The sequence below is a fragment of the Mucilaginibacter terrae genome (assembly GCF_042679325.1).
Taxonomy (GTDB): Bacteria; Bacteroidota; Bacteroidia; order Sphingobacteriales; family Sphingobacteriaceae; genus Mucilaginibacter; species Mucilaginibacter terrae.
In genome coordinates, this window is sequence record NZ_JBHTMJ010000012.1 from 230,685 (window position 1) to 435,695 (window position 205,011).

Consider the following 205,011-nt stretch of genomic DNA (forward strand, 5'->3'; position numbering starts at 1 on the left):
AACGGCTTGGTTTATAAAAAAGTAAAGGTCGCCTCTAAATAGTTGTGACTGCTAATGGCCTGATGTTATGAAAAAGTTATACCTCATTTTATCGCTTTCCGGAATTGTACTGGTATTATCGCAAAGCGCCTTTACCGGCAGCGAACCGAAAACACCGGCTGAATTAGGCCGTAAACTTTTCTTCGACCCCATCTTATCCAAAACAAAAAAGATCAGCTGTGCCTCCTGTCATAAAGAGGAATTTGCTTTTGCTGATACATCGGCGATGAGTTTGGGTGTACGGAATCAAAAAGGTGTTCGCAACACACCTTCGGCTATGAATATGAAATTGCAGGTGGCTTTCTTTTGGGACGGTCGTGCGAATACGCTAGAACAACAGGCACTCATCCCGGTCTCTAACCCGGTTGAAATGGACCTGCCGATTAAAAACGCGGTTTGGCGTTTGAACAACAGTTCGGTTTACACCGCATTATTCCAAAAAATATTTCATGAGGCTCCCAATCAACATAACCTGGCCAAAGCTTTAGCAGAATTTGAACGCACGTTGGAAACCAGCGATTCACCTTTGGATGATTGGCTTATAAATGAAAATGAAAAAGCCGTAAGTGAATCGGCCAAACGGGGTTATGTTCTGTTCAACGGTGAAAAAGCGAAATGTGTACAATGCCACTTCGGTGCCGACTTCAACAATACCGAATTTCGTTCCATTGGTTTGTATGACGGAAAAAAGCTCAAAGACAGCGGTCGGGCAGCTATTACCAAAAATATGGGCGAGATCGGCAGGTTCAAGATCGGTGCTTTACGCAATGTAGCCATTACGCCGCCTTATATGCATAACGGCATGTTCAAAACCCTGCGCCAGGTGATTGATTATTATAACGACCCCGATAAAGTGGTACCGCATTCCATCAACCGGGATAGTTTATTAGCTAAACCTTTAAACTTGACAGAGCAGGAAAAAACTGACCTGGAAAGTTTTTTGGTGGCCTTAACCGATAAACGGTTTGCCGGAAAATTGAAGTAGATGAACTTAACAAGTAATATCAAGCGCCGAAAATGAAAACAAGATTGATCTTAACCGCATTACTGGTGATCACTGCTTTGCAGTTGATGGCTCAAAACGGCCCGCTTACACCGGCGGCTTTCCGCGTGATGATTGCCGATGGCGTGAAGGCGCTGCATATTAGCCCGCAACCTGTTGCTAAAGTAACCGATACTATCGTTACCGCTAATGATATTCAAACAGGCATCAGGATCTATCGCCCGAAATTATCAGGAAAGTTCCCGGTGATCTATTTCATTCATGGTGCAGCCTGGATAGCAGGCGACTTGGATACCCACGATAACATTTGCCGTTACCTGACTAACGCCTTGCAGACTGTGGTGGTAGCGGTGGATTACCGCCGCCCGCCCGAGCATAAATTTCCGGCAGCATTTAACGACAGCTATGCTATTTTTAAATGGGTGGGCAGCCATAATAAATTATTGAACGGTAACGGGAAACTTGCCGTTATTGGCGATAGTGCAGGCGGCGGCTTGGCAGCAGCCGTCTGCCTGCTTAATGCCTCAGAAAAAGCACCGGTGCCGGTGTTGGCTCAAGTGCTGATCAACCCGGCGCTTGACTTGTCGGAAAATTCTCCAACTTACCGTACCTACGGTATGTTTGTGGATTGGTACCTGAACGCGACCGATCGGAAAGATGATGTTCGGATATCGCCACTTTTAGCCAAAGACATGACCAAAACGCCACTCGCTATTATTGTCGTGGGCGAAACTGACCAGATCCGGGCAGATGGAGAAACTTATGCGCAGCGTATGACAGTAGCCGGAATAAAAACCAAGCTTTTCATCCAACCCCAAACAGGTCACCTGGCCACCCATTGGTGCGCCGCAGATCAGGTAGCTAAACCGGCCATAGATTTTGTGGTGAGCGAATTAAAAAAGACACTTTATTAAGATCAATATAATGAAAAGACTAAATTTTGTACTTTAGGGATTACTCTTTGTTCCCGCAATTTCTTTGGCTGATGTCAGGGCCTAATCAAAATAGAAAGGCCTAAAAAGGCGATCATCGTCAGAGCTAATGAAAGCCGTTTTGACGGTGAACAAAAAACGGTAAAAGATGCTATCGGGCGTTGCGTCGTGTCGGGGGCATATGCCGAAGGTGGGCTATTGATCGTTGCACCAGGGGACCAGACTTTTGCCTTCAAAGGTGGTCCACCCTCGCATACACAAATACCAGGACGAGGTGTTTTTTGTGGCCCAGGGTGAGTTCCTGTGCAGGTGGGCGAAGAAGTATATACGGTAAAGACAGGAAGATACCGTTATTATTCCGCGAGGGACGCCACATACCTACGCCAACCCAATGGAGAACAATCCTGGCAGCATTATCTCCATCCATCAACCCGCGGGTAAAAATGAAGCGTTTTTTAAGTTTTTATGTACTTACAAAAAATGCCCGACAAAGAAATGGACCCAACTTCGCCAATAGTGGGTCCGCCGGTAACGCTTAAATGAATTTTAATAAACAGGAAGTTTAAGGGCTTGAAATAGCTTATGATGTATTGAATTGTAATCTATATCAATTGAAGGATATTAAAGCGATTTACGTAAGCGCAAATAAAATTCAAAAGCGAGAATTTGTGAAGCAGGTGTTCGACAGCAATTTATACTACGAAAACGGTATCTATCGAACACCTGCAATGATACCGATAATGGAACGTAACTCATTGAAAATTAAGAAGAAATTCCTCCTTAAATTTCACAAAAAAAGGGATAACTTTTCAGTTATCCCTCACAGCGGAGAGTTAGGTTTGTGAACCTCCACTCTTATATGCTGGTAATCAGTAATTTACATTTTCAAAATTCCTTTACGCTACGAATAACGCAATAGCAAATAGACTCTAATTGTTAAGTCAAATATATAAATAATATTAAAAAAAATAAAGTCTATTTTCTTATCAGCGGGTCGGTTCGAGCCTAGTCTGGGACATATTTGGCGTGTGAAATCTTTATGTGGACAGCTTTTACTTGATGTATTTTTAATGGTACCTGCACGCACACTCGTGGTGTTCATTAAGGTAGGCGACGGTCGATGTGGCCATCGTTTCCAAGACGTTGATATTGATATCTGAAAGCTTCTTTACGTAAATGCATGCTTTGCCAATTTTGAATTTGCCCAGACTGTTCAAGATCTTTTCCTGCTCCGGTATTGGCGAATAGACATATAGCGAAAACTCTGCCTTTCGCGGCGAAAATCCCATTAATGGCATATCGCCTTCATGCCCGCTGGCATACTTATAGTGGTAACTTCCAAACCCGATAATACTTGTGCCCCACAATTTGGGGTCGAATCCCGACCATGCACTCATCAATTCTATCAGTCGGTAACTATCGGCTTTCTTTTGGTCGTTTTCGACATATGATTCAATAAAATCGGGTACGCTTACATTTGTTTCGGTTGTTTTTGTCTTTGCCATACTTTGCCTATTAATCTTTTGGCTCCCACAGTTGAATTTTGTTTCCTTCAGGGCTTAAAATATGAACAAATTTACCATATTCAAATGTTTCTATCTTATCAACGATGGTCACATTTTCCTTCCTAAGCTCTGCAACCAGTTGCTCCAGATCATCAACCCGGTAATTGATCATAAAATCCTTAGTCGAGGGCGCGAAATATTTTGTGTCGTTTGGAAAAGGGTTCCATTGGGTAAGCCCCTTTTTGTTACCGTCGCCTGCCTCACGCCACTCAAAACTGGTTCCATACGGTGTGGTGTCAAAACCGAGATGTAATTTATACCATTCGTTGATCGCTTTAGGGTCCTTGCACTTAAAAAATACACCCCCTATACCTGTTACTTTTTTCAATTTTTGTTTATTGTTGCTAATGATTGTGTTTACTGTAAAACCTGACAAAAAAGAAGCGGCTACAACTATGGTGAGCAATACTATTTTTTTCATTTTACTTATTTTTTTTATTTGAAATTATTTACCGCGTTAACAGGAATCCCGATGTCCAGATCGAAATGGCTCTAGTTGCATACATTTTCTTTGTCCAAAAACATCTCCAGTCCGGGTTGCGCTTCGCATTCATAATCTCTATTGATCAGCCAGTTATCAAACAAATAATTGATACCCGTTGCAACCAAATTAATGTCGCCTGATACTCTGGTAAAGGCATATTTGCATGCAGGCAGTGTAGTTATTTGTACCGGGCTGTCCGCACTCACCTTAAAATCTTTTGGCAACGTTATGCATGATTCATATCTGTACTTCTCTTTTGGAGTTACTTCCGGGTCGTCCTTGGACATGCCAAAAATAGTTTCCGACGGATACAGGCCTTCATCCTTTGACCAATGAATCAGTTTTGCAAATGCAGCGATCACTACGCGCTCCTTAAAAGCATCAGTCACCCTGATATATGCGATCCTCCTTTCCGGCAGTTGCTTAATCTGAACAGGAAAACGTTTTTCCAATTCATCCTGCGTCAAGTCACAATGATATTCAATTATTGGTTGTAAATCTTTGCGAATCTTGCTGTTTTTTATTTTTTCGCCTTTTCGATACTGACCCGGTGAAACGCCGAAATAGTGTTTAAATAAACGCGATAATGTTGCCGTAGAGGAAAAGCCGCATTCAGTTGCAATTTCAGCAATAGTTTTTTTGGAAAATCTAAGAAGACGGGCAGCTTTTTCATTGCGCATCCTATTGGTAAAATTATGAACGGTTTCACCCATCATAGCAACAAAGATCCGGTGAAAGTGAAAAGGCGAAAAAAATGCAACAGAAGCTAATTCCTCGAGGGAAACAGACCTGTCCAGATTATCGTTAAGGTGATCGATCACCTGATTTATTCTTCTTTTATAAATGTCAGTTGATCTGTTCATAGGTTATCATTCCGCAATATACTTATCAGTAAGGTAGAGCAAGCCCAAATTATAAGTTTAAAAGCAATTAATGGTTGCTTCTATTTTACACCAATAGAAAATTATATAGAATGTCCCCAGATTGGGCTCGAACCAATTAGAAGACGCCGGCGATTTGTTTTAAATCCTCAAGAAAGTGGTTCGAGGCCAATCTGGAATGATCTGTGAGTAATTACATATAGTATGCACAATCTGCACGTATATCGAAGCTTTTAAATTTAATGACCGAGACAGCGCGAATAGTTTCATATACAATTCTTAGCTATTTAAGCTTTTCCGTTTCAAAAGCTAACAATACATTCCCCGGCGTTTCCCCAAACATCCCATAGCCAGAATTAACAAATAACATCCCGCCTGCTACTACCGGGGCTGGGCCATCAATTGCGCCGCCTTTTCCTTTAAGTCCACTCGTTGTTTCGTATTCTTGTATGATATCGAAATCCCATAAGATCTTGCCGGAAGATGACGCATATGCCCTTATATGCCCATTTAGAGAACCGGCAAAAACGATCCCTGGAATAACCAAAGGTGCCGCTGAATTGAATGGTAAACAGAACTTACCGTCAGCGCATGCAGGTGATGCGGTATTCCAGATAATTTTACCAGTCTTAAGCGAAAGCGCGTAAATTCCCGGCGCAGGTTTTTGAACGGTGTCCGTGATGTCAAGCGCATAATAGTTATCTGCATTGGCAGCATATACATACTTACCATCGGTTGCCATCCCCCAATGGATCCCACCCAGTTTACCTCCCTTTCCTATGCGGGATTTCCAGATTAATTTACCACCGGGAGTTAGGGCAAACACAACCCCCGATTTTTGGCCTGCAAGCAATATATCCTGGTTGTTTGGTCCTTTGACCAAAATAGGGGCCATACCAAAGTCAAGGTCCTGGCCCTGTGTCTCCGGGCAGTTCACGTTCAGTGGGCAAGCTGAACTGTAGGTGTCGTTTCCTGTAGCCTGGAAATTCCAGACCAGTTTTCCTGTTTGCATATTAATAGCCTGTAAGGCATCGCTCGTTTTTGTAAATGGTTCCGAATAATTCTGCCCCGTTCCGATATAAAGCAATCCGCGTTTGGTATCTATAGTAGGGCTGCACCATACCGGTGCGCCCGACGGACCGAAAAACGGCTTCCCGTTCTTCTTTTTACCTGTTGGTATTGCCTTTGCTATGATCCTGTAAGTCCAGATGATGTTTCCCGTAGCCGCATTCAGCGCAACTACGCCGCCGGAAGAAGAGCAGCAGTCATAAGCATTGGCACCTGCGGCAGATACCTCTGCCGATGTAATAGGAACAAATATTTTTCCGTTATACGAAACTACCGATCCGGTATTAGCAGACTGCGGTTCGTAACCAGTCCTCTTGTTCCAGAGGAGTTTGCCGGTGGCAATATCTAAAGCATATACATTCGTGCTGTAATCAGAAAAGACTGCCATCATACCAGTGCCTTTTTTTATAATGCTGATCGCGCCCCGAACGGGTGCGCTTGCTGCGAATTCCCAGCCTATTTTCCCGCTATTTTTATTGATGGCATAAACATTCCCAAACTGACTGCCTACTATAAGCCATTCACCCGCAACTGCCGGTTTGCTGTGAATTATTGTGCCATCTGGAAATGCAAATGCCCATTTTAACTTTAAGGTAGCCACATTTTTTAAGGAGATCCCTGCTTGTGCAGTGCTTCTGAACCCGGTTCCTTCCAGGTTATTCCCCCATCCGGAGTGGTCGGTCAGAGGCTTGTTTTTTACCATCGAAAACGGAGTATAGGCTTCTTTTGGCAATACTGTGTTTTTTAGCACTGTTTTAGTGATATATTTAGCTACTTTCCTGCGTTCATCTTCAGATAGGGCAGCGCCCTGCTGGCGCATTTTACCTGTATTAAGAGATGCAAATATGGCCCTTGGTGACATATTGGACATGACTGATAATCCGGGAGCCAATGATTGAATTGATCCTGTATGGCAAGATGCACAGATGTTTGTAAATATTCTTTTGCCCGTGGTGTCCGCTGGGTTGCGGGATGCCATATCCGCTTTATTGCTCCCTCCAAAAACCTTGCAATAACTTGTTGTAACAAAAAAGGTGACAAGCGAGGCTATAAGGAGCAGTTTGTGAATCAATTTATTAATTTTCATAATTAGCTTTTTAAATGTCTTAACTATTTTTTATTCAAGATCTTTTGTAACGCAATCTCTTTTTGTTCGCGGCTTAATGGGATCAGCTTACCATCAATTTCTACTGAACTTCCTTTGATGCTGGTTACCTTGTTTAGGGCTATAGTAAATGATCTGTGTATCCTTAAAAACCGCTCAGCAGGCAATTCATCAGTAATTGCGGCTAACGACTGGTAAGAGACCCATTCCGATGTCGCAGTTTTCAGCCTGATATGATCTTTTAAACTTTCTATATATAATATTTCGTCTATAAAGACTTTCACATGGTTCTTTTCAGTTTTCAAAAAGATATATTCATCCTGTTTCTTTCCTTCTGAGGGTATTGCAGGTTTTAGGATCTTTACCGCCCTTTCAAATGCCTTCAAAAAACGTGGAAACGGGATCGGTTTCAAGAGGTAATCAATCGCTTCAAAATCAAAACCTTCTACCGCGTACTCACGGTACGCCGTTGTAATAATTATAGCCGGTGGTTTACTAATCGTTTTAAGAAAATCGAGACCATTAAGAACCGGCATCTCTATATCCAAAAAAATGATGTCAAAGTCCGATTCGCCCATTAATTTAAAGGCCTCTAAAGCGTTCCCGCAACTTGTAATACAAACGTTTTGTATCCGCTTCAGGTAATGATCAATCACATCTATAGCCAGGGGCTCATCATCTACAATAAGGCACTTTATATTATTCATACTGGGAATTTTAAGTTAACAGCATAACGCCCGTTTTGCTGGCTTGTCTCCAATTCGTACCGGTCAGCAAACAAAAGACTTAGTCTTCTTTTAGCGTTTTTTATCCCGATGCCTCCAATGGATTTGTTCTCATCATTGGGCATGACCGAGTTGTCGACTTCGAACCATAAATAATTATCGCTTATTTTTATGCAGATTGATATTTTAATTTTATCAATAAAATTTTTAACCCCGTGTTTGAAGCTGTTCTCTACAAAAAGGATCAATATGAGCGGCGGAATTTTTATGTCACCTATCTCGCCCTCAATGAGGAATTCTACCGATAACCGTTTGCCAAATCGAAGCTTTTCAAGTTCAACGTAGTTTTGCAGATAATTAATCTCGTCCTCCAGTAAGACTGTTGGTGTATTGGACTGATACAACATATAGCTCATCAACTCCGAAAGTTTCAATACAATATCGGGCGCTTTATCAGACTTTTGAAGTGTTAAAGAATATAGATTATTAAGTGTATTGAAAAAAAATGTGGCTGGATTTGTGATTTTAAAAAATTAAGTTCAGTCTCCAAATACTGTTTTTCTTTGTCCTTGATCCATTGTTTACTGACAAGCCAATCCTTTGCTAACTTTCCAGAAGCGGTAATGACAACCAAGTAAAAGCGCTCATAGATAGCCCCAAATAAACCGGCAAAACTAAATCCTGGCATAGTGGCGAACAAATTCGAACCATTATTTGCGTAAACCTGTTTTAACCCGATATTAAAGCATGAAAAAATTAATATTGAAAGTATTAGTAACAGAACATAATAAAAATATTGATGAGCCGCCAGAAAGCGCGGTATTAAAAAGTATAAGTTAAGGTATACAAGTGCAATGTCTATCGGAAAAAATAGCAGCAGCTTTAGGTAAAAGTTATAATCTGTTATACGGTATATCCCAAATACTACTATCAAACAATAAAGATTAAAGTAAGTCAGCCAAAAAAATATATGGTAGGACAACCTGGTTTTCAGTTGATTCTTCGATGGATTACTGAACATTTTCGTTTAGCATCTTAATTGGTTTAATAATTTTAACCAAATTAATCATTAATTTTCAAGCAGTTAACTTTATGCGTCAACAGCATCTTTTCAGCCACGAACTACAATAATCCTCCCCCCACATCAAATAGGGTAAGGCATCAAGAATTTCAAAAGATATTATCTTGTGGTAGGAATCGTCATTACCCTACTCAAAAACTATTTTTACAAATCAGATAAACATTTCTACCTTTTATTTTTTTATATGTAATTAGTCAATTATATTGAAATGCCACGAACATAACTCTTGATGAGCATCTGTATGTAACCTTTTATACGGACAGAATACTAAATATACAGAGCGGTTCTTTTTTATTATGAATATTTTACTTGTGTCAGGTCCCGGCATATCACTAAAAGAGCCTTATGACAGCGGTATAGAAGCGTTTATAGTTTCATTTGCCAACGAACTTGTTGATGAAGGGCATGATGTATATGTTGTTGCGGAAGACGCGGAAACTAACGCTAACTTCACCATCGTAAACCCGTTTACTGCATTTACTAATGGAATACCTGGATTTTTTAAACGTTCTATAGAAAAGCGTCAGTTCAAAAATTTAGATGTCAATTCATATGATGTCATTCACTACAATATGTTCTACCCGCATCTGTTAAAGGCAGGATCGCATTTCAATAAAACTTCGTTTCTTACGCTACACTCACCGGCTGACAAAAAACGAATAGTTGCGTATAGAAAACTTTCCCGGCGAAGCAATATGATGTTCGTAGCGATTTCAGAACGGGTCAAACGTCAATGGGATCGAGCGCTTGGAATAGATATGCCGCTCATTTGCAATGGTATAAATATGGATCTATGGTCCAAAAAGGTCAAAGGACCGTGAGTATCTGCTGTGGTCGGCACGAATAAATGAAGAAAAAAATGTCGCAGCGGCCATTTGCGTGGCAAAGCATCTGCAACTGCCGTTGAAGATCGCTGGCAGAATTGCTGACCAATATTATTTTGATAAGAATGTTAAACCGCATCTCAACAGTCAAATTCAATATGTTGGGCACGTAACGCAGCGCGAACTGAGCAGCTTAGCGAAAAAAGCATCAGCTTATCTCGCAACGGCTACATGGCAAGAGCCGTTTGGTTTGGCAGCCTTGGAGATGTTGGCGAGCGGCGTACCTGTTGTTGGCTTTAGTACCGCCGTTCCACCCGATTGGGAGCATGAAGGCGTATTGACAACCGCATCTCTCCGTTGGCAAGACTTGGTAGAGTTAGTTAGAAAAAGTAATGTGATTGGTCCGGATACTTGTGCAGCATTTGCATCGAACATGAATATACAAAATATGACTTCGAACTACATAAAGCTATATAGAGAAGCATTGCTGCCCCAAGTTATTGGTGAAGAAGCTATGCTTGCAGACGACCGCGTGTTTCAAGTAGTCTCTCAACACCCGCAAACATTAAAATAAGCTGGCATATGAAGATTGCTGTTATAGCCAAAACCAGACTACCAATAGTTGAGCCATTTCGGGGGGGCTTAGAAGCGTTCACCCACGCTTTATGTGCAGCGTACATACGTCTTGGCCACCAAGTCACTTTGTATGCACATGCAGATAGTGACCCGGAACTGAATGTAATAGGTTTTTATGAGGATGAGCATCGGGAAGACAAGCATTTCGAAATATATGAGAACGATGAATATCTCTCGATACTGGAAGACATTGAACAAAATAATTTCGATGTCGTTCACAATAATTCGACGCATGAGCTGCCGATACTATGGGGTGTTAAGGTTTCAATTCCAGTGGTCACAACCGTACATACGCCACCAACCAGCAAGTTAAAAGCAGCAATCAAGATCTGCTCGGGTTCCGAAAATCTCCATTTCGTTTTGCCCTCAAAGTCATTCCAAGCTACGTGGCAGCCGTATATAGATAACGGGTCAATAGTTATTCATAATGGAGTTGACCTGGTTGAGTGGCCGGTTGTACGCACAAATCGCCACTATCTTTTTTGGTTTGGAAGGATAGTGCATGCTAAAGGTCTGGACATTGTAATAGACGCCGCCCACGAAATAAATATGCCGTTGAAGTTTGCCGGTCCACTCGACGATGAGAAATATTTTGATGAACAGATCAAGCCTCGTATGACGGAAAACGATACATACCTTGGTCATTTAAAACAATCTGAGGTACACTTGCATATGAAAGGTGCAGCCGCTATGGTAAATGCCGTGCGCTGGGAAGAACCGTTTGGTCTCACCAACCTTGAAGCCATGTCATCGGGGTGCCGGTAGCCGGGTTTGACTGCGGTGCTTTTCTCGAATTGGTAGATGTTGAGAGCGGAGTTGTTGCGGAGCAAAAAAACGTGAAATTTCTTGCAAAAGCGATTGCAGCTGCAATACCACTGGATAGCGACAAAGTAAGGCGCCATGCAGAAGCATTTTCTTTGAGAACGATGGCAATGCGCTATGTAAATTATTTTGAAAAGGTGATATGAAGATACTCATAGTTGCCGGACCATTCATCTCGCTCCGTGAGCCATATAATGGAGGTACGGAAGTATTTATCGTGGAGCACGCAAACGAATTAGTGCGCCTGGGGCATACAGTCGATGTGATAGCAAAAGACGCGGATGAAAAAAATCTGTTTCAGTTATTGAATTTCACGAGAGTCCGTTCAGTATGAAAGATGATTCGTACCGGCCATGTCCGGAATGGCTTGGACAGCAGCACTATCAAACGCTACAGTATGGAATGTTCGACGTAAGTCGATACGACGTCATCCACTACAATTCATTCATACCAGAGATCTATGCAGTCGGCGCTCTCTTTAAAACACCAAGCTTACTGACCTTACATCTGCCGCCAATGGAAAAATTTGTACTGATTTATAAATTTTTTATGAAACATGCGCCTGTATTACCTATCAGTGTTTCGGGCCGAATGAGCGAACAATGGAAGCCATTTATAGGCAAAGAGGTGGCCGCGATTTTAATTGGAACGTCACTCCAAAAGTGGAAGTTACACGCACGAAATGCTGACGGGTATTTATTATGGAGCGGGCGTATTACAAAAGAGAAGAATGTTGAAGCCGCTATAAATCTGGCCAATCATTTAAAAAAACCGCTTAAGATCGTGGGTGCTATCTTCGACGATATATATTTCCGCGACCATGTTCAGCCATAGCTAAATGAACATATCGAATACATCTCCCATGTTACTCAGCAGCAATTGAGTGAAATTGTGGCAGGCGCTTCGGTATTTTTGGCTACCGCTACCTAGGAAGAGCCTTTTGGTAAGAGCACGGTGGAGATGCTTGCAAGCGGTTTACCCGTCATTGGGTTTAATACGGCCATACCGCCGGAGTTGCGCAACGAAAATTATCTATAGCAGTTGATTCACATGACTGGCAGGATCTAATAAAGCCATTAGAAATCGCTAAGAAATCGGAGCCAGAAGCATGTAGAAACTTTGCAGCCTCCTTCGATATGGCTAAAACATCAGCGGCTTATGTAAAGGTCTATGAACGCATAGCGAAAACGGTTGAGCAATGACGAAGTCGACGATATTCTATTTTGTACATGCGCACGGCAACGGACATAGGGCAACATTCAATTTGTTGTATCCTGCCTTATCGGTCTTTTTTAAGGTTATAGCGATAACAACTAACACGGAGATAACCGGGTATTTGCATCAAAAGCACGACGTTCAAGTGCTGGAGCTTCCGCCAAAGTATCCGGTTGGCTATGAGATACCACCTCATACCTTTTCAAAGGCTTTTGAAGTTACGCCTTATGCAATAGAGCCTGCGGAGCGGGCAAAAGCGCTGGTTGATGCGATAGTGCGCTATAAACCAAAAGCTTTATACTGCGACGGTGTTCCTGAGTTGGCGATCATGGTTCGAAGCATGGGCGTACCGGTAGTTTTAGTTCACCTGCCAGGAAATATTATGAACGATTCGACACAGGTCTTTGCTCATGAACTGGCAGATTATATTGTAGCTCATTTTCCTTCTTATCTGGAACAAGCGAACTATCAGTTTGCACCCAAAACATACTGTAGCGGATATATCTCACAGTATGCAGGCCATGGTTTGAAGCGAAGCAACCGTTCAGATATTAATAACGTAACGATCTTGTTGGGCTATGATAATTACAATGTATCAGTGCTTAAAAATATAACGAAAAATCAGAAAACACAGTTTACCATTGTCGGTAATAGGCAAGATTATGATTTAGGTAAAAATTGTACACTACTGGGTCCAGTTAAAGACGTCAGTAGAGCTGTTGTTGGAGAAGTAGTGATTTCTGCAGCCGACCAAAGCACAATCGCAGAACTTTTGTCGCTTGGTAAACGATTGATCCTGCTTCCGGAGCGCAGACCGTATGACGAGCAAATGGTACATGCAAAGGTATTAGCTGATCAAAATATTGCGCTGTTAGCGCAAGAATCGCTCAGCGCTGAGCAGTGGCAAAACTTGCTGAAAAAAGCAAAGTGTTTACACCATTTCACAAAGATTTGGTGAATGCGTCAGCACCTGAAGATATAGCCCAAAAAATGAGAAACTGGTATGCCTGAATTCAGTATTGTAACGATTGTTAAGGGAAGGCGAAAACAATTAGCTAATCTTCTTGACTCTATAAAAGCATCTACGATTCTTCCCTATGATATACATGTCGTTTGTATGGACGACCTGGACGAAATAGCAACTCCGGATGGTTTGAATGTGAATGTCCATTTGGTTAACGACATTCATGAATTGCCATTGGCTACAGCGCGAAATTGGGGAATAGCCGCTACACAAACCGATAACGTCATTTTTATAGATGTAGACTGCATCGTATCGCCAACACTGTTTGAAAATTTGCTGATGAGTTTGCAAGCGGATAATATAATCGCAGCTTATCCTTTGTATCTGCCGGTAGTGCCAAACACAGGCAATTATGGTGAGCTAAAGCATAAAGCAATAACGCACCCTGCCCGGGAGCGTATACCGGCCGGGCAGCCGGTTCAACATTTGCAATTCTGGTCTTTGATGTTTGCTATTCAAAAGCAAACGTTTGAAAAAATTGGCGGTTCTGATGAATCCTTTAAAGGGTATGGCGCCGAAGATACGGATTTTGCCATGTCGTTTCAAAAAATGGGAGTTAGGCTGATCTTTGTACTCGATTACATATTACACCAATATCATGATAAGCACGATCCACCGTTAAACCATTTTGATTCGATTATTGAGAACGCTACGCGTTACCGGCAAAAATGGGATGTTTTGCCTATGCAACGCTGGTTGAAAGCATTTGAAGAAATGGGCTTAATAAAAATCGATCAGGCAGGTAACATCACTGTCACTCAAAAACCTACTGAAATTCAGCTAAAAAACAGTGTTTCGCCCTATCCGTATTGACCCGTTATATAATTACCTAAATAGAATTCATTCGTTCCGAATCTTATTACAATCTTCTAATCCCTCTATCTGCTGTTCTAATTTTTCGATGTTTAATGCGCGGAGGTTAATGGCGCATATTACCATCATGATAGCGAAGAAAATAAAGGATATTTCCCAACTGAAGTTATTTTTCACAGGGCTGATCAACGCTGCACCCACCATAGAACCTACCGCACCAATAGTCATGTAAAACGTAAACTGACTAGCGGAGACCCGCTTTGAGCAGCACTGCATGGCAATGGCAAACACCCCGATCTTGGCAAAAGCATTTACCCAGCGATAAACTACAATATAGCTGTATAGATAGGTAGTATTTGTCCAGTAAAGCTTTAGGAAACTTAATAGCAATGCCTGAGCGCAGATGAAGGAAAAATAAATATAGATCATGCGTTTCATGCCAAAGCGCTCGAGGAGCCAGCCGCCCAGCAGGATACCTGCAATGCCGCCGGTCAGGTCGGCTACAGCAAAAGCATTGGAGTAATAGATGTGCGTCCAGCCGGTAACTTTTACCGCAAAGATGGGCAACAGCTTTTCAAAGTAATTATATGATCCCTGCGACAGAAACAGTAGTAAGGCCAGTAGAAAAGCATTCTTTAGGCTAAAGGCGGCATATAAGGAACGATACATCTCAATCCAGCTATTGACCTGAATTTCATTATTGCTTTTTGTAGCCTGACCCTCCGACCAGGGAAATAACCGCTCTTCCTGATGCTCCCTGATGAGTATCGGTACCAACGTAATTAACCCTACCATAATACCAATGGCAGCTGTGGAAACGAAGAAATTGTACCGTTCCAGTAGCCAGGTGCTCAGCGCCAGTGCGAAGGAACTGCCGATCATTCGCGCACCGCCCATAAAAGCGTTCGCACGGGCTTGTTCCTCTGGAGGTATATTATCTACTGCTAAACCATCGGTGGCGGCATCCTGGGCAGCCCCGAAGATAGATACGAAAAACCCACCGGCGATTAATAAGGACAGATGATTTAAGGGATCTTTTATAGAAGCCATGACCAGCAAACTTAAAAACAGACCCGTTTGGCATATAATTACCCAAGGTCGCTTTCGCCCCATGGGCAGAAAGGTATACCGGTCCATCATCGGAGCAATGAAAAATTTGAACGTCCAGGGCATGGCACAGGCCACGTCGAAGGCGCCGATCTCCGTAACCGTTTTGTTGTTCATCGCCATCCAGGCTGGGATACCGATAAATAAAATACCCATTGGTAACCCTTCGGCAAAATAAAGAGCAATAAAGGTAAAATATCTTATCCCACTACGTTCCGACAAAGAAGATACCCGACTATTTAATTTCATAAGCAGTAGCTAAATATTTTCATATTAAGGAAACACAGGAAGTTTGGTAAACTGATTGGCAAGCGGTTTGGGTACATTCGGATTGGTATTAATTTCAACCTGCGGGTAAATGAACCGTTGCGGCTTTTGCGAACCTGCATATAATGGGATAGGCAATTGCACCACAGGAATAGCGACGGCCAGGCGGCGGTAATCGTTGAATGCCTCGTACTGCATCAGGAAACAGATATACCGCTGCGAAATAATTTCATACAGCATAGCAACCTGAACGTTAATAGTACTGGTACTGTTGGCTAATCCGGCAGGGCCAAAATCAGCCAGTGTGTAGGCATCATACTTGCGGCCAGCGCTGCCAAACGTACGGCCGTTGAATATGCCGCTATTTAGTCTTGCTCTTACAGTATTGAGTGCGCTCAAAGCTTCATTGTATTTCCCCAACCTTGCTTGGGCTTCTGCCAAAATCAGCTGGTTTTCATAATAGGTGAGAATCGGCTGCGATGCACTGGCTATAAAGGCACCATCAACTGTATTGCCATCAAGGCTGTTAGTGGCTGTAATGCCTGATTTAAAGAAGTAATTGTACAGCGCAGTTTCGTCCGTCTTGGTATTAATAGACCGGATGCGGGATTGCATCAGTTTAGGCAAGTAAGCCCCATCGAATCCTGCATCTCCAATACGCGATACGGCAAAGAAATCATAGTTCTGGTTAATATCCACACCTATACCTGTACCATGAGGTATCAATGCATCAGCATCCGTACCGGCAATACCCTGCTGTGCATATCTCACAGCTTGCACATAATTGCCGGTATGCAGGTATAATCGTGCTTTCAAGGTGTTCGCCGCAGCTTTCCACTTTTTTACATCACCTTTGTAAATAAAATCCTTGGTTGGATAAGCAGAGCCTGTGGATGCAGAAAGATTGGCAACAGCATTATCCAGCGTAGTTTGCAGCGCAGCATACACGTCCAACTGTTTATCAAAAACAGGGGTAGGGTATCGGGTTGCATCAAAAGCCTGACTATAGGGTACATCACCGTATAAGGCAGTGGCTTTGGCTATAACTAATGCCTCCAGCACTTGGCCAATGCCTTTGCCCCAGGCATTACCTATTGAGTCTGCTTTTAATTGCATTAGCCGTGCCTGTCCGGCTACCGGATACAACGGGCTCCAGGTAAAGTTCTGGGCCGACACAATGTATTGAGCGTAACCCAGATGTGCACGGGCTAATCCGTTCAGCTCTCCGGCCCAAATAGAGGCAATGCGTACATCAGTATCCTCGTGCAGCAGCCCTACGCCTAATAAAGTGCCACCCATCAGCGTGGGCAGGTCAACATTGGTAACTGCATTGGGATTGTTGTTGATGTCCGGATTATCAAATAGTTTTTTGCAGCTGCTTAGTACGCCAACGGTGAAAGCGGCACAAAGCATCATGACTGTAGTTAAATTCTTCATATATAATGGTGAGAATGCAGATCGAAATGTGATTAATATCTGATTTGTATAGAAAATAATAGAGACCGGGTATTAGGGTTGTTGAACCAATCCTGCCCGCGTGACAGGCCCGCGCCGGTTACATTGGTTTCCGGGTCAACGCCGGTGTATTTCGTCCACAGCATCAGGTTCCTTCCCGTAATGCTGAAATCTACAGCAGAAAGATGTGTCAACTGCTGAAAAGCAGGTGAGTTCAACGTATAGGTGAGGGTAACCTCGCGCAGGCGGGTGGCGCTGGCGTCTTCTACAAACTGCTTGTAGGACGCGGTATTGCTGGCTGAGCCGCGGCCCAGCCACCAAGCTTGGTTAATAGCTACCGGACCGGCCCCAAAATCGGTAATATAGCCCTGGAAGGAGGTGCCTGATGGAATAAGTGTACCGTTCACATCTCGTACGCCTCCGGCAGGTGAAATAGCTGTTTGGCCTTGATCACCATGGGTACCAATGCTGTACAATGAACCGCGCGTTCCGTTAAATACAGCGTTACCGGCTACCCGGCTGAACAGTACATATAGCGACAGTTTTTTATAAGATAATGTAGTACCCAAGCCGCCCTGCCATTTTGGATTGGGGTTACCCACAATTTCGTTGCTGATACCCGGCTGAGGAAAGCCATTTTTATCCAAAATATACTTGCCCGATCCATCTTTCAGAAAATCGGTAGAATAAAACACACCAAAAGCCTGACCGGGTATGAGAGAGGCCAGTTGCAAAAATGCATCAGGTAAGGTGTACACCGTGGCACCGGCCAAAGAGTTCACCTTATTGCGATTGGCTGAAAAGTTAGCCGATATATTCCACCTAAAGGCGTTATGATTTATGATATCGGCTCCGGCATCCAGTTCGATACCTTTGTTGGATAACTCAGCAGCGTTAGTATTCCTAACGGTGAAGCCGGTCTCGTTAGGTACATTAAGGGACAGAATAGCATCTTTTGTTTTATTGGCGTACACGGTAGCTGAAAAAGTTACCCGGCTTTTGAACATCCGCAGATCAAGGCCCAGTTCGGTTTCAGTTTTACGCTCAGGCTTCAGATAATCATTACCTTGAACAAGGCTGCGGCTATAGCCGCCGCCATAAAGCGCACTGGTAGATGCCAAGCCGCGGGTAAAAGTATCGCCGTACACCGCAGGGCTGAATACAGTGAAATTTTGATAGGGTTGCGGCTGAATACCCACCTGCCCCCAGGTGACGCGAAGCTTTGCAAAATCAAGAAAAGTAAGCCGATCAAATGCTTTCAGTTTAGTTAACTGCCATGCCAGCGCTGCCGACGGGAAGAAAAAGCTGCTGCTGGTTCTGTTCCCGAAGGTAGAAGCGCTTTCATCACGACCAGTAAGCGTAAGATAGAACATATCGAGCGCCTCCAGGTCTGTTTGCAAATAGTAAGCGTAAGTTCTGATGAGTGAAGTGCTGTTTCCGGCAACCAAATTCGAGTTCAGGGCATTGGTTAATATATCCGGTGCCGTAGGTACAATTAAATTTGAGATAGCATCCGAGCGTGTGCTGCGGCGCCTGTTGTTATAATTAAAACCTACCAGCAATGTACCCTTAAACCGGTCGCTCCAGGCTTTATTAGCGCTTGCAAAAACATCGGTATTAAACTGCTTTTCCGTTAGCAGGTTTTTAGACAAATAACCATTCAGAAAGGTAGCCGAGTTACGTGCAAAGCGCTCTGTACGGTCATCACTAAAATTATCAATACCCGTCCGTCCGGTTATATTTAGCCAGTTGGCCGGCGTAATATTTAATTCCAGTGTTCCGGTAATTCGGTCTACATCACTGCTGTTGCGGTTGTTGTATAAGTTCCAGATCGGGTTGGCGTATATCGTTCCTAAATCCTTTCCCAAGGGATTGCGATATGATACATGCGCATTTTGGAATGTTTCGCCTGTGGTGTTGGTATAAGTTCCGGTGTAATAACGGTTATCAAAATCGGCCGGGGTACGGGTAGCACCTAGCATCAGTCCGTCTACGTTATCGCCTTCCTGATTACGCTGAGAATTGATTTTGGCATAACCGATATTTGCAGACCCGCGCAGCCATTTGTTGAATTGTGTGGCAGCATTGATGCGGGCATTGTTGCGCACATACCGGCTAAGTGCTTTAGCGATGCCATTTTGGGTGAGGTTTCCATAGCTCATGAGAAAGGTAGACTTACTATCGCCTCCGCTCAAGGTCAAATTGTTCTCCCAAAAGTGGCCGGTTTGAAATATATCCTTGTAATGATCATACGTATCTGTTGAGTTTTTACCACCGTGCGGATTAGCCGCAGTACCCGAAGCTATCGCGTACCGCTGCGAACCATCAGGAAACGTAACATATCCCTGATAGCCTGCAGCGCCAGGCGCAGTGATGTAAGTATCGCCTCCATCACCACGTGAAGCGATCAGATCCCCGAAACTTACTTTATTGCCCTGGTTATACAAGCCACCTGAACCTTGTCCATAGGTGGACTGCAATGGCGGCAATTTATTCACCCGGTCAAATGAAACGGTAGATTTATAGGTGATGTTCAATTTCCCATTGGTGTTTCTGCCGCGTTTGGTCTTGATAATGATGACGCCGTTAGCAGCCCGTGTGCCCCACAGGGCTGCGGCCGAAGCACCCTTCAGCACCTCCATACTCTCAATATCTTCGGGATTGATATCATTAATGCGTGATTGCTGTACAATACCATTTGCTGCTGCCGCACCCAGGTTGTCATTAGAATTGCTTACCGGCATACCATCTATAATAAACAGCGGCTGCGCGTTGCCATTAATAGTATTTTGCCCGCGTACTTGTATGTAACCGCCCGAACCGGGATCGCCACCATTGCGTGTTATCAAAACGCCGGAGAGTTTGTTGCTCATTCCTAATAACAAATTGGCCTCCCCACTTTGCGCTACGCTTTTACCTTTCACTGTGGAAACAGAAGAAGCGAACTTATCACGCTGCGTTTCAATACCCAAGGCGTTAACAATCACCTCATTCAACTGACGGGAATCAGGCTTTAGCTGAACATTAATTATGTTTTGAGCACCAATAATTGACTCGGCGGCTTGCATACCTACTTGTGAGAATACCAGCACGCTTGTGCTGGAGGGAACATTTAATGAATACCGTCCCTCAGTATCGGTTATGGTACCAATAGTGGTTCCTTTTACCTTGACGGAAACACCAGTCAGTATAGCACTGGTTTCACTTTCTGTAACTTTTCCGGTTACCATTTTGCTTTGTGCGGAGAGCTTTGAGAATGAAAAGAGGGCTACAATACCTATTAGTAAAGCTTTAGTCATAAATTGTGATTAGATGTATATAAATATAGATAAATGTTTTTTCAGTGCATATTATTAATAAAGCTTTGGATGCATTTGGCTATAATAGAAAATGAAAAATCATTGAACATAGATAATTTAATTTGAAATTGACTTATTGACTCCACTATCAACAAAAAATAAACTTATACTTTAAATTAGTTTGCAACGTAAAATCCTTTACCGGAAACTCGTCTACGAAGAGGACGATAAAATTCTTTCTTAAAGCATTAAATCTGCTAATACGATCTGAACTTTAATATTGTAAGATAAATAAGCATACGCGCATTGCGAAAATTTGTGTTGGGACAAATATAGTAATCATATATTACAATAAAGTAATAAATGATTAATTGTTTTTGTTTTATTATGCGGAGGGAAGTGCGTGGCTATCTTATTATTTAAGTAAGTAATAAGATAATAAACTTGGAAGTCAAATTTACCTTATAAAAATCGGCTTAGCAAACTTTATATAAGTAAAGGACAGGAGACTTTTAATATTATATAATTACAGTTACACTAAGTGATCAAATTTCATCGTCTGTATCGTCATTCGTCTCATTTAAGCTTTCATGGTAAGCAATTATCTTCAAAACTACCTCTTTAGCGATCTCCAGATCGCGCTCACCCACCAGTTTTTTATAAGTATCCTGTAACTCTTCCACTTTTAAATGAGCTTCCAGAATAAATTCTTTGGCCTCAGGTGTTAGGTCCAGGCGATCACTCCTTTTATCCTTTTTATTTACTCTCGTAGTGACCATGCCAATACTTTCCAGTTCTTTGATGGTCCTGCTGATATTCTGTTTGATAACCACGGATCGTTTCGCAATTTGAGTAGCAGTACTACCGTTTACACGAATGCCGAATAGTACCGGCAGATAAGAGTGCTTTATTTTCCCGGATGGATTATTGACATTTTTAGTTGTCCAAAAATCCATGTGCTTTCTCAGGTTATAAATAATGTGCTGCCAGTTATTCTCATGTTTCTTTTCGAATTCGAAAAGCCGCTCATCTATAGTCTTCTTCATTATTTACAAACCTATGGAAATTATAGTAATAAATGATTAATTAAAATAAAATCATTTATTACAAATAATGTAATAAATGATTACTACTTTTGTGGCGTCATATTTCATCAGTCAACCAAAATCAAAAATATGTTATTTAATTTATTTAACGCAAGGCGAACATTATTAGTCTTATCTATGCTTTCACCAGCGGTTTGTTTAGCTCAGCAAACTCAAAATCTGACATTAGACAATGCTCTGTTAATGGCACACGATCACAGCTACAAATTACATGCTGACAGCACACAAATTGAGATTGTTGGAAGCCGGGCATCACAAGCCGTTATCGGCGCATTACCGGAACTGATGGTTAACAGTACATTTCAACGTCTGAGTAATAACATATCTCCATTTATTATTCAGCTTCCGGCCGGGTCATTCGCCATTAATCCGCAAATTCTAAATCAATCTTATAATGCCTTACAATTGCGCCAGCTATTGTTTGCAGGTGGCAAGATCAACAACACGGTAAAAGCACTTAAAAAAGAAACGGAAGCAAGCCGGGCGGACTATCATGCCGGTAGTTTAGCGCTGGATAAACAGATTATTGATCTTTGGTTCAATCTTTACAATGTAAAGGCGTCTGAAAAAATTGTGACGGCGAATATTGAGGCATTGAAAAGCAGCCGTAATGACCTGGAGAAACTTCGGCTTCAGGGTATCGTTTTGGAAAATGATGTTCGCAAGGTGGACCTATCAATAATAACCTTGCTGGCCAACTTAGCAGACTTTACTGCGCTTTCAGGAACATTGAATTATAATTTGTGCCTGGCAATGGGTATCGATCCGTTAACAATCATCCTCATTCCCGACACGTATATTCAAGCTGTTAATGAAGTTAAAGCGCTATCTGAATATTCAAATGCAGCAATTGACCTAAGACCTGAGCTACGAAGTTTAAAATTAAGAGCTGAGGCTGCAAGCTTTATGACCAGGGCAACTAAAGCGAATTATTTACCTGCCATTAGTATTATTGGGAGTTACAATTACGACCGGCCTAATCAAAGGATTATACCCAATGTAAATGCGTTTAATTACTCGGCCTTGGCAGGGCTTAACCTGAGCTGGAAGATCTCTGCTTTATATACCAATCAACATCAGGTAAATGAGCGCAAATCAATAGCCCGCCAGCTTGATTATACAGCACTGCAAGAAAAAGAAGAGATTCTGAAAGAAGTAAACAGCCTTTACCTGGAGTACAAAAAATCAAAGGAAAAATTAATACTTAATGAAAGTGAAGTGCTTCAGGCAGCAGAAAACTATCGGGTTGAGGGGAACAAATTAAACGCTCAAACCACCACACCAACCGATTTTCTGATCGCAAACACTTCCTTGTTACAAGCACAGTTGAACCTTGCAACTGCCAAGGCCAATGCAACTTTGGCTTACAAAAAACTAATGCTATCAACCGGAACAATTCAAAACTCTAAAAACTAACCCCTATGAAAACCTTTTGCTACCATTTAATCATCATATCGCTTTTCTCCGTTGCCTTAGCCGGATGTTCTGGTGAAGGGACTGACAATGCCCAGTTAGAAGCGGATATCAGCCCGGTAATTCCTAAAGTGAACAGTACGGTAACCGCTGTCCGCGTTGGGGATAATCAACCGGTGAAAAAAGGAGACGTGCTGATCGTTTTAGATACCGCTACTTTCAAAATAGCAGTGTCGCAGGCGGAAATCGCTTTAGCACAGGCTGAGAAAAATGTGGCATTAGCCGATAATAATAAGACATCCGCAAGTGTCAACGTATCCAATGTTACTGCTAACTCCGATGCGGTTGCTACTACCCTAACTGCTGCGGAAGCAGATATTGCTTCGGCCAAAGAACAGCTACAAGTTGCAGAAAGAAATTTTGACCGTTATGCAAAACTCTTAGAACAAAAATCAGCAACGCAGCAGCAATTTGAACAGTTTAAAGCTAATAAGGCTGAAGCTGAAGCAAAATTACAGTCGGTTGTAAGCAAACGAAATTCATTATTAAAACAGATCAAAGCCGGTAGGCTGGAAATAGCCAACACCCGCACCCAAGTTTCTAACACCAGCGAAGGTATAAGTATAGCCCGCTTAGCAGTAAAACAAGCGCAGGTAAACCTTGATGCAGCGAAGCTGCAATTATCTTACTGCACTATTAAAGCACCTGCAAATGGCATCGTATCGAAAAAGAATGTGCAGGTAGGCCAGGTGGTTGCCATTGGCGAACCGCTTATGGCCATTGCCAACGACAACCAGGTTTGGGTAATTGCCAATTTTAAAGAAACGCAAATAGAAAAAATGCGGGTTGGTCAGGAGGTGGATATTGACGTAGACGCCTATTCCGATACCACATTTCACGGTAAGGTCGAGTCGTTTTCACAGGCTACCGGTGCGCGCTTTTCATTTCTCCCGGCCGATAATGCAACCGGAAACTTTGTTAAGGTAACCCAGCGTATCCCCGTTAAAATCTCTATGGTAGCGGATAAAAATATGAAGTATCCACTACGTGCAGGCATGAGTGTTAATGCGAAAGTAAAAACTAATTAATATGGAAGCTGCAATAGAAGAAAGTGCAAGACCAACGCATGAAACCGGTGCGAGGAAATGGCTGATCACCATTACCGTGATCACATGCGCCATTATGGAACTGATCGATACCTCTATTGTGAACGTGGCAACGCGAGATATTGCAGGTAATTTGGGTGCAACGGTAGAAGAAACGGCATGGGTAATTACGGCTTACGCCATTTCTAACATCATTATTATTCCGCTAACGGGTTTTCTTGGCGATCTATTTGGGCGCAAGCTTTACTTTACGGCCTCAGTCGTTTTGTTCACCTTTGCCTCCTTCATGTGCGGGTTTTCAGGTTCGATATGGGTACTTGTAGCCTGGCGGTTTGTTCAGGGAATTGGTGGCGGGGCTTTGCTGGCTACGGCGCAAACGGTGCTGGTGGAAACATTCCCGCCCGAAGAACTGGATAAAGCCAATGGCATTTTTGGTGCAGGCATTGTAATGGGTCCAACATTAGGCCCGGTATTGGGCGGTTATCTAACCGATAATTATTCATGGAGCTGGATCTTTTACGTGAATGTGCCCATCGGAATTGCTGCTGCCATACTTTCCTGGAAATTTATCAAAGGCGAAAAAAAGAAGCTCGAGGGTAAAGTAGATTACTGGGGTATACTTGCGCTGATCGTTGGGATTGGTAGCCTGCAGCTTTTATTGGAAGAAGGAGAACGCAAAGACTGGTTCGCCAGTAATTTTATTATCCTGGTACTAATCCTGGGTATTGCAGGTATCTTTCTATTTATTGTCAGAGAACTCAAAGCTAAAAACCCGGTGGTTGATATCCGGGTTTTAAAAAACAGGAACGTATGGGTTGGTTCTGCACTCCGCTTTGCTTTTGGCATTGCCATTTACTGTTCGGTATTTCTTTACCCCATTTTTGTTCAAAGCTTTTTGGGCTGGAACGCTACCAGGACCGGATTACTAATCTTACCCGGAGCGTTCCTCACCGGTATGCTTATGGGTGTTAACGGGGCTTTATTAAAGAAGGGCATCAGTCCTAAAATATTGTTGATCATCGGGTTTACCGCAGTGATTGCCTATGAATATATTACCTATCGCTTAGCTACTCCGGCGGCCGGTGAATGGGATTTCTTGTGGCCACAACTGATTAGAGGACTTGGCTTCGGATTCATTTTTGTACCGGCAGCAAGTTTAACACTGGCAGGGCTTAAAGGAAAAGATATAGGTCAGGCGTCGGGCCTTTCCAATATGTTGCAATTATTAGGCGGATCTGTAGGTATAGCGGTGGTGAACACTTATGTAACCCGCAGGATTGCTAGCCACCGAATTGACCTGATGAGCAATCTTTCATTGTATAATACGGCTGCAAAAGAGCGGATGTACCAGTTGACCCACCAGCTGATCGCCAATGGTAAATCGCCCGGGCAAGCCAAAGTGATGGCTATGGGAATAATGGACGGAACATTAAGCAGGCAATCGGCCCTCATTTCTTATAGTGAAGGTTTTATGGTCATCGGGCTTATCTGCGCCGTTATTCTTCCGTTGGTGTTTTTAGCAAAAATAAAAAAGGGCGAAGCTGCCGTGGTTCAGGGAGCTCATTAAATCCACACATTATGAATCATTCAAATCTCATAAACTTAAATTATACAGGGAGCTATTCGTTAGCCCTAAGTGTTGCTGCTGCGTCGGCATCAGCTTTTGTAACGGATTCTCCAAGTTCCAATCAAAACAGTCCGACGCTTGACCTTACATTTGCTTTAGAAAATTCATGGAAAACAATATCGGTCCGTATCAGCCAGGTAGACGGTGAATTATCTGCTCTTTTAATCGCTAATTCCTTTCAGGCAGGCCTTAAGGAGATCCGCACTAATTTGGAAAGAATTTTGTTCTTGAATACCGATGGCAATGCTTTTGAAAGTATGGTTTGCAGTGACGAAGTTTTGAATCAGTCATGGAAACGCCAGTACGGTCTTCGCCCGATACTTTTCCCGACGCCCTTTGAAGCAGCTGCAAGAGCCATCATCGGTCACCAGCTCCCAGTAAGTTATGCAGCAACGGTCAGTGATCAGATAGCCAGGGAATACGGGGTAATGGCAGATTTAGGAGACCGGATGATACACGCTTTCCCGATGCCCGAAATTTTAGCTGAACTTGCGTTTGTAAAAGGTTTAGCTGCCCGAAAAGTTGAACAATTACGGGCGCTTGGAAAAGCCGCCGCACAAAGTGATTGGCTAAACAGTGAGCAACTTAAAGCTATGCCAATCAATGAAGCCTTATTAAAACTGCAACAATTACCGGGTATTGGACCTTTTTCTGCAGAATTGATCCTGATACGGGGTGCAGGACATACGGATGTTTTTCCAAAGAACGAGCTGCGACTACAACGGGCAATGACAGCTTTATATCACCTACAGGTGCATTCGGATTTTAAGGAACTGGAAAGCATTGCCAAAAAATGGCAGCCTTTTAGAAGTTGGGCAGGATTAGTGATTCGAAACTCTGTTGGCAAACAATGAGTGCTTTGTACAATGTGATAAGAAATAGTTTATAAATTAAGATGAAAATTATAATAACAGGCTCACTAGGAAATGTAAGCAAGCCACTTGTAAATGACTTGCTGGAAAAAGGTCACCGGGTAACGCTAATTACCAGTGACCCGGAAAAGCGGAATGAAATTGAAGCGTCAGGGGCTACAGCGGCCATAGGTTCGGTGGAGGATGCTGATTTCCTTTCTTCTGCTTTTGTGGGTAACGATGCATTATATGCCATGTTGCCGCCAAATTTTAAAACGGCCGATTCCAGAGCATTTTACCAAAAGGTAGGTAAAAATTATGCACGAGCTATTAAAAGTTCCGGAATAAAACGGGTGGTTCACCTCAGCAGTTGGGGTGCGGATCTGGATAGCGGCACCGGATTCATCCTTGGTTCGCATGATGTGGAACAGCTTTTAAACGCCTTACCGGACATTTAATTGACACATTTGCGGGCCGGCTACATTTATTATAACCTGTACAACTATGTTCAAATGATTAAGACGACGGGATTTTTAGGTGCAAATTTTGGTGGCAATGATAAGATCGTCTTGGTGGCCCTGCAGATATTGCTGTAGCTGCCTCAGAAGAACTGGAAAAAGAGAAGAGCAGCCGCGTTTGTTATGTAGCAAGTGATGACCGCACCGCGAATGAGATAGCAAGGGTATTGGGTGCTGCTATTGGAAAGCCGGATTACATGCAAAACGGTGGGGCACCAAACATTGATAATCCCAAACACGCCGCCAGGTATTTTTTGGATGCTATCAATAGGGTTGTCGGTATGGCGGAACGTTATGAAAAGGAACTGGACGGTATAAACCGGCAGATACCGGAAGTTCGGGAGCTATCCCAAAGGCCATTTGACCAGGAGTATGAACTGGCTTCCTTAAAAAAGGATATGGAGAAACTGGAAATGGAGATCAGCCAAAAGATCGCTGAAAGGGAAAAACAGGCGTAGGCAGCTCAGTTGTTCATTGAAGATGTCGACGAGCCCTTGGAGGAAGTTTCGGTTGGAATTAAACGTTAACAAACACTTATTTCTTAATTATGAAACAGATTACTGCTTACAAAAGGCCACGCCCGGTGATCCAATTGGGTGATACGTTATTTTATGTTGATGCCCAATCGCTTTATTTTATCGAAGTAGCAGATCCGGAAAATAAGATCGATATGGGGGAGGCCCGTTCTTTTAAAGATCACATCGAACTTTGGTACGACCCCGCCATTAGAAACAACTATAAAGGGCCTTTTGCTGAAACACTACCCGAAAATATCCTCGTTTACTGGTTTCATTCCTTTAGCGCTTTAGACCCAGATGGGGAGAATGCGAAGCTTGATGAACTCAATCCGGAATGGCGGATAGCATCAGACATCAGGCTGCCTTTGGCTGAAATAGCAGGCAGGTATTTTTTGTAGATAAAAAGTACAACAGCTTTTATGAAGTTAATAATTGCTGGAATTCGATCAGTTTCAAGGAGATCACTTGCCGTAAAAAAGCCAACGGCTTCTTCATCAACCTGACTTACCATAATACCGTTTTTCCACATGAGATCGCTGCTGCATCAAAATCGCCGGTCTGGCCGGAGCATATCATTTTTGCACCGATAAACGGGGAACCTAAAGTGCATAAAATAATCAAGCGGTATGTGCGGCGCAAGAATAAGGAGCGCTAACCACCAATTTCTATAGCCAAGCTATACAAGCCATCCGCAAAAGCCGGTGACTTACTTCATTTGATATCATTCCTTATTTGGAAGAAACGAGAGAGCAGCAAAAGCTCCATGTGTTTCTGCAATGCGCCATTTATATTTCTATAGGCATAGAAGCTGCTATTTTTATCTATCATGATGCTCCTTTCTGGGGCATTTTTTTTACGCCACTGGATAAGCTCAGCCACCTGGTCATTTACTCCGGCCTGGTCTATAGTAAGCTGACCACGTTTGGCCTCATCTGCCTGGTCAGCATCGGTACGCTGGCAAAAAAGAAAACAGACCTCGACCCTGAAAAGCATATCATCTACCCGCTTGCGATCGGTCTGTTCTTGTTCTTTGGCAGCCTTGTTTTTGCGGGTCGTGCCTCCCAGGTAGCATTTGCCTATACCAGCTGGTATAACCTGCTTTACCTGATCTGCTCTTTTGCCGGGGCGCTCATGGTGAGCATGTCTATGGACAACATTTCCAAGTTCATCAAATCGGGACTTGGCAAAGATATCTGGAACACCGAAGCCGAAAGTTTTATGCAACCGGTCAAGCTAGTGAATACGCCGTATTCGGTCAACATTCCCATGCTTTTCTATTACAAAGGAAAGGTGAGAAAAGGTTGGATCAATATCTGCAACGTTTTTCGCGGCACCATGGTCATCGGCACCCCCGGTTCAGGTAAGAGCTTTTTCATTGTAAATCCTTTCATCAGGCAATTGATAAGCAAAGAGTTTGCCGTTTGCCTGTACGATTTCAAATTTCCTGATCTCGGCCACATTGCGTATTACCACTACCTGCTGGCCAAGCAAAACGGAAAATTGAAAGGCTTTGCCTTTCATGTCATCAATTTAAATGATATCGAAAGAAGCCGCAGGATCAACCCCTGGCGGGCCGATTATATCAAGTCACTGGCTGACGCGGCAGAAACTGCCGAGGCTTTGGTGGAGGCTTTAAAAAAAGGGGACCGCTCCGGTGGCAGTGACCAGTTTTTCACGCAGTCCGCTATCAACTTCTTAGCCTCCTGCGTGTATTTTATGAGCAAATACAAAGGTGGCATCTATTCCAGCTTCCCGCATGTACTTGCCTTGCTGAACCGCTCTTACGAGGAAATATTTAATGCGCTGACCTCCGAGCCGGAACTGCGTTCCCTGTTATCGCCATTTATGACAGCTTATAATGCTAAGGCCTTCGACCAGTTGGAGGGACAGATCGGAACACTGAAGATCTTTATCAGCCGATTGGCGACAAAAGAAACGTACTGGGTATTCTCCGGCAATGACTTTGACTTGAAAATTCCGATAAGGAAAATCCCGGCATGCTGGTACTGGCCAACGACCCGAATACCCAAAATATCAATTCGGCCTGCTATTCGATCATCATTAACCGCCTCACCAAGCTGATCAATACCAAAGGCAACTTGCCATCTGCACTGATCGTCGATGAGGTGCCTACCTTGTTCGTTCACCGCGTGGAAAACCTCATTGCCACGGCCAGGTCTAACAAGGTAGCCGTCTTAATGGGTTTACAGGAATTGCCGCAATTCAACCAGCAATATGGAAAAGATACCACGGCGACCATCACCGCTGTAGTGGGTACCGTGCTTTCCGGCTCTGTCAGGAACAAAGACACCTTAGAATGGCTGGAGCGCCTCTTTGGTAAATCCAAACAGATCGGTGAGGGCTTATCCATTGACCGCAATAAAACCTCTACCTCTCTGAATGAAAAGTTGGAAGCGCTTATACCCGCAGGAAAGATAGCCTCACTCAATTCCGGCGAAATGGTTGGCGTGATCGCCGCCGATGCACAGGATAAGTTTACCGGGCAATTTGAAACCTCCCCTATAAACTGCCGCATCAACCTCGATATGGAAGCCATTAAACGGGAGGAAAAAGGATATAAACCTCTGCCTTCATTTTATGATTTCGGCGGGAAACTGGATGAAAAACTCCGGCAGAACTTTAACCATATCAGCCAGGAAATACAGGAAATGGTTTTGGCTTTCAAGCCACCAACGCCCGCTACACCCATTAAAGCCACGATGAAGAAATGAAAGAGCCTGATGAAGTACAGTTACCCTATTTGCTAATGGTACACCCCGATTTGAAAGATGACCCGGTACAGAAACAGGGTGAGATCGGCTTTATAACCGCAGCGATCCTGAACACGGATGAATTTTATGTAGGTTTTGATGACCACCAGGTAGGCTTTTATGGTGCCGACGCCCTGCTCACCTTCAAAGAGCCAGGTGACATCTATGATTTTATGCACCAACATGCGCTGAGCTTATCCGTGGATGATTTTAAGGACCTGAAGAACATTGCCCTTTTACTGGATCATGGAACACAAAAACATATCCGCACCGCGATGGAACTGGTTAAAAAGAACGGCAGCATTTACGATGCTGTAACCATCGGATTAGACCAATTTCTTGGAATAGATCAAGCCAGGGGCCTGAAAAGGTAAATCCTTTCAGGTAACCAGCCACTAAAAAACCTAATAAACATTTAAAGCAATCAACATGAAACAGGAAGAAACTATGGGCATAATGGTTATGATCAGCCCGGTACTTTGGACATCTGACCACGCCGGTAAGATCGGCATCATAAAACTAACAGACTTTGAAGTAGATAAAATAGGAGTAGGGTTTGAGGACGAGGAAGTAGATGCCTTCAGCGCTAAGACACTGTTTGTCCTGAAAGCTGCCGAAGAATTGAAGGAACTGGCTGAAAAATACAAATCGGTGCAGTGGCCGCCCGTGGCTCAAAATCTGCAAACCCTGGCTTTGCTGCGGGCATCGGGATCTCCCGACCACCTGAAAAAAGCCTATATACTCCTGCAGGACGACCCGGAACTTCACCGCGAGGCGACGATACGCCTGAATGAGGCTCTCGACCTCACCCAAAGCCGAAAACCAGGCCGGTAAAATCTCAAACATTTAAAAATTATGGAAAATCAAAATTTAGAAGGAACACTCGTTTTGGTGAAGCCGGGTCCGGAAATTGACCGGGATGCCAAACGGGGCCAGATAGGCGTGTTAACTTACGTCCGGTCTGAAACGGAGAATTATGTACGGTTCCCCGAGGGCGGGGAAGCTTTTTACCCTTCCGCACAGGTCATGATGCTGAAAGATAAACAGGAGATCTTTAATGACTTGACCAGCAATGGCTCGTCTATGCCGCTTGATGATTTTAAGGCGATGTATAAGATCATGCTATTGCAGGACAGGGGAACCTCCCAGGCTTTATTTTCCGCATTAGCTATTGCCAACGATCATCCCGATATACAGGACAAAGTGTTGGATTCAATTAGCCCTGCGCAAAAGCAGGAAATGGCCAAATCCTATAGCCGATGAAACTACTGATCAGCTTTTGCCTGGTCTTCCTGCCCCTCAAACACCTTAAAATAAATTCTGAATACGGTTACCGTATCCACCCGCTGACCGGCAAATATGCCATGCACGCGGGTGTTGACCTCAATGCCCGTCATGACACCGTTTATGCGATCCTGAATGGTTTTGTCAGATCAACCGGCTATGATCATGGCCTCAGCATGAACATCCGGCTGGCCCATGGAGCGGTTGAATCCATCTACGGCCACCTCAGCCAAATATTTGTAATACCCGCCGATAGCGTAACCGCTGGTGAGCCTATCGGCATCACCGGTGCTACCGGTTTTGTGACCGGCGAGCATTTACATTTCAGCATTTGCTACAAGCATCAATACATCAATCCAATTAAATTTTTATACGAACTGCTAAAAAAACAAGAAAATGAGCAAAACTTTCAAAGCACTGCCGATCCAGCTTTCAGACAAGCTGATCGCTGAGATCAAAGAGGGTAATTCCCTGTTTCAAAAAACCGGTTAAAGAAAACGGCATGCCTGCCTTTGTTAAACCGATCAACCCAATTACAGGAAAAGGATACAGCGCCATGAATGCGCTGATCCTGGGTATGCAGCGCCATGATGATCCACGCTGGATGTAAGCCGATGCTGCACGTTATGCAGGAACCTGGGTAAAAGAAGGAGAAAAAGGAACGCTGATCGAGTTTCCTAAGACCAGCGACATACAGGCAATCCGCACCGCAGATGGGAAAACTATCAAAGACGATAAAGGAGTTACGCAAACCAAAACAGTTGAGTTTGACAAGCCACAACTCGGAAGGGCTTTTCTATTCAACGGCAGCCAGTTGAAAGATGTTCAACCCTTAGCCGAGTTTTTGGAAAAGCAAAATGAAGGTCAAACCTTGTCGCCTGTAGAAAAGGCCGAAAAATTAATTGCCGACAGCAAAGCGCTAATTGTTCACGGTGGGCTCGAAGTATATTATGATAAAGAAAAAGATCAGATTCATCTGCCGGAAAAAGAAAACTTTGAGGAGGAGATGATGTACTACCAAGCCGCAATTCATCAGTTGGTACACTGGACAGGACACGAAAGCCGGCTTAACCGTCCCATGGAAGGCAAATTCGGTTCGATGGACTACGCAGGGGAAGAACTTCGCGCGGCAATAGCTTCTGTTCTGATTGGAGGAGAACTGAAGACAGGACATTACTTTGGGGTGCAGGCATCCTATATGAACAATTTTGTCAAGATCTTAAAGGATGAGCCTTTCGAGATTGTCAAAGCATCAAGAGATGCCCAAAAGGCTGTTAGTCTATTATTAGGAGTCGACCAAAAAGGGAGCAAAAACAAGGTGTAGATGTTGCACAAGGCTTCAAAAAAGGTGATGACATCGCCTATATGGATACTACCTACAAGGTACTCGAAACCTACAAAAATAAAAGCATCAAAGTAGAAGATGCTGAAGGAACCCGAAAAGTATTGAAGCCAGAATACGGCCTTTATAAATCCCTGTTGGAAGCCAAAACTAACCCTCGTGAACCAGAGATGGTTTTGGAGGAAGAACAGGGCCAGGCCGAAGAACAAGGACAGCAACAAAAAATCGGACGATAAATGAACCTCGTTAATTTTCATGAAAATGAGCTCCCGATCAAGGATCTGGAGACCATTGGGCTGGCCGCAGGAGGTCAACTCCTGTTAAATGTCGATGACCTGAGAGCTTTGCTTTCAGGTCGCCGTACGGCCATGCTGGAACTGCATGACCTGGAAACTGATAACATCAAGATCAAATCCATCAACGCGAAGATTTCCATTAAACCGAATGAAGCTGGCAAACTGGACTTATTGATCCATCCCATTTACCGCAAGCCGGAAATACCTGATTTCTTGAACGAAACCGAGGCCAGGCAATTGCAAAAAGGGGAGGTTGCCAGTTTACTGAAGATCACCCTATATAACCACGGTAGCAAAAAAGAAATGCTGGTCGAATACGATGCGGAAACTAAAGAATACATTGTATCGGATACAGAAAAGATTTTGGCACCCGACATGGTTAATAATGAATTTCTTACACCTGCCCAAAAAGAAGCTTATCGAAAAGGTAAAGAGGTGCAGATCGCTGATGGTACTAAATTTAACTACTCAGGTACCGATCATCACGGTATCCGCTCCAATAAATTGAGGCTGGTTGCATCTATTTTAATCGATGGCGGGCTTTCTTATATGGTGTATAAAGGGTTAAATGCCCTATTCAATCAGAAGCGTGAACAAAAATCTGCTGAGAAATTAAGCCCCGGTTATCACCAGGCAATCAAAGATATCGAGGATCAGCATGGATTTAAGCCTCATCAATTTGAACAATCGCAGTCCCGCAAAGGAAGGTAAGCTATGAACACGTTGCTAACAAGGCTGGGCATTCCTTTGGAAATCCAGGCCTTTTTTAATGTAGCAGCCGATTTGAGCTTTAACTATGGAGATCAGGTTGAACGTTATGATGCCGGTTTCCACATTGTTCCCTCCACCCAAAACCTATGGGTTGCAGGCACTCCAAGCGCCACACATCTGATCATTACTTATTCGGTCATGGAAGAGATGGCCTTTATTACTTTTAACCGCCATCGTTTTCCCCGGCTGGAGCAACTCGCATTTATAGCCACCGGTAACAAGCTGCATGCGGAACAGGCCAATTGGATCAGGGAAAGTTTTACGGGCCGCAAAGTGATATTAGTATTTGGAAAAGACCTGGTAGGGCATCTCACGGATATCAAATTAACAGCCGTTATCAAAAATATCCCTATCCGCATACTTTATAAGGATACAGAAATTCATATTTATCGCCATAACTGCCTAAAGGTTTTCGACCAGGAGCAGGTGTCCTTGCATGCTTTCCAGGAGGCCTTTTCTATTCGCCCCCGTTTCCGAACCGGCAAACCAGTTCATTCATTAACTTTTTTAGATCAATTAAAACATGACGCAGAACGATGATATTCTATTAAGGCCGGCCATGCTGTTCGCATTCCTGAAAGCCTTGCCACTCATTACGCTGGCCATTACTTTTCTTTTACTGGCTTGGTGGCTGTCCCCTTATTTTATTGTATTCAGCTTGGTGGTATGCGGTTTCGCCTGGTATGGGTTATTGTACATCCGCAGTTTTCAATACCTGATTACCCATGAATACATACTTTTAACCCAAGGTATATTCTTTAAGCGTATCGATCAGGTGGAATTGTTCAGGGTTAAGGATTATATCATTACCCAGTCTTTTATCCTGCAAATTTGCAAGTTAATGTATCTGACCTTGAAAAGTACTGATGCTGAAAATGCTACGATCCGGTTTCAGGGAATATCTGAATCCAATATCGTAGAAACCATACGGACACGGGTTTTAGAAGCACGAAAAAACAATAATATTTACGAATTAAATTAAGGAAGCACTTGTAAATTACTAACTTAATTAGTAATTTTAATTAATATTTTCATCATGAAAGCGATAGTACGAAACATTTTATTGGCCTGTTTAATTTCCATGTTCGCCTTTTTTGGAGCGGTTGGAAGGAAACATACGAAGGATAAAATGACTGAAGCTCAACGGGCGGAGGCAAGGAAGGAGACATTGACCTGCTTAGCAGTTGCCTTCCTGGCCTGCGGTGCCTGCGCATGGAGGTGTAACGTGCTTTATAAAAGACTAAACGAAGAGCGTGAGTATCGGCGCAGGTTCAATGATTATAGTCGTAAACTGCGTACAACAGGCACTATTGAGAATGATTAATTTAAACGCCTGCATTTCTGTCGTGCAATTGATGTTGTAAAGGCAATGGAGAGGTAGGGTCAAAGGCAAAAATAAGATATGTGATTTGAACCGTTTGAATTCATATCATTAGATAGAAGCACGATTCAGATCCCTTATCAATTATCCCAATTAATGATATTTACATCCGCTTAAATTTTTTGCTGACCAGTCATCTAATTGGCGATAGATCAGGCCAATAAATCAAGCACCATGATTTTGGTAAGACTAATCAATTAAAGCAGGTTCATGGGTAACTGTCAGAGTTCTATGTATCATTCCCCATTCAATCATCGAATCGATAACTTTCGTAATACCTTTGCCGGATTCCGTTAACTTATATTCGATGAGAACTGGAGTATAGTTATATACCTTGCGTTCAACAATGCCATTAATTTCCAGTTCTTTTAATTCCTTCGATAACATTCGCGGAGTTATTTTCTCTACTCTTTCTAATAAATCCTTAAATCGGTTAACGTCCCGCATGAGGGATGCTATTATCGGGAGTTTCCATTTTCCGTTAATCACATTCAAGGTATCTGTCAAAGCCAAAGTATAGGTACGGGGACATTGCTGTGTTTTCTCCCAATCAATCAATGTATTTAAATCTTTCATAGCAAAAGTTGTTACTATACAAAGGTATAGTACTATTTCTTAATAACAAACTATATAATGTATATCTCTGTATCTATCTTTGTTAAAAATTAATTTGTAACATGATATTAGTAACAGGTGCAAGTGGTCAATTTGGCAAGAATGCCATTGATCATTTATTAAAAAAAGGTAACAGTCCTGCTGAGATAGCTGTTTTGGTTAGGGATAAGAGTAAAGCTAAATCTTTTGAGCATACAGGTGTAGATGTAAGAGTTGGCGACTATACCGATTACGATTCTTTACTGCGTGCTTTAAAAGGCATAAGCAAATTATTGTTAGTTTCCAGTAATGACAGGCAGGCGGTTGAAAATAGGACTGCCCAACATATTAATGTGATCAAGGCGGCGAAAGATGCCGGGGTTGGACATATCTTTTATACATCATTTGTCAGGAAACCAGGGTTTGAAAATTCCGCGATCGCTGCATTTCAGAATTCACATGTTGAATCAGAAGAATTTCTTAAAAATAGCGGTGTAAAATATACTATCCTTCAAAACGGTATATATCTGGAAATGGTTCCCGTATTTGCCGGAGAAAAGGTTGTTGATTCAGGGGTAATTCTTTTTCCTGCTAGCGAAGGTAAAGCCAGCTTCGTACTTCGTGAAGAGCTGGCAGAAGTGGCAGCCGGTATAATAGCATCAGAAGGTCACGAAAACAAAACTTATAATTTGACCAATACATCCTCTGTTTCATTTGCTGAGGTAGCCGAAGCAATTTCAGCAACAATCGATAAAAAGGTCATTTTTCAATCTCCTGAAGTTACCGAATTTCAATCTACCCTGAAGCAATTTGGTGTTCCTGAAATGTACATTGGAATGTTTACGATGTGGGCAACTGCTGTAGCACAAAATACCATGGATGTCGAAGATGATACTTTAAAAAGTTTTTTAGGAAGAAATCCAACTACATTACAGCAATTTATTAACAGCGTTTACGCGGTAAAATAACAAGAGTATATTGGCAGATATAAGCTAATAAATTCTGAAATGATGGCCCCTCATAATAATTATGAGAGGCCATCTTTGTTTTAAAAGGGAAGTGTAATATAAGTTTGAAGTGATCCATCCAAAGCTTTAGCCAACTGTTGTTTCGGTTTGATTAATTTACCCCTGGCGCAACTATCTAGTATTCCTTGTTGGTGATTCCTTCACCAATAATCGTATCATATCCATAGCAGATACGCCGATAGCATAATCAGTTATATCTTTTTGTCGGGCTTGAACTGATATCCCCAATGGAGCTTTTATTATCCCTGACAATTAATTTCTCTTGCACTAACCGCAAGCGTTTGTACCTCCACCATAATTAATTTATACAATTTCATGGCTATAGAAATCCTAACCAAGGATGATCTTGAAGCGTTCAGGAAAACCTTATTGCATGATATCACGCTATTGTTATCCGAAAAACAACAGGATAAAAAAGAGTGGCTGAGATGTGCAGACGTTCGTAAAATGCTTGAAATCTCAACAGGCACTGTACAAAACTTAAGGATCAGCGGCAAGCTTAAATCCCAAAAAGTAGGAGGGATCCACTTTTACAAACTCACTGACGTAGAGAATATGATCAGTGGCAAAACCAAATAAATCATGTCGGAACTTTTTACTTTGTCAAAACTGCATTCAAAGATTGCAGATGACCCTAGCGTTAGCGTTTGGCATATGAGTATATATACCTGTTTACTGAATCTATGGGTGGACTCAGGCTTTCAAAAAAAAATAAAAGTCACCAGAAAGCTATTAATGGCCAAAGCCCATATCAAAAGTACCAGCACCTATCATAAATGCCTCAACCAGCTAACTGATTTAGGATATATAATGTATAGCCCCACTTATGATTGTTACATCGGAAGTAAAATAGAGATTGTTTTAGAAAATAGCAGCGTCGTCAAGTAGATTGAAAACCTTGCATGTGATAATCCTTTCGCTGGATGCGGTTAAATTTTAGTTTAACAACCTGTCCAATTAGTGAGTGAGTTCATATTCCTTTGTCAAGGCAGAAATAGGTAATCGCAAAAGTTCGCTGAATTTCCTGATCATGGTAAGTGATAAAGGTTGTTTGTAGTTCAATACCTTGCTTACGGTACCTTTGTCCCCATACACCGCTGCGAGGTCAGCCGCGCGGTACCCAAAATCTTCCATGCGTATCTTGATCATCTCAACGGGATCAACGTCCGGCAAATCCCAGTGTTTATTTTCATACATTTCAATCAAGTGTGCCAGCAGGAGTTTTTCCTGGTGATCTTCTCCTGCCGTCGCATACTTGACAGTCTCATACCTTGAAACAGCGTCTTCATACTGTTCTTCAGTTTCTAGTAAGAACCAATGCTTTTTGGTCATATCTCAATAATAATTTAACCCCTAAACGGTACTCGCATCAATCGTATCATAATCTGAATGTGTGCCGACAAACCGTATTTCAACGATCTTATCTGCATAATCCACCTCGATTATTAAACGGTACTTATTACCTCTAATTTTGAAACGGACCCGTTTTGCGGGTATAAGTTTAGCGTTAGGGAAATCAGCTAAAATGTCAGTGCCCTGTCCCCAATTCGCTTCTTGAACTACCTTTCTCCAGGTAGTAATACTGTTAGCGGCATCTGCGTGTTTTTTCGCAAAATCCCTTAATTTGTTCTGTTTGATGATGATCATCGTTTCTCAGTGTTTTGTTTCCCATCGGCGATCTCCTTATTTTTACATTTACAATTTTGCATTACTACATTCAGTCGCAACCGGGACTTCCCGGAATGATATAATCAAAGATAAATAAAAAGTTGGTTATTTTCCAACTTTTTATTTAATTCACCTATGGATAGGGAAGAGAGTGTTAATTTAATTACCGTCCCTTCATCGCCAGAATTTGATTTTCTTTATCCACTATTTCTTTACACGATTTTTCTTAATAATAGTCTTTTCCAGCTGGAGCATATCCTTGCTCACCTTGTAGTTCTGTGTTTTTGCATAGTGCTGGGTTTGCTTAATGGAGGCGTGGCCGAGCATTTTAGATACGGATTCTATCGGCACACCATTATTGAGCGTTACCGTTGTGGCAAAGGTATGCCTCGCGATATGAAAGGTGAGTTCCGTCTTTACCTCGCACAAATCAGCTATCTCTTTCAGGTAAGCGTTCATCTTTTGATTTGTTAGCACCGGCAAGACCATTCCCGAAGCGGCACATTTAGGATGTTCCCGGTAACTTGAAATAATCTGTCTGGCCTGAGCCAGTAATGGCAGACTCGACGGCGAATTGGTTTTTTGCCGCTTTATAAATATCCATTCCTTATTGTCAACGCCTTTTTTAATGTCTGATCTCCTCAGATTTGTTACGTCTGCGTAAGCAAGGTCCGTGTAGCAACTGAACACGAACACATCCCGGACAATATCCAGCCTTTCCGAAATAAACTTCCTTTCTATTATTCTTAAAAGTTCCGCCTCTGTTAGCGCCACTCTTTCGACCGTTTTTTTGGTCAGTTTGAAGTTGGCAAACGGATCTCCGGGCAACCACCTGTTTTTTACACAGATCAAAACCACCTTTTTAAAGTTGGCCAGATACTTCATAGTTGTATTGTGGTTGCATTTCCGCTCGGTTTTTAACCAGAATGCATACTTCGAGATAAATTCATGGTCCAGCTCTTTGATCGGTTTATCATCTAATTTATACATCCATTTGATGAAAGCGCGGGTATGTTCCAGGGACACATGATAACGGTCAATAGTGCCGGAAGCGAAATCTATGCCTTCCAACGCTTTCATTTGGTCGTTATGTTGCTGGAATACTTCCATGATCATTTTTGGTTTTTCAATATTCCCGGTTAGGATATCCTTAATAGCCAGTGCTGAAATGACGCTGTCAGAATAGTTAAGCATCCGTTTCACATGGAATACGTGCTGCTCAAAGGAATCAAGAAACTGGTTTAGTTCCTTGGCCGACTCTCTTGTGCCTATGGCACGGCCAGCGTGGCCATTCCACCTTGATTGTTCACACCTGCGCTTGGTAGAAACCTCGACGGCTTTACCATCGACGGTGATTTTCAGATAGATAAATCTGTTGTTTTCGTGTTTGTTTTTGGGCTGCTTTAAAAGAACAATAACCCAAACGTTTTTTCTAACATAAAACATTAATAAAAGTTAAACAAAATTACGTTTCAGCCACTCTTTTCACAAGATGCGCGTGTCGCGAACATGCTGTAATACAAATGGTTACAAGCCCTTCGTAACGTCTTTTTGATTTTTAGCTCGATTTTGAAAAGACGCTACGAATGACGCAATAGAGTTTTGCGATTATTTGCGAGTTTTGGTAGGTATTGGAAAAGAAAAAGCCCTTTAATTTCTTAATTAAAGGGCTTAAATCACTTTTTAAATGCTTCTGGCGGAGAGTTAGGGATTCGAACCCCAGGACCCTTTAACAAGTCAACAGTTTTCAAGACTGCCGCAATCGACCACTCTGCCAACTCTCCGGGGACAAAAGTACAAATCTGGGACGGATTGACAAATTGAAAATGTAATTTTTTCAAGTTATTTTAAACGTTGAAGTAATACGTTTATTATCAGTTAATTAATTTATTATTTCCGTTTTACTTTTATTGCTTTTAAAAGTATTTACGCGTGGTTTAACGATTTTTATGCTCCTTTTAGAAAGGTCGACGCTCGCGTTTAGCTCAAACCCGATCAAAATAATGAGTGAATTCAGGTATAGCCAGATCATCATTACCAATAACGTACCGATAGATCCATACACTTTATTATATGATGAAAAATTATTAATATAATACGAGAAACCCAGTGATGTTAAAACCGCCAGTGCAGTAGCTAATATAGAACCGGGGCTGGAAAATTTCCAGCGGTTTTTATGAGCAGGACCGTAACGGTATAACAGGGATACAACCACAAAAAATATAAGTATTACCACTATCCACTTTGTTGCTGCAATAAGCCATAACCAGAAAGCCCATTTTTCAAAAACATGCGATTTTAAAAAATTCAGCAATGCCTGCCCTGCAATCAAAATTGTAATGGCCAAAAACAGTGAAAAACTTATAACTATAGTTAGCCCTATAGAAATGAGCCTACGCTTAAGCCAGGTACGGTTTTCCACAATTAACGACGACTTGTTAAAGGCTTGCATGAGGTTATAAACCCCGTTGGCTGCAAAATATAAGGCCGATATAAAACCAAAGGTTAGCAACTTGCCGTTTTGGTTTTTGATAATGTCTTCCATCGTACTTTTAAACGCTAAGTAAGCGTTGCTGGGTAATATAGCAGCGATGACATTAAGCAGCGTATCCTGAAAGTTTGCGATAGGCACAAACGCTATAATGGTGAACAAAAAAATGGTAGCCGGAAAAAAAGCCAGCATAAAATTGAACGCCAATGACGAGGCCCGGTTAATTAACGAGCTCTTATTTAATTCGCCGAAAAAGAATACACCGATGGTATATAACGGCAAGGGACGAAAGCCGGGTAAAATAACGGATTTGGTCCACTCCAAAAATGCACGGTAAATAGCCGTTTTTAACAATAATCGGTTCAACCAGTCCATCGTATCAAAATTACGCAAAAAATGGTTTAACGAGGTCTAAAAATTCTTGAGGTGGCAAACTTGGCCTGCTGGTTTTCATATTGATGAATGCCAGTAAGGTTTCGCCTATGTGTATCAATTCTTGCTTTTCATTATATAGTTCGTATTTAAAATGAATCTTTACACCGGGCATTTTCTCCATAGTTACCTTAATGCTGATTTCCTCATCATACAAAGCTGGTTTCAGATAGCGGCATTTCATTTCCAGTACAGGCATCATAATGCCCGTTTCTTCCATCCACTTATAAGTGAGGCCTAAACTACGCAGCATTTCCACACGGCCCACCTCAAAAAACCCGGCATAGTTGCCATAGTACATATAACCCATCTGGTCGGTTTCGCCGTAACGTACGCGTACTTTAGTGGTGTGTACAAACATTAGCGCTTAATTCCTTTCTCGTTTAAAGCTTGTTGAAAGCGGTGTGCGTTAGCCAAGTGTTGCGATACTGTAGTAGCAAAATTATGATAGCCCGAAAAATCTTCTTTAGCACACATATAAATGTAATTATGCTGTTTATAATTCAGCACAGCTTTTACGGCATTAACCGATGGCATCATAATTGGCCCCGGTGGTAAACCGGTAACACGGTAAGTATTGTAGGGTGATGGGGTGCTTAAATAACGGTTCAGCACTCGCTTTATGGTAAAATCGCCTGTGGCAAATATTACGGTAGGGTCGGCCTCCATTTTAATCCCTCTTTTCAGCCTGTTTAAATACAAACCGGCTATGGTTGGCATCTCGTCATCGTGCAAAGCTTCGGCATCAACCACCGAGGCTAAAATAGAAACCTGGATAGGAGTGAGGTTTAAAGCGGCAGCCTGTTGCTTGCGGCTATCGGTCCAAAATTTTCCATATTCTTTATGCATGCGCTCAAAAAACTGCTCAGCCGTGGTATTCCAGTACAGTTGGTAAGTATTGGGCATAAACATGGTGTACACGTTTTCGGTAGTGAAGCCATACTTTTCTACAAATATGGCCGAATCCAGCAAGCTGATGATCGCCATAGAATCGGGCTCAATTTGCTTGGAAATGTAACCCGCGAACTGCGATTTTAATCGCAAGCCACGAAATTTTAAATCCACTGGCTCCTGGTTACCTATGGCCAGCATATTAATGAGCTTACGGTTGCTCATGCCTTCTTTTAAACGGTACTTACCCGGCTTTACACGGTCTATATAGTGCATGTTGTGGGCTGCCCAGTTAAAATAAGTCGTGTCATTAACAATGCCTTGTTCTCGTATAGTTTGGTAAACATCGTTGTAAGTAGCTTCCGAATGTATGTATAAGTATTCTTGCTTATCGGTAACGTTAGGGCCGAAATAACGCAGGTAATACACCCAGCCGGTAACACCCAATGATATAATGATGATAGCGGCCAGTGCGATAATAAATTTTTTAAACGTGCCGCCCGATGACGGTTTTTGATTATCCATAACAGATGTTTTCTTTTACAGGTATTAATTTTTTACTCGTCTCAATGCCAGTAGCCCGCCGGTTAGGTTGCGTACATTTTGATAACCATTTTGCTGCAAAATTAATTGAGCCGTTTGGCTGCGTAACCCAGCCTGACATATAACGATAATTTCGTCGGTTTTATTCCAGCTTAATTGCCTAAAATTCACTTCCAACTTACTTAAAGCAATATTTATCCCACCAATATTATGCGTATGATATTCTATTGGTTCTCTTACATCCAGCACTTGCACTTCCTCTCCGTTATTTATACGGTTTTGCAGTTCGGCAGCACTAATTTCAGGGTTGTTGCTCAGGGGTTTCAGTTTTGGGTTCCTCCAGATTTTTTCCTTGTGTAACCGTTAAATTAACACGCGTACCAATGCTTGTTTTTGAGGTAGAGTCGGTTTTCATAGGGTATTGTGAAACTACAATGAGGTTGGTAGAATCGGTTATACTGCCCTGGTAGGTAATATTACCCATGGTTAAACCGGCACCCCGTATGGCAAAGCGCGCTGCATCCAGGTCTTGGTTCATCAAATCGGGAATATCTACTTCATTAGCGCCGGCACCATCGCCTAATACCAAGTCCACCATTGAGCCTTTAGGTAATTTGTCACCTGTTTTGATGACCTGCCCTTTAAAACGGACCTCCAATATACGGTCGCGGGCAATATCAGACCGGTAAGTGGTATCGCCCACTTTTATACCGCTGTTGGATAGTACGGCCAGGGCTTCGCGATAAGTGCTTTGTTCAATATCGGGCAGGCCAACATTGGGGGCCTGCGTGGTAACCATGGTTAAGTATATGGTACGATTTTCTTTTACATTAGTACCGGCATCAGGGTCTTGCTCTAAAATGGTACCCGGCGGCTGGTCCTGCACATAAACTGAATCTATTTTATAGTTAAAGCCCTGTTCTTCTAACACAGCCCGGGCGCGTTCAATGGTTAAACCTTTAAGCGCAGGTACCGGTATGCCCGACCCATGACGCGTGTAATAACCCAAACTTAAATAAGCAATTAAAATAACAGCTAATACCGAACCAATGGCACCTAAAAAATGGTTTCTAAAATCTTTAGTTTTTAAATAAGTCCAAAGTTTACTCATGCGGGCTGTAATAGTAATTGCTAAAATAACTCTCAAACATAAGAAATTTGTATGATATGGAATTTATAGAATTTAGAAAAGCCCCTCCCAAACCCTCCCCGGGAGGGAGGGCTTTAATCAAGGCGTTTATAATGCTCTTTATTTATACGGAGCTGCTTCGTCATCTCCCAGCTTCGGGCGAAAGCCGGTCAGCAGTTGGTGGCCTTGTGCGCAAAGGCAGGGGCCTTTTATATTTTGCCTGATGAAGTGCTAATTTGTAACTAAGTAAGGGCAAAATATAAACAGCCCGTGGTGCTGCCCGGCTTTGCAGGGTAAAGGCCTCGTGCGGCAAAGAAGCATAGAGAGATGACTTGATTTTTGGTTCTTTTTATCAAGAAAAAGAACAAAGGCCTCTGCGGCCAAGAGCAGATGAAGTAAGTTTAGGAGCACAAACCCAAATTAACTGCACAACCCGATGGGAAATCTTAATGCTCAAATTTTCCCAAAAAATTCACATTTTTGCACACTTTATATAACGCAAGTTCTCATGACCGCTCAACAGATACGCCAGGCTTTCCTGGATTTTTTTGCTTCTAAAGGCCATACCATTGTGCCATCGGCACCTATTGTGGTAAAAAACGATCCTACACTGATGTTCACCAACGCGGGTATGAACCAGTTTAAAGATATTTTTTTAGGAGAAGCGGCCGCAAAAGCACCTCGCGTGGCCGATACACAGCGTTGCTTACGGGTATCGGGAAAGCACAACGATTTGGAAGAAGTTGGAGTAGATACTTACCACCATACCATGTTTGAGATGCTGGGCAACTGGAGCTTTGGCGATTACTTTAAAAAGGAAGCTATTGATTGGAGTTGGGAACTGCTGACCAGTGTTTACGGATTGGAAAAGGACCGCCTGTATGTCACTTACTTTGAAGGTGACGAAAAAGAGGGTTTGGCCAAAGACCAGGAAGCCTACGACTTTTGGAAACAATACGTAGCCGAAGACCATATTTTACCCGGCAATAAAAAAGACAACTTTTGGGAAATGGGTGAAACCGGTCCCTGCGGGCCATGTTCGGAAATTCACTTTGACGGCAGAACTAACGAAGAAAGAAGCCGGGTGTCGGGAGCGGAATTGGTAAACAACGACGACCCAAATGTGATCGAAATTTGGAATAATGTATTCATGCAGTTTAACCGTTTAAAAGATGGTTCGTTGCAACCTTTACCGGCCCGCCATGTGGATACCGGTATGGGTTTTGAACGTTTGGTACGTGTGCTGCAAGGCAAAACATCCAACTATGATACGGATGTTTTTATGCCGCTAATAGAGTTCATTAGTGAAAAAAGCGGAATTCAATATCCTAATTTAAAATCTCCTTTTGGACAACAATCTGATATTGCAATGCGGGTTATTGCTGATCATATACGTGCTGTATGTTTTGCCATAGCAGACGGTCAGTTACCATCGAACAACAAAGCTGGTTACGTGATTCGTAGAATTTTACGAAGGGCAGTAAGGTATGCCTATCAATATATCGGTTTTAGAGAACCGATACTGTTTGAATTGGTTCCGTTGTTGGCTCAACAATTTAAAGGTGTTTTTAACGAATTGTTTGACCAACAGAGTTTTGTTAAAAAAGTAGTTTTTGAAGAAGAAGTTGCTTTTCTTAAGACTTTAGATAAAGGTATAATAAGATACAACGCCTATCTTCATGAAACTGTTAATAAAGAAAAAATAAAAGTTGTGACTGATGCTGCAAAGACTGGTCAAGATATTAATAATTTAACCGTAAAGCATTCCAAAATTTCTGGAGCTTTTGCATTTGAACTATACGACACATTTGGATTTCCAATAGATCTGACAGTTCTAATGGCTCGTGAAATAGGGCTTTTGGTTGACGTGGAAGGTTTTGAAAAAGCTCTCGAACAACAAAAGAACCGTTCCCGCGCTGCAACCGCTATTGATACTGGCGACTGGATTTTATTGAAAGAAGATGATGGTGTAGTATTTACCGGTTACGACGAAACTGAAACCATTGCGCATATTGTGAAATACCGTAAGGTAACTGCTAAAGGCAAAGAACAATTTCAATTGGTACTGGATAAAACACCTTTTTATGCCGAAAGCGGCGGCCAGGTAGGAGATACCGGCGATCTGATCTTCCCTAACGGAGAGATTGTTAAAATTACTGATACTAAGAAAGAGAACGGCCTCATTGTACATTTTACGGATGAGTTGCCCGAAACTTTAGACGATGCACTGACCGCTTATGTTGACCCAGAGCGCCGCTTCAACATCAACAATAACCACTCGGCCACACACTTGTTGCATGCCGCCATGAAACAGGTACTGGGCAGCCATGTGAACCAAAAAGGTTCATTGGTTAATGCCGAATATTTGCGTTTTGATTTTTCGCATTTCAGCAAGGTTACCGAGCAGGAAATTGCACAGATAGAAACTATCGTGAACCAAAAAATACGGGAGAACATCCTGCTGAAAGAGGAACGCGATGTGCCTTACCAGCAGGCTTTAAATAGCGGCGTAACGGCCCTGTTCGGCGAAAAATATGGAGATTATGTACGGGTAATTACTTTTGATGATAGTTTCTCCAAAGAACTTTGCGGAGGTACGCATGTAAAGGCTACCGGCAGTATCGGCTTTTTTAAAATCACCAGCGAAAGTGCGGTGGCAGCCGGGGTACGCCGTATTGAAGCTATTACAGGTGAGGGCGTTGAAAAGTATATCAACGAGCAGAGTCAACTGGTGCATCAGTTGAAAGAACTGCTTAAAAACCCGAAAGATATTGCCAAAAGTATTGAGACCCTTTTAGAAGAAAACAATCGCCTGAAAAAGGAGATTGAAAAATCGGTTAACGAAAAAGCATCCGGCTTAAAAACCGAACTGGCCCAAAAAGCCGAGCAGGTTAACGGCATCAACTTCATTGCCCAAAAAGTAGCCCTGCCTAATGCCGAGGCCATCAAAACACTGGCTTACCAGTTAAAAGATATTGTAAACGACCTGTTCCTGGTACTGGCTGCCGATATTGACGGCAAACCCAACCTCACAGTAATGATTGCCGAAAACCTGGTAAAAGAACGCGGCCTGAACGCCGGTAACATCATTCGCGAACTGGCTAAGGAAGTACAGGGCGGGGGAGGTGGTCAGCCTTTTTTTGCTACTGCAGGTGGTAAAGATGTAACCGGTTTAGACCGTGCTTTAGAAAAAGCCCGTGGATTTTTGAGTTAATAAAAGAGAGTTTCGTTAGTCGGGGAAGACGGTTAGTCCGTAAGTAAAATTAGCATAGCGCAATTAATGCGCTATGTTAATTTTTAAAATATTGTTGAAAGATCAAAACGCTGTCGTCATCACAAACTACAGTAAGGTATCTTTTTAAACTCCCCCTTTAGGGGGCTGGGGGGCTAAACCGCCAGCACCTTAACCTCCATGTTACCACGCACCGCTTTAGAATAAGGGCATGCACGGTGGGCTTTATCGGCCAGTTGCTGGGTTTCATCTAAACTTAAGCCTGGTATATGCACATGCAATTCGGCCGATAGCGCAAAAGCATTGCCGTCTTTATTAAAGGTCACATGTACTTCGGCAGTGGCTTCGCTTACCTCTATTTCATCCTTTTTGGCCACGCTGCCTAAAGCGCCTAAATAGCAGGCACCATACGCACCGGCAAACAATTGCTCCGGGTTGGTAAAGTCTCCGCCTTCGCCGCCCATTTCTTTAGGCTTTTTTAAATCCAGGTCTATTACACCATCCGATGAACGAATATGACCATCGCGGCCGCCTTTAGCTGTAACCACAGCTGTATATACTTTTTCCATTTTGTCTATGTTTTCAACACTAACCATCCGCAAGTTGTAAAGTTTTAATGGCATTAAATTTGAATTACTAAATTTATTAGTAAATTTGATTGTTATGAACGAAGAAAGGATAACGGAAAAACTAAACATTTTGGCGGATGCTGCCAAGTATGATGTGTCGTGCGCGTCGAGCGGCAGTAAGCGTAAAAACGATAATGGCGGATTAGGAAATGCCAGTAACGGTATTTGCCACACTTATACCGAGGATGGTCGTTGCGTATCGTTACTGAAAATTTTGCTGACCAATCATTGTATTTTCGATTGTGCATATTGTGTATCGCGCAAAACCAATGACATTAAGCGTGCAGCTTTCACCGTACAAGAGGTGGTAGATCTTACCATTAATTTTTACCGCCGCAACTATATAGAGGGATTATTTTTAAGCTCGGGCATTTTTAAAGATGCCGATTTTACCATGGAACGTTTGGTTCGCGTGGCTAAAAAACTACGTACCGAGCATAAATTTAACGGCTATATCCACCTCAAAACCATCCCCGGTGCCAGCGATGATTTAATGCGGGAAGCCGGAATGTATGCCGACCGCCTGAGCGTTAACCTGGAAATGCCTACCGAAGAAGGCTTAAAGCTGCTGGCCCCCGAAAAGAACCGTCAGGATATGATAGCGCCTATGAATTTTCTTAAAAATGAAATTATTCAGCGGAGCGAAGAAAAAGCCTTGTTTAAAAAAGCGCCCATGTTTGCACCCGCCGGGCAAAGCACGCAGGTAATTATAGGCGCCACACCCGAAACCGATTTGCAGGTATTGCACACCGCCAATCATTTTTACAAGAATTTTAATCTAAAGCGGGTTTATTATTCGGGCTATGTACCGGTATTAAGTGATGTACGCTTGCCTGCATTAAATACCAGCGTACCTATGGTGCGCGAAAACCGCTTGTACCAGGCCGATTGGCTAATGCGCTTTTACGGTTTTAAAGTAAATGAAATTGTAGACGGACAAAATCCTTTACTGGATTTAGACATTGATCCAAAACTAAGTTGGGGACTGCGTAACCTGCAGGTTTTTCCTATCGATATTAACAAGGCCGATCTGCAACTGATCCTGCGCGTACCGGGAATTGGTTTGCAATCGGCACAAAAAATTGTGAGTGCAAGGCAGTTTGGTAAGTTAAACTGGGACCAGCTGAAAAAGATAGGTGTAGCGCTTAACCGGGCTAAGTATTTTATTACCTGTAACAGTCCTAAGTTTGAGCGGCGCGATCTCACCGGAACGGCCATTAAGCAATATATACTGTCGCAATCGCAAAGCAAATATTTAAAAAGTTCGGTAACCCAGCTTAACCTGTTTTAATATAAACCCGTAGAGACACAATACTTTGTGTCTTATATAAAAAGAACACAATACTTTGCATTCCCTAAATGCTATAAAAATTATATACACAAAGTACTATGTCTCTACGGCGATAAATAAAATTGATATGACCACATTAATTTACGACGGTAGTTTTGAAGGTTTGCTTACAGCCGTTTTTGAAATTTACGAGCATAAGCTGCAAAATATAAAAATTCAAAAAGGGGAGTGGCTGAGCATGGCTTTATTTGAAGATGTGATCAAAGTAGTTACCGACGAGTCGCGCGCGGGCCGTGTATTGCAGGGACTACAGCAAAAACTATCGCCAGCCGGTTTACAGCGTTTATATGCCGCGCACATGGCTGGCATGGAAGATGAAGACGGTATGCTGATAGGTTATATCCGTTATGTATTTGATTCGAACCAAAACGTGGAAGAAGATTACGGTAACAAATATGTGCTGCGCCTGGCCGAAGTAATCCGCATGATCCGCCGCGAAAAGCACCGGATGGAGGCATTTGTCCGTTTTCAGAAATTACAGGACGAAACCTTTTACTCGGCCATTGAACCCGATTTTAACATATTACCCTTAGTGGCCAAACACTTTAAAAACCGTTATACCGATCAAAAATGGATAATTTATGATATGCGGCGTAATTATGGTTTGTTTTATAATTTATTTGAGGTAGAATTTATCACGCTCGACTTTGCTACCGCACGTCCCGATAATGTGATCTCATCTTATACCGAAGATGAAGGATTATATCAAAATTTATGGAAAAATTATTTTAAAAGCGTAAATATTCCGGCGCGTAAAAATACGAAGCTCCACATGCGGCATATCCCTAAAAGATACTGGCGCTTCTTAACAGAAAAAATATAGTTTAACCATTTATAAGCTGTTTTTTACCGGTCAAAAAAACAGGTTTGCTAATATATTGTGAATAAGCAAGTTGTTAATAAGCGGAAGATAGTGTGAGCTTATTGGCCTTACGAGACGAGATTTAGGTAAGTTGATTGTTAACAACACTAAAATATTGGTTAACAACTTGTTAATAATAATTTTATTTTTTGTTTGACATGTATTATCTGCAACGATATCTTAGTATTATTAAGAACGACGTACTTTGACAGCCTTGAGAAACAGAAAATGAATTCGGGCAATTCTTCGGAGGAGCTAAAGATCATGGGAAGTCTCTAACATAACTTCAAAAGCAATAAAATACGTAAGTATTTATAAGAGGCGTGAGGTGAAGGTTAAAAGGGGTATTACCGGGATAGACACCGTACTTTACGGAGAACAGTGAAAATTAAAAGGTAATGAGCTTTGCAGGAGTAAGCGTAGATACATAATGCGAGTTATGTTAAGCGGTAACAGAGAGAGCAGCTCGGTTAAAATACAACAATCGTACTTGATGCTTTTGAAACTGGCTATGGCCGGGTTTAAGAGTTAAAAAAACGGAAGAAGAAACTTAAATGTGGACGCTTCCGTTTTTGTTTTTTGTGGGTTTTTTGTATTTTGGCAATCAATAAACATTCGGGATTTTTTTGTCATTAACCCAAGCTATTCCGTTTTATTTCTGTGCTTTAGGTAAAATAACTATTTTTACCCTGCATGAGTAAAGAAGGAAAAAACAGGGCTGCTACGATCCAAAAAAAAATCTTCGTTTTAGATACATCTGTTATCCTGTACGATCATAACGCATTTGAAAATTTTCAGGAGCATGATGTTGCTATTCCTATACAGGTACTGGAAGAGTTGGATAACATGAAAACCGGGAACGATACCCGTAACTTTGAAGCCCGCGGCTTTATCCGCCTTATGGATAATTACTCACAAAACCATTTACTTAACGAGTGGCTTCCTTTAAACGGCAAGCAAAAAGGCAGTTTTAAGGTAATTATGGATAGAGCCATAACCGACACTAACGCCGAAACCATATTTGGAAACGGAAAGATAGATCATCGAATTCTCAACGCAGCGTTAAATTTGCAAGCCGAAAACGCGACCAGGAAAGTGGTGCTCGTATCTAAAGACATTTGCTTGCGCTTAAAAGCTAAAGCTCTTAATTTACATGCCGAGGATTATGAAACAGGTAAAGTTAAAAATCTGGAAGAGCTGTACACCGGCCGCACAATGTTAAATAAGGTGACCGATAAAACTATTAACCAGTTTAATAAACAGCAGGTTATAAGTTTGGAATTATTAAACATTACCCCCCCCGAAGGTAACCTGTTTTATATATTGGAAGGGAAAAAAAATAATGTGCTTGCTTTTTACAATAAGCAAACCGGTATGCTGGAACGTGTTAATGAGCCCACAGCATTCCATATAAAACCCAAAAGTACCGAGCAGGCTTTTGCGTTGCATGCCTTGTTAAACCCTGATATTAAATTAGTTACTATACAGGGCAATGCAGGCACCGGCAAAACATTGCTGGCTTTAGCCAGCGCTTTGGAACAGCGTAAAAATTACCGGCAAATTTATGTTACCCGGCCAACAATCCCGTTAGGTAATAAAGATATTGGCTTTTTGCCCGGAGATGCTAAATCGAAGGTTGACCCTTATATGGCACCTATTTGGGACAATCTTAAATTCTTAAAAGATCAGTTTGTGGATGATGAAAAGATGCAACACAAAATTGATGAGATGGTATCTACCGATAAGATCTCCATTACGCCGCTGGCCTTTATTCGCGGACGAACGCTAACCAAGATTTTTTTCATGGTTGATGAGGCACAAAACTTAACTCCCCACGAAATCAAAACTATTATATCGAGAGCGGGAGAAAATAGTAAAGTTGTTTTTACAGGAGATATTTATCAAATTGATACACCATACCTGGATGCCGAAAGTAACGGACTATCTTACCTGATTGATAAAGCCAAAAACCATCCACTATACGCTCATATCACCCTTCAAAAAGGCGAACGCAGCGAATTGGCAAACCTGGCTAACGAATTACTCTAAAAAGCTGTCGGCAGTTTTGGCTATATCCAAGCTTATTTTATGAATAAAACCTAATTGCTCTTTCAACAGGTTTTCATCGGCGGTGGGTTTGTTTGCGTTTGCCGGTTCGGCTGCAACCAATTTATCACCGGTAAATTCAATAGCTGTTCCACCTAATTTTTTAGTGCTATCGTTCAGTACCGCTATACTGCGTTTAATTACTTTTAAAGTTTCCGGGTGGGATCTGTGCATATCTTTACCTGATACAGCCGATGCCATAGTGGCTATATAAGAGGATAAAATATGGTTAAGCACTACAAACTTATGCACATCGTTGCTTTTACGTTGCTTGTTTTTGGGTTCCGAGGTCATACGCTCGAATGTGGCCGATAAGTTGGCCGATTTTATATATACATCTTTACGCGCCAGTTTGTATTCAGTTGTATTTACCGGCACGCCAGTAATAGTTTCGGCTACTTTAATAAGGTAGCCGGTATTGGCCAATAATACGTCGTGCAGGCTTTGTTTCAGCTGTTCCGATTCCCAGGTTGGAAACAAAAGATAATTTGCCCCAAATGCAATTGCTGAACCTATTACCGTATCAATTATCCGTTCCTCGGCAACATTTAAATGCCCAACTCCCAAAAACCGGAATAGGATAAGCACGTAAGGCGTCATCATCATGATGCCTATCAGGTAATTAACCCTTATAAAACTATAAGCGCCTATCATCAGTACCGCCAATATAATGAACTGCGCCGTATCATTATTTACAAAACTAAGTATAGCAATACCAATAGCTCCGCCAACTATAGTTCCTATTAAACGCTGGTAATTACGCTCTTTAGATAAGCTGAACGCCGGTTTTATAATTACAATAATGGTTAATATAACCCAGTAACTGTGCTGGCCAAATACAATTTCACGCCCTGTAATCTCATTAATAAAATGCAACAGGGCGCTGCTTTTTGTAATTACAAAGCCCAGCAAACAAACCAGTGCAACACGCAGCGCAAATTTAAAAATAGACGATTTAAAAGTCAGGTTATCCAGTAAAACCCTTGGAGAAAAATCCTGATGTGCCACAAACTTCTCATAATCTACCTGGTGAGGGTTTTTAATTAATTTTTTGGATGCCCTAATTTTATGATAACGGTAAATGCTGAGTATTTTCAGGTCAAGATTGCGCAGGTTGATCAATACTTTCTTCAATACCAGTACACTGCCGGTATGGTCGCTCGCGCCAATTGCATCAACCCTGGTTTTCAAATCTTCCAGGTCACTTAAAAAACGTACGTTAGAATGGTAAGAAGTATTTGATAAAATAGCATAGCCAATGTTATCCAGCTCGTTACCCATGCGGTGCAGCAGTTTGCTAATATCCTCCAATATACCGGTGTGGCCAAATTGCTCACGCATGTGGTTATAATCATAATGCGTAGCCATAATTTGCTCAAATAAATCAACCAGGTCAACAAATGTTAATACCAGCATACGGCTATAATTGGTAGATTCCTTAACCACCAACCGGCTCTTGAATAACATTTCGCGTACATTGTCCTGATGCTGGCTTACCAATATTTGTTTTGATACCAGTTTACGGTAGTTATCGTCGATATTTATTTCGGGTAAATAAAAATCAGCCTTAATTCTTAAGAAATCTACAATATCGCCAATGTTTTCACCCAAAGCCTGCTGTGCCGCCCGGTACGGCCTTATCCCAAAAAACAAAAGGCTCATGATCATGTACCAGGTTCCCCCGGCAAGCACAGTAAAGGCGTACGGTAAAATTTCATGCGGCTCAAGTGCTTTATCCATAATAAATACCATGGAAAGTAAACCGGCGGTACCTACGGCAGCAGCACGGTTACCGTAAACAACCAGTATAGAAAACAGGAAGGAAAGTATTGTAATATCGGCACCTAAAAGCCAAATATTATAACGTGCATAACCCGTTAACACAGTAACTAAAAACACTAACGCATTACCAATTAACATGGCATTGCGTTTATGAGTAACCGGCCCAGGATTGTCTATAACGCTCATGCAGGCGGCACCTAAAGAAATAATAAGTCCTGTTTGCAACATATTTAGTTGGGCAAATATGGCGGCAGGTAAAAGCAAACCTATGCTAATGCGTAAGCCATCACTAAAGTACTGGCTAAAAAAGAAACTTTTTATTTCGCGGGTTTGAACAAACATCAGGTGCAAAATGTATTGTAATGCTGCAAAAGTATGTAAACTAAGCAGCATGTTGTATAAATAATAAAAGTCTACTAATTAACTATAATTTATTACTTAGTTTACTTATTTAAGTATAAGATGTGTATTTTATGCCCAGCTAAGCAAACCTATTTTGCTCGCCCAAAACATCAGCGTAACAACCATGTCTTTAAAACAAAATTCCACCCATCGCGAAACCATATTTAGCCAGGAAGTAGTAACCCGTTTCGAACTTTACAATAGTTTGTTTTTAACACTTCCTTTTTACCAGGTAAAAGATACCGGTATATTATTGCCGTTTTTCAGCTCACATTGCGAAAAAGGTGTTGCTCAATTAAAATCGCCTACCGAAATCATTGAATCGTTTTTTGAGGAGCATGTACCCGGTGTAGACGAAAGGGAGCAAATTAACCGACTGTTTAGGTTTATACAATATATTGAAAGACAGGTGGTATTATTTGATGCTATTGAAGATTCATCGTTTAGCAAATTGAGTCGTACTGATGATAGCGGTACGCTACAAGGTTTGCTGCAACAAATATCGGCCGATGATGAAATGCGCGAAAAGATCAGCGAAAAGCTAAAGAACTTTTCTATCCGTTTGGTACTTACGGCGCATCCCACTCAATTTTATCCCAGCACGGTGCTCACTATCATGACTGATTTAATTGAGGCACTAAAAACTAATGATATTAATACGGTTAATTTGCTGTTGCATCAATTGGGTAAAACGCCATTTTTCAATAAAACATCGCCCACGCCGGTTGATGAAGCTATAAGTTTGATATGGTTTTTGGAACATGTATTTTATTATGCTCTTGCCGGAATACAAACCCGGTTGAATGAGGAGTTTGATCTTAGGGACGTGGCAAGCCAAATTTTTGAATTAGGCTTTTGGCCCGGCGGCGACCGTGATGGCAACCCCAATGTGAGAACAAATTCGACCCGTACTGTGGCGGCCACGTTGAGGCAAATCATCTTTAGGTGTTATTACCGAGATTACCGCATCCTTAAACGTCGTATAACCTTTAGAGGAATTGAAGAGCCTATGAACAAATTAGGCGACATGTTATATATAAATGCCTTTAACCCGCAGCCCGAAGCCGGTGATCTGCAGGTGGAAATGATAGAACTTTTACAAGGTATAAAAGATATTTTAGCCAAAGATCACGATCATATTTTTGTTGATCTGATTGATGATCTGATCTTGAAAATTAAATTATACGGTTGTTATTTTGCCGCACTGGACATAAGGCAAGATAGCCGTGTGCTGCGCAGCGTATTCCGGTATGGCCTGCAACAGCCCGAGTTAAACCATGGCTTATCTGCCGATATGTTTGAGAGCTTAAGTGAAGATGACAAACTTAAAGCAATTAGCTTTAACGAGGTTGACTATCCATGTACCGAAGAAAACATAGAAAACATTGATCCGATGATTAATGATACGCTGTGTACCATAAGATTAATGCATCAAATACAGCAGCAAAACGGTGAAAAGGCCAGTCACCGTTTTATCATAAGTAATTGCCAGGAGGCTTCGGATATACTGCTGTTAATGAACCTGTTTTTATGGTGCGGTTGGAAAAAAAATAACCTTACCATTGATTTTATGCCACTGTTTGAAACAGTTCATGATTTGAAAAATGCAGCCGGAGTAATGGAAAAATTATACTCGCACCCGGTGTACAAAGCACATTTGCAAAAGCGTGGCAACAGGCAAATGATTATGCTTGGATTTTCGGACAGTACCAAAGATGGGGGATACCTCATGGCCAACTGGTCTATTTACCAAGCCAAGGTAGAATTAACTGCCATTACTAAAAAATATAATATAGAATTAGCATTTTTTGATGGGAGAGGGGGCCCCCCGGCAAGAGGAGGTGGTAAAACGCACCGTTTTTATGCCGCTATGGGTAAAGAAATTGCCAACGATCATATTCAGCTAACCATACAAGGCCAAACTGTAAGTTCGCAATACGGTTCAATTGAAACGGCTAAATATAATATTGAGCAGTTGGTGAATGCAGGTGTTACTTCGGCGTTACATCCACATCATCGCGATTTGTTGGATGTTAATCACAAAGCATTGATCACAACTATGGCTGATGAAAGTTTTGAAAAATTTATAGCATTGAGAAAACACCCGTTGTTTACCGAATATCTTGAAAACTTGAGCCCGTTAAAACTACTATCAAATATCAACATCAGCAGCCGGCCAACAAAGCGTAATGCAGGTGCACCACTTAAATTAGAAGATTTGAGAGCCATAAGCTTTGTAACTTCGTGGAGCCAGTTAAAACAAAATGTACCGGGTTATTATGGTGTGGGTTCGGCCGTTAAAAAAGCGAAAGATGCTGGTAAATGGCAAAATGTGGTTGAATTATACAGATCATCCGGTTTTTTTAAAACCATGATCGATAATTGTATGATGTCGATGTCTAAAACAGATTTTCGCATTACCGCCCATTTGCAACACGATGAGCAGTATGGTGAATTTTGGAAACTTTTGCATGATGAATATATATTAACCAAAAGTCTTTTGTTAGAATTAACCGCCAACCAGGAACTCATGCAGGAATATCCGGTAGAAAAAAGATCGATAGCTATGCGCGAACGCATAATTTTACCTTTGGTTGTAGTACAACATTATGCTTTAAAACAACTAAAAACAACTCAAGATAAAGAGCTTAAAAGTGCTTATAGTAAGTTGGTTATACGTACAGTTTATGGTATTGTAAATGCCGGCCGTAACCTGGCATAGTATATAATTGCAGGCAGGTAAATCTAAAGTGGTTAAATATTGTTATCGTTTGTAAACCAGTTATGTATTTAATTGTTAATAAAATAATTATCTGCAAAAATAATCTGTTTAAAAATGAAAAACATTCTTTATTTAAGTGCTTTTGCCTTAATGGCTATATCGGTACCGGCCTGTAACGAAAACAAAAGAGCTAAAAATTACAACGAAAAATCATTGGTCGATGACCAGGGTTCTGCATTTATAAAGGAAGCCAACGAAGCGGGTATGACCGAAATTAAATCGGCTATGGTTGCACAATCAAAATCTGCCAATTCACGGGTACTAGGTTTTGCTAAAATGATGGTGACCGATCATACTGTAGCAGGTAATGAATTAAAAAAAATTGCAGAAAGTAAATTTGTAAACATAAAAGATGCTAAGGATACTTTAAGTGTAGAGCATCAGCAAATGATAACCGATATGAGCAAACTATCGGGGCCGGCGTTTGATAAGGCTTACATGCAAATGATGGTTACCGATCATGGTAAAGTCATCGAACTTTTTCAATCGGTTACTCGCAATACCAACAAAGCGTTAAATAATTTTGCCGAAAAAACTTTACCAAAGTTACAGATGCATCTGGATTCGGCCAAAGCAATTTACGCCTCATTAAAATAAATATTTACCGGCTAAATATGAAAAACCTGCATACATAATGCAGGTTTTTTTGTTAATATAATGCGGAATACAATGGATATGTATAGATGAATTAAATATATTGTAGAATTACAAATGGATACTTTTGTTAAAATACATGAAGACCTAAATTAAAACAAGCAATTATATTTTTCTTATAATTAACATTATGTTAAGTAGTATAGCATAAAAAAAGGGACTCAGTTCGAGCCCCTTCTTTTATGCTATTGTAAAGCATCCATCTTCTTCTTGGTTTCTGCGGTTTTAACCGTATCTTTCTTAATGATATAATAGTTACGCAAATTACCTAATGCACTTAAAGATTTAGGATCAAGCTCAACAGCTTTTTCCAAATAAGGCTTTGCCCTATCAGCCGCTGCGGTAACTTTTAGCATCATAGCGGTGTATTCTTTTTGCTTACTCATAGGTAACTTATTGGCCGTGTTATAATCATCAACTGCTGGGGTCATTAACACATAACCCATATTTAAATTAGCTTCAAAAAAATTAGGATCAAGTTCTACAGCTTTTTTGTAAGCATCAGCAGCTTTGTCGTTATTATCGTTACGGTTTTTTAAGGCAGCAGCTTTAGCGGCTACGTCTTTAGTGGTTTTTGCTGTTTTATCAGCAGCATCAGCAATTTTACCGTACGCTATACCCGAGTAAAAATAGAGGTTCTTATTTTTGGGGTCGTTAGCTATTGCTGCCTGTATTTTATCAATTATTTCGGCTTGTTTACCTTGTTGCAAAGCCATTTCAACTTCGCGGCTACGTAAGGTAGCACTGGCCGGAAACTTGGTAACTCCCTCGCTAACTGTGGCTAATGCAGCAGCCGTATCTTTGGTCATTAAGTAAAGGTTGGATAAATCCGAGTAAATATCGGCCCTTCTGCTGTAATTGGTAGTTACCAATTTTTTATAGTTAGAAATAGCAACCGGATAATTTTTTGAGTTTGCCGCAGCTAAACCTGTATAATATACAGCGGTTGTATCATCGGGGTAAATATTACGGTAAAAATCAAACGATTTATAGGCATCTTCGTACTGCTTAGCCTGAAACTCCTTCACGCCTTTGTTTAATTGGCTATAACCCAGGTATTGGTTACCGGCATCAATTAACTTTTTGTATTCTCCTTTTGTATCAGCCTCTTTAGCTTTTTTAAGGGCTTCATTGGCAGTGGTAAATAAAGGTTGCGAAGTTGTTGCTACGGTATCGTTATAAGCTAAAGCACTATAAATAGCACCTTTTAAAGCATAGGTTTGAGGAAGTGTAGCAGTTTTTTCGTTGGCTGCTGCTTTATCTATTGATGTTTTAGCCGTATTGATACTGGTGCGGGCCATAGCAGACATCGCTTTGTTCTGACGGAAGGTGTCATACTTATCGTACTCAGATTGAGCGGTAGTTAATTCGCCTTTTTGTGCGAATACCGTTGCCGAAAACAGGCTCAATGTACCTGCTATCAAAAATTTAATTTTCATAGGTCTATTAGTTAGTTAACTGTTGTAATGTACTATTTATCTTATTTAATTGAAGTTCGTTGCCGTTTTTTGCATAAATGAGCTGTAACAACTTTAAAGTATTAACGTTTTTTGGAGACATTTCATATGCTTTTTGCAACCATTGTGCCGAACGTGATAAGCTTTTTTCCATCTCCTGCACATTTTTATTTCCGGCACTTTGTTTTAAATACAATAATCCCAGGTTATATACAGCTTCATACCCCGAATTGTTTATCTCTAAAGATCGCAAGTACATCGACTCTGCCCTATCATACTGCTTTAAATGATCGTAGCAGTTACCTGCAATAAAAAAAACATCGGCATCATTACCGTAAGCATCCAGCAAATCTTTCAGCATAGGTTCTAAAGCCTTATAGTTTTTTTGGTTATTGTAAATATTGGCTTCTTCCAGCAATAAACTCTTATCTCCCGGTAACAGTTTGCGTCCTTTTTGCAGCACTTCTAAAGCTTTGGAAGTATCACCCATGGTTTTATAAATGTTGGAAGCGGCGATCACATATTCGGTTTTGGCACTGTCGGCAGTTAACAGGGTGTTGTAAAATTTTACAGCCTCGGTTAAGCGACCTGCACGCGTATTAGCGTACGCTATGTAGGCGTTTATTTGCCCAAACCGGGGTGCATAGGTTTGTGCATTTTGAAATGATTGTACCGCGCCGTTAAAATCCAGATTCCTGATCTGACTGAAACCGTTGCGTATAAATACATTGGCCAGGCATCGTTTGGCAAAACTGAGTTCAGTTTGGTACTTGTATATCTTCTTATTTTCCGACAGCTTGTTAACCAGTAAAACGGTTTGAGTAAAAAAATCGGCCGGTTGGTTAAGCTTATTGGTCGAATCGATGTAAGCTATGCTAGAATAAACAATGGCTTTGTATAGGTTTTTATCGAGATTAGAAGAATCCTTGCGGGTTTTAATTAAACTATCGACAGATTTTTTGGCGTTAGTTAAATATCTGATTTCGCCACGTTGTTTATAATAAGCCAGGTTGTTTACCACTACTTTCAAAGCTTCGGTTTGACCAAAGGCTATGGGTGCGGTAAACAACCCTAATAAAACCAGTATAATGATTTTATGGCTTACTGTCATAATTTATTCTTCGTTTTCTGTGTCTTCCGATGCATCTGCCGACGGGCCTTCAGTATCTTCAATACCTACGTCTGTACCGGTTGTATTCAAACTGCTTTCTAATGCTTCTTCCAGTTCTTCTTCCTCACTGTGTTCAATTTTAGCTACCGAGGCTATTTCATCATTACCCTTCAAAGTAATTAAACGAACACCTTGTGTAGCACGACCCATGGTACGTAACTCGTTCATGGCAATACGTATAATAACACCCGAACGGTTAATAATCATTAGGTCATCACCATCAGTAACATCTTTTATGGCAACAAGTTTGCCGGTTTTTTCAGTTACGTTAATGGTTTTAACACCTTTACCTCCCCGGTTAGTTACCCGGTAATCCTCCACATCGGTACGTTTACCATAACCTTTTTCAGATACTACCAAAACCGTAGTCCCCATATCGTTTATAGCTATCATACCTACTACGGCATCCTGCTCATTCTCCAGGGTTACACCTCTCACACCAGTTGCGGTACGGCCCATTGGCCTAACGGTAGACTCGTTAAAGCGGATAGCACGGCCCGATTTTAAGGCCATTAAAATCTCGCTGCTACCGTTGGTCAGCGTTGCTTCCAGTAACGAATCGCCATCATTAATATTAATGGCGTTGATACCATTGGCACGCGGACGAGAGTATGCTTCCAAAGAAGTTTTTTTGATGGTGCCTTTGCTGGTACACATAATAATGAAGTTGTTTTCCAGGTAATCCTGATCCTTCAAGTTTTTCACCTTAATGTAGGCCTTTATTCTTTCCTCTTTAGGAATGTTGATGATATTCTGGATAGCACGGCCTTTCGAGGTACGCGTTCCTTCTGGAATTTCAAATACCCGCAGCCAGAAACAACGACCGGCTTCGGTAAAGAACAACATGTAGTTATGGTTAGATGCAACAAGCAGGTGCTCGATAAAATCCTGATCGCGGCTATTGCTGCCTATGGCACCTTTACCGCCCCTGCCCTGCCGGCGGTACTCGGTTAATGCGGTACGTTTAATATAACCCTCGTGCGATATGGTGATCACCACTTCTTCATCTTCGATAAAGTCTTCGGTCATCATTTCGGCACTCGAGTGTACCATTTCAGTACGGCGTTCATCACCGTATTTTTCCTTTATTTCGAGTAACTCGTCTTTAATGATCTGCATTTGCAAAACAGGATCGGCCAGGATAGATTTATAATATTCTATCTGCTTCATCAATTCAGCGTATTCGTCTTTGATCTTGTCGCGCTCCAACCCGGTTAAACGGCGCAGTGTCATATCCAGGATAGCACGGGCCTGAATATCGCTCAAACTAAACTGGGCTATCAAGCCTTCGCGGGCTTCATCAGGTGTTAATGAAGCACGGATCAGTTTAATAACTTCATCCAGGTGGTCTAAAGCAATGAGTAAACCTTCTAAAATATGTGCACGTTTTTCGGCTTCGGCTAATTCGTAACGGGTGCGTCGTACAACTACTTCCTGGCGGTGTTCCACAAAATGGTGGATCATATCTCTCAGGTTAAGCAGCATTGGGCGGCCTTTAACCAGCGCAATGTTATTTACACTGAAAGAAGTTTGCAGGGAAGTGTATTTGTAGAGATTATTTAAGACGATAGCTGCATTAGAATCGCGTTTAATCTCGTAAACCACGCGGATACCTTCGCGGCTCGATTCGTCACGGATGGTAGAAATACCTTCTATCTTTTTGTCGTTAACCAAATCGGCCGTACGCTCAATCATTACAGCTTTGTTTACCTGGTAAGGTATCTCGGTCACAATAATCCGTTCACGGTCGTTATTGAAGGTTTCAATTTCGGCACGGGCACGTAATACAATGCGTCCACGACCGGTTTCAAACGCGTCCTTCGCTCCTTCGTAACCGTATATGATACCCGACGTTGGAAAATCGGGGCCTTTAATATGTTCCATTAAACCGGCAACATCAATGTCGCGGTTTTCTATCAGGGCAATGGTAGCGTTAATAACCTCGGTTAGGTTATGCGGTGCCATATTAGTAGCCATACCTACCGCAATACCCGATGCGCCGTTAACCAGCAGGTTAGGGATTTTGGCAGGCAACACGCTCGGCTCTTCCAGCGAGTCGTCGAAGTTTAACTGATAATCAATGGTATCTTTATTAATATCGGCCATCATCTCCTCGGCTATCTTTTGCAGGCGTGCCTCGGTATAACGCATGGCCGCGGGGCTGTCGCCGTCAATAGATCCGTAGTTGCCCTGCCCGTCAACCAAAGGGTACCGTAAGCTCCAATCCTGGGCCATACGTACCATGGTGTCGTAAACGGATGAATCGCCGTGCGGGTGATATTTACCTAAAACCTCACCCACAATACGGGCCGATTTTTTGAAGGGTTTGTTGCTGGCCAGGCCCAGGTCGAGCATGCCGAATAATACACGCCTGTGTACAGGCTTTAAACCATCGCGCACATCGGGCAGCGCGCGGGATACGATAACCGACATTGAATAATCAATGTAGGCCGACCGCATTTCTTCATCAATGTTTATAGGAATGATTCTGTCTTCGTTCTGTGAATTATCTTCAGCCATTTCAATTTTTATGTGAGAAAATCTTGCTCAAATATTTAGGTTAATGTGTAAATTTTGACTTGCGAAGATAAGAATTTTAAGCAAGAATACACCCTTTTTTACTAACATTCGGGGTGGTGTAAAACAGCGTTACTGGATTAGATCTAACTAATGATTGTACTTGGATAAACCCATTATTTCGATTCATTTCTTAGCTTACGAATATGGTCCAATGCTAAAACATCTATTTGGTCTTTGGGACGATTGACGACCTGTTTATTGGTAATTAATTGATTAATATGAAGGAAAGGAACATCAATCCCGTCAATATCTGCAACGGAAGCCATTTGTAAGCATTCTTCAAAAGTGTAATCTTCCAGCCCTTTCATGTTCGTCAAAATATCAAGTCTAAGGCCATTATTGAGATGAAACTCTGTCCAGCCAGGTACAAACTGCATGTATTCCAGCATGGGATAATCACCCAAATCACAACTGATAAACACCTGTCGCAACAGTTTCCTGTTATTTAAGGTATCATGAAGCCACAAATCTAAATCCCCGGTAAAACGATTGTATCCATGTAAATTGGTGGCATACCCCCCTATCATAATGTACTGTACATCATTAATTTGAAGCGCTTTCCAAAATTTTAATATTTCCTCGTCAAAAATGTCCACAAATTATTTGCTTATATATGGCTTATGTTGGATAGAAGCCTTTTGCATGGTTTGATGTACTTTATATAAACGGGTAGTCATTAAAAAGCGTTCTTTATAGCTCATCTTTAAGGCTGCTTTAAGAAGTTCAATTTCTCCTTCATCAAGTTTGGGCTTGTTTTCGGCGCTCATAAGCTATTTGTTTTATTATCTCAAATTTACTAAAACAAACGTAAAAATCGCTGCCAAAGGAGTTTTATTTCAAACGTGTCCAATGCTCTTCCACTTGTACTTTATTGGTGGGCAACGTACCTTTTAATATAAGGGTATCTCCTTTTACTTGGTACTGATAATGCACGGCAACCCCTGTTAATAATGATGGCTGCATATTGAAAGTTTCCGTTTCAATGCAGCTGTCGCCTTTAAGGGTGTAATCACCGGCCTGGTATCTTTCGGGCTCCACTCCTTCTTCCAGCATGTAGGCTTCAAAGTTTTTATCGGTATAGGTTCTTTGCAACTGGTAACCCTGCGTAGCCCCTTCGGCTTTGCCATTTGTAATACCACCGGCGTACTGCCATTTACCTTCTAAACTGCTTTGCGAACCATTACAGGCCATTAATAATATAGTTGCGGCCGCGGTAGCTGTTGTGAAAAACTTTTTCATGAGGGTGAATATATTGATCATGTAAACGGAAAATATGGTAAAGAAGGTATTGACCTATTAAATTGTTTGCCTATCGCTCATAATTATGGATTATAAGTTTGATCTTGTTGAAGACTTAGCAAAGCGGCGAATGCTTCGACAGGTTCCGCATTACTGTTCAAGCGATCTGTCATTATATCTTCGTGGTTTTTATAACTCAGCCTGAAGCTTTACACAGATAACCCATGTACTTTTCCTTTATAAATTTAATCTACGCCCAGTTGATGCCCTTTTTTAACAGGCTCAAAGTTTTTTCTTCTTCGCTGCCCGGCTGTGCCTGGTAATTGTAAGCCCATTTGGCCAACGGCGGTAGGCTCATTAATATAGATTCGATACGGCCATTAGTTTCCAGTCCGAACTTGGTACCGGCATCATAAACGAGATTAAATTCGGCATAACGGCTGCGGCGCAGGTATTGCCATTCCTGTTGTTCGGGCGTAAATTGCTGATGGCGGTTGCGGTTAACCAGTTCGATATAAATGGGTGCGAAAGAACGGCCTAATGCTTTTGAAAATTCAAAGATATTTTCCCAGCTCAGCTCATCGGTAGCGGTTAAGCGGTCGTAAAATATGCCGCCTATACCACGGGTTTCGTCGCGGTGTTTAATAAAAAAATAATCATCGGCCCAGGTTTTAAAACGGTGATAAAAATCGGCATGGAACTGATCGCAAACAATTTTCAGGCCGTTGTGAAAAAAACGGGCATCGTCCTCTATTACGTAGTGCGGGGTGAGATCGATGCCACCGCCAAACCAGCGCAGCGGCTGACCGCTTTCAAACGATGATGGCATTTCAAAATACCGGATGTTCATGTGAATAATAGGCACCAGCGGATGGTTGGGATGAATAACGATGGAGATACCAGTAGCAAAAAAATCATCTTGTTCTACCTTCAGGGCTTTCTTAACGGCATCAGGCAGCTTGCCGTGTACGGCCGAAAAGTTAACACCGCCTTTTTCTAAAATGCTGCCATTTTGAATAATACGTGTACGACCGCCGCCGCCGCCATCACGTTCCCAAACTTCCTGTTCAAACCTGGCGGTGCCGTCCAGTATTTCAAGGACCTTGCATATTTCATCTTGTATCTGCTGATAATCGCCGGCAATTTGTTCTTTTGTTATCATCGGCACAAAAATGCAAAAAAATACACGCTAATGCTATGCATTCATTTCAGATGCTATATTGATGTTGCCGGCCCGCAAATCATCATGCTCTACATAATTCAAATCTTTACCAAAGCTTTCCTTTAACTGGCTTAACGCTGTTAACGATATAACGGTTACTATTCCCATCATTACGTAAGCACTATAAATAATACTGTGCTGATAACCTTGCTTAGTGAAATATTTTACAAAAAACTCAAACCCAAAAGTAATAGGAATTAGCGAACCACGTACAAAATTGGGCACGGTGGTAGTTACGGTTGCCCTTATGTTAGTGCCAAATTGCTCGGAAGCAATGGTTACAAACGTAGCCCAGTAGCCAATAAAGAAACCAATAAAAAGGCAAATACCAATGAACTGACCTTCGGTTAAGCCATGCGCGTTTAAATACACCAATACGCTTACAACCGACATGAGCTGAAATACCAGCATGGTTAATTTGCGCGATTTGGTAAGTTGCGCGAACAGGCCGGCAAACAAATCGCCAACTGAAAGACCTATGTAAGTGTACATAATACCGGTACCAGCACTTAACACTTGTGGTGCACCCAGGTCCTTGCCAATTTCGGGGGCGAGCGTAATTAAAATACCTACTACAAACCACAAAGGCATCCCAATTAAAATACAGCATAAGTACTTTACAAAGCGTTTGCGGTTGGTGAACAGCATCATGAAGTTTCCTTTGCTCACCTCGCTCTGCTCGGCTTGCTTAAACATACCCGATTCGAACGTACCTACACGTAATAATAGCAGTAACATACCTAAACCACCGCCAATAAAGTAAGCATTTTGCCAACCAAATTTGGCTACTGTAGCCGCTGCCGCCGCCCCAAGCAAGCCTACTACCGCAACAATCATGGTACCGTAACCCCGGTTTTCCTTGCTCATGGTTTCGCTCACCAGCGTAATACCCGCTCCTAACTCCCCTGCCAGGCCTATACCTGCTATAAGGCGCACCATGGCATAAGTATTATAATCTGTAACAAAGCCGTTGACAAAATTAGCCAGCGAGTAAAGCAAAATAGAACCGAACAATACTTTAATACGGCCAAACTTATCACCAATAATGCCCCACATAATGCCGCCCAGCAACAGGCCAAACATTTGCATGTTCATAATAAACTCACCTTTGGTGCGCATATCAGCATCGCTAACACCAATATCATGCAGGCTTCGCACCCGCACTATCGAAAATATCAGCAAATCATAAATATCTACAAAGTAACCTAATGCGGCTACTATAACCAGGAATAAGACATTTTTACTGTTTTTTACTATGGTATGATCGGACATTTTTGCTTTGTAGGTTTTATTTAATGGTTTAAGTTAGCCGCTACCCATACAGGCTACACGTTACAGGGAGCCAAAATATAAATTTTACGCATAAAAAAACCCCTGCAAAACAGGGGTTTTTGTAGGTTATATTAGTGTTATATTTTTTTTACTTTAACTGCCTGCAAGCCTTTGCGGCCTTCTTCAACTTCATATTCTACGTCGTCGTTATCTTTAATAGCGTTAACACCGCCCTGCACGTCTTTAAAATGCACAAAAAGATCTTTACCATCTTCGGTTATAATAAAGCCGAAGCCTTTTTGAGTATTAAACCATTTTACTTTCCCAGTTTTCATAATTAATAATTGTATAAGTTTATAAGAGATTAAATACCAAAGCCAAACTGAAAACTAAATATGGATATTCAGAAAGGTGACAGCGAACAAACTATCTTGTTCAAATATATAAATTTTACTATAATACAATAATATTAAAAAAAAATTATAATACAATTAAGATGGTGAATTAGTGCAACTTAGCTTATCAAATAATAGCATTTTTCATACTTTTAACAGGTGTTGAAACGCAGATTATTTATATTTACTGTTACCACCCAAGTATATACTACATTTTATTACAACATTAATTTTAAATTGTTGTTGGTTGTGTTGGGTGTACCTTAATAACAACCCTTCCTAAATATATATTAAATGAAGCATACCTATAGCACAGGCATTATCGGAAATTGTGGTTTTTTGGCCCACATTAATAAAAACACTAACGTAGACTGGTTATGCTGGCCCCGTTTCGACAGTACGTTTATCTTTGGCGGACTGCTAGATAAAGTTAAAGGGGGGGAGTTTTCTATTTTACCTGAAGGCGAATACTCCTCTCATCAGTATTACCTCGAAAATACCAATGTACTCATTACCGAAATTACACCCCACTCAGGCGGGAGATACCGTATAACCGATTTTGCACCCCGTTACCAGGAATACCAGCGCTATTACAAGCCTTTAATGCTCATCAGGAAAATAGAAGTGCTGGATGGTTCGCCGCGTATTAAGGTAAAGTGCGAACCCGTGTCGGAATACGGTGCTATTAAGCTGGACGTTAACCGTGGCAGCAATCATATCCAATATTTAGGAGGCGAAGAAAAGATACGCTTAACCACTAATATACCTATAAGCTATGTTTTTGACGAACAGGCTTTTGTGTTGAACGAACCTAAATACCTTGTACTAACTTACGGCGAACCATTAGAGGCTCCTTTGATAAACACTGCTGAGCGTTTCCTGCGCGAAACAGTGCAGTATTGGCGCACATGGATCAAGCATTCATCTATAGCAGGCTTTTATCAGAATTATGTCATCCGTTCGGCTCTGGCATTAAAGATCCATCAATATGAGGATACAGGTGCCATTATAGCCGCCAGTACCACCAGTTTGCCCGAATCGCCGGGAAGCGGCCGCAACTGGGATTACCGTTACTGCTGGTTACGCGATACTTACTATGTAATTAGCTCGCTTAACCACATCGGCCATTTTGAGGAAATGGAAAAGTACTTTAACTATGTTACCGATATTTCATTTTCTGAAGATTTCCGCTATCAGCCTCTGTACGGCATTACCGGTAAAAAGGACCTGGTAGAGTTCACGGTTGACCTGGAAGGTTATGAGGGCAACCAGCCGGTGCGCATTGGCAACCAGGCGTCCGAACATATTCAGAATGATATTTACGGCCAGGTATTGGTTTCGGTACTCCCCCTATACACCGATCACCGCTTTATTTTCGACGAGCGCAAGGATTCGGCCCGGTGGATAGATTACCTGCTGAGCAAAATTGAGCGTACCATCGATGAAAAAGATGCCGGAATTTGGGAGTTTCGTAATATGGCCAACATACACTGCTATAGTAATCTTTTTCAGTGGGCCGGTGCCAGCGCAGCTGAAAAAATGGCCCGTACAATTGACAATGAAGGTTTACTCAACCGCGCCTTAGCCATGAAAGCACGCGCGGCCGAACATATTGAAAGTTGCTACGATGCCGAACGTAAGGTATATACCAACGCAGCTGGCAGCAGTCACTTGGATGCCAGCACGTTGCAACTTATCCTGATGAATTACCTCGACCCTGCATCTGACCGGGCAAAAGATCATTTGATTGCCTTAGAAAAAGAATTAAAAACTGAGAAAGGTTTATTTTACCGCTACCTGCATGCCGATGATTTTGGCAAGCCTAAAACCACGTTTCTGATCTGTGCTTTTTGGTATGTGGAGGCTTTGGCCTGTGTTGGTCGTGTGGATGATGCCGTACGCGAATTTGAGAACATCATCCAGTACTCTAATCACCTGCTATTGTTTAGCGAGGATGTGGCCGAGGAAGATGGAAGCCAGTGGGGTAACTTTCCGCAGGCTTACAGCCATGTAGGTTTAATGAATGCCGCCTACCGCATTGCTATGAAACTGGACAGGCCGGTGTTTTTATAACCGCGTTTACAAATAAAAAAAGCGAGAGCCTGAGTTAAGGTTCTCGCTTTTTTTTGTTTGTAAATTTAAGGTAAATTAATATGCGCTTTAATGAAATTTAAAGTAACTTTATAGGGTTATATCAATTTTGGTGAAAGCCTTTTAGGCCTTAAAGTACTGGTACGTTGGCACACAGGGCTTTTAACAAGCTACGTACTTCATTAGGATTACGCACATAAAATTTAGCCGCCGATGCCCCTGTACCTACTTTAATTGATACACAACTTTCGGGTAGTGATTTAAAGAGATCTTCATCGGTCAAATCATCACCCAGAGCCATAATAAAATCATAGTCGCTTTGCTCTACTAAACTAAGAGCCGCTTTACCTTTATTAATCTCCATATTCTTTACTTCCACCACTTTATCGCCCGGCAGTAGTTGTAAGCCTTTATCAGTAGCCAGAAATTTCAGTGTATTCATTAATTCATTAGCCCTTAATTCGCCTAAACCACGCTGGGCCTTACGGTAATGCCAAACTAATGAGTAGGTCTTCTCTTCAATAAACGAACCGGGTGTACGGTCTACATACTTTTCTAATTCGGCATAAATATCTTTTTTCCAAGCAGTTGATAATCCGTTTATTTTGTGCCAATCCATCCCTTGTTGCTTAAACCAGGCACCGTGCTCAGCAATAAGATAAATATTTTTATCGCCAAACCAGTCGCTCAAATTTTCATGTTTACGGCCGCTAATTATAACTACATGATTATTAGGGTCTGAAGATAATTGCGTAAGTATATCGTATATTTCCTGGTCGGGTGAGGCCTGATCTACATTCGGTTTAAAACCTACCAGCGTTCCATCATAGTCTAAAAATATAATTCGTTTACCGGTATGGTTATACCTGTTCACAATTGATTGAGCCGTAGCCGAATGTACGTGCCTGGTATTCATGGAGCGTTGCATTAATTTTACTTCGTTCAATCGTTCCATAAAAAGATGTACCCAATGTTTCACGTTAAACTTGGCTACCAGCTGTCGCATCTGTATCATACGGCGTTGCTGTTCTTCTGCAGGCATGCTAAACGCTTCAATAATAGCGTCTTTAACTTGTACAACGTTGTTAGGGTTAACTATCAAAGCATCAATAAGTTCTCTTGACGCACCTGCCATTTCACTTAATATTAAAACACCATCGTTATTGGTTCGGCTGGCTACATATTCTTTACTAACCAAATTCATCCCGTCACGCATAGGGTTCACCAAACAAACATCGGCGGCACTATACAAGGCAGATAATGTTTCCATAGATACAGAACGATAATAGTAGCTAACCGGGGTCCAATCTATGGTACGGTAACGGGCATTAATATTACCTACTTTTTTATCGATCTGATCACGCAGATAGGCATATTGGGGTACCGTATCACGCGATGGTACAACCACCATGTAAAGGGTAAGTTTACCAATGTATTCAGGATGCTCCGCCAAAAGTAACTCCAGCGCTTGCAGGCGTTGTAAAATCCCTTTGCTGTAGTCCAACCTGTCAATTGATAATATAAGCTTGTTGTTTTTAAATATTTTCCTGATTTGCTCTGCCTGTACCATTACCTCAGGTTTTAGAGATAGTTTAGCGTACTTCTGCTCGTCAATTCCCATTGGAAACGACTCGACTACGATAGAACGATCTCCGCAAGTTATTATGTTTGAGGATACAGGTGTAGGTAATATGCGCGATACTGAGCTTAAAAAGTGACGTACATCGTCGAAAGTATGAAAGCCAATCAAATCGGCCCCTAACATACCTTTTAACAGTTCCATACGCCAGGGTATCAACCTAAACATTTCGTGCGACGGAAAGGGAATATGCAGGAAGAAACCGATAGACAGATCGGGCCTTTCTTTACGGATGAGAGATGGCAACAAAAGCAACTGATAATCATGTATCCAAATGGTATCACCTGGTTCGGCATTAGCCAAAATCACTTTCTTGAATTTTTGGTTAACACTTTGGTAATAATCCCAGTTCGATGGTTTATAAGTAGTATAAGTTGAGGCGTAATAATGAAATACAGGCCATAGTACGTCGTTAGAAAAGCCCTCGTAAAACTCGCTTACATCATGCTGGGTTAAATAAACAGGTATCAGGCTCAATTCAATAAGTTGTGCTGCTACTTCATCTTGTTTAGCTTCGGCAATTACCTGTCCGGGCCACCCTATCCAAACATTGTTGCCTTGTTTATACACCGATCCTAATCCGGTTGCCAATCCCCCCTCGCTCGGTATTAAATTATACTCATTATTAATTTCCTGAATTTTTACTGGAAGTCGGTTGGCTACAATAATAGTTTTCGGCATAAGGTACAATATAAGCTTCTAACTATTAAAGGTTATTAAGGCCATTTTGTTCTAAAAAAAGGCATACTCAGTTACAAATTAAAACTATTTAACACAAAAAAAGCCACACTTTGAGGTGTGGCGGAGTATAAGGTTAAAGCTGATATTAGTTCTTGCTCAACAGTTCAACTGCAGATGAAGGACTAATTCTTAAAGTAGCTTGTTTATCGGCTTTGTATAAGCTCAACAGGTAAACCTCGTCATCAAATACATTAGTTGCCGCTATGCGGGTTAATGCTGTTGTAGGAGCATCGGCATATTGAAAACGGATGAGTTCTTTAACGTGATAACCTTCGTATTCGCGGGCTATTTGTTTTTTAGCTGTTGAAGGCAATACGTTGTAAGCAACTGCTTCAGTATGGCCTATATATTTGCCGTTTGAATCGTAAAAGGCAGCCATCTTTACCTGATCAACAGTAAACTCTGCTTTTTCAAAAGTTTCAGTAACTGTCCAAACAATTTCTTTAGCGTTGCTGAATTCAGACTCAAACTGACGGATTACATGATAAGGAACTTTTTTGGTGTCATCTTCTTTTTTACCACCCTCGGTAGCAAAAGCAGTGCTAAAGCTTAATAAGGCAACTAAAGCGAACAAGGTTAACTTTTTCATAATGTTGTATTTTTGTATGTCTTAATTTTAAATCCGCAACAAATATACACTTCATGTATGAATTTGATAAATAAATTTTAATTTTTATGAATATTTAATAATTAATATTGATTTATTTTAACATATTTAAATTTACACTTTATTAATGAGGTATAAATTTAATTTTCGTAAAGTTTGCTAAATAAAAAAATGAGTATGTTAACATACTCATTAATTACTTACGAATATTATAACAATTAAAGTATTTTGATATAATCTAAAAATAAGTACAAGGCTTTCTTTTTGTCATCAGTTAAAGGATAATCTATTTTATGCATGAGGTAGTCCTTCAAATCAAAATCGGGGCGCATATCCATTTCTTTAAATAGTTCTTCACGATGGTCGAGGCCGTATTGCAAAGATTTGTTAAACTCATTAATAAATTCATGCGAGATAGGTTTATTAGCTATCCAGGCGGCAAAGGTGAATGGCAAGCCAGTGAATACCGTCCATTCGGCAGCCAAATCATATACATAAGGATAACTATGCGCTTTACCAAAAGTACGATCGCCTATTTGCACAAATGCGGTGTGCTCATCTGCACACTGCCCATAATTAATTGCACCGGTAACTAATTCGGGTTTTAACTGCCAGTAATTTTTTAGCAACACTTTAGCCAGGTTATTTGATGAACGCGATTGGGGGTCTAACTGTAAAGTTTTAACTTGCTCAATAGGGCAGTTACTAAAAATAAAAACAGAGTTAACTGCTCCCACTGCTCCTATGCAATAGTTTGATACCAAATGCCACTCGGGCAAATTTAATGTAGCAGCTACAGGAATAAGGCCAATATCTACCTGGTTATCAATTAGTTTTTGGGCACAATCTGATGGTATATCCAAACTCAGATCTATTTGGTTAATAATATCGGTATGATATATACCATATAAAAAGGGTTTAGTGTTAGTGTAGCTAACAGCCGATATTCTTATTTTTTTCAAAAGTAGCTTAGTGAATTTGCAAATGGATGGCGTTATTAAAATCGGCTATCTCAAACCGGGTACCATCATAAGTAATTTTATATAACACCAGGTTTTGATGAGGAAAAGTTTCCATTTCTGTTAAAGGCCTATTGGTAAGCAGGCAAAGTAATAAACGCATGGCCCGGCCGTGCATACAAATCAGCACGTTCTTTTCTTCAAAGCGGCTCATAATAATACTCATAGCCTCCTTTTGGCGTACCTGAACCTCATTAGGACTCTCTCCTTTTTCAAACTTTTCATCAAGACGACCCGCGGTCCAATCCTGCATCAATTTCCTAAACGCCGATTTTGTTTCAGGCGTACTGGGCTGCCCTTCATGAATACCCCATGCTAATTCGTCTAACCCCGATAGCTTTTCGTAAGGCAAACCGGCATCAATAAATTGCTGTACGCTTTGCTGGGTGCGCTTTAATTCAGATATATAGATCTTATCGAAAGGAACATCCTTGTAAGCGCTGTAAAACATATTGGCTTGCAGTCGTCCATCATCGTTCAGGTTGGTATCCATACCCCGGCCTTGCACAATGCCTTGCTTATTTAAATCGGTTTGTCCATGGCGGACAATGTATAGCGTTTTTAGGATCATTATTTAATTGATAACCGGCAATTTATAAAACTGGGGTTTTACCTCATTGGCAAACTCGTGGTTCATATAGTCGGTAACCATATTATATAACGTATCGCGCTCAATGGGATGACGGCCAACTTGTTTAATTAATTCCACCAGTTGCTTGGTACTCATTCCCGGGTTTTGCTCCTCGGCACCAGCCATCGAATAAATTTTGGTGGTATCGTCCAGCGTGCCATCAATATCATCCACACCAAAGTTTAAGGATAGTTGTGCTGTTGTGCGGCTAATCATAGCCCAGTAAGCTTTAATGTGATCAAAGTTGTCCAGATATATACGGGCTATAGCATAATTACGCAAATCTTCTATTACCGATGACTCGGGCACGTTGTGCATTTGATTGTCCTTGTTACGGAACTTCAGCGGGATGAACGTTTGAAACCCTCCTGTACGGTCTTGCAACTGGCGTAATTGTTCCATGTGGTCAATCCGGTGCCAGTATTTTTCAATATGGCCATAAAGCATGGTGGCATTAGAGCGCATACCTAATTTATGCCATTCCTCATGAATTTGCAGCCACTGGTCGCCGGTACACTTGTCTTTAGCTATTTGTTCGCGTACGTCGGGGTGAAAAATCTCGGCACCACCGCCAGGCATCGATTCTAAACCGGCTTCCTTCATGAGGCGCATACCGGTAGCATAATCGATCTTAGCTTTTTTAAAGATATAATGATACTCAACAGGAGTTAATGCCTTTACGTGTAAGTTAGGGCGATGTTCTTTAATGGCTGTAAAAAGTTGCTGATAGAAAGGCATATCATACTGCGGTAATACACCACCTACAATATGCACTTCGGTAACCGGCTCGTCATCATACTTTTTTACAATGTCCAGCATCTCATCCATAGTAAACTCCCACCCTTCCGAACGTTCTTTGATGAGACGTGAATACGAGCAAAATTTACAATCGTAAACGCAAAGATTAGTTGGCTCTATATGGAAATTGCGGTTGAAGTAGGTATGATCACCATGACGTTCTTCGCGTATAAAGTTTGCTAAAATCCCCAGATAGCTGAGTTCACCTTTTTGATATAGTGTTACGCCTTCTTCAAAAGTAATGCGCTCATGGCTAAGTACTTTTTGAGCTATATGTTTCAGATCTTCAGCTAAACGGGCATCATTGAGTAATACCCTTAGTTGTTGTTCAGCATCCATTTATTAGAATATTTGATGTACAAAGGTAGCAAATAAGGTACTTTGCTGTATCACTTGTTTGTAATTAAGTAGGTACCTAACTTTTAGGGAAATGATAAAATACGGGTCAAACACCGGGATAACTATTGATAGGTGTTGTAAACCATAAAAAAAAGCTGTTAACCGGTTTTAGGCAACAGCTTTAAATAATTGTTAAAAATTATCTGCTTTTAATAAGCAGTTGTTTCTTCTACCTCTTTCACCTGGTTAGGTCTGCCATTTTTAAAGGCTTTACGCGGTGTTAAACCCAATAATTCAAACATCGCCATATCTTCATCAAATGATGGGTTAGGTGTAGTTAATAGCTTTTCACCGGCAAATATAGAACTGGCTCCTGCCATAAAACACAGGGCTTGTTCAACCGTGCTCATTTCGGTACGACCGGCAGATAACCTTACCTGTGTGCGTGGCATAATAATACGTGCGGTGGCTATCATGCGTACCATATCCCACACCGAAACGCGGGGCTGATCGGCCAGTGGTGTTCCCTGCACGGGTACTAACGCGTTAACCGGTACCGACTCGGGGTGCTTAGCCATGTTCGATAAGGTTTTCAACATCGAAATGCGGTCTTCCACCGTTTCGCCTAAACCAATAATGCCACCGCTGCAAACCGTAATTTTAGCTTTGCGCACATTTTCTATCGTGTTTAAACGATCATCATAAGTACGGGTAGTAATAATGCGTTTATAATCTTCTTCCGATGTGTCCAGGTTATGGTTATAGGCATATAAACCGGCATCGGCCAGGCGCTGTGCCTGCTGCTCGTTCAGCATACCTAAGGTGCAGCATACTTCCATATCCAGCTCGTTAACCGCTTTCACCATTTCAATTACCTTGTCAAAGTCGCGGTTATCGCGTACTTCGCGCCAGGCTGCGCCCATACATAAGCGCGATGCACCGCCTGCCTTAGCTTTTTGAGCCGCGGCTACTACCTCGTTTTTAGGTAATATGGCATGTACGTTAACACCGGTTTGAAAGCGTGCTGCCTGCGGGCAATAAGCGCAATCTTCGGGGCAACCTCCGGTTTTTACGGAAATCAGCGAGCTAATTTGTACTTCGGAGTAATCCTTATTTTCGCGGTGAATAGTTGCAGCCTTGTAGATCAGATCCAGCAGCGGTGTATGGTAAATTTCTGATATTTCCTCTTTAGTCCAGTCGTGTCTTACTTCAGTCATAATCATGCAAAAATAGAAGGATTTAGTATTTTTAAATTATAGAGTGTGTCAATATTTTCTTTAAAGAATTTTGTAATTGAGGGAAGTTGTTCTTCTTCTATTGCAATTACCTCATTAAGCTTTCTGTAAATTCCAAACGCCATGCTTTTTTCCCATATTTCTTTTTCCCAAGGCGTTGACTTAAGATTTTCATTGAAGAAATCCTTTAAATAATCTTTTTCACTATTTTTAAAGGGAATCCATACTCTTAATCCTAAATATATTGTTTCTTCGGCCCAATACCAATAGTAACCCAAATCAATATTAAATTTATGTGGATTGCCAACATTCTTATAAATATAATATCCGCCATCTCCCAATCTGGTACTTCGAGAAGAATCCTTAGAAAAGCTTCCTAATCTCGGGGTAAAATATTCCCTTATAGAATCAATTCCCTCATCCATTTTAGAAATAACGTTTGTTATATTTTCAAGTGTTACTAAATCTATATGTGTAAAATTGTTATCCATTGAAACACGGTTTTCTATTAAAAATTCTTTGAATAAAATTGTTGTAGTATCGTTATTTTCATTTATTAAACTTGAAACATCCCACCACTTAATATTAGAATAGATTACGTTATCTTCTATATCTTTATGTTCATAAAATTTTGTCAAAAAAATTAAATGTTTAATTTTTTTGCTTGTCTGTAAAATGCTTGTATAGCGATTTAGCTGATTCTCTCCCTCTGGAGAGTCGACCTTATTTTCAATTAGTATGATACATCTTTCTGTTTCTATTTGAATATCTGGACGACCAAACACAGGATAAGATTGCTGTGTTGAAATGTAAATAATGTCGTCATCTATACAATTTATTAATTTAAGGAAATCTTTCTTAAATTTCTTATCTGTTTTTACGCAATAAGATAACAATTCAGTTGAAAAATTTTCTAAATCACTTTTGTTTTCACGTTGTCGGTATGTGTATAATTTACTAAAAAGCGATTCCATATTATAATAAAAGCTTCGTTGCCAACCATAACGGCAATAAAAAACCTATACAATCGGTAAATGTGGTAATAATAATTGAAGATGCTACGGCCGGATCTATCCCTACCCGCTTCAATATGAGCGGAATAGTAGCACCCGTTAGTCCGGCTATGATAAGGTTCCCCGTCATGGCTAAAAACATAACCAGACCAAGCATAGGGTTCGAATCATACCAATTAGCTACCGCGGCTACAATTACACCGTTAGTAGCTCCATTGGTCATGCCAACCAAAAACTCTTTAACCACGGTAATATAGGCCTGCCTATCTGTTAAATCGCTTAACGAGATGCGCCTAACCGTAACGGCCAATGCCTGGGTGGCCGCGTTTCCGCCCATCCCTGCTATAATAATCATATAGGCCGATATAATAGGCAGTTTAGCAGCTGTATCTTCGTAACTACGGATCACCGATGCGGCTAAAAAGGCAGTTCCTAAATTAATAACCAGCCAGGGTAAGCGGCTTTTTACCGCATTACGCCAGCCACCGCTTAACTCTTCATCTTCCGAGACCCCTGATATTTTCAGGATGTCTTCCGTATTCTCCTCCTCCATTACATCAATGATATCATCTACCGTAATGCGGCCAAGCAGCTTCATATCGTCATTTACTACCGGGATGCTGGTTAAATTGTATTGCGATATAAGCTTGGCTACTTCCTCCTGGTCCAGGTCAACCTTTACATAAACAAATTCCTTGTTAACCAGTTCGAGTACGGTTACCTCTTTTTTTGCTTTAATTATATCTTTGATAGAAAGAATGCCCAGTAAAATATCATCGTCGTTTACGGCGTACAAGGTGTAGAACTCCTCCATTTCTTCCGATTGGCGGATGATCTCTTCCAGCGCTTCATTCTTATTTAATTTACCGTTCACCTTAATGAGGTCGGTATTCATTAAACCACCGGCCGTATCCTCGTCATAGTTGAGCAGGGCTCGTATGTTGGAGGCATCTTCCTGGTCTATATCGCGCAGTATCTGCTGCTGGTCGCTTTCATCCAGCTGTGATAGAAGGTCGGTAGCATCATCATAATCCAGTTCTTCTACAATTTCGGACCGTTTTTCGGGCGTGAGATTTACCAGTAATTCGGCCGGATGATGTTCCTCATCCATTTCCGCGATTACTTCTGATGCTTCTCCGGTAGGTAAAACGTTAATAATGCGCTCACGCTCATCAGGTTGAAGTTTTTCAAAAAGTATGGCAATTTCAGAAGTATGATATTGTAGCAGAACACGTTGCAGTTCGGCATCATTGTCCTCAAGCGCATTTTTAATGCGCAACAGGTCCGATTTATCAATTTCAAAGGATTGCATACTGCACAAGTTACAAAATAACGAGCCAACGCGCTAATAAAAAAAGGCAATATTACTATTACCCGCTTGATAAAATCACCATCAATAAAGCTTTTTTGTGCTTAAGCTACCTTTTTAAGTTTATAAAAAGTGTTATATTAAATTAAGTAGCAATTGGTTTATTTTGTAACGCTATTGTCTTAAATACTTAATTTTTAGTTACTAAATTGGTAGGCTACTTTAATTTTATTAAGACTATTGAACCGGTTAATTGTTTGGTTTACCTTGGATCTTGGTATGCTCATTTGAAAGGTACAGGTATTATCGGCCTCGTGTTGTAGTATAGTTATATTTTCCTCTTTAATAATTTTCATTACCTCGTTCATTTGCAGGTAATCAAATCCGACACTGTAAATATCGCTGCTTACTTTTTCTTCACTACCGGCCGCTTTTAAACCTTCTTCTGCGACGGTTTTATAAGCATTGATAAGTCCGGGTACGCCCAACAGCTTTCCACCGAAGTAGCGTACAACAACAATAAGTGTATTGGTGATGTTTTTGGATAAGAGCACATTTAAAATAGGTCTGCCGGCGGTTCCCGAAGGCTCACCATCATCGTTTACTTTAAATACAGAGCGGTCGGTACTTAGCCGCATGGCCCAGCAGTGATGATTAGCCTTGTGATGAGCTGTTTTAAGCTGGATGACTAATGGCTTAACATCAGCTGCTGAAAGTATGGGATAAACAAAAGCTGTAAATTTGCTCCCACGATCAGAAAACGTGGCTTCGGCAGGCTGTTTAACCGTTAAGTAAGTATCTTCGAAAAGCATAAGAAATTATAAACTAAAGGCGATTACCGTAATGGCCGCTATTGCAAGCGCCACGCCTACTTTATGCAATACACCCAGCTTTTCCTTAAACACAAATAATCCCACCAGGGTGCCCAGAGTAATTACCCCAATATTCATGGCTGTGAATACGGTAGAAGGGTCGTTAGCTAATACCTTGTGTGCTTTGATATAAAAAAGGATATTACCGAAATTAAAGATGCCTAAAATCCACCCGAATAAAATGTGCCGGAACAGGAAACGTTTCTTTTTAAAGAAGATCTGGTACAAAGACCCTAATACAGCCACCCCGAAAGCCAGCACATACACCACAAATAACGATGCGTTGTAAGGGGCTGTTTTATTCAAAGCCATTTGTTTAAACAAAATATCGATAGCGCCGAATCCTGCAAAAACGCCTAAAAGGTACATCCAGGTGTTACGGTTGCCCTGTGTAACCACATGCTTTTTTTGCCAAGGTATTAAACAGAAAATAGCAACAAAGCCTAATATAATACCAATAACTTTAAGCAAGCTAAAATGGTCTTCAAAAACTAAAAAAGCCGCGCTGAGAGATATTAACAATGATAAACGCTGCGCTACATCAGTTCGTACTATACCCGCTCCACGCACCGCTAACGACATAACATAGAATATTCCTGGCAGTAATACACCCAGCAATAAGTAAATATTAATGGGCGCGTGAGTGATACTGCTGGGCTGTGGTTTTAAAAATACCCAGGTGAGCAATGCCGCCATGGAATAATTCCAGGTGATGGCCTGCACCACATTAATTTGGTAGCGCTTGGCCATTTTTAAAAGAATGGATACCAACACGCTACAGCAAACACTTAAAAAAATATAAAGCATTAAGGGTTTATTGGTTGTAAATAATTTGCAAACTATCTGCACCTACCATAGCCTGTTCGGTTTTATTGCCAAAACAAACAGGGGCTTTTATACCATTGAGCAACAGTGTTTGGCCGGTAAATATACGTGCTTCGTCCCATAAACCGGCCTCTATAAAGCTATTTAAAGTTTGTGCCCCACCTTCCACAATAAGCGATTGAATATCCTGCAAATAAAGCTGAAACAAGATGTATTGCGGCACAAAGCGGTCAAAGTCTTCTAAGGCTATGTATTTGGTTTTATCGTCAAAATGAGTTTTAATGGCATTAAACACAAAGGTTTCCACCGAATTATCGAACAAATGCAATTGCTTATCCAGTTCCAGGTTGCGGTCTATTACCACCCGTTTGGGCGGTTTACCGGTACCATAACGCACATTAAGTTGAGGGTTATCTATACGGGCAGTGTTTTTGCCCACCAATATGGCGTCTTCTTCAGCACGCCATTGGTGTACTAATTTACGGGCTTCTAACCCGGTGATCCAGTGTTGCGACCCATCATTTGGGGCAAAGTAACCGTTTGCCGTTTGCGCCCATTTTAAAATGATGTACGGACGCTGTTTTTGTACGCGTGTAAAAAAGCGCTTATTCAACTTGCGGCATTCCTCCTCTAACACACCCGTAATAACGGCTAAACCTGCCTGTTGCAATTTTTCTATACCCTTTCCATCCACTTGGGCAAACGGGTCGCGACAGCCTACTATTACTTTGGGGATATGGTGTTTGATAATGAGATCGGCACAGGGTGGAGTTTTGCCATAATGCGCGCAAGGCTCTAAAGAAACGTATATGGTTGACTGCCTGAGCAATTCGTGGGCATTTTCATGATTTGCCAATACCTGGTTTACCGCGTTGACTTCGGCATGAGGGCCGCCATATTTTTGGTGATAGCCCTCCCCTATAACCCTGTCCTGGTGCACAATAACCGCCCCCACCATTGGGTTTGGGCTTACCTGGCCTATACCCAGAGCGGCCAGCTGTAAACAGCGCTGCATATGTTTTTCGTGGAATGCCATCGCACAAAAGTAGCTTTTTATGTTTCTTTGTTACATGAAAACGGTTAAAGATGCTTACAACGAGTTTAAAGGCAACCTGGCACACATTTATAGCATTCCAGAAACCGATGCCATAACCAGCCTGGTACTGAACGATTTAACAGGTTTAAGTAAAGCCCGTATTAAAGCGTTTACCGATACCGAACTTACCATTGAGCAAAGCCAGAGGCTCTCCATCATACTAAAAGAACTCAAAACCGGCAAGCCGGTACAGTACATTTTAGGTCATACCGAATTTTACGGCTTAAACTTTTTGGTGAACTCCACAGTGCTCATTCCCCGGCCCGAAACCGAAGAACTGGTAGAATGGATCCTGAGAACCATACCTCCATCCAGCAACCTGAATATACTGGATATTGGTACCGGAAGCGGTTGTATTCCCATTATATTAAAATCGCATCTTATTAATAATAAGTTATTTGCAATTGATATATCACTTGATGCTTTACAAACAGCTAAGCGTAATGCTGAACTCAATAATGTGGAAATTACCTTTGTAGAAGCTAACGCCCTGAACCTGAATCACCCTGTAATTGCCGGGCAGCAGTATGGTGTAATTGTGAGTAATCCGCCGTATGTAACCCTGGTGGATAAAAAGCAAATGCACTACAACGTTACCGGCTTTGAACCGCATACTGCTCTCTTTGTACCTGATGAAAGTCCGCTATTATTCTACATCGCCATAGCCGATTTTGCCGCCGGTCATCTCATAAACAATGGCTACCTGTTTTTCGAGATCAACGAAAGCTATGGTCCTGAAACGGTTGATATGTTGACATCAAAAGGCTTTACCCAAATCGAACTTCGGCAAGACATGGCCGGTAAAGACCGCATGATCAAAGCCGTTTTAGCTCGGTAAAAGTTCATAAAAGTTCAAATAATTACAAAAAGTTACATTTTATTACATTTTTTCGCAAGGCTAACGAGGTTTCGGGGAGTGGGATTTGAAGTTGAAAAAAATTTTGTTGCCGGATGCCAAAGGTCTAAGTTGCGAGAATTTTAGTGACGGGTTGTCACGATATGGTTGCGTAATTGTCGAAGGGGAAAAATGGCCTCAACAACGTACGTTTTTTTAGAAGTTTCGCAACACTGCTCCTGTTTTCTTATCAGCCGCTCCTCATCCTTCCCGCCTCAGTCCTCCCCGCTCCCCGCAACCTCCTTCTCAGTCCCCCAATAAACTTATCAACAATTCCCAAAAGCCCTTGGTAATACTAATATTATTAGCAAACTTTGAATCATGAACCAAAACTCCCTGGAAGCCAGAACAGAGGCGCGCGTGCTTTTTGTGGACATGAACAGCTTTTTTGCCAGCTGCGAACAGCAGGTGAACTTTTGGCTACGCGGCAGGCCCGTGGGCGTTTGCGTGTACACGGGTAAATTCGGTTGTGTTATTTCGCTCTCGAAAGAGGCTAAGGCACTGGGCATTAAGGCCGGGATGCGCCTGAACGAGGCGATTAAGGTTTGCCCCGACCTGGTGCCGGTGGAGAGCAACCCTGCCCGTTACCGCGAGTTCCATAAAAAAATTATAGGCGTACTTAAACAGTACTGCCAAGATGTGGTACCCAAGAGTATAGACGAGGCCATTATTAACCTCACCAATTATGCACACCTATACCCTGATCCCTCTGTACTGGCCGAACAAATCAGGAAGGATATTTACAGTAAGGTGGGCGACTGGCTGGCCTGTTCTATAGGTATTGCACCCAATGCCTTTTTGGCCAAGTTAGGTTCGGGCATTGGTAAAAAACCGCCGTATAACGGTTTGTGTGTAATTACGCCGCAAAATATAGATGAGTTGCTGGGTAACCTTAAACTCAAAGACCTGCCCGGCATTGGCGCCAATATGGCTTACCGGCTGGAGCGTGGCGGTATAACCACGCCGCTGCAAATGCGTTATGCCGGGCCGCAGCGGTTAAAAGCGCTGTTTAAAAGCATTGAGGGTATTTACTGGCATTACCGGCTCAACTTTATAGAGACCAATATTTCTTCTAACGATTATAAGGGCATGCAAGCGCAACGGCAAATTTCGGGCGATAAGCGGCAGAGCATGGCCTATATTGAGCAGCTATTTATGACCCTGTGCCTCACGCTCGAAAAACGGATGGTGCGCCACAAGTTTTACAGCAAGGCCATTAGTTTTACCGCCCGGTACGAAGATGATACCCGCTGGGACGATGCCTTTACCATTACCACACCCGTGCAGGATGCCGTGAGCCTTATGCGCATGATCAAAATACGTATTGAAAAGTTTGAACTGGTAAACCAGGTTGGCCCCATTATGAACACCCAAATTACCAGCATGCGCGTGGGCGTAACCAATTTTGTTGATAATGGCGATATGCTGTTTAGCCTGTTTGAAGATGTGGACCAAAAGCAAACGGCCTTAAAAACCATGCACGAAATTAAAGACAAGTTTGGCGCCGATAAATTGGTACGTGCCATGGAACTCACCGAAACCCAAGTAGTGAAAGACGTGATCGGCTTTGGGTCGGTTAAGGATTTGAGTGAGTTGGATTATATGTAGTATGGAGTAAAGGTGAACAGAAAATAAAATTCATTTTTTTTATAATGATTAAAGGTCAACTATTAGAAGAAATCTGCTTTTTAACAAGTTTGATGAAAAAACTAAAAGTCTATTTAGATAAACTTATTTGTGTTTTTTACCATATTATTGCAATTTTTCTTATCAATATTACTAACTTTGGATTAAAAATTTAGCAATGTTAATTGAATTCAAATTCAAGAATTTGTACTCCTTCAAAGACGAAGTGAGTTTTTTAATGACAAGAGTAAAGTCTTTCAAAGAACATCTTAATAGTAACATAATACATACAGGCCGGGAATTCGACTTGCTTAAAACCGCAGCTATTTATGGCTCTAATGGTGCAGGTAAAAGTAATTTTTTTAGTGCCATGGGTGCTATGATAAACATAATTACAAATTCATTTAGCGATTCCCTGAAAAAAGAAAATGAAAAGTCAGATCGAAATTTTCAGTTCAAATTAAATTCGGTTACAGAAAAAAGTAACTCAATGTTTGAAATTTCTTTTATTAAAAATGAAATTATATATCGTTATGGGTTTGAGATCTTTGGTCATAAAATAAATCGTGAATGGCTTTATCGAAAACAAGAAAGAGAAATTTTATTATTTTCACGAGAAGGACAAGAATTTGAAATAAATAATGAATCTTTTCCTGAAGGAGAAAAGTACAAAGATGAAGTAAATGATAATGTTCTATTTCTTAGTCATTTAGCACAATATAACCAAAAAAACTCAAAAAAGGTTTTAGAGTGGTTCGATAATTTAAATGTAATAAGCGGCCTTCATGAAGAATTCCATAAAGGTTTTACTGCTGATCTTTTAAGAACAGATTCGAATTTTAAAAAATGGGCTGCTTCTGTTTTAAAATATTTAGAAATTTCTAATATAGAAGCTGGTGAAAAAGATGGTGAGATTATTACTTATCATAACAAATACGACGGTAATAATTTGTTAATTGAAGCTATTCCATTTCAGTCGAAAATGGAGTCGGATGGTACTGTAAAGTTAATTCATATTTTGGGCCCAATTTATGATACACTTAGATCGGGTAGTATATTATTTATTGATGAATTCGATAGCAAATTACACCCTAACCTTACAAAAAAATTAGTTAGCTTTTTTCAAGAGTTTAATTTACGTAATGCCCAATTTATTATTTCAGGACAGAACACTAATATTCTTGATAAAAAGTTATTGCGGAGAGATCAAATATGGTTTATAGAAAAAGATCAGTTCGGATCTTCTTCATTATACTCTTTATCAGACTTCAACTCTGATGCTGTTCGTAATTCATCAGCATACGATAAAAAATATTTAGATAATAATTTTGGTGCGGCTGATGCATTAAATATAACTTCAAAAGTTACTGATTTACTTTATGCCTCCTAAACACGAACGGAAAGACCCTGCTTATTTAAGAGAACAAGGTAATAGAGAAGCGCAATCCAAAAAAGTCAGAAAAATTACTTTTAGTTTTATAAACCTCATCATAAATACAGAAGGTCAAACCTTGGAAGAATGGCAAGAATTAGGGCTCTTAGCTGAAATGAATAAACGTCTTCAATTTGTTGGACAATTCTCGAGTCAGGAAGCTATTCAAAAACAATTTTTAAAGCCATATACAAAAGTTTCGTTTCCTCCAGACTCTGAGTTTACTCAACCTAAACATATTACTGGTGTTAATTGGACTGTTATGCATATAACTGGAAAAAGCAAGCAAGTCGTTGTGGGGTATTTGGATGATGACGTATTTCATATTGTCTTTTTGGATAAAGATCATAAGTTTTGGCCTACAAGTAAATAATTGTGATTAAATCAAAGCTTAAAAAACTTGTAATATAACTTTATAGAAATTACTGTTTCATAGTACAAAGCTAATCTCACTTTTATTCTGATATTCTTAGTATTCTACTTGTATTCAAACCACTAACCATCATCACAACACCCCAATGCCCGACACCTTCCTCACCCCCGCTCCCGACGCTATCAACTGCCCATCGTGTATGGCGCACATCTTTCAAAGCGAACCTGCTTGCCAAAACTGCAACTACCCCTTACAAGGCACGCCAGATGAGCAACAGCAGTTTTTGAATGAGCGCGAAATTTCGCAGATAGATTTTGACACACACGAAAAGCAAATAAGCCAGGCAGGCAAAACCTTATACTGGATAGCCGGACTGATGTTTTTAGGTGACCTTTTAATGCTGGGCGTCAGTAGACATTATGATAAAGTGAGCCTTACATTAGGTTTTAGTGCTATTGTATCAGGTATATTTGTTGGGTTAGGTTATTGGAGCCGTACCAAACCTACTGCTGCTCTAATTACCGGCTTATGTATTTTTATATTAATACAGTTATTGGCCGCCATTGGCGATCCTGTTTCCATTGTTAAAGGTATTTTCTTAAAAATAATAATAATCGGTTATTTAATTAAAGGCATCAAATCGTCTGTTGAAGCCGATAAAATGATTAAAGAACATAACTTTACCAGTTACCGGTAACGCACAGTTTGTTTAAAGTTTAGTTAACGCGGCGGTTTAAAGATGCGTGATAATGGGTGAAAATTGTGGTCTCCGGTATTTACGCCTACTCCTCTTTAATCCCTGATAAAATTAAAAAAATCTTGTTTGAACCCAGTGTGTAATGGATACTACCAACTCATTCAAACAAGATTTTTCTTTATCCTCTAATTGAAAGATATTTCTATCCAATCAAATCATTTACTTTACAGCGTACGATAACTGGCTGGCAGCTACCTCGTCGGTTAAAAAAAGCAATTGACCGTCTATCGGTTTCAGTAACTGCGACGGGTATAATGCAGGGTTGTACGTTCCCTCCAACACTTCATGCAAGGCATGTATTTTCTTTTCACCAAAGGTTATCACCACCAGTTGTTTAGCACAGTTAATTAGCGGGGCAGTTAGGGTTATGCGGTACATATCCTGTGCCTCCAGGTAATACGCAGCTACCCATTTTTCCTGTTCGTTCAACACTTCGGTACCGGGGAATAGTGAGGCGGTATGCCCGTCATCGCCCATGCCCAATAAAATAAGGTCAAACGCGCCGTCAGCACCTACTATGTTTTTGATCTCTTGCTGATATTGGGCGGCAAATTCTTCGGGCTTTTGCACGGCATCGTACATGGGGTAAATTTGCCTGGCCGGTATATCAACAAAGTTCAGCAAGGTTTCAAATGCCATTTTAGCGTTGCTGCGGTCATCCTCCATGGCCACCCAGCGTTCGTCGCACCAAAATACATAAACGTTAGCCCAATCAATTTGCTCGCTGTACACCGGGGTAGCCAGCAGCTGGTATAATTTTATGGGCGATGAACCACCCGTTAAGGCAACCGTAAAACTGCCTTTAGCCGCTATAGCATCTCTGGCCGCCTGTACAAATATCTCTGCGGCGGCAGCGCTTAATTCGTTAGCATTTTTGAATATACGGATCATCATTTAATTATTTTGCCGGTGATTTTTTATGTGAATTAATAGCCCATACATGGCCGCGGCGTGCAATCAAAGCTTCGGCGGTTTCGGGGCCCCAGGTGCCTGCCGCATAATTTGCAAAGTCAAGCGATTCGCGGTTCTCCCAAACTTCCTGTATAGGTGTAATTACATCCCAGGCCTCCTCAACCTGGTCCGAACGCATGAAAAGCGTAGCATCGCCTTGCAGGGCATCCAGTAGTAAGGTTTCGTAAGCCTCCGGCGATTGTGTAGAACAATTATCATAATCAAACACCATTTCGCTCGGGTTCAGGCTCATCTCCAAACCGGTTTTTTTGGTCATAAAGCGCAGCCTGATGTCCATTTGAGGTTGAATATTGATAGTTAGCCTGTTAGGTGTTAAGCTATCGCCCTGGCTTTCAGGGAAAGTAGAGTGCGGTACAGGCCGAAACTGTATGGTAATAGAAGATGTTTTTTCCTGCATGCGTTTGCCTGTGCGCAGGTAAAACGGCACACCCTGCCAGCGCCAGTTATCTAAAAAGAATTTTATGGCGGCATAAGTTTCGGTATTAGAGCGCTTGTCTACACCCTCTTCCTCGCGGTAACCCGGTACCTTTTTACCTTCTACCCATCCTTCGCCATACTGGCCGCGTACGGCATAATGATGCACCTCATCGGTTTTAAAACGGCGTACGGCACGCAAAACATCTACCTTACGGTTACGTATTTCTTCGGCCGCAAAAGATGCGGGAGCTTCCATAGCTACCATACATAATATTTGCAGCAGGTGGTTCTGTATCATGTCCTTTAACGCGCCGGCACTTTCGTAATAGCCGCCACGGTCTTCAACCCCAACCTGCTCTGCCACCGTAATTTGCACATAATCAATAAAATTACGGTTCCATAGCGGTTCAAACAGCGCATTGGCAAAACGGAATGCTAAGATATTCTGCACGGTTTCTTTACCGAGGTAATGATCTATGCGATAAATCTGTTCTTCCTGGAAAGTACGGGTAAGTAACTTATTAAGTTCTATGGCGGTTTCCTTGTTATGACCGAAAGGTTTTTCAATAACGATACGGTCTTGCTCAGGAATTGAGGCCAGCCCCGATTCGCTAATATTAACCGTAACCGCTTCAATAAAGCGTGGCGCTACCGAAAGGTAAAACAGCCGATTGGCGCGTACCCCCCATTCCTTATCAAAAACATCCAGCTTTTCGGCTAATTCTTTGTATGATTGAGCGTCATCTATATCTGATCGGCAATAAGTGATATTGGGATTGAACTCAACCCATTTTTCTTCGCTTGGTGCACCCTTGCGCGAAAACTCGGCCAGGCCTTCGTTTAAACGTTTGCGGTAATCTTCATCAACCAGTTCGGTACGGCCCAAGCCAATGATGGCAAATTTTTCGGGCATGTAACCATCCAGAAACAAATTATAAAAGGCGGGAATTAATTTTCGCTTAGCCAGATCGCCGGTACCGCCGAATATGACGATAATAGCCGGTGCGGCTTTTTTACTTGTTTTCATGATTTAATTTTTTGTAAAAAACAAATACCCTGTTAACTCCACTGTGTATGAAATGTACCCTCACGATCTGTACGCTCATAAGTATGGGCGCCAAAGTAATCGCGCTGGGCCTGTATTAAGTTAGTAGGCAATCTGTCACTACGGTAAGCATCAAAATAGGCCAGCGAATTCATAAACGCGGCAACGGGGATGCCAGCATCAACCGCCAGTTTAATAGTACTGCGGATATGTGCTTGCTTGCTCACCAGTTTGTTGCCAATTTGTGCATCTAACAAAATATTAGGCAACTCGGGATTACGCCCGTAAGCCTGACGGAAATCTTCTAACACCGCTGCGCGAATAATACAACCACCTCTCCAGATCTTGGCTACCTGCTCTAAGTTCAAGCCATAGTTGTACGCTTTAGAGGCGATGGTTAACTGGGCCAATCCCTGCGCATAAATATTGATCATGGCAAAGTAAAAGGCTTCCTGTAACTGATAAATTATTTCTTCTTCTTTAAAATCCGAAATTTCGTTAGACCATAACAATTGTTTGGCGGCCTGTACGCGTTCGGGTTTCAGTTTCGACATATCGCGCATGGTAACGGCGGCATCAATAACCGGGATAGGCGCCTGTAGATCCATAGCATTTTGCGAGGTCCATTTACCGGTACCTTTGGCCTTGGCCCAGTCTGAAATGAGGTTAACCAAACGTTCGCCGCTTTCGTCATCAAACTTAGCCAGCACTTCCCCGGTAATTTCTATCAGGAATGATTGCAGTTCGGTTTTGTTCCAGGCGGTAAAGGTTTCCTGTATTTTTTCGTCGCTTAAACCCAGTCCCCTTTTCAGGAGGTCGTAAGCTTCGGAAATCAGTTGCATAATACCGTACTCAATACCGTTATGCACCATTTTTACATAGTTACCCGCCGAACCGCTACCGAGATAGGTAACACATGGTTCACCGTTCACTTTGGCCGCAATGGCTTCAAATATAGGTCGTAGGCGTTCGTAAGCATTTTTATCACCACCGGGCATCATACTCGGGCCAAAACGGGCACCTTTTTCGCCACCCGATATGCCCATGCCAAAAAAGTGGATCTTCTTTTCGGCCAGTTCGGTAAAACGGCGGTCGGTATCGGGGAAGTAAGAATTACCACCGTCGATCACAATATCGCCTTCCTCCAAAAATGGCAACAAGCTGCCAATGGCACCATCAACCGGCTTACCAGCGGGCACCAACAGCATTATGGCACGAGGTTTTTTAATGAGGCCAACAAATTCTTCGGCAACGGTGGTAGCTTTCACTTCCTGGCCTTCTTTGGCTTCTTTTTCGAGAGATTGGGCCTTTGCTTCATCCAAATCTAAACCGGCTACAGCAAAGTGGTGATCGGCCATGTTTAACAACAGGTTACGGCCCATTACACCTAAACCTACAATGCCAAAATCGTATGATTCCATAAATAATTAAATTGTGTTTTTAGTTGAATTCTTCCTGATTTGTTTCTGCTTCGGGTTGCAGTCCGTATGTTTTAAAAACATTGCGGGTAGTATCCGTATTAATGTGATGGATGGTATTAATGCCTAATTGCTCCGCAGCCTGAATAAACACCAGCCTATCATCCACATATATAGTTTCTTGGGGCTCAACCTGCAGCAGGCCTAAAGCTGTTAAATAAATGTTTCTATCGGGCTTGCGGGCCTGTATAATACACGAGGAAGCGAACACATCAATAAAGGATTTTAAGTGATATTCCTTTATACGGTACTCGTTTATTTCCTTTCCCTCATTATTTACCGCTATGGTTTGCAAACCATATTTCTCTTTCAGCCCTTTAACCAGGTCTATCATATCATGATAGGGTTGCGATTGCCCGATCATAAATTGTTTAAATTCCTGTGGGGTAAAAGGCCGGGGCTCATAAAAAACCAGCAGGTTCAAATACTCATCTAAAGTGGATTTGCCTGATTCATAAGCGTCAAATATAATGCGGTGGCGCTCGTTCATTTCATCAAAATTGATGTGAAAATGTTCTGCTGCTGCCCTGCGCGAACCGCGGTCCCAGCCATTGGTGAGGAAAACCCCACCAATGTCCAGTAACAGTGCTTTTATGGGTGTTTGCCGGTGTATCATGACACGGCACCTTCCTCGCGTTTTTCTTCCAAAACACTCATTAAGCTTTGGAAAGGTTTAATAAATTTCTGAATACCCTCTTCTTCAAGCTTTTGGGTAACCTCATTTAAATTGATGCCTACCACGTTCTCTAACTGGTAAAGTACCCATTGTGCTTCTTCAATACCGGCTTCTAAACGGTCGGCAGCTTTACCATGATCACGGAAAGCATCTAACGTATCTTTAGGTACGGTGTTAACGGTGTTAGGGCCAATTAAAGCTTCAATGTACATAACATCGGGCAGGGCTTTGTTTTTTACACTGGTACTTGCCCACAACAAACGTTGCGGTTTAGCGCCTTTGGTAGCTAATGTTTTAAACTTATCCGAACCAAATACTTCTTTATAAATGTGGTAGGCCACACGTGCGCTTGCAATAGCCACCTTGCCAATTAACTGGCGGGCTATAACGGCGCGGTCACTATCTTCTTCACAAACTTTTTCCAGCAGCGGGTCAACCATGGTATCAATACGGCTTAAAAAGAAACTGGCTACCGACGAAATGGTATCAATAGGCAGGCCTTTTTCGGCACGTTCTTCCAAACCTGCAATATAAGCTTCGGCAACCTGGCGGTAACGGTTTAATCCAAACAGCAGGGTGACATTAATATTAATACCCTCGCTAATGGCATTTTTAATAGAAGGTAAACCTTCTTTAGTACCAGGTATCTTAATCATCACATTCTTACGGTCGAGCAGTTTCCATGATGACTCTGCTTCTTTGGTAGTACCCGCGGTATCCAGTGCTAAACTTGGCGATACTTCCAGACTTACATAACCATCCAAGCCGTTTGTTTTTTCATAAACACCTTTAAATAAGTCGGCTGCGTTTTGTACATCTTCAACAGCTATAGCTAAAAAGATCTCCTCTGATGATTTTCCTTCTTTAGCCAGTTTAGCTATGGCTTCGGTATAATCATCGCTATGGGCTATGGCTTCTTCAAAAATAGCCGGGTTGGAGGTTACACCTCGCAGGTCATCATTATCAATCAATGCTTTTAATTCGCCCGAGGCAATAAAGTTCCTGCGGATGTAATCGAGCCAGATGCTTTGGCCGTAATCGGGTATTTGTGCTAATGGATTTTTCATGGTTTAATTATTTTTAAAGAATAAGAGTGCCTCCTAAATTCTCCACGGTATGAGATCTTTTACGTTGCTCTTGATAAATGACAGTTTGTATTTTTTATGATTTAAATTGGTTCTCTAATGCAATTACTTTATTTAAACGGCGCTGAAAACGCTCACCCCCGTCGTATTTTGCGTTAAGATAGGCCTGAACAATTTCCCAGATCAGCATGGGGCCAATCACGCGGCCGCCTACGCAAAGCAGGTTCATGTCATCGTGCTCTACACCCTGGTGGGCCGAATAGCTTTCGGTTATTAATGCTGCCCGCACACCGGGTATTTTGTTGGCCGCTACCGATACGCCTACCCCACTGCCGCAAACGGCAATACCACGGTCTACTTCCTTATGAAACAGAGCCATACCTAACGGTACTATGATGTCGGGGTAGTCATCGGCAGCATCAAACTTGGCGGCACCATAGTCGGTAACAGCATAACCCTGCTCGGTAAGTTGCTGTACCAGTTTTTGCTTTTGTTCAAAGCCGGCATGGTCGGCTGCTATACCTATTTTCATAGCTGTAAAATTACTTAGTTAACAAGGCTTTGGCACGTTGGTAAACATGCTCTACTGTAAAGCCAAAGTGTTTCAACACAGCTGTTCCCTCGCCCGATTCGCCGAAACTATCGATACCTATGGCTTCACCATCCAGGCCAACATATTTGTACCAGCCTAAAGTTACACCGGCTTCTACCGAAATACGTTTGATAATATGGGGTGGCAAAATAGAATCGCGGTAAGCTTTATCCTGGTAATCGAACAACTCAAACGATGGCATGCTCACCACACGGGCTTTAATACCTTCTTTGCTTAAAAGTTCCTGCGCGCCTAAAGCTAAATGAACTTCGGCACCGGCACCTATTAAAATAATATCAGGCGTACCTTCTGCATCCTTCAAAATATAGCCGCCTTTTTCCAGGTTTTGGGCTGGTGCATAAGTGTTTTGATCTAATGTTGGTAGTTTTTGACGCGACAAGATCAACGCTACCGGGCCCTTATCGCGGGTTATGGCTATGCGCCACGCTTGTACGGTTTCGTTGGCATCAGCCGGGCGAATAACGGTTAAATTAGGTACGGTACGCAAGCCTGTTATTTGCTCTACCGGCTGGTGAGTTGGGCCGTCTTCGCCCAAAGCAACACTATCATGCGTAAAAATATAGGTTACCGGCGCCTCGGTTAAAGCCGCCAGGCGGATAGCACCGCGCATATAATCGGAGAAAGTAAGGAAGGTACCACCGTAAACGCGGGTACCGCCGTGCGCATCAATACCATTCATAATGGCACCCATGGCATGCTCACGTACGCCGAACCAAATGTTTGTTTTTTCGTAATGTCCGGGTTGGAAACTATCTTCGGGTTTGCCGGGCGTTTCGTTAGAACTGGCAAGATCTGCCGAACCGCCAATAACAAAAGGAATAGCTTTGCGTATAGCCTGTAGCATTTTACCAGACGATTGGCGTGTTGCTAATTCTTCACCCGCCTCAAATACCGGCAGGTCTTTATCCCAACCTTCGGGCAGTTCGCCTTTGAAACTAATGTCGAAGGTTTTGGCTTCGGTTGGGTAAGCTTCACTGTAAGCTTCTTTTAACTCGTTCCAGGTGTTTTGCAGTTCTGCCCCTTTTTGGCCGGGTTGCAACAAGTAATCTTTTACTTCGGCAGGTATGTAGAACATTTTTTCGGGATCCCAACCAAAGTATTCTTTTGTTTTTTTCAGGTTATCAACGCCTAAAGCCGCACCATGTACTTTATTAGTGCCTTGCAGCGGGCTACCGAAACCTATAATGGTTTTTACCGAAATAAGCGATGGTCTTTCGGTATCGGCCTGGGCTTCTTCAATAGCTTTGGCAATGGCTTCCAAATCGTTACCATCTTCAACGGTTATGGTTTGCCAGCCGTATGCATCAAAACGGGCCTGTACATCCTCGGTAAAGGCCAGGTCGGTAGGGCCATCTAACGAGATCTTGTTATCATCGTATAAAAATATAAGCTTGCCTAATTTCAGGTGACCGGCTAAAGATGCCGCTTCCGAAGCTACACCTTCCATTAAATCGCCGTCGCTTACTATACCGTATGTGTAGTGGTCTATCAGGTGGTGGTCTTCGCGGTTGTACTGGGCGGCTAAATGTACTTCGGCCAGGGCCACACCCACTCCGTTACCAAAACCCTGACCTAAGGGGCCGGTGGTAACTTCGATACCAGGCGTTAAAGTACTCTCGGGATGACCTGGAGTTTTTGAACCCAGCTGACGGAATTTTTTTAATTCTTCGTATGGCAGATCATAGCCATATAAGTGCAACAAGCTGTATAACAGGGCTGAACCATGGCCTGCTGATAAAATAAACCGATCGCGGTTAGGCCATTTTGGTTCGGCCGGGTTAAAGCGTAAAAAACGGCTCCAAAGCACGTGTGCCATTGGCGCCGCGCCAAGCGGTAAACCGGGGTGACCCGAATTAGCCTGTTGAACCATATCGGTTGATAAGAAGCGGATGGTGTTGACACTTAATTCGTCGACCGGGGTGAAGTTTTGCGTACTCATGATAGAAGATTGATATATGATATCTGTTTTAAAATAGATGCTAAATATTTCAATTGGACTGCCTGCGCTAACAAACAATAAAGTCCGTTGGTTACAAAATTAAAGAACGGGCTACCTTTTTAATTTTGATAAAAGGCAGAAATTTTTATTGACTAAAATGTCAATAGTTTATATATAAGGCCAAAAACACCATTTGGTTTCATATAAATTCAACTCTAAAAACCTAACACATATTGCACATAGGGGTTTCTGATGTTAAAACCCTTTTCTTAATTTGACTTTTAAAGTATAAACTAAGTAGTTGTTATTGGTTCTTATGCGGTAAAATTTACCAGCACAAACTCATCAACCATCTCTGTTTTTACAGTATTATATACAAGTTTACAAAGGCTAAATTAGTATAAAAAGCTAATTTACAATACATTATTATTACACCTTATATGTGGAGCAACTTACAATGGTGCGTAAGGTAATATTTACCCTTTAAACATTAAACGAGTAAGAACCTATCGCACCTTATTTATAAATAAACCATTCATTTTATAGTAATAGGTAGTTTTAGCACTCCTTTAAAAATATAATGATTATAGGTGACGGCATGGTATTTACCGCCCAGGTAACCGAATTACTCCTCAAGATCAAGATCATCGTATTATCCATGCTCTCGAGCATGAGCGGTATGTTGTGCAGGCATTTAAAGCCGAAGCTTAGGTTATATATTTAAAAGCAAAGCACCTGTTAGCTTATTTTTTTTAATCATACTCAATTAGGTATTTATCGAAAAAATTGAGTAAATATTATGGCTTAAAATTACATGAAACTGCTATTGACCTCTTACAGCATTTGCAGGTACTATTTACTTTTACTTATTTTTACCATTATGTTTAATAATGCAGGCATTAACAAAGTTTTTTTAGTAGGGCATGTGTGTGAAAAACCTCAACTTCATCAACAGGCCGATGGCCATAATTATTACAGTTTTCTGTTAGCTACCAGCGAATTTATCAAGAAAAACAACCAGTTGGTAGAGCATACGGAGCGGCACCAGGTTATAATACCAACCCAGCAATTAACCGAAATAGAAGCAGGTTTAGATAAAGGCCACCTGGTATATGTTGAAGGTAAAATTAAAACCTATGCTTATACCGGTGAGCAAGGCATCAAGCATTACAGATCTGAAATTTTATCCAGCATTTTCAGGGTTTTGAGTAACCAGGTAACTACTGTACCCGATGAGCTTGTTTAGTGTATCCCTTTACGTTTTAATAATCCGCCAGTAGTATCGTCAATACTTTGTTGTATAATAAATGCTGCCGGATCCAGTGTTAAGATCTTTTCTTTTAAAGCAGGTACTTCCAAACGGGTTAAAACGGTAAAAATAATATCGCGCGGGTCGTTAATGTGTCCGTCTTTACCATAGCCGCTTTTTCCCTGGTAAATGGTAACCCCCCGGCCCAGTTGCATGGTAATTACCTTACGTATCACATCGCTTTTAGCCGAAATTACCGTTATACCTATATATTGCTCAATACCGTTCAATATAAAATCTATCATTTTTGAGGCCGATACATAAGTTAGTATAGAATACAATGCCGATTCCATACCTAATAAAAAGGCCGCAGCACCAAATATCACGACGTTCAAAATCAGTACAACATCACTTACTTTTAACAATTGGGTTTTTTTGCTCAGCAGCAGTGCCGCTATTTCGGTACCATCCAGTACGGCTCCTCCCCTAATAGCAAAACCAATACCTACTCCTATAAAAAACCCTCCGAATACAGCGGTAAGCAATTTATCGGAGGTTACATCAGGAAAACTAACGAACGCGAGCGTTAACGATAACCCTGCAATAGCTACAGTACTTTTAATGGCAAACAAATAACCCAGCCTGCGGTAACCTAAAATGAGGAACGGTATGTTGATCACGAACAGTAAAATGGCGATGGGTATGTTTGTAATATCGGCCAGTAACATCGATATACCGGTGACACCGCCATCGATAAAATGACTGGAAAGCAGAAAGCCCTTTAAGCCGAAGCTGGCCGAAAAAATCCCTAAAACAATTAATAACCAGTCGATAAACACTTTTTCCTTAATAGCTTTCATAATTTATTTCGATAGTATTGAATTCAATTATTTTAACACATGTTTAACAACTATGACCACATTGGCGGTAAGATACAAAAACAGGCTTAATTTTTGATGAGATGTTAGGTATGGAACCCAAGCAAAAAACGATCTTGATTGCAGATGATGATAAAGCCATTGTGGATTCCATTACCGCTATACTGGACCATTCGGGTTATGAGGTGTTAAATGTTATGGATGGCACCTCGGTAATGCAAGCTGTAAAAGCCCTCCCCGATCTTATTTTATTGGATATACAAATGCCCGGACACGACGGGCCAACAGTTTGCCGCCAACTCAAGCGACAGGCCTCCACTAAGGATATTCCCATCATGATCGTATCGGCCAGTATTGATATACAGCAAAAAGCCAAGCTGGCCGGTGCCGACGATTATTTGGAAAAGCCCTTTGATATGGAGATCTTACAGAAGAAGGTGTTTGATTTATTGAACAGGAAATAATGCCATATCAAGCTATTGTTTTAACCAGGAGTTCACAAGCGCATGAGCTTTATTGCCATTAATTAATTTCTCTGCAATTAATTAATTTGAAATATATTAACTGGCAGTTTGAGGTAAGTAATATTATTGTATCTTTAAACTATTAACAATCATATTAACTAACCTTATCTTTTTTTGTATGAAAAAAGCTTTACTGCTTGCATTTGCTTTATTAACCGTTTTTGCCGCCTGTAAAAAACAAAATATCAAAGCCAACTTTACCGTGCCGAAATCAAGCTATTATTTAACCGAAGTGGTTAGTTTCAGCAATCAATCAGAAAATGGAAAATCATACACCTGGGATTTTGGAGACGGGCAAACCTCATCGGATGAAAACCCTACGCATGCCTACAGCAAACCCGGTACTTTTATAGTGACATTAACTGCCGGTAAATCAACATTTACAAAAAATGTAAAAATAAACATAGGTACTGCCAGCTATGAGATCAACAATCAATTCACTGCCGGATTAGAATTCGTTTCTTTTTGGGCTAATGCTAACAATGAGATACAGAATTTCACAGAGCATAACGTCATCGCAGCAAACGGCAAGTCCGATACGGTGTACACTTCTTCCCCCATCATTTATGTAGGTGTGGCAAACAGTACAGCTGCTTACCTGGTTACACCTGTTTTCACTATAAATAAGTTTACACACAATAAGTTGATTTTCAACGGAAGTTCGCGGGTTATACCATTAAGCTTAACCTACCAGGCCGAGGTATTAAAACTACGTAACCCGGCTACCCAAACAACTACCTTTAACAACCTGCCGGGTATTGCGCAATAAAACAGATGTTTAGCTTTGCCGTACATCAACTAATTAATAGTAACTTTGGCTGTGGAGCCGCGCTAACTTCCCATTAACTAAGAGCGCAATTTTTATAAGTTGACTTTCAAAGATTTTAATTTTAATGAGCAATTGGCCGAGGGCCTGCTCAGCATGGGTTACAAAACACCTACTGCTATACAACAAATGGCCATACCCGTAGTAATGGAGGGTAACGATGTTATTGCCTGCGCACAAACGGGTACAGGTAAAACAGCATCGTACCTGTTACCAGTACTGCACTTAATTGGCAAACACCCCAAACACCAAATTAGTACGCTTATTTTAGCTCCTACACGTGAGTTGGCTCAACAAATAGATCAGCAGGTAGAAGGCCTGGCTTATTTTACCGAAATAAGTTCCCTGGCCGTTTTTGGCGGTGGAGATGGTATGGCTTACGAGCAGCAAAAACGTGGAATTACTAACAAGGTTGATATTCTGATAGCCACCCCGGGCCGGTTAATTTCCTTTTTAACTTCAGGTTCGTTAAAGCTCAATCAGCTGGAATACCTGATACTGGATGAAGCCGACCGTATGCTCGACATGGGTTTTCAGGATGATATTATGCGTATTATAAGCTATTTGCCGGCTAAACGTCAAACACTGCTGTTTTCGGCTACTATGCCAGGCCGTATCCGTACGCTGGCTAAGTCAATTTTGCACGATCCGCAGCAAATTAACATTGCTATTTCGCAACCGGCGGCAGGTATAAACCAGCAAATTTACCAGGTACACGATGAGCAAAAGACCAAACTACTCACCATTTTACTAAAGAGCGGTACTTACAACAGTATTATTATTTTTGCATCAACCAAAGAAAAAGTAAAAGCCCTATACAAAGAATTGAAAGCGGTAGGCATCAACGTTAACGCTTTCCACTCCGATATTCAGCAAAACGAGCGTGAGGAGATCCTGCTACAATTTAAGAACAAGCAGCTTCCGGTTATTATTGGTACCGATGCCCTATCGCGCGGTATTGATGTAGAAGGTATTGACCTGGTAGTGAACTACGATGTGCCCGGCGACCCGGAAGATTACATTCATCGTATTGGCCGTACCGCACGTGCTGCTACCACTGGTACCGCCATTACATTTGTGAACGAACGCGACCAGCGCAAGTTTAAAAACATACAGCAATTAATTGACCGCGAAATAGACATTATTACTTTACCCGCCGAACTGGGCGAAGCACCTAAATTTAGGCCCGAAGCCAACAATCGTCCGCACCGGGGTAGTAGCAATGGGGGTGGCAATAAAAGAAATTTCAGGCCTAAGCAGACTAAGAGATAAAGCGTTTCACATTATCATAACTTTGTGAAAATATTGGGGATAAAAACAAGATTGCAATTTGCTTGCTCGCTATGTTTAAGTAATACCTTACCCTGCTTATTAGTATCGTCTCCAAACAGATCTTATCACCTTTCAAGCTAAATATCAATTTTTCATTATTTACAACCATGTTACAGTATTATTGTTAGTTTGCTATGGATACTCAATTTTTAGAATTTACCGATAAAAACGATCGCCCTGCGTTAATTAATGTTCGCAACATAACTTCAGTTGTGGTGTACACCACTCCTAACGAAGAAGTCCACATTTATGTAATTGGCGACAAAGAGTCTTTTGTAACGGTTAAAGAAACCTACGAAGAAGTAAGAAGCAAAATAGCCATGGTTACCGGCGGAAGTATATTTTAGTTGATTAATGAGTAGTTGAGTGGTCAGGATTAACTTCCGGTTTTATTGTAAAATTTCCTCAACGAATCAACTACTCACTATTTAACAACTCAACTATTAACCAATGAACAACGCATTTCTTAATCTACATTAAGTGCGGGTTATTATGACGTAAGTACATTTGTAATATAAATCGAAAACATCATGTCAAACACTATATTACATAAAGCCGGTGAACGCGGCCATGCCGATCATGGTTGGTTAAACAGTTACCATACCTTCAGTTTTGGCGGATACTATAATCCACAAAACATGAACTTTGGTGCTTTGCGTGTTTTAAACGATGATACCGTAAGCGGCGGCCGTGGTTTTGGCGATCACCCGCACGATAATATGGAGATTATTTCTATCCCGTTAAATGGCGACCTGGAACATGAAGACAGCATGGGCAACAAAGCCGTGATACGCAAAGGAGATATACAAGCCATGAGTGCCGGTACAGGCATCTATCACAGTGAAAAAAACGCTCATGAAAACGAACTGGTTAAGTTTCTGCAGATCTGGATATATCCTAATCAAAAAAACGTACAGCCCCGGTATGATCAGCTTACGTTGAACCTTAACGACAGGCATAACCGTTTGCAACAAATCCTCTCTCCTAACCCAAATGATGAAGGCGTATGGATCTATCAGAACGCCTGGTTCCATATTGCAAAATTTGACAAAGGTGTAACCGCAGACTACACCCTTAAAGGTGACGCAAATAATGGTGTGTATGCATTTGTATTAAGCGGTGATATGAGCGTTAACGGCCAGCAGTTAAACGCCCGAGACGGTTTTGGCATCTGGAATGTAGAAAGCATTAGTATAACTGCCGATACCGATGCTGAAGTATTGCTAATGGAAGTACCGATGACTTTTTAAAAAGATGAGTACCGTAAAAATTTTGGTCATTGGCCGGCACCAGCAGATCTTGCAAACCGTAGTTCGTTTAATAAATAACAACCCCGAGTGGGAAGGTGTAGGTGCCGTTACCGATAAAGAAGCCATACAACAGTTCGATCACCAGGTGATAGACCTGATTATGCTATGCGCCGGCATTGAGCCTGAATCGGAAGAAAACCTTCGTGCTTATTTTACCGCCCACCGCCCGCAGGTAACCATTGTGCAGCACTATGGCGGCGGCAGCGGCCTGCTAACAGCCGAGATATATGAAGCACTGAAAACACAGAAGTAAGAGCCAGGAGTTAAGAAACAAGATGTGGAATAGGTCCCAAAAAATCGCAGATAATTCTTGTTTCTTAGCTCTTGTTTCTTGTCTCTCCTCTTTAAACCGTTTTCTCCATAACCATTAACGTAATGGGCACTATGGCCATGCTGGTATGCGTAACCAGGGGCATTGTGACGCCTGTAGCTATATAGCCGCGGCGCTCGTACCAGTTAATAAGTTCCAGCCGGGTGGTAATTACAGTAATTTTAACTGCTTCACAACCCAGTTCACGAGCCAGATCATCCCCTGCAGCCAATAGCTGCCTACCGATGCCAGCGGCTTGCAAAGTTGGCTTTACAGTAAGCATACCTAAGTACAAGCGGTTATTCCTGATCTGTTCCAGGTAAACAAAGCCGATGATTTGCCCGTGATGGTTTGTGTATTTCAACAATGTAATTTCAGGGCGATGAAAGTAACCCGTTAGTTCTTCTTCATCAATACGTATGCCTTCCAGCAAATGGCCCTCACTTGTCCACCCCTGTTTAGAGCTTTCGCCACGGTAAGCACTATTTACCAGTGCAACAACTTCGGGAACATCAGTTAACAAGATTTTTGAAATATTCGACATTAAAAAATTATTGGTTGCAAACGTACTATTTCTTTAAATATTTGCAAATTCTTCCTGCATCCACCAAAAAGCCCGAACAGAATAATACAGTTCAGGCTTCATAAGGTATTTTATAAAATACTAATCCTTTTTTCTGACCAAGGCTAATTTCTTATAACTGTCTCAAATCTTCCCGTATCGGGTTAAATACGTCGAGCAGTTTGCAATCGGTTATGGCACGGCCGCCATGCGGTATATGCGGAGGAATAACGGCAAAGGTATTGGTATCCAAAATTTGAGGTACACCATTAACAATGAGCTCGAACTGGCCTTGTAACACAAAGGCGCACTGGTGATGCGGATGGGTATGTATGGCCGATACCGCGCCGGCCTTAACTTCTAAAAAGTTAAGTGTATTAACCTCGGTGTGTACCAGTTGCGCAAAATAACCCGGCGCCATTTCTTTAACCGGTATATCGCTGAACTGCTTAAATATTGAAGAATCCATAAATTAAATTAGTCGTTATGATATACAAATGTATCATAATTTGCCCGATCTGGATACAACATCCGGCCCTTCATAATTTATTGATTTCACCTGATCACCTATTTGAATTTTAAACTCTCCCGGCTCGGTTACCAGTTTGTTTTGATCGTTTACAAAGGCCAGGTCTTTAGCGCTGATCTTAAAATTTACCATACGTTTTTCACCCGGTTTAAGGCTGATTTTGGTATAAGCTTTTAAGCGCTTGGCATCGGGGGTAATACTGGCATACAGATCACTGATGTATAACAGCACCGCTTCTTTACCTTCTAACTTCCCGGTATTTTTAATATCAACCGATATGGTTAAAGTTTGGGCATCGGTCAGTTTTGCAGTGCTCAGCTTCAGGTTTTGGTAGCTGAAAGTAGTATAGCTTAACCCGTGTCCAAATTCATACAACGGGCTATATCCATGCTTATCATCACTATTGCCGTTTTCGGTACCCTTACGATAGTAGTTAACCAGCGCATTAGCGTAACGGGGGTAAGTAACCGGTAACCTGCCCGATGGATTATCATCACCAAACAAAATATTGGCTAACGCATTGCCTCCTTCGTTACCCGGCAAATAAGTCATTACCGTGGCTGCCGATAAACTATCCGCTTCGGTTATAATCCGCGGACGGCCTTCGGCTAATACTAAAATTACCGGTTTGCCTGTTTTAGCCATTGCCCGTGCAAGTTGCAATTGCGCTTCGGGCAGGTTTAAATCATCCACATTACCCGGGTTTTCGGTATAAGATAGCTCACCCAGGCATAATATAACCGCATCGCATTTTTGGGCTGCACTTACGGCATTGTCCAAATTTTGCAAAGCATCGTAACCGGCACCCTGTTCAAAAACAACCTTATCCTTACCTGTTTTTTGCTGTATGGCTTCTAAAATAGTGTTTTTATCTGCTGCATATTCATCGCTTTTTTCTCCCTGCCAGGTATAACTCCAGCCGCCGTTTAAAGAACGCATGGTATTGGCTGTAGGGCCGGTTACCAGTACATTCATATTCTTATTAAGCGGCAAAACCCGGCCTTTATTTTTTAGTAAGGTAATAGCTTCTGTAGCGGCATCTAAACTGGCTTTGCTAAACTCTGCCGATCCAAATTTGGAGTAATCGGCCGGATTACCTACCGGGTTTTCAAACAGTCCTAATTCATATTTAACCATCAAAATTCTTTTTACCGATTGATTGATGCGTGCCAAAGGTACTTTGCCCTCCTTAACCAGTTCAATCAAATAATTGTAGAAAGTGTAATCGTAAGGTACCATGCTCATATCAACCCCAGCATTCACAGCAATCATAACGGCTTCCTTTTGAGTAGCGGCTACATGGTGGCGGTCATGCAGGTATTTTATATCCTGCCAATCGGTTACGGCAATACCGGTAAAGCCTAATTCGTTGCGTAAAACATCTGTTAACAAGTATTTGCTGGCATGTACCGGTACACCGTTAATTTCGGCAGAGTTGATCATGAGTGTGCGTGCCCCAGCCTTTACCGCTTCAGCAAATGAAGGTAAAAAGTACTCCCGCATATAACGGTCGGGTATCCAGGCGGGGGTACGGTCTTTACCACTAAGCGGGTAGCTATAACCCAGGTAATGTTTCATACATGCCGCTACCTTATATTTATCGCCCAGGTTGCCCTGATACCCCTTAATAATGGCAGCACCCATGGTTTTCACCAGCAAAGGGTCTTCGCCAAAGGTTTCATAAATACGCGGCCAAAGCGGGTTCTTACCTAAGTCGAGCACGGGAGAAAAGTTCCAGGGAATGTAACTGGCGCGGGTTTCATAGGCTGTTATTTCACCGGTTTTGTAGGCCAGGCTGGTATTAAATGTCGCGGCCAGGGCAATTTCCTGCGGAAACAGGGTACTGCCGGTAGTATAATTCATGCCATGTATGGCATCAATACCGTATATCACCGGAATCTTCAACCGGCCTTGTGCTGCAATTTGCTGAATCTTGGATATAAACGTAAACCATTGTTCACGGCTATAAGGCTTACCGCTGGTGTTTAATAACGACCCAACGTGATACTTTAAAATAGCTTCACGCAGTTTGCTTTCATTTATGGTATGAGGTTCGGTGGTGACCTTTTTATCATCGGTGCTTATAACGGCGTCCAAAGTCAGTTGGGTCATCTGTCCTACTTTTTCTTCCAGCGTCATGGTGGCCAGTAGTTTATTTACACGTACATCGTTAAGCTGATTTGAAACTAAAGTTTGCTGGGCTATAGCACAAACGGAAGCCATTAAGGCAATACTTAATAATCCTAAATACTTCATATTAGGGTTTACAATAAATGAGATATAATTGGTTAAACGCCTTAGTTAGGCAAGGCTAATATAAATGCTTAATAGTTAGTTATCACTGAGTGGTAAAATAATGCTATGAAAAGCAATAAAAATACAACTATTTGGCAACAGATTTGTGATAATATTACCTCTGAATAAACCTGTTTATTTAAAACAGGTTAAGTTCCTTATAATCTTTTATTTATGAGAAATATTTTCTGTTATTTTGCTTTTATATTGGTTTATCAGTTGGGTTTTAATACCACTTTATATGCACAAACCAGTTCTGTTAAACAGGTTCAGCTTACCAGGTTCCAACTGCAGTCATCGTTTATTGTTAAGGAAGGTGGACAAGAACTTTCGGGTAATAATTACAAGGCCAATACTGCATGGTATCCGGTAAAGGTACCCTCAACGGTGCTAACCGGTTTAGTGGCCAATAAGGTTTATCCAAGTCCTTACCAGGCACTAAACAATATGCGCATACCAGACGCGTCGGACGAGTTTAACAAGCAATATGACCTGGAAAAGTTTAGCCATATACCCGGTACGCCTAATCCATGGAAAAAGCCTTATTGGTACCGTACTACCTTTAAAGTACCTGCCGGTGATAAAGGAAAAATATTCCAGCTCATATTTAAGGGGATAAATTACCGGGCCGAGGTTTGGCTGAACGGTAAACGCATAGCCGACTCAACTCAAATGGCGGGCATGTTTGCCGCATATAACCTCCCTGTAAGCAACCACATTTTGGCAGGCGCTGTAAACACTCTGGCTGTGAAGATCTATCCGTTAGATTACCCCGGCCTGCCCGATAAAGAACAACTGGAGGCATTAGGTCCGTTTTATGCCAACGGTGGCCCTACAGGCGATATTGGCAAGAACGTAACTATGCTGTGCTCGGCCGGTTGGGACTGGATGCCACCTGTACGCGACCGCAACATGGGAATTTGGCAGCCAGTGTACTTACGCACTACCGGCGCCGTTACTATCGGAAAGCCAAAGCTGGTTACCGAATTGGCTTCCCTTCCTGATACCAGTACGGCAAATTTGTCATTAAACCTCACATTATCCAACTACAGCACGGTTAAAACCACCGGTAAATTGCTGGTTAACATTAAGCCTGAAAACTTTACCGGTACAGCCGTGCAATTTAGCCGCGCTATAAATGTAAAAGCCGGCGAAGCAAAAAGCGTTAGCCTCACTCCTGCCCAGGTAAGTGAGCTTTACATTGGTAACCCTAAGCTATGGTGGCCCAATGGTTATGGCAAGGCCAATTTATACCGCATCCGGTTGCAATACATCAATAACAAACAAATTACCGACGATACCACTTTTGTGTTTGGCATACGTACGGTTAGCTCTAAGGCTACCGATGTAAAGGGCTTTACCCGCCGTGAGTTTTTTGTGAACGGTAAACGTGTACACCTCAACGGCGGTGCCTGGGTGCCCGATATGATGGTGAACCGCGATTCGGCACGGTATGATCATGAGCTGCATTTGTGCCGTACGGCCAATGTAAACCTGGTGCGTATATGGGGTGGAGGCATTACCCCTCCCGATCATTTTTGGAATGCCTGTGATAAATACGGGCTCATGGTATGGTCGGACTTTTGGATCACTGGCGATACACAGGGTGAGTTTAAGGGTTCACCAAATTATCCGCTGGAAGGCAATGTGTTTACCAGGAATGTGATCAGTACCATATACCGCATCCGCAATCATCCCAGCCTGCTGGTATGGACGGGCGGTAACGAAGGACATGCCCGTAAAGAACTTTACGATGTAATGCGTAACAGTATTATTACGCTCGATGGCACACGACCTTATATTCCTAGTTCATCGGGTTTTGCCAAACTGCCTGAAGGATGGGATGGTGCATGGCCAGATAATAAGCCAACCGGTGTTTACAGTGGCGGTCCTTATGCCTGGAAAGACCCGAAGGAATACTATCGTTTAGCTGATGCCGGCAAAGACTGGGTGTTTAAAGATGAAACGGGTTTACCCTCGCAACCGCCATATAATACCTTGGCGAAGAACATCCCCGATACTACCTGGGACCAAAAACTGCCTTACCCGCTCAACCATATGTGGGGATATCATGATGCGGCAACGGGTGCAGGTAAGTATGACGAGTATTATAAAGATATGGTGAGCCGTTACGGCAAACCTACAAGCCGGTTAGATTTTTCGAACAAGATGCAGCTCATGAACGCAACCGGATACCAGGGTATATTTGAAGCAGCAGGGCATAAATTAATTGAAACCGGCGGTGTAATGCTGTGGAAACTAAATGCCGCGTTTCCGAGTGTTATATGGCAAATTTATGATTGGTACCTGCAACCCAATGCCGGTTATTATGCCATGCAAAACGCGGTAGAACCCATCCACATTCAATTTAACCAAAACGATTCTACCGTGGCCGTACTCAACCGTACACATCGTTCCACCGGTAATTTAATGCTGCAGGCCGATGTTTATGATACCGGCACCAAACAACTGTTCCATCAACTGGCAACAGCCAGCTTAACTCACGAAGGCGTTAAAGAAGTTATACCAATGGCTTATGTTTTAAAGCCACTAAAAGGTTTAAGCTTTGTGGTGTTGAGCTTAAAGAACGCCAAAGGGCAGATCGTTTCGCGCAATGCTTACTGGATGGCTCCGAATAATGATTATGCGCCGTTAAACACCCTGCCTAAAACGCAAATACAAACCAAATTACTTAAAAAAGAAAAAGGTAAAACAGAAAACAAGTGGACGGTGCAGTTGAGTAATAATAGCAACAAAATAGCGTTTTTCGTTCGCCCTCAGCTCATGTTAAATAATGAAGAGATGAGGCCGAGTTATTGGTCGGCCAGTTACATTACTTTAGCTCCGCACGAAAGCACCACCTTGTCTGTAAGTGTTCCGGCGATTATTTTAGGCGGTAAAACCCCTTTCATAACGGTGGAAGGTTGGAATGTAAGCAAACAATTGCTTCTGCTTAATGGTATTCACTAAGGCATGACAAAATCACAGAGCAAACTAACCTTACATACATTATTTACCGGCATTGGTTTACTGATGCTTACCTCAACAGCAAACGCACAAACAACAAAAAGTAAGGGATCAGATAGTATCAGGATCAACCAGATCGGCTTTTATCCTAAAGCACCTAAAACTGCCATTGTATTAACCGATAAGGTTGAAAAATTTACCGTACAGGATTTAAGCAAACGTATTGTGTTTTCGGGTACGCTAAAAGCGGCTCCCCTGGCAGATATGGCGGGTAACCCAACTTTTATAGCCGACTTTACAGCTTTAACCAAGCCTGGCAGTTATATTGTGCAGGTTTCATCGGTTGGATTTTCATATCCGTTTAAAATAGAATTCAACACGCATAAACAACTTGTTGCAGGGGTTATGAAGGGCTTTTATTACCAGCGTGCATCAATTAGTTTAACCACAGCGTTTGCCGGAAAATGGACAAGACCTGCCGGCCACCCAGACGATTCGGTACTTATTCACCCATCAGCGGCTACAGTAAAGCGCCCGGCAGGCATGGTTATACGATTGCCCCGGGGATGGTATGATGCCGGTGATTATAATAAGTATATCGTTAACAGCGGTATTAGCATGGGTACGCTTCTTTCTATTTGCGAAGATTTCCCTGAATATACTAAAGCCGTTAAATTAAATATACCGGAAAATAACAATAAGGTACCCGATATTTTAGATGAACTGTTGTGGAACCTGCGCTGGATGCTGACCATGCAAGACCCGGACGATGGCGGTGTTTATCATAAATTAACCAATGCATCTTTTGACGGTATGGTTATGCCCGATAAAGCTTTAACTCCCCGGTATGTAGTACAAAAAGGAACGGCTGCCACACTTGATTTTGCCGCGGTAATGGCACAAGCCAGCCGGGTATTAAAGCGTTACAACCAAGCCTTACCGGGTCTTTCCGACTCGTGTATTAAAGCATCTATTAAAGCCTGGCAATGGAGCCTTAAAAATCCGAATTTAGCGTATGAACAAAAAGCTATAAACGCGCAATATAGCCCGGTAATTTTAACAGGCGAATATGGCGATCATTACTTTAAAGATGAATTTAACTGGGCCGCATGCGAATTATATATTACAACCGGCGATGACAGGTATTTGATAAACAGCACTTTAAAAACCAGTAGGTTCACCATACCTTCATGGGCACAGGTGAGCACTTTAGGTTACTACAGCCTGCTCCGTAACCGTAACAAGCTTTCTGTAGCGGGTAAACAGTATTTGCCGGCCTTAACCAGGCAACTTGTTGTTTTTGCGGATAGCCTGATGATGGGTGCCGATCAAACCGCTTACCAAACGGTTATGGGTAAACGGGCTAAAGATTTTGGCTGGGGCAGCAATTCGGGTGCAGCTAACCAGGGCATCGCCTTAATACAAGCCTACCTGTTAACTAACGATATTAAGTATGCTAACGCCGCATTAACAAATCTCGATTATTTGTTGGGCCGAAATGCTACCGGTTACTCTTATGTTACAGGGTTTGGAAGTAAACAAATCATGCATCCGCACCACAGGCCTTCAGTGGCCGACGGCGTTGCTGAGCCAGTTCCGGGCTTGTTAACAGGCGGGCCAAATCCAGGCAAACAAGACGATGTGGATTTGCCTTCGTTAATACCCGACCGCGCTTTTATTGATGATGACCGGGCTTATGCGGTGAATGAAATAGCCATTAACTGGAACGCGCCTTTTGCCTACCTGGTAAACGCTTTTGAAGCTTTACAGATGAAGTGCGGGTATAGCGTGAAGTAATAAACGGATATTGGTTAACAGCCTTTTAATTTTTTAAGATACCCGGAAAGTTCATTAGCAATAAGTTGATGCTCCTCTAAACTTGGGTGACCATCGCAACCTGCATGATACTGTTTGCTGAAAAAATAGTGGCTTACTTTACGGTCTCCGCTTTCAAGAAGTTTGGCCTCAACTCCTGAAATATAATTCTTTAATGCTGTCGTCAGTTTAGTATCGCCCATAGGGCTGGTTAACATTACCAGGTTTGCCTTGGGATAGCGCCCGCGTACATCTTTTATAAACTTCACATAAGCCGTACAAAAAGTTGTTGAATCTTGTATCCCATCATTTTGTCCCAGGCACATGGTTACCACATCGGGTACATATTTTTTAAAATCCCATTGAAGTGAATCCTGCTGTAAATTAACACGATCAAAGATATCAGGCATTGTAAATTTGATATTGCAGCAACTATGGATTAGGCCAATGCCTGAATAGGCCGTTAGCTGCCATTGCGCATTAAGCGTACGGGCAACACGTGGACCGTAACTCATATAAGCATTATGCTGATCCTGCCACACGCCTTTACCACATGGCACTACCGACTGGTCGCTTCCTGTACCGCAGGTTATAGAGTTACCGATAATTCTATTTTGTACTTAGTTTTATTGATCCAGGGCAGCAACTTAGTACAGGTGATACCCACAAATTCCAGGTAGCCTATACCTGTTTCGGTATCCTTGCAAATAGTAACGGTATGAATACCTGCGGATAAATTTTTTGCCAGTTGTATATGATTGGTTTTCCCGGTAGTTTGTAGCCGTACCGGCAAACGGTTATCAATAACTACTTCAATGTAGTTGTGATTTTTACCCCAAAGCACCTCATCATTTAAATCAATAGCTAAAGCAGTGCCGCTAAACCTTGCCTGTAAGTACACACCCGGACTCCAGAAACGCGGCCTGGCTGGATCTTTAAAATCTATCCGTCCTACATAACTCAGGTAAGGATGGTTGGCTTTGTAAGTATTTAGCTTTACCGGCTTAGCCTGTGAAACACAAGTAAGGCAAAAAAGCATCAGGCATACTATATATTTCATAATATTTTATTTATAAGTACCTGGAACAATGTATTTTCCGTACACAGCTAAAGGCGTTAAACGGTTTTGAAATATATTGCTTTTACTGTTGAAAAACCTGATAAAATCCTGTTCACTAATTTGCCCCGGGTAAGGGGTGTAATAATGATCGGTACGGCCATTACGCCAGGCCAGTACGTAAGATGTTTTATTATTCTTTTGCAGTTCGGGCTGTAAAACTTGAGTCCACCAGTCGGCCATAGGTATTTGTTCGTAACCTGTTTCGGCCAGGCAGGTTAATTTATGGTGCTCATCGGCAATTCGCTGCTGAAGAGCCAGCCTCATTCCTAACTTTTGTTGATACTGTGGTACGCTTTTATAACAGTAATTATCAAAGCCAACAAAGTCTGCATATTCGTCTCCGGGATAGCGCAGCAAAAAATCTTCTTTGGTATCAAAATCGGCTACGGAATAAACGATAAGCAAATTATGCAGGTTTTTTTGATTACGCAAATAATCGATGGTAAATCGCCATAATGTTTTAAATTCTTCGGGAGTGCAGGTATTGCGGCACCACCAGAACCAGTTACCCGTAAGCTCGTGAAACGGACGAAACAAAAGCGGAATGGCTTCGCCCTCACCACCTTTTAAAGTACGGATATATTTGGCCATCCGGTTAAGGTATTGCACATACGTGGCATGGGCACTACCACCCGGCAAAATTTCTTTAACCGAATTATGCGTGGTATCCCAGGCAGTTTTACCATTAAAAGGATTGTCTACATGCCAGCAAAAGGTATTAATACCCCCCCTGTTGTAGGCTTGCTTTACCAATTTACGCTGTAGCTTAAACGGAATGCCGTTAATATCGCGGGTACTGTCATGTTCTATTTTGGCAAAGTCCCAACCATATATAGCAGGGTATGAGCCAGTAACGCTCTTTACATCCGACCGGTTTTTATCAAACTTCCATCCTACCCCATAAGCTGTGGCATCATGATGGGCAAACAATGCTCCTGCACCCTGTAAACGCTGCATACTGCTAAATAGGAAGCGGGTTTGATAGGTGGCCTTGGGGTCGCAGGGGGCATAAAGCTGCTGTGCCTTGGCATGCATGCCTTGCAACAAAGCCGCCGCTAAAGTAAGATTAAATAGAAATTTCATAATTGGTAGTAAATAGTATTGTTTATTTATCTATTGTATTTCCATTGCTTAAACCCTTCCAGTTATCGGTACGGAAGGGAAACAAGGGCAAACCGTTGCTATTGTAAACATTGGCGTTGGCCGGGTTATCTTCCCAGGCATAACGAACAGCAACCGGCGATGGAACCTCTCCGGCATAAACTTTAACGGTGTTTTTATTAAGCACTTCGGCCTTGGCCCAATAAAAGCGCTCGTCGGCACCAGCAATTTGAAAGTTATTGAGGTTTTTTACAGTCTTTAAACCATCGCTGATGTGATCCACTTTGATCAGTATGTAATTTTCTTTTGCTTTGAAAGACCGGTAACGCGGCCCTTGGCCCTTTACCGGTAATTTATACACCTGCTGCTGGGCAAGCAACGCCAAACGATGGCCAATAATTTGTTTGTTTTTAGGATGGATATTTGCCGAATCGCCCACGTCAATAGCGGTAACCATACCCGTGTTGGGTAGCTTCAACGCCCTATCCTGTGCTTCGCGAACTTCGGCCCAATAAGAACCTCGGGGTGATATTGCCTTACGATGGTAATTGGCTAACTGTACGTACAAAAACGGGAGACTGCCTTGATCAAACTGCTTACGCCAATCGCTGATCATCCTTGGAAACAACTCGCGGTACTGCTCTCCTCTAAACCAGTTGCTTTCGCCCTGGTACCAAAGCACACCTTTAATACTGTAGTTTATTAGCGGGTTTACCATGGTTTTGTACAACAGCGTTGGCCCATTATTAGGGCCATACTCTTTGGTGGGCCTATCGTATTTAGTTAACTGGTAACCAACTTTATATTGCCAGGTGCCGGCGATACTTAGGCTACGGCTGCCTGTTTTAATAAAAAAGTTTTTAGCCGGGTCAGAGAAACCACCATCGCCACCATAATTTTCTACCTTCACGGCAATTACATTGTTGCCTTCTTTTAATACAGATTTAGGAATAGTATAGGAACGGTACTTACCCCAGGCTTCAGGAATACGGCCAACTTCAATGCCGTTTACATACGTTACATCAGCATTTTGAATAACACCCAGGCTTAGCGTGGCATCGCTTTGCAGATCGGCCTTGGTAAGTTGTATAGTTTTGCGAAACCAAACAATGCCGTCCATTTCCCACAGATCGTTTTTACCGGTAAACTCCCAGGTAATGGGCAGGTTAATAGTTTGCCAGTATGAAGTATTTAAACCGGGTTCAGCCCACAGCGGTTTGCCGTTTTTACTACCTGCATCCTGCTGTATAAAATTGGCTATCCAGGCAGCATACATAGCGCGGTGTTTAGCATTATAATCAGCAGTATCTGTTTGTGCTAAATTTTGTGCCATGGGGCCGAAAGTTGGTTCACTGGCTATGCCGTAGGCACTTATCCAGCTTTCAATAACCGTACCTCCCCAACTGGCATTAATTAAGCCAATGGGAATATGTAATTTCTGCTGAATTTCTCGGGCAAAAAAGTAACCTATAGCACTGAAATTTGCAACCGCCCGACTGTTGCAGGCCGCCCAATGGCCTTTTGTATCATCCATAAGGGTTAACGATAAACTTTTATTCACAGAAAATAAGCGAATGTTAGGGTAATTGGCATTCCTGATCTCTTCTTCGGCATTGTTGGCTATGGATAACGGGAACTCCATATTTGACTGCCCGGAGCACAACCACACATCGCCTACCAGTATATCATCGAGCGTAATTTTGTTATCTCCGTTTAAAACCATTTTGTAAGGTCCGCCAGCCTGCATTTGAGGTAACCGTACTTTCCATTTACCGTTTTGCGCAGTTGTGGCATTATAAACGTGACTTTTAAACGTGATAGTTACCTTTTCACCTGCATTAGCCCAGCCCCATACGTTTACAGGTTTATTACGCTGCAATACCATGTGGTTACCTACCAATTGAGGTAAGCGGATAGTGCCTTGTGCTGTTAAAACCGTTAGGCCGGTAACCAGTAATAGCAAAGTTTTTTTAAAGCACTGCATGGTAAACGGTATTAATTATTTGGTGAGCATAAACATAACCGCATCATGAGCCGGTATAGTTTGTTTAAAAGCAGTTTTTGTAGTACCGGCATCTTTTTTAGCCCAAACATTGCGCAGTTTATAATTGGTTTTGGCAAAGTCGACACCTAATTTGGTTTGCGCGTCGTGCAGGGCGTGTTCGGCCCATACGTAATTAATATTTTGCGGATGATTGGCACGGTTTAAAAAACATACCGCCCAGTTGTTGTTGTTCATGGGTTTCACCCAAATCTCTAAACCATCGAAAGCAAAATACCGGTAGGCCGATATGCCTAACGCATCCTGGTTAATGGCAATAGCTTCTTTGTTAGTCAAAATGCTTTGGCTTTGCGGCGACATCTTGCGCAGATCGTTACCGGCCATGAGCGGAGCTGCCAGCATGCACCATAACGAAAAATGTGCTTTGTCTTCTGCATAACTCATTCCGTTGCCTACCTCCAGCATATCGGGATCGTTCCAGTGGTTAGGGCCATTATACCTGCGGATGGCCGGCATTTTATCCAAAATAGTCATCACACTTAACGCCGTCCAGCTACCCATGTGTTTGTCCTTATCAAAATTGGCTGTGATATCGCCGGTGGCTCTGTACATTTCGCCTACCCCATTGGCCCATAACCAGGGTTGGTGATTGCCCCACTCGCATAAGCTGAACAAGATAGGTCTGCCTGTAGCCTGTAAAGCACGCGCCATGGTAATATAGGCCTCACGGGCGTTTAAGCTGTCAGTATTACACCAGTCGTACTTCAAGTAATCAACACCCCACGAGGCGTAAAGGCGTGCATCTTCATACTCATGGCCACGGGTACCAGGATAACCACCGCATGTTTTATCGCCTGCACAATTATAAATGCCAAACTTTAAGCCCTTGCTATGCACGTAATCGGCAAAAGCTTTCATACCGGCAGGAAACTTTTTAGGGTCGGCTATCAGGCTTCCGTTTTTATCACGTTCCATGGCCATCCAGCCATCATCCAGCACAAAAAATTGATAACCGGCATCGCGCATACCCGACGATACGTAGGTATCTACCATATCGCGCAGTAATTTCTCATCTATTTTAGTTTGAAACGTGTTCCAGCTATTCCAGCCCATGGGCGGAGTTGGTGCCAGGTTGGTTACCTTTTGCACACCTGCTTTTTTTTCAACCTTAACCGGTGCTGCCTCATCCTGTGCCCGCAGTGCGCTGCAAGTAAAAACGGTCAACAATGCGGTAAGTAAACATTTGGTTAATAAATTTTTCATGATAATAAGTTTGAATTTATTTTTTAGCGACCACCATAAACATAGCTCCATAAGCCGGAATGGTAACCCGGATACCACCTGATACAGCCGCAGTGTAAGGCGCAATAGTTGTATAATTACCCGGACCACCCGTACTGCCAGCCGGCCCCTGCCCGTTAACTTTCACCTGGCCCGAAAAGTTGCCGTTATCGGCACCACCGTTAAGGGTGTAGTAGTAATAACTTGTGCCGATATCAAAGTTGTTTACTTTAACCGCAACGGTTTGTGCCGATGCCCCTTTGTTTACCAGCACCACACCTGCTTCACCTGAGTTAAAGGTTGAGCTGTAGCTTACCACATCGGTACTGCCGGTGGCTGAAGTAGGCACCATGCGGTCGCCAAAATATTTTTGAAAATAGTAGAGATAAAAGAATGCCGGGCGAGGGTTCCATGCGGCTGCGCCGGGCTCCGTGTTACCGGTGGTAATGGGGTTATTAAGCAAACCGTGGTCGTTACCCTGGTCCCAGGCATTAGCCAGATCCCAGCGAGCGGCCATACCAAATCCATTTTTGATGACCTCGCCTAAAACCATTACTGCGTGCAGGCCTGCAATGTTCGATACCATTTGGCGCGAGCCTGTAGAGTTGATATTCCACTCGGTTAGTGCAATAGGTTTTTGAGTAACACCCGCCGCCTGCGCACTCAGTTTAATATATTCGGCAATGGCTTTAGACTCGGTTACGGCCGTTGGTAAAATTATATCGGGAGACGCATTGGTATTATAAGGCGTATAATAGCTGTGTACTACATAGAAATCGGGCGAGTTACCTGCCTGTGCTAACACCTGTTTATTCCAGTTTTTTATAATGGTTGGATTTGTAGCGTATTCGGCATCTACCATTACAGTGCCGATTTTGATAGTGGCACCTACATCGGCAGCTGCCTTACGCATCGAATCGGCAAATACCTTAAAATGCTGACCGTACAGATCGCCGGTGAGGTATTTAGGCTGGCCGTCTTTGTTCTTAGTTACATCAATATTATATCCGGCTTCCCAGTTCCCGTAATTCTCATTGCCCACTTCCCAGTATTTGGTTCGCCCCTTATCATACCTCACCCAATTGGCTGCTAAATGTGCAGCGGTTTGCACAGGGGTTGGCCCGGTTCCGTAGCGGGCGTAGCCATAATTAACCGTAAGTATGGCTGTGCTATTGGTTTGCCTTAACATGGCATAATAATTATCAAGGCTACAGGTCCAGCTGCCGGTATTTTTGCCATACCAGTAATTTGCAGCAGTTACTGTTCCCTGGTAATCGGTTAATTGTGCTGGCACATCGGTGGGGGCTGCTCCATCGGCAGCATTCCAAAAATAAACATCAGATAAACTGCCACCCGGTGCACGCAAAATGCCCGGGTTTAAATTGGTAATATGGTTCAGTAAAACAGCATCGGTAAGCTGGCCCATGTATGGGTTTACGTTATTACCATACATGTAGCGCGAAACTTTAGCAGTAACCTGGCTTAAATCCACGGTAACGGTTGTTCCCACTTCGGTCAAACCTGGTTTTGCAGATGCTGTGGTAGAAGAAACCGAGAATGTTTTGGGTTGCCAGTTGTCCATAAAAAAGCCTGCGGTATTAGCAGTAGCGGGGTCTGATGCCTTTGCGGTAAAACCTGTGCCGGTGCCGGTATCGAAAGTTGGCGTTTCACCGCCACCAAAGTTTTTATCTTTTTTACACGCTTGCAGTGCCAGCAAAGCCAACAGTGTTAATGGACCTGCCTGTTTAAAATACCTCATAATTTAATTGGTTACTAACTTATCCGCTTAATAATCTCTATACAGGCCCGGCTATTATGGTAAGGGCATTTCCAGATACCAACCTTGTCTTGCCCCGGCATTAAAGCATTATCGGCATAAATACCCCATACCCATTCGCCACTTTTTTTATCAAGAATGTGCTCTTTTACAAAGTTCCAGTTGTTAACCGAAATATCGGCGTAACGTGTATCGCCGGTAATTTGCCAGGCATTAAAAAAACCTACCATAGCTTCTGATTGTACCCACCAATGCTTTTGGCGGATGAGATGTTTTTGCGATGGTTCATATTCATACCACAGACCAAAATCTTCGTCCATACCCTCTAAAGCAGCGTCGGCCATTTTTATGCCGACCAGTTTTAACTGGCTTGCAAGTACTTTATCTTCTATAACTTCGGCAGCTTCCAAAAGTAACCAGGCCGCTTCAATATCATGTCCATACGATATGGTATCAGATTTAAGATCCCATAATTCATTAAAAAACAGCCCAAGATGGCCTGTTTTGAGATTGATGATGTGATCTAAAAAGTTATAGAGCAGGTTTGTGATCTGTACTTTTAGTTCCCTATCGGGCCAGATGCGATATAAGTTGGCATAGGCCTCTAAAACATGAAGGTGCGTATTCATGGTCTTTTTCTCGTTTGCATCTTTTACGCTTAAACGCAAATCGCCAATAGGTTTCCATTCGCGGGTAAATGCTTCAAAATAGCCGGTTAACTCACTATCATAGCTTTTTGCGATCAGGAGCCTGTATAATTCAATCGCTGTTTCTTTAGCCACGTTGTTAGCCGATGCCCTGTAATATTCGGCCATTGCATAAATTACGAAAGCGTTGGCATATACTTGTTTTTTAGTATCCAAAGGTTCGCCGTTGTAGGCAACAGTCCAATAAACACCGCCGCAAAGGGGATCTATAAAATGGTTTAAAATATAGTTAAATGCCCGTTTGGCATGAAGCAGATAGCTGCCTTTAGCCTCATAATTATAAGCCGCCGAAAACGACCATAAAATACGTGCATGCATTACACAGCCCTTGGGCGCATATATATGAACCGTGTTTTGATGGTCTATCTTTCCGTAATAGCCGCCGTTTTCATAATCGGGCGTGTATTGCATCCAGTAGTTGAGTATGTTGTGCAATTCGGTAGTTACCTCGTCTTTATAAATGTTGAGTATAGGTGCTATTTCGGGTTGCGGTAACATATGATGATTTTCAGGATTGCTTTACGGTTAAACTGATTTGTTGATTGCTGTTAACCAGTTTGTATATAGCGTTTACTGATGATGCCGAACGCAATTCATCGGCCGGGGTATTCATTACATAATCGAGTAGTTGCCCTACCGATGACACCGCCACGTGCATCCGGATGTCTGATGATGCGTAATACACAAAAACCTGATCATCATCGTCCCTGATCCAGCCGTTGCAAAACACCACGTTAGATACATCACCAATACGTTCTTCACCTTCGGGTGCTAAAAAGTATCCCGCCGGTTTGTATATAACCTTAGTCAGGTCATTCAAATCTGTCATGAACATATACAATACATAGCGCAAACCGGCAGCCGTATTGCGTACACCATGCGCCAGGTGCAGCCAGCCTTTATCAGTTTTAATAGGTGCAGGCCCCTGTCCGTTCTTGGCTTCATAAACCGTATGGTAGTTTTTGTTATCGATGATTACCTCCTTATCTACTACCGGGTTGGTTATATCACTGCATAAGCCTAAACCTATACCGCCACCGGTACCCGCGTTGATAAAGCTATCCTGCGGACGGGTGTACAACGCATACTGTCCATTAACAAACTCGGGGTGCAAAACCACATTACGCTGCTGCGCCGATGATGTTTTCAGATCGGGCAGGCGTTCCCAATTCACAAAATCAAGCGTACGGGCAATACCACAAGCGGCAATAGCCATCGACTGATCGTGAGCCGGGGCGGTAGGGTCGCGGCGTTCGGTACAAAACAGGCCGTAAATAAATCCGTCCTCATGCCGGGTAAGGCGCATATCATAAATATTCACATCCGGGTTTTCCGTTTCGGGCATTTGGATGGGGTAATCCCAAAATATAAAATTATCTATACCGTTAGGGCTTTCGGCCATCGCAAAAAACGACTTACGATCCGAACCTTCCACACGGGCAACCATCAAATACCTGCCATTCCATTTGATAGCACCGGCATTAAATACGGCGTTTACCCCTATCCGTTCCATGAGGTATGGGTTTGTTTCGGGATTGAAATCGTAACGCCAGTTCAACGGTGTATGTGCAGCAGTAAGCACCGGGTATATATACCGTTGGTAGATGCCATTAAAATCTTCAATCGGTTGGTTTGGCCTGCTTACCAATTGTTGATGTTTATGTTGAAGCTCTGTTAATTTAGCGTCGAAATCCTGTATCATAATATGATTATCAATAGTCATTTAATTTATTCCACCACGTTCTTTTCAATATCAAAATAATAACCACCAGCAAAGCTATGGTAACCATTAAAGGCAAGCGCTGCATTAGTATGAGGTACATTGGCAAAATGGTGAGGCATAACTGCGCCCCGGTACCCAGTACCACGTTAAACATATTTAATTTGAAATTTTTATTGGGCACGAAAGCCGGGTCATCTTTTAACACTTCCGTTTTTACCGGTTCCCAAAAACCCCAGGGACGAACATTGCTGTAGAATGCTTTAAGCACGGCCATATCTGTTGCCGGAGCGGCATACGCACCTATAATTGAGCCAGCTAACGATACGGTGAATAACACCGGGAAATAGTACAGCAAGCGATCATCGGGTACCAGTTTAGAGAGTACCATAGCGGTTACTATACCAGCCAGCATTCCCCAAAAAAAGCCATTGGCATTAAAACGCCACCAATGCCATTTAAGCACATTTGATGCAATATAACCACCATACAGTGCCGACACGATCCAGTTAAGCACCTGGCTAACATCGCGTACAAAAAAGCCGAGCACTACCCCTACGGTTACCACCAATATTCCCACCACATAATTCATGTAGATCACCTTTTGGGTTGATGCCTCGGGGTTAACATATTTGAGGTAAATATCATTTACAATATAAGCCTGCGCAGCGTTAAGTGTACCGCTAAAAGTACCCATAAAAGCCCCTAACAAACCCGTAAGCAGTAAGCCAACTAAGCCTACCGGTAAAAAATTGTTAATTACTACAGGCAGTATGCGTTCAAAATCAATTTCGCCGCCGGGGCTTTTCAAATTCATTTGACTGAAGTAGAGCAAACCAAGCACCGTTAAACCTATTACCAGCGCATAACGGATGGGTAGCAAAATAATGGAAACAAAACCGCTCATTTTACTGGCCTCTTCGGGCGAACGGGTAGAAAGGATCTTTTGCATATCGTAATTGGGGGCCGGACCGGCCAGCGCAGCAAAAAAACCTTTAAAGGTCATCATCATAAAAAAGATGGCGAACAATGAATAACCGTCACTTTTGATCTTACGGTTAACTTCGGGAATAATCTGTGTCCAGTCGAGGTTAAGCCTGGAGCCGAAGAACGGGCTGTACCAGCCGTCTGGAACGTTCAATGTACCCGTTTTTAATTTCATGAAAGCTATAATAGCTACCCATATACAAGCTATGGTCATAATAACGTATTTGATCACATCGCCCACAACAATGCTATGCATGCCGCCCAAAATAGAATAGAACATGGCAAACAGGGTAAAAATGATGCCGTACACATGCGGCACATACTGCGGGGCAATATCGAACGGAATATAGGGCTGAATAAAATTCCAGGGTACAAATATTTCGATAAACTTACCTAAACCTATAAAGCCGTATGCTAAAAAGCCGAGGCAACTGAGCAGCGCAAATACAATAACTATTTTATGGGAATTACCTACACCCGCACCGGTTTTACCAAAACGGGTTTCCAACCACTCGGCCCCTGTTGTGGCGTTAGAACGGCGCAGCCAGCGTGAGAGGTACATCATTAAAAACACCTGGTTAAATACAGGCCACAACCAGGGTATCCAGATGCTTTTCATGCCGTAGGTAAAACATAAGCTAACCATCCACATGGTGCCGCTAATATCAAACATGTCCGAAGCATCGCTCAACCCAAGCATGTACCAGGGCAGCGTTTTACCACCCATCATGTAACTCTCCTTATTTTCCCGTGCTTTGTTTTTATACCAAAAACCAATAAATACAGTGGTAAGCAGATATAGTATTATAATAGATGCATCTAATAAAGATATTTTCATGTTTTATAAAGGAGCAATAATGGTTACACCCATAATTACAACACGTTTATAACGCATTGCAAAACCGTGTAACAGGTGCTGATAATTGGCTATTCAAAGATATTTTACAGGGCTACTAAAGACTAATACTTTTTTAACCAAATAATATGTATTTCGGCAACTTTTAAAGAAAATACAGCTGCCTAAATGAAAACGCGGTTGCCCACATAGGTCTCCCTGAACTCTTTTGGAATGCAAAGTTTTTTTCGTTTAAACAGCCGGTTAAAGTTAGAGATGTTATTAAAGCCGCATTTGTAGGCAATTTCGGCAACGGTATAAGTAGTATCGATAAGCATACGCGAGGCATGGCCAAGCCGTATTTCGTTCAGGCTATCGATAAAGGTTTTATTGGTTCTCTTTTTTATAAAGCGACTAAAAGAAGCCTCGGGCATGTTAGCAATTTTAGCTACCTCGGCCAGTGTAATGAGCTTGCTGTAATTGGCGTTCATGTATTCAAAAACCTTTTCTATACGGCGGCTATTGTACACCGGTTTTTCGTTGCCAAAAAAAGGCTCCGAAAGGGTTTTCATATTGCGGGAGATTGACAGGTCATGCAGGATAGACATCAGTTCCAGTACCGAATCAAAGCCGTTCTTACGGTTTAAAGACACAATTCTATCTTTTAACGCAATAATGGTTTCAGGCGAAAAGCTAATTCCTCTTTGCGAGCGTTCGAGCATGTTTTTAACAAAGCCTAACTGGTTCCGGCTTAAAAATTTATCCTCAAACAAATCATGGTGAAACTGAATAGTGATCTCGGTAATTGATTCCGACTCACAATGGTGTGTCATCCAGGCATGGTATAAGTTGGGGCCTACCAGCACCAGTTCCAATTCGCGAATTTCCTCAATATGCCCTCCTACTACACGCTTTGCACCGCTTGCGTTTAGTATTAAATTAAGTTCATACTCATCATGGTAATGAAGCGGAAAGTCAAATTTTTGTTTAACCCTTGAAAAAATAGTAAAGCAATCGCCGGGTGTTAGCGGCGTTATTTCGTGCATCACATTAGTATTCATAATATAGGTATAATAAATGGCAATGCAATATAATACTAAATTAACTCTAAAGTTCATTTATGTTAAATACTCCTCTCAAATTTTGTGTAGCAATCATATATCCATAAAAAAAGCCTGGTTTATGCCAGGCTTTCCATTTTAAGTAAAAAATATTTATTTAAGGAACATTACATCATCTAAGTAAAATGTTTCATCTTGGCCTTCGGGTCCTTGAATTCGCCAGCCCAACTGGTTAAATGAGTTACCGGTATTGAACAGATCAAGCTGGCTCATCGGTATTTTAAAGTACGTCCAAACACTTTTAGGAACCAAGATTTTAGCGTTATCATTAAAGCTTGCGTAACCACCTTTACTGGCTGCCGATGATATCCACAAGTTATAATCTTTTGTTCCACCCTTTATCCAAAAGGTTAAGTAGGTATAATTGTCGGTTTTATTGATGTTGTTAAAGCCAAAACCAAACTGATGCCAGTTACCTGCTGCAAATGTTTTCCCAACCGATCTGGTTCCTGATATAGCAACGTTTGAATAAATCTTACCAATATCACCCCATGATGCATCCTGGTAACCATTATCGTACCCTTCGGTAAATATCTTAAAGGCCTTATCGTAATTTACAAACTCCTGTGTGGTGGTAACCGGCCCTGTTGAATTGGTAACAATTAATTGTGCACTATTAACAGTTGAAGCAGGCATGGTAATAACCAGTTGCTTTTTACTTTTTGAAATTACAGTAGCCGTTTGACTGGTGCCATTTAGGGTTACTGTTGCCACATCACCTAAATTGTTACCGATAAGTGTTATTTGTGTACCGCCTGTAAAATTGTAATTTGATGCACTATTAATAATTGGTAAAGCCACTACTGTGAAAGGTACGCTAACCTTTTTACCCAAACTATTGGTAATTACAATATTTTGAGCACCGCCGTTAGCCGTGTCGGGAACGCGGAACACAATATTATCGTTTGTTACCAGGTTGGGGTTAAATGCGGCCGGTACGCTGCCTTTATCAAACATTATACTGGTAATAGAGCCTAAACCAGTACCCGAAACAGTTACTATATTGCCTCCTTTAGCCGTAGTAGGTGTTACACCGGTTGCCTGTATATTTTCGGAAGCTGTTGACTGGGGCTCACTTTCTTTTGTACAAGAAGTAAGGGCTAACATTCCTGCGAAAAATATCAGCAGGTACATTATAATTCTTGAATTTTTCATGTGTTATATTTTCTTTTTAATTATTTGTTACTTGTAATATGCTACAGCAGGTTGCAATAACAGTGGATCGATAACGGTTTCGGATTGTGGCACCGGTAAGAATAGTTGCGATGCAGATGATAGCGTTGCTCTAAAGCTGTTGATTTGCCCGTTGCTACCCTTAGTACCCCTCTCTTGTGCGGCAATCATTTGTTGTGCTTTAGCAAATCCCTGGCGCTGAATATCAAACCAGTAGTCGCCTTCAAAAGCAAATTCTACCTTTCGTTCATGCAATAACTCGTCTTTGGTAAAACTGGTTACCGGGTTCATTTGCGCGCGCTGATGAACGGCGTTGTAAGCTTTTAATGCTTCAGCATCTGAAGTTGAATTACCTGTACCCAATATAGCTTCAGCGTAAATAAGCAATACATCTGCATAGCGCAATATGTAAGTACTCATACTGTTATGGCTATCCGGTGTTACCACTTCGCCGCTTCTGTTGGGGCCTACCACATATTTTAATATATTAGAACGGGTACCGGTAAATATAAATTTATCATCGGTAGCTAAGCCCGTAGTATCATAAGTAAAACCAGCCGGGTAGCTCTCATTAACCCAGTCATCGCGATGAAAGCCCTGCTCCATTACCGACCATCCTCTGCGGCCATCGCTCGGGTAATAACCGGTGTTCGAATTCAGCATATCAAACGATGGAATTACTGCCGAATAACCATTTGCACCAGTTGGTTTTGGCCTTAACAATGGCTGAGGGCCAACATATAACTGGTAACGGTTGGCACCGTTCCAGCCCATAGCTGCTAACCAGCGTAACGAAAACAGGTTCTCTATATTCTTGTTGTTAGCCACCTGCGAAGAGGTAAACATATCGCGGTAATTGTTTAACCCTAACAGCGTAGGATGTGCGGTGGCGTAATCAATTACTTCTTTGGCTTTTTTAGCGGCATTTGCATAATCTTTTTGATACAGATATATTTTGGCCATTAAGCCTTTGGCCGAATAGCGCGTCACCCTGCCGTCCTGATATGAAACTTCGGGCAAATTAGCTTCGGCATAAGCCAGATCTTCCAACGCAAAACGCAGCACATCTTTTTGGAAATAACGCGGAACCTGGTCTTTACCTGGTGCGGTTAAATCAACCGGACTATTAATTATTGGTGCATCGCCAAATGTGCGTCCAATATAGAAATAAGCAAATCCACGGATAAACCTGGCTTCAGCAATACCTACATTTAAATAAGCCGCATCGGCCACTTGTTTCTTTTTATCTTCAAAAGTTTGTATCAGTACCGCTGCTTGCCCTGCCGCTTTATAGCACGATCTCCAGGTATCCAGCACCAAACCATCGGTACTTTGAATGTTAAAATTATAAAATGAATTATATTGGGCATTACCTTGTACACCAGTTACCGTGCCGCCTAAAATATCACCTACGCCAATAAATGCTTTATCAGACCAATCATTCCATACATAGTTGTACAGTAAGCCAGTAGCACCGTTTACCTGTTCGGCATTAGTGTAGTAGTTTTCGGTGGTTGGAGCTGTTGTTGGCGGACTATCTAAAAAGCTTTTTTTACACGCCAGGCTCATACAGGCCAGCATGCTTAATAGAAATATGTTTTGAACTCTCATTTTTGAAAAAGATTATGATTAATTAAAATTCGATATTAACACCCGCTGTAAAAGTTCTTGGTATTGGATACGAACCATTATCGATATTGAATAGTAATGATGAATTATTAATAGCACCCAATTCAGGATCGTAACCCGAATAATTGGTAAAAGTGTAGAGGTTTTGACCGGAAATAAATACACGAGCGGTACTCATTTTAACCTTGCTTATCCATTTTTTTGGCAGGTTATAACCTACAGAGATATTTTGTATGCGCAGGTAAGAACCATCCTCGATGTAACGGTCTGAGATACGACGGTTGTTATCTTGCCATTGATTGTAGCGTGGTAGGCTACCTGCCGGGTTAGCTGCAGTATATCGGTCTAAAACAGTGGTTAACTGGTTAATATATGGGTTGTTTAATGCTTCGGTTTGGCGGCGGGTATAGTTAAAGATGTCGTTACCATAGCTGCCTTGTAAAAATATGGAAAGATCTATTCCTTTATAGGAAAATGTATTAGTTAAACCATAAGTAAAATCAGGATTTGGGTTACCAATTACCGTAACATCCTTGTCGTCAACTTTACCATCTCCGTTTAAATCTTTAAAGCGTATGTCACCTACCCATAAGGCTTGTGGGCCTCTTACCAAACCATAATCAACACCATTATTTAATTCGGCTTGAGTTCTGAACAAACCATCGGTTACATAACCGTAAAACACACCTACCGGTTGCCCAACCTGGGTTAAAGTAACCAGGTTACTGGTGCCGTATTCGTTAAAACGACCGGGAATGGTTGCATTATCGTTATTTAGCTGGTTTAAAACGTTTTTATAATGGCTGAATATAGCTGTAGTTTTCCAGTTAAAGTTTTTATCGCGAATGTTATAGGAGGTAATACTTACATCTATACCCGTATTTGTCATTTTACCGGCATTGGTAATTGGGGTTTGAATATCGTTATAATTAGTACCTAAGCCCGAGTAAGCAGCTAATTGCGTTGGCAATATCAGGTCGATAGTACTTTTCTTATATACATCTACAGTTAGTTCAATTTTATTCTTAAATATCGTAGCATCAATACCGGCATTATAAGTTCTTACCGTTTCCCAGGTTAAATTAGGATTTTGTACGTTTGCAGGAATACCGCCTGCACCAAATGGCGCGGTACCAAACAAAGTAATATTTGCGAGGTATGCAAAGGCCCCCGCCGGGTTAGCATTACCAACCTCACCTGCGCCAACACGCAGTTTTAAGTAATTTAAAAAATCTAAACCTTTCAAAAAACTTTCGTTGGTAGCCGTCCATGATGCCGATACGCCCGGGAAATAACTAACCCTTACATCGGGCCCAAGCTGTGATGAATAATCGCGGCGTACGGTAGCGCTAATAGCATAACGCTGATCGAAAGCATAATTTACACGGGCAAAATACGATTCGATATTGGTTATCCCCGCACCGGCTCCAATAGTTTCGCCCGAACCATCACCACTTTGGCCTGCGTTTAACGACACTAAGTTTAAGGTTAGGTTATTACGGCTGGCGCTGATATAATCATACTGCGAGCGCTGAAACTCGTGCCCAAGCGTGGCGTTTATGGAATGCTTGCCAAATGCCCTGTCGTAATTTAAATAATTTTTAATGGCGTAGTAAAAGCTTTGGTTACGCTCTTCGCGCAAGCGGCTTGGGCTTAATATAATAGCGTTAGTGACGCTATTTTGCAAAAATGGCTGGTAAGCCCTTCCGTTGGTTAGGTTAAAATCAAAGTTGCCTTCGTTTCTGAGGGTTAAACCCTTCATAAACTTAATTTCGGCATATAGGTTACCAATTGCCCTCGAATTACCATTACTCACATCTCGGGATTGAGCCAGTGCTACAGGGTTATTGGGCTGACCGAAGTTTTGATTACCTATTTGCAATTGTGTAATGTAATTGCCAAATGCATCACGAATAGGGGTAGCCGGGCTATTATACAATACCACACTGGTAACCGCATCAAAACCGTTGGCCAGGCCTATCTGCTGATTGCTCTTACTCAAATTAGCACTTAAACCCACTTTTAACCAATCTTTAACCTGGTCGTCTATACTGGCGCGTAAGGTATATCTCTTAAAGCCTGTTTTAATTAATGTACCTTCCTGACTGAAATAATTACCCGATATAAAATAATTAGTTTTATCGGCACCTCCCGAAAATGACAATTGATGATTGGCGATGATGCCGCGGCGGTAAATTTCGTCCTGCCAATCGGTACCATGACCTAAAACTGCAGGGTTGGCAAATTCGCCAACACTATCGGCACCGGCACCGGTGGCCCTGATCTCCCCTACCAACGAATTGGAATACTCAGCACTTTGGCGCAAATCCAGAACTTTTAATTTTTTAGGAATTTCGCTCAAGCCATAATAAGTATCGTATGTAACCCTTGATTGACCTGCCCTACCACGCTTAGTAGTTATAATAACCACACCGTTGCCCGCGCGTGAGCCATAAATGGCCTGTGCGGCGGCATCCTTTAATACATCTATCGAAACAATATCAGACGGATTTAGGGTAGCCAGCACGCTTTGCGCTGTTGATCCGGTACCACCACCTAAAAAATCCTGGCTTTGGCTACCCGTTTGTCCTGCAATTTGCACACCATCAATAACATACAAAGGCTCATTACCACCTGTTGATGTAATACCACGTACCCTAACCGATACGCCACCACCTGGCTGGCCGCCGTTAGTTGTTACCGATACACCTGCAACTTTGCCCTGTAATGCCTGATCGATACCCGCTACCGGCAAGTTTTTGATGTCTTTTTCGCTAACAGATGAAATAGCTGTGGTAACATCGGCTTTGCGGATAGCACCATAACCAATAACCACAACATCGGTAAGTGCCGTTGACTGCGATTTTAAAATTACATTGACAACCGTACGGCCATTAATAGAAATTTCTTGTGGCTGCATACCCACAAACGAAAATCTTAAAACCCTGCCGGTGGCCGGTACGTTTAAACTGAATTGTCCGTTTACATTGGTAATAGCTGAAATTTGTGCTTCTTTTACCGTTACGGTGACGCCCGGCAAGGTTTCGCCTTTTTCGTCGGATACTGTGCCTGAAACTGTGGTTCCTGCAATTTGCGCCCAAACCTGGTTATACGCCATACAGATCACCAATAGCAAGGCTATTCGTAAAATTTTTCCCATAAATAATTTAATTATAATTGATGATCAAATGTAGCGGAGTGGTAAACTGATATGTAATATTTTTTTATCAATCTATAATTGATAATTGTCTTGTTTGAATTCAAATACTGACAAAGGCATTATTTAGCTGTAACCATACTTTAATTACCAATAACCGTATTAAGCAATAGTTATAGCTTATTTGGTTTAAGTTAAACCGTGTTACAAGCAAGAAATTATAATTTAAAAATTAAGCAAATACTGCGGTAGATGAGTATTGCCAGTAAATTAAGGTAGTTGGATCAATTATAAATGGCAAGCTTATTATATTACAATTATGATACGATTTTAGCACATTTACTGCAATGTAACATTCAATTAGATGGATGTAATAATATTTTAACAATTAATGATAATCAGTTTTCAGTAATATGAGCCAACCAACCTTTAAAACCAACACATGTGATCCGTGCTTAAAATAATTTCGTAAAGCCCCGCTTTCTTCGCTTTGTAAAATATTGAAAATTGTTATTCTTATTTAGACTGATTATTATTAGTTTTGCTGACCACGTTTATATACGTTATTAAACTAATGGTAAATGTAATTGTCAAACTATTCAGTTATAATGAAAAAACTTTTAATAGCCGTAACGGCACTGATTTCGTTTTCAGCACAGGCCCAAAAAAATACCCTTTTAGATCAATCTTTTTGGCAAAACCAGCCCGATGTCAACAGGGTTAAGGTTGAGGTAGAAAAAGGGAACAGCCCGTCGCAATTTAACGCCAACAGCATGGATGCGGTGGTTTTGGCAATTAATAGCCAGGCACCTAATGCCGCCATTAAGTTTTTATTAGATCAACCTGGAAATACTACCGCTAAATTAACTCACGATGGCCGTACTTACCTGCATTGGGCTGCTAACCGCGGCAATGCCGATGTAATGGAATACCTGCTTGCCAAAGGCGCAAAAATTGACGTGGTTGACAGCCATGGCGCAACTCCATTAATTTTTGCGGCAGGTAGCGCTCAACAAAATACGAAAGTTTATGACCTGCTGCTTGCGCACGGTGATAATTTGAAAACGAATGTAAACCAGGATGGTGCCAACGCTCTTTTAATAGCTATTGCAGGCGATAAAGACTTTACCCTTACCAATTACTTTGTTTCAAAAGGATTAAATTTGAACAGTACAGATGCCACTGGTAATAACGCATTCAGCTATGCGGCAAAAAGTGGCAACCCCGAACTTTTAAAAACACTTTTACAAAAAGGAGTTAAAACCAATGCTAACGCCATACTTATGGCCGCACAAAGTGGTGGACGAAGAGGCGGTACAAATACCAGTGCTGGCTTAGCATTTTACCAATATCTCGAAACCTTAAATATTAAGCCTACAGCTACCAGCAAAAGCGGCGAAAACGTGTTGCATTATATTGTACGCAAGCCTAACCAGGGCGACATTATCAATTATTTCATCGGCAAAGGTGTTGATGTAAATAAAGCCGACGAAGAAGGAAACACCGTTTTAATGAGCGCCGCAGCTACCAACCGCGACACAGCCGTAATTGGAATGCTGATGCCCAGTGTGAAACTGATAAACCAGGTTAACCGAAAGGGTGAAAGCGCCCTTGCCCTGGCTGTACGCAGTAATTCGCCCGAAGTGGTAGCTTACCTCATTAATAAAGGTGCCGATGTTAAAATTACAGATATAAAAGGCAATAACCTGGCCTACTACCTAATGGAATCCTACCGTTCGCAAAACGGAATGGTTATGGCCGCGCAAGGTACAGCAATACCCAACGTACAGGCTGAGCGTACTGCCAGTGCCCCAAGGCAAGATGATTTTGAAGCCAAATTAAATATCCTGAGAGAAAAAGGATTGAACGTAGCTGCTCCGCAAAAAAATGGTAACACTTTATATCACTTGGCCATTGCTAAAAATGATATATTATTGCTGAAACGTTTACAACCTTTAGGTATTGATATTAACACCAAAAATGCAGAAGGCCTTACCGCCTTACACAAAGCCGCCATGGTAGCCAAAGATGATAACCTGATGAAATACTTAATATCTATTGGTGCTAAAAAAGATGCGGTAACTAATTTTAAAGAAACAGCGTTTGATTTGGCTAACGAAAACGAATCGCTGTCGAAAAGCAATGTATCGGTTAACTTTCTTAAATAAATATATGTCTAAATTATTTAAATTCATCATATTTACAGGTCTGGTGGTTATGGCTAACCCTACCCTGTCTTCAGCGCAAACCGGTGTTACCAATAAGTATAAATGCATGATCCAGATGTCTAATTATATGGGCGACGGTGCTTATATAGTTATTTCACTAATAGATAGTAAAGGTCTGTACGATAAGACGTTATATGTATTGGGTTCGGATAAAAAGTGGTACAACAGCCTAAAAGAATGGAACAAGTTCTACGCAAAAAAAACTGCTACTATCAGTGCAATTACCGGGGCATCGGTAGCCGGTGGAGACCGCAGCGTTAATGTGATAGATATTGAAACAGCTAAGATCAACGCGGGCTATAAACTGCGTTTTGAAAGTGCCGTAGAAGACAAAAATTATTATGTAAAAGATGTAGAGATACCGCTGACCACGGAAACACTTTCTGCCAAAAACGAAGGCACCGGTTTTATACGGTATGTGCGCTTTAGCGCTAATTAAGGTAATTTGTAAACATGACCATTTCTGTATGGAGATACAGCCATTTAGCCCTGGCAGTATCTTCTTTTTTGCTATTAATTCTTGCTTCGGTCACAGGCATCATATTGTCTTTTGAATCCATTTCAAATAAGGCAGCATCTTACCGGGTTAATAACTTTAACGAAATAAACCTGGCGCAAACACTGCCGGCGCTTCGTAAAACTTACCCCGATATTAGTGAACTTACGGTAACGGAAAACGGATCGGTACAAATTAAAGCCAGCGATGCTGAAGGAAAAAACCTTACCGCATACGTAGACCCCATTACCGGCAAAATTTTAGGCATAGCCTCCAAAAAAAGTGAGTTTTTTGAATGGGTAAGAACACTGCACCGTTCCCTGTTCTTGCATGAAACGGGCCGGTTTTTTATAGGTATAACCGCTTTTTTACTATTGCTCATTACCATATCTGGCACCATATTAATTATACAGCGGCAGCGTGGTGTGAAACGTTTTTTTACAAAGATTGTTAAAGACAACTTTGCGCAATATTACCATGTTGTTTTAGGACGTTTGCTGTTGATTCCTGTATTCATTATTGCTATCAGCGGTACTTATCTTTCACTGTCGAGATTTGGTTTGGTTAATACCAAAAAGGTGGCTACTAAAGTTGATTTTGATGTTATAAAATCACAGCCGGAAAAGAGACCTGCCGATATCGTCATTTTTAAAAATACCTTACTTTCTCAGGTAGAAAGTATTGAGTTCCCGTTTTCGGAAGATGTGGAAGATTATTACACGCTTAAACTTAACAATAGCGAGGTAGCCGTTAATCAAGTTACCGGCGAAGTATTGAGTGAGGTTAAATATCCGTTAGCTGTAATTTTAACCAACATTAGCCTCAACTTGCATACCGGCCGTACCAGTATTATTTGGGCAGTGGTATTAATCGTGGCTTCGGGCAATATCCTGTTCTTTATATGGTCGGGGTTTGCCATGACCTTCAAACGCCGGGCAAACCGCATCACCAACAAGTTTAAAGCAAACGAATGCCGCTTTGTAATTCTTGTTGGTTCGGAGAATGGCAGCACATTCAGTTTTGCACAAACCATTCACCTGCAATTACTTAAGCAAGGAGAAAAGTCATTCCTGACAGAACTTAACAATTTTTCGGTGTATCCTGAAGCCGAGCATTTGCTTGTACTTACGGCTACCTATGGTGTTGGTGATGCTCCTACCAATGCTAACCGTTTTATTTCTTTGCTTGCGAAGCACCAGCAAACTCAACAAGTGAAGTACTCGGTAATAGGGTTTGGCTCACACGCTTACCCCGACTTTTGCAAGTTTGCTTTTGAGGCTAACCAGCTACTTTCAAAGCAAAATTGGGCCACTCCACTGGTAGATATACATACAGTTAACGACAAATCGCCTCATGACTTTGCTTTATGGGCCGAAGCGTGGTCGCAGCAAGCTAATTTGTCCATTCCTATTTCGCCCCTTGTAAAAGAAGAAAAACACAAACGCTTAGCTACATTTACGGTAACGTCCGTTACCCGTACTACTCCATCAGATGCTACTTTCCTGGTACGCTTAAAAACCAAAAACAACCGTAAGATCACATCGGGCGATTTGCTGGCAATTTACCCGGCCAATGATCACCGGGAGCGTCTTTATTCCATTGGTATGGTTAACCATGAGATACAGTTAAATGTAAGGCTCCATGAAGGCGGTTTAGGTTCAGGTTTTTTGAACAGCCTGAAACCCGGAGATGTATTTAGCGGGCATTGGGTAGCTAATAAACATTTTCACTTTCCAAAGAAAGCCCCAGGCGTTATCATGATAGCGAACGGTACAGGCATAGCCCCGTTTTTAGGGATGATAGGCCAAAACGTGCAAAGTATTCACTGCCATTTATATTGCGGTTTCCGGGAAAAGTATTCCTTTGATAAGCATCGGAAATTTTTAGAAGAAAGCCGGACTTTGAAAAAACTTGATCATCTTCATGTAGCTTTTTCCCGTGAAAGCCAAAAGCAATATGTGAGCGATTTAATTAAACGCGATGCTGATTTCATTGCCGAACAACTCAATGCCAATGGTGTAATTATGCTGTGTGGTTCTTTGGCTATGCAAAAAGATGTGATGAAAGTACTGAATATAATCTGCGAAACAAAGTTGAACAATAGCCTGAGTTTCTACCAATCGCGCGATCAGATCCGTACCGATTGCTATTGATTATTGCAGCGTTAAGCTTTTAATATTCAGGTTAGGTGAAGAGGTGATCTGCCCTTTGTCATCTATCAAGATACAACTGTACTCCGGGTAGTTTTTAATTAAGCTCAAACCTTTGGTTTTACCTAAAACCATGATAGAGGTACTGAAACCGTTGGCCTTTTCGGCACTGGGACCAAATACCGTTACACTGCATAACCCTGTAGCAGGGTAGCCGGTTACCGGGTTAATGATGTGGGCATAGCGTTTACCGTTGAACATCACAAATTTCTCATAGCTCCCCGATGTAACTACCGCACTTTTAAGTAAGGGTACAACCGCAAATATGGTATCGTTTTTCATGGGGTTGGTAATACCAACCGTCCAGTTATTGCCATCGGGTTGCTTTCCCCAGGTGCTCATATCGCCCGAACCATTTACTATACCTGCTTTAATGCCTTTAGCCAGCATCAGTTTACGGCAACAATCGGCAGCATAGCCCTCACCCAGGGCACCAAACCCAATCTTCATTCCTTTATATTTTAAAAAAATTGTTGAGGCACGCTTATTCAGTATAATATTTTGGTATCCCACCTTTTCAACTGATTTTTTAATGGCCTCGGGTGTTGGCATTTGCGTCATACTGCCATCAAATTTCCAAATCCGGTCCATGGCGGCAAAACTTATATCAAAAGCCCCATTAGTAATCTTGGATAAATGTAAAGCCCGCACGGTTAATGCAAATACTTCGGCGCTTACCTTAACCGGGGCAATACCCGCATTACGGTTTACTTCCGATATTTCTGTGTTAGTCTTCCAGTCCGATATCAGGTATTCTATCCTGCTTACCTCGGCAATTACCGTATCAATATTGCGCTCTGCAGTTATAGCGTTATTAGCCACAATGGTTATATCGAAACGACTGCCCATGAGCTTAACCGTTCGTTTACGCAAAACCTGTGAAGAGGCGCTAAAACAGGCTAATAGAAGAAACAGAAAAATGGTCAGTCTCATAAGTCGGCTACAGGAATTGCTTTAATAATGAGATTCAGCCCTTCCTCGGAATATGGAAGTTTTAAGGCAAACTGATGTCCGTGGGCATCCATCTTTAATAAAGACCGATGTAAAATATTAATGATTTTATCGTGGTCATGTTCGTACTGGTGTTTAAAATCTTCATACTGATACGCTAAAAACACCAGGCACAAAGCATTTTCCATGGTTTGGACATCGGCATCAACTTTTATACGTTTTTTGAGGATAATCTGGTTTACACGTTCAATCTGTTCAACATGGTAACCAGTCTGTTGCATCAGATGTGCGGCGATTGCCGCGTGATGTAAGGCCAGGTCTTTACGCCATTTAAGGTAAGCATCCCTGCCATCGGCATAACTATCGCGTGGTATTTCCCAGCGACCAATATGCTGGCTACGTGATGCTAAAAGAAGTTCTTCACTTGCATTAGGGTCAAGTTTCAGTATCCATTCATATAATTTGATCGCAAAAAAATATTCTTGCGGGTAGTTCACTCCCTCCCACGCCAAACTTCTCGGATCCTGACGATTGTATCCATCAAAAAGCTGGAAGGCGGCTTCTAACTTACTCATGGCTGCAAATTACTACCTTTTTTACCAACTTAAAATATCTACAGCCAATATGATGATTGAACCGCCTATTGATTGATCGCCATAAGCGGTTGTAGCTGCTACTATGGTTAAAGTACATATTGATATGTACTTTAACCATACAGGCAATTATTAAAACTTTTTTAGCTCAAAAACAACGGCAGCACGTGGCGCTCGTACAGGTTTTCGGTTACGTTGGCAGCCACAATATCTTTGTACTTTTTGAGGGCAGCATAATAGCGGTCGCCCTTTTCGCCTGCAACTTTATAAGCCACGTGCAGCATTTGCCTAAAGTCTGGATTAAAATCAGGGTGTTGCTGATTGTGTCGAAGCGTGTTTGCAAACTTATCACCAGTCCAACTTTTTACTTCTTCGGCAGTTGGCAAACTACTTTTATTTACATTAATAACAGCAGCATAAGGTACGCAAAGCTCATCAAAACGACCTAAAGCATCGATGTAAATTTCTTTGGTCAATTCAAGTGCCTCATTACCGGCCTCTGCAAGGCCTATCATTTCTTCCAACCAGGTAGTTCCGGCCGTTTTTAAATGCACCCCGGTATTATGCTTTTTAATTAACTTACTTATAGGTGCGTAAAGCGAAAACTTGTCACTGCCGGAGTGTACGCTTAATTTTAAATTTTCAGGTAAGCCAAACTCAATAATGGCCTGTTTAATAACTAAAATATCTTCTTCAAATTCCTTAGTGAATTGCTCCAGGTTTCCAACATAATCAACCCCTTTATTAAACCTGCCGGTAAATTTGGGTGCTATTGTTTGAGCTTTAATTTCATTATCGGCCAAGGCGCTCAAAACAAAGAATAACTCTACAGGGGTTTGCGGGTCGTTCACTTCATCCATAGAAACCTCTGCAATAAAATTATCTTCGCCTTTAACAGCGGCAATATGCTTGTACAGTTTTCCGGCCTCTATAGCTGCCAGTAAAAATTTGTTGGCAACATCGCGAAGCATTTCCACGGTAATTTCAAATTGCTCATATATACCCGGGATAGACAGACTGCCAATGTATTTTTTGCGACGCGCTACAAAAGCTTCAATTTCACTTTCGGGCGCTGGCTTACCTATATAATCGGCTACGTCTAACGTAAAAAAGTCGGAACTTGCAATAAAGCCATCCACAGTAGCTAAAGTAATGTGGTCGGCATCTACCCTATACGGACCGGTCCATCCTAAAGCCTGTACTGCTGCATCAGCTTCGGCACGTAATTCTCCTGGTTCGGTTTTAACCGTTTTATGCTCACGGTTCGATTTGTTCCAAACGGGGGTTATGCTAACACCTTGTTCTTTAGCATTTATAACTGCTTTCAGTTGCGCTTCGCCCTGGTGAGCAAACCGGTCGCCCATACCAAAAGAAAATTTTTCTAATTCCATACGTATCGTATAATTGTTTTGTAGCCTGTGAATATAGCGAACCCTTAATGATATACCGTCCTGTACTTCCTTGAATTACACACCATACCACGTTAATCTGCTAATTTTGAAGCGTAAAGCACCGGCTTCCTGTAATCATATCATTATTTAACCGCTTCAACCCTGAACCAATCAAAATCGGCCCAGCCCGAGTCGTTAATTTTAACGTTCCTTGTACAGTATAAACCAATTTTAGCCCCTATCCACTGGCCTACCTGGGCTTCAAACTCATTGCCTGCGGGCAAAAATTTTTGCCCATTGGTACTATAACTGAAATTACACCTGGCCCCTTTTGTAATGGTAACGCGTAAATACGTTGCCCCCAACCCCAGTTTAATAATATTTTGCTCCTGCTCGGCTTTGCCCTGGTAAGCATCTTTACAAACGGAAAACACCAGGTAATTACCATCTTTTTTACTTTTAATTGCCAGGCTGGCATAGCTTTGCCCCATAATTACCAATCCTGCTTTTTCGTTCTCAATTTTTGGGTTTGATGTAAAACCAAGCTTTGTTGTAATGCAGAACTCCTGTGCTGGAAATTTCTGCAACAAAACATTAGGCACATCCCATAAATTTTTAGCACTATCGGGTAGCAATTGAGCATACAAACGCAATGAACCTTTAGCCACATTCATAAATGCCCAGGTAGCTTTGGGGTTAGCCTGCCATTGCCATTGTAAACCTAATAAGCCGGTATTAAATTCATCGCTTTCGGCAGGTGTTTGTACGGGGTAGGCTTTACCTGTGTTAGGCTTTTTAAAGCTTATTACCGGCTCACCTTTCCCATCGCCATCTTTATCAACCCCTATTACAGGCCAGTTATCTTTCCAGCTCATTGGCTGTAAATGCACTACCCTGCCATAAGCTTCTTTGTCTTGAAAATGCAGAAACCAGTCTTCACCAGTTTGAGTGCTTACCCAGGCTCCCTGATGAGGCCCGTTAATAGCACTTTTGCCCTGATCCATTACGATCCTTCGTTCGTAAGGGCCATAAATATTTGCAGAGCGCAGTACCAGCTGCCACCCCGTAGATACACCACCGGCGGGGGCAAAAATATAATAATAGCCGTTCCGCTTATAAATCTTAGGCCCTTCAAGGGTAGGGTCTTTTTCGTGACCATCGTAAACAATTACCCCGGCATCAAGCGTTTTTGTACCCTCAGTGTTCAATTTTTTAACAGCAATTACACTTTTTATACCGGCCCTGCTGCCGGCGTACGCATAAACCAGGTAAACTTTACCGTTATCGTCCCACAACGGGCAAGGATCAATGAGCCCTTTACCGGCCTCAATGAGTACGGGTAAAGACCAGGGACCTGCAGGATTACTGGCTTTGGTTACATATATGCCAAAGTCGGGATCGGGGTAATAGATGTAAAATTCATTATGATGATAACGTATAGCCGGGGCCCATACGCCGTTTCCATGTTGTGTTTTGGAAAAATGATCAAACGGTGGCTGACGTTTTAAGGCATGGCCAATAATGCGCCAGTTAACCAGATCTTTTGAATGTAATATGGGCAAACCCGGTATTGCATCAAAACTTGATGCTACGAGGTAAAAATCATTACCAACACGAATAGCGTCCGGGTCAGAATAATCGGCATCAAGAACCGGATTTTTGTACATGCCGTTTCCCAGGTCGGCTACCCACACTTTCGATACCGGATTTATCGGGTTGCTGGCGGGCTGTGCAAAAACCGTGAACGATAAGGCTGCGCAAATACTGCATAATATTGTTCTTTTGAATATTTTGTTCATTGACTTTTATATTTTGACTTGTTAGCTGCTCAATTGTAGTAAAATTATCATTTATTAGTGCATACATTTTTATGTGTATAACAAATACATTTATATAAAAAAAGTTATTGACTGTTAACGAAGTTATTACCAATATTTAAGGTAGATCGATTTTAAAACTGGGGCTTTGCGGTTCTACTCTTTGAGAGGGGAATAAAATTAATTGCAGTATTTCACTATTAAATTATAGTTCTGCTTTTAAAGATGACTTTTTAAGTACCGGTTACTGGTAAATTTAAGGTAGATTTAAAAATTATTAATCGAACACTAACAAATTCTTTTGATGAGCGCAATGTATTTATGCTTTTGCACCTCCTTATCAATTGTAATAAACTGGTTATTAAAGTGTTAAAAATTTGTTTTATATAAATATTCATATCATGTTCAATTAAATATGACAGGTTTATATTACAGGTGTACCAACTGAATAAGTTATTTTAAATCGCAGAAATCCGTTCCGGTTTACCGTGAACTCACTGCTTACTGAACAATATAGTATTTGTATCGTATATTCACATTTCAGGCTATCATCTTGCATTAACAGGGCTTTTATAAATTTACATCAATGCTGCAGTAAGCCCGGCATATTTTACTACATGAGACAACTAAAAATATCCCAGTCTATTACCAATAGGGAAACACAGTCCTTAGACAAATACCTCACCGAAATTGGTAAAGTAGATTTAATTACGGCCCAGGAAGAAGTTATTCTTGCCCAAAAAATAAGGGATGGCGATCAGGCTGCTTTAGAGCGGCTAACTAAAGCCAATTTACGCTTTGTGGTATCAGTTGCCAAACAATATCAAAACCAGGGCATTACCCTTGGCGATTTGATAAACGAAGGCAATTTAGGTTTGATTAAAGCGGCCGGCCGCTTTGATGAAACCAAAGGTTTTAAATTTATTTCATACGCCGTGTGGTGGATTCGCCAATCCATTATTTCGGCTATAGGAGAACAATCGCGGGCGGTGCGGTTGCCCCTGAACCAGGTGAGTACCATCAGCAAGATCAGAAAGGCGCAATCAAAATTAGAGCAGGAGTTTGAACGGGATGCTACACCAGAAGAACTTGCCTTATCCCTGGAAACAACAGTGGAAAGAATAAGCGACTCGTTAAGTATTTCGGGAAGGCACTTATCGGTTGATGCACCTTTTCAGCAGGGTGAAGAAGGCACACTACTGGATGTAATGCACAGTAATGATCCCACTACCGATAGTTTGATGGTTCATGATTCCTTAACCATTGAACTACACCGTTCACTCGCTAAGTTAGGTGAGCGGGACCGGGAGGTACTTACCTTATTTTATGGTTTGGGTAATCAAAACACCCATACGCTTGAAGAAATAGGAGAAAAGCTTCGATTGACACGCGAACGTGTGCGGCAGCTAAAAGACAAGGCACTGGTAAGTATTAAACGCTCGTCTAAAAACGGGGTTTTGCAATCATACTTATAGCCATACACTTATTAGCCGTTTATATTATAAACGTATAGCCCCTGAATTTTGTAAAGAATTTAAGCGAACTATAAAATTTTACATCAATGCAAGCCATCTACATTATAAAAGTTGGCTTGCATTGATGTTTTTTTTTGATGTGCCATAACTGCCTGATTGTTTAGGCAATAAGTATAATCAATGTGCTATTTTTTACTTTTATTAATGATCTTATAAATATCTAATCTTCTGTCTTTAAGGTTTCTAACCGCGCCAAAACTGTGTAATTCCTTTAGTAAGTCAACATCAACATCAGCAATTAATGTAGTTTCGGTATTGGGTGTAGCCTCCGCCTTTATACCGTTACTTGGAAAAGAAAAATCGGACGGGGTAAAAACGGCCGACTGCGCATACTGAATATCCATATTATGTACCTTGGGCAGGTTTCCTACACTTCCTGCAATTGCTACATAGCATTCGTTTTCTATGGCCCTGGCCTGCGCGCAGTTTCGAACACGCGTATATCCGTTTTGGGTATCTGTCATAAAAGGAACAAAAAGTATCTGCATGCCTTGTTCGGCCAGCAAACGGGGCAGCTCCGGAAATTCAACATCATAGCATATCAAAATACCGATCTTGCCACAATCTGTATCGTAGGTGCCTATAGCATCGCCACCTATCATGCCCCATGCACTTTTTTCAGCAGGTGTTAGGTGGATTTTTCTGTACATTTCATACGAGCCATCACGGCGGCAAAGGTAACCCACATTTTGCAGAACACCGTTTTCGAGAAAAGGCATGCTACCTGTAATTATATTAATGTTGTAGCTAATAGCGTACTCTACAAACTTATCGCGTAATTGAATAGTAAAGTTAGCAATCTCTCGCATGGCATCTGCTCCGCTTAAATGGTTATATGCCGTCATCAATGGCGCGTTAAACAGTTCGGGAAATAAAATAAAGTCACTTTGGTAGTCGCTAACCACATCTACAAAAAACTCAATCTGTTCGCATAAAGATTCGAGATTAGGGAACGGCCTCATTTGCCATTGTACCAGTCCTAACCTAATAATTGACTTTTTAGAATTAATATGCGCAGCTTCTTCGTTATAGTAAATATTGTTCCATTCCAGCAGCGAGGCGTACTCCAGTGATTGGGTATCGCCTGGTAAATAACCTTTTAGGATCTTTCTGACGTGAAAATCGTTAGCTAATTGAAATGACAAGGTTGGGTCATGTATTTCCTTTCCTTTAACTTTTTCCAGGTATGACTTGGGGGTCAGCTTGTCGGCATAGTCCTTATAATTGGGAATACGTCCGCCAGCTATAATGGCCCGCAGATTATACCTTTCACATATTTCTTTCCGGGCATCATATAATCTTCTTCCTATACGCATGCCCCTAAAATCGGGGTGCACAAAAAAGTCTATCCCATAAAGTACATCTCCTTTAGTATTATAAGTAGAAAACGTGTAATTACCTGTAATTTGGGTATAGGTGTGGTTGTCGCCAAACTTATCATAATCAACAATCAAAGATAAGGCACAACCTGCAATAGCGCCATTAACCAATATACAGATTTGTCCTTCCGGAAATATTTCTACCAGTTTACCAATATGTTCTTCATCCCAAAAAGAGGCTCCCTCCCATTCAGAGTACGCTTCCATCATGGAGGCTTTTAAACCAAAGTAGTCATCCTTACTAAGTGTTCTTAGTTCTATTTTGAAATCCTCGTTCTTAATTTCTTTTTCCATTTTTTAAGTTTTACTGCCGCCTTATCAGTTAACTAATGGCAGATGAAAGTTTTATAAAAAAAGCATCTACCACAAGGGAAGATGCTTTTATTGATTTTATATTTTTACTAAGCTAATTTATATTTAGTTATAAACTATTTATACCACTGGTTTTTTAATAGCTGCATTATTTAAAATAAAGCACAAAATTACACATAAATAATGTTTTTTTTATTGGGAAACACATTTAACTGAAAACCTATTAATTTTTCACCTCTTCAAAAGGCGTAATTTTGAAACCATAATTATAAGCACTTTGTAATAACCTATACTGGTCATGCGCATAGGCTCCCCAACTTGTATCTCCTCCAACGCCCATTTGCTGTAAATCTACATGAAGTTCAACTAAATTTTTTACAGGAACCTCATTGGTGTGGCTTGCTTTTTCCAGATCCTCTTGCTGATAGTGGTGAGCAGAAACATTTATCAAACTATCGCCTTTTACCATCATCCCAATTCCATGTTTATTTGTGAAGCTCACCCAACGTACATCTGTTTTATTACCGTTTTCTTGCGGAGAGATGTAAGGTGTGTATTGCTCCTGCACCTTACCCCGGTATATATCAACAAAAGCGGCAGTTTTGCGATCCCAATAACTTTCAAAAGGGCCACGGCCATACCAACTCATATCTTGAAATTCGCCCGGAAGTGTTAAACGCATTCCAAATCGCGGCAACTCGGGTGCTTTATCGTCTTTTTTATGGAAGGAAAGATTTACATGTATTTCGCCATCATCTGTAATAGTATATAAAATATTGAGTTGTGCGTTAGCCGATGTTATTGTTGAGTTTATTTTAATTTGTATGCTATGTGCAGTAGTTTGTTCTGCCTCAAATTCATTAAGCTTTGTAAAAGCTTGTATATTTTTCCATACGGCTAAACGCTGTGGAGACTTGTTGCCAATGTCATTACTGGTGGGCACACGCCAAAAATCAGGAAACAATCCTTCCTGCAACAAATTATGTCCTTTATACATCATGGTTGATAATATTCCTGTTTTATTATCAAATGTGTACGCAAAATCTAAATTGGATACAATACATTTGGATTGATGTTGAGTAAAAGTAAGACCATTTTGCAGTTTAGGTTTATTATTTGACGTGGCCTTATAATAGGGAATTTTGATTTGTTCGGCAGCAATAATATGGCCCGCATTAATAATATTGGTTGACTTTTTAAGCCTTATGTTAAACATTACATAATATTCAGTTCCGGGCAGTATTTTAAAATTGTTCACCGGTATAGAAATCAGAGCACTGTCGCCCGGAGCCACACCTTTCGGCAAATTTATTACCCCACTACTTACCCTATTTCCGTTCCCTTTAATTGTGTAATCTATATTAAAATCTGAGAGATCGGTAAAGAAGAATTTGTTTTTGATCCAGAAATTACCCTTGGTTATATCAGCAGGTATTATGTTAACATTTTGATATACTTTTTTTACTTCAAATAATGATGGTTTAGGTTTACGGTCAGGAAACACCAGTCCCTTAATACAAAACAAACCTTCACTTGGCGTTCCCTTTGGCGAAAAATCTCCTCCTACACCAAAAAACGGTGTTCCGTCGGGTGCTTTATCTAATAATCCCTGATCTACCCATTCCCATATAAAACCTCCTTGTAATTTTTGATGACTTTCTATAACATCCCAATAATCCTGTAGGTTGCCAACACTGTTATTCATGGCATGGGCATACTCGCACATAATAAGCGGACGCTGTTCAGCACTTTTTGAGTAAGCAATTAAATCGGGGATGGTATGATACATGGGAGCTACAACATCTGTGTAAGGGCCTGTCCACTCCTGCTCGTATTGTACAAGCCGTGTTGAATCATGGCTTTTTAACCATTGGTAAGTTTTATGAAAATTCTCTCCTATGCCGGCTTCGTTTCCTAAAGACCATATAACTATTGACGGGTGATTTTTATCCCGCTCGAACATACGGCGGGTACGGTCAAGGTGTGCAGGGTACCAGGAAGCAGAATCGGCGGTAGGTGTACGCATATTATAACCGTATCCTTTACCTATATATTTACCTAAACCATGCGATTCTATATTAGCTTCATCAATAACATACAAACCGTATTTGTCACAAAGTTCATAAAACCTCGGATCGTTAGGGTAATGACTGCATCTAACCGCATTAATGTTATTTTCTTTCATTAAACGTATATCAGTAATCATGCTTTGTAAAGTAACTACATGGCCGGTTATAGCATCGTGCTCATGCCGCGTAACTCCTTTAATGTAAACCCGTTTACCATTTACTAAAAACCGACCGTTTTTTGATTCAATGCTTCTAAAACCCACTTGCTGAGACACTACCTGTATAAGCTTTCCATCAGCATCCAGTAATTGAATAAGCAAAGTATAAAGTTTAGGTTGTTCGGCACTCCATATCAAAGGATGCGGTATCAATTTTTGAAAGGCAATATGAACATCTGGCTGCATAACGGTACGCCAATTCTTTAATTCTGAGTATATAATTGCATGATCAACACTATTAAGTAATTCAATTTTAATCCTCCCATTTTGCGGTACCGAATTAAAATTACGTAGTGAAAGATTTAATTCAAATTTTCCGTTTTGGTAATTATCGGTCAAACCGGCATTTGTTTGATAATCCCATATAGTGGTTTGTGGTAAAGCATATACATATACATCACGTTCAATACCGCTAAAGCGCCACATATCCTGATCTTCGAGCCAGCTACCGGCGTTCCAACGGTAAACTTCTACCGCTACACTGTTAGAGCCGGGTTTTACATAAGGTGTTATATTAAATTCGGCAGGGGTTTTACTATCGCGGCTAAAGCCTACTTTTTTACCGTTTACCCAAACATAAAATGCCGAATTAACGCCTTTGAAATGCAGCATGATCTGTTGACCTTTCCATGATGGATCCAACAAAAATTCACGTTTGTATGAGCCAACCGGGTTAAAATCTTCTGGTGCTGCCGGAAACTTTGCACTATATGGGTATATGCTGTTAGTGTAGTAAGCTTCATCATACCCTTGCATTTGCCAGTCCGAAGGCACGGTTATAAACTTCCATCCGGTTACATTATAATCATTCTCAAAAAATGCATTAGGTTTTTGGGATGGGTTTCTACTCCATTTAAAGCGCCATTTACCATTTAGAGATTGATATGAAGAGGTAGGAAGATATTGATTTTGCAGGGCAGCGTGTTTATTTTTGTAAACCATAAATGAGGCGCGGGGCAGTTCTGCATTTACTTGTAAAACGCTATAATCTTTCCATTCCTGTCCGTTTTGGGCAAATAGCTTCCCCAAGGGCATTATGGTTAAACAAAATAAGAAATATGGAAAGATACTTTTGAAAACACTCATTTAACAGTTGTTAAAAGGCACCGGATTACTGCCCTTAATTTGCTTTTGGATTAATTGATTATTACCGACAAAGCCTTGCCTGTATAGCTGAAACTCTTATTAATGTAGGTACTTGCTTCAACAGCTGCGCCCCGGCCTTCTTTTACCAGTACCACATTAAATGTGCGCTTATTGGGCATACCGGGGTAAGTACCCTTGGTATCCGAAACAGTTAACTGATGTTTTTGATCGTTCCAATGTAAAGTAAAAGAAGCGTACTTGCCTTTTTCATAATTGTAGTTATCATTTTCATCCTCATAAAACTCAAACTGCCCGTTTGCGCCCGGATAAATGCGTAGCTCTATTTGGTTAGCAGGTTTTTCGGTAGCATATTCCATAACCGGGCCCATAGGTACAATAGAACCGGCCTTAACATATAACGGGATTATATTTAGCGGTGCAGCTGCATTTAATTGCTGGCCGCCATCGAGTTTTTTACCGGTCCAGAAATCATACCAGCTGGTTTTTGCCGGTAGGTAAACATTGCGGGTATTTTTACCATTAGCCGCATTTTTACCGGTGTACAACTGTTCGGTAACCGGGTTTACCATAAACGCAGGCCCGAACATATACTGATCGGGTATATTGTAAACTTTAGCATCATTACGAAAATCAAAGCTAAGCGCGCGCATGAGCGTGTAGTTATTTTTTGTTACCTGGCCAGCCAGCGAATATATGTAAGGCAAAAGCCGGTAGCGGAGCTTATCGTAATTCAATAACGTAGTTTTGGTTTCGGCACTCCAGTTGTCCGAAAACAATGCCCTTTCGCCTTTACCATGAATACGGAATATAGGGCTGAAAACTCCGAACTGGAACCAACGGGTAAACAATTCCTGATTTTCGGGGAGGGACCAATTTGCTGCTTTCCATCCTAAATGATAACCACCAATATCTGATGTCCAGTAGGGAATGCCCGATGCGCAGGCATTAATGCCTTGGGGTACCTGGCTTTTAAAGGCACTAAAAGTACAGGTAATATCAGACGACCACAGCGTTGCCGAATTGCGCTGTTGACCCGCAAATGCCTGCCTTACTAAAAAAAACGCCCTTTTGTTCGGAATATCCTTTCGCCAGCCTTTGTACAGGCCCTTGGTATGCTCTAACGAATAGGTGTTAAAGTAATCGATACCTTTTCCGGGGAAAAAATTGTCTTTGCGGCGTTCATCCAGCAAGGTGCCATTATCGGGCTCGCACTGGTCAACCCACCAGGCATCCCAGCCATAGCGTTTTACCAGGCTATCGCGGGCTTGCTGCCAATATAAATCTCGTGCTTTAGGGTTGTGGGCATCATAATAAGTATCAAAAGTATGTGTAATTACGTTATCCCAGGTTATGTTAGTAAGGCCACCGGTACTTTTAAGGGCGTCGTAATTGGGGGTACCTTTTCCAAAAACAGGCCAAATAGAAATCATGGTATGTAAATTTGCTTTATGCAATTCATCTACCAGGGCTTTAGGATCGGGGTAACGCTCTGCTTTCATTACATGCGAACCAATGGGCAGCGGGTCCCAGTAATACCAGTCCTGCACTATTACATCTACCGGAATGTGGTTATTACGATAATTGTCTTTTACAGAAAGTATTTCCTGCTGGCTCATGTACCTGTCTTGTGATTGGAACAGCCCGAACGACCATTTTGGAAACATGGGTGCCTTACCCGTAGCTGTACGGTATAAATTAATGATCTGATCAAATTCGGGACCGTAAAAAAAGTAATAGTTAACCTGTTTGCCACTTTCAGATACATACCTGAATTTAGTGTTTCCTGCTTCGGAACCAAAAAATTCGGATGCTGAATAATTATCCCAAAGCAAACCATAGCCTTTGGTTGATAATAATACAGGTATAGCACCGGTAAGATATTTAATAGCCATGTCCTGATTGCGCCCTTTGTAATTTATAGACAAGGTATCTAACGGATGACAGCCCATTCCATACAATGCTTCGGTGGCAGGGGATATAAATTGTGTAGAACAACTGTATGTAGAAATGCCTGCAACTACCTGTGGCTGCATTACTTTATTCTGCGTTCTATCTTCAGTAGTAATTAACTTACCGGTTATAGTTAAATAGGTTATAGCATTAGTTTGCCTGTTAACCTGTAGTATTAGTTTGCCCGTTTTAATAACAATATGTTGTGCTGTTTGCATTACGGTATATTTAACAGGCTTGTTAAACTGGTTATTTACCACCAACGATGCATCAACCGGCAAGGCATTAAGTATGCTGTATTTTACCTGCACGGCATCGTCCTGTAATATTCTTATTTTCATCACCCCTTTATCTAACCGGAAAGCAACCCCATCGGCTTCGGCTTTAAAACCCAGGATGGCTGAACTGGCTTTTCCGGCATAAATAAATAAAAGAAATACGGACAAGGCCATAAATAATTTATGGCTCATGGTTTTTGAATAAATGGTAATAAACATATAATTAGAGTTATGTTTTGTAATACGTTTAAAGGGGAACGTGATTTATTTTCTGCGCCAACTAATTGACCATAAAATCGGCAACTTGCTTAATATCCGCTGATGATGAACCTGCATATACCTGGTAATGGCCAGGTTCAACTATCCATTTTTTTGTTTTAACATCATAATAAGCCAAATCGTTAACGGCGAATTCCATTGTTACGTTTGCTGTTTGAGCCGGGTTTATCATTAATTTTTTAAATGCTTTCAACTCCTTTTCGGCCCTGAGTACTGTTGAACTTCGCTTGCCAACATAAAGCTGCACTGTTTCTTTACCGGCTACTTTACCCGAGTTTTTAACTTTTACCGAAACCAAAACTTTATTGCCGCGGTTATAGCTCTTTTTACCTAACTGTAATGCCGGGTAAGTAAATTGAGTATATGATAAGCCATAGCCAAAACTGTATAAAGGCTTTATTTTCTTGGTATCGTACCAGCGGTAGCCTACCAGTATGCCTTCTTTATATTCGGCAATTTGATTTTGGCCCGGATAGGTATTTAATGCAAATGCAGGCGAATCATTTAAAGAAACAGGAAAAGTAAAAGGCATTTTGCCCGATGGGTTAACTTTGCCGGTTAATACATCGGCAAGCGCGTTCCCGGCTTCTGAACCGTTAAACCACGACCATACTATGGTTTGATTAACTTTATTAATTTCATTAAGATCGTAAGGCGCACCTGCCATAACTACAATAATGGTGTTAGGGTTTGCTGCGGTAACCGCGGTAACAAGCGCCTGCTCGCCATACGGCAATTGCAGGTCCTGGCGGTCTCGGCCTTCGCTTTCGAATTCGCGGTTTGCACCTATGCATAAAATAGCAATATCGGTAGTTTTAGCCAGGGCAACGGCTTCTGCAATTAGTATAGGATCGGGCTCATTCTTGCTTACACCTTTACCAGATGTAATACCTTTATAACCTTGTGCAAACTTAATATCAACAGTTTTACCCAACCTGGATCTTATTCCGGCCAGCGCCGTAATTTCGTACTTGGCTTTTACGCCTGCGCCGTATCCTCCTAAGGCAAAAGTACGCGTAGCATTATCACCTATAACGGCAATACTTTTGATCTGGCTGGTTTTCAAAGGCAATAAATTCTTTTCGTTTTTTAATAGTACAATTGATTCTGATGCAATGTTATAAGCTGTTTTTCCATGTGCGGGAGTGCTGATAACGCCCTCAGGCTTTTTAGCACTCATGGAGGTATGATACATTACCCATAAAATGCGGCGTACCTTATCATTAATGGTTTGCTCAGATACTTTGCCGGCTTTTACCGCAGCCAGTAAGGGTTTGGCAAAATACCACTCATTGTAGGGGCCACTTGAACCCATTTCAATATCGAGCCCGTTATTAGCGGCAGCTATGGTAGAATGAGTACCCCCCCAATCAGATATTACCGCACCTTTAAAACCCCATTCTTTCTTTAATACCTGGTTAAGCAAATAATCGTTTTCAGAACACCAGTAGCCGTTCACTTTATTATAAGCCGACATAATGGTATAAGCATTTCCCTCCTGTACAGCTGCTTTAAATGCCGGCAGGTAAATTTCATGAAGAGCACGTTCGTCTACTACTGCGTTTACAGTGTTGCGGCTTACCTCCTGGTTGTTAACGGCATAATGCTTTATACAGGCGGCCACCTGCTGGCTTTGTACACCTTTTACCGCCTGAACAGCTAATTGCGCATTCAGGAACGGGTCTTCGGAGTAATATTCGTAAGTGCGGCCATTTAACGGCACCCGGCAAATATTAAAAGCCGGTGTTAACATTACAATTTTTTTGCGTGCGTTGGCTTCTTCGCCAATTACTACACCATAGCTGTGCGCCAAGGCCGGGTTCCATGTAGCGGCAATTGCCGAACCATTGGGCATAAATGTAGCCGAATCGGTTGTCCAGTTGGCCGATTTCCAGTCAAACCTTAATACTTCTTCCCTAACGCCAAGCGGGCCATCATCAGATGTGAGTTCCGGGATATTTAAACGCGGTACCCCGGCCGAAGAAAAAAGCGCATTACCATGCAACATTTCAATTTTCTCTTCCAAGGTCATTTTTTTAATGGCTGCGCTTATTTTCTCTTGAATAAGATCTGTTTTTTGCTGGGTAAAACCTGTACTCTTTGTACATACCAATAGCGTACAAATGAACGCAACCACACAAAACGATTTATATTTTATAGTCATAGTTATATTTTTAATTAAATAATTAACAGCAAACCTTCTGCTTAACGAAGACAGTTGAACAGGCCTCTGATAATTGTACTTCCTTTTTACAAAGCGAACTCACGCGCTTATATATTTACTTTGTGGCTTTGCTGCAATAGCGGCTTGTAATTAAATGTGCAGGCTTCATTATTTGAAATCCAACCATATACTTCCGCTAATTAATCCATAATTCATTTGTATATTTTTTTGACTTTGCGGACCCATTTTGTCGGCAACATTAAATTTTGTACCAATAGGCGCTATGGCATCCATTATACCAATGTTTCCTTCGGGAAATGGCGGATTGGTATTTTCATTAGTAGCTCCTGCGGCTTTAACTGGTTTAAGCATCTGAAAAAAGATGTTTTTTTGCGTGGTATAAATAGTAAAAGGTGCTTCTCTATTTTCTACCGTAACCCAATACACCTCATCATGATAACCTTTAAACTCGGGGTATTGCCAGCTTTCGCCGGTAATGGTGTTGTTGTATGCTTTGTGCCAAACGCCAAACTGTTGCCCTTTTAACCTGTTTTTCCATACGCGGTAAGGCCCGCGGCCTTCCCATTTCATACCGGTAATTTTTTCTTCGGGATAATTAAAAGTTACGCCCATAAAATCCAATTCTCCCCGCATACTATATTGATAATCAAGCTTCACCGGCTTTCCGGTAGTAAATATCCATTTCACTTTAAACTGGGGGCCGCCTTCGTACACCGGTTCCACAACCAAGCTTTGCCCCAACTTATAATGGTTCAGTTGCTTTAGTTTATGTTTGGCACCAGCCAGTACAGGCCCGTCGGCTAATGAAATTGCGGCTTTTGCAGTAAGTACTTTTTGAAGAGTGCCCAATTTTTTACTGAAATAGTAGGTTAACCCATCTGCCTTTATAATCAGGCTGGAATCAGCATCAGTTGCCTCGGGTTGTAATGTGGCTTTACCGGTATAATTACTTATAGCAGCTCCGGGTAATTTAATGGGCCAGCTCCAGGTAAAGATCTCTTTTTGATGCGCATCATAAGCAGTTAAGTACAGTACATCGCTTTGTTTCCAGTTGGCAGGAAGGGTTAATTTTAGCAAACCCTTTTGTGCAGGATCAAGTACCAGGCTGCTTTTGCCGGTAGCATTTGTAAAGGGCTGTATGCTGTTTTGCTGCGCCGTTGGAAGTTTTACCAGTTTCCATTCAAACCTGCATTTAGAAAGGTTGGTAAATGCATACCTGTTTTCAATCAATATGTTACCGTCGAAGTTTTGCGGTAAGGTTTTCAGCTCAATTTGTACGGGCGACCATATTTCTTTAATAGTATAATAACTACCCTCTTTTTCGCGGTGAGGGCCGAGTATGCCGTCGGGTGCCGCGTTACCCTGAATATCAATTTGTCCGTTTCTATCGGTACGGGCCACACCTTCATCATGAAAAGCCCACAAAAACCCACCTGCCCCGTACGGATGTTTAAGCATCAGATTCCAAAAATCGTCTAAACCGGCACCATGCCCTCCATCCTGTAAGCCATGCATAAATTCGGTAGGGAAAAACACTTCCTTGCCGTATAAAACCGAGTTTTGTATATAGTTATATTCGGGGTAGTGCTTGGTATCTGTACCATTAAATTTTTCCCAGGGATGAATTACGAGCCGGTTTTGTGGATCGTACTTGCCATAATCCGCATCCAAAGCAAAATTAAAACCACCTTCATTACCATTATCCCAAATTACGATAGACGGATGATTAACATCGCGCACCACCAGTTCCTTAACCAGCTTACGCCCAACAACGGTATCGTACTTTGCCTGCCACCCGGTTAATTCATCCAGCACATATAAACCTAAAGAATCGCAGGCATCCAAAAAGTCCTGATCGGGCGGATAGTGAGACATGCGAACCGCGTTCATATTCATGTCCTTAATCAGTTTAACATCCATCAGGTTAAGTTCCTTGCTCAAGGCCCTCCCCGTTTCGGGCCACTCACTGTGGTGGCAAACCCCCTTGAAAATAATTTTTCTATCGTTTACATAAAAGCCGTCTTGTGGCCTCAGTTCGGCAGTCCTGAAACCAAATCTTTGTTTAACGCGGTGTAAAACCTTTCCATTGCTGGTAATGCTAATCTCTAAATTATAAAGTGCAGGGTTTTCGGCGTTCCAGGCCATTATTCCTTTTACCTGTTGCTGCAAGCGGCTCATTTCCTGGCTGGCGGTTCCTTTAATTGTAAATGGTGTACCCACGGGCTGTCCGTTAAGTTGATATACCCGGGCCATTATGCTCATGGTGTTTTGTAAACCAGCGGTATAAACATTTACCGATAAAGCACCATTGGCGCGGGCATCAATAGCTATCCTGTCAATATTGGTTTTAGGTTTTATTTCCAGATATACCGGCCGGTAAATGCCGCCAAATAACCAAAAATCAGCCTTTCGTTCGGCTTGGTTTACAGACTCGTTAGTCGATTTTTTTTTGACGGTTACTTCAAGCAAATTATCGCTTTCATAGTTTAATAAATTGGTTATGTCGTATTTAAAGCGGTAAAAGCCCCCCTGATGTACCGGACCGGCCAGTTTGCCGTTCACCTTAACTTCTGCCTCGGTCATGGCAGCCTCAAATACTAAATTTATATTTTTGCCGTCGTTAGCGGCAGGTACTTTAAAATGATACCTGTAATTCCCGGTTTCATCGGGGTTATTGGTGTCCTTATAATAATTATAAGTACCAAAACCTTGCTGCTCCCAGTTAGATGGCACTTCTATTTTACCCCACGAGCCACTCTTCATTCCCGTATTTATCTTAAAGTCCCAGGTAACGGTGTGATCTTTATCGCGGCCCGACAGGTATTGATATTGCGTATCCTGGGCAAATAAACCGGCCGAAAATCCAGTTAACAGTACCAGTAAACCAAACAGGCGTTTTTTGTATGAAAACAGCTTCATTACTATTGTTTTTTATTTTGTTGAACAGATATTTTTTGTTGCAGGGCTTCCACCGCATTAACCAAATAAACCAAGGGTGCATTCCAGTTAATAGCTATCTCATTAGTTGCAAACGATCTTTCATCATCTATGTAAGCCTCATCGGGTATAATGCTAACCAGTTTTACGCCATCTTGCTCACCTGGGTTAGGCCCCCCTACCAGTAAACCGGGTATAGGGTTGGTTACACCATCGGCAGCCGACGGGCGATGATGCGGATGCATGGGTGTTTTGCTGCCCACGCCTGTAACATAAGAATAGCCGGAGGCATTTCTTCCTAATAAATAATCGAGATTGCTTAACGCGTATTTAAGATATGTGGCATCTTTTGAAATTTGATAAGCCTGTATAAGTGCAACGCCCTGGTTACCTGCATTTGAGTTACTGCCCCATCCAAAATCACGTTTGTTTTTACCCATTACAGTAAGGTAGGCGCTTGTATCTGCGTTACGTTTTAAATCGTTGGCGAGGTTGATAATCTTTAATTTAAGCTTTTGCACATCTTGTTTGGCAGCAGAAGATAATGCGGATTCGTTTCTGATGAGTGAATAGTAAGCCAGCATACGAACATTTGCCCAGGAAGGCAGAGAAACCCTTTCATCGGTATTAATTTTTATTACATCGTAATAAGAGGTGTTGCCTGTAGTGATATATAACTCTGAAGCTGCCCATGTAAATTCATCATCATAATTATTATCACCGTAACCGCCTGTTGATACACCAGGCTTAAATTTAGTATTCATTTTTGCCTGATTATATACCGAATCGGGGTATTGACGTGCCCATTCCCACGCTTTTTTTGAAGCGTTAATGCAAGAATCGGCCAGACCAGGGTAACTTTTCGAATATTTTTTTAACAAACGGCTTGCCTGTGCCGTAACTGCCGAAAAATCTAATGTTGCAGCCGTTCCCTTTTGCACCACGTAACGGGGTGCTTTGGTTACCTGGGGCATAACCATACCATCAAAATTGGCATTGGTTAATTTATTATATACTCCGCCGTCATTAGGGTCTTGCATGGTCAGCATCCAGCGCAAGTTCCAGGTAAGTTCATCAAGCACGTCGGGTACCTCATTGTTACTTTCAGGAATATTGGTGTGCAGCTTTTTGATGTAATCAGGAAAATCTTCGCACAATGCCAGCATGGTTCCCATAGTAACTCCACTATTTACCATGTATTTATTGTAATCGCCGGCATCGTACCAGCCGCGGGCCGCATATATAATGGTGCCTGCAGGCCTTTTCGGCGTAGCTGCAGACGGATGTACAAGTACTTGATCATCGGGGTGGCCTGCGGCACGGCTCCATATACCGGCATATTGAACAGGCAGGGCCGTTGAAGCACGCTGGTAATAATAGGCTTTAACAGAGGCAACTGCGAGGTTATGATAAACAAATGCTTGAATAGCGAACGGAAAGGAGTTTCCTAAACCTTTTATAGCAATAACGTATTGCCCCGGCTTATTAAATAATGAAAAATCAGCAATTAAGGTCTCTTTGCCATTTAGAGCCGGGTTAACAGATTTTACAAGTTTACCTTCGTACACGGTTTTTTGGTCCTTTAAGCCTATAATCTGGTAATCGGCAAATTCCGTTTTGGTAACAATGGCTATTTTAGGGGTATTGGGGTAAAATCCTAACTGGTTAAGCCTTATATTTTGTGTTGCTACGTTAACAGAATCATTTTGAGCATACGCAGTAAAATGACTACACCATACAGTAAGTAGTATGGTATAAGCCGGTTTTTTAATCATTTTTATAAATACTAACATGTACTAAGTTACTCTTGTATTGCTATAATTTATCCTTGCCTCGTTTATAAATATGTACTGCCAGGCCGGGGAGGCCTGGCTTTATGTACAAACCATTATAAATATGTGAGGAGGTTCTTTAATCAATTTTATTATGGGTTTTATTCTGTGGTTATTAGGTTAAGCTAACTATCCAGAGAACAAGTTTTACCATCCTGGATTTTGCAGCATTGCCGGTGCCCTTCTTATTTCACTGGCAGGTATTGGCAGCAGGTAATTGCGTTCATTAAAAGTATGTAAGAACAGCGAGTTAATTATTTCGTACCTATACCCTGTTGGATACTGGGCACTTACATCAACTTTGGTAGGCCTCATTAGTTTATTGAAACCATTGAACACCGTTGTAGCAATTTTCCAGCGGCGTGCATCGTCCCATCGTGTGCTTTCGTACATGAGTTCTATATGCCTTTCGTTACGTACAAATTGTCTCATTTCTTCCTGGCTCATGTTAGGTTTCATGCCAAAATCGTTGCTGGAACTAATGCCGGCACGTTCACGTATTAAACGAAGCGCCGGATAGGCTAATGCGGTTTGGCCCGTTTCGTTTATAGCCTCTGCATAGTTCAGCAATATTTCGGCATAGCGAATGATACCCCATCCCCTTACCGTGGTTCCGGGCCCATCGGCACTTAAATTTTCATCGAGCATTTTACGGCTGAAATAACCGGATGGCCCCGCTGCTGCCGTACTTTGCGTAAAACCATCAGTAGGTGCTCCTACATAGGTAAAAACAGGTATTTTCGTATTTGTTGATCGGGAAAAATAAGGCGCACCGTTATAAATTATGGAGTAATAAAATCTGGGGTCGCGGTCTGTGTACGGGTTTTGAGGGTTGTAGCCCGATGTAGGATCTGTTATGGCTTTACCACTCTTCATGGGGAAAGCATCAACCAGTGTTTGAGTTGGCGTACCATTTCTGGAACCATTACCACGGCTAACAGGCAAGTAAAACTGTTCCCAATCGCGGTTAGGAATTCTATTGTAAAAAAAGATATATTCGGTATTTACCCGCTTTAAAAACACATTATAAAACCCAAAACCCGGCGAAACATTGTTTTCCAAATTTAATGAATAGGTTCCTGAATTGATTACAGCTAATGCTGCATCGGCAGCAGCTTGCCAGCGAGCTACGCTGTATGTGGGGTAACCTGCCAATGCTGAACGTTGTGCACTTGTAGGGTTTGGAAAAGCATTGCCATTAAACAAAGGGCTGGCTGCATACAATAACAACCTTGATTTTACTGCCATGGCCGCTCCCTTAGTTACCCTGCCATGATCGTTATCTCTAAATTCAACAGGTAATTCTGCAGCCGCATTATCCAGTTCTTTAACAAGGTAGCTTACCGACTCTTCAAAAGTGCTGCGGGGAACGTTGATCTCCTCATCGGCAGTGTACACCTTGTCATTTATAATAGGAATGCCACCAAAATTAATCAGCAAATTATAGTAGAACCAGGCACGTAAAAAACGGGCTTCGGCAGCTACGCGCTTTTGTGTTGCCGGCTTTAGCGGCGTTGTTGGTAATTTACTTATTAACAGATTAGTACGCCTGATGTTATCCCAAGGCACTTGCCAAAAATCAAAAAACGGAAACGAATCGGCATTATAGCTTGAAGTATATAAAATAAGGGGGCGGCGGGCGGTATTAAGCAGGTTAAATTCCGAGTCGTCTGTGGCTTGTTCCTGCCCGCCATTTTCCCAGCGTGTTTTTACAAATGCAAAGCCTTCATCTTCGTATATACGGGTTAAAAAAGCCATGGTGCGCACACTATCTGTAAAAACCGTTTGCTCTGTTAAAGCATTGTTGGATTTATCATCCAGGAAACTGGACTTTTTGCACGAGGCAAAAAGTACCAGGATTATTGCAATGACGATGATATTTTTCATTGTTGTATTTAGTTAAATGATACACTTAAACCGATATTGTAGATACGTTGCGGCGGATAGGTTTGCCTGTCGGTGTTATTAGTTGCTTCAGGGTCTAAAGAATATAATTTAAATGCTTTGGACCAGGTAACCAGGTTATTGCCACTGAAATAGATGCGTGCGCCCTGTAAGCCTACCTTTTTGGTTAAACGGTTAGGTAAATTATAGCTTATTTCGGCAGTTCGCAGTCGTAAATAATCGCCGCGTATGCTCCAGAAAGTAGAGGCATTTCCCGGATCGCTGATAGAACGCAGCGAACTTAATAAAGGATATTTGGCATTATCGCCTAACTCCGGTGTCCATGATTGCTGGTGAACAGCAGACAAGTTGGATGAAAATGCACGGATTGATTCTTCGTAACCACGTAAGTTAAATTCGGTAGCGCCCTGAAAGAGCGTGCTTACACTGATGCTTTTATAGTTAAAGCCCAACTGAAAACCAAACGTGTTTACAGGTACGTTGTTAAGCTCGGGTGCTACCTTGTCTTTATCATCGATCAGGTTATCGCCGTTTAAATCGGCATACTTCGTATCGCCGGGCCTGGTTAAAAAGGCCGATTTAGGACTATTAGCTACATCTGCAGCATCTTTGTAAAAACCTATAAACTGAAATTGCCTTTCATTATTAACCAAATCGGGGTTAATAGGCTTACCGGTAAGCGCCTGCCAAGGATATTCAAAAGCCACCTCATCAATAAAATCTACCCTGCTTTTAACCTTGGAGAAGGTGCCTCTCAGGTTATAAGAAAAGTCTTTACCTATAGCATCTCTGAAATTCAATTCAAATTCGAGGCCTCTGCGGCTTGTTTTTCCAATATTTAAAGGCGGCAAAAGCTGCCCCAATATAGCGGGTACTCTTTGACGGGAAATAAACTGATCGTAACGGTTGTACTTAAAATAATCAACCGAACCCGTTAGCTTACTATTAAATAAAGAAAAATCGACACCTAAGTCTAATTGTTTCTCTTTATCCCAGGTTATATCTTTGTTAGAGAGCTGACCTTCCTGTAAACCAGTAAGGTATGGAAGTGATGCATTATGGGTTTCGCCAAAGGAAGCACCAAGGGCCTGGCCTGGCTGGCCCGAATATATGCCGTTATTAGGCGCATAAGTTTGATTATACAGGTAAAGCTGTCCGCCTCCAAATCTATCCGATCCTACGAGGCCGTATGATGCCCTGAACTTTAGCTGGTTAACCAATTTTATATTGTTTTTGAAGAATGATTCTTCGGCAATATTGTAAGCAAGTGATGCTGCCGGAAATAAGCCGAAGGTTTTATCGCCCGTGAAACGATTGGTGCCATTGTAAGCACCGCTAAACTGTACAATATATTTAGACTTATAATCGTACCCGCCCCTAAACGTAGTACCGATGGTATTTTCGGGGATAAAGTTATAATTGGCATAGTTAACATTGGTGGTGGCTAAACCGCGGGAATAACTGTTTAGGCTGTAAAGCAATAAACCAGATAAATGATGATCTTTAAATGTACGGTCGTAAGTTAAAAAAGCTTGTGCCACTACCCTTCTTTGAGTGCCCGAATTAGGGCCGTTAGGATTGTAGTTGGTTCCTAATCTTTCTAAACGAAATACATCGGTAAAAGCCAGGTCGTACCTTTCGGGCGTGTTGCTTGTAGCCGGAACATAGATATAAGAAGGCAGGTTGGTTCTTGTTAAACCTCTGGATGCCGTGTAGTTACTGGTATAGGAAATAGTTCCTTTTGCACTCAACCCGGGTGTAATAAAGCCTAATTTTTGGGTGGCCGATGTGGTAAGTACCATGTTGTTTTCATTATTGCGGTTATAACCATCTAATGATAAGCGCTGAATGATGTTTGGTGTTACATAACCGGTTAATGATTTCTGATAATTACTGTAACCCCAGCTACCATTAGGGTTTTTAATAGGATAAGCATACGGCGCAAGCGCTAAGTAACTGCCGTATTCGGAAAATATGTCGTTTTTGTTACCATTTGTTGAATTGTAAAAAACCGATGGTGTGTTTATTTCTCCTATATTTCCGTAAGCATCAATACTCAGGCTTAAATTCTTGTTCACATTAATATCCAGGTTGGACCGGTAATTATAACGGCGGTTATAAAAATTACCATCGTATCCCTGATCGGCACTGTAATCGCGCGTGTTACCGCCCTGGTTAAGGTAGCTTAACGATATAAAGTATTTTATTTTATCGGTACCGCCGCTCACATCAAACGTTGCGCGGTATTGCTTTGCATAATCTTTAAACAGCTCTTTTTTCCAGTCAACATTAGGATGTCCGTAAGGATCTTGCCCGTTTTGAAAAAGCGCCAGGTCCTGGTCGCTCCAGGTTGGTTTAAAGTTAGGGTTTGGGCTTACAGAATACTTATTGTCATTAGCATCGGCCAGGTTTCTTAACAAGGCCGTGTTGTAGGAATCGAGGTAGGTTGGCAGTATGGTAAAATTAGAAATACCAAAGTCGGTTCGTAGCGAAATACGCGGCTTTCCTATTTTACCACGACGGGTAGTTACCACCACAACACCGTTTCCCCCTTTAATACCATAAACGGCGGTTTGTGAGGCATCTTTCAAAACCGTAACGGATTCTACCTCATTAGGATCTATGCGGGCAAACTGCTCATAAGTGTACTCAATATCATCAACAATAATAAGGGGGGCATCCTGTCCGTTTAAAGAACCCTGTCCTCTTACCAAAAAGGCGGCACCATCTTGCCCGGGCTGGCCCGAACGTTGCTGCGATATAAAACCGGTTACCCTACCGGCCAAAGTATTTTGTAAACTTGCCGATGGGTTTTCGCGTATTTGATTACCCGAAACAGCACTTTGGGAACCGGTAAAAGTTAGTTTCTTTTGCGTTCCGTAACCTACTACTACCACATCACTTAAATCTTGCGTACTGGCTAAAAGAGTTATATCAATGGTAGCCTGGCCGTTAACGCTTATTTCCTTGGTTACATAACCAAGCGCTTTAACAACAATGGTATTACTGCTGCCCCTGAGGGTAACTACGTAGGCTCCATTAGCATTGGTGGATGCACCATTGCTTAAAAGGCCCTTTTCTTGTATGGTTACGCCTGCAAGCGGTCCTTTGTCATCCCTAACAACTCCTCTTACCTGTTTTGTTTGGGCACTTGACACAAGCCCAACAAAACATAGCACAAGCGTTATACTATAAAATATAAATTTTTTCATTGTGTACAGTTTAATGTTCTTACCATCCAAAATTTTGAACCAGATTAGCATTTCTTACCGTCTCATCGTAAGGAAGCGGCAGGTGGTAAAGCCGGTCTTGAAACGTGATGGTTGTTAGTGGAATTACCTGGTAAGACAAGCTTGCATCAGGGTTTTTTGTAATCTTTATTGCCGATAGTGTTTTGTTAAGTACTGTATTTGCTGTTTTCCAGCGACGCAGATCCCAAAAACGTTGCTCTTCAAATGAAAGCTCTATGCGTCGTTCGTTACGTATCAGCTCGCGCATTTCATCCTGGTTTATACCCACCTTTATACCATAGCGGCCATCGCCCACTAAGATACCCGCGCGCCTTCTGAGTAAAATAATTTGCTGAACAGCTAATTCGGTATTACCGCTGCTTATTTCATTTAATGCCTCGGCATAGTTCAAAATAATTTCGGCATACCTGAAATATACAAAATTGTGGCTTTGGGTTGAATAGGCCGTACTATTTGTAAAATCGCCTAAAAATTTACGTAAATAATAACCCGTGCGGGTTTGATTGCCCGATGTGTTGTTAGGTTTATCTCTGCCGCCTTCAAAGGTTTCTACGGCCCGGTTTAACCATCTCGATCCGTTGTAAAATACCGTTGCATCAAACCGAGGATCGCGGTTGGCATAAGGATTTGCCGCATCAAAACCCCTGTCGTTTGTTGGCGTTCTTAAATCGGTAGAAATAGGTTTACCATTAATGGTTGTAAAAGCGTCTACAAAATCCTGCGTTGGATTGGTACGGCCTGCGCTTGCGGTCGAACCGCCATTGTAGCCTACAGGTGAGTTTAAATTCTCCAGATCGGAGGTGTTAACTATTTGTTTGGCCAAAATTACCTCGATATTTTTTTTATTGATGAATACCGACCGGTAACCTGCCGTACCCGACTGAACTAAGCCGTAGTAGGCCGGTAAGGCAGCAAATTCGGTATAAGCATCAATAACTTTTTGCCAGCGGGTGGCATCGGCCGTAGGGTAACCGGTTAAGGCTTTGAGGGTAGCATCGGCTTCAACACCGCCACCGTTAAACAACGGGCTGGCGGCATACAAATACAGCCTGCATTTTAATGCTATTGCCGCACCCTTTACAATTCGCCCTACGTTAACATCGGCAATGTTATCCAGATATAGAAAATCTTTTATGGCCGTGCATTCGCTGGCTATATAATCAACACACTGTGCATAGGTGTTACGCGGCAGCTGCAGGTTATCATCCAGTGTAAATACTTTATCGCCTATGAGCGGTATGCCTCCGTAGCGTTTTAATAACTCAAAGTATAAAAATGCCCTTATAAAGCGCGCTTCGGCCTTAAAACCCAGCGTACGGTTAGGGTTGGCAGCAGGTACGGGGATCTTATCAATATTTGCTAAAAAAATATTAACCTGCCTTATACCATTGTAACTGTTACCGAAATAGGCATCGGGGTTATTACCCACACTAATTACGCCATTGGTGTAGTAAGATATAGGCGAATTACTTATAATTGATACGGCATCATCTGTTGCCACATCCAAAAAATCGCCGCTTATACGGTTAAACCCTGTAGGTAAAAAATTGTATAACCCGTTTAAGAACCGCTGTGCTAATACAGCATTCTGATCTTGCGGATCAAAAGTGAGGTCGTAGGTATATAAGTCGCGTGGCTGATCTTCCGTTTTTTTACACGAAGGCAAAACCGCCACGGCAAACATATAGGTCATAAATATCCAAATAGTCTTTTTCATAATTATTAAAATAATTAGAGTTTTACATTAACACCCAGATTAATAAGCCTTTGTATAGGGTATAATCCGTTATAATTTTCAGGGTCTCGCCCGCCTTTGAGTTGGGTGAGGGTTACCAGGTTGGTACCGGTTGCAAAAACCCTTAACGATTTCAGCTTTACAGCATTGGCATAGCGCATAGGCAATGTAAACCCTACCTGTACGGTTTTAAGCCTTATATAATCGGCCTTACGATACCAGTACGAAGAAAACAACTGGTTATTTACATTAGTACCAATACTTAACCTGGGGTAAGTTGCCGTTGCGGCAGTAGCTGGTGTAAACCTGCCCAACTGCTCTTCATAAGCCTGGCCTAAACCATTGTTTTGAAACTCCCAGTAACTGTTGCCGTTAAGGTATATGCTATAATTAGCTACCCCCTGAATAAGGGCGCTAAAATCAACGAATTTATAGGTAAAACCCAGATCGGCCCCGTAAGTAATTAACGGACCTTTTGGCCCAATAGTAGTTTGATCGAACCGGTCGATAACCCTATCGCCGTTCAAATCTTTATACTTAATATCGCCAGGCTGTACGGCGTAGCCTAAAACGGTAGCCACTCCATTTTGCGCCGCATTATTAATATCGGCTTGCGATTGAAAGAGCCCTTCTGCCTGGTAGCCAAATGCTTGCCCTACTTTTTGCCCGGTGCGCTGCATCCATGGGTAACGTTGGGTGGGCTCATCAATGTAAAGCACTTTGGATTGTTGTGTACCTGCATTTGCAGCTATATAATAGGAAAAATCATTATTAACCGGTTGCTGCCACGACAGTTGAAGATCAAACCCTGTAAAGCGGTAGCGCCCAATATTTTCGTTAGGGTAAAAGTTACCAATTAGTGCGGTATTTCGGCCACGTTGAGTTAATACATCCGAAAATTGGTTATTGTAGTAATCAATGGTAAAGCCGAGCCTGTTATTAGCGGTAGAGCCTTGCAGGCTTACGTTAAATTTATTCGCCTTTTCAAAAGTTATATTGGGGTTGGCCAGCGTTGACTCTGCCAGGGTTTGATTAGCAGCCGCGCCTGTACCAAAATAAGCACTCGCCCCATCAAATATCCGTTGGGTAAAAACGAAGTAACCAGGATTGTCATTACCGGTTTTGCCATAGTTAGCAGATAATTTTAAACTATTAAGCCAGCTATTATCTTTCAAAAAATCTTCTTTGGCAATGTTCCATCCTAAACCTACAACCGGAAATAAACCAAACTTATACTGGCTGCCGGTGCCGTAATAATTAGAACCATTGTAGCTAAGCGCAAACTCTGCCAAATACTTTTCTTTATAACTATATGATGCGCGGCTTGCAAAGCCCGCAATATTGTAAGCAATGTTGCCTCCGTACACGTTATTATCGCTGTTAGCGAGTAATACCGCTTGAAAATTATGGATGCCACTAAATGTACGGTTGTAACCAAGCGATGCTTCCAGGTAGCTTTGCCTGCCCTGCCCCTGATTGGGTAAGCCGCTAATATTGCTGATAGTGTTGGTGTTCAGCTGATCGGTTTGTGTAACCAGTGCGTTACCATAACTTTCTACACCGCCTGTAACCAAACGCTGAAAAGTAACCACGGGTTTACTACGGTTAATAACTTCATTTAAGTTTGATGCATAAGACACTACACCTTTTATATACAATCCCGGTGTTAGCTCATTTAATGTGCGTTTAACATAAAAATCGGCCAATATATCGCGTACATAAGTTTGAAGATAGCCCGAATTTGTGGCCTGCCCCTGAATGTTATTGATAAATGAAGGCGTTCCGGCAAAACTTCCGTTAGGATTTAAAACCGGGTATGCATTATTAGGCGTTGTTAAAAACGAGTTAAAGATATTTGATGTAGTTGCACCAGGCTCGTTCAAATTATATATACGCCCGAACAAATGTATGCCACCCGTTAACTTAGGCGTAATATTGAGATCGATATTAGAACGAATGAGGTAACTGCTGAGATAGCTATTGGTATTGTAACTGTTTACACTGTTTGTTTTAAATAAACCATCCTGAAACAAATGCTCTAATGTTGCAAAATAACGCACATTATTGCTTCCGCCAGTTACGTTGAGGGTGTAACGGTTGAGTTGAGCACTTGATTTTAATACTTGCTTACGCCAATCAATATCAGGATGCCCATAGGGATCTGTTTGGTTTTGAAATAATTGCAAATCATTGGCACTATACCTTAACCTTTGATCAAAAGTAGGAATAGCTCTTACTTCATTATCAATAGCTTCGTTACGCAGCGTTGCATAATCAAATGCATTAAGCGTTTTGGGCATGCTTACCGGTCGCTGAAAAGCTGTTTGCGCCGTAAAGGATATAATTTGTTTATTAGCCGTGCCTTGCCTGGTGGTTATTAAAATTGCACCATTTGCTCCCCTAACACCCAGTAACGCGGTAGACATGGCGTCTTTAAGCACCGTTACCGATTCAATTTCTTCCAAATCAATATAGGTAAGCGGGCGGGGTATGCCATCTACCAATATTAGCGGTGTTCTGCCGCGCAGCGTAAGTGAAACCGCATCCAAACCTGGCTGACCAGAATTTTGTTGGGTATATAAACCTGCAAACCTGCCGGTAAGCGCATTTAATACGTTAACAACCGGTTGTTTAATAAGGCTGGGCGTGTACACAGCTTGTGTGCTTGCCGTTGTATTATTAGGAGTAACTATGTTGCCAAACGGCAAATTTACTTTGTTTTTTATCAGCGAATCAACATTGGCGGCCGAAACACTGTCACGGGCAGTACTGCTTGTAGCTTTATTGGTTTGCGCCTTGGCACCTAAAGCTGCTATACAAATACTGGTAGTGGTCAGAAATAATTTTTTTAGTAAAATTCTATTTCTCATACATACGTTTAATTAGGTTTAAAAGTGGTTAATGCCGATAACTCGGGCAGTATGTAAAAAGGGGACTTCCTGAATATCTTCTCTTTAATCAGGCCGTTCATTTTTCAAATCGGTATATTTTTAATCTTTCTCATAAAAATTATTGGTTAGTGTTTGTTGTTTTATTGTGTGTAAGAACTCAGCCTGCTTGTAAGCAAATTTTGAATAGATGCATCTATCCCAGCATTACTGTCCAGCGATTTTGTTCCATATTTAACGGTGTTGCGTAATAACCTTTCCGTAAAAAAGAGGTAGGTACATCGGCACAATTACTATGTAAAATTTTCAAACAAGATGCCCGATTATAAAAGTGGCCGGCTTATTTAAATACTGGGATCTTTAAATAGCTTGTATGCATCGGGAAGTAAAAAGTAGAACATAAGGTTCCTAATTAAAGGCATTAATATTGCCTTTTGAACAAGTAAAGTTTTAATCATACAATACAAATTTGGTTTGTAGTTATACTACAATAATTGGTTAAACAGGCTTTAACAGGTAACGAATATTAGTAGCTAATTATAAAATATTACTACTAAACCTGATAGCCGAAGTAAACCTACACTAATGCAGGTAATGCGTTGTATATAAATAGGGTCACAAATGTTAACTATCACAATAAACTGATTATCAGTATAATATAATATTATACTGATAACATATACACTTTGCATATATTATATTAATTGCTTAACAATTGTACAGGTAAACAATAACCTAAAACGCATTTGAAATTATTAAACAGCTGTTGTGTTATTGGCAACGTAGGTGGAGGGTAATATGCCAAACTCGGCTTTGAATGATTTAGTAAAATATTTCTGACTTTTAAAGCCAACTTTATAACAAACTTGAGATACTGTGAGATAATCATTACTTAAAAGCTGGGCAGCTCTTTTTAACCTTACCGAACGAATAAGTTCAACCGGACTCTTACCCGTTAAAGCCAAACACTTTTTGTATAGCGTAACCCGGCTCATGTACATTTCACTGCTCAATTCTTCAACAGAGAACTCGGTATTGGAAATATTTTGTTCAATTACCTGTAATGCCTTTTGAACAAATTTTTCATCGGGAGATTCTAAAACTATTTCAGTTGGGTTTAATTCAACCTGTTTTTTGTAAGTGCTGCGCATGAGCTCTTGCTGCAATAGGATGTTTTTAAGCTTTGAGAGAAGTATTTCAAAATTAAATGGCTTGGTTAAATAATCACTTGCACCCGTTTCGAGGCCCATCAGGTGCTGCTCCTCGCCAGCTAATGCCGTGAGCAATATAACCGGTATATGGTTGGTACGGCTATCGTTCTTCAATTTTCTGCATAAATCCGTGCCGCTCATTTCGGGCATGCTTATGTCGCTAATAATTAAACTCGGATGCAAAGCCAGGGCCTTTTGCCAGCCTTCTTTTCCATTAATGGCATCAACAACATGAAAATGCTCCTTTAAATTATCCTTTAAATAGAACCTGAAATCGTCATTATCTTCAACAATTAATATGGATTGTTTTCTACCCGAAATCCTGTTATCGGCAGATGCAGTTGTTTTTGTTGTATGAATTAAAGTTGTTTCAATACTATTTTGGACTGTTGTTTGGTTATCAGTTTCTACAGGTAAAGTAATTATAAAGCAGGTACCTTCATTCAATTCGCTTTCTACCATAATTTCACCATTATGCAGTTTTACAAACTCTTTTGTAATGGCTAACCCAATACCACTTCCCTGATTTACCATTGACCCGGGAACTTCATGCTGGAAAAACCTTTCAAAGATCCGCTCTCTTTTCTCAGATGGAATACCTATTCCGGTATCTATTACTTTAATATTTAACAGGTTGTTGCCCTGGCTGCATTGCTGTAAATTAAGAAGTACGCTTATATGGCCATGCTCGGGGGTAAACTTAAACGCGTTAGATAATAAGTTGAACAAAATGCGCTCAATTTTATCATGATCAAATTGGGTAATTAATGAATCAGTATCCGAATCAAACACAAAACTGATATTCTTTTTTTCGGCAATATCGTTAAATGAAAAACACACGTCTTCCATAAATTTAATTATATCACCACTCTTAACCTGTAGTTTCAGTTCCTCAACTTCCATTTTTCTGAAATCTAAAAGTTGATTTACCATGTTAAGTAACCGGCGCGCGTTACGGTTAATTAATTGCAGTTGCTGCTTACAATCGTTATTTTCGGCTTGCTTTAAAAGCTTTTCTACGGGTGACAGTATAAGTGATAGCGGCGTGCGGAACTCGTGACTTACGTTGGTAAAGAATTTTATCTTCATCATATCGAGCTCATGTAAACGGTGTGCTTGTTCACGCTCCTGCTCAATAGCGAATTCTTCCTTAATTTTTTGTATTCCGCGACGCCTGATTAAAAACAAGGTGGTAGCAAATGCCAGAAAATAGATAAGGTAAGCTAAAGTGGTTTTCCAGAAAGGAGGTGTAATAATAATATCCAAATTCAGCTCCTCTCCTGTTACCGCATCATTGTTGGTGGCTACAATTTTAAATTTGTATTGGCCGGCATCTAAATTGGTATAAGTTACTTTTCTTAGTTTATTATCGCCGCTTATCCAGTTTTTGTCAAAACCCTGCAGCATATACCTGATCTTTACTTTATCAGGATTAAAAAAATCTAATGCTGTAAATGCTATTGAAAATACGTTTTCATTATACTTTAATGAAATTTGCCTGGTATTAGCAATGGTACTATCTAATATAACATGGCCGTTAATTTGCTGTTGAGGGCTAACCGCCTTATTAAATAGCTGTAATTCGGTTAATATAATTTTAGGTTTATTGCCGGGTGTAACTATATTTTGGGGGTAAAAAATATTAAAACCATTGGCGCCACCAAAAATCAGTTCTCCTTTACGAGTTTTATAGGATGCACCTTCATTAAACTCCAGGCCTTGCAAACCATCAATTTCATCATAATTTACAAATTTGTAAGCAAACTTTTTTTTGTTTGCAGTTACAATAATATTTGATAACCCATTAGTGGTACTTGCCCATATATTATGCTCATCATCTTCTAATACATCAAGGATATTATTTTCAGGTAAACCGTCATCTTTTCTGAAATTAGTAAATATACCGGTATTAGGGTTAAGCATGCTCAAACCCTCGCGTGTAGGTATCCAAATTAATCCCCGACTATCTACTATTAAAGATCTGATGTCGTTACTTAATAAATGTCCATCATGTTTATTTCCTTGTTCGTAGTGTATAATTTTTCCGGTAGATTTCTTGATAACATCCAGCCCGTGTGATGTTCCGATCCACAGATTTTTATTTTTATCTTCTATAATAGAGGAAACATAATCTGAATGGATTGAATTTTTAATATTGCGCCGGTAATGATAAAATATGTTTTTCCCTTCATCAAAATAGTTTAACCCACCGGCAAGTGTACCCACCCACAAACGTTGCGACGAATCTTCCATAATTTCCCACACACGGTCATCAGAAATACTGTTAGGGTCGGCCTCGTTATGTTTATAGTGCTTGAAAGATTGACCATCAAAACAATCTAACCCTCCAAAATAGCTACCGATCCATAACCGCTGCAGATGATCAATACACAAACTAACAATTACATCGTTACCAATGGTGTTGGTATTGGTTGAGCTATGCTTAAACTGGCGGTAAGTGTTTGCTTGGCGGTCAAAATAAATCAGCCCCACTCCGTTGGTACCAATCCAAAGGTTTCCCTTCTTGTCTTCTACAAACCTGTTTACATCATTATAGGGCAGGCTTCTGTTATCGGAAAGGTTATGATGAATGAGCGGAAACTTAATGATGTTTTTATGATAGTAATTAATACCCTTTTTAAAAGTGCCCGACCATATAATTCCTAAATTATCTTTATAAACGTTAACTATGCTGTTTTGCGACAAACTCTTACTATCATTTTCCAGGTTGGTGAGATACTGAACGGTCATATCTTTTTTATTCAGCAGGTTAATACCGCCATGGTCGGTAGCAATCCAGATCAGCCCTTCGTTATCCTGCACAATTGAATTTATCACATCGGAATTTAACCGCCCGACGCTCGACTTTTTGCAAAAATGAGTTAATAATTGTTTGGAAGGATTGAATAAATAGATACCGTTCTCCGCACTTTGCGAATAGATCCATACGTCATCTTCATTATCAATATAAGTATTGTAATAGGTAAGCTTTTCGTAAGCATTACCAGCTACATTTAAATGAAAAAGTACTTTATTAAGCACGGGATTAAACATTTCTAACATCCCGTTATTGTGCATAAGCCACAAGTTTGATTTGGAATCGGTTGTTATACTTTCTATGGGTTCACTACCTATATTTTGTGAGGTGTTTTTATTACGGTAAAAGTGTTTGACTTTATTGGCTATTGGATTGTATAGATAAATATGGTTGCTATTACTTAATAATATTAAATTTTGCTCCCTGCCTTTGTAAACGTCTTTGAGTGATAGGTTTTTGGGGATGGCCGAATTTTGAATGTCATTAACAATATTACTGGTAAATCTTTCGGTGCGTGGGTCAAAAATGCAGAAACCGGTTTTAGTTTTAACCCATATCTTGTGATTAGGCCCCTCAATAATATTATAAATGTAATCATCAATTAAGGAAGTACTATCGCCAATAATATGTCTGAAACATTTAAATTCCAAGCCATCAAAACGGTTTAAGCCAGCAACTGTGCCAAACCACATAAAGCCCTTACTATCTTTTAATATGGCTGTAACATGGTTGTTTGACAAACCATTACTGATAGAAAGGTGGGAAAACTGGTATTGATTATGTTGCGCTGATACCAATAAGGGTATAAGCCCGGTTAAAAACACAAACAAAAATTTCTTCACACGAAGGGGCATATACATTGTACTATAGGTACTATTTAATATAATTGGTTAATTGCAGCGTATTAACCCTGGTTCATTTGGTTAATATATGCTGTAAAACTAAGCATAAACTATGATGGCCTTAACGCTTAATAATCAAATTAAAACAAGTTTTTAAATACCCGGAATTTGATAAAAAACTTTAGCGTACCGCTTTAACTTTAGCAGCCCAGCCCCCGCCACCGGCCATACTGATCACAAAAGGTGCACGAGTGTTTGTTATTTTAATGGTTTGCTTTTTATAATCGGTTGGATCGCGGTTGGCGTTTACACCATCCTGAAATAGCTCGGCCTCAAATGTTCCGCTTCCTAAAAACGATAAATCGAGCGTAACCATTTTATCATTCCAATTAGAGATTGCTCCTATATACCAGGTGTTATCTTTTTTGCGTGCTACAGCAGCATACTCGCCAATTTTACTCTTTAATGCCACTGTTTGGTCAAATACCGTAGGAATACTGGCTATAAAATCGGTGCTTTCCTGCTCTTTCATGTAAGCGGTTGGGTTATCGTACAGCATTTGCAACGGTGCCTCGTAAACAATGTACATGGCTAACTGGTGGCACCGAGTTCCCTGGCTCATGGGCAAGGAATTGCTGGGACGAAAATTATTTTTGGAAGCGTTACGCATAGCACCCGGCGTATAGTCCATAGGCCCGGCCACCATTCTAATAAACGGAATAGTAGTCTCGTAACGGGGCATGTCATCATTAGGTGTCCATTTCGCATTTTCCATACCCTTAACACCTTCAAAATTAATAACGTTAGGGTAAGTGCGCTGCACTCCTGTAGGTTTATATATGCCATGTAAATCAATCAATAAATGATGATTTGCAGCGCTTTGTGCTATGTTGTAAACCGATTGTACCATCTTTTGATCGTCGCGATCTAAAAAGTCTATTTTAAAACCTTTAATACCCATTTCGGCGTATTGGGTAAACGCTTGATCCATAACCTGGTTTAAGGCATACAAGGATGCCCATAAAATTATGCCCACATTTTTTTCACGGCCGTAATCAACAATTTCCTTTAGGTTTATCTTAGGCGATATTTTAGTCATATCGGCACTATTGCTCCAGCCTTCATCCATTATAATATATTCCAGCTTATTAGCAGCTGCAAAATCAATGTAATACTTATAGGTTGGTGTGTTTACCCCGGCCTCAAAATCAACTTTGGTAACATTCCAGTTATTCCACCAGTCCCAGGCTACTTTACCGGGTTTAATCCACGATGAATTGGCGATACGCGATGGTGCCGACAGCTTTTGCACCATATCATTATCAATCAGTTCTTTATCCTGAGTACTAATAACTACCGCGCGCCAGGGTAAACTTCTTGTACCGTTAATACGGGCAATATAGTTAGCGCGCTTACGCACCACGTAATTGTAATTGTTAAAACCACCTGGTTCTTCTTTCAAAGGATAAGGTGCAAAGGCCGCCTGTAAAGCGTTAGGTGTATTTTTTGATTTCATTAAAAACATACCAGGGTAATTTTCCAGATCTGCTTCTAAAATTACAGCCTTTTTTCCCTCTCCTACTTCTATCAACTGGGGTAAAAATGTTAAGGTGTCTGTTTTTATTTGCGATAAACGCCCTACTTCGTATAACGACTCAAAAGGCACCATATACTTATCATTGTTCCTCAGGTCTCTGATATAAGGAATATAAGCTTTATAATCATTGTTAAAGTTAAAGGATGCCTCTTCGTTGCTAATCACCACTTCTCCTTTACGCTTCAAAAAAAACCGGTAAGCGGCACCATCGTTATAAACCCGCACCAACATTCCATAGTTACCTTTACAGGTAACGCTTAGTTGATTATAGTTATCAGTAACCACCTGCCTTTTATAAAAGCTGGTATTAAATGTGGTATTTACTTTAGTTGTTTTTACCTGTGTAACTTTAGCGCTGCGGCCCAAAATTTCGCCTGTATTTAAGGTTAATGCCATGGCAGACGGCGCTATAACTACAGTGTTCTGGTGCTTTACAGACCAGGTAATGCGATCACCTACCTGCAAGGTAACTTCTACTAATCCGTCTGGCGATTTAACCTGTAAAACCTGGGCCTTTAATTGCTTTACCAAACCGGTTAATATGGCTAACACAACCAGTATGTACTTGATTTTCATATAAGAAAAATATAATTGCTTCCTCAACATCCACTTACGTACTGTGAGCGGTTTAATAATTGGCTTAAAATTAACTGCACTGCTTACAAACTGTAAGGTTAGTATAAATGAATACTCCTATAACTTATACCCGAAGATTTATAGGGCAAAAATGATTTATAATTGGATGCGTTTGTAAAATTAAGAGCAATGCGCCTTCAGCATTAATAAACATGTTAAATAATACAACCACAAATGTTAATGGCAATGGTTAACAGCAATTATTTATGTTTTTTATACAGACAAAAATTATACGGAGTGCTGTATTTATAAATCGGGCAGGGAATTAGTAAGAAATTTTATAGCACAATGCTATTATTTAGTTAATGAAACAGCCTGTAAAAGAAAGAATGACGCGTACCGTACAAACGCATAATATCGGGCACTTCGTCTAGCGTTACCACCTGCTCATGGCTGTAAACATGCTTTAAGTAATCTTTGTCTACCTTGGCTATATGGCTGGTATGCCACACCATCCACCAGGACCATTGAGCACCATCGGCCAGTGTTTTATCAGGGTTGGGTGGAGTGCCGCACTCATGAAAAGCAATGGGCATTTTATCGCCGGCAATATCATGTACTTTATTATACATCTCTAAATGGGGGCTGTTGTTACCATAGGTATCCGCACTGGCTATATCTACGTACTGGCTCCCCGGATACCAGGCACTATCGGGCTTACCGGTATAGCAAAGCACCCATATCAGGTTATTTAGTTTCTTTTTTTTAACATAATAGTTATACATGGTGGTCCACAACCGCTTAAATTTTTCGGGGCCTTGTTTACCCCACCAAAACCAGTTGCCATTTAACTCATGAAAAGGTCGCCATAATACCGGTACACGTGCCCGTTTCAATTTTTTAAGCAGCTTGGCTTTTCTATCCAGTTCGGCCCAAAAAGCTTTATATTCTGGTGTACCTTCTTCAAAGCACCTGTCAATATCAACAGGTTTTTGCGAGTTTGTGTAGCCACCCCCTTTACCGGGTGCCCCCCAGTGCCACATTATAGTTGGTATTCCACCTTTTACCCACCACTCTTTAGCAAATTTTACTTCCTCTTTATTCTTTGCACTATCAATAAAATCCATACCGCGCAGGGCGGGCTGCTTTCCGGTTACCTCCTTAATGTATTTAAGCTCGTCAAAACGCCCGAAATTGGAAACCATCTGCCCCGAAAGTATCTTTTTTCCGCGCATATCCTGTAAATATTTATACAATGCTTTTGCTTGATCCGAAGCTTTTGCATTGGAGAGTTCAGTATTTTCCTGGGCATAACCACCTATGGTTATAAACAGAGCTAAGCTTGATATTAAAAGCTTTATCAGGAGTACAGGTTTCATCATAAATTTTAGAAATATAACTGGTTATGATATGGTATGGCAGTTTCCAAAGTTGATGTTAATAGCAATATTACACTATCATTTGAAAAAAAATTTAAACCAATAACTACTATACCAAAATACCTCGTAAATGCAATATTATATAATATACTTTGTAGTGTATGGTTACTCTTTTCAAAAATATCTTCAATTTAACATTTGTACTGCTATATTTTATCATGGGTTATTGAAGGCAAGCAAATGCTAAATTAACATCGTAATATTTAAGCTAACAGGACGGTGCAGGTTGCTGCAACTTAATTATTACGGCAATTTTACCCAACCAATTACTTTTATAACCAATAGCCGTTTATGATAATTAACTTAAAATCAATCTCTTATTTGCCTATTAAGTTATTTGCTTTCACTTTACCTATACTGTTAGGCATTAATGCATCGGCACAAATAAAACCTAAGCCCGGTAATTGGGAATCATTAAAATTAATATATACCCAACCAACCGATAGTAAAAATTTTGGTGCAGCATTGCCTATAGGTAATGGGCGCTTAGGTGCTAAAATTTACGGTAACGTTGCCTCAGAAGTTTTAAATTTAAACGAGGTTACGCTTTGGTCGGGTTCACCAGGCAGCAAAACAAATGCTAACGGGCCGGCCATACTGGCAAGCGTAAGAAAAGCTTTAGCTGCAGGGGCATATAAAAAAGCCGATTCGCTGGTAAGGTTTATGGCCGGTAAAAACAGCCAATGTTATGAGCCCTTAGGTAATATGGAGCTGAATTTTGATCATACTGCCGGTTATACCAATTACAGCCGTGAATTGGATATGGATAGGGCTATGGTAACCGTGCATTACCGCGTTAATGGTATTAATTTTACACGCGAGGTATTTGCCAGCTATCCTGATCAGGCAATAATCATGCGCATTTACAGCGATCATAAAGCAAGTGTGGGTTTTGCAGCTTTGCTAAATACCCAATTGCAGGGTAAAACCCGGATAGAGGGTAACACCATAATTGTGAACGGAAGAGCCCCGGCCCACGATTCCCCCAATCCAAAAACTATAGTGTGGGATGAAAACAAAGGAATTAGATTTGAATCGCGATTGCAGATCAAAACAAGCGGGGGCCAGCTTACCGGTAAAGGCGAAGGACTGCACATAACCGGTGCCGATACCGCGACACTCATCTTTTCTGCCGCTAACAGTTTTAATGGTTTTGATAAAGACCCGGTTACCCAAGGCAAAGACTACCAGCTATTGGTAAAGAGGTATATGGAACAGGCATCTGCTAAAACATATCAGCAGTTACTTCATCATCATATTCAAGATCATCAAAATTTATTCAGGAGGCTTTGGGTTGAGGTTAACAACCAAAAGAACAATAAATATGTATTAGCCTATCAATATGCCCGTTACAACTTAATTGCTTGTTCGAGACCGGGTGGCGGCGCGCCAAGAAACGAGCAGGGAATCTGGAACAGGGACACGTCTCCGCATTATTCATCAAACTACACGCTTAATGAAAACCCCGAAAAATATTATTCGTTGGCCGAACCGGCTAATATTGGTGAAACCACAGAACCATTAATTAGCTTTGTTAAAAACCTTGCCGTACATGGAACTGAAACTGCCAGGGTTGATTATGGCTTTCATGGCTGGGTAACCCATCATAATTCGGATGTTTGGGCCATGACAGAGATGGCTTTGGGCGATCCTTGCTGGGCCGACTGGCCTGTTGGCGGAATATGGCTAACCCAAACCGTTTATGAGCGTTATGCTTTTAGCCAGGATAAAAATTATTTGCGTAAAACCGCCTATCCCATTATGAAAGGAGCGCAGAGTTTGCTTTAGACCTGCTGGTGACCAATAAAGACGGCTACCTGGTTACCTCACCATCAACCTCGCCCGAGAACCACTTTTTTGATGTAAACGGGGCCAGGGTTGCAGTAAGCCAGGGATCAACCATGGACATGGCTTTATTAAGAGAGCTTTTTGAGCACTGCATACAGGAAAGCGCTGTATTAGGCATTGATGCGGCTTTTAGTGAGCGCCTTAAAGCGGCGCTAAAGAAATTTATACCGTATAGCATTGGCTCACAGCAACAACTCAACGAGTTTGAGTTCGATTTCACTAACGGCATAAAAGAATGGGAAGCTAATCACAGGCACATATCGCATTTGATATCGGTTTGGCCGTTAAGCCAAATCAATAAAAATACACCTGCATTAATGGCTGCAGCACGCAAATCATTAGAACTGCGTAAAGGCGGAGGCTACCACCCCGATAAGGCGGGTATGTGGGCGCGCTTGCGGGAAGGTGACCGCTGTTTGGATGCTCTCGGTGTTAACTACCCCACTTTGTATGATGCACCAACTGCTGGCTTTGCAGAAATGCTTTTGCAAAGTCAAACCGGCGACATTGATATACTGCCGGCTTTACCTGCCTCCTGGAGTAGTGGAAAAATATCAGGTATTCGTGCCCGAGGCAATTACGAATTGGATATTGAATGGGCAGATCATCAGTTAAAATCAGCTAACATACGTTCTTACTCGGGCAAAACACCAACGGTTACCGTAATGGGTAAACCTATAAATTACAAAACAGATCCGCGGATAAAATTTGTAATCATAAAATAGGTACAGCGGAATATATTTACAAAAAACAAGTCTTAATAGGTATAATGAAAATAATCCACATCAATATAGCCGGCCTCATCCAGGTCATTGTAGTTATATAAGGCAATACGGTCGCCCCGGTATGAGCCCCAGGCCAACTGATAAGTACTACCGAAGGGTACATATTCGGTGCCGTTTAAACTGTAATAAAACTGGCTGATGCCATCTAACCCCCATGTGGATTTAAACCAGATGTATTTACCGGTAACGGTTATTCCTGATACTTTTTCTCCCTTAATATTAAATTCCAAAAACTTGCTGGTGCCTTGGTTAATAATACCGAGGGAGGCATAATTAGGGGAGCCAAAATGTGCTAAACCGGCTCTTTGACCTTTAGCCATCATGCTAATATTTATTTTAACAACCGCTTCGTTATGTGATGTACGAAAAACGCGCTGTGTAAGTGTATTACCTGCTTTTAAAAGATTACCTGGTTGCAATGGTTTAAATGCATAAAGCCGCAACCAACCCTTATTTTCAGTCAACGACCATTTACCAGCCCTTGGCTGATAGTTCCACTCCCACTGTTGTTGCAATATACTTTTGGAAAAATCATCACTGGCTTGAGGCGTTATTTTAGCTGTTTTTAAAACAGGCATTTTTCCTGTCCATACCATTCGCCCTATCCCATCGTCGCCCACTTCACCTATTATGGGCCAGCCATCTTTCCAGCTTACCGGTAAAAGGCTCATTACCCTGCCAGACCAGTCTCCGCTGCCATGGTGCGTTAAAAAATACCAGCTGCCTCCCTGTGTTTGTACCAAGCCACCCTGGTTAGGCTCTTTAAACTGCTTTTCGGCATGGCTGAGCTGTTTAATTTCATTATAAGGCCCCATAATATTTTTTGAACGTTCCATCATAATAGCCCGTCCTTCGGGTTTAACTTCGCTAAACAAATGGTAATACCAGCCGTTAATTTTATAAAGCTTATTGGCCTCACTCCCCTTGGATTGATGGATAACCAGGTCTGTATTTTCAATAATATCTTTTCCGTTAGCTGTTAATTTAAAGAGGTGAATGCTGTAACCATTACCGTAATCGGTACCCACAAAATATCCTTGCCCGTCATCATCCCAAAAAGGGCAGCAATCATCCCATCCTTTACTATTCAGCATTTGATGCAAGGGCTCCCATGGCCCTGCAGGGGTTGGCGCAGTACTCATAAAATACCCTTCATCGGGCGTACCAAAGTACACCCAAAACTTGTTATCATGATAGCGAATTGAACCCGCCCAAACTCCTTTTCCGTAACGGTTCATTTTGTCCCAGTTCAATTCGGGCGAAATTTGATTGAGATCGCTAATTACATGACCTATAATACTCCAGTTTACCAGATCTTTAGAGTGTAGAACAATCATGCCGGGAGCATACTGAAACGTAGAAGAAATGGCATAATAATCATTCCCTACACGAATACAGTCAAGGTCGCTATAATCTGCAGGCAATATGGGATTTTGGTACGTTCCGTTTGGCTGTGCGCCCCAAACCTGCCAATTACCCCATTGAACAATTTTATTTTCCTGGCCGAAAACATTGAATTTGAAGGCAATAAAAAATAAGCAGATTAGAAAATTCTTCAGGAACATAATTTATAGTACGAATTGGATACCAAATGTCATCATATATATACGCAGAGCCACACATCATCAGGACACCACAGGATGGGTTCAGAGCTTCATTTTTTTACAGGCCTTTGCAGTCAACTCACCTTTAACGATACATAAATAATTGATATATAAAATTTTATAAAAATTAAGACTTCTATTCAAGCCTGTAATATATTAATCGAAAGTTATAAACAACGAAGTTCGCTCAACAGGTTTTATGTTACGGCTGCGGTGGCCTTTGCCTGTGGTATCTTCCATCAGCAGTATCTCGCCGGTATTAAAAACCCGCTTCTCCCCCGTCGATGTTTCAATTTCTACGGCTCCATTCAGCAGTATCACATATTGCTTTTGAGGAGCTTTGTGCAGGTCATCATATCCCGGCGGCACTTTTCTGAATATAAGGTTGCTCACCTTAACCTTGTCAGACAGGTAACCTATTGGCCCGCCATCGGTTAATGGGTAGCTTACATCCTCAAAGTGGCTTTCGCCGGCAGTATCGGCATATACGCGGGTTACATTGAATGTTTGCATAATATATATTTATTATTAAGCCAGCAGGTGGCTCCACTCGGGATGGCGCTTGAGGTATATGCCAACGTAAACACATAGTGGTACCAGCTTTAAGTTGTGCTGATCGATATAGGTTAGCGTTTTATCTACAATGACTTCCGCTACTCCTTTGCCTTTCAGTTCGGGTGCCACCTCGGTATGAATGAGAAAAACCTTGTCCCCTTTTTTTTGGTAATCTATAAACGCACGGTACCCGTCAACCATCAGTTCAAAGTTGTGGATGGACTCGTTGTTCACCAGTTCTATGTTTTCGTAATTCATTTTACTTACTATTTCCAATAGTTCCTAAAACTTTATCCAACTCAAACGCAAAGCAATAAATAAGTGGTTTTTTAAGGTTTTATAGAAATTTCATGAAGTTTTATAAACTTTCATGAACTCAAAAGTACACTATTTTCAATTTTTAACTACCGGACTGTCCATATTTTCCGGCAATTGAGTGCGCTGCTTTCATACAAATATAAACTGATTAGCCAGGTCGATCTCTTCCTGAGTAATAGTATGCGGCCTGCCTGGATACACTTTGAGGCTTACTTGAGCATTGTGTTGTTTAAGTATTTCCACACTTTTTTCAACCCTTGTTAAAGGCACATGAGGATCGGGTGTGCCGGTAGTTATAAGTACTGGCGTACCGGCAAAATCACCTTTGTATTGCTCTAATCGAAGTTTTTCGCCAATCAAACCGCCGGTAAAGGCTACGGCACCGCCAAAGCGCCTGGCATTACGGGCAATATACTCCAATGTTAAACAGGCTCCTTGCGAAAATCCCAGGAAATAGATCTTATCGGCCGGAATACCACCGGCAATAATTTGGTCTACCAGCCCGCCTATTACCAGTAAAGCCGAATTCAATGACGGCTGGTTTTGCTCATCGGGTGCCATAAAGCTGTATGGGTACCAGCTATTGTTAGTGGCTTCTGGGGCATAAATAGCCATACCCTCCACGTTCAATTCACGCGATAAACTCATGATGTTGGCAGCAGTACCGCCACGGCCGTGGATCATAACCAGCGCCCCCTTGGCGTTTGCTGCAGGGGTGCCGGTTGTTTTGTAGGATTGATGATGTGTGTACATAATTACACTAATTTTGGTAAAGTAGTTTCTAAACTGCTGCGGTACTCTTCGTACTGGGTAGGTAATTTCAAATGTTCACCTAACGATTCTACCGGCTCATCTACACTAAAACCAGGGTTATCGGTAGCTAATTCGAACAATACGCCACCCGGTTCGCGAAAGTATAAGGAATAGAAGTAGTTACGGTCTATTTTATCGGTAATGTGCAAACCTAAAGCGGCTATTTTTTCGCGGTAAAACATCAATACTTCTTCGTTTTTTACCCTGAAAGCCACATGGTGAACCGAGCCACCGGCTACGTGTCCGGCTATTTCGCCAGCCACTTCTACCAGGTCAATAATAGCGGCATTGTCTGCATTATCGGTTATAAAACGAAAACGGTTCACGTGCTGCTCTAACAATCGGTAACCAAATACGCCGGTCAATATATCGGCAGTGGGCTGCATTTTGTTAGTAGTAATAGTTACATTATGAAAACCTTTGGTAGCGTTTTCGGCCTTTACTTCAGTGGTTTCCCAAGGCAAACGGGTGTCTGAGGTTTTAGAGGCAATCAGTTCCAGTTTCAAGCCATCAGGATCTAAAAAGGTTAAGTAAGGCTCTCCAAATTTTTCGGCCACTTTATTATAAGTTACGTTATGTTTCTCGAAACGGTTCAGCCAAAAATCGAAACTATTTTCGGGTACAGAGTAAGCAATTTCGGTAGCCTGGCGTGCACCACGGCGACCGGTTTGTATGTTTTCCCATGGGAAAAAGGTAAGGATAGTGCCCGGTGTGCCTTCTTTATCGCCATAGTATAAGTGGTAGGTTTGCGGATCGTCGAAGTTGACGGTTTTTTTAACCAGGCGTAAGCCTAATACTTTGGTATAGAAATCAAAATTACGTTTGGCATTACCAGCTATTGCAGTGATGTGGTGGATGCCATTAATTGTATTTTCCATGATGTTTAGTTTTTAAAGATTAATTGATGATGGTGGTTTGTTGATTACTTATTAATAGTGCAGGTATGTTTAAACTTAACCAGGTTTGTTTTAAGATAAGTTACACTGATACATAAGGCAGCAGCAATTTGCCCCGGGTTTGAATTGGGTAAGCTGAGTGCGATTAGATGTGCGATAACTTTCATAGGGCTTCCTTTTTGTTGTTGGTTCAAATGTCGGGATAAGCACACGGATCACACTTAACGTACATTAAGAAATGATTTATAACATGTTTTTATATACACCATTTACAAATACCCGTTAACAACAAAAGTCATGCTTCCACTATTTGGAAAGCATGACTTTTGCCGGTAAATGCACTGCGTTTAAGCAGCTTAAAGATCTTACTTATGCTTAATTAAGCTTAATTTCTACACGGCGGTTTAGGGCACGGCTTTCTTCGGAAGTATTGTTGGTTACCGGTTTGCTTTCGCCATAACCTTTTACTGATAAATTGGCGGCATTGATACCGGCATTAGTTAAGTACAATTTAACCGAATTGGCCCTATCTTCAGATAGCGATTGATTATGCTCAGCCGAACCCTCTGCCGATGAATGACCGTTGATCACAAATTTAGCCGAAGCATCTTTTTTCATTTCAGTGGCAATTTTATCCATCATTGCATACGAATCAGTTTTTAGAACAGCCGAATTAAATTCAAACTGGATAGAAGTAAAATTAAAATCAGGCTTTGGGGCTACTGGGGCAGGCTCTACTATTACAGGAGTGGGCGTAACCGGCTTAGCCTCAACTGGCGCGGTTGGTTTGGCTGGCTGTACAGGCTCGGTAGGTTTAGCCACTATTTTTTTTGTTTTACATGCTTGAAACGTAATGCCCAGCAGCATTATAAACGATATTAAATGAATTTTTGAAATCTTCATAGCAATTGTATTTGAAGTAAACATAGAAAACAATCAGCAAAAACTGAGGTAAAACAAGGTTACATAGACAGGAATTTATCTTTTGTAACCATCTTGTATCTTTAAAGATACTTTTGTAATTCGCAGTTTAGAGATTATGTATAATAACTGCTTCAAAAATCAAAGATTATACACACGGGTACAATTCATTAACGTACCGGCATTACATTTTACTTAAAAATATGTGATGTAATTGATAAGCTTAATCTCTACTAATTATAATGGTAATAGTTTTAAGAAAGGGTTAAATAACGGTGTATGCAGGTATTGTGTATGTTAAATTAATGTTTCATTTTTGATGACATAACCTTGTTCAATTATATCACATTTGTTAACAAATTCAATAGTTGCAAGTTACATGAAAAAGTTGCCTTTCATGAGTAGCTTTTACGTTATAAGTTTAATCATGAAAAAGATATTTACTATAATTCTTTTATTTTTGAGCGTAACTGCAAGGTTAATTTACGTAACCCTGCTCTTTTTCAAGTACGATAAAAAAGCCGGCAAGCTGTATTAATAGCTACTACCAAATTACGTTAGCTCTTTAGGTTAGCGGCTTAGTAGCGCAAGCAGGTTACTTTTGGTGAGGGATTGAAATATACCGGCATCGGAAGAAATTAACGTGTTAGCCAGCCCGGTTTTAGTTTCCTGCAGTTGCATCATTTTCTCCTCAATGGTATTGGGGCATATCAAGCGTACGGCCACTACATTTTTCTTTTGACCAATACGGTAAGCGCGGTCAATGGCTTGGTTTTCAATAGCTGGGTTCCACCAGGGGTCTACCAAATACACATAATCCGCTGCGGTTAAGTTGAGGCCAGTCCCTCCGGCTTTCAGGCTTATTAAAAACACCCTGGTATCGGCGTTATTCTGAAAATCATTCACCACGTTCTCCCGGTTACGGGTGCTACCGGTTAATGTGGTATAACCGATGTTATGGGTTTTTAATTCTTTAGCGATTAGATCAAGCATGGTTACAAACTGCGAAAAAACCAAAATTTTGTGCCTGGGCGATTTACTTTGAATTTGTTCTATCAGCACCTCAATTTTGGCCGAAGCATTGCCGGGCAATTTATCGCCACTGAGTAACAAAGGCGAATCGCAGATCTGCCTTAACTTGGTCAATCCCTTCAATACATACATGGATTTCTTGGGCAATTGCTCCTGCGTGGTGGCCGATATAAATTCCCTAAACTCCCTTTCGTAAGCATCGTATATTTTACGTTGCTCATCCTGCATTTCGCAGTGCAGCAGCATTTCCGTTTTATCGGGCAGTTCGGCGGCCACTTCCTGCTTGGTACGCCGTAAAATGAAAGGCTTGATCTTGCGCTGTAATTCGGCAGTACGCCTGCTTACCTTAAACTTATCAATGGGCGACGAGTAAATATCTTTAAAATACTGCTTGCTTCCTAATAAGCCCGGACAGGCGAACGATAACTGGCTATACAGATCGAACGTGTTATTTTCAATAGGCGTACCTGTTATAGCTATCCTGTTGCGTGATTTGAGCAGCCTTACCGCCTTATACCGTTGCGAATCGGGGTTCTTGATGTTTTGTGATTCATCTAAAAAGATGTAGTTAAACTGGTACTCTTTTAAAAAGCCAACATCGGCCAGCAAGGTGCCATAGGAAGTTAATACGATCTCATAATCGTCGAAATTCTGTACACTTTTAATTCTATCTGCACCATAAATAGTATGCATTTTTATTGATGGCGCAAACTTTTGCACCTCGGCCTGCCAATTAAATATTAATGAAGTTGGTACTACCAGCAGGTTAGTGTTATGCTTAACCTTATTGCGTTGCGAAAGGATAAAAGCAATGATTTGAATAGTTTTGCCCAGGCCCATATCATCGGCCAGGCAACCGCCGAAATTGAAATCATCTAAAAAGTTGAGCCAGTTTAAGCCTTGCAGTTGGTAGTTGCGCAAGGTGGTTTGTAAACCTGCCGGTGCCTCTACCTCCTGTATTTGGTCAAAATCGGCCAGTTTTTGTTTATAGGAATGCAGTTCGCGTTTTACCTCCGCATCCAGCATCTCGTCATCATACAGCTGAGCTATAGAAGTAAAATTAGTTTTGGCCGTAAGCACGCTCTCATTATCGCCAATTTCGCCGGCATTAAAGTACTCTGTGAAACGGTCGATCCACTCGGCGGGCAAAATGCCCTGCGTACCATCATCCAATTGCACAAACTTGCTTTTGTTGCGTATGGCTTTGTGCAAATGTTTTAAAGATGCCTTACGCTTACCAAACCTTGCTTTAATTACGGTATTGAACCAGTTAATGCCACTTAAAACCTGTACCGTTATTTTTGCCTTATTGGCGTTGAGCTTGTTCCCGCTTATTTCGTTGAACCCTAAAATGGTGATGTCTGCATTTTGCCAATCTTCAAAAGCGTTTAAAAACCAATCCTCGTTTAAAAAGCGTTTTTTATGCAGATAGAAGTATTGCAGGTCGTCGGTTAACTGCTCCTCAAAAAGTGGGTGCTGTTTAAGCAGCAAGGCTGTAAATTGTCGTTCGGCCCATTCGTTGCGCTGCACAGTAAAGTAATTGCCTTTACTATCAACCGCATTAATTTGCCTTTGGGTACGTATAGGTATCTCCACCTCGCCGTAGCGCATAATAGGGACTATCATTACATGCGCACCAAAGTCTGACAGGTAAATGATCTTTTCTACCTGGTTTTGAAAACCCTGCTCTTTTAACTGGGCAAGGGTGGCTACCTTAACATAACGGTAATCTATTTTGGTACGCTCTTCCAGCTTATCCAGTATTTGTGCCTGAAACAGTTTGTATTTTGACTGGTGGATCAGCAGGTCATCTTGCCTACGCTTAAAGAAATTAACGGTGCCCAGCATTTGCAGGTCTTTCACCATGTAAAGGGTATTCAGCACCTGTACAAAATAGGTGAAGCGTACTTCCAGTTCGGCCAGATTATAAATGGTATCACCAATTTGCAATTTACCTGACACTTCGTAAAACTGCCCTTTCTCATCCACGGTTAACTCCATGTCATGCGTTATTCTACTCAGCTTAACTGGCAACAAAGCCGTAGAAGTGATCTTTTCCGATAATTGACTCTGGTGCATGTAACAAGGCAGGTCAAGCGGATTTTTTACAATTGACTTCAGGCTCTCCAATGCAGATTCCGTCACCTTGCCATCCACCGTATTTTGAAATCGTGATATAGCCGTAAAAAACTTCAGTTCCAGCGGGTCGTTAGTCTCCCAAACCAGTTCGAGTGGGTTTACCGGGTTAAGCGGGTTTTTAATTTTACCATCTTTAGTCACCGGCGCATCGTAGAGCTCGGCCATCAGGTGTTTATAGTACTTATGCTGTTTCAGAATAATACACCGCAAACTATCATCGGCTACGGCACTGGTTTGCTGAAAATTTGGTTCCTGGCCGGGCAGCATCAGGTCCTTCATTAAATTGAGGCTTTCAGCGGTAACTGAAAGAAGTGAGGCTTTTATAGGTTTGGTCACCGTTTTATGGTCCACATAATCTATTTGGAAATATTTATCCAGGTTAGCCTCATTTTGCAAACCGTAATCTACTGCAAGCTTCTTGAAAACTTCGTGCCGAAATTTCTCGTCGAAAAAAATCCGTAGATTGTCTTTTTGAATGATTTGGAGTAACACTCTACTTTGATGTTCACAAAGCTTATACTTGGGCTGATCGCATGGGCAGATTAGCACCAATTGATTTGCTTGCTGCTCCACATCCACTACCGGAAAGTTAAGGCTATTGTTGCAGCTTATAAATTTTCCGCAATTAATGGAGAGTTCGATAGCTGTTAGTAACTCAGCATTTAACCGATCAAAATTCACACTGTGCTGCGCAATTATCAACGGTGTAAGTTTACCTAACTCGGTATTTTGCATAACATAAGTATTATGCGGGTTAGGATTGGTTGAGTAACTGCCGACAGGGTACATGGGTGCGGTATATTACAAATGTATGCGTTAAAGTAAATCGTAAGAAATATATTTCATTATGATTTACTGTATAACTGCACAAACAATAAAAAAAGCGGATAACTGTTTGGTTACCCGCTTTAATAAATCGAACACACATCAGGTGTTGAACTTTAAATATTTAAGTGTGATTAGCCAACTATTTGAAGGCCGATACGTGTGTAGTTTTTATGCTCAGTACAAAGGTTTTACCGACACTGATTTTGATGCTTTTATCCTGAAACAGACTTTTCACAACTTCGTCAGATTTTAGTGTTTCAAACAAATCGCGTGCAACACCCGATCCGCTGATGTTATTAATTACCTTACCGTTTTCAATAGTAATAGTAAAAGTATATCCCGATTTCCCCCGATCTCCCGCAGACTCGAAATCTGTGATGTTCAGTTTAAAATTCTGATCTTCGTTAAGGCTCTTTTTAAGATGAAGACGGATTATCGGAAGGTATTTCTTCCACGTAGCTAAGTATTTTCTTTCTTCCATGCGTAGCGGGTAAAGGTACCATTATTTTATGATGAATTTACCAACTTTACATTATTGATTTCTTTTTGATTATCAGCGCACTATAGTTAATACGCTGATCCAAAAAAATTGTTACTCTATTTAAGCATCAATTTATCAATCACTGTATCTATCATTTCGCCATGGATATGCCGTGTTAGAATATCCCCTGTCTTCCCAAAAGCCTAATTTATTTTCGGTTAAAAACTCAATTCGCTTGATCCACTTGGATCCTTTCCAGGCATAAAGTTGCGGGGTAATCATACGCACCGGACCACCATGTTCTATGGGTAACGGTTGGCCTTCAAAAGTATGTACCAGCAGCACATCAGGTTTTAATGCTTCCTCCAATGACAGGTTAGTGGTGTAAGTATCATAGCCATAACACATGATATGCGTAGCAGTTTCTTTAGGATGTACGAGCGCAGCCAGGTCGAGCAGGCTTACCCCTTTCCAGGGCATATTTAATTTAGACCAGGTAGTTACGCAATGAAAGTCGGAAGTATCCTTGGTTTGCGGCAGGTTCATAAAGTCAGTCCAGTTAAGCCTCACAGGGTTTTCAACCGCACCATTAATGGTCAGTCGCCATTTATCCAAAGGGATTTTTGGCTGATAACCCAAATCAAGCACAGGCCACTTTACGGTTAACGTTTGCCCAACAGGTATGGCAGGCATACCATGTCGGTTGGCATTGCCCGTCCCTTTTGGAATATCATCAGCAACAGATGGCGTAAGTTTCATTTTTCCCTCGAAGCGGGCCTTCAGCTTCATCCGGGCTTCTATAATGCGGTTAAGTTTGTCCTGCTCTTCCATGAGTTTAAATTTACAGATAAATTCAATATCAAAAGCATATTAAGTGCGCGATACCGGGACATAGCTTTTAAAAGTTGTAAGATGTGCTGTTCCACTCTTAAAGTAATTGAATGACTGCTTTGCCAGGTAAGTGGCAAATGAGGCATATCCATATTAGTAGCGGTATTTATTTAGGCTTTCAATCAAAAAAGTTTAGAAAAAATAAATCAGACAATTAGAAAAACATATTGCCAATTTGTCTGATTATGTTTTTTTGGGTAAATATACCTTTCCCATTTAGTGTAGTTAATGCTCCCAGGTTTTCCAGGCCGTTGGTTATTGTTAAACTTTACTCATTTAATTGATTGATTTATAGCTAAATAACAATACAGCCGATTCACCGATAACTACCTGGTCTCCCTCATTCAGCGGGTAACCGATGTCGGTGGAATACAACTTGACCATATCTTCGGTAGCTTCTACCTTGATCTTGACCTTATTGCGTGGCGGAACACCACCTTCATCGGCGTAGATCATAAAATGAGCATTATCGTTATTCCATTCAATATGGGCATGTTGCCTGCTTACAAATTTATTGGCCGCATCGGCACTTTCCGATGGAAATGCAATGTGATTAGTACGGAAAAAACCGTCATTAACCTGCGCCTTTTTATCGCGACCTATGTGAACCTTGCCATCTTCCGATGATAATTCATACTCGGACCTATCCGTTTCACCGCATAATACGGTAATATAGCCAATAGCTGTTTGCTTAATAAAATGCTTACCAGTCTTTATAAAAAACGCAGCATCTGTATCCGTGGCTTTAATTGCCCCGTTGGGTACAGGCTCATCGAAATTTACATCCATCGACCAGTTGGCAGGCAGATCTAAAGCGTAATCGTCCGCTATTTTCTGGATCTCCGCTTTAAAAACCTCCGGTTCATCGGCATATACCGCTGTTTCGTAAATATGCTTTTCGGTAGCGTTACAAGCTAAATACAGGCACAAACCTTTAATATTACCCCCCTCGCCGCCTTCGGCCTTTTGCAATTCCTGCTTTATAAATTGCAGCAACGCGTACCTAACGCCCTTTACATCGGTAGGACGGTCGGCTGCCCTGCTCTTAAAAAAATTAAACATATAATTATCGATGTTTTTGTGTTGAACTAAAATTCGTACCAGCTATTGTACCGCTGCTTTATTCGGTTGTTTACGGCGTAATACTTTTAATGTATCCTTTTTGAACCAGAAACGGTACCACATGTTTACCCGCCAGTTTCACCGCATCCGATGATCCTTTGGTAGATTCCACCCTTATGCACACCACCATGTTACCTGCGCCTTTAGCCTTTGGTGCAAAAAAGGTGTACCAGCCATCGTTAATTTGCTGCCCTTTCCATATACGCTCGGGCGTACCTGTTTTACCGGCCACAGTAATGCCTAACGTGTATGCCTTAGGTGCGCTTTGTTCTATCATATAACCGCGCAATAGTTGGGTATATTCGGCATTGTTCACCAATTTAATTCCAGGCTTAACAGGTTGTTTATCTTTACTTACTTTTAACACGTAACGGCTACCCAGCAGTTTACCATTATTAGCCACGCCCGAAACCAAACGTGCAACAGCCGCCGGGGTAGCAATTAGTTCGCCCTGCCCCCACGACATGCCCGAAATACCTTTAGCCCTGGTACGATGTACGTTATTTGGATCGTACCGTGGTTTGGTATTGAACTCCGTTTTACGCCATAATTCGCGCCATTTTTGCTCTCGGGAGGCATTTTCGGACAAACGGCCATAATAATAGCCACCTACCCCATGCAAAAACATACCGGTTTTCAAATACAAGTTAGCCATTTCTTCTTGTAAATGTTCTTCGTTGGCTATTTTAATAAAGTACACATTATTAGATTTTACCACCGCACGTTCCAGGCTAATAACCCCCGTTTCATCAGGTTCGATGCCTTTGGTGCGGATGCGCTCGGCCATGCTTACGGTGTACCGTTTATCGGCAGCGGCCAGGCCCATTTTATTGAATGCCGCCAGCGAGGTGAGTAATTTTGCGGTAGACCCAGGCTGGGTAGCATAGGTAAAACCCAGATCGGTGGTGGTCATCCAACCGGCCAGCTGATTTTGCTCAGTGTTGCTCATGGTCAGTTGTTCCCAGTTACGCACGGGCGGTAACGGGTAAACTGCAGAGGTTAGTACATCACCCGTATTAGCTTCCATCACCACTACCGATATGCGGTTATCGGCCAGAGAGGTATCGGTAGCTATAGATCGTTGAATACTGGTTTGTAATCCTGCATCAATGGTCAGCTGCACATCCCGGTTACGGTTTCTAAAAGCCTCTACCTCTTCGCTATTAATACCAGCCAACAGTAAGGGGGCTAATGCCTTGTAGTCTTTCTTTACCACGGTCATTTCCTTAACACCGCGGGCCAAAAAGCGATCTTCACGATAACGGCTGGCGGTGGTATTGTAGCTGGTATTGGGCAGTTCAAATCCGCGCAGTTCGGCAGCGTGTTCATACTCGGCAAAGTAGCCGTTGCTGCTGCCGTTAAATACGCCAGTATTGGCATCCCCCGTCCAAAAAAATGTTTGCTCCTCAAATGGATAATACCGGTCCAGCCGCTTATGAGTGGCCGAATCTAAATTATAATCAGCACCTGCATTACGTAGCTTCGATCTTTGTTTACGAATATTATTGGGCTTACTAGTAGCGAGCAAAGCGCCAGTCCTGTCGTACAAGTTTCCCGCCTGTAAACGGTTCATAAGTATGGCAATGCGCGGATTATAGCTAAACATCCGCGCGCCGCTCTTATCGGCAACTAATGAGGGTTGTACAACCCATTTTTTGTTGTTGAATAAATAACGAGATACATTCACCGTTAGGAATATTACTCCCAAACAAGCGGCTACCAAGGCAGGCACCAGGTTTTTGTCTTGTTGTTTGGAGATATAAGCCATTTGTACAGGTGTACCCCTCACTAAGGAAGCAGATAGTAAAAAGCCGGATGCCAGTAAGTTGGCTACCAACGAGGAGCCACCATAACTTTGAAATGGCAATGATACGCCCGATAATGGCAACGCACCTGTAGATCCACCTGCTATGAGCAGGAATTGCACAAAAGTAGAAACACCCACACCCGCACATAAATAGAACAGGAAAGGTGTACCCGTGCGTCGACCTATCAATATCGACCTGTGCAGGTACAGCAGAAACAACATAAAAATACACACAATTCCCGTCCATCCAAACTCCTCACCCATGGAAGGCAAAATCATATCGGTATGTGCTTCGGGGATGGTTTTGGCGAAACCTTCACCCACGCCCTGACCCGATACACCACCGCTCGACATGGCCCAAAGGCCGTTAGCTACCTGGTCGCCACCATATACCTCATTATCCCAGGCATTTTGCCAGATAGCCTTGCGGTCAATTAAACGCTGAACAGGTCCGGGAAAGGCTTTATCGAGGTATGGAATCTGGTCTATGGTTAAAAATGCCGCCATAATAACCAGCACCATAATGGCCGATTCGCTGAGTTGCCTGCGCTGAAAAGACATAAGCAGGGCTACTATTACAGCTGTAACAAGGGCAGACAGCCATACATTTTTAAATATCCACGAGGCAATTACATAGATAACAACGGCCATAGCCATAAAGGCGAAATCGCCCCGTGAAAAAGAGAATAGCGTAATAAAAGTAAAACACACCACCATGGCCGGACCCAAATCGCCCAAAAGCAAAAAGAGCATTAAGGTAACCAAAATGGCTATAAGCGCAAAGGAAAAGAACGACCAGCGTTTGGTTCGGCTGGTATATTCGCTGATAAGTTTTTCGTTAGCGGCAAAAAAGCCGGCTAAAAATAAAATGATGAGATACTTTACAATTTCGCTGGGCTGAAAACCAAACAGGTTTACTTTAACACCGCTACCCTCCGGGCCCGTACCAAAAGTAATGGTTAACGCCAACAAAATAACCGCCAGCGCTATCCAGGGCCAGCCATTGGCAGCACTGCGCACGTTCTTAAATACAAGCATGCGGTACAACCAAAAATCGGTAGTAAAACGGCGCATATTAAATAGTAGCATAACAAACATGCCCACTAATCCTATACCAAAATAAGTTAAAGTATCCCGCGCTAAAAAGCGATCGCGTAGTGGGTCTTGTAAACTTAACAGGGTTAAAAATGATAAACCCGTGAGCATCATAATCAACGGTAAAATGAGTTGATCGGCCGTATTAAATTTCCATGACAGCAAAACATGAATTATAAAGAACCCGATTATAAAGCTTGCCGCAATAATCCAGAACCAGCTATTGAACTGCTGCGGGGTACGCACAATCAACGATTTTTCTTTTTTCAGAATGTTAAAGTCGCGGGTGGATAACAGCCGGATAGTATGCGGCGACTGGTAAAAAGTGAATTCTGCATCATCATCCAGGCTTTCTATCCCCTGCGATGTACCGAACTGGTAACCTGGCTGTAAGGGAAGCAATTTAAATGCCTTGCCATCGGGCAAATTATCAAACTGATACATACCCTTATTGTTGGTACGTGCATACGCCGTTAAGCTCTGTAAACGCTGTATGCCTGCATTACCGGGCAGGTAAGTTTTAGTGAAGCCAGTACCCGTTTGGATACTGGTTTTAACGTCTTCGGTCAGTTCATCGGTAGCGATGCTATCCTGCGGCAGTATCATTTGCAAACGTATGAGAACACCTGCAACCGCTTGTTCGCTTTCCCTGCCAACAATGTTACCACCGATGCTATGGCTGCCCATACCTAAATTTGTAACATTAGGAACGGATGGAGGATTTTTCACCTCCTGCTTAAAACGCAGGGAATCATTTCCGGTGTAGCCTAATAATGAACGTGATGCATTTACCCTATTTTTAAACAATTTACCGCCTTCGCTGAAAGCCTCATCGGCATTAATGTAGTATTTGCGTTTGTTAAGCTCGCCGATGTTATCTATTTGATCTCCAGTGGCAATTCCTTTAGCTACGATTGCCTCAATCAGGTCGATGTCGCGCTTATCCTCAAAATAATAACCCTTTTCCAGCAATTGCCTGAAACGGCCGGCCGGGTTTTTATCGTTGAGATTAACCATGGTACCGTCTTGCAAACGTTTATCCACATCGGCAAAGCGCAGCTGCAAAACAGTGTGCAAACGGTAAAACAATAGTGCAAATATTACACCTAACATCAACAGAAATAGCCGCTCCTTTCCCCTTATCCGGGGTTCTGTTTTACCTGCTTCCATTAGGTTTGTTTGTGGTATTGCTTATCGAATCGGCCCGGTAAGTTAAGTATGGAAACGCGCTGCTTACCAGTTTATTCTCAACAAAAGTGTACACATTTTGCACGGCTTGCCTGCAATTTACAAACTGCACATGGCGCAAATAAAATTCGTTATTATTTAATGCGATAGCCGTATCAAAATTCTGAAATTTAAAACCTTCCAGTACCATTGACCTACATTTGGAAGTTACCCGCATGGCCGGACCGCTATAAGCAGAATCGCGTTGTAAAACGATGTTTCCTTTCAGATAAAGCGTATCGCGTTTAATGTGCAAAGTGTCACTAATGATCACTGGCTGTTTAAATGCAGTATCAGACAGTATCAGGGTATCACCCGCTGCCTTGTCAATGGCTTCCTGCAATTTAATTTCCTGCGAATTACGTTTTCTTTTCTGTGCAACAATTTGTTCTGTTGCCTGTACTATTACGGCGCTCTTACCTTGCCACTGCAAATACAGCCATACCGCCGATGCGAGCAGCAACAAACACAGCATGCCTAATATATAGCTAAGCCCGTTACCCTTTTTAGCGGTTACTTCAGCTGGTTTGGTAATGGGTTTAGCGGGTGAGGTTTGTATCGGTGCAGTTACCGTATCTTCAATGATCTTTTTTTTTACCACTGGAGTTGGCATGGTGGCACTAAAGCTCTGCGCCGTTTTATTGTTTTGAACCAATACTACGGTAATATTATCCTTACCGCCATAATTGTTTGCTGCATTAATGAGTTGCGTTGCTTTGTCTTTTAAAGATGTGTTTTGTGTAAGAATAGAAATTATCTCATTCTTATCCACCAAATCGGTAAGCCCATCGCTGCAAAGCAAGAGCATATCGCCCGATAAAAATGGCGAGTCGCCGGTTTCTATATAGGCATTATCGGTATCTATTAAGGTATCAAAACCCAGCGCTTTATTAATTTCGTTGCGTTTAGGGTGATTCATAGCTGCCGACTCGCTAATCCTGCCCGAATCCTCTAAAAAACCTACGAACGAATGGTCTTTGGTGATCTTAACCAGCGAACCATCACGCAGCAGATACAACCGGGTATCGCCTACATGGGCATAGTAAAACTGGTTGTTTTCCACATCAACTATAGCCAGCGTAGCTACACAAGCCATACTTTCCAGTTCCTTCTCCTGGCGTTTGCGGTCGTATATACGCTTACCGGCCAGCTTAAATGCACTAATCATGGCCGTAATAATATCACCACTTAGTTCATCCATCTGCTGGATGATCTCTTCGCGGGCCAAAGCAGCTGCAACCTCGCCGCCGGTATAGCCGCCCACACCGTCAATTACCGATGCCAGTACATAGCGGTTGTCGGCAGTTTTTTGAGCTATAAAAGTATCTTCGTTGTTACTCCGAACCTGGCCCACATCGGTTAGTCCAAAATAGTTTTCAGCCATTGCGTTTTCCCGAATTTTTAATGTCATAAAAATGAGTAGCCAGTAAGCACACCACTATAACCAATAAACCTACAGATAATATTTGCGACATACCCTTATGCTTTAAAAAGGTTTAAACCGATAATTCCATTTAGCAGCATGCGCGAGTTAACCGGCAGTTCTACCCAAGTTGGCGCATTAACATCGCTTCGGATCACCGGTTTTTCGTTCAGTGTGGTGATCTCACCAAATGAAGCCAGGTAAAATTTACCGTCGGTATTATTGAAACGAATGTATAAATGCGGCACGTTAACCCAATCCGACGGGATCCTGAAGATGTGCGATTCCTCCCGAGTATCCTCGCTACCCGTCACCATAATTTCCTCATGCTTCATCAGGTATTCTACCTTTTTACCGGCAAATTGCGGGTTAGGCATAATGGTCTCTAAACGGGCAAGGGTAGTTTGTTCGGGTTTGTCTGCATCTTTGGCATCCAGCACCAGGTTTTCTTCGTAAGGCAGTTCAAAATAACCATCGCTGTAATAGGTAAACCCGTTTAACACATCCTGGCTAATATCAAAGGTTTGAGCTATACCCGTTTGCCTGGGGATAAAAGTCACCCGTAAATTCTCATCTTTTGGTACGTTTTGTGCGCCGGCATCGGGGAGCAGTTTACCCATAAAACCTTTATCGCCACGGGCATATTCCGGGTGCGATACCACACGGAATACCCATTTAGAGCCCGATGGCTCTACGGTTTTACCTGCGGCGCGGTACTCCCTTAATATTTCGTAAAAACGCTTGACGGTTTCCTGCACGATGAGGCCGATGATACCCTGGCGATTTTCGTTAAACTGTTTATAATCTTCGGCATTAAAGCTGATAATGAATTCGTGATAAAAAACGATACGCCCGGCAAACGACAAATCGGCTATGGATTCCTGGAATTTTTCAACTATGTAATCGTAAATAGTATCGGGCGTTAGCGTGGGCGCAAGGGCAACAGTTTCCTTGTTTTCATTGGTTAAAAACCAGTCCTGTATGCCTATGCGTTGCCAAAAGTTAGGTTTAATTTCCATTAGGGTATGTTTGGAGTATTGATATTTGCATGCAACGCATAACCGTTGCGCATATTTAGTTTATACTAACTGTAGTATCAGGCTCAGTTTTTGAAATCGTATCCGCCTTGGATTTAGATTCCTGCTTTAGTTTTTCGGCCTTAATAACACTATCTATTACATTTTGCATCGAATCCTTGGCTCTTTGACGGGCGGCTTCGGCATTGTACGGTTCTGTGTTTTCCGAAGGAACTGCTTCGTTGGATGCTGTATCAACTTGGGTTTGCGAACTATCGGTAAGAGGTAATTCCCTGAAGCGGGCATCCCGCTTATAAAAAGCCGAATAAACCGAAAACCCCATAAACAAGATTAACAATGTAACAAACAGAATAAATAATGGCTTGGCCAATACTACTTTTGAGCCATCATCTTCGGTTTCAAGGTTACGTTCATTTAAAGGTACTGTTTGGGCCTGCTGGTATTGCAGTAACTGTGCTTGCAGACGTTCATTTTCAGCTTGCAATGCGTTGGTACCTAAAGCTACCTGTTGTTGCGGATTATTTTCTATGGCCGATAAGCTTCCATTTACAATAGCTTCCTGTAATTGTACCCCGCTGGCATAACGGTTTTGAGGGTCTTTTTCCAAACATCTGGCTATTATTTTAAGCAGCCAGTATGGTACCTGCATCTCCTGCACTTGTTGTGGATGCGCCCAGCTTTCTGGCAGGTTATCCTTGCGTTTACTCAACGGATCGGGCAAGGGGGTTTCCATATGAGCCAGCATTACCATATTACGGCCCGCCTCGCCATTGCTGTTAAGTGGAAACGGCACCTCGCCCGATAGTAACTCGTACAAAATAATACCGTAGCTATACACATCGGTTTGCGGCAGCATGTGGCCTTCGTGCTGCTCAGGTGCCATAAATTCAATGGCTCCGGCATGGCGTACACTACTTCGGCGCTGCTCTTCGGTCATAATGGCCAAGCCAAAATCAAGCAGCATATAGTTGCCGGTATGAATATTATATTTTACGTTGTTACTTTTAATATCGCCGTGCTTAACACCTACTTTATGGCAATGCGCTAAAGCACCCGCCAGTTGATCTGCCACCTTAATGAGTTCTTTCAAAGTAAAGATTTTCTCATGGGGTGGTTGCAGCAATTCGCTCAGGTCAGGGCCTTCGATGTATTCCATTTCAATGAAGGGGAAAGAACCGCTATCGGTTAAACCCCAGCTCATGATCTTTACCACATTGGGGTTAGGTTGTTCGTTTACTTTTTGCAGCTTAGCCACCTCATTTTGAAAGTTACGATAGTTCTTATCTTCCTTATTTTCGGTATGGATGGGTGTGGGCATTAGCTTAATAGCGGTATAAATCGTACCTGTGCGTCGGCCTTTATATACTGATCCTTGTCCGCCGGTGCGTAAAGCGCCCAGGTTTTCCAATCCCTCTGTTATGGTAAATACTTTACTCATTTAATATTTGTTAAAATGATGCGCCAGGTTGTACCGCCTACATGCGGTGTAAATTACATTTAAACTACCTGCTTTGTTACAAACCAGCTAAAATAATACCCGGAAGAGTACTTATACACAGGTTAACCAAAACTAATGTAATTATTTAAAAACGTTAATACGCTGCAATATTGCAAGTATCCTAATTTACAGCGTTTGTTACCTTTGCCGCATGGATTATTTTAAAAAGCTTTTAAACCTGCTGAATATAGAGCGTAATGATGACCGTAAAGCTTACTTAAAATTAACCGAAAGTGCATCGGCCGCCGACAGGCGGGCAAATGGCCTAACCTGGTACCCCATTGCCATACGCGGAACCGAACCCAGCCGGGGCGATTATTTAACCGTAGAAGTGGAGCGCACCACCCACCAGGATGTAAGTCACCAATTGCGTTTTGGTGCATCGGCTGCATTATTTTCTAATCATAATGCCAAAAACGATCGCATTGAAGGAACGATTTCTTATCAAGGTGGCGACCGGCTTAAAATAACACTTTTTACTGATGAACTCCCCGAATGGGCACGCGATGGTAAATTAGGCATCGACCTGCTGTTCGACAATAACAGCTATGATGAGATGCAAAATGCGCTCAAACTTGCCGATGTATTAGGACAAAAGCCAGCCGAAGGACGTTTAATACAAATACTGACCGGAGAAAAAGCACCGTCTTTTTCTAATGAGATAGTTAATACGCCGTTGGGTAACCTCAATCCATCGCAACAGGCGGCGGTGCAAAAAATTTTGGCGGCACAGGATCTGGCCGTGGTGCATGGGCCACCGGGTACTGGTAAAACCACTACACTGGTTCAAGCTATTAAAACACTGATTACGCAAAACCATGAACAGATTTTGGTAGTAGCGCCAAGCAATACGGCGGTTGACCTGCTGAGCGAAAAACTTTTTGCCGAGGGATTGAACGTTTTACGCATAGGCAATCCGGCACGCGTATCGGAACGGTTGATGGCCTTAACGCTCGACAGCAAGATGACCGAGCACCCTCAAATGAAGGAAGTGAAAAAGCTGAAAAAGCAGGCTGGTGAATACAAAAACATGGCGCATAAATACAAGCGCAATTTTGGCAAAGCCGAACGCGACCAGCGTAAAGCCCTTTTTGACGAGGCACACAAGATTATGAAAGAGGTGGGTAAAACCGAACAGTATATTATTGACGATTTGGTTACCAAGGCGCAGGTAATTACCGCCACACTGGTTGGGGCCAACCATTACACCGTGCGTAATGTTAAATTCACTACCGTAGTTATTGATGAGGCCGGGCAGGCTTTGGAACCGGCCTGCTGGATCCCGATACTAAAAGCACAGAAAGTAGTGCTTGCCGGAGACCATTTCCAACTTTCACCAACTATTAAATCTATAGAAGCGGCTACAGGAGGTTTAAGCAGTACCCTGCTCCAAAAATGTGTAACCCTGCACCCCGAAGCAGTGACATTGCTGGAAGAACAATACCGCATGAACGAGGCTATTATGGGTTATTCGTCTGCCGTGTTTTATGAGCATAAGCTGCGGGCGCATGAGTCTGTTGCGCAACGGTTACTGTTTGAGGGTGATAAACCATTGAATTTTGTAGATACCGCCGGTTGCGGTTTTGATGAAAAACTGGAAGGGACAAGCTCTACCAACCCCGAAGAAGCTGCTTTTTTATTTAAACATTTGGGACAGTTGGTAGAACAATTTAGCGAACGATATACAGTTTTAAACTTTCCTTCCATTGCGGTGATCTCCCCTTACAAGGAACAGATCAGGATTTTAAATGAACATTTAGCAAATCAATCAGAATTGTTGGTTTATGGGGAGAAGATTTCAGTAAATACGATAGATAGTTTTCAGGGACAGGAACGGGATATAGTGTACATTAGCATGACCAGGAGTAATAATGAAGGCGACGTCGGCTTTTTAGCTGATATACGCCGCATGAACGTAGCCATGACCCGAGCCCGTAAAAAGCTGGTGGTCATCGGCGACAGTTCTACCCTGGCGCAATTGCCATTTTATGCTAATTTTATTACTTATGCCGAGCAGTTGGGCGGTTACCAAAGTGCCTGGGAGTATATAAATTAATAGGGTACTCCTACCAAATTGTACTGTTTTATTAAAAATTTTCTGCCGAATTGATAATCAACGGCAAAAAGCATCCTACAAATACCTTACAATTTAGCCTAATCAAAAAAAACCACCCTATTAACAGAAGTGGTTTTTCATTTTATAAGTTATTTAATTATATACCGCCTTCGGTACCCGGCTCATGACCCACCATTCGGCCTGTAGTACGGCCCTGGTTACGGCTGGTAAAATCGGTTTTAGGGCTTCCCTCCGATGGAAATTCATGTGGAGTTGGTGGCGTAACATCGGTTTGCTCACTGTACGAAGCATCATTGCCTTCTTGTGGCACACGAACTTCCTGCTCATCAGGGTAGCCTAAATCTTCATTATCGGCTTCTTCGTATTCCGGCAATTCGTCCGGCTCATCTGTATCATCCAAATCAGCTTCAGCCCTTAGCGGATCGTCTAAGTCTTCATCCTCATCAAGGTCTTCGTCTGTATCCAGATCCTCATCATAACCAGGTACAACGTCATCATCTAAATCATCCTCATCATCCAGATCCAGATCATCCTCATCATCCAGATCTAAATCGTCGTCATCTTCCAGATCTTCATCATCCGGGTCAACAGCTTCCGCTCTTGAAAATCTTTCACTGTCAACTTCTGAAGGCTGACGGTGCAGTTGGGTTGGTATCTCCTGTTCAGTAGTCCAGGTGTCTTGATCAAATGCTAACATAACTCTTCTATTTAAGGTGTTATTGCATTAACCTTTAATACAAACGGTTTGTTTTGCTCTTTGCATTAAAAATTAATGATTTCAGCCTATTCGTTACATGAGTTCGTTATCGTTTTTTACATGATAAACCTTATAGGCCATGTAGTATAACAGTATAACAGGTATAAAGTACAATATAATGTTACCAGAGTTTATTGCCTGATAAGTTGCAACGATTTGGTAAATGGTAAGCACCAGTGCTATGGTGCCGGCTATGAAGTATAAATAAAAAAATTCAGGGCTCATCAATTGTAGTTTAACTATATAAATGAACTGGTTAATGCCATTTATGTTTCATTTAGCGTTATAGGTGCAGTTAACCTAACAGCAATTTTTGTACATTGCACTTTACACACCTGATTAATTTACCATGCACAACTGGGAAGATATATATTTAGAGGCCGAAGAAGCCATACGTAATGCCAATTATTTACAGGCTAAGCAACTGTTGGAAAACATTATTTTAGAAGAACCCAGTACCGCCCAGGCACATAATTCGTTAGGTTGGTTGTACCGCACCCAATTTGATGACTATAACCGCGCCGAAAACCATTATAAAGCGGCTATTAGTAGTAACCCGCAGTACCCGCACGCCTATATTAACCTCATTGTTTTGTACACCAACTTAGAACAATGGGAAAAAGCCCGCGATGTAGCTGGCAAAGCCATGATACGTCCATTGGTTGATAAATCATTGGTGAACTATCGTTTAGGTATTATTGAAGAATATGCCCAAAACTTTGACGAGGCCGTTATCTTTTATAAAAAAGCCATTAAGCTTTGCTTAAACTTCGATTCGATTGAAGATTATAAACGGGCTATAGGTAATTGCGAGTATAAAGCGACACTGTAATAAGAGTAAAGAATATAGAGTACAGAGGTCAAGAATATGCATAGCATCTATTTAGATGTAAACTCTGTATTCCTGATTCTGTACTCTTGACTTTGTATTCTATCCCCTCTTGAACATTACCGCGCCTAAAGGTGGTACAGTAATATTAATGGAATTAGCTTTTCCATGCCAGCTCCGAGCTTCTGAATTAAGCGGCAAAGGGTTATTAACCCCGCTACCCCAATATTGCCTGGCATCCGAATTAAAGATCTCTTTCCATTCGCCTGCTGCCGTTACACCAATGCGGAAATTATACCGTACTACTGGTGTCATGTTCAATACTACTACCACATCGTTTGCGGCATCGTGCCCTTTACGGGCGTACACCAGTATCGAATCATTTGCATTTCCGCCGTCTATCCATTCAAAGCCTGAACTGTCAAAACCTTTTTCGTAAAGGGCGGGCTCATTTCGGTATAAGTGGTTAAGTGCCTTAACTGCTTGCTGCATGCCGCTGTGGCAATTAAACTGGGTTACCCACCAGTCTAAAGACTTATCGAATGCCCACTCTGAAGTTTGACCAAACTCGGACCCCATAAACAGCAGCTTGGCACCCGGATGAGTAAACATATAACTGTACAACAAGCGTAGGTTAGCATATTTCTGCCATTCATCACCCGGCATTTTGCTGAGCATCGATCCTTTGCCGTACACCACCTCATCATGCGAAAAAGGCAGCATGAAATTCTCGGTAAAGGCATATATCAAACTGAAGGTCAGTTCATTATGATGATATTTTCTATTGATGGGATCTTGCTGAAAATAATTGATAGTATCGTGCATCCAGCCCATCATCCATTTCATGCCGAAGCCCAGACCACCCGTATAAACCGGGCGACTTACGCCGTGAAACGAGGTTGATTCTTCGGCAATGGTTTGCACATCGGGGAAATTGCTGTACACAGCCATGTTAAACTCTTTTAAAAAAGCTACAGCTTCCAGATTTTGGTTACCGCCGTATATATTGGTCTCCCATTCGCCATGCTTACGCGAATAGTCGAGATAAAGCATCGAAGCTACACCATCTACACGTAAACCATCGGCATGATACCTATCCAGCCAAAACAAAGCATTGCTTATGAGAAATGCCTTTACCTCGTTACGTCCGTAATTAAAAATATATGAGGTCCAGTCGGGGTGGTAACCTTTGCGCACATCCTCATGCTCATACAAATGTGTACCATCAAAACGGTAAAGCGAATGCGCATCGCCCGGGAAATGTGACGGAACCCAATCTAATATTACGCCTATACCCTCCTGGTGAAAACGCTCAATTAAATGCATTAACTGTTGCGGGGTACCGTAGCGCGAGGTGGCTGCAAAATAGCCGGTAAGCTGGTATCCCCAGCTTGGATAATAAGGGTGCTCCATAATGGGCATAAACTCCACGTGGGTGAAGCCCATATCTTTAATATAAGGCACCAAAGTATCGGCCAGTTGGTCGTATGTTAAAAATTCATCGGGACTTTCCTTACTGCGTGCCCACGAGCCTAAGTGCAGTTCGTAAACCGAATACGGCTTATCTAATGCGTTATGCTGATGGCGGTTAGCCATCCAGTCGGCATCGTTCCAATCGTAATAAGTATCGGCCACAATAGATGCCGTTTGTGGTGGTTCTTCCCAGCGCAGGGCAAAAGGGTCGGCTTTTTGCAGGTCTTCGCCACTATTGGAGTTGATGAAGTATTTGTAAACCTCGCCGTTACCAATATGCGGAATAAAACCTTCCCAAATACCCGAACCATCCCAGCGGTGATTTAGCGCATGGCTGCCATTATTCCAGCCGTTGAAATTGCCTATTACCGAAATGTACCGTGCATTTGGAGCCCATACGGCAAAGTACGTACCTACCACATTTTTATGTGTAACCACGTGCGAACCCAGCTTTTCGTAAAGCTTAAAGTGTTTACCACCTTTAAACAGGTCTATATCAAAATCGGTAAAGCGGCTGTACACTTCCACCGCGTTTAAGGTTGCCGGTATTTCTTCAGCGGTGTTGCTTTCGTGTATTACGGGCAGATCGTTAGTTTTGGCAACCGGTACTTTCCTGCCTTTTTTTACAGCCAGGTTTGCCACAATAGCGGTTATGGATGTTTCGGGCTGTGCCGCTTTAACTTTCCCTTTAGTTGCCTTAATGGGCACCGAATCGGGGAAGGTAGCAGCTTTGGGCTGAAGTGTTTTACTTTTAGCCAATGAAGGCTTTTTAGTTTTTACTGGTTGTGATTGTGGGAATGAAGACTCCTGCTCTAAAGGTATATCAGTTTTAGCAGGTTGGGTTTTACTGGTTAGTTTTGCCATAGTGGAATAGTCTTTACAGACAATAAATCATAGTAATTGCAGACAAAGCAAAGTGTTTGCGGATTGGCTACAAAAATGCAACACCACTACCCCTTTCCTTGTTTTACTTGCCTGCAATAGTAGTAATATTTATGAAATAATTTTTCCCTTTTGAACTTAGATTAATGTGAAATAAATGCGTCCGGTTTGCTCGTGGCCGAAGAGGCCATCGTTCTTTTCTTGATAAAAAGAACCAAAAAATCAAGTCACTTCCCTATGCTACTATTTGCACAAGGCCTTTACCCTGCAAAGCCGGGCAGCAAACAAAGACAGGTGAAATCCCTCCTTGGGGAGGAAAGAAAATCAGCGGTTGCCCAAACGGAGTACTTTCATTAGCACTTACCTAATCCCCATTTACAAATAATACTTCTCCCCGTTAGTCTTGATCCTGCCCGCATCCAGTAACTGGCGAATAGCGGTTAAACGTTCGGGGCTTTTGCCGTGTTTAAGAGCTAATACCATTTGTTCTAAACTATGTGGTGCCGAACTTAATAATTGCAATATTTCATCGGTTAACTGGCTTTGTAACTGACCGGCGTTTTGCAGGCGATTTTCGCGCAAGCAAACATCGCAAATGCCGCATTTGGGGGCGTCGGGTTCGTTAAAGTAAGCTAACAGTTGCTGGCTGCGGCATTTGGGCGTTTCGGTGTAGGCCAGCATGGATTCCATTTTTTTAAGATAGATGGAGCGGCGGTTTTCCATTTGCTGGCGGTCTATCCATAAATTGGCCGATGTTTGCCGGGGTTTAAGGTAGGTTACCTGCGGCTTATCGGTTTGGGGCAGGTAACTGATGACCTCAAAGGCATTTAGTTGCTGCAAAGCTTCGGTTACCTGCTGCACGCTGAGGTTAGTGCGGCGGGCAATGTCAAATTCGCGGATACGGGCATAATTATCGAACGCGCCGCCGTACGAGCGCAGCAAGGTTTTCACGAAAGGGTCCCAGGCCGGGTTTTGGATCTGGAAATTGTACAACTCGTCATGCCCTATTTCAAACTGAAACCTGGAAGGTAGAAACACGCTTTCATTAAAACTCAAATATTCGCCCTGCTCTAAAAACTTGAGGGCATTCAAACTTTTAAGCGCATCCAGTTTAAAACGGCTGCTGAAATCGGCCAGGTCCAGGTCAAAGCTTAACCCATCGCCTGCCCCATAGGCCAGTTGGTAGTAGTTGGCCAGGTAATGGTACACCTGCTTAATTTCCTCTACCGATGGAAAGCTGACCTCGTATTTGCGCTGCTGCTTTTGCCGGTCGAGTTCGTTATACAGCAATATGGCATAGGCTTTTTGCTCATCGCGCCCGCCCCTGCCTGCTTCCTGGTAATAGGCTTCCAGACTTTCGGGCAGGTCTTTGTGCATCACAAAACGCACGTCGGGTTTATCTATGCCCATACCAAAGGCATTGGTAGCCACAATAATGCGGATATGGTTGTTTTTCCACTGCTCCTGCTTGGCTGTACGGGTATGGCCGCTCAGCCCGGCATGATAGTAATCGGCCGGGATGTTATGGTCGTTGAAAAACTTACTAAGTTCGGTGGTTTCCTTACGACTACGTACATATACTATACCGCTGCCGTTCACGCTGCGGGCTACCTCGAGCATGCGGCGTAATTTATTCTCTTCGTGCTGTACCCGGTAGCTGATGTTTTTGCGCGCAAAACTTTCCTGGAAAACGTTATGCTCCTTAAACAGCAACTTGTCCTGTATATCGTCCCTTACCTCGGCAGTGGCCGTGGCGGTCAGGGCTAATATGGGTACCTTGGGGTGCAGCCGACGCAGATCGGCAATATGCAGGTACGGGGGCCGAAAATCGTAACCCCATTGCGAGATGCAGTGCGCTTCATCAACTGCTATCAGGTTCACTTTCATGTACTTGATACGTTCCTGCACCAGTTCGCTCACCAAACGCTCGGGCGATAGATACAGGAATTTTACCGGACCATAAATGCAATTATCCAGCGCAATATCCACCTCCCGCTTACCCATTCCCGATACAATAGACAGCGCCTCTATACCCTTGGCCTGCAAATTATCCACCTGGTCTTTCATTAAGGCAATCAGCGGCGATACCACAATGCAAATACCCTCCATAGCTAAAGCCGGCACCTGGTAACAAACCGATTTACCTCCACCCGTAGGAAGCAGCGCCAACACATCGTGCCCCTGCATTACAGCCTCAATAATGGGCTGCTGCATGGGCCTGAAAGCCTCGTGTTTCCAGTAATGCTGAAGAATTTGCTGTATAGTCATTTATGGTACAGCAATATTAACGGTTTTTGGGGGAATGGGTTGTGGTGGGTGAGAAAAAACTGAAAGTGTAGACGACATTTAAACATAACGTTTATTGAAATTATACGCTTGGATAGCCCATATATGAATTTGTCATCCCCAACAATTATCCCTAATTTTGCGTACTTTAACCTATACAACATGCCTACTCATTTATTTAATGCTTTTTTTGAAAGTGTGGACGGCACCCAACTGGGCGGACCGGTAACGGTTGAAAAAGGGGAATATCTTTTTGTGAATAAGAACAGTGCCGATGACGTGTATTTTAATCTGCGGAGATCACCCAGGGGTTGGTATTTTTCGGGCGAAACGACTACTCAAACCATACCGCAGCAATATATTCATGCGGTGGGCGCACAAATAGATGCCTATAATCAAAAACAACATTAATAACCGGCCCATTAGCCCGGCACGGTGAGTTGAAATACGTTTTAAAAAACAACCGGCTTACTGTTTTGCAATTGGCAATAGCACAGTTTAACGCCGGTTGTTCTGTTATAGATCGTTATATCTTATTCTGGATTTAGCCTAACACGTGTTGGGCCAATATTCTTTGCAGATCGTATATATTTACCTGCTTGTTAAACTTCTTTTTAATACTCGGGGTAATTTCACTCGAGATCCAGATCTTCAGTTCGGCATCCAGTTCAAAATGCCCTGCAGTTTCTATACTAAAACGGGTGATACTTTTGTAAACCAAAGACAGGTACTCTACCTTACTACCGGTAATGCCTTGCTTATCAACCAAAATAAGCCGTTTATTAGTAAAAATAAACACGTCCCTTATCAGCTTAAAACCAATTTCTATGGTTTCATTCTCGGTAAGCAGGTTAGCATACTCGGTTAATAGTTCGTTGGGGTTAGCCACGCCGGCATTGCCCAAAAATTTAGAAAAAAGACTCATGTTTAAAGTTTGATTTATAGGCTAAATATAAGTTTATTATTTCACAACTAAATTTGAATTTACAGTAATTAAATAAATTCCCTGGCGCAATAAAGAAGCTATTGGATACTTAACTTGCGCTTTAAGGTTTTTTCAGCTTATTTTGGGGTACGAGGAATTATAAATGGGTAAGCATGAATAACTACCGTCTTTTTTTAATAACTAAATATTTATTGTTATTGCTTTGCACAGCTGTAATGGCCGTTTCCTGCAAGCAAACACCTCCATCCAACAACAGTGGTGCTAAGTCAAAGGCTCGGGTTTCCTTTAAAAAAGTGCGTGGCATTGCTTACACCGAAGTGCGGCGTGAGTATGATAACCATTTAGGCTATAATAACTACGGCTATCATTTAGAACCCGAATGGCAGATCACTTTTCTGTCCGACGATTCGGTGCGGATCTTTAGCCTGGTGCTGCAAAAGTTTATTGTAGAGCCGGTTATTATCGATCACGATTCGGTGGCCACCGTAGCTCACTCCTGGCTCAGGGTAAAAAAACTGACTAAGGACAGCATACTTTTCCAGGTATTGTATGTAGCCAATCAAAAGATAGATGATAAAAGCAACATCTATATGACCCTGTACAGCAACGACTATATAAAAAATGTGCTGCATACCACTGCGGATAAATTGCAAACCCCTCCCCGCAGAGATAGCCTATACATCAAGAAAAAAACTGAAGCTTCTATAGCAAACATCAATAAGGCATTTGCCGCTACCGAACCGGCCAACCTTATTAGTAATAACCCAAACGTTACAGTTACTAAAAAGAACGTGACCAAAGCAATTGCTATGGAAAACGTAACGCTGGCCGATAATTATCTTTCCCCTACATTTACGGTAACTATTCATAAAGCATATAACACGTTCAACTACTCTATGCAGGTAATAGCTGATGAAAAAGGCAAGCTGCATTTTGTAAAATCAATGACCTACATACCTGATGATGTTGATGCCCGGCTTAAAGTAATGAAAGGTGTGGTAGATGGTTACTTAACCGTTTATTTGATAACCAAGCCAGGCACAACATTAGGCATAGCGCACCCAAGCCGCATCCTGGTACGTGTTATTGGTATAGAGGATTAACGCGTTATCACTTATTACAGATGATGGGTGCCCATAAAAAATGCGGCTCCAGAGAAGCCGCATTATGATATATCGGTGAAATAGTAACCTATTTTACACCGTTGTGGTAGACGATGACCCCCTGAGCAAACCTATTACCAGTGAAATAATGGCTAATAAAATTAAAATATGGATTAATCCGCCTATGGAGTAAGCGATAACACTGATGGCCCAACCTATTACCAGTATTACGGCGATGATATACAATAATGATTTCATAATAAATGGTGTTTAATAGGATCAGTCCGAAAAGTTGGGGGAACGAAAGCTTAGGCATAGATTTTAGTAAGTCTAAAAAG

164 protein-coding genes, 1 tRNA gene and 1 pseudogene (1 of these 166 cut by a window edge) are annotated in these 205,011 nt (G+C 41.8%); 62 read left to right on the plus strand and 104 right to left on the minus strand.

Annotated elements, in window-relative coordinates; translation table 11 throughout:
• The 3 genes in view from ACFQ3S_RS12880 to ACFQ3S_RS12890 are tightly spaced (at most 32 nt apart) and all read left to right on the plus strand, a layout consistent with a single transcriptional unit that may run on beyond the window.
• Positions 1–42, plus strand: the 3' portion of a protein-coding gene (locus tag ACFQ3S_RS12880; RefSeq protein WP_377165029.1) for a hypothetical protein. It extends 348 nt beyond the left edge of the window; only the last 42 of its 390 coding nucleotides appear in the window; its start codon lies off the left edge, out of view; it ends in the stop codon at positions 40–42.
• Between the two features lie 25 nt (positions 43–67).
• Entirely contained in the window at positions 68–1,024 is a 957-nt protein-coding gene (locus tag ACFQ3S_RS12885; RefSeq protein ID WP_377165031.1) for a cytochrome-c peroxidase, read from the plus strand.
• Between the two features lie 32 nt (positions 1,025–1,056).
• The gene (locus tag ACFQ3S_RS12890; protein ID WP_377165033.1) at positions 1,057–1,956 is read left to right on the plus strand and encodes an alpha/beta hydrolase; all 900 of its coding nucleotides are present in this window, start codon (positions 1,057–1,059) and stop codon (positions 1,954–1,956) included.
• Between the two features lie 1,085 nt (positions 1,957–3,041).
• Here the strand turns inward: ACFQ3S_RS12890 and ACFQ3S_RS12895 are convergent.
• The 7 genes from ACFQ3S_RS12895 to ACFQ3S_RS12925 all read right to left on the minus strand — a co-directional run bounded on the left by ACFQ3S_RS12895 (position 3,042) and on the right by ACFQ3S_RS12925 (position 8,490).
• The gene (locus ACFQ3S_RS12895; RefSeq protein ID WP_377165035.1) at positions 3,042–3,479 is read right to left on the minus strand and encodes a DUF1801 domain-containing protein; all 438 of its coding nucleotides are present in this window, start codon (positions 3,477–3,479) and stop codon (positions 3,042–3,044) included.
• Positions 3,480–3,489: 10 nt separating this feature from the next.
• Complete coding sequence (locus tag ACFQ3S_RS12900) at positions 3,490–3,960, minus strand: VOC family protein (RefSeq protein WP_377165037.1); 471 nt, start codon at positions 3,958–3,960, stop codon at positions 3,490–3,492.
• A gap of 71 nt (positions 3,961–4,031) precedes the next feature.
• A complete protein-coding gene (locus ACFQ3S_RS12905) occupies positions 4,032–4,886 on the minus strand; it encodes an AraC family transcriptional regulator (RefSeq protein WP_377165039.1) in 855 nt (284 codons plus the stop codon).
• A 301-nt stretch (positions 4,887–5,187) separates the two neighbouring features.
• Positions 5,188–7,059, minus strand: a complete 1,872-nt coding sequence (locus ACFQ3S_RS12910) for an outer membrane protein assembly factor BamB family protein (protein WP_377165041.1) — start codon at positions 7,057–7,059, stop codon at positions 5,188–5,190.
• A gap of 23 nt (positions 7,060–7,082) precedes the next feature.
• Complete coding sequence (locus ACFQ3S_RS12915) at positions 7,083–7,784, minus strand: LytR/AlgR family response regulator transcription factor (RefSeq protein ID WP_377165043.1); 702 nt, start codon at positions 7,782–7,784, stop codon at positions 7,083–7,085.
• The gene (locus ACFQ3S_RS12920) at positions 7,781–8,326 is read right to left on the minus strand and encodes a sensor histidine kinase (RefSeq protein ID WP_377165362.1); all 546 of its coding nucleotides are present in this window, start codon (positions 8,324–8,326) and stop codon (positions 7,781–7,783) included. The genes ACFQ3S_RS12915 and ACFQ3S_RS12920 overlap by 4 nt, the downstream gene beginning before the upstream one ends.
• On the minus strand, positions 8,272–8,490 hold the full coding sequence (locus ACFQ3S_RS12925; protein ID WP_377165045.1) for a hypothetical protein: 219 nt from the start codon (positions 8,488–8,490) through the stop codon (positions 8,272–8,274). Before ACFQ3S_RS12925 ends, ACFQ3S_RS12920 begins: the two co-directional genes overlap by 55 nt.
• 689 nt (positions 8,491–9,179) lie before the next feature.
• On the opposite strand from ACFQ3S_RS12925, the gene ACFQ3S_RS12930 reads away from it, so the two are divergent.
• The 6 genes from ACFQ3S_RS12930 to ACFQ3S_RS12955 all read left to right on the plus strand — a co-directional run bounded on the left by ACFQ3S_RS12930 (position 9,180) and on the right by ACFQ3S_RS12955 (position 14,217).
• Positions 9,180–9,704 carry a glycosyltransferase gene (locus ACFQ3S_RS12930; RefSeq protein WP_377165047.1) on the plus strand — a complete coding sequence of 175 codons (525 nt, stop codon included), beginning with the start codon at positions 9,180–9,182 and terminating at the stop codon, positions 9,702–9,704.
• Between the two features lie 7 nt (positions 9,705–9,711).
• Positions 9,712–10,281, plus strand: coding sequence for a glycosyltransferase (locus ACFQ3S_RS12935; protein WP_377165364.1), 570 nt, complete (start codon positions 9,712–9,714; stop codon positions 10,279–10,281).
• 8 nt (positions 10,282–10,289) lie between these two features.
• A complete protein-coding gene (locus tag ACFQ3S_RS12940) occupies positions 10,290–11,108 on the plus strand; it encodes a glycosyltransferase (RefSeq protein ID WP_377165049.1) in 819 nt (272 codons plus the stop codon).
• 387 nt (positions 11,109–11,495) lie between these two features.
• Complete coding sequence (locus tag ACFQ3S_RS12945; RefSeq protein ID WP_377165051.1) at positions 11,496–11,999, plus strand: hypothetical protein; 504 nt, start codon at positions 11,496–11,498, stop codon at positions 11,997–11,999.
• A 364-nt stretch (positions 12,000–12,363) separates the two neighbouring features.
• On the plus strand, positions 12,364–13,338 hold the full coding sequence (locus ACFQ3S_RS12950; protein WP_377165053.1) for a glycosyltransferase: 975 nt from the start codon (positions 12,364–12,366) through the stop codon (positions 13,336–13,338).
• A gap of 45 nt (positions 13,339–13,383) precedes the next feature.
• The gene (locus ACFQ3S_RS12955; protein WP_377165055.1) at positions 13,384–14,217 is read left to right on the plus strand and encodes a glycosyltransferase family 2 protein; all 834 of its coding nucleotides are present in this window, start codon (positions 13,384–13,386) and stop codon (positions 14,215–14,217) included.
• Between the two features lie 27 nt (positions 14,218–14,244).
• Here the strand turns inward: ACFQ3S_RS12955 and ACFQ3S_RS12960 are convergent, their stop codons facing one another.
• The 4 genes from ACFQ3S_RS12960 to ACFQ3S_RS12975 form a co-directional block, all read right to left on the minus strand.
• On the minus strand, positions 14,245–15,573 hold the full coding sequence (locus ACFQ3S_RS12960) for an MFS transporter (protein WP_377165057.1): 1,329 nt from the start codon (positions 15,571–15,573) through the stop codon (positions 14,245–14,247).
• Between the two features lie 24 nt (positions 15,574–15,597).
• Positions 15,598–17,028, minus strand: coding sequence for a SusD/RagB family nutrient-binding outer membrane lipoprotein (locus tag ACFQ3S_RS12965; protein ID WP_377165059.1), 1,431 nt, complete (start codon positions 17,026–17,028; stop codon positions 15,598–15,600).
• A 32-nt stretch (positions 17,029–17,060) separates the two neighbouring features.
• On the minus strand, positions 17,061–20,345 hold the full coding sequence (locus ACFQ3S_RS12970; RefSeq protein ID WP_377165061.1) for a SusC/RagA family TonB-linked outer membrane protein: 3,285 nt from the start codon (positions 20,343–20,345) through the stop codon (positions 17,061–17,063).
• Positions 20,346–20,890: 545 nt separating this feature from the next.
• Positions 20,891–21,391 carry a MarR family winged helix-turn-helix transcriptional regulator gene (locus tag ACFQ3S_RS12975; protein ID WP_377165063.1) on the minus strand — a complete coding sequence of 167 codons (501 nt, stop codon included), beginning with the start codon at positions 21,389–21,391 and terminating at the stop codon, positions 20,891–20,893.
• A 129-nt stretch (positions 21,392–21,520) separates the two neighbouring features.
• On the opposite strand from ACFQ3S_RS12975, the gene ACFQ3S_RS12980 reads away from it, so the two are divergent.
• The 19 genes from ACFQ3S_RS12980 (at position 21,521) to ACFQ3S_RS13070 (ending at position 34,930) form a co-directional block, all read left to right on the plus strand.
• Positions 21,521–22,867: a TolC family protein gene (locus tag ACFQ3S_RS12980; RefSeq protein WP_377165065.1), complete on the plus strand. Its 1,347-nt coding sequence runs from the start codon at positions 21,521–21,523 to the stop codon at positions 22,865–22,867.
• 5 nt (positions 22,868–22,872) lie between these two features.
• A complete protein-coding gene (locus ACFQ3S_RS12985) occupies positions 22,873–23,952 on the plus strand; it encodes an HlyD family secretion protein (RefSeq protein ID WP_377165067.1) in 1,080 nt (359 codons plus the stop codon).
• Position 23,953: 1 nt separating this feature from the next.
• Positions 23,954–25,537, plus strand: a complete 1,584-nt coding sequence (locus ACFQ3S_RS12990) for a DHA2 family efflux MFS transporter permease subunit (RefSeq protein WP_377165069.1) — start codon at positions 23,954–23,956, stop codon at positions 25,535–25,537.
• Between the two features lie 11 nt (positions 25,538–25,548).
• Positions 25,549–26,451, plus strand: a complete 903-nt coding sequence (locus tag ACFQ3S_RS12995; protein ID WP_377165071.1) for a DNA-3-methyladenine glycosylase family protein — start codon at positions 25,549–25,551, stop codon at positions 26,449–26,451.
• Positions 26,452–26,492: 41 nt separating this feature from the next.
• Positions 26,493–26,906, plus strand: a complete 414-nt coding sequence (locus tag ACFQ3S_RS13000) for an NAD(P)H-binding protein (protein WP_377165073.1) — start codon at positions 26,493–26,495, stop codon at positions 26,904–26,906.
• Between the two features lie 257 nt (positions 26,907–27,163).
• Positions 27,164–27,424: a hypothetical protein gene (locus ACFQ3S_RS13005; RefSeq protein WP_377165075.1), complete on the plus strand. Its 261-nt coding sequence runs from the start codon at positions 27,164–27,166 to the stop codon at positions 27,422–27,424.
• A gap of 89 nt (positions 27,425–27,513) precedes the next feature.
• Positions 27,514–27,882, plus strand: a complete 369-nt coding sequence (locus tag ACFQ3S_RS13010) for a hypothetical protein (RefSeq protein ID WP_377165077.1) — start codon at positions 27,514–27,516, stop codon at positions 27,880–27,882.
• A 334-nt stretch (positions 27,883–28,216) separates the two neighbouring features.
• Complete coding sequence (locus ACFQ3S_RS13015) at positions 28,217–29,566, plus strand: YWFCY domain-containing protein (protein WP_377165079.1); 1,350 nt, start codon at positions 28,217–28,219, stop codon at positions 29,564–29,566.
• Positions 29,482–30,216, plus strand: a complete 735-nt coding sequence (locus tag ACFQ3S_RS13020) for a TraM recognition domain-containing protein (RefSeq protein WP_377165081.1) — start codon at positions 29,482–29,484, stop codon at positions 30,214–30,216. The genes ACFQ3S_RS13015 and ACFQ3S_RS13020 overlap by 85 nt, the downstream gene beginning before the upstream one ends.
• On the plus strand, positions 30,213–30,629 hold the full coding sequence (locus ACFQ3S_RS13025; RefSeq protein ID WP_377165083.1) for a hypothetical protein: 417 nt from the start codon (positions 30,213–30,215) through the stop codon (positions 30,627–30,629). Before ACFQ3S_RS13020 ends, ACFQ3S_RS13025 begins: the two co-directional genes overlap by 4 nt.
• Positions 30,630–30,684: 55 nt before the next feature.
• Positions 30,685–31,089, plus strand: a complete 405-nt coding sequence (locus tag ACFQ3S_RS13030; protein ID WP_377165086.1) for a hypothetical protein — start codon at positions 30,685–30,687, stop codon at positions 31,087–31,089.
• Positions 31,090–31,110: 21 nt separating this feature from the next.
• Complete coding sequence (locus tag ACFQ3S_RS13035) at positions 31,111–31,518, plus strand: hypothetical protein (RefSeq protein WP_377165088.1); 408 nt, start codon at positions 31,111–31,113, stop codon at positions 31,516–31,518.
• On the plus strand, positions 31,515–31,991 hold the full coding sequence (locus ACFQ3S_RS13040) for a M23 family metallopeptidase (protein ID WP_377165090.1): 477 nt from the start codon (positions 31,515–31,517) through the stop codon (positions 31,989–31,991). Before ACFQ3S_RS13035 ends, ACFQ3S_RS13040 begins: the two co-directional genes overlap by 4 nt.
• 14 nt (positions 31,992–32,005) lie before the next feature.
• Complete coding sequence (locus tag ACFQ3S_RS13045; protein ID WP_377165366.1) at positions 32,006–32,149, plus strand: ArdC-like ssDNA-binding domain-containing protein; 144 nt, start codon at positions 32,006–32,008, stop codon at positions 32,147–32,149.
• Positions 32,150–32,353: 204 nt separating this feature from the next.
• Complete coding sequence (locus ACFQ3S_RS13050; protein WP_377165092.1) at positions 32,354–32,863, plus strand: zincin-like metallopeptidase domain-containing protein; 510 nt, start codon at positions 32,354–32,356, stop codon at positions 32,861–32,863.
• 41 nt (positions 32,864–32,904) lie between these two features.
• The gene (locus ACFQ3S_RS13055; protein WP_377165094.1) at positions 32,905–33,117 is read left to right on the plus strand and encodes a hypothetical protein; all 213 of its coding nucleotides are present in this window, start codon (positions 32,905–32,907) and stop codon (positions 33,115–33,117) included.
• The gene (locus ACFQ3S_RS13060) at positions 33,118–33,888 is read left to right on the plus strand and encodes a DUF4099 domain-containing protein (RefSeq protein ID WP_377165096.1); all 771 of its coding nucleotides are present in this window, start codon (positions 33,118–33,120) and stop codon (positions 33,886–33,888) included.
• 3 nt (positions 33,889–33,891) lie between these two features.
• Positions 33,892–34,488 carry a hypothetical protein gene (locus ACFQ3S_RS13065; RefSeq protein WP_377165098.1) on the plus strand — a complete coding sequence of 199 codons (597 nt, stop codon included), beginning with the start codon at positions 33,892–33,894 and terminating at the stop codon, positions 34,486–34,488.
• The gene (locus tag ACFQ3S_RS13070; RefSeq protein WP_377165100.1) at positions 34,472–34,930 is read left to right on the plus strand and encodes a PH domain-containing protein; all 459 of its coding nucleotides are present in this window, start codon (positions 34,472–34,474) and stop codon (positions 34,928–34,930) included. Before ACFQ3S_RS13065 ends, ACFQ3S_RS13070 begins: the two co-directional genes overlap by 17 nt.
• Positions 34,931–35,518: 588 nt before the next feature.
• Here the strand turns inward: ACFQ3S_RS13070 and ACFQ3S_RS13075 are convergent.
• Positions 35,519–35,905, minus strand: coding sequence for a winged helix-turn-helix transcriptional regulator (locus ACFQ3S_RS13075; protein ID WP_377165102.1), 387 nt, complete (start codon positions 35,903–35,905; stop codon positions 35,519–35,521).
• A 101-nt stretch (positions 35,906–36,006) separates the two neighbouring features.
• On the opposite strand from ACFQ3S_RS13075, the gene ACFQ3S_RS13080 reads away from it, so the two are divergent.
• Together ACFQ3S_RS13080 and ACFQ3S_RS13085 are read left to right on the plus strand one after the other, a co-directional pair.
• Positions 36,007–36,891 (plus strand): SDR family oxidoreductase, encoded by an 885-nt coding sequence (locus ACFQ3S_RS13080; protein WP_377165105.1) that lies wholly within the window; start codon positions 36,007–36,009, stop codon positions 36,889–36,891.
• 375 nt (positions 36,892–37,266) lie between these two features.
• A complete protein-coding gene (locus ACFQ3S_RS13085; RefSeq protein ID WP_377165107.1) occupies positions 37,267–37,530 on the plus strand; it encodes a helix-turn-helix domain-containing protein in 264 nt (87 codons plus the stop codon).
• Between the two features lie 378 nt (positions 37,531–37,908).
• Here ACFQ3S_RS13085 and ACFQ3S_RS13090 read toward each other — a convergent pair whose 3' ends face one another.
• From ACFQ3S_RS13090 to ACFQ3S_RS13130, 9 genes are all read right to left on the minus strand, one after another.
• Positions 37,909–38,283 carry a helix-turn-helix domain-containing protein gene (locus ACFQ3S_RS13090; RefSeq protein WP_377165109.1) on the minus strand — a complete coding sequence of 125 codons (375 nt, stop codon included), beginning with the start codon at positions 38,281–38,283 and terminating at the stop codon, positions 37,909–37,911.
• A gap of 21 nt (positions 38,284–38,304) precedes the next feature.
• Positions 38,305–38,598, minus strand: a complete 294-nt coding sequence (locus ACFQ3S_RS13095) for a type II toxin-antitoxin system HigB family toxin (protein WP_377165111.1) — start codon at positions 38,596–38,598, stop codon at positions 38,305–38,307.
• A 225-nt stretch (positions 38,599–38,823) separates the two neighbouring features.
• A complete protein-coding gene (locus ACFQ3S_RS13100) occupies positions 38,824–40,065 on the minus strand; it encodes a site-specific integrase (RefSeq protein WP_377165113.1) in 1,242 nt (413 codons plus the stop codon).
• Positions 40,066–40,313: 248 nt separating this feature from the next.
• Positions 40,314–40,403: transfer RNA gene (locus ACFQ3S_RS13105), tRNA-Ser, on the minus strand.
• A 98-nt stretch (positions 40,404–40,501) separates the two neighbouring features.
• Positions 40,502–41,485, minus strand: a complete 984-nt coding sequence (locus ACFQ3S_RS13110; RefSeq protein WP_377165115.1) for a YihY/virulence factor BrkB family protein — start codon at positions 41,483–41,485, stop codon at positions 40,502–40,504.
• Positions 41,486–41,495: 10 nt separating this feature from the next.
• The gene (locus ACFQ3S_RS13115; protein WP_377165117.1) at positions 41,496–41,903 is read right to left on the minus strand and encodes an acyl-CoA thioesterase; all 408 of its coding nucleotides are present in this window, start codon (positions 41,901–41,903) and stop codon (positions 41,496–41,498) included.
• Positions 41,903–42,958 carry an endolytic transglycosylase MltG gene (gene mltG, locus ACFQ3S_RS13120; protein WP_377165119.1) on the minus strand — a complete coding sequence of 352 codons (1,056 nt, stop codon included), beginning with the start codon at positions 42,956–42,958 and terminating at the stop codon, positions 41,903–41,905. The genes ACFQ3S_RS13115 and mltG overlap by 1 nt, the downstream gene beginning before the upstream one ends.
• A gap of 24 nt (positions 42,959–42,982) precedes the next feature.
• The gene (locus ACFQ3S_RS13125; protein WP_377165368.1) at positions 42,983–43,321 is read right to left on the minus strand and encodes a rhodanese-like domain-containing protein; all 339 of its coding nucleotides are present in this window, start codon (positions 43,319–43,321) and stop codon (positions 42,983–42,985) included.
• Positions 43,278–44,087, minus strand: a complete 810-nt coding sequence (locus ACFQ3S_RS13130; RefSeq protein ID WP_377165121.1) for a PASTA domain-containing protein — start codon at positions 44,085–44,087, stop codon at positions 43,278–43,280. The genes ACFQ3S_RS13125 and ACFQ3S_RS13130 overlap by 44 nt, the downstream gene beginning before the upstream one ends.
• A gap of 526 nt (positions 44,088–44,613) precedes the next feature.
• Here ACFQ3S_RS13130 and alaS point away from each other — a divergent pair.
• On the plus strand, positions 44,614–47,319 hold the full coding sequence (gene alaS / locus ACFQ3S_RS13135) for an alanine--tRNA ligase (protein WP_377165123.1): 2,706 nt from the start codon (positions 44,614–44,616) through the stop codon (positions 47,317–47,319).
• Positions 47,320–47,492: 173 nt separating this feature from the next.
• Here alaS and ACFQ3S_RS13140 read toward each other — a convergent pair whose 3' ends face one another.
• Positions 47,493–47,906 carry an organic hydroperoxide resistance protein gene (locus ACFQ3S_RS13140; RefSeq protein ID WP_377165125.1) on the minus strand — a complete coding sequence of 138 codons (414 nt, stop codon included), beginning with the start codon at positions 47,904–47,906 and terminating at the stop codon, positions 47,493–47,495.
• A gap of 94 nt (positions 47,907–48,000) precedes the next feature.
• Here ACFQ3S_RS13140 and ACFQ3S_RS13145 point away from each other — a divergent pair, with 94 nt between their 5' ends.
• From ACFQ3S_RS13145 to ACFQ3S_RS13155, 3 genes are all read left to right on the plus strand, one after another.
• Positions 48,001–49,257, plus strand: a complete 1,257-nt coding sequence (locus tag ACFQ3S_RS13145) for a putative DNA modification/repair radical SAM protein (protein WP_377165127.1) — start codon at positions 48,001–48,003, stop codon at positions 49,255–49,257.
• A gap of 127 nt (positions 49,258–49,384) precedes the next feature.
• Complete coding sequence (locus tag ACFQ3S_RS13150; protein ID WP_377165129.1) at positions 49,385–50,140, plus strand: TIGR03915 family putative DNA repair protein; 756 nt, start codon at positions 49,385–49,387, stop codon at positions 50,138–50,140.
• A gap of 732 nt (positions 50,141–50,872) precedes the next feature.
• Entirely contained in the window at positions 50,873–52,228 is a 1,356-nt protein-coding gene (locus ACFQ3S_RS13155) for a PhoH family protein (protein ID WP_377165131.1), read from the plus strand.
• Here the strand turns inward: ACFQ3S_RS13155 and ACFQ3S_RS13160 are convergent.
• Positions 52,220–54,460 carry an FUSC family membrane protein gene (locus tag ACFQ3S_RS13160; RefSeq protein ID WP_377165133.1) on the minus strand — a complete coding sequence of 747 codons (2,241 nt, stop codon included), beginning with the start codon at positions 54,458–54,460 and terminating at the stop codon, positions 52,220–52,222. The genes ACFQ3S_RS13155 and ACFQ3S_RS13160 overlap by 9 nt on opposite strands.
• Before the next feature lie 133 nt (positions 54,461–54,593).
• Between ACFQ3S_RS13160 and ACFQ3S_RS13165 the strand changes: the two genes are divergently transcribed.
• Both ACFQ3S_RS13165 and ACFQ3S_RS13170 read left to right on the plus strand, forming a co-directional pair.
• The gene (locus ACFQ3S_RS13165) at positions 54,594–57,191 is read left to right on the plus strand and encodes a phosphoenolpyruvate carboxylase (protein ID WP_377165135.1); all 2,598 of its coding nucleotides are present in this window, start codon (positions 54,594–54,596) and stop codon (positions 57,189–57,191) included.
• A 114-nt stretch (positions 57,192–57,305) separates the two neighbouring features.
• Positions 57,306–57,848, plus strand: coding sequence for a DUF4142 domain-containing protein (locus ACFQ3S_RS13170; protein WP_377165137.1), 543 nt, complete (start codon positions 57,306–57,308; stop codon positions 57,846–57,848).
• 242 nt (positions 57,849–58,090) lie between these two features.
• Here ACFQ3S_RS13170 and ACFQ3S_RS13175 read toward each other — a convergent pair whose 3' ends face one another.
• The 9 genes from ACFQ3S_RS13175 to ACFQ3S_RS13215 all read right to left on the minus strand — a co-directional run bounded on the left by ACFQ3S_RS13175 (position 58,091) and on the right by ACFQ3S_RS13215 (position 67,181).
• Positions 58,091–59,344, minus strand: coding sequence for a tetratricopeptide repeat protein (locus ACFQ3S_RS13175; RefSeq protein WP_377165139.1), 1,254 nt, complete (start codon positions 59,342–59,344; stop codon positions 58,091–58,093).
• 7 nt (positions 59,345–59,351) lie between these two features.
• Entirely contained in the window at positions 59,352–60,473 is a 1,122-nt protein-coding gene (locus ACFQ3S_RS13180; RefSeq protein ID WP_377165141.1) for a tetratricopeptide repeat protein, read from the minus strand.
• A gap of 3 nt (positions 60,474–60,476) precedes the next feature.
• The gene (gene gyrA, locus ACFQ3S_RS13185; protein WP_377165143.1) at positions 60,477–63,053 is read right to left on the minus strand and encodes a DNA gyrase subunit A; all 2,577 of its coding nucleotides are present in this window, start codon (positions 63,051–63,053) and stop codon (positions 60,477–60,479) included.
• Between the two features lie 173 nt (positions 63,054–63,226).
• Positions 63,227–63,709 carry a nucleotidyltransferase gene (locus ACFQ3S_RS13190; protein ID WP_377165145.1) on the minus strand — a complete coding sequence of 161 codons (483 nt, stop codon included), beginning with the start codon at positions 63,707–63,709 and terminating at the stop codon, positions 63,227–63,229.
• 3 nt (positions 63,710–63,712) lie between these two features.
• Entirely contained in the window at positions 63,713–63,880 is a 168-nt protein-coding gene (locus ACFQ3S_RS13195; RefSeq protein WP_377165147.1) for a hypothetical protein, read from the minus strand.
• 64 nt (positions 63,881–63,944) lie between these two features.
• Positions 63,945–64,352, minus strand: a complete 408-nt coding sequence (locus ACFQ3S_RS13200) for a hypothetical protein (protein ID WP_377165149.1) — start codon at positions 64,350–64,352, stop codon at positions 63,945–63,947.
• A 250-nt stretch (positions 64,353–64,602) separates the two neighbouring features.
• The gene (gene hemF / locus ACFQ3S_RS13205; protein WP_377165151.1) at positions 64,603–65,514 is read right to left on the minus strand and encodes an oxygen-dependent coproporphyrinogen oxidase; all 912 of its coding nucleotides are present in this window, start codon (positions 65,512–65,514) and stop codon (positions 64,603–64,605) included.
• A 33-nt stretch (positions 65,515–65,547) separates the two neighbouring features.
• A complete protein-coding gene (locus tag ACFQ3S_RS13210; RefSeq protein WP_377165153.1) occupies positions 65,548–66,846 on the minus strand; it encodes an MFS transporter in 1,299 nt (432 codons plus the stop codon).
• Positions 66,847–66,983: 137 nt separating this feature from the next.
• On the minus strand, positions 66,984–67,181 hold the full coding sequence (locus ACFQ3S_RS13215; protein WP_377165156.1) for a cold-shock protein: 198 nt from the start codon (positions 67,179–67,181) through the stop codon (positions 66,984–66,986).
• A 354-nt stretch (positions 67,182–67,535) separates the two neighbouring features.
• Between ACFQ3S_RS13215 and ACFQ3S_RS13220 the strand changes: the two genes are divergently transcribed.
• Entirely contained in the window at positions 67,536–69,314 is a 1,779-nt protein-coding gene (locus tag ACFQ3S_RS13220; RefSeq protein ID WP_377165158.1) for a glycoside hydrolase family 15 protein, read from the plus strand.
• 148 nt (positions 69,315–69,462) lie between these two features.
• On the opposite strand, the gene ACFQ3S_RS13225 is transcribed toward ACFQ3S_RS13220, so the two are convergent.
• The 11 genes from ACFQ3S_RS13225 to ribD all read right to left on the minus strand — a co-directional run bounded on the left by ACFQ3S_RS13225 (position 69,463) and on the right by ribD (position 81,396).
• Positions 69,463–71,652, minus strand: a complete 2,190-nt coding sequence (locus ACFQ3S_RS13225) for a bifunctional alpha,alpha-trehalose-phosphate synthase (UDP-forming)/trehalose-phosphatase (RefSeq protein WP_377165160.1) — start codon at positions 71,650–71,652, stop codon at positions 69,463–69,465.
• A 145-nt stretch (positions 71,653–71,797) separates the two neighbouring features.
• Positions 71,798–72,301, minus strand: coding sequence for a hypothetical protein (locus ACFQ3S_RS13230; protein ID WP_377165162.1), 504 nt, complete (start codon positions 72,299–72,301; stop codon positions 71,798–71,800).
• A 236-nt stretch (positions 72,302–72,537) separates the two neighbouring features.
• Positions 72,538–73,281 carry a menaquinone biosynthetic enzyme MqnA/MqnD family protein gene (locus ACFQ3S_RS13235; RefSeq protein WP_377165164.1) on the minus strand — a complete coding sequence of 248 codons (744 nt, stop codon included), beginning with the start codon at positions 73,279–73,281 and terminating at the stop codon, positions 72,538–72,540.
• A gap of 7 nt (positions 73,282–73,288) precedes the next feature.
• Entirely contained in the window at positions 73,289–73,909 is a 621-nt protein-coding gene (locus ACFQ3S_RS13240) for a histidine phosphatase family protein (RefSeq protein WP_377165166.1), read from the minus strand.
• A 3-nt stretch (positions 73,910–73,912) separates the two neighbouring features.
• Positions 73,913–75,106: an aminofutalosine synthase MqnE gene (gene mqnE / locus ACFQ3S_RS13245; protein WP_377165168.1), complete on the minus strand. Its 1,194-nt coding sequence runs from the start codon at positions 75,104–75,106 to the stop codon at positions 73,913–73,915.
• 209 nt (positions 75,107–75,315) lie between these two features.
• Positions 75,316–76,323 carry a biotin synthase BioB gene (bioB, locus tag ACFQ3S_RS13250; protein WP_377165171.1) on the minus strand — a complete coding sequence of 336 codons (1,008 nt, stop codon included), beginning with the start codon at positions 76,321–76,323 and terminating at the stop codon, positions 75,316–75,318.
• A gap of 2 nt (positions 76,324–76,325) precedes the next feature.
• Positions 76,326–77,315 (minus strand): PD-(D/E)XK nuclease family protein, encoded by a 990-nt coding sequence (locus ACFQ3S_RS13255; protein WP_377165173.1) that lies wholly within the window; start codon positions 77,313–77,315, stop codon positions 76,326–76,328.
• 1 nt (position 77,316) lies between these two features.
• The gene (mgtE, locus tag ACFQ3S_RS13260; RefSeq protein ID WP_377165175.1) at positions 77,317–78,666 is read right to left on the minus strand and encodes a magnesium transporter; all 1,350 of its coding nucleotides are present in this window, start codon (positions 78,664–78,666) and stop codon (positions 77,317–77,319) included.
• Positions 78,667–78,860: 194 nt separating this feature from the next.
• The gene (locus ACFQ3S_RS13265) at positions 78,861–79,475 is read right to left on the minus strand and encodes an IMPACT family protein (RefSeq protein WP_377165178.1); all 615 of its coding nucleotides are present in this window, start codon (positions 79,473–79,475) and stop codon (positions 78,861–78,863) included.
• 6 nt (positions 79,476–79,481) lie between these two features.
• Positions 79,482–80,342 (minus strand): EamA family transporter, encoded by an 861-nt coding sequence (locus tag ACFQ3S_RS13270; RefSeq protein ID WP_377165181.1) that lies wholly within the window; start codon positions 80,340–80,342, stop codon positions 79,482–79,484.
• A 7-nt stretch (positions 80,343–80,349) separates the two neighbouring features.
• Positions 80,350–81,396 carry a bifunctional diaminohydroxyphosphoribosylaminopyrimidine deaminase/5-amino-6-(5-phosphoribosylamino)uracil reductase RibD gene (ribD, locus tag ACFQ3S_RS13275; RefSeq protein ID WP_377165184.1) on the minus strand — a complete coding sequence of 349 codons (1,047 nt, stop codon included), beginning with the start codon at positions 81,394–81,396 and terminating at the stop codon, positions 80,350–80,352.
• Positions 81,397–81,430: 34 nt separating this feature from the next.
• Here ribD and prmC point away from each other — a divergent pair, with 34 nt between their 5' ends.
• The 5 genes from prmC (at position 81,431) to ACFQ3S_RS13300 (ending at position 86,479) form a co-directional block, all read left to right on the plus strand.
• On the plus strand, positions 81,431–82,294 hold the full coding sequence (gene prmC, locus ACFQ3S_RS13280) for a peptide chain release factor N(5)-glutamine methyltransferase (protein ID WP_377165186.1): 864 nt from the start codon (positions 81,431–81,433) through the stop codon (positions 82,292–82,294).
• Between the two features lie 378 nt (positions 82,295–82,672).
• Positions 82,673–83,959: a DNA polymerase Y family protein gene (locus ACFQ3S_RS13285; RefSeq protein ID WP_377165188.1), complete on the plus strand. Its 1,287-nt coding sequence runs from the start codon at positions 82,673–82,675 to the stop codon at positions 83,957–83,959.
• Between the two features lie 196 nt (positions 83,960–84,155).
• A complete protein-coding gene (locus ACFQ3S_RS13290; protein WP_377165190.1) occupies positions 84,156–85,367 on the plus strand; it encodes an AAA family ATPase in 1,212 nt (403 codons plus the stop codon).
• Positions 85,357–85,782 carry a hypothetical protein gene (locus ACFQ3S_RS13295; RefSeq protein WP_377165192.1) on the plus strand — a complete coding sequence of 142 codons (426 nt, stop codon included), beginning with the start codon at positions 85,357–85,359 and terminating at the stop codon, positions 85,780–85,782. The genes ACFQ3S_RS13290 and ACFQ3S_RS13295 overlap by 11 nt, the downstream gene beginning before the upstream one ends.
• A 145-nt stretch (positions 85,783–85,927) precedes the next feature.
• Positions 85,928–86,479 carry a hypothetical protein gene (locus tag ACFQ3S_RS13300; protein ID WP_377165194.1) on the plus strand — a complete coding sequence of 184 codons (552 nt, stop codon included), beginning with the start codon at positions 85,928–85,930 and terminating at the stop codon, positions 86,477–86,479.
• 219 nt (positions 86,480–86,698) lie between these two features.
• On the opposite strand, the gene pgl is transcribed toward ACFQ3S_RS13300, so the two are convergent.
• The 7 genes from pgl to tkt form a co-directional block, all read right to left on the minus strand.
• Positions 86,699–87,433, minus strand: coding sequence for a 6-phosphogluconolactonase (gene pgl / locus ACFQ3S_RS13305; RefSeq protein WP_377165196.1), 735 nt, complete (start codon positions 87,431–87,433; stop codon positions 86,699–86,701).
• 4 nt (positions 87,434–87,437) lie between these two features.
• On the minus strand, positions 87,438–88,955 hold the full coding sequence (zwf, locus tag ACFQ3S_RS13310; protein WP_377165198.1) for a glucose-6-phosphate dehydrogenase: 1,518 nt from the start codon (positions 88,953–88,955) through the stop codon (positions 87,438–87,440).
• 32 nt (positions 88,956–88,987) lie between these two features.
• Positions 88,988–90,394 carry an NADP-dependent phosphogluconate dehydrogenase gene (gene gndA, locus ACFQ3S_RS13315; protein ID WP_377165200.1) on the minus strand — a complete coding sequence of 469 codons (1,407 nt, stop codon included), beginning with the start codon at positions 90,392–90,394 and terminating at the stop codon, positions 88,988–88,990.
• Positions 90,395–90,413: 19 nt separating this feature from the next.
• The gene (locus tag ACFQ3S_RS13320) at positions 90,414–91,067 is read right to left on the minus strand and encodes an HAD family hydrolase (RefSeq protein ID WP_377165202.1); all 654 of its coding nucleotides are present in this window, start codon (positions 91,065–91,067) and stop codon (positions 90,414–90,416) included.
• Positions 91,064–92,194, minus strand: a complete 1,131-nt coding sequence (gene tal, locus ACFQ3S_RS13325; protein WP_377165204.1) for a transaldolase — start codon at positions 92,192–92,194, stop codon at positions 91,064–91,066. Before tal ends, ACFQ3S_RS13320 begins: the two co-directional genes overlap by 4 nt.
• A gap of 94 nt (positions 92,195–92,288) precedes the next feature.
• A complete protein-coding gene (locus ACFQ3S_RS13330; protein ID WP_377165206.1) occupies positions 92,289–92,744 on the minus strand; it encodes an RpiB/LacA/LacB family sugar-phosphate isomerase in 456 nt (151 codons plus the stop codon).
• Positions 92,745–92,754: 10 nt separating this feature from the next.
• Positions 92,755–94,764 carry a transketolase gene (tkt, locus tag ACFQ3S_RS13335; RefSeq protein WP_377165208.1) on the minus strand — a complete coding sequence of 670 codons (2,010 nt, stop codon included), beginning with the start codon at positions 94,762–94,764 and terminating at the stop codon, positions 92,755–92,757.
• Positions 94,765–95,344: 580 nt separating this feature from the next.
• Here tkt and ACFQ3S_RS13340 point away from each other — a divergent pair.
• Both ACFQ3S_RS13340 and ACFQ3S_RS13345 read left to right on the plus strand, forming a co-directional pair.
• Positions 95,345–95,488, plus strand: a complete 144-nt coding sequence (locus tag ACFQ3S_RS13340; RefSeq protein ID WP_377165210.1) for a hypothetical protein — start codon at positions 95,345–95,347, stop codon at positions 95,486–95,488.
• Between the two features lie 90 nt (positions 95,489–95,578).
• Positions 95,579–96,010 carry a single-stranded DNA-binding protein gene (locus ACFQ3S_RS13345; protein WP_377165212.1) on the plus strand — a complete coding sequence of 144 codons (432 nt, stop codon included), beginning with the start codon at positions 95,579–95,581 and terminating at the stop codon, positions 96,008–96,010.
• On the opposite strand, the gene ACFQ3S_RS13350 is transcribed toward ACFQ3S_RS13345, so the two are convergent.
• On the minus strand, positions 96,007–96,873 hold the full coding sequence (locus ACFQ3S_RS13350; RefSeq protein WP_377165215.1) for a YitT family protein: 867 nt from the start codon (positions 96,871–96,873) through the stop codon (positions 96,007–96,009). The two genes, ACFQ3S_RS13345 and ACFQ3S_RS13350, sit on opposite strands and share 4 nt — an antisense overlap.
• Before the next feature lie 110 nt (positions 96,874–96,983).
• Between ACFQ3S_RS13350 and ACFQ3S_RS13355 the strand changes: the two genes are divergently transcribed.
• From ACFQ3S_RS13355 to ACFQ3S_RS13380, 6 genes are all read left to right on the plus strand, one after another.
• Complete coding sequence (locus ACFQ3S_RS13355; RefSeq protein ID WP_377165218.1) at positions 96,984–97,355, plus strand: response regulator; 372 nt, start codon at positions 96,984–96,986, stop codon at positions 97,353–97,355.
• Between the two features lie 178 nt (positions 97,356–97,533).
• Positions 97,534–98,184 (plus strand): PKD domain-containing protein, encoded by a 651-nt coding sequence (locus ACFQ3S_RS13360; RefSeq protein WP_377165220.1) that lies wholly within the window; start codon positions 97,534–97,536, stop codon positions 98,182–98,184.
• 99 nt (positions 98,185–98,283) lie between these two features.
• Positions 98,284–99,513 (plus strand): DEAD/DEAH box helicase, encoded by a 1,230-nt coding sequence (locus ACFQ3S_RS13365; protein ID WP_377165222.1) that lies wholly within the window; start codon positions 98,284–98,286, stop codon positions 99,511–99,513.
• A gap of 194 nt (positions 99,514–99,707) precedes the next feature.
• Positions 99,708–99,920, plus strand: a complete 213-nt coding sequence (locus tag ACFQ3S_RS13370) for a hypothetical protein (protein WP_377165224.1) — start codon at positions 99,708–99,710, stop codon at positions 99,918–99,920.
• A 183-nt stretch (positions 99,921–100,103) separates the two neighbouring features.
• On the plus strand, positions 100,104–100,823 hold the full coding sequence (locus ACFQ3S_RS13375) for a pirin family protein (RefSeq protein ID WP_377165226.1): 720 nt from the start codon (positions 100,104–100,106) through the stop codon (positions 100,821–100,823).
• Between the two features lie 4 nt (positions 100,824–100,827).
• Positions 100,828–101,136, plus strand: a complete 309-nt coding sequence (locus ACFQ3S_RS13380) for a hypothetical protein (RefSeq protein ID WP_377165228.1) — start codon at positions 100,828–100,830, stop codon at positions 101,134–101,136.
• A 91-nt stretch (positions 101,137–101,227) separates the two neighbouring features.
• Here the strand turns inward: ACFQ3S_RS13380 and ACFQ3S_RS13385 are convergent, their stop codons facing one another.
• From ACFQ3S_RS13385 to ACFQ3S_RS13395, 3 genes are all read right to left on the minus strand, one after another.
• Positions 101,228–101,737 carry a GNAT family N-acetyltransferase gene (locus ACFQ3S_RS13385; protein ID WP_377165230.1) on the minus strand — a complete coding sequence of 170 codons (510 nt, stop codon included), beginning with the start codon at positions 101,735–101,737 and terminating at the stop codon, positions 101,228–101,230.
• 151 nt (positions 101,738–101,888) lie between these two features.
• Positions 101,889–102,224, minus strand: a complete 336-nt coding sequence (locus tag ACFQ3S_RS13390) for a cupin domain-containing protein (protein ID WP_377165232.1) — start codon at positions 102,222–102,224, stop codon at positions 101,889–101,891.
• Positions 102,225–102,257: 33 nt separating this feature from the next.
• On the minus strand, positions 102,258–104,540 hold the full coding sequence (locus ACFQ3S_RS13395; RefSeq protein WP_377165234.1) for a glycoside hydrolase family 3 N-terminal domain-containing protein: 2,283 nt from the start codon (positions 104,538–104,540) through the stop codon (positions 102,258–102,260).
• Between the two features lie 213 nt (positions 104,541–104,753).
• Between ACFQ3S_RS13395 and ACFQ3S_RS13400 the strand changes: the two genes are divergently transcribed.
• Positions 104,754–107,549, plus strand: coding sequence for a glycoside hydrolase family 2 protein (locus tag ACFQ3S_RS13400; RefSeq protein WP_377165236.1), 2,796 nt, complete (start codon positions 104,754–104,756; stop codon positions 107,547–107,549).
• 3 nt (positions 107,550–107,552) lie between these two features.
• Positions 107,553–109,343 carry a glycoside hydrolase family 9 protein gene (locus tag ACFQ3S_RS13405; protein ID WP_377165238.1) on the plus strand — a complete coding sequence of 597 codons (1,791 nt, stop codon included), beginning with the start codon at positions 107,553–107,555 and terminating at the stop codon, positions 109,341–109,343.
• A 14-nt stretch (positions 109,344–109,357) separates the two neighbouring features.
• Here the strand turns inward: ACFQ3S_RS13405 and ACFQ3S_RS13410 are convergent, their stop codons facing one another.
• The 13 genes from ACFQ3S_RS13410 to ACFQ3S_RS13470 form a co-directional block, all read right to left on the minus strand.
• Positions 109,358–109,921, minus strand: coding sequence for a hypothetical protein (locus ACFQ3S_RS13410; RefSeq protein WP_377165240.1), 564 nt, complete (start codon positions 109,919–109,921; stop codon positions 109,358–109,360).
• Positions 109,922–109,950: 29 nt separating this feature from the next.
• A complete protein-coding gene (locus ACFQ3S_RS13415) occupies positions 109,951–110,421 on the minus strand; it encodes a hypothetical protein (RefSeq protein ID WP_377165242.1) in 471 nt (156 codons plus the stop codon).
• Positions 110,422–110,427: 6 nt separating this feature from the next.
• Positions 110,428–111,564 carry a glycoside hydrolase family 26 protein gene (locus tag ACFQ3S_RS13420; RefSeq protein WP_377165244.1) on the minus strand — a complete coding sequence of 379 codons (1,137 nt, stop codon included), beginning with the start codon at positions 111,562–111,564 and terminating at the stop codon, positions 110,428–110,430.
• Positions 111,565–111,586: 22 nt separating this feature from the next.
• The gene (locus ACFQ3S_RS13425) at positions 111,587–113,566 is read right to left on the minus strand and encodes a sialate O-acetylesterase (protein ID WP_377165246.1); all 1,980 of its coding nucleotides are present in this window, start codon (positions 113,564–113,566) and stop codon (positions 111,587–111,589) included.
• A gap of 15 nt (positions 113,567–113,581) precedes the next feature.
• Entirely contained in the window at positions 113,582–114,847 is a 1,266-nt protein-coding gene (locus ACFQ3S_RS13430; RefSeq protein ID WP_377165248.1) for a glycoside hydrolase family 27 protein, read from the minus strand.
• A 16-nt stretch (positions 114,848–114,863) separates the two neighbouring features.
• A complete protein-coding gene (locus ACFQ3S_RS13435) occupies positions 114,864–116,624 on the minus strand; it encodes an alpha-L-arabinofuranosidase (protein ID WP_377165250.1) in 1,761 nt (586 codons plus the stop codon).
• Positions 116,625–116,638: 14 nt separating this feature from the next.
• Positions 116,639–117,847 (minus strand): AGE family epimerase/isomerase, encoded by a 1,209-nt coding sequence (locus ACFQ3S_RS13440; RefSeq protein WP_377165252.1) that lies wholly within the window; start codon positions 117,845–117,847, stop codon positions 116,639–116,641.
• Positions 117,848–117,857: 10 nt separating this feature from the next.
• The gene (locus ACFQ3S_RS13445) at positions 117,858–119,072 is read right to left on the minus strand and encodes a glycoside hydrolase family 130 protein (RefSeq protein WP_377165254.1); all 1,215 of its coding nucleotides are present in this window, start codon (positions 119,070–119,072) and stop codon (positions 117,858–117,860) included.
• Positions 119,062–120,894, minus strand: a complete 1,833-nt coding sequence (locus ACFQ3S_RS13450) for a sodium:solute symporter family protein (RefSeq protein ID WP_377165256.1) — start codon at positions 120,892–120,894, stop codon at positions 119,062–119,064. Before ACFQ3S_RS13450 ends, ACFQ3S_RS13445 begins: the two co-directional genes overlap by 11 nt.
• A 182-nt stretch (positions 120,895–121,076) precedes the next feature.
• On the minus strand, positions 121,077–122,009 hold the full coding sequence (locus ACFQ3S_RS13455; RefSeq protein ID WP_377165258.1) for an AraC family transcriptional regulator: 933 nt from the start codon (positions 122,007–122,009) through the stop codon (positions 121,077–121,079).
• A gap of 96 nt (positions 122,010–122,105) precedes the next feature.
• Positions 122,106–123,167: an IPT/TIG domain-containing protein gene (locus ACFQ3S_RS13460; RefSeq protein WP_377165260.1), complete on the minus strand. Its 1,062-nt coding sequence runs from the start codon at positions 123,165–123,167 to the stop codon at positions 122,106–122,108.
• Between the two features lie 27 nt (positions 123,168–123,194).
• Complete coding sequence (locus ACFQ3S_RS13465) at positions 123,195–124,796, minus strand: RagB/SusD family nutrient uptake outer membrane protein (protein ID WP_377165262.1); 1,602 nt, start codon at positions 124,794–124,796, stop codon at positions 123,195–123,197.
• 22 nt (positions 124,797–124,818) lie between these two features.
• Positions 124,819–127,974 (minus strand): SusC/RagA family TonB-linked outer membrane protein, encoded by a 3,156-nt coding sequence (locus ACFQ3S_RS13470; protein ID WP_377165264.1) that lies wholly within the window; start codon positions 127,972–127,974, stop codon positions 124,819–124,821.
• Between the two features lie 605 nt (positions 127,975–128,579).
• Here ACFQ3S_RS13470 and ACFQ3S_RS13475 point away from each other — a divergent pair.
• Genes ACFQ3S_RS13475 through ACFQ3S_RS13485 form a run of 3 tightly spaced genes read left to right on the plus strand, consistent with a single transcriptional unit; the run spans position 128,580 to position 132,848 of the window.
• On the plus strand, positions 128,580–130,139 hold the full coding sequence (locus tag ACFQ3S_RS13475) for an ankyrin repeat domain-containing protein (RefSeq protein ID WP_377165266.1): 1,560 nt from the start codon (positions 128,580–128,582) through the stop codon (positions 130,137–130,139).
• A 4-nt stretch (positions 130,140–130,143) separates the two neighbouring features.
• A complete protein-coding gene (locus tag ACFQ3S_RS13480; protein ID WP_377165268.1) occupies positions 130,144–130,638 on the plus strand; it encodes a DUF2271 domain-containing protein in 495 nt (164 codons plus the stop codon).
• 14 nt (positions 130,639–130,652) lie between these two features.
• Positions 130,653–132,848, plus strand: a complete 2,196-nt coding sequence (locus ACFQ3S_RS13485; RefSeq protein ID WP_377165270.1) for a PepSY domain-containing protein — start codon at positions 130,653–130,655, stop codon at positions 132,846–132,848.
• On the opposite strand, the gene ACFQ3S_RS13490 is transcribed toward ACFQ3S_RS13485, so the two are convergent.
• The 4 genes from ACFQ3S_RS13490 to ACFQ3S_RS13505 all read right to left on the minus strand — a co-directional run bounded on the left by ACFQ3S_RS13490 (position 132,849) and on the right by ACFQ3S_RS13505 (position 137,639).
• A complete protein-coding gene (locus tag ACFQ3S_RS13490) occupies positions 132,849–133,838 on the minus strand; it encodes an FAD:protein FMN transferase (protein WP_377165272.1) in 990 nt (329 codons plus the stop codon). It abuts the gene before it with no gap.
• Positions 133,835–134,431, minus strand: a complete 597-nt coding sequence (locus ACFQ3S_RS13495) for a DUF4202 domain-containing protein (RefSeq protein WP_377165274.1) — start codon at positions 134,429–134,431, stop codon at positions 133,835–133,837. Before ACFQ3S_RS13495 ends, ACFQ3S_RS13490 begins: the two co-directional genes overlap by 4 nt.
• 161 nt (positions 134,432–134,592) lie before the next feature.
• A complete protein-coding gene (locus tag ACFQ3S_RS13500) occupies positions 134,593–135,840 on the minus strand; it encodes a tagaturonate epimerase family protein (RefSeq protein WP_377165276.1) in 1,248 nt (415 codons plus the stop codon).
• 143 nt (positions 135,841–135,983) lie between these two features.
• A complete protein-coding gene (locus tag ACFQ3S_RS13505) occupies positions 135,984–137,639 on the minus strand; it encodes a glycoside hydrolase family 43 protein (RefSeq protein WP_377165278.1) in 1,656 nt (551 codons plus the stop codon).
• A 635-nt stretch (positions 137,640–138,274) separates the two neighbouring features.
• On the opposite strand from ACFQ3S_RS13505, the gene ACFQ3S_RS13510 reads away from it, so the two are divergent.
• Positions 138,275–139,132, plus strand: coding sequence for a sigma-70 family RNA polymerase sigma factor (locus ACFQ3S_RS13510; RefSeq protein WP_377165280.1), 858 nt, complete (start codon positions 138,275–138,277; stop codon positions 139,130–139,132).
• Positions 139,133–139,317: 185 nt separating this feature from the next.
• Here ACFQ3S_RS13510 and ACFQ3S_RS13515 read toward each other — a convergent pair whose 3' ends face one another.
• From ACFQ3S_RS13515 to ACFQ3S_RS13575, 13 genes are all read right to left on the minus strand, one after another.
• Entirely contained in the window at positions 139,318–140,865 is a 1,548-nt protein-coding gene (locus ACFQ3S_RS13515; RefSeq protein WP_377165282.1) for a GNAT family N-acetyltransferase, read from the minus strand.
• Positions 140,866–141,106: 241 nt separating this feature from the next.
• Entirely contained in the window at positions 141,107–144,199 is a 3,093-nt protein-coding gene (locus tag ACFQ3S_RS13520) for a glycoside hydrolase family 2 TIM barrel-domain containing protein (RefSeq protein ID WP_377165284.1), read from the minus strand.
• Between the two features lie 107 nt (positions 144,200–144,306).
• Entirely contained in the window at positions 144,307–146,697 is a 2,391-nt protein-coding gene (locus ACFQ3S_RS13525) for a glycoside hydrolase family 31 protein (RefSeq protein WP_377165286.1), read from the minus strand.
• A gap of 88 nt (positions 146,698–146,785) precedes the next feature.
• On the minus strand, positions 146,786–148,948 hold the full coding sequence (locus ACFQ3S_RS13530) for a glycoside hydrolase family 3 C-terminal domain-containing protein (protein ID WP_377165288.1): 2,163 nt from the start codon (positions 148,946–148,948) through the stop codon (positions 146,786–146,788).
• 168 nt (positions 148,949–149,116) lie between these two features.
• The gene (locus ACFQ3S_RS13535; RefSeq protein WP_377165290.1) at positions 149,117–151,888 is read right to left on the minus strand and encodes a glycoside hydrolase family 2 protein; all 2,772 of its coding nucleotides are present in this window, start codon (positions 151,886–151,888) and stop codon (positions 149,117–149,119) included.
• A gap of 2 nt (positions 151,889–151,890) precedes the next feature.
• Complete coding sequence (locus ACFQ3S_RS13540; RefSeq protein ID WP_377165292.1) at positions 151,891–153,681, minus strand: glycoside hydrolase family 9 protein; 1,791 nt, start codon at positions 153,679–153,681, stop codon at positions 151,891–151,893.
• Between the two features lie 204 nt (positions 153,682–153,885).
• Positions 153,886–155,625 carry a RagB/SusD family nutrient uptake outer membrane protein gene (locus tag ACFQ3S_RS13545; protein WP_377165294.1) on the minus strand — a complete coding sequence of 580 codons (1,740 nt, stop codon included), beginning with the start codon at positions 155,623–155,625 and terminating at the stop codon, positions 153,886–153,888.
• Between the two features lie 8 nt (positions 155,626–155,633).
• Positions 155,634–158,855, minus strand: a complete 3,222-nt coding sequence (locus ACFQ3S_RS13550; RefSeq protein ID WP_377165296.1) for a SusC/RagA family TonB-linked outer membrane protein — start codon at positions 158,853–158,855, stop codon at positions 155,634–155,636.
• Between the two features lie 19 nt (positions 158,856–158,874).
• A complete protein-coding gene (locus tag ACFQ3S_RS13555; protein WP_377165298.1) occupies positions 158,875–160,611 on the minus strand; it encodes a RagB/SusD family nutrient uptake outer membrane protein in 1,737 nt (578 codons plus the stop codon).
• A 14-nt stretch (positions 160,612–160,625) separates the two neighbouring features.
• On the minus strand, positions 160,626–163,499 hold the full coding sequence (locus tag ACFQ3S_RS13560; protein ID WP_377165300.1) for a SusC/RagA family TonB-linked outer membrane protein: 2,874 nt from the start codon (positions 163,497–163,499) through the stop codon (positions 160,626–160,628).
• 773 nt (positions 163,500–164,272) lie between these two features.
• A complete protein-coding gene (locus ACFQ3S_RS13565) occupies positions 164,273–168,388 on the minus strand; it encodes a hybrid sensor histidine kinase/response regulator transcription factor (protein WP_377165302.1) in 4,116 nt (1,371 codons plus the stop codon).
• A 181-nt stretch (positions 168,389–168,569) separates the two neighbouring features.
• A complete protein-coding gene (locus ACFQ3S_RS13570) occupies positions 168,570–170,561 on the minus strand; it encodes a glycoside hydrolase family 97 protein (protein ID WP_377165304.1) in 1,992 nt (663 codons plus the stop codon).
• A 362-nt stretch (positions 170,562–170,923) separates the two neighbouring features.
• A complete protein-coding gene (locus tag ACFQ3S_RS13575; protein ID WP_377165306.1) occupies positions 170,924–171,943 on the minus strand; it encodes a glycosyl hydrolase in 1,020 nt (339 codons plus the stop codon).
• Positions 171,944–172,291: 348 nt separating this feature from the next.
• On the opposite strand from ACFQ3S_RS13575, the pseudogene ACFQ3S_RS13580 reads away from it, so the two are divergent.
• Positions 172,292–174,216: pseudogene (locus tag ACFQ3S_RS13580) on the plus strand (glycoside hydrolase family 95 protein); the annotation flags it as partial.
• Positions 174,217–174,327: 111 nt separating this feature from the next.
• Positions 174,328–174,573, plus strand: a complete 246-nt coding sequence (locus ACFQ3S_RS13585) for a glycoside hydrolase family 95-like protein (protein WP_377165370.1) — start codon at positions 174,328–174,330, stop codon at positions 174,571–174,573.
• A 32-nt stretch (positions 174,574–174,605) separates the two neighbouring features.
• Here ACFQ3S_RS13585 and ACFQ3S_RS13590 read toward each other — a convergent pair whose 3' ends face one another.
• The 14 genes from ACFQ3S_RS13590 to ACFQ3S_RS13655 all read right to left on the minus strand — a co-directional run bounded on the left by ACFQ3S_RS13590 (position 174,606) and on the right by ACFQ3S_RS13655 (position 194,260).
• Positions 174,606–176,198 carry a glycoside hydrolase family 43 protein gene (locus tag ACFQ3S_RS13590; protein ID WP_377165308.1) on the minus strand — a complete coding sequence of 531 codons (1,593 nt, stop codon included), beginning with the start codon at positions 176,196–176,198 and terminating at the stop codon, positions 174,606–174,608.
• Between the two features lie 195 nt (positions 176,199–176,393).
• A complete protein-coding gene (locus tag ACFQ3S_RS13595; protein ID WP_377165310.1) occupies positions 176,394–176,750 on the minus strand; it encodes a hypothetical protein in 357 nt (118 codons plus the stop codon).
• Between the two features lie 15 nt (positions 176,751–176,765).
• Complete coding sequence (locus ACFQ3S_RS13600; RefSeq protein WP_377165312.1) at positions 176,766–177,050, minus strand: GNAT family N-acetyltransferase; 285 nt, start codon at positions 177,048–177,050, stop codon at positions 176,766–176,768.
• A 189-nt stretch (positions 177,051–177,239) separates the two neighbouring features.
• A complete protein-coding gene (locus tag ACFQ3S_RS13605) occupies positions 177,240–177,863 on the minus strand; it encodes an alpha/beta hydrolase (RefSeq protein ID WP_377165314.1) in 624 nt (207 codons plus the stop codon).
• Between the two features lie 2 nt (positions 177,864–177,865).
• The gene (locus tag ACFQ3S_RS13610; RefSeq protein ID WP_377165316.1) at positions 177,866–178,801 is read right to left on the minus strand and encodes a ring-cleaving dioxygenase; all 936 of its coding nucleotides are present in this window, start codon (positions 178,799–178,801) and stop codon (positions 177,866–177,868) included.
• Positions 178,802–179,194: 393 nt separating this feature from the next.
• Entirely contained in the window at positions 179,195–179,722 is a 528-nt protein-coding gene (locus ACFQ3S_RS13615) for an OmpA family protein (protein ID WP_377165318.1), read from the minus strand.
• Between the two features lie 588 nt (positions 179,723–180,310).
• Entirely contained in the window at positions 180,311–183,646 is a 3,336-nt protein-coding gene (locus tag ACFQ3S_RS13620) for a DEAD/DEAH box helicase (RefSeq protein ID WP_377165320.1), read from the minus strand.
• A 232-nt stretch (positions 183,647–183,878) separates the two neighbouring features.
• Entirely contained in the window at positions 183,879–184,220 is a 342-nt protein-coding gene (locus ACFQ3S_RS13625) for a hypothetical protein (RefSeq protein ID WP_377165322.1), read from the minus strand.
• Between the two features lie 135 nt (positions 184,221–184,355).
• A complete protein-coding gene (locus ACFQ3S_RS13630) occupies positions 184,356–185,051 on the minus strand; it encodes a sulfite oxidase-like oxidoreductase (protein WP_377165324.1) in 696 nt (231 codons plus the stop codon).
• 336 nt (positions 185,052–185,387) lie between these two features.
• The gene (locus tag ACFQ3S_RS13635) at positions 185,388–186,173 is read right to left on the minus strand and encodes an FHA domain-containing protein (protein ID WP_377165326.1); all 786 of its coding nucleotides are present in this window, start codon (positions 186,171–186,173) and stop codon (positions 185,388–185,390) included.
• Positions 186,174–186,243: 70 nt separating this feature from the next.
• On the minus strand, positions 186,244–190,305 hold the full coding sequence (locus tag ACFQ3S_RS13640; RefSeq protein WP_377165328.1) for an FtsW/RodA/SpoVE family cell cycle protein: 4,062 nt from the start codon (positions 190,303–190,305) through the stop codon (positions 186,244–186,246).
• Positions 190,292–191,746, minus strand: coding sequence for a protein phosphatase 2C domain-containing protein (locus ACFQ3S_RS13645; protein ID WP_377165330.1), 1,455 nt, complete (start codon positions 191,744–191,746; stop codon positions 190,292–190,294). Before ACFQ3S_RS13645 ends, ACFQ3S_RS13640 begins: the two co-directional genes overlap by 14 nt.
• A 95-nt stretch (positions 191,747–191,841) precedes the next feature.
• Complete coding sequence (locus tag ACFQ3S_RS13650) at positions 191,842–192,804, minus strand: hypothetical protein (protein WP_377165332.1); 963 nt, start codon at positions 192,802–192,804, stop codon at positions 191,842–191,844.
• 55 nt (positions 192,805–192,859) lie between these two features.
• Complete coding sequence (locus ACFQ3S_RS13655) at positions 192,860–194,260, minus strand: serine/threonine protein kinase (RefSeq protein ID WP_377165334.1); 1,401 nt, start codon at positions 194,258–194,260, stop codon at positions 192,860–192,862.
• 211 nt (positions 194,261–194,471) lie between these two features.
• On the opposite strand from ACFQ3S_RS13655, the gene ACFQ3S_RS13660 reads away from it, so the two are divergent.
• Entirely contained in the window at positions 194,472–196,376 is a 1,905-nt protein-coding gene (locus ACFQ3S_RS13660) for an AAA domain-containing protein (RefSeq protein ID WP_377165336.1), read from the plus strand.
• Positions 196,377–196,533: 157 nt separating this feature from the next.
• Here ACFQ3S_RS13660 and ACFQ3S_RS13665 read toward each other — a convergent pair whose 3' ends face one another.
• Together ACFQ3S_RS13665 and ACFQ3S_RS13670 are read right to left on the minus strand one after the other, a co-directional pair.
• Positions 196,534–197,094 (minus strand): hypothetical protein, encoded by a 561-nt coding sequence (locus ACFQ3S_RS13665; protein ID WP_377165338.1) that lies wholly within the window; start codon positions 197,092–197,094, stop codon positions 196,534–196,536.
• 93 nt (positions 197,095–197,187) lie between these two features.
• The gene (locus tag ACFQ3S_RS13670) at positions 197,188–197,379 is read right to left on the minus strand and encodes a hypothetical protein (protein ID WP_377165340.1); all 192 of its coding nucleotides are present in this window, start codon (positions 197,377–197,379) and stop codon (positions 197,188–197,190) included.
• 124 nt (positions 197,380–197,503) lie between these two features.
• On the opposite strand from ACFQ3S_RS13670, the gene ACFQ3S_RS13675 reads away from it, so the two are divergent.
• A complete protein-coding gene (locus ACFQ3S_RS13675; RefSeq protein WP_377165342.1) occupies positions 197,504–197,986 on the plus strand; it encodes a tetratricopeptide repeat protein in 483 nt (160 codons plus the stop codon).
• Positions 197,987–198,085: 99 nt separating this feature from the next.
• Here the strand turns inward: ACFQ3S_RS13675 and glgB are convergent, their stop codons facing one another.
• Together glgB and ACFQ3S_RS13685 are read right to left on the minus strand one after the other, a co-directional pair.
• The gene (gene glgB, locus ACFQ3S_RS13680; RefSeq protein WP_377165344.1) at positions 198,086–200,320 is read right to left on the minus strand and encodes a 1,4-alpha-glucan branching protein GlgB; all 2,235 of its coding nucleotides are present in this window, start codon (positions 200,318–200,320) and stop codon (positions 198,086–198,088) included.
• Positions 200,321–200,713: 393 nt separating this feature from the next.
• Complete coding sequence (locus ACFQ3S_RS13685) at positions 200,714–202,606, minus strand: RecQ family ATP-dependent DNA helicase (protein WP_377165346.1); 1,893 nt, start codon at positions 202,604–202,606, stop codon at positions 200,714–200,716.
• A gap of 180 nt (positions 202,607–202,786) precedes the next feature.
• On the opposite strand from ACFQ3S_RS13685, the gene ACFQ3S_RS13690 reads away from it, so the two are divergent.
• Complete coding sequence (locus ACFQ3S_RS13690; RefSeq protein ID WP_377165348.1) at positions 202,787–203,035, plus strand: hypothetical protein; 249 nt, start codon at positions 202,787–202,789, stop codon at positions 203,033–203,035.
• Between the two features lie 133 nt (positions 203,036–203,168).
• Here the strand turns inward: ACFQ3S_RS13690 and ACFQ3S_RS13695 are convergent, their stop codons facing one another.
• Positions 203,169–203,549 carry a PH domain-containing protein gene (locus tag ACFQ3S_RS13695; RefSeq protein WP_377165350.1) on the minus strand — a complete coding sequence of 127 codons (381 nt, stop codon included), beginning with the start codon at positions 203,547–203,549 and terminating at the stop codon, positions 203,169–203,171.
• Positions 203,550–203,722: 173 nt separating this feature from the next.
• On the opposite strand from ACFQ3S_RS13695, the gene ACFQ3S_RS13700 reads away from it, so the two are divergent.
• Positions 203,723–204,673, plus strand: coding sequence for a hypothetical protein (locus ACFQ3S_RS13700; RefSeq protein ID WP_377165352.1), 951 nt, complete (start codon positions 203,723–203,725; stop codon positions 204,671–204,673).
• Between the two features lie 93 nt (positions 204,674–204,766).
• Here ACFQ3S_RS13700 and ACFQ3S_RS13705 read toward each other — a convergent pair whose 3' ends face one another.
• Positions 204,767–204,931, minus strand: a complete 165-nt coding sequence (locus ACFQ3S_RS13705; protein WP_377165354.1) for a lmo0937 family membrane protein — start codon at positions 204,929–204,931, stop codon at positions 204,767–204,769.
• Positions 204,932–205,011: the final 80 nt, after the last annotated feature.

Excerpts from the sequence above, each read along its gene's own strand:
- ACFQ3S_RS12910 (WP_377165041.1), bottom strand. The coding sequence starts at position 7,059 with ATGAAAATTAATAAATTGATTCACAAACTGCTCCTTATAGCCTCGCTT.
- ACFQ3S_RS13430 (WP_377165248.1), bottom strand. The coding sequence starts at position 114,847 with ATGAAAAATTTATTAACCAAATGTTTACTTACCGCATTGTTGACCGTT.
- ACFQ3S_RS13660 (WP_377165336.1), top strand. The coding sequence starts at position 194,472 with ATGGATTATTTTAAAAAGCTTTTAAACCTGCTGAATATAGAGCGTAAT.
- ACFQ3S_RS13255 (WP_377165173.1), bottom strand. The coding sequence starts at position 77,315 with ATGGAATCGCTTTTTAGTAAATTATACACATACCGACAACGTGAAAAC.
- ACFQ3S_RS12960 (WP_377165057.1), bottom strand. The coding sequence starts at position 15,573 with ATGAAATTAAATAGTCGGGTATCTTCTTTGTCGGAACGTAGTGGGATA.
- ACFQ3S_RS12885 (WP_377165031.1), top strand. The coding sequence starts at position 68 with ATGAAAAAGTTATACCTCATTTTATCGCTTTCCGGAATTGTACTGGTA.
- ribD (WP_377165184.1), bottom strand. The coding sequence starts at position 81,396 with ATGGCATTCCACGAAAAACATATGCAGCGCTGTTTACAGCTGGCCGCT.
- ACFQ3S_RS13130 (WP_377165121.1), bottom strand. The coding sequence starts at position 44,087 with ATGAGTAAACTTTGGACTTATTTAAAAACTAAAGATTTTAGAAACCAT.
- ACFQ3S_RS13060 (WP_377165096.1), top strand. The coding sequence starts at position 33,118 with ATGAACCTCGTTAATTTTCATGAAAATGAGCTCCCGATCAAGGATCTG.
- ACFQ3S_RS13370 (WP_377165224.1), top strand. The coding sequence starts at position 99,708 with ATGGATACTCAATTTTTAGAATTTACCGATAAAAACGATCGCCCTGCG.
- ACFQ3S_RS13390 (WP_377165232.1), bottom strand. The coding sequence starts at position 102,224 with ATGGATTCTTCAATATTTAAGCAGTTCAGCGATATACCGGTTAAAGAA.
- ACFQ3S_RS13445 (WP_377165254.1), bottom strand. The coding sequence starts at position 119,072 with ATGACTATTGATAATCATATTATGATACAGGATTTCGACGCTAAATTA.
- ACFQ3S_RS13670 (WP_377165340.1), bottom strand. The coding sequence starts at position 197,379 with ATGAGCCCTGAATTTTTTTATTTATACTTCATAGCCGGCACCATAGCA.
- ACFQ3S_RS13055 (WP_377165094.1), top strand. The coding sequence starts at position 32,905 with ATGGATACTACCTACAAGGTACTCGAAACCTACAAAAATAAAAGCATC.
- ACFQ3S_RS12995 (WP_377165071.1), top strand. The coding sequence starts at position 25,549 with ATGAATCATTCAAATCTCATAAACTTAAATTATACAGGGAGCTATTCG.
- ACFQ3S_RS12945 (WP_377165051.1), top strand. The coding sequence starts at position 11,496 with ATGAAAGATGATTCGTACCGGCCATGTCCGGAATGGCTTGGACAGCAG.
- ACFQ3S_RS13240 (WP_377165166.1), bottom strand. The coding sequence starts at position 73,909 with ATGATCCTAAAAACGCTATACATTGTCCGCCATGGACAAACCGATTTA.
- ACFQ3S_RS13010 (WP_377165077.1), top strand. The coding sequence starts at position 27,514 with ATGAAACAGATTACTGCTTACAAAAGGCCACGCCCGGTGATCCAATTG.
- ACFQ3S_RS13470 (WP_377165264.1), bottom strand. The coding sequence starts at position 127,974 with ATGGGAAAAATTTTACGAATAGCCTTGCTATTGGTGATCTGTATGGCG.
- ACFQ3S_RS13685 (WP_377165346.1), bottom strand. The coding sequence starts at position 202,606 with ATGACTATACAGCAAATTCTTCAGCATTACTGGAAACACGAGGCTTTC.
- ACFQ3S_RS13165 (WP_377165135.1), top strand. The coding sequence starts at position 54,594 with ATGTCTTTAAAACAAAATTCCACCCATCGCGAAACCATATTTAGCCAG.
- ACFQ3S_RS12955 (WP_377165055.1), top strand. The coding sequence starts at position 13,384 with ATGCCTGAATTCAGTATTGTAACGATTGTTAAGGGAAGGCGAAAACAA.
- ACFQ3S_RS13435 (WP_377165250.1), bottom strand. The coding sequence starts at position 116,624 with ATGAGGTATTTTAAACAGGCAGGTCCATTAACACTGTTGGCTTTGCTG.
- ACFQ3S_RS13350 (WP_377165215.1), bottom strand. The coding sequence starts at position 96,873 with ATGAAAGCTATTAAGGAAAAAGTGTTTATCGACTGGTTATTAATTGTT.
- ACFQ3S_RS12950 (WP_377165053.1), top strand. The coding sequence starts at position 12,364 with ATGACGAAGTCGACGATATTCTATTTTGTACATGCGCACGGCAACGGA.
- ACFQ3S_RS13075 (WP_377165102.1), bottom strand. The coding sequence starts at position 35,905 with ATGAAAGATTTAAATACATTGATTGATTGGGAGAAAACACAGCAATGT.
- ACFQ3S_RS13645 (WP_377165330.1), bottom strand. The coding sequence starts at position 191,746 with ATGGCTGAAAACTATTTTGGACTAACCGATGTGGGCCAGGTTCGGAGT.
- ACFQ3S_RS13080 (WP_377165105.1), top strand. The coding sequence starts at position 36,007 with ATGATATTAGTAACAGGTGCAAGTGGTCAATTTGGCAAGAATGCCATT.
- ACFQ3S_RS13230 (WP_377165162.1), bottom strand. The coding sequence starts at position 72,301 with ATGAAAAAGTTAACCTTGTTCGCTTTAGTTGCCTTATTAAGCTTTAGC.
- ACFQ3S_RS13040 (WP_377165090.1), top strand. The coding sequence starts at position 31,515 with ATGAAACTACTGATCAGCTTTTGCCTGGTCTTCCTGCCCCTCAAACAC.
- gyrA (WP_377165143.1), bottom strand. The coding sequence starts at position 63,053 with ATGGCTGAAGATAATTCACAGAACGAAGACAGAATCATTCCTATAAAC.
- ACFQ3S_RS13570 (WP_377165304.1), bottom strand. The coding sequence starts at position 170,561 with ATGAAAATCAAGTACATACTGGTTGTGTTAGCCATATTAACCGGTTTG.
- ACFQ3S_RS13480 (WP_377165268.1), top strand. The coding sequence starts at position 130,144 with ATGTCTAAATTATTTAAATTCATCATATTTACAGGTCTGGTGGTTATG.
- ACFQ3S_RS13505 (WP_377165278.1), bottom strand. The coding sequence starts at position 137,639 with ATGAACAAAATATTCAAAAGAACAATATTATGCAGTATTTGCGCAGCC.
- ACFQ3S_RS13395 (WP_377165234.1), bottom strand. The coding sequence starts at position 104,540 with ATGAAGTATTTAGGATTATTAAGTATTGCCTTAATGGCTTCCGTTTGT.
- prmC (WP_377165186.1), top strand. The coding sequence starts at position 81,431 with ATGAAAACGGTTAAAGATGCTTACAACGAGTTTAAAGGCAACCTGGCA.
- ACFQ3S_RS13630 (WP_377165324.1), bottom strand. The coding sequence starts at position 185,051 with ATGGAAGAGCAGGACAAACTTAACCGCATTATAGAAGCCCGGATGAAG.
- ACFQ3S_RS12890 (WP_377165033.1), top strand. The coding sequence starts at position 1,057 with ATGAAAACAAGATTGATCTTAACCGCATTACTGGTGATCACTGCTTTG.
- mqnE (WP_377165168.1), bottom strand. The coding sequence starts at position 75,106 with ATGGATGCTGAACAACAACTAAGGGTATTACTCAATGATGCCCGTTTA.
- ACFQ3S_RS13095 (WP_377165111.1), bottom strand. The coding sequence starts at position 38,598 with ATGATCATCATCAAACAGAACAAATTAAGGGATTTTGCGAAAAAACAC.
- ACFQ3S_RS13610 (WP_377165316.1), bottom strand. The coding sequence starts at position 178,801 with ATGGAAAATACAATTAATGGCATCCACCACATCACTGCAATAGCTGGT.
- ACFQ3S_RS13440 (WP_377165252.1), bottom strand. The coding sequence starts at position 117,847 with ATGTTACCGCAACCCGAAATAGCACCTATACTCAACATTTATAAAGAC.
- ACFQ3S_RS12930 (WP_377165047.1), top strand. The coding sequence starts at position 9,180 with ATGAATATTTTACTTGTGTCAGGTCCCGGCATATCACTAAAAGAGCCT.
- ACFQ3S_RS13560 (WP_377165300.1), bottom strand. The coding sequence starts at position 163,499 with ATGAGAAATAGAATTTTACTAAAAAAATTATTTCTGACCACTACCAGT.
- ACFQ3S_RS12965 (WP_377165059.1), bottom strand. The coding sequence starts at position 17,028 with ATGAAGAATTTAACTACAGTCATGATGCTTTGTGCCGCTTTCACCGTT.
- ACFQ3S_RS13285 (WP_377165188.1), top strand. The coding sequence starts at position 82,673 with ATGAACCAAAACTCCCTGGAAGCCAGAACAGAGGCGCGCGTGCTTTTT.
- ACFQ3S_RS13585 (WP_377165370.1), top strand. The coding sequence starts at position 174,328 with ATGCTTTTGCAAAGTCAAACCGGCGACATTGATATACTGCCGGCTTTA.
- ACFQ3S_RS13090 (WP_377165109.1), bottom strand. The coding sequence starts at position 38,283 with ATGACCAAAAAGCATTGGTTCTTACTAGAAACTGAAGAACAGTATGAA.
- ACFQ3S_RS13635 (WP_377165326.1), bottom strand. The coding sequence starts at position 186,173 with ATGTTTAATTTTTTTAAGAGCAGGGCAGCCGACCGTCCTACCGATGTA.
- ACFQ3S_RS12985 (WP_377165067.1), top strand. The coding sequence starts at position 22,873 with ATGAAAACCTTTTGCTACCATTTAATCATCATATCGCTTTTCTCCGTT.
- ACFQ3S_RS13590 (WP_377165308.1), bottom strand. The coding sequence starts at position 176,198 with ATGTTCCTGAAGAATTTTCTAATCTGCTTATTTTTTATTGCCTTCAAA.
- ACFQ3S_RS13535 (WP_377165290.1), bottom strand. The coding sequence starts at position 151,888 with ATGAAGCTGTTTTCATACAAAAAACGCCTGTTTGGTTTACTGGTACTG.
- ACFQ3S_RS13140 (WP_377165125.1), bottom strand. The coding sequence starts at position 47,906 with ATGGAAAAAGTATATACAGCTGTGGTTACAGCTAAAGGCGGCCGCGAT.
- ACFQ3S_RS13210 (WP_377165153.1), bottom strand. The coding sequence starts at position 66,846 with ATGTCCGATCATACCATAGTAAAAAACAGTAAAAATGTCTTATTCCTG.
- ACFQ3S_RS13320 (WP_377165202.1), bottom strand. The coding sequence starts at position 91,067 with ATGATACACCGGCAAACACCCATAAAAGCACTGTTACTGGACATTGGT.
- ACFQ3S_RS13070 (WP_377165100.1), top strand. The coding sequence starts at position 34,472 with ATGACGCAGAACGATGATATTCTATTAAGGCCGGCCATGCTGTTCGCA.
- ACFQ3S_RS13300 (WP_377165194.1), top strand. The coding sequence starts at position 85,928 with ATGCCCGACACCTTCCTCACCCCCGCTCCCGACGCTATCAACTGCCCA.
- ACFQ3S_RS13215 (WP_377165156.1), bottom strand. The coding sequence starts at position 67,181 with ATGAAAACTGGGAAAGTAAAATGGTTTAATACTCAAAAAGGCTTCGGC.
- ACFQ3S_RS13620 (WP_377165320.1), bottom strand. The coding sequence starts at position 183,646 with ATGCAAAATACCGAGTTAGGTAAACTTACACCGTTGATAATTGCGCAG.
- ACFQ3S_RS13195 (WP_377165147.1), bottom strand. The coding sequence starts at position 63,880 with ATGAGCGCCGAAAACAAGCCCAAACTTGATGAAGGAGAAATTGAACTT.
- hemF (WP_377165151.1), bottom strand. The coding sequence starts at position 65,514 with ATGATAACAAAAGAACAAATTGCCGGCGATTATCAGCAGATACAAGAT.
- ACFQ3S_RS13000 (WP_377165073.1), top strand. The coding sequence starts at position 26,493 with ATGAAAATTATAATAACAGGCTCACTAGGAAATGTAAGCAAGCCACTT.
- zwf (WP_377165198.1), bottom strand. The coding sequence starts at position 88,955 with ATGAAAACAAGTAAAAAAGCCGCACCGGCTATTATCGTCATATTCGGC.
- ACFQ3S_RS13515 (WP_377165282.1), bottom strand. The coding sequence starts at position 140,865 with ATGGAAAAAGAAATTAAGAACGAGGATTTCAAAATAGAACTAAGAACA.
- ACFQ3S_RS13465 (WP_377165262.1), bottom strand. The coding sequence starts at position 124,796 with ATGAGAGTTCAAAACATATTTCTATTAAGCATGCTGGCCTGTATGAGC.
- ACFQ3S_RS13425 (WP_377165246.1), bottom strand. The coding sequence starts at position 113,566 with ATGCAGTGCTTTAAAAAAACTTTGCTATTACTGGTTACCGGCCTAACG.
- ACFQ3S_RS12940 (WP_377165049.1), top strand. The coding sequence starts at position 10,290 with ATGAAGATTGCTGTTATAGCCAAAACCAGACTACCAATAGTTGAGCCA.
- ACFQ3S_RS13650 (WP_377165332.1), bottom strand. The coding sequence starts at position 192,804 with ATGGAAATTAAACCTAACTTTTGGCAACGCATAGGCATACAGGACTGG.
- ACFQ3S_RS13110 (WP_377165115.1), bottom strand. The coding sequence starts at position 41,485 with ATGGACTGGTTGAACCGATTATTGTTAAAAACGGCTATTTACCGTGCA.
- ACFQ3S_RS13615 (WP_377165318.1), bottom strand. The coding sequence starts at position 179,722 with ATGAAGATTTCAAAAATTCATTTAATATCGTTTATAATGCTGCTGGGC.
- ACFQ3S_RS13495 (WP_377165274.1), bottom strand. The coding sequence starts at position 134,431 with ATGAGTAAGTTAGAAGCCGCCTTCCAGCTTTTTGATGGATACAATCGT.
- ACFQ3S_RS12900 (WP_377165037.1), bottom strand. The coding sequence starts at position 3,960 with ATGAAAAAAATAGTATTGCTCACCATAGTTGTAGCCGCTTCTTTTTTG.
- tal (WP_377165204.1), bottom strand. The coding sequence starts at position 92,194 with ATGAAAAATCCATTAGCACAAATACCCGATTACGGCCAAAGCATCTGG.
- ACFQ3S_RS13100 (WP_377165113.1), bottom strand. The coding sequence starts at position 40,065 with ATGTTTTATGTTAGAAAAAACGTTTGGGTTATTGTTCTTTTAAAGCAG.
- ACFQ3S_RS13450 (WP_377165256.1), bottom strand. The coding sequence starts at position 120,894 with ATGAAAATATCTTTATTAGATGCATCTATTATAATACTATATCTGCTT.
- ACFQ3S_RS13265 (WP_377165178.1), bottom strand. The coding sequence starts at position 79,475 with ATGCTTTTCGAAGATACTTACTTAACGGTTAAACAGCCTGCCGAAGCC.
- ACFQ3S_RS12895 (WP_377165035.1), bottom strand. The coding sequence starts at position 3,479 with ATGGCAAAGACAAAAACAACCGAAACAAATGTAAGCGTACCCGATTTT.
- ACFQ3S_RS13330 (WP_377165206.1), bottom strand. The coding sequence starts at position 92,744 with ATGAAAATAGGTATAGCAGCCGACCATGCCGGCTTTGAACAAAAGCAA.
- ACFQ3S_RS13595 (WP_377165310.1), bottom strand. The coding sequence starts at position 176,750 with ATGCAAACATTCAATGTAACCCGCGTATATGCCGATACTGCCGGCGAA.
- ACFQ3S_RS13605 (WP_377165314.1), bottom strand. The coding sequence starts at position 177,863 with ATGTACACACATCATCAATCCTACAAAACAACCGGCACCCCTGCAGCA.
- ACFQ3S_RS13550 (WP_377165296.1), bottom strand. The coding sequence starts at position 158,855 with ATGAAAAAATTTATATTTTATAGTATAACGCTTGTGCTATGTTTTGTT.
- ACFQ3S_RS13270 (WP_377165181.1), bottom strand. The coding sequence starts at position 80,342 with ATGCTTTATATTTTTTTAAGTGTTTGCTGTAGCGTGTTGGTATCCATT.
- ACFQ3S_RS13385 (WP_377165230.1), bottom strand. The coding sequence starts at position 101,737 with ATGTCGAATATTTCAAAAATCTTGTTAACTGATGTTCCCGAAGTTGTT.
- ACFQ3S_RS12925 (WP_377165045.1), bottom strand. The coding sequence starts at position 8,490 with ATGCCAGGATTTAGTTTTGCCGGTTTATTTGGGGCTATCTATGAGCGC.
- ACFQ3S_RS13475 (WP_377165266.1), top strand. The coding sequence starts at position 128,580 with ATGAAAAAACTTTTAATAGCCGTAACGGCACTGATTTCGTTTTCAGCA.
- glgB (WP_377165344.1), bottom strand. The coding sequence starts at position 200,320 with ATGGCAAAACTAACCAGTAAAACCCAACCTGCTAAAACTGATATACCT.
- ACFQ3S_RS13340 (WP_377165210.1), top strand. The coding sequence starts at position 95,345 with ATGATTATAGGTGACGGCATGGTATTTACCGCCCAGGTAACCGAATTA.
- ACFQ3S_RS12905 (WP_377165039.1), bottom strand. The coding sequence starts at position 4,886 with ATGAACAGATCAACTGACATTTATAAAAGAAGAATAAATCAGGTGATC.
- ACFQ3S_RS13690 (WP_377165348.1), top strand. The coding sequence starts at position 202,787 with ATGCCTACTCATTTATTTAATGCTTTTTTTGAAAGTGTGGACGGCACC.
- ACFQ3S_RS13360 (WP_377165220.1), top strand. The coding sequence starts at position 97,534 with ATGAAAAAAGCTTTACTGCTTGCATTTGCTTTATTAACCGTTTTTGCC.
- ACFQ3S_RS13290 (WP_377165190.1), top strand. The coding sequence starts at position 84,156 with ATGTTAATTGAATTCAAATTCAAGAATTTGTACTCCTTCAAAGACGAA.
- ACFQ3S_RS12990 (WP_377165069.1), top strand. The coding sequence starts at position 23,954 with ATGGAAGCTGCAATAGAAGAAAGTGCAAGACCAACGCATGAAACCGGT.
- pgl (WP_377165196.1), bottom strand. The coding sequence starts at position 87,433 with ATGATGATCCGTATATTCAAAAATGCTAACGAATTAAGCGCTGCCGCC.
- ACFQ3S_RS13145 (WP_377165127.1), top strand. The coding sequence starts at position 48,001 with ATGAACGAAGAAAGGATAACGGAAAAACTAAACATTTTGGCGGATGCT.
- ACFQ3S_RS13035 (WP_377165088.1), top strand. The coding sequence starts at position 31,111 with ATGGAAAATCAAAATTTAGAAGGAACACTCGTTTTGGTGAAGCCGGGT.
- ACFQ3S_RS13175 (WP_377165139.1), bottom strand. The coding sequence starts at position 59,344 with ATGAAAATTAAATTTTTGATAGCAGGTACATTGAGCCTGTTTTCGGCA.
- ACFQ3S_RS12915 (WP_377165043.1), bottom strand. The coding sequence starts at position 7,784 with ATGAATAATATAAAGTGCCTTATTGTAGATGATGAGCCCCTGGCTATA.
- ACFQ3S_RS13225 (WP_377165160.1), bottom strand. The coding sequence starts at position 71,652 with ATGCCGAAAACTATTATTGTAGCCAACCGACTTCCAGTAAAAATTCAG.
- ACFQ3S_RS12970 (WP_377165061.1), bottom strand. The coding sequence starts at position 20,345 with ATGACTAAAGCTTTACTAATAGGTATTGTAGCCCTCTTTTCATTCTCA.
- ACFQ3S_RS12980 (WP_377165065.1), top strand. The coding sequence starts at position 21,521 with ATGTTATTTAATTTATTTAACGCAAGGCGAACATTATTAGTCTTATCT.
- gndA (WP_377165200.1), bottom strand. The coding sequence starts at position 90,394 with ATGGAATCATACGATTTTGGCATTGTAGGTTTAGGTGTAATGGGCCGT.
- tkt (WP_377165208.1), bottom strand. The coding sequence starts at position 94,764 with ATGAGTACGCAAAACTTCACCCCGGTCGACGAATTAAGTGTCAACACC.
- mltG (WP_377165119.1), bottom strand. The coding sequence starts at position 42,958 with ATGGATAATCAAAAACCGTCATCGGGCGGCACGTTTAAAAAATTTATT.
- ACFQ3S_RS13700 (WP_377165352.1), top strand. The coding sequence starts at position 203,723 with ATGAATAACTACCGTCTTTTTTTAATAACTAAATATTTATTGTTATTG.
- ACFQ3S_RS13345 (WP_377165212.1), top strand. The coding sequence starts at position 95,579 with ATGAAACTGCTATTGACCTCTTACAGCATTTGCAGGTACTATTTACTT.
- ACFQ3S_RS13420 (WP_377165244.1), bottom strand. The coding sequence starts at position 111,564 with ATGAAATTTCTATTTAATCTTACTTTAGCGGCGGCTTTGTTGCAAGGC.
- ACFQ3S_RS13380 (WP_377165228.1), top strand. The coding sequence starts at position 100,828 with ATGAGTACCGTAAAAATTTTGGTCATTGGCCGGCACCAGCAGATCTTG.
- ACFQ3S_RS13460 (WP_377165260.1), bottom strand. The coding sequence starts at position 123,167 with ATGAAAAATTCAAGAATTATAATGTACCTGCTGATATTTTTCGCAGGA.
- ACFQ3S_RS13200 (WP_377165149.1), bottom strand. The coding sequence starts at position 64,352 with ATGAAAAAGTTTTTCACAACAGCTACCGCGGCCGCAACTATATTATTA.
- ACFQ3S_RS13375 (WP_377165226.1), top strand. The coding sequence starts at position 100,104 with ATGTCAAACACTATATTACATAAAGCCGGTGAACGCGGCCATGCCGAT.
- ACFQ3S_RS13530 (WP_377165288.1), bottom strand. The coding sequence starts at position 148,948 with ATGACTATAAAATATAAATCGTTTTGTGTGGTTGCGTTCATTTGTACG.
- bioB (WP_377165171.1), bottom strand. The coding sequence starts at position 76,323 with ATGACTGAAGTAAGACACGACTGGACTAAAGAGGAAATATCAGAAATT.
- ACFQ3S_RS13155 (WP_377165131.1), top strand. The coding sequence starts at position 50,873 with ATGAGTAAAGAAGGAAAAAACAGGGCTGCTACGATCCAAAAAAAAATC.
- ACFQ3S_RS13555 (WP_377165298.1), bottom strand. The coding sequence starts at position 160,611 with ATGAAAAAGACTATTTGGATATTTATGACCTATATGTTTGCCGTGGCG.
- ACFQ3S_RS13030 (WP_377165086.1), top strand. The coding sequence starts at position 30,685 with ATGAAACAGGAAGAAACTATGGGCATAATGGTTATGATCAGCCCGGTA.
- mgtE (WP_377165175.1), bottom strand. The coding sequence starts at position 78,666 with ATGCAATCCTTTGAAATTGATAAATCGGACCTGTTGCGCATTAAAAAT.
- alaS (WP_377165123.1), top strand. The coding sequence starts at position 44,614 with ATGACCGCTCAACAGATACGCCAGGCTTTCCTGGATTTTTTTGCTTCT.
- ACFQ3S_RS13600 (WP_377165312.1), bottom strand. The coding sequence starts at position 177,050 with ATGAATTACGAAAACATAGAACTGGTGAACAACGAGTCCATCCACAAC.
- ACFQ3S_RS13665 (WP_377165338.1), bottom strand. The coding sequence starts at position 197,094 with ATGTTAGCATTTGATCAAGACACCTGGACTACTGAACAGGAGATACCA.
- ACFQ3S_RS12975 (WP_377165063.1), bottom strand. The coding sequence starts at position 21,391 with ATGAAGAAGACTATAGATGAGCGGCTTTTCGAATTCGAAAAGAAACAT.
- ACFQ3S_RS13455 (WP_377165258.1), bottom strand. The coding sequence starts at position 122,009 with ATGAACTTTAGAGTTAATTTAGTATTATATTGCATTGCCATTTATTAT.
- ACFQ3S_RS13625 (WP_377165322.1), bottom strand. The coding sequence starts at position 184,220 with ATGGAAGAAAGAAAATACTTAGCTACGTGGAAGAAATACCTTCCGATA.
- ACFQ3S_RS13540 (WP_377165292.1), bottom strand. The coding sequence starts at position 153,681 with ATGATTAAAAAACCGGCTTATACCATACTACTTACTGTATGGTGTAGT.
- ACFQ3S_RS13160 (WP_377165133.1), bottom strand. The coding sequence starts at position 54,460 with ATGCTGCTTAGTTTACATACTTTTGCAGCATTACAATACATTTTGCAC.
- ACFQ3S_RS13065 (WP_377165098.1), top strand. The coding sequence starts at position 33,892 with ATGAACACGTTGCTAACAAGGCTGGGCATTCCTTTGGAAATCCAGGCC.
- ACFQ3S_RS13220 (WP_377165158.1), top strand. The coding sequence starts at position 67,536 with ATGAAGCATACCTATAGCACAGGCATTATCGGAAATTGTGGTTTTTTG.
- ACFQ3S_RS13675 (WP_377165342.1), top strand. The coding sequence starts at position 197,504 with ATGCACAACTGGGAAGATATATATTTAGAGGCCGAAGAAGCCATACGT.
- ACFQ3S_RS13025 (WP_377165083.1), top strand. The coding sequence starts at position 30,213 with ATGAAAGAGCCTGATGAAGTACAGTTACCCTATTTGCTAATGGTACAC.
- ACFQ3S_RS13150 (WP_377165129.1), top strand. The coding sequence starts at position 49,385 with ATGACCACATTAATTTACGACGGTAGTTTTGAAGGTTTGCTTACAGCC.
- ACFQ3S_RS13295 (WP_377165192.1), top strand. The coding sequence starts at position 85,357 with ATGCCTCCTAAACACGAACGGAAAGACCCTGCTTATTTAAGAGAACAA.
- ACFQ3S_RS13510 (WP_377165280.1), top strand. The coding sequence starts at position 138,275 with ATGAGACAACTAAAAATATCCCAGTCTATTACCAATAGGGAAACACAG.
- ACFQ3S_RS13405 (WP_377165238.1), top strand. The coding sequence starts at position 107,553 with ATGACAAAATCACAGAGCAAACTAACCTTACATACATTATTTACCGGC.
- ACFQ3S_RS13170 (WP_377165137.1), top strand. The coding sequence starts at position 57,306 with ATGAAAAACATTCTTTATTTAAGTGCTTTTGCCTTAATGGCTATATCG.
- ACFQ3S_RS13705 (WP_377165354.1), bottom strand. The coding sequence starts at position 204,931 with ATGAAATCATTATTGTATATCATCGCCGTAATACTGGTAATAGGTTGG.
- ACFQ3S_RS13695 (WP_377165350.1), bottom strand. The coding sequence starts at position 203,549 with ATGAGTCTTTTTTCTAAATTTTTGGGCAATGCCGGCGTGGCTAACCCC.
- ACFQ3S_RS13020 (WP_377165081.1), top strand. The coding sequence starts at position 29,482 with ATGCTGGTACTGGCCAACGACCCGAATACCCAAAATATCAATTCGGCC.
- ACFQ3S_RS13500 (WP_377165276.1), bottom strand. The coding sequence starts at position 135,840 with ATGGAATTAGAAAAATTTTCTTTTGGTATGGGCGACCGGTTTGCTCAC.
- ACFQ3S_RS13180 (WP_377165141.1), bottom strand. The coding sequence starts at position 60,473 with ATGACAGTAAGCCATAAAATCATTATACTGGTTTTATTAGGGTTGTTT.
- ACFQ3S_RS13640 (WP_377165328.1), bottom strand. The coding sequence starts at position 190,305 with ATGGAAGCAGGTAAAACAGAACCCCGGATAAGGGGAAAGGAGCGGCTA.
- ACFQ3S_RS13575 (WP_377165306.1), bottom strand. The coding sequence starts at position 171,943 with ATGATGAAACCTGTACTCCTGATAAAGCTTTTAATATCAAGCTTAGCT.
- ACFQ3S_RS13115 (WP_377165117.1), bottom strand. The coding sequence starts at position 41,903 with ATGTTTGTACACACCACTAAAGTACGCGTACGTTACGGCGAAACCGAC.
- ACFQ3S_RS13415 (WP_377165242.1), bottom strand. The coding sequence starts at position 110,421 with ATGAAATATATAGTATGCCTGATGCTTTTTTGCCTTACTTGTGTTTCA.
- ACFQ3S_RS13400 (WP_377165236.1), top strand. The coding sequence starts at position 104,754 with ATGAGAAATATTTTCTGTTATTTTGCTTTTATATTGGTTTATCAGTTG.
- ACFQ3S_RS13085 (WP_377165107.1), top strand. The coding sequence starts at position 37,267 with ATGGCTATAGAAATCCTAACCAAGGATGATCTTGAAGCGTTCAGGAAA.
- ACFQ3S_RS13005 (WP_377165075.1), top strand. The coding sequence starts at position 27,164 with ATGCAAAACGGTGGGGCACCAAACATTGATAATCCCAAACACGCCGCC.
- ACFQ3S_RS13655 (WP_377165334.1), bottom strand. The coding sequence starts at position 194,260 with ATGAGTAAAGTATTTACCATAACAGAGGGATTGGAAAACCTGGGCGCT.
- ACFQ3S_RS13545 (WP_377165294.1), bottom strand. The coding sequence starts at position 155,625 with ATGAAAAATATCATCGTCATTGCAATAATCCTGGTACTTTTTGCCTCG.
- ACFQ3S_RS13485 (WP_377165270.1), top strand. The coding sequence starts at position 130,653 with ATGACCATTTCTGTATGGAGATACAGCCATTTAGCCCTGGCAGTATCT.
- ACFQ3S_RS13525 (WP_377165286.1), bottom strand. The coding sequence starts at position 146,697 with ATGAGCCATAAATTATTTATGGCCTTGTCCGTATTTCTTTTATTTATT.
- ACFQ3S_RS13490 (WP_377165272.1), bottom strand. The coding sequence starts at position 133,838 with ATGAGACTGACCATTTTTCTGTTTCTTCTATTAGCCTGTTTTAGCGCC.
- ACFQ3S_RS13355 (WP_377165218.1), top strand. The coding sequence starts at position 96,984 with ATGGAACCCAAGCAAAAAACGATCTTGATTGCAGATGATGATAAAGCC.